This is a genomic window from Streptomyces sp. NBC_01549, from assembly GCF_026339955.1.
Taxonomy (GTDB): Bacteria; Actinomycetota; Actinomycetes; order Streptomycetales; family Streptomycetaceae; genus Streptomyces.
This window is the reverse complement of sequence record NZ_JAPEPW010000001.1, coordinates 4,025,001-4,255,686: the sequence shown is the minus strand read 5'-3', so window position 1 is coordinate 4,255,686 and position 230,686 is coordinate 4,025,001. Positions and strand designations below refer to the sequence as shown.

The 230,686-nt window shown below is 69.9% G+C and carries 179 protein-coding genes, 3 tRNA genes, 2 rRNA genes, 1 other RNA gene and 14 pseudogenes (2 of these 199 only partly in view); 77 read left to right on the top strand and 122 right to left on the bottom strand.

The window, feature by feature from the left end; genetic code table 11:
• From OG819_RS18995 to OG819_RS18980, 4 genes are all read right to left on the bottom strand, one after another.
• Window positions 1-218, bottom strand: partial view of a lytic polysaccharide monooxygenase gene (locus OG819_RS18995; RefSeq protein ID WP_266624935.1) — the 5' end (the start) only. It extends 421 nt beyond the left edge of the window; only the first 218 of its 639 coding nucleotides appear in the window; its start codon is at window positions 216-218; the stop codon falls past the left edge of the window.
• 77 nt (window positions 219-295) lie between these two features.
• The gene (locus tag OG819_RS18990; RefSeq protein ID WP_266650514.1) at window positions 296-472 is read right to left on the bottom strand and encodes a hypothetical protein; all 177 of its coding nucleotides are present in this window, start codon (window positions 470-472) and stop codon (window positions 296-298) included.
• Complete coding sequence (locus tag OG819_RS18985; RefSeq protein WP_266650512.1) at window positions 469-1,629, bottom strand: SPFH domain-containing protein; 1,161 nt, start codon at window positions 1,627-1,629, stop codon at window positions 469-471. Before OG819_RS18985 ends, OG819_RS18990 begins: the two co-directional genes overlap by 4 nt.
• Before the next feature lie 81 nt (window positions 1,630-1,710).
• On the bottom strand, window positions 1,711-2,799 hold the full coding sequence (locus OG819_RS18980) for a peptidoglycan-binding protein (RefSeq protein ID WP_266650510.1): 1,089 nt from the start codon (window positions 2,797-2,799) through the stop codon (window positions 1,711-1,713).
• A 206-nt stretch (window positions 2,800-3,005) separates the two neighbouring features.
• Here OG819_RS18980 and OG819_RS18975 point away from each other — a divergent pair.
• The 3 genes from OG819_RS18975 (at window position 3,006) to OG819_RS18965 (ending at window position 7,509) form a co-directional block, all read left to right on the top strand.
• Window positions 3,006-3,079, top strand: a tRNA-Lys gene (locus OG819_RS18975).
• Window positions 3,080-3,586: 507 nt separating this feature from the next.
• Complete coding sequence (locus OG819_RS18970; protein WP_266624938.1) at window positions 3,587-5,575, top strand: glycosyltransferase family 2 protein; 1,989 nt, start codon at window positions 3,587-3,589, stop codon at window positions 5,573-5,575.
• A complete protein-coding gene (locus OG819_RS18965) occupies window positions 5,572-7,509 on the top strand; it encodes a kelch motif-containing protein (RefSeq protein ID WP_266650508.1) in 1,938 nt (645 codons plus the stop codon). Before OG819_RS18970 ends, OG819_RS18965 begins: the two co-directional genes overlap by 4 nt.
• A gap of 120 nt (window positions 7,510-7,629) precedes the next feature.
• Here the strand turns inward: OG819_RS18965 and OG819_RS18960 are convergent, their stop codons facing one another.
• The 3 genes from OG819_RS18960 to OG819_RS18950 form a co-directional block, all read right to left on the bottom strand.
• Window positions 7,630-8,646: a glycoside hydrolase family 6 protein gene (locus OG819_RS18960; protein ID WP_266624940.1), complete on the bottom strand. Its 1,017-nt coding sequence runs from the start codon at window positions 8,644-8,646 to the stop codon at window positions 7,630-7,632.
• 339 nt (window positions 8,647-8,985) lie between these two features.
• Window positions 8,986-9,663 carry a class F sortase gene (locus tag OG819_RS18955; protein WP_266624941.1) on the bottom strand — a complete coding sequence of 226 codons (678 nt, stop codon included), beginning with the start codon at window positions 9,661-9,663 and terminating at the stop codon, window positions 8,986-8,988.
• A 1-nt stretch (window position 9,664) separates the two neighbouring features.
• Window positions 9,665-10,243 (bottom strand): hypothetical protein, encoded by a 579-nt coding sequence (locus OG819_RS18950; RefSeq protein ID WP_266624942.1) that lies wholly within the window; start codon window positions 10,241-10,243, stop codon window positions 9,665-9,667.
• Between the two features lie 320 nt (window positions 10,244-10,563).
• Between OG819_RS18950 and OG819_RS18945 the strand changes: the two genes are divergently transcribed.
• On the top strand, window positions 10,564-11,343 hold the full coding sequence (locus tag OG819_RS18945; protein WP_266624943.1) for an HAD-IIA family hydrolase: 780 nt from the start codon (window positions 10,564-10,566) through the stop codon (window positions 11,341-11,343).
• A gap of 53 nt (window positions 11,344-11,396) precedes the next feature.
• Here the strand turns inward: OG819_RS18945 and OG819_RS58600 are convergent, their stop codons facing one another.
• Both OG819_RS58600 and OG819_RS18935 read right to left on the bottom strand, forming a co-directional pair.
• Window positions 11,397-12,434, bottom strand: coding sequence for a hypothetical protein (locus OG819_RS58600; RefSeq protein WP_323138134.1), 1,038 nt, complete (start codon window positions 12,432-12,434; stop codon window positions 11,397-11,399).
• 205 nt (window positions 12,435-12,639) lie between these two features.
• Complete coding sequence (locus OG819_RS18935) at window positions 12,640-13,800, bottom strand: ROK family transcriptional regulator (protein ID WP_266650506.1); 1,161 nt, start codon at window positions 13,798-13,800, stop codon at window positions 12,640-12,642.
• Window positions 13,801-13,848: 48 nt separating this feature from the next.
• Here OG819_RS18935 and OG819_RS18930 point away from each other — a divergent pair, with 48 nt between their 5' ends.
• Both OG819_RS18930 and OG819_RS18925 read left to right on the top strand, forming a co-directional pair.
• Entirely contained in the window at window positions 13,849-14,928 is a 1,080-nt protein-coding gene (locus OG819_RS18930; protein ID WP_266650504.1) for a Gfo/Idh/MocA family oxidoreductase, read from the top strand.
• Window positions 14,925-15,413, top strand: coding sequence for a heme-degrading domain-containing protein (locus OG819_RS18925; RefSeq protein WP_266413678.1), 489 nt, complete (start codon window positions 14,925-14,927; stop codon window positions 15,411-15,413). The genes OG819_RS18930 and OG819_RS18925 overlap by 4 nt, the downstream gene beginning before the upstream one ends.
• 181 nt (window positions 15,414-15,594) lie before the next feature.
• On the opposite strand, the gene OG819_RS18920 is transcribed toward OG819_RS18925, so the two are convergent.
• The 4 genes from OG819_RS18920 to OG819_RS18905 all read right to left on the bottom strand — a co-directional run bounded on the left by OG819_RS18920 (window position 15,595) and on the right by OG819_RS18905 (window position 18,400).
• Window positions 15,595-16,452 carry a fumarylacetoacetate hydrolase family protein gene (locus OG819_RS18920; RefSeq protein ID WP_266650502.1) on the bottom strand — a complete coding sequence of 286 codons (858 nt, stop codon included), beginning with the start codon at window positions 16,450-16,452 and terminating at the stop codon, window positions 15,595-15,597.
• Between the two features lie 139 nt (window positions 16,453-16,591).
• Window positions 16,592-17,299 carry a membrane protein insertase YidC gene (locus OG819_RS18915; RefSeq protein ID WP_266650500.1) on the bottom strand — a complete coding sequence of 236 codons (708 nt, stop codon included), beginning with the start codon at window positions 17,297-17,299 and terminating at the stop codon, window positions 16,592-16,594.
• A 184-nt stretch (window positions 17,300-17,483) separates the two neighbouring features.
• Window positions 17,484-17,819, bottom strand: coding sequence for a DUF6412 domain-containing protein (locus tag OG819_RS18910; protein ID WP_266650498.1), 336 nt, complete (start codon window positions 17,817-17,819; stop codon window positions 17,484-17,486).
• Window positions 17,820-17,872: 53 nt separating this feature from the next.
• Window positions 17,873-18,400 (bottom strand): helix-turn-helix domain-containing protein, encoded by a 528-nt coding sequence (locus OG819_RS18905; protein ID WP_266650496.1) that lies wholly within the window; start codon window positions 18,398-18,400, stop codon window positions 17,873-17,875.
• A gap of 212 nt (window positions 18,401-18,612) precedes the next feature.
• Here OG819_RS18905 and OG819_RS18900 point away from each other — a divergent pair, with 212 nt between their 5' ends.
• On the top strand, window positions 18,613-20,019 hold the full coding sequence (locus tag OG819_RS18900; protein WP_266650494.1) for an MFS transporter: 1,407 nt from the start codon (window positions 18,613-18,615) through the stop codon (window positions 20,017-20,019).
• A 12-nt stretch (window positions 20,020-20,031) separates the two neighbouring features.
• Here OG819_RS18900 and OG819_RS18895 read toward each other — a convergent pair whose 3' ends face one another.
• On the bottom strand, window positions 20,032-20,841 hold the full coding sequence (locus OG819_RS18895) for a class E sortase (RefSeq protein WP_266650492.1): 810 nt from the start codon (window positions 20,839-20,841) through the stop codon (window positions 20,032-20,034).
• Window positions 20,842-21,093: 252 nt separating this feature from the next.
• On the opposite strand from OG819_RS18895, the gene OG819_RS18890 reads away from it, so the two are divergent.
• Window positions 21,094-22,113 carry an SEC-C domain-containing protein gene (locus OG819_RS18890; protein ID WP_266650490.1) on the top strand — a complete coding sequence of 340 codons (1,020 nt, stop codon included), beginning with the start codon at window positions 21,094-21,096 and terminating at the stop codon, window positions 22,111-22,113.
• 179 nt (window positions 22,114-22,292) lie between these two features.
• Here the strand turns inward: OG819_RS18890 and OG819_RS18885 are convergent, their stop codons facing one another.
• Together OG819_RS18885 and OG819_RS18880 are read right to left on the bottom strand one after the other, a co-directional pair.
• The gene (locus OG819_RS18885; RefSeq protein WP_266650488.1) at window positions 22,293-25,259 is read right to left on the bottom strand and encodes a Z1 domain-containing protein; all 2,967 of its coding nucleotides are present in this window, start codon (window positions 25,257-25,259) and stop codon (window positions 22,293-22,295) included.
• 13 nt (window positions 25,260-25,272) lie between these two features.
• Complete coding sequence (locus OG819_RS18880; protein WP_266650486.1) at window positions 25,273-26,808, bottom strand: ATP-binding protein; 1,536 nt, start codon at window positions 26,806-26,808, stop codon at window positions 25,273-25,275.
• 249 nt (window positions 26,809-27,057) lie between these two features.
• Between OG819_RS18880 and OG819_RS18875 the strand changes: the two are divergent.
• A pseudogene (locus tag OG819_RS18875) lies at window positions 27,058-27,447 on the top strand (DUF3427 domain-containing protein); the annotation flags it as partial.
• A 162-nt stretch (window positions 27,448-27,609) separates the two neighbouring features.
• Here OG819_RS18875 and OG819_RS18870 read toward each other — a convergent pair.
• Entirely contained in the window at window positions 27,610-29,070 is a 1,461-nt protein-coding gene (locus OG819_RS18870; protein ID WP_266648810.1) for an IS1380 family transposase, read from the bottom strand.
• 118 nt (window positions 29,071-29,188) lie between these two features.
• On the opposite strand from OG819_RS18870, the pseudogene OG819_RS18865 reads away from it, so the two are divergent.
• Window positions 29,189-31,963, top strand: a pseudogene (locus tag OG819_RS18865) (DUF3427 domain-containing protein); the annotation flags it as partial.
• Between the two features lie 3 nt (window positions 31,964-31,966).
• Here OG819_RS18865 and OG819_RS18860 read toward each other — a convergent pair.
• Window positions 31,967-32,629: an ATP-binding protein gene (locus tag OG819_RS18860; protein ID WP_266650484.1), complete on the bottom strand. Its 663-nt coding sequence runs from the start codon at window positions 32,627-32,629 to the stop codon at window positions 31,967-31,969.
• A 213-nt stretch (window positions 32,630-32,842) separates the two neighbouring features.
• Between OG819_RS18860 and OG819_RS18855 the strand changes: the two genes are divergently transcribed.
• From OG819_RS18855 to OG819_RS18840, 4 genes and pseudogenes are all read left to right on the top strand, one after another.
• Window positions 32,843-33,688: a helix-turn-helix transcriptional regulator gene (locus OG819_RS18855; protein WP_266650482.1), complete on the top strand. Its 846-nt coding sequence runs from the start codon at window positions 32,843-32,845 to the stop codon at window positions 33,686-33,688.
• On the top strand, window positions 33,688-33,888 hold the full coding sequence (locus OG819_RS18850) for a DUF397 domain-containing protein (protein ID WP_266650480.1): 201 nt from the start codon (window positions 33,688-33,690) through the stop codon (window positions 33,886-33,888). The genes OG819_RS18855 and OG819_RS18850 overlap by 1 nt, the downstream gene beginning before the upstream one ends.
• A 621-nt stretch (window positions 33,889-34,509) precedes the next feature.
• On the top strand, window positions 34,510-38,619 hold the full coding sequence (locus OG819_RS18845; RefSeq protein ID WP_266650478.1) for a discoidin domain-containing protein: 4,110 nt from the start codon (window positions 34,510-34,512) through the stop codon (window positions 38,617-38,619).
• Between the two features lie 76 nt (window positions 38,620-38,695).
• Window positions 38,696-38,899, top strand: a pseudogene (locus OG819_RS18840) (hypothetical protein); the annotation flags it as partial.
• 192 nt (window positions 38,900-39,091) lie between these two features.
• On the opposite strand, the gene OG819_RS18835 reads toward OG819_RS18840, so the two are convergent.
• Together OG819_RS18835 and OG819_RS18830 are read right to left on the bottom strand one after the other, a co-directional pair.
• Window positions 39,092-39,223, bottom strand: coding sequence for a hypothetical protein (locus tag OG819_RS18835; protein WP_266650476.1), 132 nt, complete (start codon window positions 39,221-39,223; stop codon window positions 39,092-39,094).
• A gap of 67 nt (window positions 39,224-39,290) precedes the next feature.
• Window positions 39,291-40,547, bottom strand: coding sequence for an MFS transporter (locus OG819_RS18830; RefSeq protein WP_266650474.1), 1,257 nt, complete (start codon window positions 40,545-40,547; stop codon window positions 39,291-39,293).
• A gap of 129 nt (window positions 40,548-40,676) precedes the next feature.
• Between OG819_RS18830 and OG819_RS18825 the strand changes: the two genes are divergently transcribed.
• On the top strand, window positions 40,677-41,561 hold the full coding sequence (locus OG819_RS18825; protein ID WP_266652735.1) for a winged helix-turn-helix transcriptional regulator: 885 nt from the start codon (window positions 40,677-40,679) through the stop codon (window positions 41,559-41,561).
• Window positions 41,562-41,820: 259 nt separating this feature from the next.
• Here OG819_RS18825 and OG819_RS18820 read toward each other — a convergent pair whose 3' ends face one another.
• From OG819_RS18820 to OG819_RS18805, 4 genes are read right to left on the bottom strand one after another with little or no spacing between them, the layout of a single operon-like run.
• Entirely contained in the window at window positions 41,821-42,318 is a 498-nt protein-coding gene (locus OG819_RS18820; RefSeq protein ID WP_266650473.1) for a hypothetical protein, read from the bottom strand.
• A gap of 1 nt (window position 42,319) precedes the next feature.
• On the bottom strand, window positions 42,320-44,497 hold the full coding sequence (locus tag OG819_RS18815; RefSeq protein ID WP_266650471.1) for an integrase: 2,178 nt from the start codon (window positions 44,495-44,497) through the stop codon (window positions 42,320-42,322).
• Window positions 44,494-46,221, bottom strand: coding sequence for a hypothetical protein (locus tag OG819_RS18810; protein ID WP_266650469.1), 1,728 nt, complete (start codon window positions 46,219-46,221; stop codon window positions 44,494-44,496). The genes OG819_RS18815 and OG819_RS18810 overlap by 4 nt, the downstream gene beginning before the upstream one ends.
• Entirely contained in the window at window positions 46,221-47,675 is a 1,455-nt protein-coding gene (locus OG819_RS18805) for a site-specific integrase (RefSeq protein WP_266650467.1), read from the bottom strand. The genes OG819_RS18810 and OG819_RS18805 overlap by 1 nt, the downstream gene beginning before the upstream one ends.
• A 95-nt stretch (window positions 47,676-47,770) precedes the next feature.
• On the opposite strand from OG819_RS18805, the gene OG819_RS18800 reads away from it, so the two are divergent.
• Window positions 47,771-47,908, top strand: coding sequence for a hypothetical protein (locus tag OG819_RS18800; protein WP_266652952.1), 138 nt, complete (start codon window positions 47,771-47,773; stop codon window positions 47,906-47,908).
• A gap of 38 nt (window positions 47,909-47,946) precedes the next feature.
• On the opposite strand, the gene OG819_RS18795 is transcribed toward OG819_RS18800, so the two are convergent.
• On the bottom strand, window positions 47,947-48,960 hold the full coding sequence (locus OG819_RS18795) for a helix-turn-helix domain-containing protein (protein WP_266650465.1): 1,014 nt from the start codon (window positions 48,958-48,960) through the stop codon (window positions 47,947-47,949).
• 186 nt (window positions 48,961-49,146) lie between these two features.
• Between OG819_RS18795 and OG819_RS18790 the strand changes: the two genes are divergently transcribed.
• On the top strand, window positions 49,147-49,635 hold the full coding sequence (locus OG819_RS18790; protein WP_266650463.1) for a DUF2269 family protein: 489 nt from the start codon (window positions 49,147-49,149) through the stop codon (window positions 49,633-49,635).
• A 59-nt stretch (window positions 49,636-49,694) separates the two neighbouring features.
• Here the strand turns inward: OG819_RS18790 and OG819_RS18785 are convergent, their stop codons facing one another.
• From OG819_RS18785 to OG819_RS18775, 3 genes are all read right to left on the bottom strand, one after another.
• Window positions 49,695-50,207: a hypothetical protein gene (locus OG819_RS18785; RefSeq protein WP_266650461.1), complete on the bottom strand. Its 513-nt coding sequence runs from the start codon at window positions 50,205-50,207 to the stop codon at window positions 49,695-49,697.
• A gap of 90 nt (window positions 50,208-50,297) precedes the next feature.
• Entirely contained in the window at window positions 50,298-51,794 is a 1,497-nt protein-coding gene (locus tag OG819_RS18780) for an MFS transporter (RefSeq protein ID WP_266650459.1), read from the bottom strand.
• Window positions 51,795-51,888: 94 nt separating this feature from the next.
• A complete protein-coding gene (locus OG819_RS18775; protein WP_266650457.1) occupies window positions 51,889-53,256 on the bottom strand; it encodes a DUF445 domain-containing protein in 1,368 nt (455 codons plus the stop codon).
• Window positions 53,257-53,516: 260 nt separating this feature from the next.
• Between OG819_RS18775 and OG819_RS18770 the strand changes: the two genes are divergently transcribed.
• The gene (locus tag OG819_RS18770; protein ID WP_266650455.1) at window positions 53,517-54,851 is read left to right on the top strand and encodes an SGNH/GDSL hydrolase family protein; all 1,335 of its coding nucleotides are present in this window, start codon (window positions 53,517-53,519) and stop codon (window positions 54,849-54,851) included.
• A 235-nt stretch (window positions 54,852-55,086) separates the two neighbouring features.
• On the opposite strand, the gene OG819_RS18765 is transcribed toward OG819_RS18770, so the two are convergent.
• The 4 genes from OG819_RS18765 to OG819_RS18750 form a co-directional block, all read right to left on the bottom strand.
• Window positions 55,087-55,992 carry a DUF1707 domain-containing protein gene (locus tag OG819_RS18765; protein WP_266650453.1) on the bottom strand — a complete coding sequence of 302 codons (906 nt, stop codon included), beginning with the start codon at window positions 55,990-55,992 and terminating at the stop codon, window positions 55,087-55,089.
• 10 nt (window positions 55,993-56,002) lie between these two features.
• On the bottom strand, window positions 56,003-57,004 hold the full coding sequence (locus OG819_RS18760) for an ATP-binding cassette domain-containing protein (protein WP_266650451.1): 1,002 nt from the start codon (window positions 57,002-57,004) through the stop codon (window positions 56,003-56,005).
• Window positions 57,005-57,010: 6 nt separating this feature from the next.
• Window positions 57,011-57,859, bottom strand: coding sequence for an ABC transporter permease (locus tag OG819_RS18755; RefSeq protein ID WP_266652733.1), 849 nt, complete (start codon window positions 57,857-57,859; stop codon window positions 57,011-57,013).
• Window positions 57,860-57,956: 97 nt separating this feature from the next.
• Window positions 57,957-58,757, bottom strand: a complete 801-nt coding sequence (locus tag OG819_RS18750) for an ABC-2 family transporter protein (protein WP_266650449.1) — start codon at window positions 58,755-58,757, stop codon at window positions 57,957-57,959.
• 210 nt (window positions 58,758-58,967) lie between these two features.
• On the opposite strand from OG819_RS18750, the gene OG819_RS18745 reads away from it, so the two are divergent.
• Window positions 58,968-61,457, top strand: coding sequence for a transglycosylase domain-containing protein (locus OG819_RS18745; protein WP_266650448.1), 2,490 nt, complete (start codon window positions 58,968-58,970; stop codon window positions 61,455-61,457).
• Between the two features lie 67 nt (window positions 61,458-61,524).
• Here the strand turns inward: OG819_RS18745 and bcp are convergent, their stop codons facing one another.
• Entirely contained in the window at window positions 61,525-61,992 is a 468-nt protein-coding gene (gene bcp / locus OG819_RS18740; RefSeq protein ID WP_266413643.1) for a thioredoxin-dependent thiol peroxidase, read from the bottom strand.
• Between the two features lie 145 nt (window positions 61,993-62,137).
• On the opposite strand from bcp, the gene OG819_RS18735 reads away from it, so the two are divergent.
• The 3 genes and pseudogenes from OG819_RS18735 (at window position 62,138) to OG819_RS18725 (ending at window position 63,459) form a co-directional block, all read left to right on the top strand.
• Window positions 62,138-62,476 (top strand): DUF3618 domain-containing protein, encoded by a 339-nt coding sequence (locus OG819_RS18735; protein WP_266650447.1) that lies wholly within the window; start codon window positions 62,138-62,140, stop codon window positions 62,474-62,476.
• Between the two features lie 98 nt (window positions 62,477-62,574).
• Window positions 62,575-62,931 carry a co-chaperone GroES gene (locus OG819_RS18730; protein WP_266624985.1) on the top strand — a complete coding sequence of 119 codons (357 nt, stop codon included), beginning with the start codon at window positions 62,575-62,577 and terminating at the stop codon, window positions 62,929-62,931.
• Window positions 62,932-63,106: 175 nt separating this feature from the next.
• A pseudogene (locus OG819_RS18725) lies at window positions 63,107-63,459 on the top strand (multidrug efflux SMR transporter).
• A 33-nt stretch (window positions 63,460-63,492) separates the two neighbouring features.
• Here the strand turns inward: OG819_RS18725 and OG819_RS18720 are convergent.
• On the bottom strand, window positions 63,493-63,978 hold the full coding sequence (locus OG819_RS18720) for a GNAT family N-acetyltransferase (protein ID WP_266650445.1): 486 nt from the start codon (window positions 63,976-63,978) through the stop codon (window positions 63,493-63,495).
• Window positions 63,979-64,187: 209 nt separating this feature from the next.
• Here OG819_RS18720 and OG819_RS18715 point away from each other — a divergent pair, with 209 nt between their 5' ends.
• Entirely contained in the window at window positions 64,188-65,216 is a 1,029-nt protein-coding gene (locus OG819_RS18715; RefSeq protein WP_266650444.1) for an HNH endonuclease signature motif containing protein, read from the top strand.
• A gap of 54 nt (window positions 65,217-65,270) precedes the next feature.
• Window positions 65,271-65,355 (top strand) — tRNA-Leu (locus OG819_RS18710).
• Window positions 65,356-65,410: 55 nt separating this feature from the next.
• On the opposite strand, the gene rdgB is transcribed toward OG819_RS18710, so the two are convergent.
• The 4 genes from rdgB to OG819_RS18690 all read right to left on the bottom strand — a co-directional run bounded on the left by rdgB (window position 65,411) and on the right by OG819_RS18690 (window position 67,663).
• Window positions 65,411-66,013, bottom strand: coding sequence for an RdgB/HAM1 family non-canonical purine NTP pyrophosphatase (gene rdgB, locus OG819_RS18705; protein ID WP_266650442.1), 603 nt, complete (start codon window positions 66,011-66,013; stop codon window positions 65,411-65,413).
• 34 nt (window positions 66,014-66,047) lie between these two features.
• Window positions 66,048-66,440: a hypothetical protein gene (locus OG819_RS18700; protein ID WP_266624990.1), complete on the bottom strand. Its 393-nt coding sequence runs from the start codon at window positions 66,438-66,440 to the stop codon at window positions 66,048-66,050.
• A 124-nt stretch (window positions 66,441-66,564) separates the two neighbouring features.
• Window positions 66,565-67,299: a ribonuclease PH gene (gene rph / locus OG819_RS18695; RefSeq protein ID WP_266624991.1), complete on the bottom strand. Its 735-nt coding sequence runs from the start codon at window positions 67,297-67,299 to the stop codon at window positions 66,565-66,567.
• Window positions 67,300-67,429: 130 nt separating this feature from the next.
• Window positions 67,430-67,663, bottom strand: a complete 234-nt coding sequence (locus tag OG819_RS18690; protein WP_030569190.1) for a glucose PTS transporter subunit EIIB — start codon at window positions 67,661-67,663, stop codon at window positions 67,430-67,432.
• A 174-nt stretch (window positions 67,664-67,837) separates the two neighbouring features.
• Between OG819_RS18690 and OG819_RS18685 the strand changes: the two genes are divergently transcribed.
• Together OG819_RS18685 and OG819_RS18680 are read left to right on the top strand one after the other, a co-directional pair.
• Entirely contained in the window at window positions 67,838-69,127 is a 1,290-nt protein-coding gene (locus OG819_RS18685) for a PTS transporter subunit EIIC (protein WP_266624992.1), read from the top strand.
• A 221-nt stretch (window positions 69,128-69,348) separates the two neighbouring features.
• Entirely contained in the window at window positions 69,349-70,614 is a 1,266-nt protein-coding gene (locus tag OG819_RS18680) for a PTS transporter subunit EIIC (RefSeq protein ID WP_266413632.1), read from the top strand.
• A gap of 81 nt (window positions 70,615-70,695) precedes the next feature.
• On the opposite strand, the gene OG819_RS18675 is transcribed toward OG819_RS18680, so the two are convergent.
• A complete protein-coding gene (locus tag OG819_RS18675; protein ID WP_266650439.1) occupies window positions 70,696-71,448 on the bottom strand; it encodes an MBL fold metallo-hydrolase in 753 nt (250 codons plus the stop codon).
• 260 nt (window positions 71,449-71,708) lie between these two features.
• Here OG819_RS18675 and OG819_RS18670 point away from each other — a divergent pair, with 260 nt between their 5' ends.
• On the top strand, window positions 71,709-72,164 hold the full coding sequence (locus OG819_RS18670; protein ID WP_266624994.1) for a type II toxin-antitoxin system PemK/MazF family toxin: 456 nt from the start codon (window positions 71,709-71,711) through the stop codon (window positions 72,162-72,164).
• Window positions 72,165-72,429: 265 nt separating this feature from the next.
• Here OG819_RS18670 and OG819_RS18665 read toward each other — a convergent pair whose 3' ends face one another.
• From OG819_RS18665 to clpS, 7 genes are all read right to left on the bottom strand, one after another.
• A complete protein-coding gene (locus tag OG819_RS18665) occupies window positions 72,430-73,380 on the bottom strand; it encodes a cysteine synthase (protein ID WP_266650437.1) in 951 nt (316 codons plus the stop codon).
• A gap of 17 nt (window positions 73,381-73,397) precedes the next feature.
• Complete coding sequence (locus OG819_RS18660; RefSeq protein WP_054229696.1) at window positions 73,398-73,676, bottom strand: MoaD/ThiS family protein; 279 nt, start codon at window positions 73,674-73,676, stop codon at window positions 73,398-73,400.
• Window positions 73,677-73,800: 124 nt separating this feature from the next.
• On the bottom strand, window positions 73,801-73,902 hold the full coding sequence (locus tag OG819_RS58595; RefSeq protein WP_312638615.1) for a putative leader peptide: 102 nt from the start codon (window positions 73,900-73,902) through the stop codon (window positions 73,801-73,803).
• 101 nt (window positions 73,903-74,003) lie between these two features.
• Complete coding sequence (locus OG819_RS18655; RefSeq protein ID WP_266582689.1) at window positions 74,004-74,426, bottom strand: M67 family metallopeptidase; 423 nt, start codon at window positions 74,424-74,426, stop codon at window positions 74,004-74,006.
• A gap of 99 nt (window positions 74,427-74,525) precedes the next feature.
• Window positions 74,526-75,986, bottom strand: coding sequence for an amino acid permease (locus tag OG819_RS18650; protein ID WP_266650435.1), 1,461 nt, complete (start codon window positions 75,984-75,986; stop codon window positions 74,526-74,528).
• A gap of 334 nt (window positions 75,987-76,320) precedes the next feature.
• Window positions 76,321-76,926, bottom strand: coding sequence for a DUF2017 domain-containing protein (locus OG819_RS18645; protein ID WP_266413619.1), 606 nt, complete (start codon window positions 76,924-76,926; stop codon window positions 76,321-76,323).
• A gap of 68 nt (window positions 76,927-76,994) precedes the next feature.
• On the bottom strand, window positions 76,995-77,312 hold the full coding sequence (gene clpS / locus OG819_RS18640) for an ATP-dependent Clp protease adapter ClpS (protein WP_054229692.1): 318 nt from the start codon (window positions 77,310-77,312) through the stop codon (window positions 76,995-76,997).
• A gap of 129 nt (window positions 77,313-77,441) precedes the next feature.
• On the opposite strand from clpS, the gene OG819_RS18635 reads away from it, so the two are divergent.
• Window positions 77,442-78,770, top strand: coding sequence for a nicotinate phosphoribosyltransferase (locus OG819_RS18635; protein WP_266624998.1), 1,329 nt, complete (start codon window positions 77,442-77,444; stop codon window positions 78,768-78,770).
• 273 nt (window positions 78,771-79,043) lie between these two features.
• Window positions 79,044-79,628, top strand: a complete 585-nt coding sequence (locus OG819_RS18630; RefSeq protein WP_266413616.1) for an isochorismatase family protein — start codon at window positions 79,044-79,046, stop codon at window positions 79,626-79,628.
• 40 nt (window positions 79,629-79,668) lie between these two features.
• On the opposite strand, the gene OG819_RS18625 is transcribed toward OG819_RS18630, so the two are convergent.
• Both OG819_RS18625 and OG819_RS18620 read right to left on the bottom strand, forming a co-directional pair.
• On the bottom strand, window positions 79,669-80,010 hold the full coding sequence (locus tag OG819_RS18625) for a hypothetical protein (protein ID WP_266413615.1): 342 nt from the start codon (window positions 80,008-80,010) through the stop codon (window positions 79,669-79,671).
• Window positions 80,011-80,131: 121 nt separating this feature from the next.
• Window positions 80,132-82,512 (bottom strand): annotated as a pseudogene (locus tag OG819_RS18620) (immune inhibitor A domain-containing protein).
• Between the two features lie 476 nt (window positions 82,513-82,988).
• On the opposite strand from OG819_RS18620, the gene OG819_RS18615 reads away from it, so the two are divergent.
• A complete protein-coding gene (locus tag OG819_RS18615; RefSeq protein WP_266650433.1) occupies window positions 82,989-83,315 on the top strand; it encodes a hypothetical protein in 327 nt (108 codons plus the stop codon).
• 135 nt (window positions 83,316-83,450) lie between these two features.
• Here OG819_RS18615 and OG819_RS18610 read toward each other — a convergent pair whose 3' ends face one another.
• The gene (locus OG819_RS18610; RefSeq protein WP_266625000.1) at window positions 83,451-84,128 is read right to left on the bottom strand and encodes an RDD family protein; all 678 of its coding nucleotides are present in this window, start codon (window positions 84,126-84,128) and stop codon (window positions 83,451-83,453) included.
• Between the two features lie 126 nt (window positions 84,129-84,254).
• Complete coding sequence (locus OG819_RS18605; protein ID WP_266650431.1) at window positions 84,255-85,856, bottom strand: RDD family protein; 1,602 nt, start codon at window positions 85,854-85,856, stop codon at window positions 84,255-84,257.
• A 254-nt stretch (window positions 85,857-86,110) separates the two neighbouring features.
• Between OG819_RS18605 and OG819_RS18600 the strand changes: the two genes are divergently transcribed.
• Window positions 86,111-86,584, top strand: a complete 474-nt coding sequence (locus tag OG819_RS18600; RefSeq protein ID WP_266625002.1) for an SsgA family sporulation/cell division regulator — start codon at window positions 86,111-86,113, stop codon at window positions 86,582-86,584.
• Window positions 86,585-86,643: 59 nt separating this feature from the next.
• Here the strand turns inward: OG819_RS18600 and OG819_RS18595 are convergent, their stop codons facing one another.
• On the bottom strand, window positions 86,644-88,050 hold the full coding sequence (locus OG819_RS18595) for an FAD-linked oxidase C-terminal domain-containing protein (protein ID WP_266652731.1): 1,407 nt from the start codon (window positions 88,048-88,050) through the stop codon (window positions 86,644-86,646).
• Between the two features lie 91 nt (window positions 88,051-88,141).
• Here OG819_RS18595 and OG819_RS18590 point away from each other — a divergent pair, with 91 nt between their 5' ends.
• On the top strand, window positions 88,142-89,791 hold the full coding sequence (locus OG819_RS18590) for a tetratricopeptide repeat protein (RefSeq protein WP_266650429.1): 1,650 nt from the start codon (window positions 88,142-88,144) through the stop codon (window positions 89,789-89,791).
• Window positions 89,792-89,804: 13 nt separating this feature from the next.
• On the opposite strand, the gene hppD is transcribed toward OG819_RS18590, so the two are convergent.
• The gene (gene hppD / locus OG819_RS18585) at window positions 89,805-90,950 is read right to left on the bottom strand and encodes a 4-hydroxyphenylpyruvate dioxygenase (protein ID WP_266650428.1); all 1,146 of its coding nucleotides are present in this window, start codon (window positions 90,948-90,950) and stop codon (window positions 89,805-89,807) included.
• Window positions 90,951-91,073: 123 nt separating this feature from the next.
• Between hppD and OG819_RS18580 the strand changes: the two genes are divergently transcribed.
• The 3 genes from OG819_RS18580 (at window position 91,074) to OG819_RS18570 (ending at window position 92,463) form a co-directional block, all read left to right on the top strand.
• Entirely contained in the window at window positions 91,074-91,544 is a 471-nt protein-coding gene (locus tag OG819_RS18580; RefSeq protein ID WP_266582699.1) for an Lrp/AsnC family transcriptional regulator, read from the top strand.
• Between the two features lie 131 nt (window positions 91,545-91,675).
• The gene (locus OG819_RS18575) at window positions 91,676-92,278 is read left to right on the top strand and encodes a helix-turn-helix domain-containing protein (RefSeq protein ID WP_266650427.1); all 603 of its coding nucleotides are present in this window, start codon (window positions 91,676-91,678) and stop codon (window positions 92,276-92,278) included.
• Window positions 92,275-92,463 carry a hypothetical protein gene (locus tag OG819_RS18570; RefSeq protein ID WP_266650425.1) on the top strand — a complete coding sequence of 63 codons (189 nt, stop codon included), beginning with the start codon at window positions 92,275-92,277 and terminating at the stop codon, window positions 92,461-92,463. Before OG819_RS18575 ends, OG819_RS18570 begins: the two co-directional genes overlap by 4 nt.
• Here OG819_RS18570 and OG819_RS18565 read toward each other — a convergent pair.
• On the bottom strand, window positions 92,460-93,248 hold the full coding sequence (locus OG819_RS18565; RefSeq protein WP_266650423.1) for a S16 family serine protease: 789 nt from the start codon (window positions 93,246-93,248) through the stop codon (window positions 92,460-92,462). The two genes, OG819_RS18570 and OG819_RS18565, sit on opposite strands and share 4 nt — an antisense overlap.
• A gap of 15 nt (window positions 93,249-93,263) precedes the next feature.
• Window positions 93,264-93,491 (bottom strand): annotated as a pseudogene (locus tag OG819_RS18560) (o-succinylbenzoate synthase); the annotation flags it as partial.
• Window positions 93,492-93,510: 19 nt separating this feature from the next.
• On the opposite strand from OG819_RS18560, the gene OG819_RS18555 reads away from it, so the two are divergent.
• Window positions 93,511-93,672 (top strand): helix-turn-helix domain-containing protein, encoded by a 162-nt coding sequence (locus OG819_RS18555; RefSeq protein ID WP_266625009.1) that lies wholly within the window; start codon window positions 93,511-93,513, stop codon window positions 93,670-93,672.
• 21 nt (window positions 93,673-93,693) lie between these two features.
• Here OG819_RS18555 and OG819_RS18550 read toward each other — a convergent pair whose 3' ends face one another.
• On the bottom strand, window positions 93,694-94,197 hold the full coding sequence (locus OG819_RS18550) for a MarR family transcriptional regulator (RefSeq protein WP_266650421.1): 504 nt from the start codon (window positions 94,195-94,197) through the stop codon (window positions 93,694-93,696).
• Window positions 94,198-94,254: 57 nt separating this feature from the next.
• On the opposite strand from OG819_RS18550, the gene OG819_RS18545 reads away from it, so the two are divergent.
• From OG819_RS18545 to OG819_RS18535, 3 genes and pseudogenes are all read left to right on the top strand, one after another.
• Window positions 94,255-94,881 (top strand): alpha/beta fold hydrolase, encoded by a 627-nt coding sequence (locus OG819_RS18545; protein ID WP_266650419.1) that lies wholly within the window; start codon window positions 94,255-94,257, stop codon window positions 94,879-94,881.
• Window positions 94,882-94,910: 29 nt separating this feature from the next.
• Window positions 94,911-95,372, top strand: a pseudogene (locus OG819_RS18540) (helix-turn-helix domain-containing protein); the annotation flags it as partial.
• Window positions 95,372-96,013 (top strand): annotated as a pseudogene (locus tag OG819_RS18535) (serine hydrolase); the annotation flags it as partial. The pseudogenes OG819_RS18540 and OG819_RS18535, both read left to right, overlap by 1 nt.
• A 21-nt stretch (window positions 96,014-96,034) precedes the next feature.
• Here OG819_RS18535 and OG819_RS18530 read toward each other — a convergent pair.
• A complete protein-coding gene (locus OG819_RS18530; RefSeq protein WP_266650417.1) occupies window positions 96,035-96,418 on the bottom strand; it encodes a VOC family protein in 384 nt (127 codons plus the stop codon).
• 253 nt (window positions 96,419-96,671) lie between these two features.
• Window positions 96,672-97,715, bottom strand: coding sequence for an NAD(P)-dependent alcohol dehydrogenase (locus OG819_RS18525; protein ID WP_266650415.1), 1,044 nt, complete (start codon window positions 97,713-97,715; stop codon window positions 96,672-96,674).
• Window positions 97,716-97,886: 171 nt separating this feature from the next.
• Between OG819_RS18525 and OG819_RS18520 the strand changes: the two are divergent.
• A pseudogene (locus OG819_RS18520) lies at window positions 97,887-98,105 on the top strand (helix-turn-helix domain-containing protein); the annotation flags it as partial.
• A gap of 153 nt (window positions 98,106-98,258) precedes the next feature.
• Here OG819_RS18520 and OG819_RS18515 read toward each other — a convergent pair.
• Complete coding sequence (locus OG819_RS18515) at window positions 98,259-101,573, bottom strand: S8 family serine peptidase (protein ID WP_266650413.1); 3,315 nt, start codon at window positions 101,571-101,573, stop codon at window positions 98,259-98,261.
• Window positions 101,574-101,817: 244 nt separating this feature from the next.
• On the opposite strand from OG819_RS18515, the gene OG819_RS18510 reads away from it, so the two are divergent.
• Window positions 101,818-102,099, top strand: coding sequence for an alpha/beta fold hydrolase (locus tag OG819_RS18510; RefSeq protein WP_266650411.1), 282 nt, complete (start codon window positions 101,818-101,820; stop codon window positions 102,097-102,099).
• Here OG819_RS18510 and OG819_RS18505 read toward each other — a convergent pair.
• Window positions 102,080-102,298, bottom strand: coding sequence for a hypothetical protein (locus OG819_RS18505; protein WP_266650409.1), 219 nt, complete (start codon window positions 102,296-102,298; stop codon window positions 102,080-102,082). The genes OG819_RS18510 and OG819_RS18505 overlap by 20 nt on opposite strands.
• Window positions 102,299-102,342: 44 nt before the next feature.
• Between OG819_RS18505 and OG819_RS18500 the strand changes: the two genes are divergently transcribed.
• On the top strand, window positions 102,343-102,495 hold the full coding sequence (locus OG819_RS18500) for a hypothetical protein (RefSeq protein ID WP_266650407.1): 153 nt from the start codon (window positions 102,343-102,345) through the stop codon (window positions 102,493-102,495).
• A gap of 72 nt (window positions 102,496-102,567) precedes the next feature.
• Here the strand turns inward: OG819_RS18500 and OG819_RS18495 are convergent, their stop codons facing one another.
• The 3 genes from OG819_RS18495 to OG819_RS18485 form a co-directional block, all read right to left on the bottom strand.
• Window positions 102,568-103,212, bottom strand: a complete 645-nt coding sequence (locus OG819_RS18495; RefSeq protein ID WP_266625013.1) for an IclR family transcriptional regulator — start codon at window positions 103,210-103,212, stop codon at window positions 102,568-102,570.
• Window positions 103,213-103,668: 456 nt separating this feature from the next.
• A complete protein-coding gene (locus OG819_RS18490) occupies window positions 103,669-105,468 on the bottom strand; it encodes a DEAD/DEAH box helicase (RefSeq protein WP_266625014.1) in 1,800 nt (599 codons plus the stop codon).
• Between the two features lie 316 nt (window positions 105,469-105,784).
• Window positions 105,785-107,221: an MFS transporter gene (locus OG819_RS18485; RefSeq protein WP_266650405.1), complete on the bottom strand. Its 1,437-nt coding sequence runs from the start codon at window positions 107,219-107,221 to the stop codon at window positions 105,785-105,787.
• 218 nt (window positions 107,222-107,439) lie between these two features.
• Here OG819_RS18485 and OG819_RS18480 point away from each other — a divergent pair.
• The 3 genes and pseudogenes from OG819_RS18480 to OG819_RS18470 all read left to right on the top strand — a co-directional run.
• A tRNA-Cys gene (locus OG819_RS18480) sits at window positions 107,440-107,511 on the top strand.
• 159 nt (window positions 107,512-107,670) lie between these two features.
• Complete coding sequence (locus OG819_RS18475) at window positions 107,671-108,192, top strand: hypothetical protein (RefSeq protein WP_266650403.1); 522 nt, start codon at window positions 107,671-107,673, stop codon at window positions 108,190-108,192.
• 200 nt (window positions 108,193-108,392) lie between these two features.
• Window positions 108,393-109,454 (top strand): annotated as a pseudogene (locus OG819_RS18470) (IS701 family transposase); the annotation flags it as partial.
• A gap of 222 nt (window positions 109,455-109,676) precedes the next feature.
• Here the strand turns inward: OG819_RS18470 and OG819_RS18465 are convergent.
• The 12 genes from OG819_RS18465 to OG819_RS18410 all read right to left on the bottom strand — a co-directional run bounded on the left by OG819_RS18465 (window position 109,677) and on the right by OG819_RS18410 (window position 123,562).
• Window positions 109,677-110,873 carry an SUKH-4 family immunity protein gene (locus tag OG819_RS18465; protein WP_266650401.1) on the bottom strand — a complete coding sequence of 399 codons (1,197 nt, stop codon included), beginning with the start codon at window positions 110,871-110,873 and terminating at the stop codon, window positions 109,677-109,679.
• Window positions 110,874-111,069: 196 nt separating this feature from the next.
• Window positions 111,070-111,213 (bottom strand): hypothetical protein, encoded by a 144-nt coding sequence (locus OG819_RS18460; RefSeq protein ID WP_266582713.1) that lies wholly within the window; start codon window positions 111,211-111,213, stop codon window positions 111,070-111,072.
• Window positions 111,210-113,516: a molybdopterin cofactor-binding domain-containing protein gene (locus OG819_RS18455; RefSeq protein ID WP_266650399.1), complete on the bottom strand. Its 2,307-nt coding sequence runs from the start codon at window positions 113,514-113,516 to the stop codon at window positions 111,210-111,212. Before OG819_RS18455 ends, OG819_RS18460 begins: the two co-directional genes overlap by 4 nt.
• A complete protein-coding gene (locus tag OG819_RS18450; RefSeq protein WP_266650397.1) occupies window positions 113,513-115,141 on the bottom strand; it encodes a 2Fe-2S iron-sulfur cluster-binding protein in 1,629 nt (542 codons plus the stop codon). Before OG819_RS18450 ends, OG819_RS18455 begins: the two co-directional genes overlap by 4 nt.
• The gene (locus OG819_RS18445) at window positions 115,138-116,031 is read right to left on the bottom strand and encodes a xanthine dehydrogenase family protein subunit M (RefSeq protein WP_266582716.1); all 894 of its coding nucleotides are present in this window, start codon (window positions 116,029-116,031) and stop codon (window positions 115,138-115,140) included. The genes OG819_RS18450 and OG819_RS18445 overlap by 4 nt, the downstream gene beginning before the upstream one ends.
• 280 nt (window positions 116,032-116,311) lie before the next feature.
• The gene (locus OG819_RS18440) at window positions 116,312-117,973 is read right to left on the bottom strand and encodes a beta-N-acetylhexosaminidase (RefSeq protein ID WP_266650395.1); all 1,662 of its coding nucleotides are present in this window, start codon (window positions 117,971-117,973) and stop codon (window positions 116,312-116,314) included.
• A 1-nt stretch (window position 117,974) separates the two neighbouring features.
• Window positions 117,975-118,829: a carbohydrate ABC transporter permease gene (locus OG819_RS18435; RefSeq protein ID WP_266582718.1), complete on the bottom strand. Its 855-nt coding sequence runs from the start codon at window positions 118,827-118,829 to the stop codon at window positions 117,975-117,977.
• Window positions 118,826-119,722: a carbohydrate ABC transporter permease gene (locus OG819_RS18430; RefSeq protein ID WP_266652729.1), complete on the bottom strand. Its 897-nt coding sequence runs from the start codon at window positions 119,720-119,722 to the stop codon at window positions 118,826-118,828. The genes OG819_RS18435 and OG819_RS18430 overlap by 4 nt, the downstream gene beginning before the upstream one ends.
• A 52-nt stretch (window positions 119,723-119,774) precedes the next feature.
• Complete coding sequence (locus OG819_RS18425) at window positions 119,775-121,094, bottom strand: extracellular solute-binding protein (protein WP_266650393.1); 1,320 nt, start codon at window positions 121,092-121,094, stop codon at window positions 119,775-119,777.
• A gap of 251 nt (window positions 121,095-121,345) precedes the next feature.
• Complete coding sequence (locus OG819_RS18420) at window positions 121,346-121,642, bottom strand: DUF3039 domain-containing protein (RefSeq protein ID WP_075029065.1); 297 nt, start codon at window positions 121,640-121,642, stop codon at window positions 121,346-121,348.
• A gap of 29 nt (window positions 121,643-121,671) precedes the next feature.
• A complete protein-coding gene (locus OG819_RS18415; RefSeq protein WP_266650391.1) occupies window positions 121,672-122,913 on the bottom strand; it encodes a transposase in 1,242 nt (413 codons plus the stop codon).
• Window positions 122,914-122,986: 73 nt separating this feature from the next.
• Window positions 122,987-123,562: a YqgE/AlgH family protein gene (locus tag OG819_RS18410; RefSeq protein ID WP_266413560.1), complete on the bottom strand. Its 576-nt coding sequence runs from the start codon at window positions 123,560-123,562 to the stop codon at window positions 122,987-122,989.
• Between the two features lie 280 nt (window positions 123,563-123,842).
• Here OG819_RS18410 and murA point away from each other — a divergent pair, with 280 nt between their 5' ends.
• A complete protein-coding gene (gene murA / locus OG819_RS18405) occupies window positions 123,843-125,189 on the top strand; it encodes a UDP-N-acetylglucosamine 1-carboxyvinyltransferase (RefSeq protein ID WP_266413558.1) in 1,347 nt (448 codons plus the stop codon).
• A gap of 200 nt (window positions 125,190-125,389) precedes the next feature.
• Here the strand turns inward: murA and OG819_RS18400 are convergent, their stop codons facing one another.
• From OG819_RS18400 to OG819_RS18375, 6 genes are all read right to left on the bottom strand, one after another.
• On the bottom strand, window positions 125,390-125,671 hold the full coding sequence (locus OG819_RS18400) for an HU family DNA-binding protein (RefSeq protein ID WP_007382399.1): 282 nt from the start codon (window positions 125,669-125,671) through the stop codon (window positions 125,390-125,392).
• A gap of 520 nt (window positions 125,672-126,191) precedes the next feature.
• Window positions 126,192-127,622, bottom strand: coding sequence for an NAD-dependent malic enzyme (locus OG819_RS18395; protein ID WP_266582720.1), 1,431 nt, complete (start codon window positions 127,620-127,622; stop codon window positions 126,192-126,194).
• A 414-nt stretch (window positions 127,623-128,036) separates the two neighbouring features.
• The gene (locus OG819_RS18390; protein ID WP_266650388.1) at window positions 128,037-130,463 is read right to left on the bottom strand and encodes a UvrD-helicase domain-containing protein; all 2,427 of its coding nucleotides are present in this window, start codon (window positions 130,461-130,463) and stop codon (window positions 128,037-128,039) included.
• A gap of 83 nt (window positions 130,464-130,546) precedes the next feature.
• Window positions 130,547-131,335 carry an anti-sigma factor gene (locus OG819_RS18385; RefSeq protein WP_266413551.1) on the bottom strand — a complete coding sequence of 263 codons (789 nt, stop codon included), beginning with the start codon at window positions 131,333-131,335 and terminating at the stop codon, window positions 130,547-130,549.
• A gap of 38 nt (window positions 131,336-131,373) precedes the next feature.
• Window positions 131,374-131,910 carry a sigma-70 family RNA polymerase sigma factor gene (locus OG819_RS18380; RefSeq protein ID WP_266652727.1) on the bottom strand — a complete coding sequence of 179 codons (537 nt, stop codon included), beginning with the start codon at window positions 131,908-131,910 and terminating at the stop codon, window positions 131,374-131,376.
• 284 nt (window positions 131,911-132,194) lie between these two features.
• Complete coding sequence (locus OG819_RS18375) at window positions 132,195-132,782, bottom strand: CGNR zinc finger domain-containing protein (RefSeq protein WP_266650386.1); 588 nt, start codon at window positions 132,780-132,782, stop codon at window positions 132,195-132,197.
• Window positions 132,783-132,959: 177 nt separating this feature from the next.
• Here OG819_RS18375 and OG819_RS18370 point away from each other — a divergent pair, with 177 nt between their 5' ends.
• Window positions 132,960-133,514: an anthrone oxygenase family protein gene (locus OG819_RS18370; RefSeq protein ID WP_266650384.1), complete on the top strand. Its 555-nt coding sequence runs from the start codon at window positions 132,960-132,962 to the stop codon at window positions 133,512-133,514.
• On the opposite strand, the gene OG819_RS18365 is transcribed toward OG819_RS18370, so the two are convergent.
• The 6 genes and pseudogenes from OG819_RS18365 to OG819_RS18340 all read right to left on the bottom strand — a co-directional run bounded on the left by OG819_RS18365 (window position 133,463) and on the right by OG819_RS18340 (window position 139,965).
• Entirely contained in the window at window positions 133,463-134,623 is a 1,161-nt protein-coding gene (locus OG819_RS18365; protein ID WP_266650382.1) for a uroporphyrinogen-III synthase, read from the bottom strand. The genes OG819_RS18370 and OG819_RS18365 overlap by 52 nt on opposite strands.
• 101 nt (window positions 134,624-134,724) lie before the next feature.
• Window positions 134,725-136,104 carry a nitrate/nitrite transporter gene (locus OG819_RS18360; protein ID WP_266650380.1) on the bottom strand — a complete coding sequence of 460 codons (1,380 nt, stop codon included), beginning with the start codon at window positions 136,102-136,104 and terminating at the stop codon, window positions 134,725-134,727.
• A gap of 167 nt (window positions 136,105-136,271) precedes the next feature.
• Window positions 136,272-136,562: pseudogene (locus OG819_RS18355) on the bottom strand (acyltransferase); the annotation flags it as partial.
• Window positions 136,562-136,834 (bottom strand): annotated as a pseudogene (locus OG819_RS18350) (bi-functional transferase/deacetylase); the annotation flags it as partial. The pseudogenes OG819_RS18350 and OG819_RS18355, both read right to left, overlap by 1 nt.
• Window positions 136,834-138,399 (bottom strand): hypothetical protein, encoded by a 1,566-nt coding sequence (locus OG819_RS18345; RefSeq protein ID WP_266650378.1) that lies wholly within the window; start codon window positions 138,397-138,399, stop codon window positions 136,834-136,836. The gene OG819_RS18345 and the pseudogene OG819_RS18350, both read right to left, overlap by 1 nt.
• Window positions 138,400-138,960: 561 nt before the next feature.
• A complete protein-coding gene (locus tag OG819_RS18340) occupies window positions 138,961-139,965 on the bottom strand; it encodes a LysR family transcriptional regulator (protein ID WP_266582728.1) in 1,005 nt (334 codons plus the stop codon).
• A gap of 83 nt (window positions 139,966-140,048) precedes the next feature.
• On the opposite strand from OG819_RS18340, the gene OG819_RS18335 reads away from it, so the two are divergent.
• From OG819_RS18335 to OG819_RS18325, 3 genes and pseudogenes are all read left to right on the top strand, one after another.
• Entirely contained in the window at window positions 140,049-141,389 is a 1,341-nt protein-coding gene (locus OG819_RS18335) for an MFS transporter (RefSeq protein WP_266650375.1), read from the top strand.
• Window positions 141,385-142,209, top strand: a pseudogene (locus OG819_RS18330) (carbohydrate ABC transporter permease); the annotation flags it as partial. The gene OG819_RS18335 and the pseudogene OG819_RS18330, both read left to right, overlap by 5 nt.
• Window positions 142,205-142,957, top strand: a pseudogene (locus OG819_RS18325) (LacI family DNA-binding transcriptional regulator); the annotation flags it as partial. The pseudogenes OG819_RS18330 and OG819_RS18325, both read left to right, overlap by 5 nt.
• A 31-nt stretch (window positions 142,958-142,988) precedes the next feature.
• On the opposite strand, the gene OG819_RS18320 reads toward OG819_RS18325, so the two are convergent.
• From OG819_RS18320 to ftsE, 10 genes are all read right to left on the bottom strand, one after another.
• Window positions 142,989-144,371: a hypothetical protein gene (locus OG819_RS18320; protein ID WP_266650373.1), complete on the bottom strand. Its 1,383-nt coding sequence runs from the start codon at window positions 144,369-144,371 to the stop codon at window positions 142,989-142,991.
• A gap of 75 nt (window positions 144,372-144,446) precedes the next feature.
• Complete coding sequence (locus OG819_RS18315; RefSeq protein ID WP_266650371.1) at window positions 144,447-145,190, bottom strand: hypothetical protein; 744 nt, start codon at window positions 145,188-145,190, stop codon at window positions 144,447-144,449.
• Window positions 145,191-145,224: 34 nt separating this feature from the next.
• Window positions 145,225-145,674: a hypothetical protein gene (locus OG819_RS18310; protein WP_266625035.1), complete on the bottom strand. Its 450-nt coding sequence runs from the start codon at window positions 145,672-145,674 to the stop codon at window positions 145,225-145,227.
• 6 nt (window positions 145,675-145,680) lie between these two features.
• A complete protein-coding gene (locus OG819_RS18305) occupies window positions 145,681-146,961 on the bottom strand; it encodes a hypothetical protein (RefSeq protein WP_266650369.1) in 1,281 nt (426 codons plus the stop codon).
• A 58-nt stretch (window positions 146,962-147,019) separates the two neighbouring features.
• Window positions 147,020-151,915, bottom strand: a complete 4,896-nt coding sequence (locus OG819_RS18300) for a ricin-type beta-trefoil lectin domain protein (RefSeq protein ID WP_266650367.1) — start codon at window positions 151,913-151,915, stop codon at window positions 147,020-147,022.
• Between the two features lie 659 nt (window positions 151,916-152,574).
• Window positions 152,575-152,963, bottom strand: a transfer-messenger RNA (tmRNA) gene (gene ssrA, locus OG819_RS18295).
• Between the two features lie 123 nt (window positions 152,964-153,086).
• Entirely contained in the window at window positions 153,087-153,629 is a 543-nt protein-coding gene (gene smpB / locus OG819_RS18290; RefSeq protein ID WP_266582738.1) for an SsrA-binding protein SmpB, read from the bottom strand.
• A gap of 84 nt (window positions 153,630-153,713) precedes the next feature.
• The gene (locus OG819_RS18285) at window positions 153,714-154,880 is read right to left on the bottom strand and encodes a S41 family peptidase (RefSeq protein ID WP_266582739.1); all 1,167 of its coding nucleotides are present in this window, start codon (window positions 154,878-154,880) and stop codon (window positions 153,714-153,716) included.
• A gap of 67 nt (window positions 154,881-154,947) precedes the next feature.
• On the bottom strand, window positions 154,948-155,865 hold the full coding sequence (gene ftsX, locus OG819_RS18280; protein ID WP_266625039.1) for a permease-like cell division protein FtsX: 918 nt from the start codon (window positions 155,863-155,865) through the stop codon (window positions 154,948-154,950).
• Window positions 155,866-155,896: 31 nt separating this feature from the next.
• Window positions 155,897-156,586 (bottom strand): cell division ATP-binding protein FtsE, encoded by a 690-nt coding sequence (ftsE, locus tag OG819_RS18275; protein WP_067379910.1) that lies wholly within the window; start codon window positions 156,584-156,586, stop codon window positions 155,897-155,899.
• A gap of 400 nt (window positions 156,587-156,986) precedes the next feature.
• On the opposite strand from ftsE, the gene OG819_RS18270 reads away from it, so the two are divergent.
• Window positions 156,987-157,178 carry a hypothetical protein gene (locus OG819_RS18270; RefSeq protein WP_266413524.1) on the top strand — a complete coding sequence of 64 codons (192 nt, stop codon included), beginning with the start codon at window positions 156,987-156,989 and terminating at the stop codon, window positions 157,176-157,178.
• Between the two features lie 196 nt (window positions 157,179-157,374).
• Here the strand turns inward: OG819_RS18270 and OG819_RS18265 are convergent, their stop codons facing one another.
• From OG819_RS18265 to OG819_RS18250, 4 genes are all read right to left on the bottom strand, one after another.
• Entirely contained in the window at window positions 157,375-158,001 is a 627-nt protein-coding gene (locus OG819_RS18265; protein ID WP_266650364.1) for a hypothetical protein, read from the bottom strand.
• A gap of 313 nt (window positions 158,002-158,314) precedes the next feature.
• On the bottom strand, window positions 158,315-159,421 hold the full coding sequence (prfB, locus tag OG819_RS18260; protein WP_054229629.1) for a peptide chain release factor 2: 1,107 nt from the start codon (window positions 159,419-159,421) through the stop codon (window positions 158,315-158,317).
• 274 nt (window positions 159,422-159,695) lie between these two features.
• Entirely contained in the window at window positions 159,696-160,940 is a 1,245-nt protein-coding gene (locus tag OG819_RS18255) for a serine/threonine-protein kinase (RefSeq protein ID WP_266625041.1), read from the bottom strand.
• Between the two features lie 135 nt (window positions 160,941-161,075).
• Complete coding sequence (locus OG819_RS18250; RefSeq protein WP_266650362.1) at window positions 161,076-162,866, bottom strand: serine/threonine-protein kinase; 1,791 nt, start codon at window positions 162,864-162,866, stop codon at window positions 161,076-161,078.
• Between the two features lie 478 nt (window positions 162,867-163,344).
• On the opposite strand from OG819_RS18250, the gene OG819_RS18245 reads away from it, so the two are divergent.
• The 10 genes from OG819_RS18245 to OG819_RS18200 all read left to right on the top strand — a co-directional run bounded on the left by OG819_RS18245 (window position 163,345) and on the right by OG819_RS18200 (window position 181,611).
• The gene (locus OG819_RS18245; protein ID WP_266650360.1) at window positions 163,345-166,752 is read left to right on the top strand and encodes an FHA domain-containing protein; all 3,408 of its coding nucleotides are present in this window, start codon (window positions 163,345-163,347) and stop codon (window positions 166,750-166,752) included.
• A 49-nt stretch (window positions 166,753-166,801) separates the two neighbouring features.
• Complete coding sequence (locus OG819_RS18240) at window positions 166,802-167,623, top strand: 2-phosphosulfolactate phosphatase (protein WP_266625044.1); 822 nt, start codon at window positions 166,802-166,804, stop codon at window positions 167,621-167,623.
• Between the two features lie 238 nt (window positions 167,624-167,861).
• Window positions 167,862-169,298, top strand: a complete 1,437-nt coding sequence (locus OG819_RS18235; RefSeq protein WP_266650358.1) for an ABC transporter substrate-binding protein — start codon at window positions 167,862-167,864, stop codon at window positions 169,296-169,298.
• Between the two features lie 7 nt (window positions 169,299-169,305).
• On the top strand, window positions 169,306-170,646 hold the full coding sequence (locus OG819_RS18230; protein WP_266650356.1) for a carbohydrate ABC transporter permease: 1,341 nt from the start codon (window positions 169,306-169,308) through the stop codon (window positions 170,644-170,646).
• On the top strand, window positions 170,643-171,551 hold the full coding sequence (locus OG819_RS18225) for a carbohydrate ABC transporter permease (RefSeq protein ID WP_266582746.1): 909 nt from the start codon (window positions 170,643-170,645) through the stop codon (window positions 171,549-171,551). The genes OG819_RS18230 and OG819_RS18225 overlap by 4 nt, the downstream gene beginning before the upstream one ends.
• A gap of 151 nt (window positions 171,552-171,702) precedes the next feature.
• Complete coding sequence (locus tag OG819_RS18220) at window positions 171,703-173,982, top strand: bifunctional glycosyltransferase family 2 protein/CDP-glycerol:glycerophosphate glycerophosphotransferase (RefSeq protein ID WP_266650350.1); 2,280 nt, start codon at window positions 171,703-171,705, stop codon at window positions 173,980-173,982.
• A gap of 179 nt (window positions 173,983-174,161) precedes the next feature.
• On the top strand, window positions 174,162-176,399 hold the full coding sequence (locus OG819_RS18215) for a bifunctional glycosyltransferase family 2 protein/CDP-glycerol:glycerophosphate glycerophosphotransferase (protein WP_266650347.1): 2,238 nt from the start codon (window positions 174,162-174,164) through the stop codon (window positions 176,397-176,399).
• A gap of 1 nt (window position 176,400) precedes the next feature.
• A complete protein-coding gene (locus OG819_RS18210; protein WP_266650345.1) occupies window positions 176,401-178,611 on the top strand; it encodes a bifunctional glycosyltransferase/CDP-glycerol:glycerophosphate glycerophosphotransferase in 2,211 nt (736 codons plus the stop codon).
• Between the two features lie 8 nt (window positions 178,612-178,619).
• Window positions 178,620-179,954, top strand: a complete 1,335-nt coding sequence (locus OG819_RS18205) for a hypothetical protein (protein ID WP_266650343.1) — start codon at window positions 178,620-178,622, stop codon at window positions 179,952-179,954.
• Between the two features lie 46 nt (window positions 179,955-180,000).
• Window positions 180,001-181,611, top strand: a complete 1,611-nt coding sequence (locus OG819_RS18200) for a hypothetical protein (RefSeq protein ID WP_266650341.1) — start codon at window positions 180,001-180,003, stop codon at window positions 181,609-181,611.
• A 134-nt stretch (window positions 181,612-181,745) separates the two neighbouring features.
• Here the strand turns inward: OG819_RS18200 and OG819_RS18195 are convergent, their stop codons facing one another.
• On the bottom strand, window positions 181,746-182,159 hold the full coding sequence (locus OG819_RS18195) for an organic hydroperoxide resistance protein (RefSeq protein WP_266413497.1): 414 nt from the start codon (window positions 182,157-182,159) through the stop codon (window positions 181,746-181,748).
• Between the two features lie 122 nt (window positions 182,160-182,281).
• Here OG819_RS18195 and OG819_RS18190 point away from each other — a divergent pair, with 122 nt between their 5' ends.
• Entirely contained in the window at window positions 182,282-182,812 is a 531-nt protein-coding gene (locus tag OG819_RS18190) for a MarR family transcriptional regulator (RefSeq protein ID WP_266650339.1), read from the top strand.
• Here OG819_RS18190 and OG819_RS18185 read toward each other — a convergent pair.
• A complete protein-coding gene (locus OG819_RS18185) occupies window positions 182,809-184,353 on the bottom strand; it encodes a glycosyltransferase family 39 protein (protein WP_266650337.1) in 1,545 nt (514 codons plus the stop codon). The genes OG819_RS18190 and OG819_RS18185 overlap by 4 nt on opposite strands.
• 109 nt (window positions 184,354-184,462) lie before the next feature.
• Between OG819_RS18185 and OG819_RS18180 the strand changes: the two genes are divergently transcribed.
• From OG819_RS18180 to galE, 3 genes are all read left to right on the top strand, one after another.
• On the top strand, window positions 184,463-185,743 hold the full coding sequence (locus tag OG819_RS18180) for a glycosyltransferase family 87 protein (RefSeq protein ID WP_323138136.1): 1,281 nt from the start codon (window positions 184,463-184,465) through the stop codon (window positions 185,741-185,743).
• Window positions 185,744-185,798: 55 nt separating this feature from the next.
• Window positions 185,799-187,394 carry a glycosyltransferase family 2 protein gene (locus OG819_RS18175; protein WP_266650335.1) on the top strand — a complete coding sequence of 532 codons (1,596 nt, stop codon included), beginning with the start codon at window positions 185,799-185,801 and terminating at the stop codon, window positions 187,392-187,394.
• A 142-nt stretch (window positions 187,395-187,536) separates the two neighbouring features.
• On the top strand, window positions 187,537-188,517 hold the full coding sequence (galE, locus tag OG819_RS18170; RefSeq protein WP_266650334.1) for a UDP-glucose 4-epimerase GalE: 981 nt from the start codon (window positions 187,537-187,539) through the stop codon (window positions 188,515-188,517).
• Window positions 188,518-188,582: 65 nt separating this feature from the next.
• On the opposite strand, the gene OG819_RS18165 is transcribed toward galE, so the two are convergent.
• Complete coding sequence (locus OG819_RS18165) at window positions 188,583-189,542, bottom strand: oxidoreductase (protein ID WP_266650332.1); 960 nt, start codon at window positions 189,540-189,542, stop codon at window positions 188,583-188,585.
• A 117-nt stretch (window positions 189,543-189,659) separates the two neighbouring features.
• On the opposite strand from OG819_RS18165, the gene OG819_RS18160 reads away from it, so the two are divergent.
• The gene (locus OG819_RS18160) at window positions 189,660-190,274 is read left to right on the top strand and encodes a TetR/AcrR family transcriptional regulator (protein WP_266625056.1); all 615 of its coding nucleotides are present in this window, start codon (window positions 189,660-189,662) and stop codon (window positions 190,272-190,274) included.
• Between the two features lie 57 nt (window positions 190,275-190,331).
• Here OG819_RS18160 and OG819_RS18155 read toward each other — a convergent pair whose 3' ends face one another.
• The 3 genes from OG819_RS18155 to OG819_RS18145 form a co-directional block, all read right to left on the bottom strand.
• The gene (locus OG819_RS18155; RefSeq protein WP_266413482.1) at window positions 190,332-190,979 is read right to left on the bottom strand and encodes a response regulator transcription factor; all 648 of its coding nucleotides are present in this window, start codon (window positions 190,977-190,979) and stop codon (window positions 190,332-190,334) included.
• A 25-nt stretch (window positions 190,980-191,004) separates the two neighbouring features.
• The gene (locus OG819_RS18150) at window positions 191,005-192,198 is read right to left on the bottom strand and encodes a histidine kinase (RefSeq protein ID WP_266650330.1); all 1,194 of its coding nucleotides are present in this window, start codon (window positions 192,196-192,198) and stop codon (window positions 191,005-191,007) included.
• Window positions 192,199-192,394: 196 nt separating this feature from the next.
• On the bottom strand, window positions 192,395-193,051 hold the full coding sequence (locus OG819_RS18145) for a TetR/AcrR family transcriptional regulator (protein WP_266625058.1): 657 nt from the start codon (window positions 193,049-193,051) through the stop codon (window positions 192,395-192,397).
• A gap of 170 nt (window positions 193,052-193,221) precedes the next feature.
• Here OG819_RS18145 and OG819_RS18140 point away from each other — a divergent pair, with 170 nt between their 5' ends.
• Both OG819_RS18140 and OG819_RS18135 read left to right on the top strand, forming a co-directional pair.
• A complete protein-coding gene (locus tag OG819_RS18140) occupies window positions 193,222-194,133 on the top strand; it encodes an ABC transporter permease (RefSeq protein WP_266413476.1) in 912 nt (303 codons plus the stop codon).
• 1 nt (window position 194,134) lies between these two features.
• Window positions 194,135-194,959 (top strand): ABC transporter ATP-binding protein, encoded by an 825-nt coding sequence (locus tag OG819_RS18135; RefSeq protein ID WP_266634369.1) that lies wholly within the window; start codon window positions 194,135-194,137, stop codon window positions 194,957-194,959.
• 131 nt (window positions 194,960-195,090) lie between these two features.
• On the opposite strand, the gene OG819_RS18130 is transcribed toward OG819_RS18135, so the two are convergent.
• The 4 genes from OG819_RS18130 to OG819_RS18115 form a co-directional block, all read right to left on the bottom strand.
• Window positions 195,091-196,242 carry a glycosyltransferase gene (locus OG819_RS18130; RefSeq protein WP_266650328.1) on the bottom strand — a complete coding sequence of 384 codons (1,152 nt, stop codon included), beginning with the start codon at window positions 196,240-196,242 and terminating at the stop codon, window positions 195,091-195,093.
• The gene (locus tag OG819_RS18125) at window positions 196,239-199,148 is read right to left on the bottom strand and encodes a bifunctional glycosyltransferase family 2 protein/CDP-glycerol:glycerophosphate glycerophosphotransferase (RefSeq protein ID WP_266625060.1); all 2,910 of its coding nucleotides are present in this window, start codon (window positions 199,146-199,148) and stop codon (window positions 196,239-196,241) included. Before OG819_RS18125 ends, OG819_RS18130 begins: the two co-directional genes overlap by 4 nt.
• A gap of 105 nt (window positions 199,149-199,253) precedes the next feature.
• A complete protein-coding gene (locus OG819_RS18120; RefSeq protein WP_266650326.1) occupies window positions 199,254-199,760 on the bottom strand; it encodes a GtrA family protein in 507 nt (168 codons plus the stop codon).
• Between the two features lie 218 nt (window positions 199,761-199,978).
• Complete coding sequence (locus OG819_RS18115) at window positions 199,979-204,919, bottom strand: NAD-glutamate dehydrogenase (RefSeq protein WP_266650324.1); 4,941 nt, start codon at window positions 204,917-204,919, stop codon at window positions 199,979-199,981.
• Window positions 204,920-205,603: 684 nt separating this feature from the next.
• On the opposite strand from OG819_RS18115, the gene OG819_RS18110 reads away from it, so the two are divergent.
• Window positions 205,604-206,170, top strand: a complete 567-nt coding sequence (locus OG819_RS18110) for a DJ-1/PfpI family protein (RefSeq protein ID WP_266413469.1) — start codon at window positions 205,604-205,606, stop codon at window positions 206,168-206,170.
• A gap of 201 nt (window positions 206,171-206,371) precedes the next feature.
• Here the strand turns inward: OG819_RS18110 and OG819_RS18105 are convergent, their stop codons facing one another.
• Together OG819_RS18105 and OG819_RS18100 are read right to left on the bottom strand one after the other, a co-directional pair.
• Entirely contained in the window at window positions 206,372-207,040 is a 669-nt protein-coding gene (locus tag OG819_RS18105) for an HAD family hydrolase (RefSeq protein WP_266625064.1), read from the bottom strand.
• A gap of 45 nt (window positions 207,041-207,085) precedes the next feature.
• Window positions 207,086-207,601, bottom strand: a complete 516-nt coding sequence (locus OG819_RS18100; RefSeq protein WP_266650322.1) for a hypothetical protein — start codon at window positions 207,599-207,601, stop codon at window positions 207,086-207,088.
• 370 nt (window positions 207,602-207,971) lie between these two features.
• Between OG819_RS18100 and OG819_RS18095 the strand changes: the two genes are divergently transcribed.
• On the top strand, window positions 207,972-208,550 hold the full coding sequence (locus OG819_RS18095) for an Rv3235 family protein (RefSeq protein WP_266625066.1): 579 nt from the start codon (window positions 207,972-207,974) through the stop codon (window positions 208,548-208,550).
• Window positions 208,551-208,735: 185 nt separating this feature from the next.
• On the opposite strand, the gene secA is transcribed toward OG819_RS18095, so the two are convergent.
• Window positions 208,736-211,552, bottom strand: coding sequence for a preprotein translocase subunit SecA (secA, locus tag OG819_RS18090; RefSeq protein WP_266625068.1), 2,817 nt, complete (start codon window positions 211,550-211,552; stop codon window positions 208,736-208,738).
• 244 nt (window positions 211,553-211,796) lie between these two features.
• Between secA and OG819_RS18085 the strand changes: the two genes are divergently transcribed.
• Window positions 211,797-212,378: a GNAT family N-acetyltransferase gene (locus OG819_RS18085; RefSeq protein WP_266413462.1), complete on the top strand. Its 582-nt coding sequence runs from the start codon at window positions 211,797-211,799 to the stop codon at window positions 212,376-212,378.
• Between the two features lie 253 nt (window positions 212,379-212,631).
• Window positions 212,632-213,807, top strand: a complete 1,176-nt coding sequence (locus tag OG819_RS18080; protein WP_266625070.1) for a winged helix-turn-helix domain-containing protein — start codon at window positions 212,632-212,634, stop codon at window positions 213,805-213,807.
• Window positions 213,808-213,841: 34 nt separating this feature from the next.
• Here OG819_RS18080 and OG819_RS18075 read toward each other — a convergent pair whose 3' ends face one another.
• From OG819_RS18075 to mtnA, 7 genes are all read right to left on the bottom strand, one after another.
• Window positions 213,842-214,588 (bottom strand): response regulator transcription factor, encoded by a 747-nt coding sequence (locus OG819_RS18075; RefSeq protein WP_266625072.1) that lies wholly within the window; start codon window positions 214,586-214,588, stop codon window positions 213,842-213,844.
• Window positions 214,589-214,794: 206 nt separating this feature from the next.
• Window positions 214,795-215,520 carry a ribosome-associated translation inhibitor RaiA gene (gene raiA, locus OG819_RS18070; protein ID WP_266413443.1) on the bottom strand — a complete coding sequence of 242 codons (726 nt, stop codon included), beginning with the start codon at window positions 215,518-215,520 and terminating at the stop codon, window positions 214,795-214,797.
• Window positions 215,521-215,800: 280 nt separating this feature from the next.
• A complete protein-coding gene (locus tag OG819_RS18065; RefSeq protein ID WP_266650320.1) occupies window positions 215,801-216,769 on the bottom strand; it encodes a ComF family protein in 969 nt (322 codons plus the stop codon).
• 166 nt (window positions 216,770-216,935) lie between these two features.
• Entirely contained in the window at window positions 216,936-218,771 is a 1,836-nt protein-coding gene (locus tag OG819_RS18060; protein ID WP_266650318.1) for an LpqB family beta-propeller domain-containing protein, read from the bottom strand.
• Window positions 218,761-220,869 (bottom strand): MtrAB system histidine kinase MtrB, encoded by a 2,109-nt coding sequence (mtrB, locus tag OG819_RS18055; protein WP_266625078.1) that lies wholly within the window; start codon window positions 220,867-220,869, stop codon window positions 218,761-218,763. The genes OG819_RS18060 and mtrB overlap by 11 nt, the downstream gene beginning before the upstream one ends.
• 1 nt (window position 220,870) lies before the next feature.
• A complete protein-coding gene (mtrA, locus tag OG819_RS18050) occupies window positions 220,871-221,560 on the bottom strand; it encodes a two-component system response regulator MtrA (RefSeq protein WP_187284748.1) in 690 nt (229 codons plus the stop codon).
• A gap of 8 nt (window positions 221,561-221,568) precedes the next feature.
• Entirely contained in the window at window positions 221,569-222,714 is a 1,146-nt protein-coding gene (gene mtnA / locus OG819_RS18045; protein ID WP_266625080.1) for an S-methyl-5-thioribose-1-phosphate isomerase, read from the bottom strand.
• Window positions 222,715-222,854: 140 nt separating this feature from the next.
• On the opposite strand from mtnA, the gene OG819_RS18040 reads away from it, so the two are divergent.
• From OG819_RS18040 to OG819_RS18020, 5 genes are read left to right on the top strand one after another with little or no spacing between them, the layout of a single operon-like run.
• Window positions 222,855-224,213: a hypothetical protein gene (locus OG819_RS18040; RefSeq protein ID WP_266625081.1), complete on the top strand. Its 1,359-nt coding sequence runs from the start codon at window positions 222,855-222,857 to the stop codon at window positions 224,211-224,213.
• A 4-nt stretch (window positions 224,214-224,217) separates the two neighbouring features.
• Window positions 224,218-224,964, top strand: coding sequence for a DUF4129 domain-containing protein (locus OG819_RS18035; protein ID WP_266625082.1), 747 nt, complete (start codon window positions 224,218-224,220; stop codon window positions 224,962-224,964).
• Window positions 224,961-226,151 (top strand): DUF4350 domain-containing protein, encoded by a 1,191-nt coding sequence (locus OG819_RS18030; RefSeq protein WP_266625083.1) that lies wholly within the window; start codon window positions 224,961-224,963, stop codon window positions 226,149-226,151. Before OG819_RS18035 ends, OG819_RS18030 begins: the two co-directional genes overlap by 4 nt.
• A complete protein-coding gene (locus tag OG819_RS18025) occupies window positions 226,151-227,140 on the top strand; it encodes a MoxR family ATPase (protein WP_266421684.1) in 990 nt (329 codons plus the stop codon). Before OG819_RS18030 ends, OG819_RS18025 begins: the two co-directional genes overlap by 1 nt.
• Window positions 227,140-228,450 (top strand): DUF58 domain-containing protein, encoded by a 1,311-nt coding sequence (locus tag OG819_RS18020; RefSeq protein ID WP_266650316.1) that lies wholly within the window; start codon window positions 227,140-227,142, stop codon window positions 228,448-228,450. Before OG819_RS18025 ends, OG819_RS18020 begins: the two co-directional genes overlap by 1 nt.
• Before the next feature lie 109 nt (window positions 228,451-228,559).
• Here OG819_RS18020 and rrf read toward each other — a convergent pair.
• Both rrf and OG819_RS18010 read right to left on the bottom strand, forming a co-directional pair.
• Window positions 228,560-228,676, bottom strand: a 5S ribosomal RNA gene (rrf, locus tag OG819_RS18015).
• A 92-nt stretch (window positions 228,677-228,768) separates the two neighbouring features.
• Window positions 228,769-230,686, bottom strand: a 23S ribosomal RNA gene (locus OG819_RS18010); it runs 1,205 nt beyond the window's last position.

Sequence of the window (230,686 nt, the reverse complement as noted above, 5' to 3'; positions counted from 1 at the left end):
TCGACACTCTGGGGCTCCCACTGGATGTCGCCGCAGTTGGCGACGCTGCCCCCGTTGGCGGCACACAACTTCTGCCGGCTGAGGGGCTGGTCGGTGTAGCCGTGGGCGTCGGCTCCGCCGGTGGAGAGCACGAACGTGCCCGCCGTGGCGAGGCCCACGACAGCGGCGTACAGCTTGGCTTTCCTGGTCGCGTGGATGTCGGGCGTCCGTATGCGCATGCTGCCGCTCCTAGAGGACGTGGGGGAGGTTCTCGTGAGCCGTGCGCGTGATTTTCAGGTCTAGACCAAGTCCCAGATTATTGCCGCGACTTGAACATGTCCAGACCAATCACCAAGCTGTCCGTCCCCGTCACGGCCCCGCTGTCCGTCCCCGTCACGGCCCCGCTGTCCGTCCCCGTCACGGCCCCGCTGCCCTTCCCCGTCACGGCCCCGCTGCCCGTCCCCGTCACCGCCCCGCTGTCGATCCCTGTCACGGCGAGGCCTCCCTGTGCCCCGTGTAGAACGCCACCGTCAGGTCCTTCACCAGTGCCTTGCGCTCGTAGTCGTCGAGTTCGACCAGTCCGCGCATGGTCAGCCGGGCCACCGTGTCCTCGACGGAGTCGACGACGGAGGTGAGCACGGTGTCGCGGTGCTGGGCGTCCAGCGTCGCGATCCGGCGGCGCTGCATCACGGCCGCGACCTCGGGGGCGTACTCGATCCGGGTCGGCTGCGCCGAGAACACCTCCAGGCCGACCGGCGCGGTGTCCGCGGCGATCATCCCGGTGAGCACCTCCCCGACGGCGTCCGTGTTGCGCAGGGTCGCCACGTCCTTGATGACGGCGGGCGGCGCCTCGGCCGGCAACTGCGAGAGCATCCGCGACATCGCCGCCTCCACACACTCGCGCAGATACGTCTCGTGGTCCTCGACGCCGAGTGTGGCCCGCGCGGTGTCCTTGACCCGCCACACCACGAGCACCACCACCCGCAGCGCGACCCCGTTCGCGTCGACCACCGACATCGGCTCACTGCGCCAGTGCCGCAGCCGTACGTCGACCCGGCGCCGCAGCACCATCGGGTTGATCCACAACAACCCGGTGCGCCGGACCGTGCCCCGGTAGCGGCCGAAGAGGCCCAGCACCCAGGCACGCCCGGTCCGGCCGCGGGTGAGCCCGCCGAACCCGAACAGCCCGAGCGCGCCGGCCCCGGCGTACGCGGCCCACTGCGCGGGGCCGAGCCCGCTGCCCGCGTGCCAGGGCAGCCCGATCGCCCTCCCCGCGGCGTGCGGCAGCACACCCGACCACCAGGAGGCGAGTACACATCCGGCCACCCCGCAGGCCCCGGCCAGCACACCCGCCACTCCGGGCAGCACCGGTGCCGGGCGCTCCACCAGTTCGGGGTCGACCTCCGGCACCGGGCGCGGGGTCCGGCCCAGCGCGGGGCGCCGGATCCGGGGCTGTTCGCCCGTGCCGCGCCGCCGCCCCACGACGGCGGGCGCGAGCGGCACGGACACCGGCTCGGCGTCGTCCCGGAAGAGCAGATGGACGGGGATCTCGGTGGTCGCCTCGTTGTGGATGAGCCGGGCGGGCCGGGAGGTACCGCCGCCCTCCGGCGTCCCTCCGGACTCCGGGGTGGGTGAAGTCGTCGTACTCATAGCTGCCTCCATGCCTCCGCGCGTGGAAGGGTGATCCCGGCCGGGTGACCAGCCCTGGTGCGAGCCCTGTCACCGGCCCGGTCACGAGAAGAGCCGGCGCCAGGTCTCCGGCCCCGGATAGCCGTCCGCCGCGCCGCCGCGCCAGCCCTGCGCCCGCTGGAACGCCTCGACGCCCCGCCGGTCCGCCTCACCCCAGCGCGGGCCCGGACCCGACGTGTAGTACTTGCCGAACCCCTTCTTCACGAGTTGCTCCCCGAGCCGGGTGACGGACTCGTTGTCGGCACCCGGCCGGAACAGCCCGCGCCCCGGATAACCGGGCACGGACGCCACGGACGGGGCCGAGGAACCCTTCGTTCCCGCCCCTCCCACCGCCAGGATGTCCCTGCCCTTCTTGCCCACCGGGTAGGACCAGGCCTGCGGCCCCGCCGGCCCGCTCGTCGCCTCGGCCAGTCCCTTGTAGCGGTAGGGCACATAGCGTGGGGAGTTGCTCCAGTAGGCGTACGGGGTGGACTGACCGCGGGTGTGCGGGCGGATCTGTTCATAGGCGAGGTAATAGGTGTGGGTGTAGTCCGACCAGCCGCCGAAAAGGACGACGTGCGAGCCGTTCTCGGGATCCGCCGGATTATGGAAGAGAAGCATGTCGCCGGGCTGCAACTGGTCGCGTGAAATGCGTACGCCGAACGTGTCGAGACTGCCCGTCCACTCGTTTCCCGGCAGGCTCCAGGCCATCGAGACAAAGCCCGAACAGTCCTGTCGGTATCCATCCGACCAGTACTCGGACATGCTGTACGGCACCTGCGAGGCGACCCACTTCTTGGCCCGGTTGATGATCGCCGCCCGGGTGGTCGCGGGGGCCTCGCCCCCGGCCCCCGGCTTCGCCGGACCCGCCGGGCCGTGCAGCGGGGCCTTGACGCCCTGCGGGGAGTCGGACTCGTCACCCCTCGGGTCGCCCGGCCGGACGGGTCCGTGCGCGACGGCCACGGCCGGCGTCGACTGACTCCCGGCGATGACCGTGCCCGCCGCCGCGGCCAGCAGCAGCGCGCCCCGCGCCGCCGGATGGCCCACGGGCCCGGGCAGTGCGGAAGGTGGAATGACGCGCCGCCAGTGCGCGCATCCGGGGCAATCACAGTCGCTCGCGGGATCGAATTCCTCGAATACCGGAGCCTCCATGAGATTCCCCTCACACCGCAGGTCCATATCTCCGCACTTCTGCACACGCGCCAGTTTCGCAACTGTCGTCTCTTGTCGCATGTTGACGGTCCGAATGATGTACAAGGACCACTTCCGGCCGATCCGGGACCACTCACCACCCACCTCACGACACCTCCGCGGTCCGGAGCACCCTCCCCGGTCGGGTAGAGTTCTCGGGTCAGCAGGCGCCGCTAGCTCAGTTGGTTAGAGCAGCTGACTCTTAATCAGCGGGTCCGGGGTTCGAGTCCCTGGCGGCGCACCGACACCGAAGGGCTCCTCACCAACGTGAGGGGCCCTTCGGCGTGCGGGTGGGGTGGCGGGCGGGGCAGGCGCGACGGGGCGAGCCCCTAACGGGTGCAACAGACACAAAGAGCCGCATACAGGCAGGGCATATGCGCCCGGCTTATGGGACAGCGACCCCATCCTCGTACACGCGTCCCAATTAGCGCGTATGACCGGTTAACACCGCGTTTCGCATCTTGCGATCATGATGGACGCCGTAGAACCCTGGGCTTCAAGGGACTGTCGATACCTGACAGTTGGGGGTATGGCCGGTTGCGTCCATGGGGGGTTGGGGGCCCCGTTCATGAACCGATGCCGAGGGGGGCATCATGCAACCGGAAGGTCGCATTTCTATGTCTTCGCCATATGAAGGACGTGGTGATGCCGATCTGCCAGCATGCGTCCGTGACGGTCGAGGGGGACACGAACGGGCGACAAGAACCGACGAACACGCACCTGAACGTGCGTGCGGGGGGAATGACTCATGACGTCGACGCCGACGGGCGCCCGGCAGAACTTCGACCCGTCTGAGACGACCCAGCTCCGGATGCCATCGCACCGGACCGGCAGCAACTTCCGCAGGATCAAGAAGACCCTGCCGAGATACGACTACGAGCACTACAGCCGGCTCGCGGGTCCCCTCACACAGCCCGATCCGAACAAGCCGTACAAGGTGCAGTACCGCTCCCTGCTGTCCCAGGAGCCGCACCGCGTACGAGCCGCCCTGATGCTGGGCGCCGCGCCGCTGCTGTCGCTGATCCTGCTGGGCTGGCTGCTCCAGCCGGAGCACTGGACGGAACGCGACTACCCCGCCTACGACTTCCTGCCGGTGCTCGACATCGTGATGCTGGTCTCGATCGGTCTGATCGAGTTCTTCCGCTGCATGAACGTGCTGTCGAACGCGCACGCCACCCTGGTCGCCCGCGACCCCATCCCGGTGGTCCCGGAGACCGGCACCAGAGTCGCCTTCCTCACCTCCTTCGTGCCCGGCAAGGAACCCCTCGCCATGGTCACCAAGACCCTGGAGGCGGCCGTCAAGCTGCGCCACCGGGGTCTTCTGCACGTCTGGCTGCTCGACGAGGGTGACGACCCGGAGGTGAAGGAGGTCTGCGAGCGCCTGGGCGTGCACCACTTCTCCCGCAAGGGCGTCGCGAAGTGGAACCAGGCCAAGGGCCCGCACCGCGCCAAGACCAAGCACGGCAACTACAACGCCTGGCTGGAGGCCCACGGCGGCGAGTACGACTTCTTCGCCTCCGTCGACACCGACCACGTACCGCTGCCCAACTACCTGGAGCGGATGCTCGGCTTCTTCCGCGACCCGGACGTCGGCTTCGTCATCGGGCCGCAGGTCTACGGCAACTACGACAACCCCATCACCAAGGCCGCCGAGTCCCAGCAGTTCCTCTTCCACGCGCTGATCCAGCGGGCCGGCAACCGCTACGGCGCGCCGATGTTCGTGGGCACCTCCAACGCCGTACGCATCAAGGCGCTCCAGCAGATCGGCGGCCTGTACGACTCGATCACCGAGGACATGGCGACCGGCTTCGAGATGCACCGCGCGAAGAACCCGGCGACGGGCAAGAAGTGGCGCTCGGTCTACACCCCCGACGTCCTCGCGGTCGGCGAGGGCCCGAACGCCTGGACGGACTTCTTCACCCAGCAGCTGCGCTGGTCACGGGGTACGTACGAGACGATCCTCAAGCAGTACTGGAAGGGCTTCTTCTCGCTGCCGCCGAGCAAGCTCTTCAACTACACCATGATGATCATCTTCTACCCGATGTCCGCCCTGAACTGGATCCTCGCGGCCCTCAGCTGCGCGCTCTTCCTGGGCCTGGGCGCATCCGGTGTGAACATCGACCCGACGGTCTGGCTGATGCTGTACGGCAACGCCTCCGCGCTGCAGATCGGCCTGTACGTGTGGAACCGCCGGCACAACGTCTCCCCGCACGAGCCCGAGGGCTCCGGCGGCGTGGCGGGCATGATCATGTCGGCGCTCTCCGCGCCGATCTACGCCCGCTCGCTGATGGACACGGTGCTGCGCCGCAAGAGCAAGTTCGTGGTGACCCCCAAGGGTGACTCGGCCAGCCCCGACACGCTGTTCGGGACCTTCCGGATCCACCTGTTCTTCATTCTGGTCTTCGCCGGCTCGATCGTCGCCGGACTCCTGCTCGGGCACTCCCACCCCGCGATGATCACCTGGGCCTCCTTCGCCCTGCTGATCACCGCCTCGCCGATCCTCGCCTGGCAGTGGGCCCTGCGCCAGGCGAAGAAGAAGCCGTCGGTGCCGCCCGCCTCGCCCGAGGAGGCGGTGCCGCTGCCCGCCCAGGCATCGGCGCCCCAGCAGGAGCAGCACGCGCCGCATGCCCCGCACGCCCCGCAGCACAAGCCCAGCTGGGCCGCGGCACAGGGCGGCGGCAGCGGCAAAGGCCCTGACCAGACCATGCAGATTTCCCTTGGGGGACGTAAGAAATGAAAGACGGTGCCCGTCGCCGCCGTGCTCGTCGCCTTGCGATAGGCGGAGCGGTGGTGCTCGCGCTGGCCGGAATGAACGGGCCGTGGGTGTACCGCTTCAGCACGGAGAAATATCACGAGTACACCATCAACAAGCCCGAGTACAAGGCCGAGAACGGGCACTGGGACATCATCCAGTTCCCCGAGGAGTACAGACAGAACACCATCCACGCGGCCCTGCTGCACACCGGCAAGATCCTGCTGATCGCGGGCTCGGGCAACAACCAGGACAACTTCGACGCGAAGAAGTTCGACACGCGGATCTGGGACCCGGTCAAGGGCACCATCAAGAAGATCCCGACGCCGGCCGACCTGTTCTGCACGGGCCACACCCAGCTCGCCAACGGCAATCTGCTGATCGCGGGCGGCACCAAGCGGTACGAGACGCTGAAGGGTGACGTCACCAAGGCCGGCGGCCTGATGGTCGTCCACAACGAGAACCCGGACAAGCCGATCACGCTGCCCGCGGGCACCAAGTTCACCGGCAAGGAGAACGGCAAGACGTTCGTCTCCAAGGACCCGGTGCTCGTCCCGCGCGCGAAGAAGGTCTTCGACAAGGCGACCGGCAAGTTCCTGCGCAACGACCCGGGCCTCGGCCGTATCTACGTCGAGGCCCAGAAGAGCGGCCAGAAGTACGAGACGGGCACCCAGGACAACTATCGCGTCCAAGGTCTGACCGGCACCGACGCCCGCAACACCTACGGCATCGCGCAGAAGCTCGCCCTGGACAAGAAGGACTTCCAGGGCATCCGGGACGCGTACGAGTTCGATCCGGTCGCCGAGAAGTACATCAAGGTCGACCCGATGAACGAGGCCCGCTGGTACCCGACGCTCACCACCATGAGCGACGGCAAGATCCTCAGCCTCTCCGGTCTGGACGAGATCGGCCAGCTGGTCCCGGGCAAGAACGAGGTGTTCGACCCGAAGACCAAGAAGTGGACGTACACCAAGGGCATCCGCCAGTTCCCGACCTACCCGGCGATCTCCCTGATGCAGAACGGCGAGATGTTCTACTCGGGCTCGAACGCGGGCTACGGACCGGACAACGTGGGCCGCGACCCCGGTATCTGGGACGTGGCCGGCAACAAGTTCACCAAACTGCCGGGCCTGAGCGATCCCAACATGATGGAGACGTCCGGCACGGTGCTGCTGCCGCCCGCGCAGGACGAGAAGTACATGGTGATCGGCGGCGGCGGGGTCGGCGAGTCCAAGCTGTCCAGCAAGAAGACCCGGCTCATCGACCTCAAGGACAAGAACCCGAGGTTCGTGGACGGGCCCGAGCTGGAGAAGGGCACCCGCTATCCGCAGTCCTCGATCCTGCCCGACGACACCGTCCTCGTCTCCGGCGGCTCCGAGGACTACCGGGGGCGCAGCGACTCCGACATCCTCCAGGCGCGCATCTACAACCCCAGGTCGAACACCCTCGACCGGGTCGCCGATCCGCTGGTGGGCCGCAACTACCACTCGGGCTCGATCCTGCTGCCCGACGGCCGGGTGATGTTCTTCGGCTCCAACTCGCTCTACGCGGACAAGGCCAACACCAAACCGGCCACGTTCGAGCAGCGCATCGAGATCTACACACCGCCGTACCTCTACCGGGACTCGCGACCCGAGCTCTCCGGCGGCCCGAAGACGATCGCGCGCGGCGGATCGGCGACGTTCACCTCGCGGCACGCGGCGGCCATCAAGACGGCCCGGTTGATACGGCCGAGCGCGTCCACGCACGTCACCGACGTCGACCAGCGTTCCATCGCGCTGGACTTCAAGAAGACGAAGAACGGGGTCACGGTGACCGTGCCGAAGAACCGGAATCTCGTGGAATCCGGTTGGTACATGCTGTTCGTGACGGACGACCAGGGGACGCCGAGCAAGGCGCAGTGGGTCAAGGTGTCGTAGCGCTCCGCTGGGTTGGGCTGGTTTTGGCTGCGGGTGAGTGGGGGCTGAGCGGGCCCACGCGGCGGAGCCGCATGATGTCAGTTCCCCGCGCCCCTGAAGAAGGGGCGCGGGGAACTGGCGTTAGTTGGATGCCTTGGCCAGCTTCAGCGCGTACTCCGCCCACCACTCGCCCGCCTGCGGCCCCCCCTTGCACTCCCCGTCCGACTCACCCGGCCGCTTGACCCACAGGTACGCGTCGACGAGCGGATCGGCGGTCTTGGTCGTCGGGGGCTCGCCCAGCGCGCGCCCCGGCGGATTGCACCAGTTCTCGTCCGCCTCGCCGGCCGTGTAGGGGCCGTTTCCGTTGCGGCTGGTGTCGATGACGAAGTGCTTGCCGCCGACCTTCGCGGACAGCTGCTTGCCGTACTCGATGGAGTCCTTGGTCGAGTAGAAGTTGGAGACGTTGACGGAGAAGCCGTCGGCCTGGTCGATGCCGGCCTGCTTCAGCGGCTGGAAGATCTCGTCGGGGTGGCCCCAGCCCGCGTTGCCCGCGTCCAGGTACACCTTCGTGTTCCTCAGGGACTTGAGCTTGGTGACCGCGGTCTTGAGGAGGAAGTACCGCTCCTCCTGGAACTGCTCCGGCGTGCACTGGTTGACCAGGTGCAGGATCGCGTCCGGCTCCAGGATCACGGTGGCGGGCCGGTCCCCGATGCCACGGGCGACCCCGTCGATCCAGGCCTTGTAGGCGTCGCCGTCCGCCGCGCCGCCCTGCGAGAACTGGCCGCAGTCGCGGTGCGGGATGTCGTAGAGGACGAGGATGGCGGCCCGGTCGGCCCGCTGCGCCGCCTCGGTGAAGCCGCGCGCTTCTTGCTCCGGATTCTCCGGCCCGATCCACTCGCCGGTCGGCTGTTCGGCTATCTTGCGGATCTGCTCGGCGTCGTCCTTCTTGCCCGCCTTGACGTACGCGGCGACCTGCTCGGCCGCGTTGCCCGCCGGGTTGACCCAGAACGGGTCGGAGTTCTTGGGCTGTTGTGTGACCTTGGAACCGGAACCGTCGCCCTTGTCGCCGCCGCCCCCGGAGGAACACCCCGCGAGCAGCAACAACGCCCCCACCACCGCAACGGACGTCCGTGCCCCGGCCCCCTTACTGCCGTACATGCAACTCCCCCTCGGGTGCACTGTCCTTGGGGTCAATCGTGACATAGGTGTCGCCTCGCCCACGAGATCGCCCAACCCTTTTCGGTGAGCTGTTACAGCCCCGTGGACGGGCTGCCCGGTGGGCGGGCCGGGCCTACGTGATCCCCCCTAGGCCAGAACGCTCATACGTTCTAGAGTTGCCTCAAACGGACCCAGAACCTCCCGCGCCGACCGCCGGGTTACTCCCGCAGCCCGTGCGAGCGCGGTCGAGGACCAGCCCGGTCGGCGACTTCGGGGGAGCGGGTCGCCGACCGGGCCAGGTGAAACGGATGACAGGGGCACCGGTCGCGGGTCGCCCGGTCATCGGCCGCGGCCCGTGAGGTACGCCGACACGATCACGTTCGCGGTGTAGGTGCGGCTCACCCGGTCGAAGGTGCCGCCGCACGTGACGAGCCGCAGCTCGGCCCGCCCCGACTCCCGTGGCCCGTAGGCCTGTCGGGCGTCGAAGTGGTCGCGCGGGAAGACCTGTACGTCGTCCACGGTGAACTCGGCGACCGTCCCGTCGTCGCGGACCACCCGGACCGTCTGCCCCGGCCGTACCGTGCTGAGCTTGTAGAAGACCGCCGGCCGCGTCTCGGTGTCGACGTGCCCCACGAACAGCGCGGCCCCGGCTGCCCCCGGCCGGACTCCGGCGGCGTACCAACCGACCACGCCCGGCTGGTCGAAGGGCGGCGGATCGATCGCCCCCTGCCCGTCGAGCCCACGGCCCACGACCGGCGCCTGCACCCCCATCGACGGAATGTCGATGCGCTGCGGCGCGGCGTTCGCCAGCGGCTTCAGCGCGGGGGGCAGCCGTACCTCCGGCGGTCGTCCGACCGCCGCGATGTCCCCCGTCGTCGGGGCCGCTATCCCCAGCCGTACGTCGGTCAGCTCACGGCCCCACAGCCACAGCCCGAGTAGCAGCACCGCCCAGGCGACACCGGTCAGCAGCCGTCCGGCGCCGGAGGAACACCCGTGTTCGGGCATGTCGTCGTACATGTCAGTCGCGGGTGTCCTGGCCCCGGCGCGCGCTGCGGACCGCGACCGCCACCGCGGCGGCGCTCGCCAGGATGAGGCCGATCACCGCGTGCTTGGTGCCGGGGCTCGACGCACGAGGGTCCACGGAGGCGAAGTGCGCGGTGCCGCCGCCGCCCGCGTGCACGGGGGCCACGGGCGAAGCCAGGCCGGTCGGGACGGCGAGGGCGGACCTCAGGGCGGTCGGCCCGCCCGGCGCGGCGACGGTGACCGTGCCGGTCACCCGGTCCTGCCGGCCGTCACAGCTGACCTTGACCTCGTAGGCACCGGCCGTGGCCGACGAGCGGACGCGGGTGTCGCCGACGAGCACCCCGCCCTGGCCGGTGAGCCGCGCGTCCGCGACGAACGCCGTCGAGACCGCGGTGCCGGTCGTGCCCGTACAGCCCAGCGCCCGCAGCTGGATGTCGCTGCCGGGGGCCGGGGACACGGGGGAGACGGAGACGCCGCCGTCGGCCGCGTACGCGGTGGGAGTGAACGCCGCCGCGAGAACAGCACCGGCGCAGAGAGTGAGTCGCGTACAGAGAGCGAGTCGACATGAACCCATCGTGAACCTCCAGATATCTGGAGACTCCCCCCGCGGACCCCGGGACGCATCCTCAGATGCCCCCCACTGCTCCATACGGGTCTCAAATGGTTTGGCTCGAAGCCGTAGTAGTCAGTCCCGCCGGGAAGGGCGGCTCACAGCGAGGGGCATCCCGACCCGAACGGATCGAGATCGCGCGGAGGTACTGACGTCGATCCTCCGGAGGCGAGTCCCGTCATCGCAGCGCTGCGGTAAAGTCCCTGGTCAAGGCCAGCGACCTTCGGCCGGATGAATGAATACCATGGCCACTCCACAGGCCAACAGGGCAGGAGTCCGCACCCATGACAGAGCGCAAGCCCATCGAATCATGGCTCACCGACATGGACGGCGTGCTCATGCACGAGGGGGTTCCGGTGCCCGGGGCCGACGCCTTCATCAAGAAGCTGCGTGAGTCCGGCAAGCCCTTCCTCGTACTCACCAACAACTCGATCTACACGGCGCGCGACCTGCATGCCCGGCTGAACCGCATCGGCCTCGACGTGCCGGTGCAGAACATCTGGACCTCCGCTCTGGCGACCGCCAAGTTCCTGGACACCCAGCACCCCGGCGGCACCGCGTACGTCATCGGAGAGGCCGGACTGACGACCGCGCTGCACGACGCCGGCTATGTGCTGACCGATTCGGACCCGGATTTCGTGATCTTGGGTGAAACCCGGACCTATTCATTCGAGGCGCTGACGAAGGCGATCCGGCTCATCAACGACGGCGCCCGGTTCATCGCCACCAACCCGGACAACACGGGACCCTCTCCCGAGGGTGCCCTGCCCGCAACCGGTTCTGTCGCCGCACTGATCACCAAGGCGTCCGGCAAGGAGCCGTACTTCGTGGGCAAGCCGAACCCGCTCATGATGCGCACCGGACTGAACGTCATCGGAGCGCACTCCGAGACCTCCGCCATGATCGGTGACCGCATGGACACAGATGTGCTGGCGGGCCTGGAGGCCGGGATGGAGACGTTCCTCGTCCTCACCGGGCTCACGGGCAAGGGCGACATCGACCGCTACCCGTACCGCCCGACCAAGGTCGTGGACTCCATCGCGGATCTCGTCGACCTTGTTTGATCGTGTGATCGTCACGCACCACTGGCCCGGGTTCGCCGCCCGGGCCTCTGGTCTCAGCGGCGCCTGAACCACGCCCAGCGGGACACCGCGAGCAGGGCGGCTCCCGCCGCGAACAGCGCGACGCCCGTCCCCACGCCGAGCCCACGGCGGGCACCCTCCCCCGTCCTGGCCAACTCGTCCGCGGCCGAGGACCCTTCCCGTTCCTTTCCCCCTTTCCTTCCCACCGCGTCACCGTCACCGCCGTCACCGCCGTCGGTACCGCCGCCGGCGCCGTCGCCGCCCTCACCGTCGTCGCCGGTACTCGTCCCGGTGCTGGTCCCGGTGCCGGTGCCGCTGGGGTCGGGAGCCGCGCCGGTACCGCCGTCGCCTCCGCCGCCTCCGTCGACCTCTCCGTCGCCGTCGCCGACACCACCGCTGCCCCCGCCGTCCCCGGTACCCCCGGTGTCCCCGGTCCCCCCAGTGCCCCCGGCCTCCACAACATCCCCGTCGCTCGTCTTGCTCTCGTTGTCGATCCGGAAGCGGTACTCGTTCGACTCCCCCACCCAGTCCCCGTCGTTGTTGTGGCGCTGCACCACGGCCGCGTTGGCGACGACGTCGTTCGGCACGGCCGCGTCGGAGGTCACGGAGAGCCTGACCTTCACGGTGAGCGTCCGGCCGGGACCGACCGTGAACCCCGGGAACCCGTCGTCGAACGCCCCGACGTTCTCGTCCTGGTCGCTCTTCTCGAACGTGACGGGATGCGTGCGCTCCCCCTCGTAGAACTCCAGCCGCGCCTGCTCCGGCCGCAGCACCCGCTTGCTGTCCACGAGTACGACGATCGGGTGGATGTTGCCGCAGGAGTGCGCGGTGGTGTTGGTCAGGTCGATGTACCAGGTCCGGAAGTCGCCGCCGACGTCGTAGCCGTCCGGCCCGCCGTGGATCCGGGTCTTGATGGGGAAGGCCCGTGTGTCCGGCGCGGCACAGGTGGGGCGCGGGCTCTCGGTGGGGCCGAAGGGGGTGAGCGCGTGGGCGGCGGGCGGCGGCGCGAGCGCGAGACCCAGGGCGGGGGCAACGGCGGTCAGGACGAAGGGGCTGGTCTTGCGCAGTCGCATGAGGGGCCTTTGCCGATCAAGGGCGGCGGGAGGGGGGCGGGAGCGTCGGGCGGTGAGGGCGACGGCGTACAGGGCAACGGCCCCGTGACCGTCCCACGCCGGCCGGCCCCCACCGCCCCGCCACGCCCGCGATACACCCCGCCCGGCCCCGGAAGTCCCCCCGAACAGCCGAGCCGCTCAGCCCTCCCCGCGCCCGAACAGCCGCTCAGCCCTCCCCGCGCCCGAACAACGGCGCCAGCAGCAACTGCGCCGCGCCCTCCGCGACCCCGCGTGCCCCACCGGGCGCCACCCGCACCGGAACCGCCCCGTCGTCCACACCCTCCAGCCGGGCCCGTTCCTCGAGAACGGCACCGACACCTCGTACGAACGCCTCCTGATGCGCGGCGACGGTACGCCCGCCGAGCAGCACCAGGTCGATGTCCAGCAGCCCCACCAGATTCGCGGCGCCCACCCCGAGCACCCGCGCCGCCTCACCCACGGCACCACGGTCCACCGCGGCGAGGCACAACGCCTCGACGCAGCCACGGTTGCCACAGCCGCACGGCGGCCCGTCCAGCTGAATGACCTGATGCCCGAACTCCCCCGCCCCGGTACGCGCCCCCCGGTGCACGCCCCCACCGATCACGAGCCCCGCCCCGAGCCCCGTACCCAGATGCAGATACGCGAAGGATTCGAGGGGACCGAAGGGCCCATCCCCCGTCGTCCCGATGCCACTGCCACTACCACTGCCACTCCCCACCACCGCGATCCCCAACGCGGCCGCGTTCGTGTCCTTGTCCACCACCACGGGTACGCCGAGCCGCCCCGCCAGCGCGTCCCGCAGCGGGAACCCGTCCCACTCGGGAAACCCGGTGACCCGATGCAGCACACCCCGGACATGATCGAGCGGCCCGGGCAGGGCGACGCCCACGCCCAGCACGGACACCCCCGCCCCCGTGAGCAGCGCCTCGACCTCCCTCGCCGCCGACTCGACGACCGCCTCCGCCCCGGCCCCCAGATCGAGCGGAACCCGCCGCTCGGCGACCACCGCGCCGGTGAGGTCGCAGAGCACGACCGTCACCTCGTCGCGGTCGAGGTGGAGCCCGACCGCGTGCCCGGCCTCGGGTACGAGCCGCAGCACGGTCCTCGGCTTGCCACCGGTCGACGCGCGGCGCCCCGCCTCCGCCGCCAGTCCGTCCGCCCGCAGCCGCGCGGTGATCTTACTGACGGCCTGCGGGGTCAGCCCGGTGCGCTCGGCGAGTTCGAGCCGGCTGATACCGCCCTCCCCGGCCGTGCGCAGCAGATCGAGCACGAGCGCCGCGTTGTGACTGCGCAGGGCGAGCAGGTTCACTCCCGACTCGGTGTTGGTCCTGTTCACGTACGCCATTGTCCCCCGCGCTTGCACTTTGGCAACAGCGTTGCGAAAGTGGATGTCATGACTGGTACTCCTCCCCTCCGTGTGGCCCTCATCGGCTACGGCCTCGCCGGCTCCGTCTTCCACGCCCCGCTGATCGCCACGACCGAGGGCCTGGCCCTGGACACGATCGTCACCTCGAACCCGGAGCGGCAGGAGCAGGCCCGCGCCGAGTTCGGCGACGGGGTCAGGTTCGCCGCCACGCCCGAAGAGCTCTGGGCGCGCGCCGACGAGCTGGACCTGATCGTCATCGCCTCCCCGAACAAGACCCACGTCCCGCTCGCCACCGCCGCCCTCAAGGCGGGCCTGCCGGTCGTCGTCGACAAGCCCCTCGCCGGTACGGCGGCGGAGGCCCGTGAGCTCGCGGCGCTGGCGGACGAGCGCGGCCTGCTCCTCTCCGTCTTCCAGAACCGCCGCTGGGACAACGACTTCCTGACCCTGCGCAAGCTGCTCTCCGAGGGCGAGCTGGGCGACGTATGGCGCTTCGAGTCCCGTTTCGAGCGGTGGCGCCCGCAGCCCAAGGGCGGCTGGCGCGAGTCCGGCGACCCGGTAGAGATCGGAGGTCTCCTCTACGACCTAGGCAGCCACGTCGTCGACCAGGCCCTCGTTCTCTTCGGCCCCGCCGCCTCGGTGTACGCCGAGGCGGACATCCGCCGCCCCGGCGCGCAGACCGACGACGACACCTTCATCGCGATCACGCACACGAACGGGGTCCGGTCCCACCTCTACGTCTCCGCGACGACCGCCCAACTCGGCCCGCGCTTCCGCGTCCTGGGCTCGCAGGCGGGTTACGTGAAGCACGGCCTCGACCCGCAGGAGGCGGACCTGCGCGAGGGCAGGCGTCCCGGCGCGAGCACCGAGTGGGGCGTGGAGCCCGAGTCCCTGTGGGGCCGCGTCGGCTCCGGAGAGTCCCCGCTCACCGGCGGCGGCCGTCCCGAGCCCACCCTGCCGGGCGCGTACCCCGCGTACTACGAGGCCATCGCCGCCGCCCTCCGCGACAGCGCCCCGAACCCGGTCACCGCGCAGGAGGCCGCGGCCGCCCTCGACGTCCTGGAGGCGGCCCGCCGCTCCGCCACCGAGGGCACGGCGGTGTCCCTGTGAGCACCGAGAACGCCGCGCGGCCGCTCGCGGAACAGATCACGGAACTGGAGTCCCAGGAGCGACAGCTGGTCCTCCCCCACTTCACGTACGACGACGCCTGGACGCTCGGCACCCTGCTGGTGGACATGGCCCGCGAGGCCGCCGCCCCGGTCGCCATCGACATCCGCCGCGGCGGCCAGCAGCTCTTCCACGCCGCCCTGCCCGGTTCGACCCCGGACAACGACGCCTGGATCGACCGCAAGCGCCGCGTCGTCGAGCGCTACGGCTGCTCCTCGCTCCTCGTCGGCACCCGCTTCCGCGCCAAGGGCACCACCTTCGAGGACTCCTCCCGCCTCGACCCCGACACCTACGCGGCCCACGGCGGCGCGTTCCCCCTCGCGGTCGAGGGCGCGGGCGTCATCGGCACGGTGGTGGTCTCGGGCCTGCCCCAACTGGACGACCACGCCATGGTCGTCAAGGCGCTCCACCAGTTCCTGGGACGGTAAGTCCCACACCCGCGCCCCTGATTCTTTTCAGGGGCGCGGGGAACTGCGCATTCCTTCAGGGGCGCGGGGAACTGCGCATTCTTTTAGGGGCGCGAGGAACTGCGCGACCGGCCACAACAAACCGGCACCCGACAAAGCACCCCAAACACACCCGCACTCCCAGCCAAACCCAACGGAGTGCCTACGCGGGTTTGAACTCTTGCCGCTGCCTGCCCAACCCCCCGATCTCCAACTCCACCACATCCCCGGCCCGCAGATACGGCTTCGGCTCCGGCTGCCCCAAGGCAACCCCCGCCGGCGTCCCCGTATTGATGACGTCCCCCGGGTAGAGCGTCATGAACTGACTGACGTACCGCACCACTTCCGCCACCGAGAAGATCTGCTCGGCCGTGCTCCCGTCCTGCTTCAGCTCACCGTTCACCCACAACTTCAGCGACAGGTCCTGCGGGTCGGGAACCTCGTCCGCCGTCACCAGCCACGGCCCCAGCGGATTGAACGTCTCGCAGTTCTTCCCCTTGTCCCAGGTCCCCCCGCGCTCGATCTGGAACTCCCGCTCGGAGACGTCATGCGCCACCGCGTACCCGGCGACATGAGCGAGCGCCTCCTCGTGCGACTCCAGGTAGCGGGCGGTACGTCCGATGACGACCGCGAGTTCGACCTCCCAGTCGGTCTTGACCGACCCGCGCGGCACGAGCACGGTGTCGTGCGGCCCGACCACCGTGTCCGCCGCCTTGAAGAAGATCACCGGCTCGGCGGGCGGCTCGGCGCCGGTCTCGCGAGCATGGTCGTGGTAGTTGAGCCCAATGCAGACGATCTTGCCGATCCGGGCGAGCGGTGGCCCGACGCGCAGCCCGTCCGCGTCCAGCACGGGCAGCTCCCCCGCCTCGGCGGCCGCACGGACCCGGCCGAGCGCCGCGTCGTCGGCGAGCAGCGTCCCGTCGATGTCCGGCACGACACCCGACAGATCCCGAAGAGCTCCTTCGGCGTCGAGCAGCGCGGGCCGCTCCGATCCCGCCGTACCGACTCGCAATAGCTTCATGATCACAATCTCCCTCGATCGCGGGCAGCCGCCGATGGGTGCAGCCATCGGAGGACTGGTCGATCCTCCAAGCTGCACGTCCAGTCCGCAATACCCCGTTCACGGACTGGACCGCCACCTCACCTTCACGGATACACCCTCAGGGAAACAGGACCGCTCGCTCCACGGCGCTCCAGGCCGTACTGGTCACCACGTACAGCGCGGCGGCCAGCGGCACCACCGCCACGGTGATCAGCGTGAAGAAGGAAAGGAACGGCACGAACGCACTCACCGCACCGAGGCCGGGCACCTCCGTCCCTCCGGCGGCCGGTACCGAGACGGCCATCGACCGCTTCGTGCGGCGGTAGTTGAAGGTGGCGACCGCGGCGACGACCGCGAACAGGCCGAGGTAGACGAGCCCGGCGGCACCGAACACCCCACCGCCCCCGAGCGCGTCCGCCCACCGGTCACCGAGCGGCGCGGCGAACAACTGGTGGCTCAGCAAGGCGTTGGTGTCGCCGCCGACGGTGGAGCTGGAGAACAGGTGATAGAGAAGGAAGAAGGCCGGCAGCTGAAGCAGCCCGGGCAAAATCCCGGACAGCGGCGAGACCTTCTCCTTCTCGTGCAGTTCCAGCACCGCCTTCCGCAGCCTCTCAGGATCCCTCCGGTGCTTCTTGCGCAGCTCGGCGATCCGCGGCTGCAACGCGGCACGCGCCCGCTGTCCACGCGCCGCCACCCGGGACAGGGGATGCACGAGCAGTCGTACGAGCGCCGTGAACAGGACGATCGCGGCGGCGGCCGCAGCGGTGTGGAACAGCGGTTCGAGCAGATCGGCGAGCCGCTCGACCAGCCCGGCGAAAGCGGACATGGGTAGGGACATGGACTCGGACGCGGACATGGATGTGGACATGGATGTGGACATGGGTGAGCCCTCCGGGGTCTCGTCGTGCCGGAAGTGAGAAGTGACGCGTCGGCATGACGACCCGCGCGGGGTACGCGAACAGGGGTGGGCAGACAGGGGTGGTACGACTGGCGAGTTCCTGTCGGGATCCCTACGCGGCGGCCGTCAGGAGGGCCCGCCCGGGCGCTCGGGGACGTGGACGCCCCGAGGCGTCGGGATCACGTTGCGGCAGGAACGCCGTACGGTGCTCACGGTCGCGGATCGTCGTACGAACCCGCGTACGCGGGACGGCGGACGCGCGACGCGAGCCGATGAGGGCGCAGACGCCGAGCGCGGCGCCGGCCGCGGCGGTCGCGGTGAACGCGACGGCGACGGCCGCCGGAAGGCTGCCGGCGTCGAGCACGGCGACTTCCAGGAGCAGTGCGAGCAGCACGAGCAGAAGGGCGACAGGGCGCGGATTCCGCGCGTTCGCCGAGCTCCGGACCACGGACCGCCCCTCCCCTCGCCCTCTCGTACGCGGGCTCACGTCCCCCGTACCCGCTATGCCTGACCGATGTCGATCGGCTCCAGCAGCCGCCTCGGCCTGAGCAGCACGCGACTGACCGGATCCGCCGGGTCCGGATCGAGTCCGGGTCCCGGCACCATTTCGACGTCCGGAACGGGTACGACGGTTCCACACACGGCACATTCGCCGTACGAGCCGAGCTCCGTACCGCAGGTCGCGTGCCGGAAGTAGCGCAGCCGTACCTCGCCGAACCGCTCGCGGCCCCACCGCCCGAGCGAGAGCAGCGTCGGCCACAGGGCGATGCCGCGGTCGGTGAGGACGTACTCGTCGCGCGGCGGCGACTCCTGGTAACGGCGCTTCTCGAGGACGCCCTCGGCGGTGAGCGTCTGGAGGCGGGCCGCGAGGACGGCGCGCGGGATGCCGAGGTGGCCGAGGAAGTCGTTGTAGCGCCGTACGCCGTAGAGCGCGTCGCGCACGACGAGGAGCGTCCACCGCTCGCCGACGATCTCGAGCGCGCTGGCGATCGAGCACTCCTGCGTCGCGTAGTCCTTGCCGAGAGCCATGACCCCACTGTAGCCACTTTTCGACATGTAGGTTCAGTGAACGAACCTAAGGTGCTACGGTCGACGCGCGCAGAAGGTTCATTGATTGAACCCACTTGATCGGACCTACATCTCAGCTCTACCTCCCAAGCTCCAACTCTCCACCGCTCCACTCCTCTACCTCTCCACTTCTCTACCTCCACCGATCCGCTCCGGAGCCCGAAGGGCAGACCATGTCCCAGCTCGACCACGCCACCACCGCGAAGGCGTCCTCGGCACCCCACGGCACACCCCTCGAGACACCCCCGCGGGCGACCGCCACCCTCGCCGTCACCAGCGCCGCCACCGCCGTGGCCCTGATGACGTACACCGCGCCGATGGTCACGCTCCCCGACACCGCCGCCGCCCTGCACACCCCCGTCTCCGCCCAGGCCTGGCTGCTCAACGGCACCCCGCTCGGCCTCGCCGCGCTGCTCCTGGTCGCGGGCAGCCTCGCCGACGACTACGGCCGCCGCCGGATCTTCCTCTCCGGCACCATCGCCCTCGGCATCACCACCGCGCTCGGCGCACTCGCGACCTCCACCTGGCTGTTCACGCTGGCCCGGGTAGCGCAGGGCGCGGCGAGCGCCGCGATCCTCGCCAGCAGCCTGGGCCTGCTCGTCCACGCCTTCCCGACCGCCCGCGGCAGGCTGCACGCGACCGGCGTGTGGGGCGCGTTCGTCAGCGGCGGCATAGCCCTGGGCCCCGTACTCGCCGGCGGGATCGCCCAGACACTGGACTGGCGGATCGCCTACGCCGTCCTGGGCGCCGCCGCACTCCTGGTCGCCCTGCTGGGCACCCGGGCCCTCACCGAGTCCCGGGCCTCCCGGGGCGGCCGCCCCGATCTGGCCGGCGCCTTCACCTTCGGCCTGGCGCTGGTCGCCCTGGTGGCCGCGCTCACCCTGGGCCGGGACGGCTGGCTACGCCCGTCGGTGGGCCTCCTGCTGGCGGCGTTCGTCGTGCTGACGACGGCGTTCGTGTTCGTCGAGCACCGAACCCGTACCCCCATGATCGACCTCTCCCTGCTCCGCCACCGCGGCTTCCTCGCCTCCTCCGCGAGCGGTCTGTTCACCGGCCTCGCGGTAATCAGCCTGTTCAGCTTCCTGCCCGCGCTGCTCCAGCGGACCCTGGGCCTGTCCGCGCTGGACACGGCGTGGCTGTTCCTGCTCTGGTCCGGGCTGTCCTTCGCGGTCGCCCTGCAGGCGCGGCGCCTCGCGGGCCGGGTCTCCCCGCGCCACCAACTCGCCCTCGGTTTCGCGCTGCACGCGGTCGGCGTCCTGACGATGCTCGGCGCGCTCGACGCCGGTTCATGGACCCGCCTGCTGCCCGGCTTCCTCATCTCCGGCGTAGGCAGCGGGCTCCTCAACGCCGCGCTGCCGCTGGTCGCGGTCGAGTCCGTCCCCGCGACGCGCGCCGCGATGGGCTCGGGCGCGCAGCAGACGTTCCGCTACATCGGTTCGTGCGCCGGCGTGGCCCTGACCATCGCGATCGTCACCTCCACGGGCGGGCTCGCACACGGCGCGGACATCGCGATCGCGGTCTCGGCGGGGCTGGCGCTGGTGGCGGGAGCGATCGTGCTGGCCCTTCGGGACCGGGGCTGACGTTTTCCGTGGTCAACGGGGGCGCATGGAGGTCAATGTGCCCCACACCACGAGCCGATACCGTGAGGTGTACTCGGGCGTGCAGGTGGTGAGGGTGATGTAGTACCCCGGCGCGCTGTACCCGTAGGCGGGCCGAACGGTACTGCGCGGCACCTCCCGAATGACCCCTCCATCACTCGCGGACGTCTGCGGAAGCGTCTTGTCGACGACGTATACGTAGCGCCCGGCCGCGGTCTCGACGTCGATCTCGTCCCCCCGCCGCAGCCGGTTGATGTACCGGAACGGCTCCCCATGGGTGTTCCGATGTCCCGCGAGCGCGAAGTTCCCGGCCTGTCCGGCCTGTTGGGTGTGTGGGTAGTGCCCGACGTACCCCTTGTTGAGGACATCCTGCTTGCTGACACCCTCCGCGACGGGCACACGGAGACCGAGCCGGGGAATGGAGAGAACGGCGTACGCCTGCGACGACCGCGGCACCCCTTGATCCCGCCCACTCCCACCGGAACCGCCAGAACCGCCGGAACCGCCGCCGGAAGACGCCCCACCGCCCCCCGCGACCCCCGAGCCACTCCCCTCGCTCCCCGACCCCGACACGTCGGCAGCCCCCGCACCCGCCTCCCCCGCACCGCCCTTCCCGCTGCTCCCCCACTCCCTCTCCAGCGCCTGAACCTTCCTCTCGGCGCCCTCCCGGGCCTGCCGATTGGTCCACCAGAGCTGATGCACGACGAGCAGCAGGAGAACCACGCCAACGGTGACGAGAACCTCACCCCCGCCCCACACCATCCGCCGGTACGCGGCCCGCCGCCGTCGAGTGCGGTGGTCCATGACGCCGCGTCGCACGATGCCGGGAGCCCGCATACCGATGCCTCGCCTCCTCGACGTCTCGCCGCCTTGACGCCTATCCGCCTTGGCACCTAGCCGCCTTGACCGGGCCCGCAAGATAAGGGTTGCGCCCCGAACTCACCAGCCCCATGACCGCCCGATCCCTTCTTCCGCACTCAAGGGCGACGAAGAGATCCCGCCCTCTGGCCTGCAGGTATCTCTCCCTCGTACGACAACGGCAGTACGGTGTCCCCCATGCGCCCCGACACGTCTGCCGAGCACGTCGACCACAACGCCGAAGCAGCGCGCCTGGAGCGGACCGCTGGCCTCTACCCCGAGGACGCCGAACACCTGCTCGTGCAGGCCGCGGCCCACCTCGAACTGGCCGGCGACCGCCCCGGAGCCACCGCGCTCTACGACCGCCTGCTGGCGTCCTCGACGCCCCTGGAACACCCCCACCTGGTCCGCGCCCTCAAGGCGTCGAACCTGTGGGAGTACGGCCACGAGGCCGAGGCCCGGGCGATCATCGACGGCATCCGCGCCGCGTCCCCCCGCGACCCGGCCCCCTGGGTGATCGTGGCCGAGGCACTGGAGTCCCACGACGAACTGGAAGCGGCGCAGGAGACGTTCACCGCGGCCGCCCAGCTCCTCCTGTCGGACACGTCGGAGCCCCCGTACGCCACCTACCCCCTCCTCTTCGGCCGCCACCGCGTCCGCCGCATGCTCGGCGAGGCCCACGACAACTGGGACACCCTCGCCGACACCCTCCACTCGTCCTCGGTCTCCCTGGACGAACTCCACGACCCGAAGCGCGTCTGGTCCCTGGGCTCGGACAACCCCGCCGAACTCCAGGCGGAGATCTCCCGCCTGAGGGCGGAGCTGGGCACGTTCAGGGAGGCGCTGTCCCGCCCGTTCCCGGTGGCGATCCTCCACTGGCCGACGACCGAACTGACCGAACTCCTCACCGCGTACCCGTCCCTGTCCGCCGACTACCCGTCCCACGAGGAACACCTCGCGACGATAGAGGCATCGCTACGGGAACTGGCCGCTTCCGGCACCCCGAACCTCGGCATCGTCACGGGCACGGTCCCGTCCTACGAGGCCTTCGCCGCCTCGGAGGCGTCCTCCCCGTCGGACGCGACCCTGCTGCCGCAGTACGCGACGACTCTGGCGGCACGGGGGCTGGCGGTGGCGTGGCCGCCGCAGCGGGGGGTTGAGTGCTGGTGTGGGGCGGGGCGGGGTTATGGGGAGTGTCACGGAACCACTGACAAGTAACGAAACGTCCCGTCGTTGTCAGGGCTACTCCTGCCCTGACAACGACACCACCCGGATCAGGCTGCCCTGAGCTACACCGACCTGCTACGACAGGCCGGAGGCGGCAGCCTTTCACCCCCGCTCGAATCACAGCGCCTCATGGCGCAAACCTGATTCATGACACTCCCAGCCCCACAAGTTCAGCCGCGTGTGTCAACGATGGGGGAGTCGGACCGGCTCTTGTCGATGGCGCTGAAACTAATCGGGGGCCGTCCAGCCGCTGCGGTGGAGGCGGGTGCCACCAGGGAGAAGACCATGGCGACCTTCCCCGGGTCCACCTCTCCGTTCCGCACGACAGTCGAAGGATCATCCTCGATGACTGGGTAGAGGAGTATCGCGCCGCGTCGGTCTCGGGAGAACCGTTCCGTCACAGGGTCCGAAGTCGGTGGTGTGGCGCGGGCTATGCGTCGGGCCGTTGCGCGGTGCTTGCGGTCGCTGATGTAGCCGAAGATCTGGACACGACGGCGCTCGCGCTTCGAGAGAGCCAGAGGAACTGATCCGCGCACACTCGCTGATACGCCGCGGCCGGTCGCGTAGTGGGGGGTGATCAATAGCCAGTCGTCGATCAGGTGCGAGCTCTTGGCGATCTCGCGGAGGAAACGCAGGTGAGGGAGGAAGGGGGCGGCGTTCCACCAGCGGAGTTTCTCCAGCACCCCCATGAGCTCAGCATGAGAGACCGATGCTGTGAGTGCGGTGAGGTGGTAGTCCTTACCGTAGGCCTCGTCGTGGGTGGTGAAGGTATCAGGGGTCGTTGAGAGGCGCTCGAGAAGAGGAAGCCACTGTTCGGTGTTGTGGGCCAGGTCAACATGACTGAGCGGGTGGGCAGTCGGCTCGATGATCTGCCCCGGACCGGCTATCTCTTCGACCTGGGCGTTATACATCTTCGTGCGACTGCTGGGCTTGAGCCAGGGCAGGTGCTGGGACACCAGCGGAGGGATCTCTCGGGGAGTGACCAGCGGCTTGCCATCGACGAGTTCGGCGTACTGGGCGAGCTGATCGCGGAAGGTTTCCTCGTCGAGGCAGATGGCCTCGAATGCCTCGTAGAGGTCGACCGTGGACATGCTTGCCTTGGTGAGTTTCTCCGCGCGGCTGATGTAGAGGCGGACCAGGTCCTGGTAGCCGGGGCGGAAGCCGAACCAGCGCCCCATTTGCATGAGGGTGTCGGCCTGCTGGGTCGTGCGGCGGTAATAGGTGACCGTCAGGCCTTCGACGGTGAAGCCGCGGGAGAGTTTGGTGCCGCCGACGAGGATCTTCCAGACGTGGGGCTGGCGGTCGAAGTCGAGGTCGAGCTGGTCGAAATACTTGTCGCTGTCACCGTTCACGATGACGACCGGATTGCCCCCCTTGCGGATACGGCTGCAGGCCTGGCTAATGTACGGGCGGAGTTCGTCGTACGAGGCGGGAGCCGGTAGGTCGGCGGCGCGGGCCTGGGAGACCGGGCGGATGTCGCGCCGGAAGAGGTCGGCTAGGCGGTCGTGGCCGGTGGAGTTGGTGACGTAGCCGGCCTGGTGCCACATGGTGTTGAGGCGCAAGGCGAGTTCGGCGTGGTCGTCTTTGCGGACCGACTCGTGGACCAGCATGGTGTGGTGCCGGTATGGGCCGTCACCGACGCCGCGGGCCGCGCGGTAGAGCTTCATCGCGCCGGTGAGGACGAAGCTGTCCATGGCCTCTTGCATGGACTTGTCGTCGATCTCATCCGGGGAGTAGATGCCGCGGACGTGGGACTTGGCGCGAGAGTTGGCGTACGTACGCTCGTCGTACGGGATGAGGGAGTCCAGGTCGTGGAAGTCCTGGACGCCCATGTAGCCCTCGGGGCGGGGGAGCGAGATCAGGAAATCCCTGGGGAAGATGTCTTCGCTGTCGCTCGGGTCGATGAAGACATTCGCGAATGGGGTCGCGGTGTAGCCGACGTACTGGGAGCGCGGGAGCAACGTCAGCAGCTGGGCGATGCGAGAGTTGATCGCGGTGCGCTTGGGACGGTCTGATTCCCACTTCTTCGGGTCGGTGGTGTTGACGGACGCCTGGTCGGACTCGTCGTCGATGATCAGGGCAGGGAGTTCGCCGAGCAGGCCCTGAATCTGCTTGAGGTCCTTAATGAGTTTGTCGAGGACTGACTTATTCTTCTTGACGACCATAACGCGGGCGTCCGCGTGGTGGAGATTGCGCGGGTCGTACAGCGGGAGGCCGCGCTCGCGCTTCTCGAACTCGATGCCGCGGATGCCCTGGAGGAGGCTCTGGTAGTCCCGGTCGCGGGTGGTGAGGCGCTCGATATCGAAGGCGCTCAGGGCGGAGGGGCGTCCGCCGTGGGAGACAAACTGCGGCCACTCCTCGTCGTCACCGATGTAGTCGATGCCGACCAGCGAGTCGAGGTCCTCGGGGTCGGCACCGCGCAAGATGTTCTCCTGGCCGATCAGCTCCATGTCGAGGCGGCGCTGGGTCTGCTTGCGCAGGAGGTTCAAGGTGCCGCCGAGAATGATGACCAGGCGGTAGCCGGAGTCGATGGCCTTGGCGGTGACACCGGTGAAGTTCGCGGTCTTGCCAGACTGGACGTAGCCGACGACCAGGCCGCGTGCCTGGCGGCGGGAAACTTGCTCGGGGTCGGTGAGGCGCTCGACGACCGCGCGGCTGGCTTCGTCGAGGCCGGCGATCGCCCCGCTGCTCCAGCCCTTGGCGCGCAGTCGCTTCTCGTACGCGGGCCAGTAGAAGGCCCGCGCTTCGGCGCGTTCCCTGGTGTACCAGGGGGTGAACTCCGCGGTGATGGTGGTGTGGCCGGGCTTCTTGGAGACCACGACGGCGTTAGTCAGGGCCTTGCGTACGCCGTTTTCGAAGCCGAGGTGGCCGTATATCTCCGCGCGGCGTTCGTCGGTTCGGGGAGGTGCGGTGGCCCAGGCGGCCCGCTCTTCGAAGTCCCAGGAGGTGAGCTTGCGCTCCCACAGGACGGTCAGGGCATCCGACTCATCCGTCAGGCGCTGGCTGAAGGTGTCGTCCGCGAGGTCAGCGCAGGGAAAGTCCTCCGCCTCGGTCTCTGCCCGCTTCGCGAAGGGTTTGGGACCGCGGGTCATTCCGCCGAGGACAGCGGTGTGGATTTCCAGCAGTGCGTCGGTCACAGGATGCTGTCCTTCAGTGGGTGAAGCGTTCGCGCTGGGCGCTTACGGCAGCGAGCAGGATGGCGTTCCAGTAGTCGATCTGGTCGCTGCGCTTCTTCTCCCAGCGGGTGAAGCCGAACAGCTCCTCCAGCATGAGATAGAGCAGGGTCTTGGCGACCGGGGCGTCATTGGAGCCGCCGCGCTGGCCCATGTTGAAGGTGTCGCGGTGGCTCTTGTTGAGCTGGATGACACGCTTCTCACGGTCGAGGTCGAAGAAGCGGTCTTCCGGGAGTACGACCCAGGCGATGGCGATCGGGTCCTCGCCGGGCTTCTCCGGCAGTTCTTCCTGGATGACACGCTTGACCTTCGGGGAGAGGCCCTTGCCGGGCGGGATGACCGCCTTGCGCTTGACCTCGGCGCGGGAGGATCCCTCGCGGTATACGGCCTCTGCGTTTTCGAGATACGTACGGAAGGTACGGCCATGAACGTCCACGGCCTTCTCAACGCCTCTCGCAAAGGCCTGAGTTGCGTTGATCCCCTCCTTCTTCACGGTGAGGCTGAAGACTTGATTGGGGTGAGAGGGGAGATCAACTGCGATACGGGCGAGATTGAGATGCCCCTCGGCCGCGCCCCGCTGGCCGTTCCAGCCGCCGGCCTGGACCAGGCGGTCATTGCGGTAGAAGTAGAAGCCCTGACGCTCGGCGAGCGGGCCGATGAGCTTGTACTCGGCGCGCGGCGACTTGGGGGGCCAGATATGGGCGGTCAACTCCATATCGCCGACGCCCTCAACTGGTGCGGTGAAGGTACAGGGATAGCCCGCCTTGCCCGGAACCTTGTAATTGAATGGGTCGAGCGGCTCGACCTCGATGCTATCGAGCAGTTCACGGGTGTGTACGTTCTCCACAGCGATATCGATCCGCACATCCCCGCGGTCCAGGAAGCGGTGCAGGTAGAGGCCGAGGTGCGTTTCCAGCTTCTGGATTGCCTCGGAGAGGAAGCGGTCGGTCTGGCTGACCTCCACGGTCTCGAAGGTCCTGACCCGGTCCCAGCGCACGACTGTGCCCTGCCATTCGATGATCCCGTCGTAGCGGTCGAGGAGGGTCTGGGCGTAGTCCGGGGTGACGGTGTCACAGCGGTAGCCGTCCGCGAGGGAGGTGGAGGTCAGCTGGCGTCCGGCGGCGCGGCTGGTCTTGGTCCTACTGACGACGGTGAGGGCATCGGCGTGCGAGAGCGACGCAGCTTTGAGGCCGGTTCCGTACATGCCGAGGGCGTGGCTGCCGTACTCGCGGCGACGGCCGACGGTCATGGCGGCGTCGAGGCCCGGGTCGTTCATGCCCCGGCCGTTATCGACGATGAGCAGGCTGAGTAGCCGGTCATCGTCGCGGAGGAAGTGCACGACGACTTGACCGGCGCCCGCATCAAGGGAGTTGTCAATGAGGTCAGCGACGGCGACCTCGAAGCCATACCCCTGGTTCCGGAGAGCTTCGGCGTAACCGGAGTCAGGCGGGAGCCGCTTGCTTCCGCTGGTGGGGACGTCGTACTGCCAGTCGGCACCCGGCTCATAAGGCATGAATCTCACATGGATTATCAGGGCCGCGCGGGGCTGGGCGGACCATGTGAGCCCAGGAGGTGGCCAGGAGGGTAGAGATAAGTATGACGGTACTTCAACGCACCTGGCCTGGGTAGATGGTCCTGAACAGTGGGGCATAGTTCCCTAATCTCTGCTGGCGGGGCTCAGAGGGGATCGGCCTCTCTGCACCCGCTGTCAGCAGCCTCTGTTACACATGACACAGCTGTCTGAGCGATCAAGGGAGCCAGCGTGTCCGAGCCGACGGATCTGTCACAACCTGTCGCAGGCTTGTACGAGCAGCTCATCACGCTGCGCTTTGAGCAGCAGCTCAGGGAGCTTGATGGCCAAGGCTGGCGCCCGATCAGCGACGCTGTAGGTGCCGAATCCGTTCCTCACGTGCTGGCACGCCATGTCGCAGGGACGGTGAAGCGCGTACTGCAAGGCTTGCCGACCGAGGAGCGGGTGTACGCCGCAAACCACATCCTTGAGTCCATCAGCACCCTCGACGGAGCACGGGAGTGGGTGGATCTCGTGGCCACAGGCCCTCGCCAACTTCTCGCGCTGACAAGACAAGAGGCGCCCGGCGTCTTCGCTGTCCGTCCAGCCACCCCGCTGTCCGATACGGCTCTGATCACCAACCTCGATTCTTCCGAGGGCTGGCGGCGGCAGTGTGAGCGGCTGACTGCCTGATATGTCCCGTGCCGTGTCGGGACTGGCCGTCGCGTGACGCTGCGGGGCGTCGGGTTCCACGGGCCCGAGGGTGGTGCGGTCCTCTCGTTGTTGTCGGGTGGTGGCCGGCCGTCAGGTGAGGGCCGGAAGCTGGTGAGCGCGCTGCCAGGCGGTGGCGAACGCTGCCCCCCAGGGCCAGGTGCGGTCGAGGTGCAGGGTGCGCCGGCGGGCGTGGGAGGTGAGCCGGGCGGGCAGGTGGTACAGCTTCCTGCGGATCGTCTCCGGTTCGGCGGCGGCGAGTGCGGGCTCGTCGTGCAGGAGGAGGAGCCGGGTCCAGGCGTCGAGGTCGGCGGCGAGCGTGGCGGCCAGCACCCAGGCCATGTTGAGCTGCCAGGACTTCGAGGGCAGCAGCCCGAGGCCGACCCGCTTGATCGCTTTGACACGGTCCTCGACCTCGGCGTGATCACGGTAGAGGGCGTCGACGAACCACACCTGCCCGGAGCCCGGGGCCCCGGAGAGCCCTTGGCGGGCGGGGATGTTCGTGGCGACGATCTGGTAGCGCCAGCCGGTGCGCTTCTCGAACGCGGTCAGCTTCTTCGTATCCCGCCGCGAGGGCTTGACCCGGCGCACGATCAGCCGCATCCCGGCCGGCCAGCCGGTCAGGTCACGGACCCCGGTCAGCTCGGCGACCTGGTAGGACACCCATTCCCCATCGGGTCCCTTGATCTCGTGGAGTTGGCCGTCCTGCCGCAGTGCGGCCGTCCACACGTTCTCGGGCAGCAGCGCGATGGCCCGCTCGTCCGTGGCGTTGATGGCCCAGCCGGTCACCCAGCGCACCCGGCGCCGGCTGGTGGTCAGACTCTGGAGATGGTCCAGGACCTCGTGGCTGAAGGCCGCGCCGTCGATCCGCACCAGCAGCTTCGACCACAGCGGGAGCGGGAGCTGCCGAAACGCCGAGGCCAGGACGCTCTTGTGGTCGGCGACATCGTTCGGTGGCGCGTTGCCGGGCCGCAGCAGCATGGCGACGCACTCACGGGTGTTGGCCACCCACGCCCCCAGCGGCATGTGACCGAAGGTCCCCTTGAAGGTGCCCGCCGCGCCTTCCTTGCGGCTGGTGCAGGTCACGATGGTCGCATCCAGGTCCAGGACGTACCAGCCGGTCAGCTCCCGGCCGCACACCGAGATCCAGGGGAAACCGCCGGGCCGCAGGGCGAGCAGCGTCCACACCACGCGGCGTATCGCGGCACGGGCGCGTTCCACCCTGGCCGCGACCGGGGCGTCGATCGCGGCCAGGGCGCGGCGCAGGGTGCTGTCCGAAACCGGGCGCGGGAACACCGCACGCCAGTGGTACTGGAGTTGCTCGGCCTCCAGGACGTTCGTCGCGCCGAGCACGATCGCACAGGCCAGCTGGACCAGCGCCATGCCCCGGTCCCGCCAGCCCGGCCCGGTGCCCTTCGGCAACGCCGCACTCAGCGCGGCGGCCAGGCCGACGCGGTCGGCGACCTTCCGCAGCAGCACCACGCCCGCGTGGCCGATCAGGTTCTTGCCGTCGGCCCGCACGGCAAGCCGGTGATCCCATTCGGTAACCTGCACCTGTTGGGTGCCTCTTCTCCGCGACGTTCTTGATCTCAGCAGTCAGATCATCGCAGGTGGGAGGCACCCTTCTTCTGCCGGGACGTCAGATCACTTTCATAGCTGAATACATGAGGCCAACTCCCCGGACGATCCAAGCCTCGGCTTTGAGCTTCGTGCAGAGCTCGCCACAGCCGACCGCGTGGACTTGCTCTGCGCCTTCGTTAAATGGCACGGGCTACGCATCATCGAGCAGTCACTCAGAGCGGCTCACGAACGAAGCGTTCCCATACGTGTCATCACGACGACCTACATCGGGGCGACCGAGCGACGAGCGCTGGACAGACTTGTGAGGGAGTTCAACGCCGAAGTCAAGGTCAACTACGAAACGCGGACAACACGTCTCCACGCCAAGGCATGGCTCTTCCGCCGCAACAGTGGATACGACACTGCCTATGTCGGTAGCTCCAACCTCTCCAAGGCCGCATTGCTCGACGGCTTGGAGTGGAACGTCCGGCTGTCGTCCATCGCCACGCCTGACGTACTGCGGAAATTCGATGCGACCTTCGACGCCTACTGGAACGACCCGTCATTCGAGACGTACGACCCCGACGCTGACGGCACCAGACTCCAGGAGGCGTTGGCCATTGCGGGCGGAACATCATCCATCGCAGCCGCGGACCGCAGGATCACTCTGTCCGGCCTGGAGGTACGCCCATACCCGCACCAGCGCGACATGTTGGAGCGGCTGGACGTGGAGCGAGAGGTACACGACCGGCATCGGAATCTCCTAGTTGCCGCGACAGGGACCGGCAAGACGGTAATGGCGGCGCTCGACTACAAGAACCTATGCAAGAAATACGGCCGGGATCTGCGCCTGCTGTTCGTCGCGCACCGCAAGGAAATCTTGCAACAGTCGATGCGGACTTACCAAGACGTCTTGGTGGACGCGAACTTTGGCGAGCCACTCCACAGTGGGGAGATCCCGGAGCGCTGGACCCACGTCTTTGCCAGCGTTCAGTCGCTTAACGCTAGGGCACTGGATCAGCTCGACGCCGGCCACTTCGACGTGATCGTACTCGATGAATTCCACCACGGCACATCACCGACGTACCGAAAGATTGTTGATCACTTCCGGCCGATGGAGCTACTGGGTCTGACCGCGACGCCCGAGCGCATGGACGGTAGGAACATCCAGGACGAGTTCTTCGGCGGGCGCATTGCTGCCGAGATGCGCCTGTGGGAGGCCCTGGAGAACGAGCTCCTCAGCCCTTTCCACTACTTCGGAATCAGCGACAACACCGACTTGAGGGCGGTGGAGTGGAAGCGCGGCGCCTACGACGACGCCGCCCTGAGCAACGTCCTGACCGGCAATGACGCACGGGCACGACTCATCGTGAAGGCTGTAGAGGAGAAGCTCGTCGAGCCTGGCGCCATGCGAGCGCTGGGCTTCTGCGTCTCGGTCGCGCATGCCCACTTCATGGCCGAGTACTTCCGCTCCGCAGGCCTGAACGCCCTAGCGCTCTCCGGCGAGACTCCGGCCGAACAACGTAGGCAAGCCCTCGCTGACCTCAAGTCCGGCGCCCTGCAAGTGATCTTCTCCGTGGACCTCTTCAATGAGGGACTCGACATCCCCGACGTAGACACCCTGCTCCTCTTGCGCCCTACCTCCAGCGCAACCCTGTTCCTCCAACAACTCGGCCGAGGTCTTCGCCGGAGCGAGAACAAAGCGGTGCTCACAGTGCTCGACTTCATCGGACAGCACCGCAAAGAGTTCCGCTTCGAGAACCAGTTCCGGGCCCTGACGAACCTCACCCGCAAGCGGCTCCTGGACAACATCGAGCATGACTTCCCGCAACTCCCCTCCGGTTGCCAGATCATCCTTGAGGAGAAGGCCAAAAAGGCCGTCATCGACAACATCAAGGATCAGATCGGCGTCAACGTCACCGCCCTAGCCCGAGAAGTCGCGGCCTACGCTGAGCCTCGGCTGAGCACCTATCTCTATGAGAGCGGCCGCGAACTGAAGGAGCTGTACCGCGGCAATGGCAACTCCTGGACGGGACTGCTCCGGCGTGCCGGACTCCTCAAGGGCGAGCCTCCAGAGGGCGAATCAACTCTACTCAAGCGCGTTCCTGCCTTCCTCCACGTTGGCGACCCACTGCGCGTCGATGCGTACACCCGCATGTTGGAGGATGACGCCCCTTCGTACGGCGAACTCGACGAGCGGGGACAGGCCTACGCTCGGATGCTCTTCTTCCAGCTCTGGCCTCTCGGAGGCGTCACCCGCAAGGGATTCAAGGATTACGACACTGGCTTCGCAGCACTCCGAGACCAGCACGCCGTACGCAGCGAGCTTCGCCAAGTGCTTGAGTACAACCTCGCCCATACCGAGCACGTCCCGATCCCACTCCTAGGCATCGGCGGCCAAACTGGTCTCCCGTTGACTATCCACGCCTCCTACAGCAGAGAGGAGATCCTTCCCGCACTCGGCCAGTCCTACATCGGCGGCTTCATGCCGGGCGATTTCCGCGAGGGCGTGAAGTGGTGTGAGTCCGCGAAGACCGATGCCCTGATGATCACTCTGGACAAGGACGACAAGGACTTCTCTCCCCAGACCCGTTACCACGACTACGCGCTGAGCGAGACCCTCTTCCACTGGGAGTCCCAGAACCAGACCTCGGCCACATCCGCCACGGGCCTGCGCTACCAACACCACAAAGCCGAAGGCAGCCACGTCCTACTGTTCGTCCGCCGCTACAAGAGCACCGACATCGGCGGAGCCCAACCGTGGATGCTGCTTGGCCCGGCTGAGTACGTCGAGCACAAGGGGAGCAAGCCGATGGCGATTGCGTGGAAGTTGGCGCACGACATCCCGGCGGACGTGTGGACGTACTCCGCCATTGCCGCTGGTTGATCCTCACTCCTCACCTCCTCTCTGCTCCGCCTCCGACTCGAAGCGCATCTGGGCTCGATCGAGGGCTTCATCGGCATCAAGGCCATGCACGCGAAGCCAGTGGAGGAGGTCGGCGATGACGTCAATCGCCGCCTCCTGCGCTACGGCCACGCTCAGCGGGCTTGGAACCTGAGGGCCAGGTGTCTTCGCTGCGCCGTAGAAGCCGAGCATCGATCCTGTTCTTGCCACACGAGCACCCCCGCTGTGGCCATTGGGCGAGGTCAGTCCGGTGGACAGCTCGCACCAGGTGACCTTTCGGTCGGGGTGGAGTTGGATACCCCAGCGGTCGGCAATGGCATCGACGAGAGCCATGCCCCGCCCACCTTCGGAGTCGGCTCCCGCCTGGATGAGGGTTGGCAGGGCACGGGTGTCAGGGTCCTGAACCTCGATGCGCAAGTAGGTGCCGTTCATGGAGACGGCGAGCGTGGTCGGGGTGCCGGCGCCCACGTGCGTGATGACATTGGAAACCAGCTCGGTGACACACAGTTGGGCTGCCTCAGCAATCTCGTGCAAGCCCCAGAGTCCAAGGTGAAGCCGCATGACGCGACGCAGACCCGACACCTCCCTCGGTTCCGCTACGAACGGGATGTCCCACGGCTTCCTCGACACACAGCCCGCGCAGTCCATGTCTCAAGTCCTTTCCTTGCACGATGGATTGCGCTCTGCAATCGCCATCACACTGAGAGTTGCATTGGAACTCTCAAAATGGAACTCTCATCTTGTGATTGAGGAGAGCGACTGGGAGCACGGCCACGCTTCGCGCGCCCCGGCGCACGCTGTCTTGCTGTCACGCTTGAGCAGGCAGCACGATCTGGGAGATCAACACGAAAGGTGTGGGATATGACAGTTGGGCCCACCACTCGCAGACGCCAACTTGGCGCCGATCTGCGCCGTCTCCGTGAACACAAGGGCTTGACCCTGGAAGAGGCGGGCGCACTCGTAGGCATCTCAAAGGCGACGCTCAGCCGCTATGAGACCAAGGAAGGATCAGTCAAGTGGCCTGCTGTCGACGCACTGTGCCGTGAGTACGGCACGTCCGACGAAGAACGCCTCGCACTCGTCGAACTCGCGAAGGGCGCCAAGATCCAAGGCTGGTGGAGGTCACTCGCCGATCCCATCCCCGAGTCCATGAATCTCATGCTCACGCTTGAAGACGAGGTGGTGCGTGAAGACCACTACGCCTGCATGTACATCCCTGGCCTCCTCCAAAGCCGCGCCTACGCCGAGGCCGTACACCGCGCCTCGGAGATGCAGTGTTCAGAGAGGGAGGTGCAGCACATGGTCGACATCCGCATGAAGCGACAAGAACTCCTTCAGCGTGATGAACCGCCGCACATCTGGTGCGTGATCGACGAGGCGGCGCTTCGACGCAGTGTCGGCGGGCGCAAGGTCATGAACGAACAACTTCAACATCTTCTGGCCATGTCGGAACTGCCCCACGTCACTGCGCAAGTACTCCCCTTTTCAACAGGAGCTCACGCGGCGGCAGTTGGTAGCTTCGTCGTCTTGCGCGGCCCCTCTCCCGAGTTGGACGTGGTGTACGTAGACATCCTCGGCGGCGGGCTCTTCATGGAGAAGCCACAGGAACTGGGGCGCTATAGGTTGGCGTTCGATTACCTCAGCGCTCAGGCACTCGATCTCGAATCCTCCGCAGCGCTCGTCCATCGCATAAGCAAGGAGTCCTGATGCCCGGATCGCTGGCGCCCTACTGGTTCAAGTCGTCCTACAGCGGCGGTAGCGGCACCGAATGCGTCGAGTGCGCGTACACGAACGAGCTCACCCTCATCCGCGACTCCAAGGACCGAACCGGACCGATAGTCACCGTCCGAACCCAGGCTTGGCAGCTCTTCATACGCCACCTAAGCCAACAAGTTCAGGGCGCCTAACGATTGGCAGCTTTGGGCCACCGCTGCGCGGCTGCGACTAGCTCCCCCAGCACCCTCGAAGGCCCGAATCTGCCAATCACGGAAGGTTCGCGGATTTCTTCAGGAAGGCGGACGTTACTGCGTGCAGTTGGTTCGGCTGATCCAAGTGGAGGTCGTGGGACGTGTCCGGGATGACGGTCGGCTGCGAGTCCGGGCAATAGGTCGGCATGTCGAGGGCCTCGCAACCGGACAAGAAGTCCCACGCTCGCTGACGCACTGCACTCCCGTACCGTCTATCTCGACGCCCTGCTCCTCGGCGCCCTCCAGACAGAGTGGTCGACCGTTCTGGTTCGCAAGTTCGCTGGTTCGGCTGTCGGCCTCGCCTTGTGGCGGCACGCCGGACATTCCACGACCTGCCGCACGCCCCCCTCTTCATGACTCCCCCACCCCTGGGGCGACTTGCCGCTCGGCGGCCGTGATCGCGGCGGAGTGACGGTGATCGTGCCCGAGGTCTTGACAGGAGCTTGTGCGCGTCACAATCTTTGGCAACGTTGTCATATCCCTTGACAACGTTGTCACGCCACGGCTCCGGCGCCACCGCGTGTTCGTCGGCCGCGCTGTTTTCTGATGGGACTCACGTTCATGGCAGGTCAGTCACATGCGCCGCGGGATCCTTCCGGTCCTTCCCGGCGGTCGGTGGTCACTACGGGTTCGACTCTTCTCGCCGGGTTTGGTCTGAACGCTCTGTTTCCGGCGACGAGCGTGGCCGCCGGGGGCGGCGACACGCTCACCGCGGCGGCAGCGCCGTCCGGTGAACTCGCCGCCTACCGGCCCGTCGAGGTCTCCTCGACGGACTACGCGGCGACTCCGGGCGAGTTCGTGGTCGACCGTCTCGCGTCGCCCGGGGTCCGGGGAAGCGGATGGCGTGCGGTGGCGGGGGACGCCCCGCAGTGGATCTCGGTCGATCTGCAGGCCGTCTGCCGGGTCTCGCGGGTTCGGCTCACCTTTGAGGCCGACGCGAGCGATCCGGTTTTCACGCCTCCGGCCACCGGTAACCCGGCCCAGGGCACCACCGGCAAGGAGATCCTGTCCAGTTACGCGCTCGCCTTCGTCGTCGAGACGTCCAGGGACGGTGCCGCTTGGACGAGCGTGTATCGCACGACCGCCGGTACGGGCGGGGTGGTGGACATTCCGCTGACCCCGTCCGTGACGGCACGGTGGGTGCGGATGACGGCTCAGCGGCGGTCCAGTCCCAATCCGCTCGGCCTGAACGGGTTCGAGGTGTACGGCACGGTCGGCGGGCGGCGTCCCGCGGTCACCGGCTGGACCGACTGGGGAACCCACCACGGTGAGGCTCCGCGGCTGGCCGTCGCGGCGGACGGCACGGTGCCGCTGGAGTCGGGCTGGCGGCTGACCCTGGACGACTGGGCCGAGGGCGATGGCCCCGACCTGTCGAAGCCGACCGTGGACACCAGTGGCTGGCTGCCCGCCACCGTGCCCGGCACGGTCCTCGCCTCGCTCGTCGACCAGGGAAAGCTTCCGGACCCGGTCGCCGGCCTGAACAATCTGCACATCCCTGAGGCGCTCTCCCGCCATTCCTGGTGGTACAAGCGTGACTTCGACCTGCCGCCTGGTCTGCGCACCGGTCCTGGCCGCAGGGTCTGGCTGGAGTTCGACGGCATCAACCATCAGGCCGACATCTGGCTCAACGGCCACCAAGTGGGAGGGCTCACCTACCCGTTCGCCCGCTCGGCCCACGACGTGACCGAGTTGCTCGCCGGGAAGGGCGAGGAGGGCAAGAACGCGCTGGCTGTGAAGATCACGCCGATGCCCGTCCCCGGCAGCCCGGGGGACAAGGGTCCCGCCGGGGAGTCCTGGGTGGACGCGGGCGCGGGGCAGATGAACCTCAACTCACCCACGTATCTGGCCGCTTCGGGGTGGGACTGGATGCCCGCCGTGCGGGACCGGGTCTCGGGGATCTGGAACCATGTCCGGCTGAGGTCCACGGGGCCCGTGGTCATCGGGGACCCCCGGGTGGACACCGTCCTGCCGGACCTGCCCGACGCCTCCGTCGCCGAGCTGACCATCACCGTCCCGGTCCGTAACGCCGATGCGGTCGAGCACACCACGACCGTCTCCGCGTCCTTCGGCGACGTACGTGTCTCCAAGGCCGTCACCGTCCCGGCCGGCCGGAGCATCGACGTCTCCTTCGCCCCGGACGCCTTCAGCCGGCTGCGGCTGCGCAACCCCGCACTGTGGTGGCCCAACGGGCTCGGCAGCCCCGACCTTCACGACCTCACCCTGACCGCCTCGGCCGACGGGACGGAGAGCGACCGGCGCACCACCCGCTTCGGTATCCGCCAGTTCGGCTACGAGCACGACGTGCCGCTGCCCTTCACGTCGTCCGGCGACGCCTGCACCCAGTCGCTGGAGGTCGGAAGGCAGCAGGCCCGGTATGTGCGGGTCAAGTGCCTGACCAGGGCCACGGACTGGGGCAACTCCCTGTGGACCCTGTCCGTGAAGGACAGCGCCAGGCCGGGCACCGACCTCGCCCTGCACGCGAGCGCCACCTCCTCCACGACGGACGGCGACGACCACGGCCCCGGCAACGCCACCGACGGTGACCCCGGCACCCGCTGGTCCTCGGCCTACCAGGACGATCAGTGGATCCGCGTGGACCTGGGGTCCCAGCAGTCCTTCGACGGCGTCGACCTCGTGTGGGAGCAGGCCTACGCCCGGACGTACGTGGTCCAGGTGTCCACGGACGACTCGACCTGGACGGACGTGAAGTCCGTGGACAACACGGCCGTACCGCTGCCGTTCAACACCGACCGGGCGAGCCTGCGGGTCGAGGACTTCACTGCCCGCACCGCCCGCTTCGTGCGGATCAACTGTGGTATTCGTCAGACCAGTTGGGGTAACTCCCTGTGGTCCCTTTCCGTGATCGACAGTTCGCGTCCGGGCACCGACCTGGCACTGCACAAGCCGGCCACGGCCTCCACGGAGGAGTCCGACCATCCGGCGGCGGCAGCCACCGACGGCAGCCCCGACAGCCGGTGGTCGTCGCAGTACGAGGACCACCAGTGGATCCAGGTCGACCTCGGCTCCGCGCAGAGTTTCGACCGGGTGGCCATCCTGTGGGAGCAGGCCTATCCGAAGAGCTACGTCATCCAGGTGTCGTCCGACGGTGACACCTGGACGGACGTGAAGTCCGTGGACAACACCCCGGAGCCGCTGAAGATCAGCGTGAACGGCGTACGGGTGCTGGCCCGGGGCGGCAACTGGGACTGGGACGAACTGCTGCGGCGGATGCCGGCCGAGCGGATGGACGCGGCGGTGCGCATGCACCGCGACATGAACTTCACGATGATCCGCAACTGGGTCGGCAGCATCAACCGCGAGGAGTTCTACGCCAGTTGCGACGAGCACGGCATCCTGGTGTGGAACGACTTCCCCAATGCCTGGGCCATGGACCCGCCGGACCATGACGCGTTCAACGCGATCGCGCGCGACACCGTACTGCGCTACCGCATCCATCCCAGCGTGGTGGTGTGGTGCGGCGCCAACGAGGGCGACCCGCCGGCCGCCATCGACAAGGGCATGCGCGACGCCGTGGAGCAGCAGGCCCCCGGCATCCTCTACCAGAACAACTCCGCCGGAGGCATCATCACCGGCGGCGGCCCCTACAACTGGGTGGAGCCCGAGAAGTACTACGACCCGTCGACCTACGGCAGCAAGAGCTTCGGATTCCACACCGAGATCGGCATGCCGGTCGTCTCCACCGCCGAGAGCATGCGCAACCTGGTGGGCGACGAGAAGGAGTGGCCGATAGGCGGAGCGTGGTATTACCACGACTGGAGTGAACACGGAAACCAGGCCCCGCAGCAGTATCGGGCGGCGATCGAAGCGCGTCTGGGCACCGCGACGGGCCTCGACGACTTCGCCCGCAAGGCGCAGTTCGTCAACTACGAGAACGCGCGCAGCATGTTCGAAGCGTGGAACGCCCACCTGTGGGACGACGCCAGCGGCCTCATGCTGTGGATGTCCCACCCCGCCTGGCACAGCACCGTCTGGCAGACCTACGACTACGACTTCGACGTCAACGGCACCTACTACGGTGCCCGCACCGCCTGCGAGCCCCTGCACGTCCAGGCCGACCCGCTGAAATGGCAGCTCCTCGTGGTGAACCACACGCGCCGCGCGGTCGAGGGCGCGACCGTCACCGCCCGGATCCACGACCTCACCGGTCGCCAGATCGGCGGGACCAGGAAGGCCGTGGTCGATGTCGCGTCGGCCGCCACCACCCGCACCTTCGCCGTGGACTGGACCGATGACCTGCCCGATCTGCACCTGCTGCGCCTGACCCTCGAGGACCACGCGGGTCGTACGCTCTCGGGCAACACCTACTGGCGCCATCGGACCCCGGCCGCGATGAAGGCGCTCAACGACCTCCCGCGGGTCGGGCTCTCGGCCTCGATCACCCGCGTGTCGCGCTCCGGTACCCGCCATGAGCTGACCGCCGTCGTCAAGAACCGTGGGGCGGCCCTCGCCCCGATGGTCCGGATGTCACTGCTGGACGATCACAGCGGTGACCGCGTCCTGCCGACGCTGTACAGCGACAACTACCTCTGGCTGCTGCCCGGCGAGTCGCGGACGGTCACCCTGTCCTGGCCGGCTCACGCGCTGCCGTCGAACCGTCCGGCGCTCAGCGTGTCCGCCTACAACGCACCCCGCACGGTCGCCCGCGGGTAGGGCGGCCGTCGAGCCCCCGTTCGTGCGCGTTAGCCTCGGTTTGTTCGACAGACGCAGGCAGGAGCGGGAGGCAGCAATGGCGAAGGTACCGGCCGCGGCGGTGGCCGCGGGTGGGCTCATCGGCGGGTACGGCGTGGCCCGGTGGACCAGGAAGCGGCAGCTCGGTGGGGTTGTGCTGGCTACCGTCGGGGTCACGGCGGCGCAGCAGTGGCGGCGGCAGGCGGGCGGGAAGGCCGCCGGGGCGCTGACCGTCGAAGTCGCTGCAAACGCTGTGTCCCACGCAGGTCGTGTCGCTTTACACGGAGGCTGAGCCTCGGCGTTGTGTCGCGTTACGACGAGCCATCGTGTTCCTTTTCTGACTTCCCGCTGTGACGGAGATCACGGGCTATGGTCTGCCGGGATCTGACTATACGTGGGGCGCGCTGCCACCGAGGACGGCTTGGGTGTAGCTCTTCTTCGGGGACTGTGATGGTCAAGCCGCGAGGGTGTATCCGTCCCGGTCAGGGCTTTCATGGACGCGGTAGTGCCCTGCCCTGGCCTCCTTCTCCCCGTCGGCCTCGTCGCCGTCCGCGTCCGGTTCCAGGCTCGTCTCGGCGAGGTTCAATGGCCCCTTTGTGTTGCGGTGGCGGCGCTGGGAGGGGCGGGCTCCCTCCCAGCCTGGGGCGTCTGTGTCAGGCGAAGTCCCGGCGGCGGCCCGCCGGGACCGCGAGCAGGTACAGCGGCGGCAGGAGCGCGGCCGTGCACACCGTCCACAGGGCCGCATGCGTCCCCGCGTACGTGGCGAGCAGGCCGGCGGTGAGGGCGCCGAGCGGCTGGGCGCCCCAGGAGACGAAGCGGACGGTGGCCATGACACGGGAGAGGAGCTCAGGCGGGGACTCGGTCTGGCGGTGGGTGCGGGTGGTGATCGACCCGATGACGACGCCGAAGGCGAAGCCGGCGTTGCCCAGGGCGAACCAGTAGGCGTCGGCTGCGGACGTGGTCAGCGGGGCCAGCAGGGCGGCAGCGCCGCCGGCCAGCGCGGTCCCAACGAGCCCCCGGGCGGTGCCGAACCGCCGAGTCAGGCGGACCGCCACGGCGGATCCGGCGAGCGCGCCAATTCCGTCCATGGCGAGCACCAGGCCGAGTTGTACGGGCGTCAGTCCGGCCTCACGGACCAGGTAGAGGGGTGTGAGGGCGACCAGGGCGGCGCAGACGAAGTTGGTGGCGGTGGCCCAGAGCATGCAGGGCAGCATCACTGGGTGCCGCGTCACGTACGTCCAGCCCTCGCGGATCAGCCGGAGGGCGCCGTCGCCGGTGCGGGCGGCGGGACGGCGCTCGGGGAGGGTACGCAGCAGCACGGCGGAGAGCAGGTAGCTGGCCGCGTCCACGAGGAGCGCGCCGACCGGGCCCGCGGCGTGCACGAGGAGGCCGCCCCCGGAGGGCCCTCCGGTCTCGGTGACGGCGTGCGTGCCGGACATCAGGCTGTTGCGGGCGGCGAGCTGCCGGTCCGGGACGATGGCGGGCAGAAAGGTCGAGTTGCCGATGTCGAAGAGTACGGTCGCGGCGCCGGTGACCAAAGCGGCGAGCAACAGATGCGGGTAGCTGAGCCGGTCAAGCCACCAGGCGAGCGGGAGGGATCCGACGGCGATGAACCGTACGAGATCGAGGGTGACCTGGAGGCGGCGGAGCGGGACGCGCTGGGCGATCACTCCGGCCGGGAGGCTGAGCAGCAGCCAGGAGATCTGTCCGGCGGCGGCGAGCAGGGCGGCCTGAAGCGCGGTGGCGTCGAGGACCGTGAGGGCGACCAGGGGTAAAGCGAGGGCGGTGACGGCGGTGCCCGCGTTGCTGACGGTGGCGGCGGCCCAGTAGCGCCAGAAGACGGCCGGAGGCGAGGTCGCGTGGTGGGTGCTGCGGCGATCGTGCTCCGGGACCGTCGGTGTCTCGCTCATGCGGCGCCCACCCTCCAGTGAGTCTCTTACGGGAACTTACTTGGTGTGAGTGAGTTCCTATACGGAACTGACCGCATGACGCAAGATGGTTCCGAAGACTGGACGCTGCATCCGGAAGGCAAGGGACCCATGGTCAGGTCGGTGCCCGAGCGGGACGCCGCCTGTGCGATCGCGCAGGCGGCGGCGGTGATCGGCGACTGGTGGAGCCTGCTCCTGGTGCGGGAGACCGCACGCGGGCACCACCGGTTCGACGCGCTTCAGGAGGAGTTGGGGATCTCCCGGAAGGTGCTGACCGAGCGCCTTGCGCACCTGGTGGAGGCGGAGGTCCTGGAGAAGGTTCCGTATCAGAACGGCCCGGTGCGGTACGAGTACCGGCTGACGGAGAGCGGGCGGGGGCTGCTGCCCGTGCTGCTCTCGATGCAGGACTGGGCGGACCGCTGGCTGCTCGGCGACGGCTCGCTGAGCGGCACGGCCGACGAGGAGAGTGCCGAGGCGCGGCGGGTGGCGGGCCTGGTGGGCGAGTGGCTGCCGCGCCTCGAACTGCCGGGGCACCGGGACGGTGAGCCGCTGGACCCGGTGACCGAGGCTGCGGCCACCGTCCTGTTCTGCTACCCGGCGACCGGTCGCCCGGGCCCGCTGCCGGACGGCTGGGCCGACATCCCGGGTGCCATCGGCTGCACGCTGGAAAACCGGCTGTTCCGGGACGCGTACGACGACTTCCGCGCGGCGGGCGCCGAGGTGCGCGGCGTGAGTACTCAACGCCCGGACGAGCAGCGGGTGTTCGCAGTCGAGGAGGGCATCCCCTTCACCCTGCTCTCAGACGTCGACCTGCGCCTCGCCGCCGCTCTGCGGCTACCAGTGTTCCGCGCCGGGCAGGCACTGCGGCTGAAGCGGGCGGTGCTGGTGGTGGACCGCGAACGCGTGGTGCGCCAGGCGCGCTTCCCGGTGACGGACATCCCGGGGGCCGTGCGCGAGGCGCTTGCGGTGGTACGGCGGGTGGCGGCGGGGAGCTGAAGGGCGCGGGCGCGGCGACGGCCGCCCCGGGCATGCCCGCCGAGTCCGTCACGGCGACAGCCACTCCCACCCGCCAGCCGCCCCCCGGAGTTGTTCCGTACCCGACGGAGCCTGCCGTGCACCCTGATCCCCGCAGTCCCTGCAATGGAGCCACACCCAAGTCGAATGGCATGACCTGATCATGATTGATCAGGTCTGCCACCGGGACCGGGAGCGTCTTGCCTCAATCGGCTACGTGGACACCCGGGCCCAGATTGCCTCAGCTGCACGACCCGTACGGGGCCGTGCTGCTGGCGGGGGCGGGGAGGCTGCGGACGTTGCCGCCGACGGCGAGCTGTTTGCGCAGGCGCTCGATCTCGTCATGCTGGGCGGCCAGCCGGGAGATCGCCAGGGCCTGGAACTCGGTCAGTTCCTCGATCTTCGCGTCACGTTTGGTGAGCCTCTCTTTCAGCTCGGCGTTGTGGGTCTTGAGGCGTTCGATCTGCGCGACGCGGGGGTCGACGATCTCTCCGGCGTCCTGGAGCTGCTTCAATCGCCGCTCGAACTCCTCGGCCAGGTGCTGGTAGGCGCCGGGCCTGGGGGTGCCGTCGCGGTTCTTCTTGGGATAGAAGCCGGTGCGGGTGACCCCGGCCAGCGCGGCGAGGGTCTTGAGGTCGGCCTTGCCGCCGGGCGGGAGATTCCCGCTCAGGATCTGTTCCATGGCGGCCCGGATCGCGGCCTCGTTGCGGGCCTTGTCGTCCTCGGTGAGCCGGGCCATCTCAGTCCTCTCCAACGCGTGCCGCCGGAGCGGCGGCATCGATCTCGGCGACGACCCGCTGAGCGCGGTCGCGTTCGGGGATGAGCCGCATCTTCTCGCCCTTGGCGACGCGAGGGCTCTCCACGAAGGTCTCGATCGTGGCGATCTGGCCCAGCCAGACGGACCGGTGGCGGCGATGGTGGGTGGCCTGCGGACAGCGGGCCGAGTCGCACATCCCCACCAGGGGCCGCTTGGCGCCCGGGGTGCCGGCCAGCCGAAGGCACAGAGCCTTGGACGGATCGCGGAACCAGCAGAAGTTCGCCGGGCCGACGTGCAGCGTCTTCGCCTGCTTGCGCAGCAGACTCTCCAGGTGCCGGTCGTCCTGGAGGACCTTCGGGTCAGTGCGGGCCGCGTCCTTGAGCTCGGCGTCCACGTGCCTGAACGCGTCGATCAGGCCCCTCGCACCCGGTCCGGCAGGCATAATGCCTGCCTGGACTTCCCGGAATGCCTCGACCGTCAGCCGCACGTGATGGGCCTCCTCGGCCTGCCGCATCTCGGAGTGGAACAGCCGCTGGGACCCGCCGGGGCGGGCGGCATAGCCTTCCGTTGTGGCCACAGAGATGTGTTTAAGCCCAACCTTCGCCGCCAGCAGGCCGCCCGGCCGTTCGGCGATCGACAGGGCCAGCGTGCGGCGCAGCATCCGGGCGTTGGACGGCCCGTTGGGGATCTTCGGAAGCCCCCAGTGTTCTTGGTAGCCCGTCCGCTCCAGCCAGTTGCGGAGATTTGTCACCCGGTCGGTGAGGCCGATGGAGCCGAACAGTGCTTCCCCCTTCGGCCGGCTGGTCAACCGCTCGGCGAGGGCGACGGCACGGTCGACCTGCTCGATGACTACCCATTCGTCCGGCACCCCGCCGAACTTCTGGTTCTTGATCAGCCGTCCCGCCAGTCGGAACCGTCTGCCGCCGCCCGGGGTGGCCGCCGAGTGGCGGCAGCCCGTCTCGATCTCCAGCAACTCGCTGGTCCGCATGCCACTGAGCGCGCACGTCAGCACCAGGCAGGCCGTGACCACGTAGTCCGTCAGGATCCGGATGTCGTCCACGGCCACTGGGCCGGTCCACGGGACCAGTGCGCCATCGTCGAGCCGCGCGACCGGGGCCGCCTGCCGTGCCCACGGTTCCTGGAATCCCATCTCGCCCGCTACCTCTTCCAGCAACGGCGTGACGGCGTGGTAGGCGGCATCGCTGAAGCGGTGGGCGCCGATCTTATGGGCCAGTGAGCTCCAGGACAGCTCGCTGAGCGGGCCGTCGCCGCAGCGGAGGGCACGTCGGACCGCCTGATTCTGGGCGATGGCTGGCAGCGGCTCACCGCTGGCTCTCATCTCCTCGATGACCTGCCGTAGTTCGGGGAGACGGTCCAGGGTGAGGTTGGGCAGTGTCTGTGCGACCGCGGTATCGGCCCGTACCTCATCGAGCAGGTCCGCGAGGTGGGGACCGATCACGTCGACCAGGTAGATACAGGTGGCCAGCAGCGGCTGGAGCAGGGAGTCGGGAACCGGATGAGTGCGGTTCCCTTCGTCGGACAGCCGGCCGACGACCTGTGCGGACGTCATGCCCTCCCACGGCGCGAACCGGGCGGCGTATCGGTCGGTGGACAGCAACTCGCCGTACAGAGCGAGAAGTTGCATGACCCGGACGATCTCATGCGTCGTCTTCGGCTCCAGCCGACGTCGCGGCTTGCCGGGGACGGGAACGCTCCAGGAGCGCTCTTCCAGGTAGTACTCGCACATCTCCTGGGGGACGTCCTCCAGGCGGGTCACTCCTTGCCTGGTCAGCCAGTTGAACCACTCGGTTAGCCGCTGCAGGAACCGGAAGCAGGTCCGCGGGCTGCGGACCGACCGGATCGCGAGCGCGCACTGAAGTACCGACTCGTGCTGCGGGGCGAGCAACGCCAGCAGCACCTCCTTGGCCACCACCCGCCACGACGGGTTGATGATCTCGGCGAAGTCCCAGATGTGTTCGTGGTCGCTCATCATTCGATGGGCGTCCAGCAGGCCCGAGAGCACCCACCGGTCGTACTCGAACAGCGGCCGTTCTGCCCCCGGGGCCAGTCTGAGCCCGGCTACGTCACAGACGTCGGCCCCGGCGAAGACCGAGACGGTCCGCAGGGGGTACGGGTAGGCGGGGGCGGGACGGTGCATCATGCGGTGGCCTCCTCGGGGCGGAGCGGAAGATCGGTGTCGTCGTCGGCGACTTCGAGTTCGCCCTTGGCCTTCGCCTCGTCGGAGAGCTTGGGCAGGATCTGGTGGGTCAGGCGGTCGGAGTACGGGCCGAAGGTCCGGATGAACTGCTCGGTCGGCATCTGCCGGAACTGCCGGGCGAAGAAGGCCTTGAGCCGCAGCAGATTCCCGGCGTGACGCGGCAGGAACACCGCCAGCGGACACAGCAGGCACACCCAGGGCCTCGCTGGACACGGCTGCCCGGCGGGACCATGGACGCCGGCCAGCTGGTCGGCACAGGCCGCAGTGAACACGTCCCTCTTACCGCCGACCAGCTCGGCGATGGCCGCCGTATCCAGTCCGAGCCGCCCTACTTCGTCGGGGAAGCCCTCGGCGAACTCGGCGGCGGCCTCGCTCGTCAGGACGACCGGCGGCAGTGCCTTGCGCAGGATGTCGCCCTGCCCGTCCTCGATGATCGACTCCACCGCGTCCAGCTGGGCCGGGGTGGTCGGGGTGACGTAGTGGTCGCCCTCCGTGCGAGGGGTGTGATTCGGGTCGATGGTGGCCCGGCCCGTCCACCCGCGTCTGGCCAGACGTTCCTCATAGGTCGCGCGGATCCGGCCGCGGTGGACCCCGAACCTCTGCCCCGCATCGTCCAGCAGATCCAGCCGCCGCAGCACGCGGCGCTGGGCCTCGCCACTGGTCGGCGGCCCGACCACCCGCTCCGCGACCTCGGGGGCACTCGAAATCCACAGCGCGTCCCGGAACCTGTCCGGCGCGAACTGCCGCAGCACCGCGGAGTACTCCAGCCACCGCTCCAGGAGGCGCACGGCCTGTTTCGGGATGTTCGCACTCTCCCGCGACGTACGGCCCTTGAAGTAGCTCAGCAGGATTGTCGCGTCACCGGCCCAGTCCACGTCCTCCAGGCCCAGGTCGTTGATGCCATCCGGCACGATCCCGGAGTAGATCCCGAACAGCAGCGCGTAGGAGATCTGGACCGTCCGGGTCGGGAACAGGTCCTCGCGGACCTGACGTACCACTCGATACGCGCCGTCCCCCGGTCCCCACGACTCTATGCCCAGATAGGTGAGGTAGCCGTTCTCGTAGGACAACGGGCCATCCCGCAGCATCAGCCAGGCGACGTCCTCTTCGCGACTGAGCCCACTCGTTTTGGGATCGGTGCCCGTCTTCGCCAGTGCCAGGATCCGCTTGTGACGCTTCCAGCTGTCATCGACGACGCCACGGAAGGTCGCCTCCAGCCGCTCCCACTCGCTGTCGGTGTAGGCCTGATTGGGCCGGTAGCGGGGCCTGGCCTGCACCTGCCCGCCCTCCAGGTAGGCGCGAACCTCCGGACGCAGACCGCCCGTTACCGCGTCGTACCCCTTCAACAGCCTGCGGGTGTCGCGCTCCCGGCCGTGCGAGCTGGCCATCCAGTACCGCATCAGCACGGCGCGAGTCAGTTCGGAGGCCGGCCCGGTGAACCCCGCCTCGCTCAGCTTCTTCACCATCTGTCGCACGGCCACTGCGTAGGTGGACGCGGTTCGCTTCGCCTTGATCTCGCCGTGCGGATGGGCATTCGCAGCCAGTCCCTGAGCGAGATCTTCCGCGAGCTGCTGGTTGGGCAGCCCCGCCAACCGGGCGGTCCACTCGCTGCCGTCGGCGAGGAAGAAACGCACGGCCAGCGGCTCGTGCATGACAGTCGCGGGCATCAGTCGTCATCCTCATCGTCGAACTCGGCTGCCACTTCGGCGGCAGCGGCCAGATCGGCGCCGACCGCCGTGTCCTTGTAGGCGTCGCGGAAGATCCGGGTGACGTCCAGTCGAGCGATGTAAAGCTCCGTGGAGGTGACACTCCAGTGACCCAGCAGGTCCCGCAGGATCAGCATCGGCTCGTGTTTCAGCAGGTAGAGGGCCATCGCGGCGTCGTCACCAGTCTCGGTCACCAGCGCGGCGGCGCGCTGGTAGTAGCCCGTCATCAGCCCTTCAAGGGTGTGCATGGCCATGGAATGCCGCAGCCGGTGCGGAGCCACCGTCGGGAACCGCGGCTCGTACCGCTCGCGGATACGCGCCGAGGTCCGACGGAACACCGTCGCCCAGTCCACGAACGGTTCACCTGTGGACTGCAGCGCCACCAGCGGCGACTGGCCCTCCGGCGTCACCAGCCGCAACCGCTCGGCCGGCCGCAGCTTCTTCCATGACCTGCGTACCCCGTTGAAGTGGGCGCCTTCCCAGTCGGGTTCCTCCACGAGCAGCGGCGGGCCCAGCTTCGACGGCGGCCGCCATTTGAAGCCCTCCGCCGACGCTGCCCGGTCCAACTCGATGTACTGGTGCATCGCGGCCAGCCGCTCGTAGTGGACCCACGTCGTACGGTCCTTCTCGCCCTTCGTGATCGCCCGCGCGAGCGGAAACAGGACCGGCAGCGTCGTCGGGCGCGGCGGCAGCGGCGGCACCTCGTAGATCGTCAGGTGCGTGAACTCCTTGCTCCGAAGGCCGCTGGAGAGCACCAGCCCGGCCACCGACGAGTTCCGGGCTCCCTCCCGAACCCTCCGGTAGCGGGTATCCGGTTCACCGTCAGGCCCCAGCCCCTCCAGGGCGTACACGAACAGATCGGCGAAGTCCCGCTCCAGATGCTTGATCGTCGTGTGTGGCCGCGGTGTGCGCAGCTTGGCGAGATTGCGTTCCACCTCGACCAGGACACCGTGGGCCATCCGCTTGCCTATCCGGTAGGTGAACGGCACCGCCGTGGTCAGCCCCTCGTCCTGAGCCCACCGGTAGAAATGCGACAGCATCCCCATGTGCAGGTTCCACGTGGTGTGGTCCCACCGGTTCTCCAGCTCGCCGGCCAGCCGGTACTGGGCGTACATGCTCAACGCCGCCCGGAGAACCTCTCGTTCATCAAACAGGTGGACACCGCAGCCCTTGAGGTACTTCATCCACTCGCACAGACAGCCGGCGTTGTTCTCCCAAGTTCGCACGGACGGAGCTCCGTTGAGCGGCATCTCGCGCAGCCACCGGTTCACGTGCACCGTGGGCCGCGGAGAGCCAGGCCCATCCTCGAAGAGCAGGTCGTCGTCGATCAGGACCGGCATCTGGTCCCGTATGAGAGGGCGGCGAGTCAAGTCCCAGGACTCCCACCCCGTTGCAGAGAAGCTGATCCACCTCATGTGTCGGAGCCTAGATATCCGACACAACTAACTGCAACACACTTCCAATTTCGCCTCTACGTCGATCCTTCAGAAAGGGACACACTCGTTAAGCAGTGACTTCCGTCGCGTACGTCGCCGCCTTCGCCGGGTCCCACCCGCTGGCCAAGAAGGTGGGGGCCTGGCCCTCCGTGTTCGGTGTCGCCGGGGCCGTGGCCCTCGCCTCGTGGGCCGTGGCCGACCGGCGGTCCTGAGCAAGCACAGAGCCCCTCGGCGTCCGAGGGCCTGAGGCCTACGAGGCCGCGGCGGCGGACATGGACTCCGGGAGTGGGACCGGGCCCGGGACCGGAGTTGGTTCCGTGCTCTGGAACGCGCGGCGGTACGCGTACGGGCTCGTCCCCACCACCCGCTTGAACCGCTCCCGGAACGCCGTCGGTGAGCCGAACCCCGCCTGGGCCGCGATGCGTTCGACCGGGTACGCGGTCGTCTCCAGCAAGTACTGGGCGCGGCGGACACGGGCGCGGTGCAGCCACTGGAGCGGTGTGGTGCCGGTCTGTTCGCGGAAGCGGCGGTTGAGCGTACGGGTGCTCATGCCGGCGTGGGCGGCGATGTCCTCCAGGGTCAGCTCGCGGTCCGCGTTCTCCTCCAGCCAGCCGAGGAGGGGCTCCATCGTGGTGCCCGCCGGTACCGGGGGCTGGTCGTGGATGATGAACTGGGCCTGGCCGCCCTCCCGTTCGAGGGGCATGACCGACATCCGGGCCGCGTGCGCGGCGACCGCCGAACCGTGGTCGTTGCGGATCATGTGCAGGCACATGTCGAGGGCCGCGGCCGCGCCCGCCGAGGTGAGGAACTGGCCGTTGTCGACGTAGAGGACGTTCGGGTCGACGGTCACGGCGGGGTACCTGGCCGCCAGGTCCGCGGCCGCGACCCAGTGGGTGGTGGCGCGCAGTCCGTCCAGCAGGCCGGTGGCGGCGAAGAGGAAGGCGCCGACGCAGATCGAGGCGATCCGGGTGCCGTTCGCGGCCGCCGCGCGCAGTGCCTCCTTCACGCCGGGCGGGAGCGGGGCGGTCGGGTCGGCGACGCCGGGCAGGATGATCGTGTCGGCCTCGGCGAGCGCCTCCAGGCCGTAGGGGGCGCGGATCGTGAACGGGCCCGCGCTCACCTCCTCGTCCGCCGTGGGCGAGCAGACCCGGATCCGGTAGGGCTCTCGGCCGTCCGGCAGCCGGGCCCGGCCGAAGGTGTCGATCGGGGCGGAGAGGTCGAACGGGATGACCTGGTCGAGCGCCAGTACGGTCACGGTGTGCATGACCAAAGCGTAGGCATACGACGGATTGCAGCCAAGGGGGGTCTGTGGCTGTATGGCCTCGTACGGCCGTGCCCGGCTCCGCGGAATCGCGGCGTCGCAGCCCTGGTGAGTATCGTGGCGAGAATCCGTTGGGTCGTGGCAGAAGTGCCGCTTCCGTGTGATCGCGCGCGCCCCTAGCGTCGGCCCGTGAACAAGTTCCTCCTCGCCGTGCACGTCCTCGCCGCGATCGTCGCCGTCGGGCCCGTCACCGTCGCCGCCAGCATGTTCCCGCCCAGTGTGCGCAAGGCGCTCGCCGAGCCCGGGGACGCCCAGGTCCTCTCCACCGTCCGGGTGCTGCACGGCATCTGCCGTGTGTACGCGACAGTCGGCGTCGCCGTGCCCGTGTTCGGGTTCGCCACGGCCAAGAACATGGGCGTGCTCGGCGACACCTGGCTGATCGTCTCGATCGCGCTGACGACCCTGGCCGCCGTCGTCCTCGCCGCGCTGGTCCTGCCCCGGCAGACCGCGCTCATGGAAGGCATAGGAAACATAGGAACCATAGGAAACAGCGGTGCGGGCGAGGCGGCTCGTCGGGCCACCGGCCGGCTCGCCATGTCCACCGGGCTCTTCAACCTCCTGTGGGCCACCGTCACGGTCCTGATGATCGTCCGACCGGGGTCCACCACGGGTGCTTAGCCCTGGGATCCGGCTTCTGCGGGGACAGGCGTACGTCTACGGCCCGTAAACCGTCACTTCTACGGCCCGTAAACCGTCACTTCCGCGGCCCGTGAGTCCCAGCAGTCCCCGGTGTCCCAGAAGTCCCCCACGTCCGAGGACTTCGCCCAGTCCGCCGCCCGGTACCGCCTCGCCACCGCCGTCGCGATCAGTACCCCCGCCGCGACCACCAGGGTGAAGAACGCCCAGGTGAGCGGCCAGACCGTCGCGTCCGGGGGCTCCGGGTGGGAGTGGAAGGACAGGTACATCAGTGCGGCCGGCGGTCCCGCCACCAGTAGCAGGGGCCAGGCCAGCGCGTCCCGGCGGCCGAGGTAGGCGGCCAGGAGCAGCAGGGCCACGCCGAGGAGGACGACGCCGAGGACGGTCACCGAGGTCGTCTCGGTGACCGACCCCTTCGTCCCGGGGCGGTTGCGCAGATCCCAGGGGAGGCAGAGGAGGTACGCCGCGCCGGAGAGGGCGGCGCCGAGCACGCGCGTCAGCCAGCGTTCCGGCCAGGGGCGCGTTCGCAGAGGGCCTAACAGCTTCTCGATCATGCGTACGAGGGTTCCCGTCCGGGCGGCGGGCCGACAGAGTACTCGTACTCAGGTTCCCGTACTCACGTTCCCGCACTCATCCTCCCGTGCTCAGGCGGAGTCGGCGGGTGCCACCGCCGACAGCGGGGTCGCGATGTCCTCCAGCGAGCGCCGTTCGGCCTTCACCGCCAGGAACGCGGCGACCAGGCCGGCCGCGCACATCAGGCCCGCGCCGATCTGGAAGGCCAGCACGGTGTTGCCGACCACGCCGGACTGGGTGAGGTCCGCGAAGAGCAGCGGTCCGCTGATACCGCCGGCCGCCGTGCCGATGGCGTAGAAGAAGGCGATGGCCATCGCGCGGGTCTCCATCGGGAAGATCTCGGAGACGGTGAGGTAGGCGCTCGACGCGCCCGCCGAGGCGAAGAAGAGGGCCACGCACCAGCAGGCCGTCAGGGTCACCGCGCTCAGCGAGCCCCGGCCGAAGAGCCAGGCCGTGCCGAACAGCAGCAGCCCGGAGAGCAGGTACGTCGACGAGATCATCGGGCGGCGGCCCACCGTGTCGAAGAACTTGCCGAGCAGCAGCGGGCCGAGGAAGTTGCCGAACGCGATCACGGCGAAGTAGTAGCCGGTGGCGCCCGTCGGGACGTCGTAGAACTTCGTCAGGATCGCGCCGAAGCCGAAGGTGATCGCGTTGTAGAGGAACGCCTGGCCGATGAAGAGGGAGAGGCCGAGCGCGGCGCGCTTGCGGTAGGTCCCGAGGACCGTGCGGGCGATGGCGCGGAAGCCGATGCTCTTGCGCTGGCGGATGGTGATCTCCCCGGCGGGGGGCGGCAGTTCGCGGCCGCCGAGCTCCGCGCGGACCCGTTCCTCCACCGAGGCCACCACCCGTTCGGCCTCCTCCTGCCGGCCGTGGATCAGCAGCCACCGTGGGCTCTCCGGGACACTGCGGCGTACGAGGAGGATGACCAGACCGAGGACCACACCAAGGGCGAAGGTCAGCCGCCAGCCGATGTTCGCCGGGAAGAGGGCGGTGTCCAGCGCGACGATCGACAGCAGGGAGCCGCCGATCGCGCCCAGCCAGAAGCTGCCGTTGATGATCAGGTCGACCCGGCCGCGGTAGTAGGAGGGGATCAGCTCGTCGATCGCGGAGTTGATGGCCGCGTACTCGCCGCCAATGCCGAAGCCCGTGAGGAAGCGGAAGGTGAAGAACCACCAGGGCTCGAAGGAGACGGCGGTCAGGGCCGTGGCCCCGAGGTAGACCGCCAGGGTGACCATGAACAGTTTCCTGCGGCCGAAGCGGTCGGTGAGGCGGCCGAAGAACAGCGCCCCGACGCACGCGCCGGCCACGTAGATGGCGGCCGCGGTGCCGGTGACCTGCGCGGAGGTGATCGGCAGGCCGCTGCCGGGCTCGGAGAGGCGTCCGGCGATGTTGCCGACGATCGTGACTTCCAGTCCGTCGAGGATCCACACCGTGCCGAGGCCGATCACCACGGTCCGGTGCCAGCGCGACCACGGGAGGCGGTCGAGACGGGCGGGCACGGCGGTGGTGACCCGGCCCCCGGCTTGGCCCCGGCCTTCCCCCCGACCCTTTTCCTCAACGGTGGACATGGGGCTCCCTCCTGGTCGGGCGACACCTGCCCGGGTTCCCTCCGGAGCTCGGCCTACGCCCGCCCGAGTGCGGCCACGCCCTCCCGAGAGGGATCTACGCCCCCACGATCCGCGACACCGTATAGATCAGCAACCCGGCCAACGAACCCACCACCGTGCCGTTGATCCGGATGAACTGCAGGTCACGGCCGATGTGGGCCTCGATCTTCCTGGTCGTGTGCTCGGCGTCCCAGCCGGCCACGGTGTCAGTGATGAGGGAGGTGATCTCCGTCTGGTAAGTCGTCACGACGTACACCGCCGCGCCCTCGACCCACCCGTCGACCTTCGCCTGGAGCTTGGCATCGGTGGCCATGCGGGCGCCCAGCGAGAGCAGCGAGGCCCGCACGCGCAGCCGCAGCTCACTGCGCTCGTCCTCGGCGGCGGACACGATCATGGACCGTACGGCCGTCCAGGCGGAGGCGATCAGGTCCTGGACCTCACCGCGGCCGAGCACCTCACCCTTCAGGCGCTCCACGCGCGCGCGGGTGTCGGTGTCGGACTGGAGGTCGGAGGCGAAGTCGGTGAGGAACCGGTCGAGGGCGCCGCGGGCCGGATGGGAGGGGGCGTCGCGCATCTCGGTGACGAAGCGCAGCAGCTCCTTGTAGACCCGCTCGCCGACCTTCTTGTCGACGAAGCGCGGGGTCCAGCCGGGCGCGCCGCCCTGGATCGCGTCCATGACCTGCTCGTCGTGGAACACCAGCCAGTCATGGGCGCGGACGCAGATCAGGTCCACGAACCGCTTGTGGCCGCCGTCCGCGACGATCTTCTCCAGCATCTTCCCTATGCCGGGCGCGATCTCCTGGGCGTCGGCGCGGCGGGTGATCGCCTCCCCGACCACCGCCTGCACGTCGGAGTCGCGCAGCACGGTCAGGGCACCTCTGAGCGCGGCGGCGAGCTCGGCGGTCACCCGGTCGGCGTGCTCCGGCTCGGTGAGCCAGGCACCGAGGCGGCTGCCGATGCCCACGGCGCGCAGACGCTGTCGTACGACGTCGGAGGAGAGGAAGTTCTCGCCCACGAACTCGCCGAGCGAGACGCCCAGCTGGTCCTTCTTGGTGGGGATGATCGCGGTGTGCGGGATGGGCAGGCCGAGCGGGTGACGGAAGAGGGCCGTGACCGCGAACCAGTCGGCGAGCGCGCCGACCATACCGGCCTCGGCGGCCGCCGCGACGTAACCGGCCCAGACGCCCGCGCCCTCGTGGGACGCCCATTTCGCGAGGACGTAGACGAGGGCGACGAAGAGCAGCAGGCCGGTGGCCGTCAGTTTCATCTGGCGGACGCCGCGGCGCTTCTCCTCGTCGGCGGGGCTGAACGAGGTCATCGCGCGGTTCGGCGGGCCGGGGGCGGTCGTCGTGCGGTTGCCGGGGGCGCCGGGCAGGGCGTGCCGCCCTTCGGCGCCCGCGTCTTCCGGTTCTGTTCGTTCCATTCACTCCACCCGTTCGCCGAGCCGTCCGAGGGCTCCGTACACATTGTCCCTTCCTGACCGACTCCCGGAACGGAACAGGAGTTCCCTGCGTCTGTTCGGGCGGGGGGAACTCAGGGGAATCCTGGGGCCGTCTCCGGGACATCTCAGGGTCGTTCGAGGCCACGGTAGGGGCCCGTCGATTTCCTCCCCACCCCGTACCGCATCATGTGATCATCACATCGGAGCCTCGGGCTCCCCTCGCCCGAGGAGACACGCACCGCATGACCAAGCGTCATGGTTATGCCCTGCTGGCCGCCGTCATCGCCATGATCGTGGCCACGTCCGGAGCCATATACGTGGGTGTCGCCGCCGACCACGGCACGGGCGGCACCCGCAACGCCACCGCCGACAACCGCGCCCCGCGCGACTCGGCCGCCCCCGCCTCCGCGGGCACCTGGGTCGGCACCTGGTCGGCCTCCCCCGCCGCGGCCGAGCCCGGCACCGAGACGAACGGCATGGCGGGCCGCTCCGTGCGCAACATCGTGCACACGGACGTCGGCGGCACCGAGGCCCGCATCACCCTGTCCAACCTCTACGGGCAGCAGCCGCTGAACATCACGCACGCCTCGATCGCCGTCGCCGCGGCCGAGAACGACGCGGCGGCGGTGGCCGACACCATGCGCCGCCTCACCTTCTCCGGCAGCACCACCGTGATCGTCCCGCCCGGGCAGCAGATCATGAGCGACGCCGTGCGCGTCCGCGTCCCGCGCGACTCCGACGTCCTCGTGACCACGTACTCCCCGACCCCGTCCGGCCCGGTCACCTACCACCCGCACGCACGGCAGATCTCCTACGCCGCCCAGGGCGACCGCACCGAGGACGTGACCGCCACCGCGTACACCGAGCAGACCCCGCACTGGCGCTACCTCACCGCGCTCGACGTACTGAGCGACGAATCCGTCGGCACCGTCGTCGCCCTGGGCGACTCGATCACCGACGGCATCACCTCCACGGAGGGCGCCAACCACCGCTGGACGGACATCCTCGCCGACCGGCTGCGCACCGCGGCCGGCTCCGGAGACGTACCTCGCTACAGCGTCGTCAACCAGGGCATCAGCGGCAACCAGGTCCTGGCCGAAGGGCTCGGCCGGCCCGCAGACAACCCGAGCGGGCTGAACCGTCTCGAGCGCGACGTGCTCGACCGTACGAACGTCAAGGCCGTCGTCATCGACCTCGGCGTCAACGACATCCTGCGGGGCCAGGGCCAGGCCGATCCGGTGGCCGTCACCGACGGACTGCGGGAGATGGTGCGGCGGGCGCACGCGCGCGGCCTGCGGGTCGTCGGGGCCACGCTGATGCCCTTCGGCGGGCACCGCGGGTACTCACGCACGCGTGACGCCGTGCGCCGGGCCGTCAACGCGGAGATCCGGGCGGGGAAGGTGTACGACGCCGTCGTCGACTTCGACGAGGCGTTGCGGGATCCCTACGATCCGCGGCGACTGCGGGCCGACTACGACTCCGGGGACCATCTGCACCCCAGTGACAAGGGGTACGAGCGGATGGCGGAGGTGTTCGAGCTCGAGGATCTGAAGGGGGCGACACCTGCGGAGCTGTGAACCGGGCGCTCCACTCAGCCGGAAACTAGGGCGTGTTTCGAAAGTAGCGTCGTCCGCCCGAAGGGCGGGGTCCGCGGCGTCTGGTGCTGGGGGCACCTCCCACGCCTTTGAGGCAGTGGGGGAGCATCGCAAGGCGGAGGGTCGTCCGCGTACTGGGCGTACGCGGACGATCCCGACAACGCGGCGAGGCGCCGTGCCAGGCGCCGCGGACCAGACGGGACTTTCGAAACACGCCCTAGTAGCCGCCGTGCCTCCGCCGATGCCGCTCCTCCCGGCGCTCCCGGTGCCGTTCCCTGCGCTCCTCCTGGCGCTCCCTGCGTTCCTCGTGGCGTTCGCGGATGAGGTCCTGGGCATCGTCGAGAGCGTCGAACATGTCACCGAGGCCGTCCCGCCGGGAACCCTCCAGTTCCTTGCGGGCGCTCTTGCGCTCCAGCTTCTCCTGGCGGCGCTCCTCCTTCAGGCGCAGCCGCTCGGCACGGGTCAGCTTGCGCTCCACGCCGACGCCGCCCCAGAAGGCGAAGCCCGTGATGATCACGCGCGGGGCGCCCGGGTCCCCGGACCGGCCCTCCTCGCGGTGGTCGAAGCCGCCCATGATGCCGATCCCGCGGACGACGACCTCGACGCCGGGCGGCACGATGACGTTCATGCCGCCCATGACGGCGACACAGTTGATGACGACCTCACGGTCCGCGAAGTTCGCCTCGCGCAGGTCGATCTCGCCACCGCCCATGAAGGCGAAGGAGTTGAAGCGCCCCGGCACCGTCCAGCGGCCCTTGCGCTCGAAGCCCGACAGGATCGCCACGCCCCACGAGGACGAACCCTCGCCACCGACGATCCGCCCTGCCCAACTCCCGCTCTCCTCAGGCTGCTTGACCATGGAGACCGGAGCCGCGGCGTGCGCGCCCGGCAGATCACGGGTGAGCGGCGCCAACTCCCTGTACGTCCGCGCCTTGAACGCCGCTTCCAGCCGCTCCTCGAACTCCTCCATGTCGAGGCGGCCCTCCGCGAGGGCGTCCCGCAGCTGTTCGGCGACCCGTTCACGATCGGCGTCGGAGGCCCGGAGCTCCAAGCCCGGGGTTCCGGGGTCCGGCGGCGTCGGTCGCTGGTCGTCGCTTCCCCTGGAAGGCACATCCTCGGTCATGGGACTCACCCTACGAGAGAGCCTTCTCCGCGTACATGCGGCTGATGACCGCCTCGATGTCCGGCTCCCGCACCGAGAGGTCCACCAGGGGAAACTCGGCCGCGATCCGCGCCACCAGCTCGGCCGCCGACGCCGACGCGGGAAAGGCGAGCCACTGCCGGGGCCCCTCCACCTTCACCACCCGCGCCGAGTCCACCTCGATCGGCGGGAGTTCCCGCTCCAGATCGACCACGAGGGTCCGCTCGCTCTCCCCCACCTCGTGCAGCCCGGTCAGCGGACCGTCGTACATCAGCCGTCCGTGGTCGATGACCATCACCCGCCGGCACAACTGCTCGATGTCGGTGAGGTCGTGCGTGGTCAGCAGCACCGTCGCACCGCGCTCGGCGTTCAGGTCCCGCAGGAAGGAACGGACCTTGGCCTTGCTGATCACATCGAGGCCGATGGTGGGTTCGTCCAGGTAGAGGACCTCGGGGTCGTGCAGCAGCGCCGCCGCGATGTCGCCGCGCATCCGCTGGCCCAGCGAGAGCTGGCGCACCGGGACGTCCAACAGGGCTTCCAAGTCCAGGAGTTCGACGCAGCGGTCGAGGTTCTCGCGGTAACGGGCGTCCGGGATCCGGTACATGCGGCGCATCAGCCGGTAGGAGTCGATCAGCGGCAGGTCCCACCACAGGGTCGTACGCTGCCCGAAGACGACCCCGATGCGCTGCGCGAGCCGGGTCCGCTCGCGGGACGGGTCGATGCCCGCCACCCGCAGCCGGCCGGCGCTCGGGGTGAGGATGCCGGTGAGCATCTTGATGGTCGTCGACTTGCCCGCGCCGTTCGGGCCGATGTAGCCGACCATCTCACCGCGTGCCACGGTGAAGGAGAGGGAGTCCACGGCCCGTACCTGGCGCCGTTCGCTGCGCAGGAAGCCGGTCTTCTTGCGGACGTCGAAGACCTTCTCGACGCCCTCGAGTTCGATGAAATCGCCCACCGGATCCCTGACCGGGTCCGTCATCAGGCCTGTTTCCATGTCGGTTCAACTCCCCGTGCTGCGATAGGAACGAAGTCCCGCCCGCCACGCGACCCCCGCCAGCGCGCAGCAGCCCGCCGCGACCAGGGGCGGGGTGAAGGCGACCCAGGTCGGCAGGTCGAGCGGATAGGGCCGGCCCAGCACGTACAGCCCGGGCAGCCAGTTCACGAAAGCCAGCGGGAGCACGTAGGTGACCCCACGCACCAAGTCCTTGGCGAAGACGGTCGGCGGGTACTGCAGGAGCGTGGTGCCGCCGTACGTGAAGGAGTTCTGCACCTCGGAGGCGTCCTGCGCGACGAACTGGAAGGCCCCGCCCGCCACGAACACGGCCGCGAAGACGGCGGCGCCGCACAGCAGCATCAGCGGGACCATGAGCAGTCTGAGCGGCGTCCAGTCGATGTCGAGTACGACCATCGCGTACACGAGGACCAGCAGCCCCTGGGTGACCCGGCCGAGGCGGCGCAGCGCGAAGCGGTCGGCCGCGACCTGGGCGAGAACCGGGACGGGGCGTACGAGGAGCGTGTCGAGGGTGCCGTCGCGCACCCGGCGCCCGAGCCGGTCCATCGAGCCGACCGCCAGGTCCGTGATCCCGAAGGAGGTGGCCGAGATGCCGTACAGAAAGGCGACCTCGGGCAGGCTGTAGCCGCCGAGCCGGTCGACCCGCGAGAACATCAGCAGCACCGCGACGAAGTCGAGGGCGGTCGCCGCGAAGTTCCCGAAGGTGGTCATCACGAAGGAGGCGCGGTAGGCCATCGTGGAGCGGATCCACATCGCGGCGATCATCCGATAGGCGCGGACACCGTCGCGCACGCGGGCATACGTGCCCTGCCGCGCACCCAGCGTCCCCGAGCCCAGCGTCCCCGAGCCCGGCCCCCCCGAACCCTGGACCGGCCGCTCATCCACCGAGCCCACCGATCCGTCCACCGGACCGCCGGTCCCCCCGTCCACCGAGTCAGCCACCCTGCACCACCACCCTCCGTGTCGCCACCGACTGGATCAGCCGGCCCAGGGCCAGCAGCCCGAGAGCCCAGGACGCCTGGAAGACATACGTGCCGAGGGGATCCGCGGTGCCGAGAAGGACGTCCGCGGGGCCCTGGACCAGGGACGACCAGGGCAGAGCGCGTACGACCTCGCCCAGCGCGCCCGGGAAGACGTTCAGCGGCAGCAGCATCCCCGAGCAGAAGACACCCGCGATCATGGACATCTGCGCCGCACCCGCCCCGTCGAGCAACCAGAACGCGGACAGCGCCACCAGGTAGCGGATCGAGAAGCTCACGACTATCCCGAGCGCGACCGCGACCAGGAACGCGATCCAGGTCAGCGGGTCGGCGGGGAGCGCGAGCTCGAAGCAGAGCGCGCCGAACGCCAGGGGCACCACTCCGCGCCCCAGCAGATGGAACATGGCCCGCCCCGCGTCCTGGGACAACCACCACAACTGGAGGTCGACAGGACGGTACAGATCGATCGCGATGTCACCCGTACGGATGCGCTCGATCAGTTCGTCCTCGAAGCCGCCGCCCATGGTGGCCATCGCCATGAGCAGCGCCTGGGAGAGCCACACATAGGTGAGCGCCTGAGCCTGGTCATAGCCGCCGAGGTGCGGTTTCTCGTCCCACAGCGCCATGAAGATGTACGCCAGGATCAGCCCGAACACGGTGTTGGTGAACACCCCTGCCGCCGTCGCCGTCCGATAAGTGGCGTAGCGCCGGAACCCGCCCACTGCGACGGCCGTGTACAACCGCCCTGTCCCCACGAGGAAGTCCTCCTTGCGCCTGAAGGGCCGTTGTGGCCGAAGCGCAGGAGCCTAGCCTCCGCCCGGCTTCGCCTGCCAGGCATTTTCAGGCGCGACACGTGCCGGGATCGGGGAACGGAACGCTTGGTACGACAGTCTTCAACAGGGGGCGCACCAGGCGTATGAGGGCGTACGGCAACGTACGATGCGAAACAGGAGTCCGGCGAACAGATGAGTGACAAGCCGCAGCCGCAGCAGAGCAGCCAGGGCTGGGCCCCCAGGGAACCGGAACGGGTGCTTCACGCGGCACCGGGCGAGCCGGGCAGGGACGGCACACCGGGCGAGCCGGGTGGGACGGACGCACCGGGGAACCCGGGCAAGCCGGGGAAGAAGCCCAGGCGCAAGCGGACCGGCTGGGGGCGGCTCATCCCGACCTGGCGGACGGTGCTCGGCACGATCCTCGGCGCGATACTGCTCGTGATCGGCCTGTTCGCACTCGGCTACTACCTGGTCAAGATCCCGCCCGCGAACGCCGCCGCGACCAAGCAGAGCAACGTCTACCTGTACGCCGACGGCAGCCAGCTCGCCCGCGACGGCGAGGTCAACCGCGAGAACGTGGCACTCGCGGAGATCTCCAAGGCCGCCCAGCACGCGGCGCTCGCCGCCGAGGACCGCGACTTCTACACCGAGTCCGCCGTCGACCCGAAGGCGATGATCCGCGCCGGCTGGAACACCGCCACCGGCAAGGGCAAGCAGTCCGGCTCGACCATCACCCAGCAGTACGTGAAGAACTACTACCTGGGCCAGGAGCAGACCGCCACACGGAAGGTGAAGGAGTTCTTCATCTCCATCAAGCTCGACCGCCAGAAGAGCAAGGACGACATCCTCGAGGGCTACCTCAACACCAGCTACTTCGGCCGCAACGCGTACGGCATCCAGGCCGCCGCCCAGGCGTACTACGGCGTCGACGCCAAGAAACTGACGGTCGGCCAGGGCGCCTACCTCGCGGCGCTCCTGAACGCGCCGAGCGAGTACGACGTGGTCGCGCACCCCGAGAACAAGTCCGCGGCCCTCGCCCGCTGGAACTACGTCCTCGACGGCATGGTCAAGAAGAAGTGGCTGGCCCAGGCGGACCGGGCCAAGGTCACGTTCCCGCAGCCCAGGCAGGAAGTGGTCGCGGCCGCCATGTCAGGCCAGCGCGGCTACCTGGTGCAGGCGGTCAAGGACTACCTCGTCTCCAACAAGATCATCGACGAGGACACCCTCACCACCGGCGGCTACCGCGTCACCACCACCCTGCAGAAGTCCAGGCAGAACGCCTTCGTCAAGGCCGTCAACGACCAGGTGATGTCGAAGCTCGACAAGAAGAACCGCAAGGTCGACCGGTACGTCCGCGCCGGCGGCGTCTCCATCGACCCGGCCACCGGCGAGGTCGTCGCGATGTACGGCGGCATCGACTACACCAAGCAGTACGTCAACAACGCGACGCGCCGTGACTACCAGGTCGGCTCCACCTTCAAGCCGCTCGTGTTCACCTCGGCCGTGGAGAACGGCTCGCAGACACAGGACGGCCGCACGATCACCCCGAACACCGTCTACGACGGCACCGACAAGCGCCCCGTGCAGGGCTGGAACGGCGGCTCGTACGCGCCCGAGAACGAGGACAACGTCTCGTACGGGCCCATCACGGTACGCACCGCCACCGACAAGTCCGTCAACGCCGTGTACGCGCAGATGGCCGTGGACGTCGGCCCCGGCAAGGTCAAGCAGACGGCCGTCGCCCTCGGCATCCCCTCCACCACCCCCGACCTGACCGCCACCCCCTCCATCGCGCTCGGCCCGTCCACGGCCAGCGTCCTCGACATGGCGGAGGCGTACGCGACACTCGCGGGCCACGGCAGGCACGGCACGTACACCCTCGTCGAGAAGGTCACCAAGGACGGCATGCCGGCCGTGAGCCTGCCCAAGCAGGACACCGAGCGGGCGGTGAGCCGGGAGGCCGCCGACACCACCACGTCCGTCCTGCGGAGCGTCGTCGAGGGCGGCACCGGCACGGCCGCACTGGCCGCCGGCCGGCCCGCCGCGGGCAAGACCGGCACCGCGGAGGAGGACCAGGCGGCCTGGTTCGCGGGCTACACCCCCGACCTCGCCACCGTCGTCTCCGTGATGGGCCAGGACCCCGACACCGGCACCCACGAGTCCCTCTACGGCGCCCTCGGCCAGCCCCGCGTCAACGGCGGCGGCTACCCGGCACAGATCTGGGCGCAGTACACGAAGGCCGCGCTCAAGGGCAGCAGCCCGAAGGACTTCGACCTCCAGCTCCAGCCCGGCGCGCAGGAGCAGCAGCTCCCGAGCACCGGCCCCACCGACCAGCCCCCCGGCACCGGCGACGAGGACGACGGGGGCCAGACCACCGGCGGAACGGCCACCCAGAGCCCGCCCCCGGACGATACGCAGGGCCAGACCCAGGGCCAGACGGACGGCCAGACCCAGGGCCAGACGCAAGGTCAGACCCAAGGGCAGACGCAGGGCCAGACCGGCGGCGGCACCACCACCGGCGGCGGCACGACCGACGGGACGACCACCGGCGGCACCACGGACGCCGGCACCACCACCGGCGGCGACACCGCGGCCCCGTCGGGCGGGACCACGGACGGCGGCACGGCGGGGACGACCGCGGGAGGGGGACCACTGGGCGCACTGACGTCACGAAAACTGTGACCCGCGCCCGGCCGGACGAACGGCGGTTCCTGGATCCGCGGGTCCAGGAACCGCGGGTCCAGGAACCTCAGATCCCCAGATCCTTGATGATCTTCGCCACGTGGCCGGTCGCCTTCACGTTGTACAGCGCCCGCTCGACCTTGCCCTCCTCGTCCACGATCACCGTGGAGCGGATGACACCGACGTACGTCTTGCCGTAGTTCATCTTCTCGCCGTAGGCGCCGTACGCCTGCAGGACCGTCTTGTCGGGGTCGCCGACCAGCGTGACCTTCAGCGACTCCTTCTCACGGAACTTGGCGAGCTTCTCGGGCTTGTCCGGGGAGACCCCGATGACGTCGTACCCGGCACCGGCCAGCACATCGAGGTTGTCCGTGAAGTCACAGGCCTGCTTGGTGCAGCCGGGGGTCAGGGCGGCCGGGTAGAAGTAGACGATGACCTTGCGGCCCTTGTGGTCGGCGAGGGAGACCTCGTTGCCGTCGGCGTCGGGCAGGGTGAAGGCGGGGGCGGTGTCGCCGGGCTGGAGTCGCTCGCTCATCGGAACCTCACGTGGCCGGGGTGAATGCTTACGGAACTACGGGAACGAGCGTAATGGGGGTGCCGAGGGGTGGGCGGCGGCCCGAGCTGACAGACTGTCGAAGGCACAGAGGCAAAGATCGGAACACGACCACGGAGGCAGCGCGGTGTCGGATACGTCGAGAACGTCGGATACCAGGACTCCGGCGCAGATCGAGGCGGACATCAAGCGCCGCCGCGAAACTCTCGCCGAGACGCTCGACGAGATCGGCGTACGGGTCCACCCGAAGACGATCGTCGGCGACGCCAAGGCCAAGGTCGCCTCCCACATCGACCGCACCCTCGGCCGCGCCTACGTCGGCGTCAACCGGGTCGTCGGCGATGTGAAGGGGCAGTTCGTCACCGAGGACGGCGCGCCGCGCCTGGAGCGCATCGTGCCCATCGCGCTCGTCGCGGCCGCAGGCGTGGGCTTGCTCGTCGTGGGCTCACGGCGCCGCAAGCGCTGACCCCGTCCGGCCCGACTCGACGCGACCCGACTCGACGCGACCCGGCCCGGCTCCACCCGGCTGCGTACGGACGGCTCAAAGGCAGGTAGGTTCTGGACGTGAGCGCCAATCGGGACAAGCAGACCCCCCACCACGACAAGTTGCCCATCCGGATGCTGCACGACCGCGTGCTGGTCCGGCAGGACGCCGCCGAGGGCGAGCGGCGTTCCGGCGGCGGCATCCTGATCCCCGCGACGGCGGCCGTCGGCCGACGCCTCGCCTGGGCCGAGGTCATCGCGGTCGGACAGAACGTACGGACGGTGGAACCGGGCGACCGTGTCCTCTACGACCCCGAGGACCGGGCCGAGGTCGAGGTGCGGGGGATCCCGTACGTGCTGATGCGCGAGCGCGATCTGCACGCCGTGGCGGCGGACCGCTTCGAGGGCTCCGAGGACTCGACCGGCCTGTATTTGTAGGCCGTAGCCCGCACGACGGGGCTGGTGACCATGGTCACCAGCCCCTTTTTCCTGCGTTTTGCTACCGTGGAAGGCGTTGAAAGGACCCCGACGAGACGCGCCGTACCGGGCGGGGAGCGAAGAAGCTCCCAGGCAAAGACGACGCACCCCTGTTGATCACTCACGGAGGTGCCCCATGGCCTGGATCCTGCTGCTCGTCGCCGGCCTGCTCGAAGTCGGCTGGTCGATCGGCATGCTGTGCTCATCTGGGGGAAACCCCCCAGACCCCCGTACACCGACGGCTTCACGCGCCTGGTCCCGAGCGTCCTGACCTGCGCGGGCATCGCGGCGAGCATGATCCTTCTCTCCTACGCCGCCAAGTCCCTCCCCATCGGCACCGCCTACGGCGTCTGGGTCGGCATCGGCGCGGCCGGCGCGGCGCTACTCGGCATGCTCGTCCTCGGCGAACCGGCGACCGCCGCCCGCATCTTCTTCGTCTGCCTGCTCCTGGTGGCGGTGGTGGGCCTGAAGGTGACATCGGGGCACTGAGACACCCACTCCCGCCGCGTCAGACCCGCCGCGTCAGAACGAGATCCACACATCGGGAGCCAGGTCCGGTCGCCCCGGTACCGGCCTGCGCTCCTCCGCCCAGGCGTCGCCCGCGATATCGGCGGCGACACGGCGCCAGAAGCGCACGGCGCCCGGGTTGTCGTCCTGGAAGGCGACCTCCCACGGCCCCGGATGCCGGGCGACGACCTCACGGACCGTCCGCAGCCCGATCCCCGTCCGACGCGCCCCGCGCACCACGAAGAAGCTGCCGAGCACGCGGATCGGACCGTCCAGCCCCCGCACGAAGACGAACCCGACAGGGTGTTCCCCCCTGGTCACCAGATACGGCACCCGGTCACCGTCCGCGAACGCCGCCTCCAGCCGCTCACTGCGGAACGAGCCGTCCGGATGGGGCAACACGCCCCGGAACTCGGACAGATCGTGCTGGAACAGCGCCCAGAGACGGTCGAGCACGGGGCGGTCGGCGTCATCGGCGAGGCGCACGGTCGTGTCGGACATGGTCCCCCTCCAAAGATTTCTGATCCCGGGCATGAAAAAAGCCTCCCGGGCGGACGTCGTGTCCGATTCCGAAAGGCGTGACTACTGATCAGCACAGTACCAAAAGCCGGACGTGACCATCCGATAAACGGTTCGTTACTCCGTACGAGGACACGAACGTGCAGTCGAGACAGGTGGGGTACATGAGCGTGCGGAGTACAGCGGAACCGATGGCGACCAACCCCGGCCACGCCGTGCCAGAACCAGACCCGTATTGCAGGGAACGACTCGCGCCGGTCATCGCCGAGGCGCGCAACTGGACCGATCTCATGCGACGGCTCGGTCTCAGGACGAGTGGAGGCCAACGTCGTGTACTCCAGGAGAAAGTAGCGAGTCACGGGCTCGACGCGAGCCACTTCGTCAAGCACAGCCCATGGCGCAAGTACCCGGATGTCGCCATCGCCGAAGCTGCCGCCTCATCGTCCTCGCTGCGCGAAGTGGCCCTGAAACTGGGCGCCACCCCGGCCACGGGAACGCTCTCCCACATCCGACGCCGCATCAGCGCGGCGGGCATCGACATCAGCCACTTCCCGGGCATGGATCGGCCCGAGTTGGACCTGCCCTTCACCTCGGAGGAACTACGGACAGCCGCAGCCGCAGCCGCGAGCGTGCGTGGCGTGGCCCGCGCGCTGGGCGTTCCGGACGACAGCCGCTCGCGCGCAACGCTGAGCCGCATGCTGGCAATCCAGCGCATCGATATCGGGCACTTCTCCTACCGGCGTGCGCCGATTCCCGAGGACAGGTTGCGCTGTCTCGTGCGCAGCTCCACCAGCTATGCCGACGTCATGCGCGGTCTCGGTATGGACGTCAACGACACCAATCACCGGCGCGTCCGGCGCGCCGCCTCCCGCCTCGATCTCGACACCAGCCACTTCAAGCGCCGGGCCTGGGGGCGGCCGGAGCGCCCAGCACTCTCATCAACCGCGCACCGGGTGCTGGTCGTCCTGCCGGACCAAGCCGGACGGACCAACAGGGCCCAGCTCCACCGCGCCATGACCGAGATTGGGGTGCCATATACCTGTACGGGGTGCGGCAACGCCGGTGAGTGGCTAGGCCGCCCGATCACCTTGCAGATCGACCATGTCAATGGGGACTGGCGGGACAACCGCAGGGAGAATCTGCGATACCTGTGCCCCAACTGTCATGCACTGACGGAGACGTGGTGCCGACAGAAGGGGAGGGCGCCTCTCGCCGGGTGACCTGTTCTCCCCGTAGACTGAACGCCGCCGGTCGAGCGTGATGACCGTTTTTGAGCGGCCGTGATGGAATTTGGCAGTCATGCTGGGTTTAGGTCCCAGTGGGTTCACACCCGTGTGGGTTCGAGTCCCACCGGCCGCACTGCCGAGGAGCCGTGGGCCCGGTCCGCCAAGGACGGGTCCACGGCTCTTTTGCGTCAGCCCAACAACTCCCGAACCGCCGGCACCAGTCCCCGGAACGCCTTCCCCCGGTGGCTGATCGCGTTCTTCTCCTCGGGGGAGAGCTCCGCGCACGTCCGCTTCTCCCCCTCCGGCTGGAGGATCGGGTCGTAGCCGAAGCCGTTCGTGCCGGTCGGGGTGTGGCGCAACGTGCCCCTCAGCCGGCCCTCGACGACCCGCGCCGTGCCGTCCGGCAGGGCGAGCGCCGCCGCGCAGGCGAAGTGGGCGCCCCGGTGGAGTTCGTCGATGTCGGAGAGCTGGGCGAGGAGGAGGTCCAGGTTCGCGCGGTCGTCGCCGTGCCGTCCCGCCCAGCGGGCGGAGAAGATTCCGGGGGCGCCGTTCAGGACGTCCACGCAGAGGCCGGAGTCGTCGGCGACGGCGGGCAGGCCGGTGGCCTGGGCCAGGGCGTGGGCCTTGAGGAGGGCGTTCTCGGCGAAGGTGACGCCGGTTTCCTTGACGTCGGGGATGTCCGGGTAGGCGTCCGCGCCGACGAGGTCGTGGGTGAGACCTGCGTCGGCGAGGATCGCCTTCAGTTCGGTGATCTTTCCGGCGTTGCGGGTGGCGAGGATCAGGCGGGTCATGGGGACCAGTATCCAAGGGCCGGAGAGTTGCTCGTTACGGCGTGCACACCTTGGTCAGTTCGCCGGCCGCGTCCGTGACCGGACTGACGTCGGGGGTGTTGTCGCCGTTCTTGATGGCCGTGCGGACGTTGCCGACGGCCTTGTTGAGGTCGTCGACCGCCTTGTTGACGTCGGCGTTGTCCGTCTTGTCGCCGATCTTGTCGAGGTTCTTCTCTATCGCGTTGAGGGACTCGTCGGTCTGCGTCGGGTCGTTCGCCGCGTTCTCCACGGCCTGCTGGAGATCGGTGACGCTGTCGGCGATGGAGTCGGCGGTCTGGACGCAGTCCAGGGCCTTGTTGACGGCGTCGCAGCCGACGGCCGCCGGTAGGGCGACGAGTACGGCGGCGACGGCGAATGCGGCTGTGCGGCGTCGGTGGCGCGCGGCCATGGAATGGTCCCTCCCCGTGGACAAAACATGTGGTCGACCCCGTGGCGCGGTCGGCTCGGCCCGTGCGGGGGCCGACGGGGCGCACGGCTGGACCGTACGCCCGTACCCCTAAGAACGCTAAGAGTTATTCCGCGGTTGCCTCGAGGGCCGTCCGTTGGATCGTCGCGAGTTCGTCGCAGCCTGCGAGGGCGAGGTCGAGCAGGGCGTTGAGCTCCTTGCGGTCGAAGGGCTCGGCCTCCGCGGTGCCCTGGACCTCGACGAAGCGGCCGTCGCCGGTGCAGACGACGTTCATGTCGGTGTCGGCCTTCACGTCCTCCTCGTAGCAGAGGTCCAGGAGGGGGACTCCGCCGACGATGCCGACCGAGACGGCGGAGACCGTGCCGGTCAGGGGCTTGCGGCCGGGCTTGACCAGTTTCTTGGCCTGTGCCCAGGTGATCGCGTCGGCGAGGGCCACGTACGCGCCGGTGATGGCCGCCGTACGTGTGCCACCGTCGGCCTGGAGGACGTCGCAGTCGAGGACGATGGTGTTCTCGCCGAGCGCCTTGTAGTCGATGACGGCGCGCAGGGAGCGGCCGATGAGGCGTGAGATCTCGTGCGTACGGCCGCCGATCTTGCCGCGGACCGACTCGCGGTCTCCGCGGGTGTTCGTGGCGCGGGGGAGCATGGAGTACTCGGCGGTGACCCAGCCCTCTCCGCTGCCCTTGCGCCAGCGCGGGACGCCTTCGGTGACGGAGGCGGTGCAGAACACCTTGGTGTCGCCGAAGGAGACGAGGACGGAGCCCTCGGCGTGCTTGCTCCAGCCGCGCTGGATGGTGATGGGGCGCAGTTGTTCGGGGGTGCGGCCGTCGATTCGAGACATGGCGATGAGCCTAGCCGTATACGGCTGAGTGGCCGCCTCCGGTTGCGGAAGCGGCCACTCAGGGGTGAGGTGCGGGGCTCATGGGTGGCCCTTTGTCTCACCTGGGTTCACATCATGTCTTCGATGCGGTTCACATCATGTCTTCGATGTCCGCGGCGATGGGGTCGGCGTCGGTACCGATGACGACCTGGATGGCGGTGCCCATCTTGACGACGCCGTGGGCGCCTGCGGCTTTCAGGGCGGCCTCGTCGACCTTGCTCGGGTCCACGACCTCGGTGCGCAGGCGGGTGATGCAGCCTTCGACCTCTTCGATGTTGTCGATGCCGCCGAGCCCGGCGACGATCTTCTCAGCCTTCGTGGCCATGTCCTACTCCCTGATCAGAACCGCTTTGTCGCAGTAACCCACAGTTGGCCCATCTTTGCGAGCGGCCTTGTCGTGTGTGCCGAATGATGGCGTTCACGACAGTGCGACCGTTCGTCGACTGGTCTACACCAGTGGGCGGCGCGTAGCCAACCCGGCCCCGCCCAAAGGACGCCCATGAGTGCCGACAGCGCCCCTGCGCCCGCACGGGCCCGCTGGAACAAGCTGTTCCAGGGGCTTCAGAAGATGGGCCGCAGCCTCCAGTTGCCGATCGCCGTGCTGCCGGCCGCGGGCCTCCTGATCGGGCTCGGCCAGCCTGGCGTGTTCGGCGCCGAGGGGCTCGGCTGGGACAACGTCTCCAAGGTCATGAGGGGTGCGGGCGGCGCGCTGCTCGACGGGTCGCTCGGGCTGCCGTTGTTGTTCTGCGTGGGCGTGGCCATCGGTATGGCGAAGAAGGCGGACGGGTCGACGGCGCTCGCGGCGGTCGCCGGTTTCCTCGTCTACTACAACGTGCTGCGCCAGTTCCCGGTGAGCTGCGCGGGCGGGGCGAAGGTGCTCACGAACATCGGCTGTCAGGCGGCCGACTCTTCGGTGGCGCCGTTCACGTACCAGAATCCGGGGGTGTTCGGCGGCATCGTCATGGGGCTGATGACCGCGTACTTCTGGCAGCGTTACCACCGCACCAGGCTGGTCGACTGGCTCGGCTTCTTCAACGGGCGGCGGCTGGTGCCGATCATCATGGCGTTCGTGGCCGTCGCCTTCGCGGCGTTGTGTCTGTGGATCTGGCCGCCGGTGGGGCGGGGTCTTGAGCACTTCGGCGACTGGCTGGTGGGGCTGGGTTACTGGGGTGCCGGTGTCTTCGGGGTGGCCAACCGGGCGCTGCTGGTGATCGGGTTGCACCAGTTTCTGAACGTGCCCGTCTGGTTTCAGTTCGGCAGCTACACCACGCCGGACGGGACGGTCGTGCACGGCGACATCAACATGTTCCTGGCGGGCGATCCGAACGCCGGGCAGTTCACGTCCGGGTTCTTCCCCATCATGATGTTCGCGCTGCCGGCGGCGGCCCTGGCCATCACGCACTGTGCCCGGCCCGAGCGTCGCAAGGAGATCGGCGGGTTGATGCTGTCGGTCGCGTTGACCTCGTTCGTCACGGGCATCACGGAGCCGCTCGAGTATTCGTTCTTGTTCGTCGCGCCGGTGCTGTACGCGATCCACGCGCTGCTGACGGGGGTGTCGATGGCGGTGACGTGGGGGTTGGGCGTGCACGACGGCTTCACCTTCTCCGCGGGGCTCATCGACTACGTCATCAACTGGCATCTGGCGACCAGGCCGTGGGCGATCGTGCCGATCGGGTTGTGCTTCGCGGTCGTGTACTACGTGATCTTCCGGTTCGCGATCACGAAGTTCGACCTGAGGACTCCGGGGCGGGAGTCGGAGGAGGAGCACGAGGACACGACCAAGGCGTAGGCGGTTCGTTCGTAATCCGCGGGCCGGTGGGGGCTGGTCGCGCGGCTTCGGCGTGTCCGGAACCGGTTCGTCCCTTTATGACCCGGGCCACAAAATTCGCGGGTTCCTTATCTCACCTTCACCGTGCTACAACAGGTCTACACCACTGAGTGGTGTAGACCACGCCGTCCCCACCCACCTTCCTTGTCCCCTGGGCGGCGCCTTGCCCACTGGAGGAAGTTGTGACCACGGCCAGCGCCGCTCCCGCGGCCGACAAGAAGAAGGGCTCCGGCGCGATGGCTGTCCTGCAGCGCATCGGCCGCAGCCTGATGCTGCCGGTCGCCGTACTGCCCGCCGCCGCGCTCCTCGTGCGTCTCGGCAACACGGACATGCTGGGACGCCCGTCCTTCCCCACGTTCTTCACCAAGATCGCCGGCTTTATGACGGCCGGTGGCAACGCCATTCTGGACAATATGGCACTGCTGTTCGCGGTGGGCATCGCGATCGGCTTCGCGAAGAAGTCGGACGGCTCCACGGCACTCGCCGCGGTGGTCGGCTACCTGGTCTTCAAGAACGTGCTGGCCACGTTCACCGACAAGAACCTGCCGAAGGTGGCCACGGCCGTCGACGGCAAGGTGGTCATGGTGAACGCCCCCGTGGACGCCAAGGTCCTGGGCGGTGTGGTGATGGGCATAGTCGTCGCCCTGCTGTACCAGAGGTTCTACCGGACCAAGCTGCCCGACTGGGCGGGCTTCTTCGGCGGCCGCCGGCTCGTCCCGATCCTGTCCGCCTTCGCGGGTCTGCTGATCGGCATCGTCTTCGGCTACATCTGGCCGGTCCTCGGCACGGGTCTGCACAACTTCGGTGAGAAGCTGGTCGGTTCGGGTGCCGTCGGCGCCGGTATCTTCGGTGTCGCCAACCGCGCGCTGATCCCGATCGGCATGCACCACCTGCTGAACTCCTACCCGTGGTTCCAGGCGGGCGACTACCACGGCAAGAGCGGTGACATCGCGCGCTTCCTGGCCGGCGACCCGACCGCGGGCCAGTTCATGACCGGCTTCTTCCCGATCATGATGTTCGGCCTCCCGGCCGCGTGCCTGGCGATCGTGCACTGCGCCCGGCCCGAGCGCCGCAAGGTCGTCGGCGGCATGATGCTCTCGATCGCGCTGACCTCGTTCGTGACGGGTGTGACCGAGCCGATCGAGTTCACGTTCATGTTCATCGCGCCGGTCCTGTACGCCATCCACGCGGTCCTCACCGGTGTCTCGCTGGCGCTGACCTGGGCGCTCGGCATGAAGGACGGCTTCGGCTTCTCGGCGGGCGCGGTCGACTTCGGTCTGAACCTCGGTATCGCGACCAATCCGTGGGGCCTGGTCCTGGTGGGTCTGTGCTTCGCGGTGGTCTACTACGCGGTCTTCCGCTTCGCGATCATCAAGTGGAACCTCCCCACGCCGGGCCGCGAGTCCGACGAGGAGCTGGCGGAGCTGCTGAAGGCGGAGGCCAAGTAGCCCCCGCACACGACCGAAGGCCCCCGGAGAATCCTCCGGGGGCCCTCACGGGTGGGGACGGCTCCGACGCCGCGGCGGCTTCTAGATTTCGTACGTCACCCGGGGCCTCGCCAGATCCACGGGGCCCGAGTACACCGCGCGGGCGTCGGCCAGGTTGATCCGGGGGTCCGTCCACGGCGGGATGTGGGTGAGCAGCAGACGCCGGGCGCCGGCGCGGTTGGCGCTCTCACCCGCCTGGCGGCCGTTGAGGTGCAGGTCGGGGATGTTCTCCTTGCCGTGCGTGAACGCGGCCTCGCAGAGGAACAGGTCGGTGTCCCGGGCGAGTTCGTCCAGCGCGTCGGTGACGCCGGTGTCCCCGGAGTACGTCAGCGACTTCCCCCCGTGTTCGACACGGATGGCGTACGCCTCCACGGGGTGGCGCACCCGCTCCGTGTGCACGGTGAACGGGCCGATCTCGAACGAGCTCGGTTTGACCGTGTGGAAGTCGAAGACCTCGCTCATCGAGGAGGCGGTGGGAGTGTCCGCGTACGCGGTGGTCAGACGCTGCTCCGTGCCCTCGGGTCCGTAGACGGGCAGCGGGTCGCAGCGGCCGCCGTCGTGGCGGTAGTAGCGCGCGACGAAGTACGCGCACATGTCGATGCAGTGGTCGGCGTGCAGATGGCTGAGGAAGATCGCGTCGAGGTCGTAAAGACCGCAGTGGCGCTGCAGCTCGCCAAGGGCACCATTGCCCATGTCGAGAAGCAACCGGAAGCCGTCGGCCTCTACGAGGTAGCTCGAGCAGGCCGATTCCGCGGACGGGAACGACCCCGAGCAGCCGACGACGGTGAGCTTCATAAGAGCTGGAACCTCCGCGCTGGCAGGAAGTGCAGAGAGTAGATGCGGGGTGCAGATACTCGGATGCAGATACGGGAACGGGGGTCGTGCGGTCCGTCGAGCGTAAGGCGCAAAAGGGCGGGTCGCTCCTCCACCAGGGGCCGTTGTGGGCGAACTCACCTGTGCTGTCACCGGTTCGGATGGATGGTCGACCGGAGGTCGGGTGCGTGGGTTGCGCGGGCGGGGAGCGGGGCGGGGTGCGCGCCGGTACCTTCTTTGGTATGGACACGTCCTGGTGGCTCGCGTTGGCGGCCGTGGTGCTGCTCGCGCTGGTCGCGACGCTGGTGGACGGCTGGGGGCGCCGTGGGCACCGAGCGGACCGGCCCGCCGGCCGGACTCGGCCGCCCGGGCGGCCGTCGGCCGGGGGGCGGCCGCGGCCCGCCGAGATCTGGTGGGCGAAGGTTCCGTACGAGGACGGGCCCGGGGAGAAGGACCGGCCGTGTCTGGTGCTGGCCGTGCGGGGTGAGCGGGTGACCGTCGCGAAGATCACGAGCAAGTACCACGACGAGCGGGCCGGGGTGATTCCGCTGCCGCCCGGTGCCGTGGGTGACACCCATGGGCGGGCGAGCTTCCTGGAGACGGACGAGTTGCGCGAGGTGCCCCTGTGGGAGTTCCGGCGGCGGGTGGGGGTCGTGGATCCGGTGCTCTGGGACCAGGTCCGCTACTTGGCCGGCTGAGGCCGTCTCTCGCCCCCGCCGCCCCTACCCGTCCCGTCCTCAACCTGGGGGCTCCGCCCCCAGCCCCCCGATCGGCCTGAACGGCCTCGTCCTCAAACGCCGGACAGGCTGAAGATGCGCGAGGCGCCCCTGAAGGGGCGCGGGGAACTGCGCGACCAGCCCCCACCCACCCGCAGCCGCAAGACCGCCCCACGGGGCCTGGGGCGGAGCCCCGGGGATGGGACGGGTAGGGGGCGAGGAACTCCGGGCCCCCGCCCCGTGCGGCCTACGCCCAGAGCTGGCCCTGGAGGGTTTCGATGGCTTCCTCTGTTGTCGCGGCGGTGTAGACGCCCGTCGAGAGGTACTTCCAGCCGCCGTCGGCCACGACGAAGACGATGTCGGCGGACTCCCCCGCGGCAAGCGCCTTCTTGCCGACGCCGATCGCGGCATGCAGCGCGGCCCCGGTGGAGACACCCGCGAAGATGCCCTCCTGCTGGAGGAGCTCACGGGTGCGGGTGACCGCGTCGGCGGAGCCGACCGAGAAGCGGGTGGTGAGGACCGACGCGTCGTACAGCTCGGGGACGAACCCCTCGTCGAGGTTGCGCAGGCCGTACACGAGGTCGTCGTAGCGTGGCTCCGCGGCGACGATCTTCACGTCCGGCTTGTTCTCCCGGAGGTAGCGGCCGACGCCCATGAGGGTGCCGGTCGTGCCGAGTCCCGCGACGAAGTGCGTGATGGAGGGGAGGTCCGCCAGGATCTCCGGGCCCGTCGTCGCGTAGTGGGCGCCCGCGTTGTCGGGGTTCCCGTACTGGTAGAGCATGACCCAGTCGGGGTGCTCGGCCGCCAGTTCCTTCGCGACGCGCACGGCGGTGTTGGAACCGCCGGCCGCGGGGCTGGAGATGATCTCCGCGCCCCACATGGCCAGCAGGTCCCGCCGCTCCTGAGAGGTGTTCTCCGGCATCACGCACACCATGCGGTAGCCCTTGAGCTTCGCCGCCATGGCCAGCGAGATGCCGGTGTTCCCGCTCGTCGGCTCCAGGATCGTGCAGCCCGGGGTCAACCGGCCGTCCTTCTCCGCCTGTTCGACCATGTGGAGGGCCGGGCGGTCCTTGACCGAACCCGTCGGATTGCGGTCCTCCAGTTTCGCCCAGATCCGGACGTCGGCGGACGGCGACAGGCGTGGCAGGCGCACCAGAGGGGTGTTGCCCACCGCGGCGAGCGGGGAGTCGTAGCGCATCAGCGATCAGCGGCCGATCAGACCATGCCACCGGCGACGGCCGGCAGGATCGTCACGTTGTCGCCGTCGGTGAGCTTGGTGTTGATGCCGTCGAGGAAGCGGACGTCCTCGTCGTTCAGGTACACGTTGACGAAGCGGCGCAGCTGGCCGTCGTCGACGATCCGGGCCTGGATGCCCGCGTGCCGGGTCTCGAGGTCGGCGAAGAGCTCGGCGAGGGTCGCGCCGCCGCCCTCGACGGCCTTCTCGCCGCCGGTGTAGGTGCGGAGGATGGTGGGGATGCGGACCTCGATGGCCATGGTTGCGGGCTCCTGTCGGAAGGAAAAGTCAGGTCGGTGGGCGCGCGGCAGCGCGGGAGTAGCGGGGCGGGACGCCGGTCGTGGTCCCGCGGAGCCGTGGCTCACGGCCGTACGGCGGCAGGGTTCAGCGCGTACAGATGGCGCTCTGCAGCCTGCACAGGTCGACGTGCAGCCGCGCCACGAGCAGCATGCCCGGCGTCTTGTCGCTCACGTCCTGGGAAACCATGGGCTCATCGTATCGATTCCCGGTCCGGGTCCCGGAGTGTGATCTCAGATGGTGGATGAATTCTGCCCAAAGTCCGGGATCGTGGCGGCGTCGGGGCGGCGTCAGTACGCGTCGACGACCTTGACCTCCTCCTCCGTCACCTCTCCCTCCAGGATCCGGTAGGAGCGGAACTGGAACGGACCCGCGTCGTCCGCGTCCGCCGTCGAGACGAGGACGTAGTGCGCGCCCGGCTCGTTGGCGTAGGAGATGTCGGTGCGGGAGGGGTACGCCTCGGTCGCCGTGTGGGAGTGGTAGATGATCACCGGCTCCTCGTCGCGGTCGTCCATCTCGCGGTACAGCTTCAGCAGGTCGCCGGAGTCGAATTCGTAGAACGTGGGCGAGCGGGCGGCGTTGAGCATCGGGATGAAGCGCTCGGGACGGCCCGAGCCCACCGGGCCCGCGACGACGCCGCACGCCTCGTCGGGGTGGTCCTGGCGCGCGTGCGCGACGATCTGGTCGACGAGGGCCTGGGTGATGGTCAGCATGTCGGTCAGGATAAGCAGAAGGGCCGCCCTGTACCGAGGCGTGGTACGGGGCGGCCCACATGCTGAACCGGGAAGGTCGGCCGTGCCGAACCGGGAAGATCAGCCGACCTTCTCGAACGCCGGTTCGCGGCGCTCGGCGACCTGGGGGTTGCGTGCCTTGAGCACCCACCAGCCGATGGCCAGGGCCGCGGCCCAGCCGGCCATCACGTAGAGGCAGACGCGGGAGTCGGCGTCGTAGGCGATGAGGCCCGTGACGAAGAGCAGGAAGACGACCGCGATCCAGCTGCACTTCGCTCCGCCCGGGGCCGGGAAGGAGGAGGCGGGCAGGCGTCCGGCGTCGACCGCGCGGCGGTAGAGGATGTGGCTGATCAGGATCATCAGCCAGGTCCAGATGCCGGCGGCGGTGGCCACGGAGGTGACGTAGCCGAAGGCCTTCTCCGGGACGATGTAGTTCAGGATCACGCCGATGCCCATGAAGAGCATGGAGACGGTGATGCCGATCGCCGGGGTCTTGGTCGAGGAGAGCCTGCTGAAGACCTTGGGGGCCTCGCCGTTGTCCGCCAGGGTGCGCAGCATGCGGCCCGTGGAGTACATGCCGGAGTTGCAGGAGGACAGGGCGGCGGTCAGGACCACGAAGTTGACGATGCCGGCGCCGGCCGGGATGCCGATCTTCGCGAAGGCCTCGACGAAGGGGCTGACGCCCGGGGCGAACTCCGTCCACTTCACGACGCAGAGGATGACCGTGAGCGCGCCGACGTAGAAGAGGGCGATGCGCCAGGGGAGGGTGTTGATCGCCTTGGGGAGGGTCTTCTCCGGGTTCTCGGACTCGCCCGCCGTGACGCCGACGAGCTCGACGGCGAGGTAGGCGAACATGACGCCCTGGAGGGTCATCAGGGACGAGCCGATGCCCTTGGGGAAGAAGCCGTCGAACTGCCACAGGTTGGCGACGGAGGCCGTGTCACCGGCCGAGCTGAAGCCGAAGGTCAGGACGCCGAGGCCGATCACGATCATGCCGATCAGGGCGGTGACCTTGACCATCGAGAACCAGAACTCGATCTCTCCGAAGAGCTTCACCGAGATCAGGTTCGCCACGAAGAGGACGATCAGGAAGACCAGTGCCGTCACCCATTGGGGGATGGACGGGAACCAGTAGTGGACGTAGATCGCGGCGGCGGTGAGTTCCGCCATGCCGGTGACCACCCACATCAGCCAGTACGTCCAGCCGGTGAAGTAGCCGAAGAACGGGCCGAGGAACTCGCGGGAGTACTCCGCGAAGGAGCCCGAGACCGGGCGGTACAGGAGCAGCTCGCCGAGCGCCCGCATGATGAAGAAGATGATCACGCCGGCGAGGGCGTACATGAAGATGAGGCTGGGCCCCGCCTTGGCGATGTTCGCCCCGGCGCCCAGGAACAGGCCGACGCCGATCGCGCCGCCGATCGCGATCATCTGGACCTGACGACTGCCGAGCCCGCGCTCGTACCCCTCTTCGGGGGCGTCGCCGCTCACGGCCTCACTGCCGGCACGGGGCTCGTCTGTCTTGCCGACCTGCGACGAGGTCATGTGTGGTGCGCCTTTCTCCATGCCGATCCGAGCCAGTCCCTCGGCTTCGGATCGGGTTCCGATCCCCCCGGATGTGATGGAGCTTGCTGCCTGGCCGACGGTCGCCGGCTCGGTGGCGCACCCGACCGGACATGGGTGGTGTCCTGTCGGGCGGTCGTGAAGATTTATCACGGCCGCAACATGGGGAGCCTTCGGGCGATGTAAGGCACACCACAGGAAGAAGCGGACAAAAAGCACTCAAGGGTGGATAGCAGGCCACGACGGTGACGGGATCGTTATCCGGATCTGAGCGTCCTCTGAGCGAACACCGATTGAACCCTGAACCAACCCCTGGTCAGGGCATCAGCGTCTCGACGAGCGTCTCCTGGAGACCGCCCAGCCACAGGTACGCCATCACCATCGGTTTGCGCGGGTCCTCGTCCGGGAGGCGGTAGAGGAGGTCGGTGTCCTCCTCCTCGACGACGTCGAGCCGGGCGCCGATCGCCAGGCGCAGGTCGTTGAGGGCGCGCAGCCACTGCTCGGACTCCCCGGGGGAGAGCTTGAGGACCGCTCCCCCGTCGCCCGCCATGGTGAGGGCGTCCAGCGAGCGGATCACCGCGAGGGCGTTCTCGCGCTTGCCCGCCCGCAGGTCGTTCTCGGTGAAGCGGCGGAACTCGGCGGAGTGGGCGCGCTGCTCCTCGGCCTCCTCGGGCGAGCCGGCCTCGACGTCGGGGCCGCTGTAGGCGTCCGGGAAGAGGCGCCGCAGCACGGGGTCGGAGGGCGGCTCGCTGGGGCCCTCCGCGAACAGTTCGGCGAGCGGGTCGTCGGGGGCGTTCTCCGCGGGGCCGGGCCCGATGAGCTCCAGGAGCTGTACGGCGAGGGAGCGGATGATGGAGATCTCGACCTCGTCGAGCGCGACGGCCGCGCCGCCGCCGGGGAGCGGTTCGAAGTGTCCTGGCATGGAGTGAGTTCGCTACTTCCGGTCCTGCTCGCGGTTTACAGGGAGGGCTCGGGATGCTTCCGGTCCTGCTACTTCCGGTCCTGCTGAAGGGTGGCCCACAGACCGTAGCCGTGCATGGCCTGTACGTCGCGTTCCATCTCCTCGCGCGTGCCGCTGGAGACGACCGCCCGGCCCTTGTGATGGACGTCGAGCATGAGCTTGGTGGCCTTGTCCTTCGTGTAGCCGAAGTACGTCTGGAAGACATACGTCACATAGCTCATGAGGTTGACCGGGTCGTTGTGCACGATGGTGACCCAGGGGACGTCGGGCTCGGGTACGGCGAAGACCTCCTCCGCCGACTCGGTCTTTTCGATCTCTAGGGGTGCGGGAGCGGTCACACGGCCCATGCTGCCACCAGAGAGGGGGGCCCGCACAAATGGACCCCCGGAATGCCGCGGGAATGCAACCGGAATACATCGACATACATCGACCCCATAAATCGTCAGAGTGACGAGATGGGGGTACCATCCAGGCTTATGAACACAGCCGACCTTGGGCTGCCGGTGGACGTTCCCTCGACGGCGCTCTTCACCGACCAGTACGAGCTGACGATGTTGCAGGCCGCACTGGCCGCGGGGACCGCCGAGCGGCGCTCGGTCTTCGAGGTCTTCACGCGGCGGCTGCCGGAGGGGCGGCGCTACGGCGTCGTGGCGGGCACCGGGCGGGTCCTCGACGCCGTCGAGAACTTCCGCTTCGACGCCGACGTCCTGGGCTTCCTGCGCGAGAACGCCATCGTGGACGAGCCGACCCTGCAATGGCTCGCCTCGTACCGCTTCCGCGGGGACATCTGGGGCTATCCCGAGGGCGAGGTGTACTTCCCTGGCTCGCCGATCCTGCGGGTCGAGGGGTCCTTCGCGGAGTGCGTGCTCCTGGAGACGGTGATCCTCTCCATCCTCAACCACGACTCGGCGATCGCCGCCGCCGCCTCCCGGATGGCCTCCGCCGCCGGGGGCCGGCCGCTGATCGAGATGGGCGCCCGGCGGACGCACGAGCTGGCCGCGGTGGCGGCGGCACGGGCCGCGTACGTCGGAGGCTTCACGACCACCTCCGACCTGGCCTCCGGATTCCGCTACGGCATCCCGACCGTCGGCACCTCCGCACACGCCTTCACCCTGCTCCACGACCGCGAGCGGGACGCCTTCCAGGCCCAGGTGAACTCGCTGGGCCGCGGAACGACGCTGCTCGTGGACACGTACGACGTCGCGGAGGCGGTACGGATGGCGGTCGACATCGCCGGGCCGGAACTCGGGGCCGTACGGATCGACTCCGGGGACCTGCTGCTGGTCGCGCACCGGGTACGGCAGCAGCTGGACGAGCTGGGCGCGACCGACACGCGGATCATCGTGACCTCGGACCTGGACGAGTACGCGATCGCCTCGCTGGCCGCGGCGCCCGTGGACGCGTACGGAGTCGGCACGCAGCTGGTGACGGGTTCCGGCCATCCCACCTGTTCGATGGTCTACAAGCTGGTCGCCCGCGCCGAGTCGGCGGACCCGAAGCTTCCGCTGGAGCCCGTGGCCAAGAGGTCCACCGGCGGCAAGACCTCCATCGGCGGGCGCAAGTGGGCCGCGCGCCGGCTCGACGAGCGGGGGGTCGCCGAGGCCGAGGTGATCGGCACCGGGGCGGTCCCCGCGGAGCTGGCCGACCGACAGCTGCTGGTGGAGCTCGTCAAGGGCGGGCAGGTCCTCTCCCGCGAGCCCCTCGACGTCGTACGCGACCGGCACGCGGCCGTGCTGGCCGGCCTGCCGCTGTCGGCGACGCAGCTCTCCCGTGGGGAACCGGTCATTCCGACGGAATACGTCTGACACGGCCCCGGTGGTGTGCGCGGGGTGCGCCGGAGCGCGCGCGGGCGGCGCTCCGGCCGGCTCCGGCCACGCTTGGGCGAAGCACGAATGAACGGGCGGTCAGCGGGAATGCAACGGCAACACGCAACACCACATCTCCGCCGCAGCAGGCCGTAACCGAAAGCCCCTTCCCGTGCCGCGCGTGAAGTCTCTAGGCTCGGCCCCACAGGCCGGTCCCGCGCTCCCAGCCACATCCACCGACCCCATAGTCGAAACAGTCGAAGGACACCGACCATGCGCCGCGCCTTGATCGTCGTAGACGTGCAGAACGACTTCTGCGAGGGGGGCAGCCTCGCGGTGGCCGGAGGTGCCGATGTGGCCGCCGCCATCACGGAGCTGATCGGGCAGGCGCCCGCCGGTTACCGGCATGTCGTCGCCACCCGTGACCTCCACATCGCTCCCGGTGGCCACTTCGCCGACAACCCCGACTTCGTCCACTCCTGGCCCGCGCACTGCGTGGCCGGCACGGAGGGGGTCGGGTTCCACCCCAACTTCGCCCCGGTGGTCGCCTCCGGCGCGATAGACGCCGTCTTCGACAAGGGCGCGTACGCGGCGGCGTACAGCGGCTTCGAAGGCGCCGACGAGAACGGGGTCTCGCTGGGTGACTGGCTGCGTGCCCGCGAGATCGACGAGGTGGACGTGGTCGGCATCGCCACCGACCACTGCGTGCGCGCGACCGCCCTGGACTCCGTCCGAAACGGCTTCCGCACCCAGGTCCTGCTGGACCTCACGGCCGGAGTGTCCGAGGAGACCACGGACCGGGCGCTGGAGGAGCTGCGGGCGGCCGGGGTGGAGCTCACGGGCAAGCCCGTGGTCTGACCCGCGGTCCAACCCGTGGCCCAAAAGGCGGCACAGGGCCCTACGCCGGTGCCGCCGGGCGTCTCAGGAGGGATCTGAACGGGCGCCACAGTTCCTGGGCGAGGTCGGAGCCCTGGACACCGTTGTCAGGGGTGGTGCGCCATATGAGGCCGTCGGGGTGGTGCAGGACGGCGGTGATCTCGTCGGGGGTGGGCGGGGCCGCGTTCCCTCGGAGGTACACCGCGCGCAGGCCCAGGTTGCGAAGGCGCGTCAGTGCCCGGGCGCGGTTCTGGGCCAGGACCAGGAAACGCACCTGCCCAGGGCCCGAGCCCGCCGGTCTCGGCAGGTTCAGCGCCACCACCACGCTGCCGTTCGGCAGCTTGCAGAAACCTCCTGCGGCCATGCAGTCACACCCCCGCGCGCACCGGTGTCAATAAGAAATCCACAGGACGCACCTAAACACGATCGGCGGCAACCCGCCAGGGGGTTGCCGCCGATACGCTTCTGACCTGCGAAAATGCCGCTTACTTCACCGCACGGCCCACTTCGAGCGAGATCGTCGAGCCGTCGCGGGCCTCCTTGACGATCTTGATCTTGGTGTTGGTGTCAGTGATCTGGACACCCGCGGTCGGGGCCGTCGTGTCGTAGTAGGTGCTGGTGTGGTCGTTGAAGACCGGCACCCCCGGCTTCGACGGGATCTTCGTCGCCACGTCCGCGTTGTGCAGCGTCAGACCGTCCGTGCGGTACAGGCTGAACGGCGAGTCGTACGACTCTGGATCCGGCTGCGCATCACCGTTCCGTCGGACCACTTCAGCGCGGTGGAGTGCGAGTCGACCGGCAGGATCAGCCCGGAGCCCGCGTGCGCGCTGACGTTGTTGTCCTTCTGCGAGGTGTCCCACTTCCAGATCAACAGGCCGTTCTGGTACGGGTAGTGCTCCACCCAGGACGGACGCGTCGTCGAGAAGCCGAAGTTGTACGGACCGGTCTTGAGGGTCTTGTCGTACGAGACGTACTGACGGTTCTCCGCGATGTAGTACTGCGGGTAGTCGTCGGTGAAGGACGCGCCGACCCGGGAGAACCCGGCGGCGGTCCACGCGGCGTCCGCGGTCTCGGCGTTGTCCGAGAAGAGCGCCGAACCGTCCGCGGTCACGGTGATCTCGTCGGCCGCGAAGCCCTTCAGCGCCACGCCGCCGTCGCTCTGGTAGCGGAACCGCACGTCGATCTTCTGGCCCGCGTAGGCGTCGAGCGGGAACGACAGCTTCTTGTACGCGTCCACCGTGCCGGTCAGCGCGGGCTTGCCGCTGCCGTCGCGCGGGATCGGCTGCCCGTCCACCGTGCCGTCGATCGCGGTCCAGTTGGCGCCGCCGTCGGTCGAGACCTCGGTGTACAGGTAGTCGTAGTCGGCCTCGATGTCGTACCAGCCGTCGAGCGTGAGGGCCGCCGACGACTTGCCGGTGAGGTCGACGGAACGGGCCAGCGTGTTCTTGAGGTCGTTGCCGCTGCCGCTCCACCACTGGGTCGAGCCCTGTGCCGGGGCGACGATCTCGGTGGTGACCGCCTTGTCGGGCAGCGAGACCACCAGGGCCTGCTTGTTCTTGGTGTTGTACTCGGCGACACCCAGCTTGTGCTTCGACTTCGTCGCGGCCTTGGCCGTGTCGTAGTTCAGCCAGCCGAGCTGCAGCTTGTCCCAGGAGTTCATGTCACCGGGCAGGTCGCCGATGGCGTTCTTGCCGGTGCCGAGCCAGGAACCGGAGGACATCAGGGTCCAGAAGCCCGTGGAGTTCTCGGCCGAGTTGGTGGTGTCGTACTCGTCCGGCAGACCGAGGTCGTGGCCGTACTCGTGCGCGTAGACGCCGAGTCCGCCGTTCTCCGGCTGGATGGTGTAGTCGCCGACCCAGATGCCGGTGTCGCCGATCGCGGCGCCGCCCAGCTTGTTGCCGGCCGGACCCGTGGCGCCCGCGTCGGTGCCGAACGCGTACCAGCGGTGCGCCCAGATCGCGTCCTCGCCCTGCGCGCCGCCGCCCGCGGACTCGTCCTCACCGGCGTGCACGATCTGGAAGTGGTCGATGTAGCCGTCGGGCTCGTTGAAGTTGCCGTCGCCGTCGTAGTCGTAGCGGTCCCACTGGTCGTACTTGGCCAGGTCCGCCTTGATGTCCGCGTCGGACTTGCCGGCCGCCTTCTGGTCGGCGACCCAGGCGGTGACACCGTCCTGGACCGCGTACCAGGCGCCGGTGGACGCCTTGTTGGAGCCGTAACGGGCCTCGTTGTAGGGGACCTTGACCCAGTCGCTGACCTCGCCGTCGACCGAGTAGCGGCCCGAGGACTGCTTCTCGTAGTACTTCTTCAGCGACTCGGTGTTCTTGCCGGTGCCGAAGTAGAGGTCCTGGAAGTGCGCCTGGTTGTAGTCCGCCTGCCAGGCCGTGCTGTTGTCCTGGGCGCGGTCGGGCGCGGCTATCTGGTTGTGCAGCGGGCCCACGGTGCCGCCGTAACGGCTGTCGACCTGGTCGCCGAACTCGACCAGGATGGTGAAGATCTTGTCGGTCTTCTCACGGCCGAGCTCGACGTACTTGTTCTTGCCCTTGAGCTTGACGACCTGTGAACCGTTCCGGTCCTGGACCTTCGCGTCCCCGGATATGACCTGGTTCAGGGCCTCTTCGCGCTGTGCTTCCTGGGTCTTGCTGAGCGGGCCGTCGAGGTCGTGTTCGGCCTCCTTGCCGGCCGGCTGGGGCTCGTGGCGGTTCGCGCTCGCCGAAGCCGCCGCCGATGCGGCGTCATCTGCCTGCGCCACGGCGAACGTCGAGAACGTGGCGGTAGCCGCCGCGAGGGCAACGCCCACCGCGGCTGCTCTGAACGTCCATGGCCTGCTGGTAACTTGAAGTCCTCCCCCGCGTCCGTTCGCGCGGATGGGGGGATCCCGGGGGTCATGGAGGTCCGCGCGCGTATACGCGTGTCAAGTGACGACATTTGACCGGAGTTACCAAAGAAAAGACAGATCTTGACTTGAACCTGACAACTGCACTATGCGGAGGTGCAGTTCGGTATCCGAACCGCGGCCGGACCCCTCAACGGGCGCGTCGCTCCGTCCACTTGGTGGACGCGATGACTCCGTGCGCCCCCCGTGCTCCGGCACCGTGGGTAAGGTCACGCTTACCGGACGTTCCACTCGGGCATGCAGGCGAATAGAGTCGATTGGCGGAACGTGGGAATGTCAACGGATCGGCAAGGAGACACCGTTGTCGTCCCACGATTCGCAGCCCCATCCGGATACGCGGCCCCACTCCCGTTGTCGATCACTCCGGTCGCCATCCGGTCCCGTTGTTGTCCGCATCCTCCCCCATCGCGAGAGGCACGGGGGGAGTACCCCCACCCCGAGGAATCGCCATGCCTCGTCCGACCGCCGCACAGCTCGCCTACGGTTCCTGCACCGTGATCTTCTCGACCCTCGCCATGCTGCTGCTGTCTCAGACGAGTTCGGGCCTGGGGATCGCGGTGATCACCCTCTCGGCACTCGCTCTCGGACTGCTCGTCGCCGTAACGGTTCCGCTGCCGAAGCGCGTGCGTTCCGGCTCCGTGGCCGCCGTACCGGCTCCCGCACCGGCTCCCGTTCCGGAGCGGGTGCCCGCACAGCGCGAGACCGCGTCCGTCGCCGCGTCCGTGTCCGTGTCGTCGGCGTCCGTCTCCGCCGTACGCGAACCGGCGGGCCCGTGATTCCACGAACCCGCCGCTGTCCCGATCAGCCGTCTCCGCGTGGAGTGCGGCTGATCGCGTACGTCGGCCCGTTCAGCCCGTTCAGCCCGTTCAGCCCGTTCAGCCCGTTCAGCCCGTTCAGCCCGTTCAGCTCGTTCAGCCCGTGCTGACCACCACTGTCTTGGCCGCCTTGTCGTGCAGGCCCTGCTTGTAGGGCTTGTCGAAGAAGCTCCAACCGCCCGCGATCGCGGTCCAGATGCACGCGCAGCAGAACGCGAACGGGATCCACAGCACCAGCGAGCGGACCAGCGTGGTCTGCACGGAGGGCGTGGAGCCGTCGTCGAGGTTGGCCACCCGCAGTTTGAACAGCTTCTTGCCGAGCGTCTGCCCCGACCTGCTGATCATGATGGTGTCGTAGCCGACGTAGAGCACCGCGGCGATCACGGCCTGCCCGAAACCCCTGCTGTACTCCATCTTGTCCGCGTTCAGCGTGTACTCGTCGACCCCGAACGCCAAGGTCAGCAGCCACACCACGATACCCACCAGGATCATGTCGATGATCCTCGCCACCGTGCGTTTGCCGCTGTCGGCGAGCGGCGGCATGCCGGCCAGCGGGTCACCCCCGTAGGGGCCGCCGGGGCCGTACGGGTCCCCGCCGCCGTGCGGAGGCGGCTGGTTGCCATACGGGGAGTCGTACGGGGAGCCCTGGGGCGGTGTCGACGACGGTGGGGTGTCGTACGGGGAGCCGCCGCCCTCGGCGGGCGGGGGCTGCTTCTTGAACGGATCCTCGTCCGGTGGCTGACCCGAACCCGGGGGCGGCGGTTCGCTGCTCATGGCCCGAGTCGACCGCGAACCCCGCCGCCGCGCATCCGGCGAGCGGCCGTCCGGGGGACCGGGCTCCCGGCGGCCGCGCCACCGTCCGGAGGGTCAGGCCCTACGGCCCGGACGGCGTACGGGCGGCTACGCGGCCACGAAGGTGTGGGCCGCCTTGTCGTGCCAGCACTGGCGCCAGGGCTTGTCGAACACGCACCACAGGACGCCGATGACGCCGATGACGAGGACGCCGGGGACGGCGTAGACGAGCCAGCGGCGCAGGGCCCGCCCGAAGGTCGGGGGTTCGTGGCCCTCGATGTCCCGGACCTCGATCCCGCACACCTTCTTGCCGAGCGTGCGGCCCCACTTGGCGGTGGGCAGCGCGTCGTAGAGGACGCCGAAGAGGAGCAGGACGGCCAGGACGATCCCGAGGTAGCCCGTGGTCGTGCCGTCGAGCAGCCACACGGTGACGGTCTGGCCGGACCGCTTGGCCGCGTCGACCTTCTCGTTGATGTGGTCGATCGCCTTGGTGCCCAGCGGTACGGCGGGCACGGCGGTGACGGTCGCCAGGACCGCGGTGTCCACGATCCGGGCCAGCAGCCGCCTGCCGAGGCTCGCCGGGCGCGCCGCGGACTGTCTGCGGGCGGCGGCCTGGAACACGTCGTCCACCGGCGGCTTCCACGGCGTGACGGGCTGTCCGTCGGCGCCCGGGTCACCCGCGAGCCGGTGCACCTGCTGGGCCCAGGACGGCTGTCCTCCACCGGGGCCGCTGGTGAGGGGCGTGGCGACGGGGCCGGTGGACTGCTGCGGGACGGAAGGGGTGGCGGGGGCGGAGGGGGTGGAGGGTGCGGGGGTGGGCGGCTGCTGCGCGGCGGGCTGGGCCGAGTTGCCCGCCGCCTCGGCCGCGGCCTGGGCGGCCTGCCCGGCGCCGAAGCCGCCCCCGGCCCCCGCCGAGCCCCTCGCCGCGGGGGTGTCCGCCCCCGGTGCGCCGTCGGCCGGAGCCGTGCCCCCGGGCTGCGCCCCGCGCTGCGGCCCCGTGCGCGGGGCGGACGGACGGAAGGTCATGGCGCCCTCGGAAGGGGCGGGGTGTGCGGCGCCGTCGGGGTGACCGGTGCCGGCGAACTGCGCGCCGCCCGCCGGAGCCGCGGCCCCGGACGCGCCCTCGGCGCCGGTGGACGGCGCCGCTCCCGCCGGGCGGCGGAACACCACGTGGCCGCCGGAGGCGGGGGGTTGCGCGGTGTCGCCCCGGTCAGCGGGCGGGATCGTCGCGGTGCCGTCGGCGCGGGCCGACTCGCCGTCCGGCTGGACGACCGCGTCACCCGGTTCGGCCGCGCGCGGCAGCCGCGGGTCGGCCGTCGGGGGCGCGCCCCAGGACACCCGGCGGTCCTGCTCACCGCCGAAGCCGGACTGCTGGGAGCGGTCGGCGCCCCACGCGGCCGCGGCCTCGGGCCGGCTGCCGTGCTGTGCCTCGGCCGGGTTCACCCGGCGCGGCTCGGCGGCGGGTCGCGGGTCCTCGTCGAAGAAGTGTGGGCCGGTCTCCTCGGCGGGAGCGGCCGCGGGCGCGGGAACGGAGGCCGTCGGCCGGGGGCCTGGCGGCGTGAGCGGTGCGCCGTCGGAGGGCGCGGGACGGCTCGTACCTGGTACCCAGGAGGCACCGTTCCAGTACCGGACATATCCAGGAATGGAAGGGTCCGGGTAATACCCTTCACGGGGCCGGTCGTCACCGGGGGCCGGGGTTGGGGCGCTCATGTCCGTCGTCCCGTATCTGCTCGGGGGTTTTTGAGGCTCCACATCTATCAGACGGGCGCACCTGTCAGCGGCGCTCCCGCCGTACCCACCTCTTTCGGGCAAGGTTCCGCCACAAGCGGTCGCCGCGCGGAACACGGCCTCGGAACGCCCGCCAAAAAGCTTCTTCGAACCCGCGTAATGGTTCCGTGTGATCGCGCTCTCCACTCGTACGGGCCCGCCTCGAGGGCCCCGTACCCGAAAGGAAGCGCATCGACATGCACATCGTGGTGGAACGCGAACTCGAGATCGACCTCGTCCTGTCGCCCGAACTCAGCATTCCCGTACCGGCCCGGCTCAACTACCGCTCCGACGACCCGTACGCCGTCCACATCACCTTCCACATCGGCTCCGACCATCCCGTCGGCTGGACCTTCGCCCGCGAACTGCTCGTCGAGGGGGTGTTCCGGCCGTGCGGACACGGCGACGTACGGGTGTGGCCGACGAAGGTCGCGGGCCGCAGCGTCGTTCTGATGGCGCTCAGCTCCCCGGACGGGGACGCCCTCCTGCTGGCGCCCGCCGCGCAGGTGTCCTCCTGGCTGGAGCGCACCCTGCGGGCGGTCCCGCCGGGTACCGAGGCCGAGGAGCTCGGCCTCGACGACGGCCTCGCCGAGCTGCTCTCCCCGACCCCGGCCGACGACCTGTGGCTGCGCGACCCGTGGCCGTCGGACGAGTCGAAGGACGGCGAGTGAACCCGTTCGCGCCCTTCCTTCCGATACCGGCGTTCCCTGGAACACCGTTACCGGCGTCCCTAGAACACCTTGCCCGGGTTCAGGATGCCCAGTGGATCGAAGGCGGCCTTGATGCCGCGTTGCATCTCGACGCCCACCGGTCCGAGCTCGCGGGCCAGCCACTCCTTCTTCAGGACTCCGACGCCGTGTTCGCCGGTGATGGTGCCGCCGAGTTCCAGGCCGAGCGCCATGATCTCGTCGAAGGACTCACGGGCGCGCCGGGACTCGTCGGGGTCGGTGGCGTCGAAGCAGACGGTGGGGTGGGTGTTGCCGTCGCCCGCGTGCGCGCAGACACCGATGGTCAGGGAGTACTTCTCGGCGACCCGTTCGATGCCTTCGAGCATGTCGCCGAGCCGGGAGCGCGGCACGCACACGTCGTCGATCATCGTCGTGCCCTTGACCGCTTCGAGCGCGGTGAGCGACAACCGCCGCGCCTGGAGGAGGAGTTCGGACTCCGCCGCGTCCTCAGCGGGGACCACCTCCGTCGCGCCCGCGGCCTCGCAGAGCGCGCCGACGGCGGTGAGGTCGGCGGCCGGGTCGTGGGTGTCGAAGGCGGCGAGGAGGAGCGCCTCGGTGCTCTCCGGGAGGCCCATGTGGGCCAGGTCGTTGACGGCCTTGACCGTCGTACGGTCCATGAGTTCGAGGAGGGAGGGGACGTGCCCGCCCTCCATGATCCGGACCACGGCGTCGCAGGCGGCCCGCGCCGATCCGAACTCCGCCGCCAGCACCAACTGCTGGGGCGGCTGCGGCCTGAGCGCCAGGATCGCCCGGACGACGATGCCGAGCGATCCCTCGGATCCGACGAAGAGGCGGGTGAGGTCGTACCCGGCGACCCCCTTCGCCGTACGGCGGCCGGTGGACATGAGCCGCCCGTCTGCCAGTACCACGTCCAGGCCGAGGACGTACTCGGCCGTCACCCCGTACTTCACACAGCACAGGCCGCCGGAGGCGGTGCCGATGTTCCCGCCGATCGTGCACATTTTCCAGCTGGAGGGGTCCGGCGGGTAGTACAGGCCGTGTTCGCCCACGGCGCGGGAGAGGGTGGCGTTGATGACGCCGGGTTCCACGACGGCGATCCGGTCGACCGGGTTGATCTCGAGGATGCGGTCCATCTTCACCAACGACAGCACGATGCAGCCGTCGGAGGCGTTGGCTGCGCCGGACAGACCGGTGCGGGCGCCCTGCGGGACGACCGGGACCCGCAGCTCGGTCGCGATCCGCATGACGTGCTGGACCTGTTCGACGGTACGGGGCAGGACGACGACGGCGGGGGTGCCCGCCTCGCAGAAGCTCGCCATGTCGTTCGCGTACGAGGCCGTGACGTCCGGGTCGAGGAGAACGGCCTCGGCGGGCAGGCCGCTCAGCAGGCGGTCCACGAGGTTGCCGGTGACTTCGTCGCGCGGGGCTTCGATACGGCTCATGATCACAGCGTCGCACTCGGGGCCATCGGTGTGAACCCCATCCACGCGGGGCTCGAGTGCCGGGGTGTGGTCTTCGTATTGACGCACAGTGAGCGGCATGGAGATCGAAGAGCGACAGCCGGTGCTCACGGGGCTCACGCCCCAGGGGCCCTCCAAGCGGCGTCACTCCGTCGCCAAGCACATGCTGATCGGCCTGGTCGCGGGGGCCGTCGTCCTCGGCGGGGTGCTGGTGCTGCTGCCCTCCGAGCGGCGGACCACGGCGGCGCCGTCGCCGGGTCCGGTGGCGCGGGCGGTGACGGCGGTGGGGGCCGGCGTGCCCGCCGCGCTGCCCGATCTGGCGGCGCTCATCGGCGACCACGAGGCCCATCTGCGCGCCCATCCGCGTGACGAGCGGTCGTGGGCGGTGCTCGGCGCGGCGTACGTGGAGCAGGGCCGGCGGACGGCCACGCCCGCGTACTTCCCGAAGGCCGAGCAGGCGCTGCGCACGTCGCTGCAGACGAACCCGAAGGGCAACCCGACGGCGCTGGAGGGACTGGCCGCGCTCGCCAACGCCCGCAGCGACTTCAAGACCGGGCGGAAGTGGGCCGAGGAGGCACTGAAGCAGGCGCCGAAGCGCTGGACGGCGTATCCGCTGCTGATCGACTCCTGCACCGGCCTCGGTGACTACAAGGCGAGCCGCGCCGCGCTGGAGAAGCTCCAGGGGCTGCACCACGGGCCGCCGGTGCTGGCCGAGGCCGCCCAGGTGTACTGGGACCGCGGCTGGCGGGAGGACGCGATGGCCTCCCTCGCGGACGCCGCGGCGGGCGCCACCGCTCCGGCCGAGCGGGCGACCTGGCTCGCGCAGTCGGGCCGGCTCGCCTGGGAACGCGGGGACCGCGAGGAGTCGCTGCGCTACTACGAGGCCGCGCTGAGCAACGACCCCGACCAGCGCGGCGCGCTCGCCGGACAGGGGCGTGCGCTGGCGGCGCTCGGGCGCAGCGCGGAGGCGCTGCGCGCGTACCAGACGGCGTTCGCCCAGGAGCCCGATCCGCGGTACGCGCTGGAGCTGGGCGAGTTGTACGAGACGCTGGGGGTGCGCGACGCGGCGCAGACGCAGTACGCGCTGCTGCGGGAGCGGGTGCGCACCGACGCCTCGGCCGGTGTCGACGACGAGCTGGTCCTCGGGCTGTTCGAGGCGGACCACGGCGATCCCGAGGAGGCGGTGCGCCGGCTGCGCGAGGAGTGGAAACGCCAGCCCGGTATCGCCGTCGCGGACGCGCTGGGGTGGGCGCTGCACCGGTCCGAGGAGGACGAGGAGGCTCTGAAGTTCGCGACGAAGGCGACGGACAAGACGGCGGGCGGCGGCGTCCGCAGCGCGCTGTACGTCTACCACCGGGGCGAGATCGAACGCGAGCTGGGTCTGCCCGGCCCGGCGCGCCGCCACATCGCGGAGTCCCTCCAGATCAACCCGTACTTCTCCCCCGCCCTCGCGCCCCAGGCCCGGCAAGCCCTGGCCGCTCTCGGCGAGCCTGCCCCGGAGCCGCTGCCCGAGCCGAAGGACACCGCCCCGGCGGAGCCCGAGGGTGCGCAAGGGCCGCCGGGCGCCCCCGCGCGTCCGGCGAACCCCGCGGCCTCGCGGCCGCCACGTCGTCCCACGGCACAGGCACCGGCACCGGCACCGCACCCGACAACGACACCGCCACCCCCACCGCCACCGCCACCACCCGCGCCACCGCCACTGGCACCGCGCCGCCCGACGTCGCGCTGACCGCGGATGAGTTCTACAGGTTGCCGCGCTTGTCCTGCTCCCGCTCGATCGCCTCGAAGAGGGCCTTGAAGTTGCCCTTGCCGAAGCCCATCGAGCCGTGCCGTTCGATGATCTCGAAGAAGACGGTCGGCCGGTCCTGGACCGGCTTGGTGAAGATCTGGAGCAGATAGCCGTCCTCGTCGCGGTCGGCGAGGATCTTGAGCTCGCGCAGGGTGTCGACGGGGACCCGGGTGTCGCCGACCCACTCGCCGAGGGTGTCGTAGTACGAGTCGGGCGTGTCCAGGAACTGGACCCCGGCCGCGCGCATGGTGCGTACGGTCTGCACGATGTCGTTGGTGTTCAGCGCGATGTGCTGGACGCCCGCGCCGCCGTAGAACTCCAGGTACTCGTCGATCTGGGACTTCTTCTTGGCGATGGCGGGCTCGTTGATCGGGAACTTGACCTTGAGCGTGCCGTCGGCGACGACCTTCGACATCAGCGCGCTGTACTCGGTCGCGATGTCGTCGCCCACGAACTCCTTCATGTTCGTGAAGCCCATGACCTTGTTGTAGAAGCCGACCCATTCGTTCATGCGGCCGAGTTCGACGTTGCCGACGCAGTGGTCGATGGCCTGGAAGGTGCGGTGGGCGGGCGGTTCGACCATCGGGGCGGCGGCGGTGTAGCCGGGGAGGTACGGGCCGTCGTAGCCGGTGCGTTCGACGAGCGTGTGCCGGGTCTCGCCGTACGTGGCGATCGCGGCGAGGACGACCGTGCCGTGCTCGTCCTTGAGCTCGTAGGGCTCGGCGAGCGGGCGGGCGCCGTGCTCGACGGCGTACGCGAACGCGGCGCGCGCGTCCGGGACCTCGATGGCGAGGTCGACGACACCGTCACCGTGCGTGGCCACGTGCTCGGTCAGGAAGTGGCCCCAGGTCGTGGCGGGCTTGATGACGGAGGTGAAGACGAAGCGTGCCGAGCCGTTCTCGAGGACGTACGAGGCCGTCTCGCGGCTGCCGTTCTCCGGTCCGGAGTAGGCGACCAGCCGCATGCCGAAGGCCGTGGAGTAGTAGTGCGCGGCCTGCTTGGCGTTGCCGACGGCGAAGACGACCGCGTCCATTCCCTTGACCGGGAAGGGGTCTGCCTGCCGGGCGGTGTCGGGAGTGAGGTCTGTGGTCTGCGTCATGGCCGCAGACTCCCCCCGTTCCACAAGGTGCGCAATAGTTCACGATCAGGCTGGACAATGTGCTCAGTAAACCGCACGCTTCGGCGGGCGTTCTGTACATGATGACCACCCGGGGAGGGCGGCATGGCAATCGATCACCTGGACGGCCGGCTCATCGTGCTGCTGGCCGAGGAGCCGCGTATCGGCGTGCTGGAGATGTCCCGGCGGCTCGGGGTCGCGCGCGGCACCGTGCAGGCCCGGCTCGACCGCCTTCAATCGAATGGAGTCATCCGGGGATTCGGTCCGCAGGTGGATCCGGCCGCGCTCGGCTACCCCGTCACGGCCTTCGCGACCCTGCAGATCCGGCAGGGACAAGGCCCCGACGTACGGGCGCACTTGACGACCGTCCCCGAGGTGCTGGAGCTGCACACGACCACCGGCAGCGGCGACATGCTGTGCCGGCTGGTGGCCCGCTCGAACGCCGATCTCCAACGTGTGATCGACCGGGTCGTCGGTTTTGATGGCATCGTCCGGGCCTCCACGGCGATCGTCATGGAGAACCCCGTTCCGCTGCGGATCATCCCGCTGGTGAAGCAGGCGGCGACCGAGCACTGACCGAGGACCGGGATGTGGCGTGAATGGACGCTCTCCGGTTCGCGAAGGGGGGCTGAGCGCCCACACCTTCCAAAGGGGTGGCTGCAAAGAAACCCTTGCAACCACTCCTTTGCAACGCTACCTTTGCATGCATGGAAGAGCCTCGGGATCCACGGGTCCGCAATCTCGACGCCCGCTCACTGCGCGGGCTCGCACACCCCTTGCGCATGCAGCTCCTGGACGCTCTGCGCTTCGGTGGTCCGGCCACCGCGTCACAGCTCGCCGAGAAGCTGGGTGAGTCGAGCGGTGCCACCAGCTACCACCTGCGGCAGCTGGCCGCACACGGCTTCGTCGAGGACGCCCCCGAGCGGGGCAAGGGACGGGAGCGGTGGTGGAAGGCGGTCCACCGGGGCCTGAGTTTCGACGACTCTCTACTCACGGACACCGACCCGGTCGTGCGCGGGGCCGCCGACATGTACCTCCACGAGGTCGCGACCACGCAGACCCGGGACCTGTCGACCTGGATGGGCAACCGGACCCAGTGGCCGGAAGAATGGTCCGGGGTCTGGGACATGAGCAGCGAGACGCTACGGCTGACACCCGAACTCACCCGCGAACTCATCCAGAAGATGCACGCGCTCGTCGACAGCTACCGCGACCTGCCCGCCACCGAGGATGCCGCCGAGGCCGCACAGGTCCGCATCCACACCCACGCCTTCCCCGTCACGCAGGACCGAACGGAGACGCACCAATGACGCACGCCGAAACCCACCTCGCCCTGCACCATGCCCGCGCCGCCGAGCTCCGGGCCCAGGCCGAAGCCCACCGCCTGGCCACCTCCGCCCGCCGCCCCGGCGAACTGCGGACGCGCCTCGGCTGGACCCTCGTAGAGGTCGGCCTGCGCCTCGCCGCCGCACCCCGCGTCGCCGTCGCGCACTAACAGCTGGGGACCGAGCCCTTCCCCTTCTCCAGGGAGACCAGCGACTCGACCGCGCCCTTGAGCGTGGTCACCGGAACCAGTCGCAGCCCCTTGGGCAGTTCCGACTTGGCGTCCGAGCACTCCGCCTTCGGGACCAGGAAGACCGTCGCGCCGTCGCGCCGGGCGGCCTGCGTCTTCAGGCCGACCCCGCCGACCGCGCCGACCTTCCCGTCGGCGTCGATCGTCCCCGTACCCGCGACGGTGCGACCGCCCGTGAGGTCGCCGCCGCGGCCGTCGCCGTCCAGCTTGTCGATGATCCCGAGCGTGAAGAGCAGTCCGGCGCTGGGTCCGCCGACGTCGGCCAGCTTGAGCGTGACCTTCACGTCGTTCTTCTCGTGCAGATAGGACAGGGCCGCCTCGGTGGCCGCGTCCTGGGACTGCTTCATCTGGTCGGCGTTGTGCTGCTCGATCTCCTTGACGGAGTTCCCGCTCGGGTAGACCGAGTCGCGCGGCATCACGGCCCGGTCCGTGCGGAACCAGCCGTCGATCACGTCACCGAGGCTGACGCTCGCGTCCGGCCCGGTCGCCTCGATCGTCGTCATCCGCAGCTGCCCGCTCGTCGTGCGGGTGGGCGCTCCGCTGATGGTGATCACCGGGTCGCCCTTGTTCTCGCCGAGGACGTTCGCCGTCATGCCGGGCTGCGCCACGGAGAACGGCAGCGGCGCGAACGCCGCCGTGGCGAGCAGGGCCACGCCGGGAACGGCGCAGACGGCGATGGCCTGGAGGCGTGTGAGGCGAGAGAGCACGGGATCAATCTAACGTCACCGCTCGGCGCGGCCTCCGTACAGGTCCCGCCGGGCGGTGGTGAAGCGGCGCAGCGCCTCCGGCAGCGGCTCGGTCCCGATGCCCGGGGTGCGCGGCACCGGCAGATGGCCGTCGTCGAGGACGAAGGGCTCGGTGATGTCCTCTGTGAAGTAGCGGCTGGAGGCGGAGGTGTCGCCGGGGAGGGCGAAGCCCAGCAGGGCCGCGAGGGCCACCCTCGTCGCCTGGCTGGACGGGGGCTGCGACATGACGGACGCGGCGCGGCTGCTCGCCGTCCACGCCAACACCTGCCGCTACCGGCTGCGGCAGGCCCAGCAGCAGCTCGGCATCGACCTCGACGATCCCGACGAACGGCTGTTGCTGTGGCTGCAGTTGAGGACGCTGGGCGGGCTCGGCACCCGTCGCTGAGCCGCCCTTCGGGCCCGGCCGTCAGTTGACGTCCACGTCCTCGAAGACCTCCAGCATGCGCGTCAGCACCCGTACACACGTCTGCACGTCCGCGTCGGTCAGGTCGCCGCCCACCCGCTTCAGCAGCGCGCTCTCGCGGGTGATCACCGCGTCGATGGCCGAACGGCCGTCGTCGGTCAGCCGGATCAGCGAGGACCGCTGGTGCGCGGGGTTGGCGATGGCCTCGACCAGCCCGTGGGCCGCCGCCTCGTTGACCATCCGCTGCACGAACTGACGGCTGAGCGCCTGCGCGCGCCCCATCTGGGGAACTGTCAGGGGCCCTTGCGCGCGCAGGAGGTCCAGTACGGCGCGCACGCCGATGGACAGGCCTTCGATCGGCTCGTTGAGCTCCACCTTGCGGCTCACGCGCCGGTACAGGGGCCCCAGCACGGCGAACACCTCGTAGAGGCGGGGGGCGAGGTCGTCGGGCGAGAGGGGTTCGTTCTCGTCGCGCTCGGCGTGGTCGGGCTTGCTGTCGTCGGTCACAGAGACAGGATGACACCTTGGTTGCCAAGTCGGCCCCAACATGACACCTTAGTTGTCATGACTGATGCCTCTCAGGTGTTCATGTTCGAGTCCGCCGACGGCCCGCTCGCCTACCGCGAGGTCGGCACGGGCCCCCCGCTGGTGCTGCTGCACGGCGGCTTCACCGACCACCGCATGTGGGACGACCTGGTGCCGCTCCTCGCGGTCGGCCATCGGGTGATCGCGCCCGACGCCCGCGGCCACGGCCGGTCCGCCAACGCGACGAAGCCCTTCCGCCCCACCGACGACCTCGCCGCCCTCCTGCGCCACCTCGACACGGGCCCCGCGGCCCTCGTCGGAATGTCGATGGGCGGGGCCACCGCGGTCGACACCGCGCTGGAGCACCCGGACCTCGTCCGCGCGCTCGTCGTGAGCGGCGCCGGGATCACCGACCCCGAGGACACCGACTCCTGGACCCTGGACATCAAGAACCGCTGGGGCGGCGCCCTGGCCGCCGGCGACATCGACGGCTGGGTCGACGTCTTCGCCTCGGCCGTGGCCGGCCCGTATCGCACGCTCGACGAGGTCGACCCGGAGGTCGTACGGCGGGTGCGGGAAATGGGGCTCTCCTGTCGCTTCCGTGGGTCGCTGACCTGGGCGTATGTGCAGAACACGCCGTATCCGGAGTACGTTTCGACTACTTAAGGACCGAAACGAACAGTGTGGGATACGGCGTGCAAGATAAGAGGATATGGGTCCGGCTGTTCGGTGTCGAAAAGACAGTGATCGAGCAGGTCGAGGCCGAGGAGAGCGAGGCCGGTGACGACGACGGCGTGCTGGTGATCGTGGCCCACGCCCGGCCTGCGAAGGGCCGCCGGCAGCGATGCGGGGTTTGCGAGCGGCGGTGCGCGAAGTACGACAACGGTGAGGGCCGGCGGCGCTGGCGGGCGCTTGACCTGGGCGTCGTCCGGGCTTTCATCGAGGCCGACGCGCCGCGGGTGTCCTGCCCCGAGCACGGGGTGACCGTGGCGGCGGTGCCCTGGGCCCGGCACGGAGCCGGGCACACCTACGCCTTCGACACGCAGGTCGCCTGGCTGGCCACCTGCTGCTCGAAGACGGCCGTCACCCAGCTGATGCGGATCGGATGGCGCACGGTCGGCGCCGTGGTCGCCCGGGTCTGGGCGGATGCCGAGGCTCCCTGACCCAGGGGTTCCTGGTCGGTGAGGTGGTGCGCCGGATCACCGGGCGGAGCGTGGGCGAGTTCTTCGCGGCCGAGGTGGCCGGGCCGCTGGGCGCGGACTTCCACATCGGGCTGGGTGCCGAGGACGACCCGAGGGTGGCGCTCACCGTGCCGCCGCCGGGCCGGGACGAGGACTACGCGGCCGGGGCCGGGCACAGCGACGCGACCCACGCCGGTGTCGCCGTCCTGCGCGTCCGGGACGGCAACTCCCTCGCGTGGCGGCGCGCCCAGATCCCCGCCGCCAGCGGGTTCGGCAACGCCCGTTCGGTCGCCCTCGTGCAGTCCCTGCTCGCCTGCGGCGGGACGGTCGGCGGGGCGCGGGTGCTGTCGCCGCAGGGGTGCGCTCGGGCCCGGGAGGTGCAGTTCGACGGTGTCGACCGGATCCTCGGCATGCCCTCCCGGTACGGCCTGGGCTACGGGCTGTTCGGCAGCTCCCTCGGCTGGGGCGGCTGGGGCGGCGCGCTGGTCTGGGTCGACCCGGACGAGCGGATGGCGATCGCCTACGTGACGAACCAGATGCGTGAGCCGGCGTCCGACAACCGCGCGGTCGAGCTGGTGATGGCCGCGCAGGAGAGGATCAAGGGCCTGCGGGGGTGACGGGGTGCCCGGGGCGCCGGGTCAGCCGCCGCTGCCGTAGGGGCGGGTGAGGATCTCCAGGATGTGGCCGTTGGGGTCGTCGAAGTAGGTGCCGCGGCCGCCGTCGTTGGTGTTGATCTCGCCGGGCCTGCTGTGGTGCGGGTCGGCCCAGTAGTCCAGGCCCGCGTTCCGCACGCGGCCGAAGATCTCGTCGAAGTCGTCCTCGGAGACCAGGAAGGCGTACTGCTGCGGCGGGATCTCCCCGGCGCTCTCCATGTAGTCGAGGGTCACGCCGTTGGGCAGTGCGACCGGGACGAACGGGCCGTACTCCGGGCTGACGCGGAGACCGAGGATGTCGGCCAGGAACCTCGCCGACGCGCGGCTGTCGCGCGCGGCCACGATGGTGTGGTTCAGGTTCACGGTCATCGTGGGACCTCCCCCTCTCCAACGTACTCCCGGCACCGGCTGAGGTGGGCGTTGCCTCAGCGGGCGGTCGGGGGCCCGCACTCCGCGGCTGCCGCCGGTGTGCCCGGCGCTTAAGGGCGGGCCGATGCCGGCGGCCTGGTGGCCTGGTGGCCGGCACCCCGCTACCTCCGCTGGAGGTACCGGGGTGCGCACACCTCCCTGGTCGGCGGCCCCTGTCCGCTCCGGCTCCTCGGCCAAAGGCGGCGGCGGTGACTCAGATGGTCGCCGTGTCGATCACGAAGCGGTAGCGGACGTCGCTGTTGACGACCCGCTCGTACGCCTCGTTGATCTGGTTCGCGTCGATCAGTTCGATCTCGGCGCCCAGCCGGTGCTCGGCGCAGAAGTCCAGCATCTCCTGGGTCTCCTGGATGCCGCCGATGCTGGAGCTGGTCAGGACACGGCGGTTGCCGAAGACGGAGGAGAGCAGGACCGGGGTCGGCTCCTCCGGGATGCCGACGTTCACCATCACGCCGTCGGTGCGCAGCAGCGACAGGTACGCGTCGAAGTCGAGCGGCGCCGACACCGTGTTCAGGATGACGTCGAACGTGCCCTCGAGGTCCTCGAAGGTCTTCGGGTCGCTGGTCGCCCGGTAGTCGGTGGCGCCCAGCTTCAGGCCGTCGTCCTTCTTGCGCAGCGACTGGGACAGGACGGTGACCTCCGCGCCGAGAGCGGCGGCGATCTTGACGCCCATGTGCCCGAGACCGCCGAGCCCCACCACGGCGACCTTCTTGCCGGGACCGGCGTTCCAGTGCTTCAGCGGCGAGTAGGTGGTGATGCCGGCGCACAGCAGCGGGGCGGCGACGTCGAGGGAGAGGCCGTCCGGGATGCGGACGACGTAGTTCTCGTCGACGACGACCTTCCGCGAGTAGCCGCCGAAGGTCGGCTGCCCGTCCTTGCCGACGCCGTTGTACGTCCAGGTCGGGCCGCCGCCGGTGCAGTACTGCTGGAGACCGGCCTCGCAGTTGTCGCACTCGCGGCAGGAGTCGACCATGCAGCCGACGCCCACGCGGTCCCCCACCGCGTACCGGGTGACACCCGTGCCGACCTCGGAGACGACGCCCGCGATCTCGTGACCGGGCACCATCGGGAAGATCGCCGTACCCCAGCCCTCGCGGGCCTGGTGGATGTCGGAGTGACAGATACCGGCGAACTCGATGTCGATGAGGACGTCGGATTCACCGACCGCGCGCCGCTCGATCGTGGTCCGCTCCAGCGGAGCCTTCGCGGCGGGCGCGGCGTAAGCAGCAACAGTGGTCATGAGGGGGGTTCTCCTAGCGGTGGTGTCGTACCCGGCCGTCTTCTTCCCCGGGCACGCGTTCAGACTCCTCCACGCTACGTCCGCCACCCAGCCCCCGCTTCTGCGTACGTCCGCCGTGCCTACCACCGGCGGGGTCAGGTTCGCGTGCGTACGACCGTGAATACTGGACGTATGGAAGAGCAGTCCCCCACCTCCCCCGCCTCCGCGCCGCTGGACCGGCGTGCCGAGCTCAGCGAGTTCCTGCGCACCCGGCGGGCCCGGCTGCTCCCCGGCGACGTCGGGCTGCCGGACTTCGGGCGGCACCGCAGGGTGCCGGGGCTGCGCCGGGAGGAGCTGGCGCAGCTGGCCGGGGTGTCGGTGGCGTACTACACGCGCCTGGAGCCGGGCTCCGCGTCGGCTCAGGCGCTGCGGCTGCTGGCCAGCTGGGGCACGGACGCGACCCGCGTCGCCACGCCCTGAGCCGGCCCCGGGGTGCGCGAACGGCCCGCCGGAAGCAATGCTTCCGGCGGGCCGTTCTCCGTGCGGGTGTTCAGCGGTCGCGGCTCACTTGGCGTAGTACGCGTTGTAGACCGAGATCGTGGACTTGTTGCCCTTCGTGTCGGCGATCTTGGCGTGGAACGAGATCGCCTTGCCCTTCGCCGGGTTCTTGACGGTGATCCTGCCGTGGCTGACCGTCAGCTTCTTCCAGGTCTTGCCGTAGTCGTACGACACGTAGACCGAGAGGGACTTCAGGTTGCGGCCGGCGGCCGCGCCCTCGACGGTGACCGGGAAGGTGACCTTCTCGCCCGCCGCGACGCGGCTGTCCAGACCGGTATGGGCGCCGAAGCGGACGGTGGAGGCCGGGAGCCGGGCCGACGGGCCGGCGGCCGACTTCTTCGAGTGGAAGGTCCAGCTCGCGTCGATCCGGGTGGAGGCGGCGGCGACCTTGACCGAGCGGACGACCGAGGTGGTCAGCCGGTACTCGGCGTCGGCGGACGGCACGGTGAAGGCGCCGTCGCCGGACAGCGGGTCCTGGTTGGAGGCCACCTTGGTGCCGTTGCGGTACAGGGTGGTGTTCGCCGACAGGAACTCGGAGGACCCGACGTGCTTGGCGCTGTCCGCGAACAGCGGAGCGATGCCGAAGATCTGGTTTCCGTCGCGGTACAGACCGAACCCGTCGGTCAGACTCGGACCGAAGACCGCCCTGTTGAAGGTGTTCTGATAGCTCTTGCCGGCCTTGTACTGCTGCGGGACGCTCGTGTAGAAGGCGTCGGCGATCGGCAGGCCCTGGGTGTCATGGCCGCTGAACTGGGTGAATTCGAAGGCCCACAGGGCGCCGTCGACGGTGGAAACATGGACGGTACGGGTGCTGGGCAGCTTCTGCTCTTTGTCACCGTCCAGCCACACGCCGTCGCCGATGGTGCCCTGCAGGCTGACCGAGCCGGTCTTGCCGGAGGCGGCGGCGCCGAGGCTGTTCTTGACCGTGGCGAACTCGCCGGCCTTGAAGTGCCGGACCTTGTCGCCCTGGATCTTCTTGACCTGGGCGCTGGTGGCGACGTCGTACTCCTCGTGGTCGCCCTTGGTGAACCGGCCGCTCCAGGTCTGGGTCAGACCGCCGGTCACCTCACCGCCCAGCGGGGCCATCCGGATATTGTCGAAGGTGTCCGAACCGACCCCGAACCCGATGCCCGCCGGCTCGTACACGTAGTCGATCGACGCGGAGCTCGGCTTCGCCCCGGCGTCCGGCACGGTGATGTCGGCCGCCTTGGTGGTGCGCGCGTCGAGGGTGACCGTGAGGTCCTTGGTGACGCTCAGCTTGGGCTGGAGCAGCCAGTCGAGACCGCCGTCGAAGGTGGTGGCGTCCTTCGCGATCCAGGCGTCGAGCAGGTACGTGCCCGCCGGCACCCGGATCGTGGCGGTCCCGGAGTCGGACTCCGGCGCGGCATAGAGATGATGGTCGCCGAGGCCCGAGTAGCCCACCAGGACGGTGTTGTAGACACCGGTCGGTCTGCCGTCGCGCCCGATGTGCTTGACGGTGAGGCTGTACGACTGCACCTCACGCTGTACCGCGGCCGCGGTACGGACGCTCTGGCCGTCGCCGGTCGCCGTGACGTACGCCGAGTAGGCGCCGTCGAGGGTGCCGCCCAGCTTGGTGTCGGCGGTGACGTCGACGGCGGCCGTGCCGCCCGCGGGGACGGTCACCTCGGTCGCGCCCAGCGTGAAGAAGCCGGCCGGTGCCGCCGCGCCCTTGGGGTCGGTGCCGCTCACCGAGAGGCTGAGGGTGACGTCCTTGGTGCCGAGGTTGCGGTAGGTCAGCCGCTTGGTGACCGGGGTGTCGTCGGTGTGCGGCCACTGCTGCACACCGAAGTTCACCGACACCGGGTCGGCGACCACGGTCTGCTCGATGGCCTTGTCGACGGCGATACGGCCCGAACCCTGCTCGAACGGCGTGTACTTGCCGCCCTTGGCGGAGCCGGTCAGCGCGGCCTTCAGCTGCTGGTAGCCCCAGTCGGGGTGCTCCTGCTTCAGGATCGCGGCGGCGCCGGCGACATGCGGGGTCGCCATCGACGTACCCGACATGGTCAGGTAGCCGGGCGGGTTCTCGCCGACCTCCTGGTCGATGACGCTGCCCTTGGCCGCGGCCGCGGTGATACCGACGCCGGGCGCGGTGACGTCCGGCTTGATGGTGCCCTCGACGCTGGGGCCGGTGGAGGAGAAGTCGGCGAGCTTTTCGTTGCCGTCGACCGCGCCGACGGTGAGCGCGGCGTCCGCGCTGCCCGGCGAACCGATGCGCTGGGCGCCCTCGTTGCCCGCGGCGATCGCGAACAGGATGCCCTTCTCCTTGGAGAGCTTGTTGACCTCGGCTTCGAGCGGGTCGATCTCCGGGGTGTCGTTGCCGCCCAGGCTGAGGTTGACGACGTCGGCGCCCTGGGCCGCGGCCCACTCCATGCCGGCCAGGATGCCGGAGTCGTCGCCGGAGCCGGTGTCGTCCAGGACCTTGCCGTTGAGGATCTTCGCGCCGGGCGCGACGCCGGTGTACTTGCCGTGCGACTTGGCGCCGGTGCCCGCCGCGATGGACGCGACGTGCGTGCCGTGGCCGAAGTGGTCCGAGGCGTCGGCGGCGGTGGTGAAGTTCCTGGACTCGATCACCTGGTCCTTGAGGTCCGGGTGGGTCGCGTCCACCCCGGTGTCCAGAACGGCGATCTTGACGCCCTTGCCGTTGTAGCCGGCCGCCCACGCCTTGGGGGCGCCGATCTGCGGCACGGACTTGTCGAGGCTGGCCTTGCGGACGCCGTCGAGCCAGACGTGGGCGATGCCGGAGGCGGCCCTGTCCCCGTTGGTGACCGCGTCCCACAGTTCCGGCGTGTCCTTGACCGGGGTCTGCACGGCGTCGACGTTGAGCGTCCTGAGGGTGTGCCGCAGGGTGCCGGCGTCACGGACCTCGGCCCTGACGGTGCCGGCGGCGCCCCGGTAACCGACGATGACCTTCAGGCCGCCTCGCTGCGCCTTGCGGGTCGCGGCCTTGTCCAGTTCGGTGACGTCGAAGAGCCGCCGGTCCAGCGTGCCGGAGGCGACCAGCCGGAGGGCGTCACCGGGGACGACGAGGGTGTGCCCGCCGGCCTTGCGGATCTGGAAGGGTATGTGGTCGCGTCCCGCGGCCCTCTCCAGGCCGACGACCCGACCCTTGGCGTCAAGGGCGATCCGGTCACCGGTGATCAGGGTGACGTGGTGCCTGCCGGCGACCGAGGCCGCCACGGCGGCGGCCGGGGCGCGGCCTTCCGGCTTCGCCGACGCCGGGCTGGTCATGCCCGCGGCGAGGGCGACGGCCGCTGCCGTGGCCACCGTGGCCGCGGCAGCCCTTTTCACTTGTCTGCGCAAGACTCTCCCTTGAAACGGTGTCCCAGGCGAATTCCTGTTCACCCGGCCGAGAGAAGTCTCGTACGCATGTACGTCACCCCCGGAACGCCGAGTATGCCAGGGGGTGATCAGCGGGCTCAATAGATGAGAGCCCGGTAAGAGAAAGATCGGGGAAGTGTTACCCGCCAGCGCGGACCCCGTTACACACCTACCAGGCCGTCAGACCACATAACCCCGACCCACGGATCCGACAGGAGAGCCGGAAATGGCGCGGGGGACCATTTCCAAGCACACGCCCGACGAACCCGACCACTCCGTCCCGGTGACCGGCGTCCCGGCGCGCGCCAAGACCATCGCGGTCCCCGTCCTGGCCATCAACGGCGCCCTGGACGCGGCCGATCTGATCGCGATGGCCGACCGCCTCGTCGACGCCGTCGCCGACGGCCGCACGACCACCGTCGAGGGCGCCGCCCACTACGCCAACATGGAAGAGCCGTACGTCTTCACCAAGTTCCTGATGGAGTGGCTCAGCCGCCTCCCCGCGTGAGCCACTCCGTCAACCGCTCCTCGCACGCCCGCAGCTGTCCGACGGGGACGTACTTCCCCGCCGTGTGCGCGAGGACCGGATCGCCGGGGCCGTAGTTGAGGGCGGGCGTGCCGAGGGCGACGCAACGGGAGTTGATAATGATCACGCACTCGTCGGGCACGACGTTGCCCGCGGCCCCGGCGCAGTGTGCGGCGTTCACACCCCGCCAGGCGCGCGGTGTGCGCCCGCTCGCCGCGGACCGTGATGTCGGTCATCAGCACGCCCTGGCAGCACGCCTCGACCCCGGCCGCGGACGGCTCCACGAGGATCGCGAGGTCGGCCTTCAGCAACTCCGGCCGTACGACGGCGATCTGGCCGAGCCCGTTGCGGTCGCCCTCGACCTCCTCGCGCTCGTAGAAGACGTACGTGACGTCGCGGGTGGGCGTGGGGAGCGTCGCCGCCAGCCGGAGCACGACAGAGCGCGGAGCCTCAGCGCAGCGCGTCCGCGACCTCTCGCGCCGCGTCCACGACCCGCGGCCCCACCCGTTCCGGCACGGAGTCCGCGAGCATGACGACACCGACGCTGCCCTCGACCCCCGTCACCCCTATCAGGGGAGCGGCGGCTCCACTCGCGCCCGCCTCCAACTCGCCATGCGTGAGCGTGTACCCGGGGGCGTCCGTCGGCGCGTGCTGCCGGGCGGCGAGGATCGCGCGGCCCGCGGCGCCCCGGTCCAGCGGATGCCGGAAACCGGCGCGGTAGGCGACGTGGTAGTCCGTCCACGTCGGCTCCACGACGGCGACGGCAAGGGCCTCGGCCCCGTCGACGAGCGTGAGATGGGCCGTGGCCCCTATGTCCTCGGCCAGCGCGCGCAGCGCCGGCAACGCGGCCTCCCGTACCAGCGGATGCACCTGGCGCCCCAGCCGCAGCACCCCGAGGCCGACCCGGGCGCGGCCGCCCAGATCCCGGCGTACGAGCGCGTGCTGCTCCAGCGTGGCGAGCAAGCGGTACACAACGGTCCGGTTGACGCCCAGTTTGTTCGAGAGCTCGGTGACGGTCAGCCCGTGGTCCGTGTCGGCGAGCAGCTTGAGGACACGCAGTCCCCGGTCGAGCGTCTGAGAGGTCTCCGCGGTCACGACGCCCACTCCTTAGTGGTGAGGTCGGCGGCCCCCTCACGGCGGTTGCGTCTCCGAGTCCCGTCGGCGACGCGCTTCAGAGGCCGCCGTCGGCTGACGACCCGGGCTCTTCCCGGGCGGAGTCGCTACACGGCTGCGCTCCGCGGCGGCGCTGCCACGGGGCGTGTGCGTAGCGGGACAGTAGCGAGCAGGTTCGCTCAGCGGAAGTCTCCGTCCAGAATCCGGTCACGTCCTGGCACGAACTCCTCCCCTTTGCAGAGCCTTTGTCCTTGTACGTACAGCACCCACCACGCGGCGCGCACGCCCCCCACACACGGCGCACACGCCCCTGAAAGGGGCGCGGGCCGCTGACATCATGCGGCTCCGCCGCGTGGGCGCGACCAGCCACGGCGGATCCGCAGAAAACGCACAAACAGTGCCCCACGAACCATGACCGCCCAGGCACAGCGCCCAGCGTCACCGCATACGGGTGGCCCACTCCTGCACCTTGGCGATCCGCTGCCGCAGTTGACCCGCCGTCGCCTCCGCGCTCGGCGGCCCGCCGCACACACGGCGCAGTTCGGTGTGGATCACGCCGTGCGGCTTGCCGCTCTGGTGGACGTACGCGCCGACCATGGTGTTGAGCTGCTTCCGCAGCTCCAGCATCTCCTTGTGCGAGACCACGGGCCGCCGCTCGGCGGGCAGTTCGAGAAGGTCGGCCTCGTCGTCGGGCTTCTTGCGGCTGTGCGCGATCTGCCGCGCCTGCCGCTTCTGCAGCAGCAACTGCACCTGGTCGGGCTCGAGCAGCCCCGGAATCCCGAGGTAGTCCTGCTCCTCCGCGCTGCCCGGGTGGGCCTGCATCCCGAACTCGGCACCGTCGTACAGCACTCGGTCGAAGACGGCCTCGGACTCCAGCGCCTCGAAGGAGAACTGCTCCTGCTCCCCGGTGTCCTCGTCCTGCTCCCGGTTCGCCTCGTCCATCTCCTGCTCGGACTCGGCGTAGGGGTCCTCCTCGCCCTCCTTCTTGGGCTTGTCGAGGACGTGGTCGCGCTCGACCTCCATCTCGTTGGCGAAGCCGAGGAGGTCGGGAACGGTCGGCAGGAAGACGGAGGCGGTCTCGCCGCGCCGCCGGGACCGTACGAAACGACCGACGGCCTGCGCGAAGAACAGGGGCGTGGAGATGGTGGTGGCATACACGCCGACCGCGAGCCGCGGCACGTCGACGCCCTCGGACACCATGCGGACGGCGACCATCCACCGGTCCTCGCTGTGGCTGAACTCGTCGATCCTGTTGGACGCGCCTGTGTCGTCGGACAGGACCAGGGTCGCCTTCGTGCCGGTGATCTCACGGATGAGCTTGGCGTACGCGCGGGCCGAGTCCTGATCGGAGGCGATGACGAGCGCACCCGCGTCCGGGATGCCCTTCCTGACCTCGGTCAGCCGCTGGTCGGCGGCGCGCAGCACGCTGGGCATCCACTCACCGCGCGGGTCGAGCGCGGTGCGCCAGGCCTGCGAGACGGCGTCCTTGGTCATCGGCTCGCCGAGGCGGGCCGCGATCTCGTCCCCCGCCTTCGTACGCCACCGCATGTTGCCGCTGTAGGAGAGGAAGATGACGGGCCGCACGACCCCGTCCCCCAGAGCGGACCCGTACCCGTACGTGTAATCGGCGGAGGAGCGCCGAATCCCGTCATTCCCTTCCTCGTACGTCACGAAGGGAATGGGATTGGTGTCGGACCGGAAGGGCGTACCGGTGAGCGCGAGCCGTCGAGTGGCGGGCTCGAACGCTTCGAGGCACGCCTCGCCCCAGGACTTCGAGTCACCGGCGTGGTGGATCTCGTCCAGGATGACGAGGGTCTTGCGCTGCTCGACGCGGTTGCGGTGGAGCATGGGCCGCACACCCACACCCGCGTACGTCACGGCGACGCCCTGGTACTCCTTGCTGAGCGGCCCCGCGCTGTACTCGGGATCCAGCTTGATCCCTATCCGCGCGGCGGCCTCCGCCCACTGCTTCTTCAGGTGCTCGGTCGGCGCGACCACGGTCACCTGCTGCACGACGTGGTGGTGCAGCAGCCAGGACGCGAGCGTCAGCGCGAACGTCGTCTTGCCGGCGCCGGGCGTGGCGACGGCCAGGAAGTCGCGTGGCTGCTCCTGGATGTACTTCTCCAGCGCCCCCTGCTGCCAGGCACGCAGCTTGCTGGCGGTACCCCAGGGGGCGCGGCCGGGGAAGGCGGGTGAGAGGTGGTGCGAGGTGGATGCGCTGGCGGCGGTGGTAGTCACGGTCTCCGTGGGGTGGTTGAGCGGCTCGGCTACGTATGACAACCGGGCCACCCTACCGGCGCCGCGGATGTGTCAACGCGCGCACGACGCCGGGTCACCCGTGGATGGGACTGAGGTCACAGAGCCCGCAACCGGTCGGCGATCACCCCGATGCCGCTCTCCTCACCGGACGCCACGGCGATGACCAGGTCGTACGCCCTGTCCTGGTCGCAGCGGGCGAGGTCGACGCCGTTCACGGCGAGGAAGGTGGCGGCGGTCGGCCAGGCGGTCCGCTTGTTCCCGTCGACGAGCTGGTGAGCACCGCTCTCTTTTCAGATCACCGCTCTCGCAATCGGGTCGTCACCCAGGCCCCCACCAGCGCCACCCCGGCCATCGGCAGGAACACGGCGGCGAACGCGGCGGGGTGGGAAGCGCCGGCCGTCGAGGTGGCCGTCTCCGCGACCTTGCCGCCGCCCAGCGCCGCGAACGCCGCGCCGCCCGCCGCGAGCAGCACGATGTCGGAGAGGCCGTCGGAGATCTGCAGCGCGGCGGAGTTGGCGCCGACTTCCTCCGGCGCCGAGAAGCGCAGCAGCAGCACGCTCGTGGAGGCGATCACCAGCCCCATCCCGAAGCAGCCGAACCCCCAGGCGACGGCGACTGTCCACACGGGCACGGCGGGGATCAGCACGCTGGGCACGGAGACGATGGCCGCCGCGAGCAGCACCATTCCGAGGAACGTCAGCCGGTCCCGGTACGGCTCCATCCGGGGCCGCGCCTGCACATACGATCCCAGCGCCCAGGTTCCGCCGGCCGCCGCGAGGGAGAACCCGGCGAGCGTCGGCGACAGCCCGCGCTGGGTGACCAGCATGAGGGGCACGAAGGACTCGGTGGCGATGAAGGCACCCGCCGCGATCCCGCGCAGCAGCACCACGGAGGGCAGCCCGCGCGCCGCCCGGTAGGTGCCGCGCGGCAGCAGCCCGAGGACGGCCGGGACGAGCAGCGCGGCGCCCGCGAGGCCGGGGACGAGCGAGAACAGGTCCAGGTCCTGGGCGGCGTACTGGAGGAGCCCCGCGCCGAGGGAGATCCCGAGTGCCGAACCCAGGCGGCGCCGGTCGAAGGGCACGCGTCCGTCGGCCCCCGTTTCCGCTGCCCGCCCGGCCGTCAGCCGTCGTATCCGCGGCAGCGCGAGCGCCAGCGGCAACACGACCAGCACCGGTATCCCGGTGAACACCCAGCGCCAGCCCAGGTGCTCGGTGACCGTGCCCGCGATCAACGGGCCGACCACGGACGGAATCACCCAGCTCGCCGCGAACGCCGCCATGATCGCCGGGCGCAGCCGCTCCGGGTAGGCCCACACCACGACGACGTACAACGCCACGACGACCAGCCCGCCACCGAGCCCCTGCACCGCCCGCCCGAGGAGGAACAGCCACATGGTCCCGGCCGTCCCGGACAGCACCAGTCCCGCCGCGAAGGCCGTGATGCCCGTGGTCAGCGGCGCCAGGGGCCCGTCGCGGTCCGCCCACTGTCCGGCGAACACCATCCCGAACAGGCTCGTCGTGAAATACGCCGAGAACGCGAACGCGTACAACGACACCCCGTCGAGCTCCCGCGCCGCGACGGGCATCGCCGTCCCGACGGCCGTCGCCTCGAAGGCGATCAGCAGCTCCACGAACACGATCCCGACGCTGAGCGCCCGGTAGGGACGGCTCAGCACACCCCCCTCGCCCTCGGGCGGGGCGGTCGCGACGTCACGTGCTTCCAGCGCTGTCATGGCCGCCAGCGTAAGGGCCACGACCGGCAGTGACTCCTGTCCGAAGACCGTGATCGCCTGGGCCTTTGGTCGTACGCCCCGGTCTCGAGAACCGGCGTTCATGAACGACATATGGCAGTCCCGTTGCAGCACCCCCGCACCCCTTGAGCCCGCCCCGGGCCCCGCCTACGGTCGACCCATCAGGTTCGGAACGAGTGAGCCGTGCCGCACCTGAGAACGGCCGTGTGCCCGAGTGGCTCAGGGGCTCGCCTGCAAAGCGAGTTACGCGGGTTCAATTCCCGCCACGGCCTCAAGTGCCTTGACCAGGCAAACCAATAGGGCGGCACCCTCGTAGGGTGCCGCCCTTTCGGTCGTCCGTCTCAGTTCCCGTGTGACGGACTGGTGCACGTGAGGTGTACGGTCCCGATGCTGCGCCGCGATGAGCGGCGCCCGGCCTGTCTAGGGGGATCGTGAGTCAGCAGCCCGTTCCGGCGCCGAAGAAGCCGCTGAGCAGGGGAAAGAAGATCGCTGTCGCTATCGGGGTGCTGATCGCAGCTCCGCCGTTGATCGCAGGCATGGTCTCCGGAGTCAAGGATGCCGCCACACACGACGCCTCGGCAGCAGCCACGACGCCTGGAGCGAGCCACAGCAGTCCGGCAGCAAAGCCGTCGGCGAAGACGAAGCCGGCCCTGGCCACGCACGCGTCGACGCCTGGGCCGGCGCAGAAGCTGGCCGACCTCGATGGGATCGGTCGGCCCGCCGGCGTGTACCAGCAGGTTCTCGACGCATTGGCGCCACGCTGCACGGAGGACCACCCGCACCTGGCGGCCATGGTCAACTCTACGCTGGAAGACCTGAAGAAGAACGGTGTCGCCGACGAGGACGAGTTCAGCGTCCTGCAGCACCTGGAGCAGTCGGTGCCCGCCGGGAAGCCGCGGGTCAACTGCGCGTCGGTGGCGGCGGCTTACGCCACCTTGCGTGAAAAGAACTAGGGCAACCGGATCCCATCGTGGTCACGGCAGCAGGGCGGCACCCTGGATGGGTGCCGCCCTGCTGTTCGTCCTTTTCAGTTCTCACTTCCGTCGGCTAGTACTGCAACCGCATCTGCCGTGACAGGTGCTGGGTTGGCTCGTTGTTCCGACTGTGCGATGAATCGTTGACGGTTGAGCAGGTCGAGTCGTGGTCCGAGGGGATAGCCGGGTTCCATGCCCGGTTCGCCCACCGTTTCGGCAGGTCGGAGCCCCGCGAGCGGGCGTCGGACTACCTGAACGGGTTGCTCGCGCCGCTTGAGAAGAAGAACGGGTGGACGCTGTCGGAGCAGGTCGGGCAGTTGCGCCCCGACGGCGTCCAGCGCCTGCTCAACCACTCCGACTGGGACGAGAACGCGGTCCGCGACGATGTCCGGGACTTCGTCGTGGAGACCATCGGCGCCAAGGACGCGGTGCTGATCGGCGACGACACCGGCTTCCTGAAGAAGGGCACCAAGTCCGCCGGCGTCCAGCGGCAGTACACCGGCACAGCCGGCCGCACGGAGAACAGCCAGATCGGAACATTCCTGGCCTACGCCTCCGCCAGGGGGCGGGCGTTGATCGACCGCGAGCTCTACATCCCCGTCTCCTGGACGGATGACCGTGACCGCTGCCGCGCGGCCGGGATCGACGACGAGGTCCCCTTCGCGACCAAGAACGAGCACTTCAAGTGGATGCTGCAACGCGCCATCGACGCGGGTGTCCCGTTCGCGTGGGTCACCGCTGACGAGGCATACGGGCAGGTCAAGCACCTGCGAGTGTGGCTGGAGGAACGTCGGGTCGCGCACGTGCTGGCTACGAAGGTCAACGACACTGTGATCACCACGCACGGGGCGGACACGCGGGTGGACCAGTTGGTCGCCGCGCTGCCCCGCCAGCGGTGGAAACGAATCTCCGGCGGGGCCGGCGCGCACGGTGAGCGGATCTACGACTGGGCGCGTGTCGCGATCCGCCCGTCCTGGGAAAACGGCTTCGGGCACTGGGTGCTGGCCCGACGCAGCGTCAGCGACCCGAGCGAGATCGCCTACTACGTCTGCTACGGCCCGGTCGCCTCCCGACTGAAAGACCTGGTCAAAGTAGCTGCCGCGAGGTGGGCGGTCGAGGAGTGCTTCCAGACCGCGAAGGGAGAGTGCGGTCTGGACCACTACCAGGTGCGGCTCTACCGGGCCTGGTACCGCCACATCACCCTGGCCATGGCCGCCCTTGCCTACCTGACCGCCGTCCGCGCCGCAGAAGCCACAAAGGGGCACTCTCGACGACGAGCAAGACCTCATACCCCTCAGCGTCCCGGAGATCCGCCGGTTGATGGGCCACGTCGTCGTCACGCGCCACTGTCACAGCAACGAGCACCATCTGCACTGGTCACGCTTCCGACGACGCAGCCAAGCCCGAGCCCGCCGCTCCCACTATAAACGCCGAGGCCACATTCTCCAGATGCGGTTGCAGTACTAGCCGTGGAGAGTGCCGCCCGCCTCGTCCTCGAACGCCTCCGGCCAGTAGCGCCAGCCGTCGTCGCCCTCCAGCGTGGGGGTGGGGTCGCAGGCGACGGGGTCGACCGTGGCGAGGGTCTGGGCCATGGTGGCGGCCAGTTGGCCGTAGGAGTCGGTGAGGGCGTGGGTCGCGTCGAGGGTCTTCTCGCGGTGGAGCAGCCAGAGGGTGAAGGCGAGGGTGGAGATGTCGGCGTTGAGGGGGCGCAGGGTGATGTCCGGCTCGCTCCAGGCGAGGACCGCGCCCGTGGCGCCGTCCACCACGAGGCTGGTGTCCTCGATGAGGTAGCCGAGGCGTATCAGGCGGTCGGCCGTCGGGGGGAGTTCGTCGGCGGAGAAGTCGTCGGGGCGCTGGTCCGCGTAGTAGTCGGCGAGGCCCGGCAGGGGCACTTCCGTGTCCAGCTGGAAGAGGAGGCCGTCCTCGGGCAGGCCCGTCTCGCGCAGGAAGCGGCGGGTCGGCTCGTGCACGAGCGCGGGCGGGAAGTCGACGTCCTCGAAGCGCATGATCGCGCCCGCGCCGAACTCCTCGTCCAGCAGTCGCTTGGGCAGGTCGAGGACGAGGCCCTCGCCGGGGCCCGCGATCCGGGCGAGGGGGCGGATCAGGGCGGCCATCCGCCAGTACGGCGCCACCTCGCCGCCCGCGCCCGCCTCGCCGCGCGCCCCCGCCTCGAAGACCGCGGCGAGCGACTCGGAGGCCTCGGTGACCGCCTTCGGGCCGAACCGGCCCTCGTAGGAGGCGAACCGCCCACGGGACGCCGTCAGTTCCTCCGTCGCCGCCGAGAAGCGCACCAGGGCTTCCAGGGAGGGGGCCAGGGGCGCGAGGTCCATCAGAGCGGGGTCGGAGAAGAAGTACGTCGTGGCGATCTCCCCCGTCGCCCCGTCCAGGACGATCGACTCCAGGTCCCGGTCGAAGGTCCGCAGGGCTCCCACGACCAGCTGGTCCTGGAGCTCCGCGGCGAGTCTGTCGGCGTCACCGGCCAGGTCGGCGACCCGGCGCAGCCCGTGCTCCCGCAGGGCGTCGAAGTCCAGCAGCGTGCCGTCGGCCGGCAGCCCGGGCTCCGTCAGCCACTGCCTTGTGCCCGTGTGTGTGATGTACGGATCCAGCTCGTCCTCGGTCAGCGTGATCGCGCCGACGACATCGGTGTCAGTCGTACTCATGGCTCCCCCGCGCATGTGAACGCATATGTGCTTCCCGCGAGGAACTCACCGCCGCCCAGCGGCAGTTCCCCACTGACCGAGAACCATACGCCGCCCCACTGACAACGCCGGAAACCCCCAGGCACACAGGGCGTACGGCCCGGAAACGCGCGGATTCAAGCCATCGGAGGCCGCCCTGCCGCGGCCCGCGTCCGCCTCAGGTGAAGTACACGCCGCCCAGGACGACCACCACGGCCGCCACGACGAACAGCAGTACCCACAGCGCCAGCTTCCCGACGCTCGGTGGGGGCTCGTAGCGGGGCTGCTCGGGGTCGTGGGTCGTCGGCTCGGGGGTACTCATGACGTGGTCACCACTGCGGCTTGCGGACGGATCGGGAGGCGGTTGACGGGGCGCCCCGTCGCCGCCCGCACAGCGGACGCGACGGCGGCCGGGGACGTCACGACCGGCACCGCGCTGGCCGCCTTCGCGCCGAAGGGGGCGACGACGTCGCGCTCCTCGACGAGCTTGACGATGCGGATGTCCGGGGCGTCCAGGGAGGTCGGGAGGGCGTAGCCGGTGAGGTCGGGGTGGCGGACCAGGCCGCGGGCGGTGCGGAGGTTCTCCGTGAGCGCGGCACCGACGCCCTGCGTGACGCCCGCCTCGATACGGGCCGTGAGCTGGGCGGGGTTGAGGATCCGGCCGACGTCCTGGGCGAGCGCCAGCTCGACCACCCGTACCGAACCCAGTTCGATGTCCACGTCCACCACCGCGCGGATCGCGCAGAAGGCGAGGCCCACGAAGGCGTCGCCCTGGCCCGCCTCGTCCAGCGGCTCGGTCGGGTGCGGGCGGCACTGCGCGGTGGCCCACAGCTCCTTGCCGTCCATCGCCTCGGTGACGGTGGTCGAGAGCACGCCGTCGTACGAGGTGATCTTGCCGTCGGTGATCTGGAGGAGCTCCGTGGACATGCCGAACTTGTGCGCCAGCGGCTGCAGGAGCTGCGTACGGACCATCTTCGCGGCGCGTTCGACCGCTCCGCCCGACACCCAGGTGTGGCGGCCCCGGCAGCTGGGGCCCGCGGGCGGCTGGTCGGTGTCGACCGGCGCCACGTGCACCTCGTCGATGCCGAGGGTCTCCTGGACGATCTGGCGGGCCAGGGTGGTGAAGCCCTGGCCGGTCTCGACGGCCGCGCACAGCACCGTGGCGACACCGTCGTGGACCTTCACCGTGGCGGTGGAGACCTCGTCCGCGCCCTCGGCGCCGAGCATGTGGACCATGCCGAGGCCGTAGCCGACCCCGCGGCGTACGGCGCCGGGTTCCCCCGCGCCCTCGGGGCCGCCCGGGAGCAGCCACTCGTCCTCGGGGGTGTCCTTGGGCAGCGCGGGCAGGGGGTAGTCGCGTACGGCCTGGAGCAGTTCGGCGACCGGAGCCGGGCAGGTGACCGTCTGGCCGGTCGGAAGCACGTCCCCGGTGGCCATCGCGTTCTGCAGACGCAGTTCGGCGGGGTCGAGGGCGAGCTTCTTGGCCAGCTTGTCCATCTGCGCCTCGTAGGCGGCGCAGACCTGCATGGCGCCCTCGCCGCGCACGTGGCCGGAGGGCGGGTTGTTGGTGCGCACGGCCCAGCCCTCGATGAAGGCGTTCGGGACGACGTAGGGGCCGCAGGCGAAGGAGACGGCGGCGGCCAGCGACTCGGCGGACGTGTCGGCGTAGGCGCCGGCGTCGAGCAGGATCTGCGCCTCGACCTTCACCAACCTGCCCTCGGTGTCGGCGTGGTGGCGGTAGCGCAGCAGGGTGGGGTGCCGGTGGGCGTGGCCGAGGAAGGACTCCTCGCGGGTCGCGGTGAGCTTCACCGGGCAGCCGGTCTGGAGGGCCAGCAGGCCGAGCGGGAGCTGGAAGCCCTGGTCCTCGCGGTCGGCGGTGGCGCCGGGCACTCCGGTGACGACGACCTTCACCCGCTCGGGCTCCAGGCCGTAGCAGGCGGCGGCGGTGTCGCGGTCGGTGTGCGGGTCGGTGGAGGCGATGTAGAGCTCGACGCCGCCGTCCGGACGGGGCACGGCGAGACCGGCCTCGGCGCCGATCGGGGCCGGGTCCTGGCGGCCGATGCGGTACAGGCCCTCGACGACGACCTCGCCGACCGCGTCCGGGTCGCCGTGGCGCAGCGGGATGTGCCGGATCAGGTTGCCGTCGGGGTGCAGGGGATCGGCCTCGAAGGCCTGCTCCGGGTCGGTCACCGGGTCGAGCAGTTCGTACTCGACGATGACGGCCGCCGCGGCCATCCGCGCGGTGTCCGGGTGGTCGGCGGCGACGGCCGCGATGGGCTCACCGTGGTGGCGTACGACCTCGGAGGCGAACACCGGGCGGTCCGCACGGCCGCGGCCGTGCAGGGGCGTGCCGGGCACGTCCTCGTGGGTGATGACCGCCTTTACGCCGGGCATCTCGCGCGCGTGGCTGGTGTCGATGGACACGATGCGCGCGTGCGGGTGCGGTGAACGCAGCACGGCCGCCCACAGCAGCCCCTCGGCCCACAGGTCGGCCGCGTACGGGAAGGTGCCCTCGGTCTTGGCGCGGGCCTCCGCGGCGGGCAGCGACACGCCGAGCCCGTGCGGCAGCGGCTCGGGGCCGGTCTCGGGTGCCGCGGCAGTCGCGGTCACGGTCTCGTTGCTCACGCCTGGCCTCCGTCCTGTCCGTACGGCTGCTCATACGGCGCCTGGGAGTCGTACGGGGAAGGGTCCTCGAACGCCGAGGGGTTGACGCCGCCCGCGCCGGGCCCCGCCTGGTGCGGGATGCGCGGCTCGTCCGCGTCCGGCGCGGCCTCGGCGGCGGCCGCGCTGTGCGCCTCGCGTTCGGCGACGACCTCGCGTACGGCGTCCAGGACCCCCCGGTAGCCGGAGCAGCGGCACAGGTTGCCGCACAGCGCCTGGCGGGTCTCCAGTTCGGTGGGGGCGGGGTTGCCCTCGAGGAGGTCGTGCACGGTCATGGCCATGCCCGGGACGCAGAAACCGCACTGGACCGCGCCGCACTTGGCGAGGGCGCGCTGCACGTCCGAGGGCTGTCCGTCGGCGGCGAGGCCTTCGACCGTACGCACTTCACTGCTCGCGGCGGTGACGGCGGGCACCAGGCAGGACGCCACGAGCCGCCCGTCCACCTGCACGTTGCAGGCTCCGCACTCACCCTGCGAGCAGCCGTCCTTGGCGCCCGCGAGGCCGAGGCGCTCGCGCAGGACGTAGAGCAGCGACTCGCCGATCCAGGCGTCGGTCACGGGGCGGTCGGCGCCGTTGACGCGCAGGACGTAGGAGGCCAGGGGGTGTTCGTCGTGCGAGGGCGGGGGCAGGGTGTCCGGGTCGCTCGCGTCCGCCGCGGGGGCGGTGGACCCGGGGGCGTCCGGCACCGGAGTCCCGGGGTGCTCCGCGGGGTGCTCCGAAGCGTCGTCCGAGGCCGCTGCCGAGGCAGTTGGCGTGGCCGGGTCGGAGTCCGGTTCGACTCCGTCCGGGGTCCCGTGCACCTCGGCCGTCGCGGGCGTGGGCCCGGCGAGCGGCTCAGGAGCCTCGTGAGCGGCCTGAGGGGCCGCCTGCGCGGCCTCGGCGGGCGATTCCGCATGCGTGTGCCGCGCGGGCTCCGCGAGGCCCTCAGGGGCCCCCGGGGCCTCGGGGGTCGCCGCTCGCGGTGGGGCCGACCACGGCTCGCCGATGGTCTCCGTGGTCGCCCAGGGCGCGGCCGCGCCGCCCGGGAGCGTGGCGGGCGGCGTGCCGCCCCACTGCTCGACGAGGGCCGATGTGGTGAACTCGCCCGATTCGTCCGGAAGGTCACCTCCGGCGACCGGAATCGACCACTGTCCGGTGACGTCGTGTCCGGGCGCGTCGGCCGGGTGGTGCCCGGAGGACGCACCCTCGCGGGCGGCGTCCCCGAAGTCCCACTGGCCGGTGGCGCCGGGGTGGTACGAGAACCCGTCGTGCGCCGCCTGCTGATGCCCGGCGTCCTGACGCCCGGTCTCGTGGCGTACGGCCTCCTGGTGCGCGGCGTTGGGATCCGGCCACTGGACCGCCTCGGCCGGCATGCCCCACCCGCCCGCCGCCCCGGGGTCGGCCGCCGGGGGCGCCGTGGTGATCCGGGGGGGCACATAGCCGTGGCCGGGCGCCGCGAGGGGCGTCTCGCGTTCCGCCAAAAGGGCGTCGATTCCGCCCTCGGGGAGCTTGACGAAGGCGGTGGCGCCGTCGTCGTAGTCCCCCTGCGGAAGCGGATCCCACCTGCCGCTGGTGCGCGGAGTGCCCTCTCCGTGCTGGTCGTCGGTCACGACAGTGCCCTCCCCAGTGCTCGTCGGGCCAGCGCGGCGACGGTGCGCCGCAGGTGCAGTACGGCGGGCGGAAGCTGTTGTACGGACCCGTCCTCGGCCGGCACGGGATCGGGGATGCAGGCCGCGGCGACGTACTCCCCGAAGGCGTTGAGCGCCTCCGGCACGATGGCCCGGTTGTTGTCCCAGTCGATCAGCTGGGCGACCCACGCCTCCGCGTCCAGGGGCCGCAGCGCCATCGGCGCTATGGCGCCGACCGCGCACCGCACGCCGCGCCGCGCCGGGTCCAGGACGAGCGCCACGGACGCGATGGCGCGCCCGGGTCCGGTGCGTCCGGTCGCCTTCAGGAAGACCTGGGGCGCGTGCAGCAGCGGCACGCGCACGTAGCCGATGAGTTCGCCGCCGCGGAGCATCTCCATGCCCGCGAGCAGGTGCGACACCGGGATCTCACGGCGGGCCCCGCCCGGGCCCGCGATGATCAACGTGGCCTCCAGGGCGGCCAGCACGGGCAACGCGTCCCCCGTGGGGGCCGCCGAGGCGATGTTGCCGCCCAGGGTGCCCGCGTTGCGGATCTGCGGCGGTCCCGCGGCGCGCGCGGCGGCGGCGAGCGCCGGGATGAGGGCCGCGAAGTCGGGGCGTCCCATACGGGCGTGGGTGAGGCCGGCGCCGAGCAGCGCGTGGCCGTCCTGGTACTGCCAGCCGCGGATCTCGCTGATCCGGCCGAGGCCGACGAGCGCGGCGGGCCGCAGTTGTCCGGAGTTGACGGCGGCCATGAGGTCGGTGCCGCCGGCCACGGGGACGGCGGCGGGCATGGCGGCCAGTGCCGCCACTGCCTCGTCCAGCGAGGCGGGCAGCGTCACGGCCTGCGCCGCCTGCGGTGCGTGCGTGGTCAAACCGGCTGCCCCTTCCCGCTGCCCCACCTGGTCCCACCTGTGTTGCGCGTACGGTACGTGCTGACAGGGCGGACGTGGCAACTCTGGCACATCTTCCCCGGCCCTCGACGCGGGGGTCCGCTAGGAGGCATTCGCCCCCTCACCAGGGAGATGGCCCGTTTTCCTACGGCATCGCCGGACAGTACGAATTGCCACTCTTCGGTGGCCCTTGGGGGCCTTTTGCCTTGTGGGGCCACCGCGTCGGGACGAGCGGGCCGGGACACGCCGGTAGGGGGTCACCTCACACGTTTGGGGGCGCCCCCTCGATCGGACGTCCGAGCACACCCGGTCGCCGCTGCCACGGCAGGGGGCCCTCGGGCGGGCGGTAGGCGACTCCCAGGGCGTCAAGTCGCCCGTAGTGGGCGGCCATCCGCCGTTCGAAGTCGGCGAAGTCCCGCTCGGCGGGGGCGGGCAGGGCGCTCCAGGCGACCTCGGCGAAGGCCGCGAGCCTGGGGAAGGTCTGGTAGTCCACGCGTGCGGGGTCCTCCATCACCTCGGTCCACACGTTCGCCTGAGTACCCAGTACACGCCGCGCCTCCGCTTCGGTGAGCTCCGACGGAACGGGTTCGAAGCGGTAGACGTCCTCCAGTGTGCGGACATATCCGATCGGCACCGGCTCGTCCGGGCCCGCGGCCTGACGGTGGTCCAAGTACACCTGCTGCTCGGGGCACATGACGACGTCGTGGCCGGCGCGGGCGGCCGTGATGCCGCCCTGGTAGCCGCGCCACGAGGACACCGCCGCCCCGGGCGCCAACCCGCCCTCCAGGATCTCGTCCCAGCCGATCAGCCGACGCCCGTGCGCGGAGAGCCAGTTGTCGAAGTGCCGGACGAACCAGGACTGCAACTCGTCCTCGTCCGCGAGGCCCAGTTCCCTGATGCGCGTCTGCGCGGTCGGCGACCGCTTCCACTGGTCCTTGGCGCACTCGTCGCCGCCGATGTGCACAAAACCCGAGAACCGCGTGAACGGGCCCGCCTCCGCCGGGAAGAGCTCCAGAACTTCCTCGAACACCCCCTCGTAGAAGCGCAGGGTGTTGTCAGTGGGGGCAAGTACGTTTTTGGAGATGCCCCAGGTGTCCCAGACGGTCAGGGAGGTCGTGTCGATGACGTCGGTGTTGCCCAGTTCCGGATACGCCGCGATGGCGGCCTGCGAGTGCCCCGGGATGTCAATCTCCGGGACGACACTGATATGCCGCTCGGCCGCGTACGCGACGATCTCGCGGATGTCGTCCTGCGTGTAGAAGCCCCCGTGCGGCTTCTCGTCCCACAGGGGCGAGGCGCGATGGCCGAATTTCGAGCGCGCCCGCCAGGATCCGACCTCCGTCAGCTTCGGGTACCGCTTGATCTGAACACGCCAGCCTTGGTCGTCGGTGAGGTGGAAGTGGAAGACGTTGAGTTTGTGGGCGGCCATGAGGTCGAGGTGACGCAGGACGCCGTCCTTGGGCATGAAGTGCCGCGAGACGTCGAGCATGAGGCCGCGCCAGGGAAATCGGGGAGCGTCCTCGATGATCTGATGCGGGATTCCGTAGGTCGTCCCCGGCCGGACGGGGGCGCGACGGAAGGCATCGGGGCCAAGGAGCTGACGCAGCGTCTGCGCGCCCCAGAACACCCCGGCCGCACTGCCGCCCCGGATCTCGACACCCCGGTCGACGACAGCGCTGAGTTTGTACGCCTCCGGCTCCAGGGTGTCGTCCAGGAGCAGCCGTACGGCGTTGCGGGCGTCCTGCGGCCCTGGTGGCAGCGGCAGGCCGAGCGCGGCGCCGAGCGCGGCGCGCAGCCAGCGCTCCGTGGCGCCGGTGCCGGGCGCGGCCCACAGGGTGGTGTCCGCATCGAGTTCGACATCGAGCTCGACCCCGCCGCGCATGGGTCCCTCGACGGCGCGGGGCGCCGGAATCACATCGTTCACGTCAGTCCTTCACCGCTCCGCCGAGGCCGGAGACCAGGCGTCGCTGTACGAGTACGAAAAAGACGAGCACCGGAATCGTCATCACTGTGGACGCCGCCATCACACCGCCCCAGTCCGGCTCGTCGGGCTTGTAGAACACGAGGAGGGCCATCGGCAAGGTGGACTGCGAGGTGTCGCTGATGATGAAGGACTTGGCGAACAGGAAGTCGTTCCAGGCCGAGATGAAGGAAAAGACGCTCGTGGCCACCAAACCGGGGAAGACGAGGGGGAAAAGGATCTGCCAGAGGAATCGCGTACGGCTCGCCCCGTCGATGTACGCGGCCTCCTCCAGCGCCTCGGGAACCGCCTTCACAAAACCCCTCAGCATCCAGATCGCGAACGGCAGCGAGAAGGCGATGTGCGGCAGGATCAGCGAGCCCAGCGTGTTCAGCTGACCGAAGTCGCGCATCAGGAAGAAGAGGGGGATCGTCAGCGCCTCGACGGGCACCATCTGCGCGACCAGGAACATGATCAACAGGGTGGTCCGGAATCGGAAGCGGAATCGGGTGACCGCCGTCGCCGCGAGAAACGCGATCAGCGCCGAGACGACGACCACGGACCCCGCCACCACGAGGCTGTTGACGAAGTAACGGCCGAATTCCTGCTGCCCGAAGACGCGCCGGAAGGAATCCAGGGAGGGCGAAAGCGTCCACGGCCGGGGCTCGGTGGACTCGATCTCTCCGGCCGGCTTGAAGGCGCCGAGCACCATCCAGTAGAGGGGGAAGGCGACGACCGCCGCGATCAGCAGCGCGGTCGCCTCGGCGGCGAGCCGCCAGGGGCGCCGGGGACGCCGTACGAAGCCGGGTATCAGGCTCACAGTTCCTCCCCCTGTCCGCGCAGCAGGCGCAGATAGACCAGAGTGACCGCCAGCAGGATCACCAGCATCACCACGCCGATCGCCGAGCCGAGGCCGTACTGCGAGGAGGCGAACGCCTTCTGGTAGGCGTACACGTTCAGCACGAGGTTCTGGCCGGCGATACCGCCGCCGTTGGTCATCACGTAGATCTGCGTGAAGACCTTGAAGTCCCAGATGACCGACTGGATGGTGACGACCACCAGGATCGGCCGCAGCAGCGGTGCGAGCACCGAGCGCCAGATCCGCCACTGCGAGGCGCCGTCCAGGGCGGCCGCCTCCAGCACCTCAGCGGGTACGGCGCGGATCCCGGCATAGACCGTCACCATGACGAACGGGAAGGAGCACCAGACCACTTCGAGCAGGACGAGCGCGAAGGCGCTGTAGCGCCCGTACGTCCAGGAGTGGTCGCCGATTCCGAGGACCCGGTTGACGGGCCCGAAGTCGGGGTCGAACAGAAACAGCCAGACCGTGGACCCGGTGACGGCCGGGGTCGCCCACGCGCCGAGCGCGGCCAGCATCAGCGCGAGCCTCGGCAGGGCCCGTACGCGGGTGAGGAGCACGGCGAGGGCGCAGCCGACGGCCAGGGTGGAGAGCACACACGCCGCCGCGAACACCAGCGTGGCGATCAGGACCTGCCAGAACTGGTCGTCGGCGAAGAGGGTGGTGTAGTTGCCGAGCCCTTCGAAGGAGGTCGGTTCGCCGCCGCTGACCTGTGCCTGGGTGTACTTCAGGAGCGAGATCAGGCCGAGTTGGTAGATGGGGTAGACGAGCAGGGCGCCGAGGACGACGAGGGCGGGGGCGAGGTAGAGCCAGGGGGTCCAGCGGGCGCGCCGGCGGCCGGGGACGCCGGCCACGGTCTTCGGGACCGTGACCGGTTCGGCGACGGCCTCTTGCGTGGTCACCCGTTCACCCCACGGAGCCGAACGCGTCGTTCATCTTCTTCGCCGCGTCCTTCGAGGCCGCCGCCACGTCCTTCTTGCCGCTGATGACCTCCTGGAACATCGTCGGCAGGACGAGCGAGGCGTCGATCTGCGACCAGGCGGGCGAGGCGGGCACGAACTTGGCGCCCGAGGCGAGGGTCTTCACGAAGGGCGCGACGAACGGCTGCTTCTTCGCGACCTCGTCCCGCACGTCGGTGTACGTCGGCAGGAACCCCATGGCGTCGAAGAGCTCGCTCTGGGTCTTCTTGCTCGCCAGCCGCTCCATCAGGTCGACGGCGAGGGTGCGGTGCGAGGTGCTCTTCAGAACGCCGATGTTGTTGCCGCCCGCGAACGCCGGGGCCACCGAACCGGGCTTCACACCGGGCAACGGCACGACCGCGTACTTGCCCTTGATCTTCCCGGCCTCGATCGCGGCGTGGCTGAAGTCGCCGCCGATGGCCATGCCCGCCTTGCCGGAGGCGAACGCGGTGACGGTGTCGTTGCCGGTCATGCCCGCGCACTTGGCGGCGGGACAGTTGTCGGAGCCGAACAGCGAGGTGTAGGCCTTGATGCCCTGCTGGGCGGCCGCGCTGTCGATGGTCGCGGCGTAGGAGCCGCCCTTGCCCTGGGCGATCTCGCCGCCTTGGGACCAGATGAACGGCATCGCGCCGTACGTGTAGGCGCCGCCGACCACGAGCCCGTAGAGGTCGGGATCGGCGGCGCGGATCTTCTTCGCGGTGGAGATCAACTCGGCCTGGGTCTTGGGGACTTCGAGGCCGAGGTCCTTGAGGATGTCGGTGCGGTAGTAAAGGGCGCGGACGCCGACGAAGAACGGGGCGCCGTAGATCTTGCCGTCCACCGTCACGGACTGCTTGGCGGTCGGGTCGGTGTCCTTGGCCTCGCTCCAGTCCGCGAACTCCTGGGTGACGTCGGCGAGTCCGCCGTCCTTGACGTAGCCGGCGGTGTCCGTGTTGCCGTACTCGATGACGTCAGGGGCGCTCTTCGGGTCGTTGAAGGCGGCCTTCATGCGCTGGGCGCGGGTCTCCACGGGGATGTACTCGATGGTGACCTTGGTGTCCTTGTGGGCCTTCTTGAAGGTGCTGACGGCCGCGTCGACGACCTTTTCCTTCGGCCCGTTGGTGACCTCCTGGAAGAGCCAGACCCGCAGCGTGCCGGTCTTCTCGTCCTTTCCGGAGGAGGAGTTGTCGGAGGCCTGGGGGGCACAGGCGGTGGCGACGACAAGGGCGGCGAGGGCGACGGCCGTTCGCGCGGGGAGCCTCACGGGCAGCTTCGCAGAGAGCTTCATCGAGCATCCTCCGATGGGGGACGTTGCAACATATGCAATGGCGGTTTCGCTCTGCACAACACACCGGAGGCTAAGGACTACATGAACATGTCCACAAGAGGTCTCAACCACTCTGTGACCACGGGGCGCACCATGTGCAACGGCACCCGACGCAAAGACCGCAAAGACCGCCGGCGCACACGACACAAAGGCCCTCGGGGCGCACCGAAACGCGCCCCGAGGGCCTTGTGATCGTCAGGCCGTCGGCCCTGTTACTTGTCCTGGCCGCCCTTGCCCTTGTCGCCGCCGGCGCCCATGGACTCGTAGATCTCCTTGCACATGGGACACACGGGGTACTTCTTCGGGTCGCGGCCCGGGACCCACACCTTGCCGCAGAGGGCCACGACGGGCGTGCCGTCGAGGGCGCTCGCCATGATCTTGTCCTTCTGGACATAGTGGGCGAAGCGCTCGTGGTCCCCGTCGCCGTGCGACACCTGAGGCGTCGGCTCTACGAGGGTCCCCGTCCCAGTGCCTCGCTGCGGCTGGGTCTCAGGCTCAAGAGTGCTCATGAGAGCCAAGGGTAATCAACTGCCGGGAACTATGGTTCCTCGGCTTGCACAACGAGCGCGCCACTGGCTGTGACACCTCGTTTGCGTCCAGCCCCACGCTGTCGCTGTCTGGGTGGGGCTGGGGCCGTCGACGGGGCCCCGCGTCGCCACAACTCCGTGCCTCTGGCCTGGATGTTGCGGGCGCCGTTCCGGTCTGCGTGATCAACGAATCCGCAGCTCCGGCACGCGAACCAGGCCTGCGAGGCCCGGTTCGCCTTGTCCACGTGCCCACACTCGGCGCAGGTGCGTGAGGTGTACGCCGGATCGACGTAGACCACCGGAACCCCCGCCTTGCGGGCCTTGTACGCGATAAAGGCTCCGAGCTGGGCAAACGCCCAGGAGGAGTGGGTGGCTCTTTGAGGCTTGCGAAGCCGTACCCGCTCGCGGATGCCCGTGAGATCTTCCAGGGCAATTCCGCGACCGGTGCGTTCCGCCTCCGCCACCAACCGTTTCGCGATCTTGTGATTGACGTCCTTCGCCCGCCGGGCCTCCTTGCGTCGCCGCTTCTTCAGGCGGCGTTTGGCGGACGGAGTGTTCTTCTTCTGAAGCTTCCTCCGCAGGTCGCGGTCACGAACCCGGGCCCGATTCAGCTCGCGCCCTGCCATGATCTCGCCGTCACTCGTCGTGGCGATGTTCACGATCCCCAGATCGACGCCGAGGAAGTCCACCGGCTCGGTCTTCAACGCCGCCTCTGGGACTTCGCATGTGGCGATCAGGAACCACATACCGTCACGGCACAGCAGGTCCGACTCCCCCTGCCGGTACAACGCCAGGCGGGCCAACTGCTCCGGGTCAGCGGTGAAGGCCAGGTTCTTCACCCGACCCTCCACGGTCCAGATCGAGACCGTGCGTTCCCGGATCTGCCAGGAGAGCATGCGGTCGTCGTAGGGCTGGGCACCCTCGGAGCGGAAGACGACCGGTTTCTCCGTGACCCTCCGGTAGCGCTTCGAGCCAGGGCCGCCGTAGTTACCAGCCTTCAGATTGGACCGAAGCGTCGTGTACGCATCGCAGGTCTTCTTGATCACATGCTGGGCGGCCTGCGCGCCGAGCCCCCATCGGAACTTCACCGCGTCATAGGTGAGCTTTCGCAGAGCGAAGTTCTTCTTCACATCCCGTTCGAAAGCGATCCGGCTGACCCAAGTAGCCGCCTCGTTGCAGGCGTGCAGGGTTGCCTCAAGTGCCGAAGCCTGAGTAGGCATCGGCAGCAGCTTGACCTGCACCACCAACTTCACCCGCGTGACGCTATCCGGTCGTTCGCTGCACCTGCATTCGAACACGGCAAACCCGCCCTGCCGGTCAGGGACATCAGTTGAGCGAAGGGTCGTCCGGATACGTCGCCACCATCGCGAGTTCGTTGCGCTGGCGGCGCAGGACCTCGCGCCAGAGCCGTTCCGGGGACGGGGAGGAGACGTCTCCCGGCTCGGATTCCACCACGTACCAGGCGCCCTCGGTCAGTTCGTCCTCCAGTTGACCGGGGCCCCAGCCGGCGTACCCGGCGAAGATTCTCAGGGAGCCGAGGGCCGAGGCGAGGAGTTCCGGTGGGGCCTCCAGGTCGACGAGGCCGATCGCGCCGTGCACCCGCCGCCAGCCGAGGGGTGCGCGCTCCCCGGAGGCGACGCCGCCCGGGATCACCGCGACGCCCAGCGCCGAGTCCAGCGACACCGGGCCGCCCTGGAAAACCACACCGGGCTCCCCGGCCAGGTCCGCCCAGGCCTCCAGGATGTCGCCAACGTCGACCGGGGTCGGCCGGTTGAGGACGACACCGAGCGAGCCCTCCTCGTCGTGGTCGAGGAGCAGCACCACCGCGCGGTCGAAGTTCGGGTCCGCCAGGGCGGGCGTGGCCACGAGCAGCCGCCCTGTGAGCGAGGACACCTCGGTCATGCCAGACATGATCCCGCATCTTCCCCGCGTAGGGGGACCCAATACCCGTACCCGAGTGAATGCAGCTCAGGGCGCAGAGGAGCGCCCCCCGCGCACACCGTTGTCGGTGACCCCGTGTGCCCGATTCAAAACGGTTCGTGTTGTGTCCAACCTATGACCTTGCTGGGCGGTCCTTGGGCTTACTTAAGGGGGGTAGGCGGCGATTACCCTTGCTCTTCGGCTCCCGCCCAACCGGCCTGCCGACGCATACTCCTGCCCAACTCATCGGAACGCGAGATACATGACCGTCAACGGCTCTGACGATGTACTGCTTGTCCACGGCGGAACCCCGCTCGAGGGCGAGATCCGTGTCCGCGGTGCGAAGAACCTCGTACCGAAGGCCATGGTCGCCGCCCTGCTGGGCAGCGCTCCGAGCCGACTGCGCAATGTCCCCGACATTCGTGACGTGCGCGTCGTGCGCGGGCTGCTGCAACTGCACGGCGTGACGGTCCGGCCGGGCGAGGAGCCGGGCGAGCTGATCCTCGACCCGTCGCACGTGGAGAGCGCGAACGTCGCCGACATCGATGCCCACGCGGGCTCGTCGCGCATCCCGATCCTCTTCTGCGGCCCGCTGCTGCACCGTCTGGGGCACGCGTTCATCCCCGGTCTCGGCGGCTGTGACATCGGCGGCCGGCCGATCGACTTCCACTTCGAGGTGCTGCGGCAGTTCGGCGCGAAGATCGAGAAGCGGGAGGACGGCCAGTACCTGGAGGCCCCGCAGCGGCTGCGCGGCACGAAGATCCAGCTGCCGTACCCGTCCGTCGGCGCGACCGAGCAGGTGCTGCTGACGGCGGTGCTCGCGGAGGGCGTCACCGAGCTGGCCAACGCGGCCGTGGAGCCCGAGATCGAGGACCTCATCTGCGTGCTGCAGAAGATGGGCGCGATCATCGCCATGGACACCGACCGGACGATCCGCATCACCGGTGTGGACTCGCTCGGCGGCTACACCCACGCGGCTCTCCCGGACCGCCTGGAGGCCGCCTCCTGGGCTTCGGCGGCGCTGGCGACCGAGGGCAACATCTACGTGCGTGGTGCCCAGCAGCGCTCGATGATGACGTTCCTGAACACCTACCGCAAGGTGGGCGGCGCGTTCGAGATCGACGACGAGGGCATCCGCTTCTGGCACCCGGGCTCGCAGCTCAAGTCCATCGCCCTGGAGACGGACGTCCACCCCGGTTTCCAGACCGACTGGCAGCAGCCGCTGGTGGTCGCCCTGACGCAGGCCACGGGCCTGTCGATCATCCACGAGACGGTGTACGAGTCCCGCCTCGGCTTCACCTCCGCGCTGAACCAGATGGGCGCGCACATCCAGCTCTACCGCGAGTGCCTCGGCGGCTCGGTCTGCCGCTTCGGCCAGCGCAACTTCCTGCACTCGGCCGTCGTTTCGGGCCCGACCAAGCTCCAGGGCGCCGACCTGGTCATCCCCGACCTCCGCGGCGGCTTCTCGTACCTGATCGCGGCCCTCGCGGCCCAGGGCACCTCCCGCGTCCACGGCATCGACCTGATCAACCGCGGCTACGAGAACTTCATGGAGAAGCTGGTGGAGCTGGGCGCGAAGGTCGAGCTGCCGGGCAAGGCGCTCGGCTGACCTCAGCCTCTCCCCTCCGGCCCGGGCAAGGCGCTCGGATAGCTCGGAGAGCGTGGCTGTCTGTCGTCCGGACAGCCACGCTGTCGCGCGCGCGACAGTTCCAGTCGTACGTACGACGATGGGGCGGCCCCCCGGTCCAGGGGGCCGCCCCATTGGCGTTACTGCGGGTCGTGCGCCGTCCCGTGGCACACGAGCGCGGCTTACTTGCCCTTGGCCGCTTCCTTGAGCTTGCTGCCCGCGGAGACCTTCACGCTGTAGCCGGCGGGGATCTGGATCGGGTCGCCGGTCTGCGGGTTGCGCGCGGTGCGAGCGGCACGGTGGGTGCGCTCGAAGGTCAGGAAGCCGGGGATGGTGACCTTCTCGTCGCCCTTGGCGACGATCTCGCCGACGGTCTCGGCGAACGCGGCCAGAACGGCGTCGGCGTCCTTGCGGGTCACCTCGGCGCGGTCGGCCAGCGCGGCCACCAGCTCACTGCGGTTCATTTTGTTACTCCCGTGTTCTTCTTGCCGTTGAGGCGTGCCACGCGGCGGAGCCGCATGTTGGATGCGGCGAAGCCGATGCTGCCAGGGCCCTCGGTCGGTCCCCGGACCCGGGTCCGTAGCCAGACCCTCGCGCCCGAAGACGCATCCTGCCCCCACCTGCGGCGGGAAAGCCAATCCGGCACCCCTGGGAGTCACACGAACACCCTTGGGAGTCACACGAAAAGCGCCACTGCCTCAGTGTGGTGACGCTCCGTCCGCTCCCGGCAGCGGACCGCAGGGCCTGGGAGGCCCGAGCCTGGCCGCCACCCTAGAGGGCGGCCAGGGACGCCGCATCTCGCGACGCGCCGACGCGCGGTCGTCGTGGCGATCGTCACAGCAAGTCACACCGCTGGAACCACCGACCACGATCATCCCGCGCAGGTCTCCCGGCCCGTCCGGCGTTCGAGGACGAGGCCGTCCGGGCCGAGGCGGGGGTGCGGGGGCGGCGGCCCCCGGTGCCGCCCGCACCGGCCCGGGGTGCCTACTCGGCCGACACCGACGCCGACGCCCCCGCGGCCTTCGCCGCGGAGCGCACCGCTCCGGCGACCGCGCCCGCGACCTTGTCGTTGAAGACGCTGGGGATGATGTAGTTCGGGTTGAGCTCGTCCTCGGTCACCACGTCCGCGAGGGCGGCCGCGGCGGCCAGCATCATCTCGGTGTTGACCGTGCGGGACTGGGCGTCCAGGAGGCCGCGGAAGACGCCCGGGAACACCAGCACGTTGTTGATCTGGTTGGGGAAGTCGGAGCGGCCGGTCGCGACAACTGCCGCGGTCTGACGGGCGATTGCCGGGTCGACCTCGGGGTCGGGGTTCGCGAGCGCGAACACGATGGCACCGTCGGCCATGGCGGCCACGTCGTCACCGTCGAGCACGTTCGGGGCGGAGACACCGATGAACACGTCGGCGCCGCGCACGGCCTCCTTCAACGTGCCCGTGAGGCCCTCGAGGTTGGTGTTGTCGGCGATCCAGCGCAGTGGCGAATCGGGGGCGGCGTCGACGAGGTCCGCGCGGTCCGCGTGCACGACGCCCTGGATGTCGGCGACGACGGCGTTCTTGACGCCCGCGGCGATCAGCAGCTTGAGGATGGCGGTACCGGCCGCGCCCGCGCCGGACATGACGACACGAATGTCACCGATGTCCTTGCCCGCCACGCGCAGGGCGTTGGTGAGGGCGGCGAGGACGACGATCGCGGTGCCGTGCTGGTCGTCGTGGAAGACGGGGATGTCGAGGGCCTCGCGCAGCCGGGCCTCGATCTCGAAGCAGCGCGGCGCGGAGATGTCCTCGAGGTTGATGCCCGCGAAGCCGGGGGCGATGGCCTTGACGATCTCGACGATCGCGTCGGTGTCCTGGGTGTCCAGGCAGATCGGCCAGGCGTCGATGCCGGCGAAGCGCTTGAAGAGGGCCGCCTTGCCCTCCATGACCGGGAGGGCGGCCATCGGGCCGATGTTCCCGAGGCCCAGCACGGCGGAGCCGTCCGTCACGACCGCAACCGAGTTGCGCTTGATGGTGAGGCGACGAGCGTCCTCGGGGTTCTCCGCGATCGCCATGCACACGCGGGCCACACCCGGGGTGTAGATCATGGAGAGGTCGTCACGGTTGCGGATCGGGTGCTTCGACTGCATCTCGATCTTGCCACCGAGGTGCATGAGGAACGTACGGTCGGAGACCTTGCCCAGCGTGACGCCCTCGATGCCGCGCAGCTGCTGGACGATCTCGTCGGCGTGGGCCGTCGAGCTCGCCGCGATGGTGACGTCGATGCGGAGCTTCTCGTGGCCTGAGGCGGTCACGTCGAGGCCGGTCACCGAGCCTCCGTGGGACTCTACGGCCGTGGTGATCTGGGAGACCGCGGTTCCGCTCGCGGGCACCTCCAGCCGGACCGTAATCGAGTAGGAGACGCTGGGCGCCGTTGCCATGGCCGACTTCCTCTGCTTTCACCGGGTACTGCTGTGTCGCGGGTACGCCGTCCGATCGTCGCACCTACCCCTCGGTACGTGGTAGCCGCCCCGGATTGCGAACGTTTTGTTCGCAGCTGGGGCCCGCGATTTCGGAAGAACGCTTCCACGGTACGAGAGCGCGCGGCCTTATGAGAAACGGTCGGCCGCCGAAAGCCGGACAACGTAAGAGGCTCACATCACCAGGTGACGTGAGCCTCTTCTCGTTAATGACACCGACCCGCCATGCTCGCCTCGCGGCAAGTGGTCGCTCGTAGCGACGAAGGTTGGGCCCGGGGGCTTGGATCGGGCCGGTGTCACATCCAAGGTAACAAAGGATCCCCGTAAGGCAATTCCCACCCCGAGAGTTCATTCGGGGCGTCGGCCCCGGGAGTGTCAGTCCCGGAGCAGATCCGGCACCCCGTTCGCGTCGGGTTCGTCGCGGTCGCCGGAGACGATCGTCAGCTGCTGCGTGGCCCGGGTGAGGGCGACGTACAGCACCCGCAGACCCGCGGGCGACTCGTCGGCGATCTCCGCCGGAGAGACGACCACCGTCGCGTCGTACTCCAGCCCCTTCGCCTCCAGGCTCCCGAGCGCCACCACCCGCTCGCCGAGCCCGGCGAGCCAGCGGGCGGCCTCCTCGCGCCGGTTCATGGCCACCACGACGCCCACCGTGCCGTCCACGCGGTCCAGCAGACGCGCGGCCTCGGCACGCACCGTCTGCGCGAGCGAGTCCCGTACGACGGCGCCCGCGTTGTTCGTCGCCACGAAACGCGGCTCGACCCCGGTGGACCGTACGGCTGACGGCGACTGGGAGCCAGGCATGGCGAGGGCGAGGACCTTGGCGGCCAGTTCGGCGATCTCGGCGGGGTTGCGGTAGTTGACGGTGAGGGTGAAGCGGCGCCTGGGACGGGTCCCCAGGGCCTCGTCACGGGCCTCGGCGGCCTCGTCGGGGTCCGACCACGAGGACTGCGCCGGATCGCCGACGACGGTCCAGGTGGCATGCCGGCCACGTCTGCCCACCATCCGCCACTGCATGGGCGTGAGGTCCTGCGCCTCGTCGACGATGACGTGCGCGTACTCCACGCGCTCCTGCGCCAGCCGCTCGGCCCGCTCGCGCTGCGTCTCCTCGCGTACGGGCATGAGCTCCTCGAGACCGGTGAGCTGGTCCAGCGGGTCCAGCTCACGGCGCTTGCGGGGCCGGGCGGGCATCCCAAGGATCGCCTGGAGCTCGTCCAGCATCGCCACGTCGTGGACGGACAGCCCGTCCCGCTTGAGCGAGCGCGCGACCCGTCGCACCTCGCCGGGGTTGAGGATCCGCCGCGCCCAGCGGCCCAGGCGCCGCTCGTCGGCCATGGCGGCGAGGACGCCCCGCGGGGTCAGCTCCGGCCACCACGCGTTCAGGAAGTCGATGAAGCTGTCCTCGGAGGCGACGTCCTCGTCGAAGGACGACCGCAGCTCGGCGGCCAGCTCCGGGTCCGTGTGCCGCGTACCGGCCCCGGACTTCGCCCACAGCGCGTCCAGCAGCAGCTTGCGGGCGCGCGGGCGCAGCAGGTTCACCGGCGCGGTCCCACTCAGCGCGTTGTGCTTGATGCGGTCGAGCTCGGCGGCCTCCAGCTCCAGCCGCCGCCCGAAGGCGACGACACGCAGGCGCGTGGGGGTGCCGGAGGGGGCCGGGGCGGCCTCCTCGCCGAAGGCGAGCTGCTCCGACCGGTCCCCGTCGGCGGTGGACCGGCCCGGGCTGGTGCCGGGCGTCTCCAGCGCGCCCCTGGCGGCCTTCCGCAGCACCTTGAGCATCCGGTAGGAGCCCTTGGCGCGGGCGACGGCCGGGGAGTCGTACAGGGTCGCCTCCGCGCCGTCGACGAGGGAGCCGATGGCGCGGATGGCGACCTGGCCCTCCTCGCCGAGGGAGGGCAGCACGCCCTCCGTGTAGGCGACCAGGAGCGGGGTCGGGGAGACGATCAGGATGCCGCCCGCGTACCGGCGGCGGTCCTGGTACAGGAGGTAGGCCGCCCGGTGCAGGGCCACGGCCGTCTTGCCGGTGCCGGGGCCGCCCTCCACGTACGTCACCGACGCCGCGGGGGCGCGGATCACGAGGTCCTGTTCGGCCTGGATGGACGCGACGATGTCCCGCATGGTGTGGCTGCGGGCCTGGCCGAGCGCGGCCATCAGGGCGCCGTCGCCGATCACGGGGAGTTCTTGGCCGTCGAGGGTGGCCTTGAGCTCGGGGCGCATCAGGTCGTCCTCGACGCCGAGGACCTTGCGGCCCTTGGAGCGGATGACCCGGCGGCGTACGACCCGTCCCGGGTCGACCGGCGTCGAGCGGTAGAACGGGGCCGCGGCGGGCGCCCGCCAGTCGATGACCAGCGGCGCGTACTCCGCGTCCAGCACCCCGATGCGGCCGATGTGGAGCGTCTCGGCGATGGAGGCGTACTGGCCGGTCTCGTCCGCCCGTACGACACCCTCGGCCGGTTCGACGGCCGTGTAGGCGCCGTCCGGGCCCTTCTTGCCGTCCTTCCCGAGGAGCAGGTCGATCCGGCCGAAGAGGAAGTCCTCGAACTCGTTGTTCAGGCGGTTCAGATGAACCCCCGCGCGGAACACCTGGGCGTCGCGCTCCGCGAGCGCCCCCGGTGTACCGACCTGGCCGCGCTGGGCGGCGTCGTTCATCAGGAACTCCGCCTCGTGGATCTTCTCCTCGAGGCGCCGGTACACCCGGTCCAGATGTTGCTGCTCGACGCTGATCTCACGATCCCGTACGGAATCGTCCTGTGCGGAATCGTGGATCTGGTCGAGCGCGGTTTCCTGCTGAGCCTGAGCGGCCACCGGGCCCCCTTCTGACGTGCTGGGCAGCCGTCAACCGTACGCGAAGGGGGCCCCGTGAGGCTACGTGCGCGCCCTGAGTTCGCTCACACGTTCACCTCGACGAGCCGCTTCCCGTCGAAGGTCATGACCTCGAAGTGGTCGATCTGGTTCGGGGTGAAGGCCGCGCCGCCGTGGACGTAGAGGGGGTTCTTCGCCTGTTCCGTCTTGGCGTCGGCGATGCCGTAGCCCCAGTTCGGGACCGCCCAGGAGGTCACCGTCTCGCGCTCACCGTTCTTGCCGACCGCGATCAGCGAGCACTTCAGCGGGCCCTTGACGTTCTTGAGCTGGAGGACGGCGTGGGTGCCCCAGTCCTTCTTCTCGATCGCGACGACGGCGTTGACCTTGGTGCTCGGGTCCGTGGCCGACTTCTTGTCCGTCATGACGTCGAAGGCGGCCTTGGCCGGGCTGGTGGCCATCGCCGAGTCGGGCGACGCGGTGGTGGTGGTGCCGCCGCCGCTGACGGCCATCACCGTCAGCGGACCGCCGATGATCAGCGCGGCCGCGGCCGCCACGAGGTACAGGCCGCGTCGGCGCTTGACCGCGCGCCGCTCCGACACCTCGTCGACCAGCCGTTCCGCGAGCTGTGGGCTCGGGCGCGCGGCCAGCGACTCACCGATGGCCGGGGTGCCCTGCGAGGCGGGCAGATCCGCGAGCGCGGCGAGCATCGGTTCCATCCCGGCGAGCTCGTCGAGCTGCTGGCCGCACCACTCGCAGGTGGCGAGGTGGGCCTCGAAGGCTGTCGCTTCGGCGTCGTCGAGGATACCGAGGGCGTAGGCGCCGACGGTTTCGTGGATGTTGTCACCGGGATTCTGTTGTCCCCGTGGTCCTTGCATGGCTCCTGGACCGCCTGTTCCGTAACCCCCGTATGCGTTCATGCCGTCACCCCCCGCTCCTCCAGCGCCAGCTTCATCGACCGCAGGGCGTAGAACACCCGGGAGCGCACGGTGCCGCTGGGTATGCCGAGTGTCTCGGCAGCCTCATTGACCGTACGCCCTTTGAAGTACGTTTCGACCAGGACTTCCCTGTGAGCAGGGGTCAGGTCGTCCAGCGCGTCCGACAGTGTCATCAGCCACAACGCCTTGTCGATCTCGTCCTCCGCGGGAATGACCTCCAGCGGTGACGGGTCCACCTCCTGCGGCCGGGCCTGCCGGCTGCGGTGGCCGTCGATGACGATGCGCCGGGCGACCGTCACCAGCCAGGGTCGTACCGAACCGGTCGCCCGATTGAGCTGACCGGCGTTCTTCCAGGCACGGATGAGTGTTTCCTGCACAACGTCCTCGGCACGCTGCCGATCCCCCGCGACCAGCCGCAGCACGTACGCGAGTAACGGACCCGCGTGTTCCCGGTACAGCGCACGCATCAGCTCCTCGTCGGGTTCGCTAGACGAAGCCGACGCAGACGGATTCATGCGATGTCGGGCCCTTGACCTTCGTTCATCAGCCACGGCGGAATCCTTGCGCACGCCTACCTCCGGTGTCCGGGGGATCCCCCAGTCGGTCGCTCATCCCGGAGTACGCATCTGGGCGTGCGCATGTTCAAAGAGATAGGACATATTTCTTGGAAGAGTTGTGAAGGAAGTTTGTTGATCACTGGAAGCGATCGAAAGATCACGTAGAGATGAAGTGAAGGTTCCGGATCGAGCCGCCGGGATCGCGACACTGTGACGCGTTTCACACACGGTTCGCGCATGATTCACGCCCGGGCGAGGGCCGCCCGGCGCCGGTGCCGGGCCACCCGCTCCCGGTTTCCGCATACCTCGCTGGAGCACCACCGCCGGCGCCGCCCCCGGGAGGTGTCGAGGTAGACGATCGGACAACTGTCCCCCTCGCACTGTCTGAGGCTCGCCCGTGCCAGCGGGTCGGTGAGCAGTTCGAGGGCGTCGCGGGCGATGACGGCGAGCAGCCCGGGGCAGCCGGGCGGGGTGTGCAGCCGACGCCGCAGCGAGCCGTCGTCCGCGCGTACGGCCCAGGGGGCGGGCGGAGCGGCGAGCGCGATGGCGTTGACGCGGGCGAGCGCGGCGTCCGCGGGCCGCGCGCCCAGCTCACCGCGGACCAACTGGGCGACATGGCCGCGAAGTTCGCGAAAGCCCACGAGCCAGGAGATGTCGGCCGCCGCGAGCGGAGTGCCCGCGGGGACCAGTCCGGAGCGGATGATCCAGGTGCGCAGCCGGTCCAGCGAGTCGAGCCGTTCCTCGGGGTGGGTGGTCGCCAGGAGGTCCAGGCAGATCCGCCCGGAGTCGAATCGCAGCTCGTACGAGGCCGTGGCCATGCCCGATGCCATGCGCCTGTCACCGCCTTGGGGTTACCGCCGTGAGGGTCGGTAGGGGTCGTACCCCCTACAGTGCATGGCTGCACGCGTGACCGGAAGACCTGTGCCCGTCGGGGAGTGGACGTCCGCTTATGGGGCCGCGCGCCTCGGCCATGTCCGTCGCCGGACCACGCCGGTTGACTCGACGGGATGACAGAGAACAGCACGGGGCGGCGTACCACCGCCGGAGGTGTCCTGGGTGCGGCCACGGTCGCGATGGGCCTGATCGCCGGGGTCTTCTACATTTTCGCCTGCGCCGTCATGCCGTCACTGGCCCGCAGTGACGACCGCGTCTTCATCGAGGTCATGCAGAACGTCAACGACGTGATCCAGAACCCGGTGTTCTTCCTGAGCTTCATGGGCGCGCTGGTCCTCACGGCGGTCTCCGCCTGGCAGTCGCGCAAGTCCCCCCACCGGTGGTGGGTGTTCGCCGCCCTCGCCGCGTACGCGCTGGCCTTGCTGTTCACGGTCGCCGTGAACATCCCGCTCAACAACCGCCTGGCGGACGCCGGGAACCCCGCGACGATCGCCGACCCGGCCGCCGTACGCCAGAGGTTCGAGGACACCTGGGTCGCCTGGAACGTCGTACGGGCCCTGCTGTCGACGCTCGCGCTGGCCTGCCTCGCCCGCGCCCTGCTCCTGTACCGACGGCCTTATACGTCGGCGTACTTGGAGTCGGCCGCCGGGTCGAGCGCGAGCCGGTAGCCGCGCTTGACGACGGTCTGGATGAGCTTGGGCGCGCCAAGTGCCGTACGCAGCCGGGCCATGGCCGTCTCGACGGCGTGCTCGTCCCGCCCGGCACCCGGCAGCGCCCGCAGCAGCTCGGCGCGGGCCACCACCCAGCCGGGGCGGCGGGACAGGGCCCGCAGCAGCGACATCCCGGCCGGCGGTACCGGCCGCAGCGCCCCGTCGACCATCACGGCGTGGCCGCGGATCTCGACCCGGTGGCCGGCGACGGGCAACGTGCGGGCCCGGCCGGGGAGTTCCTGGCAGAGCAGCTGGACGAGGGGGCCGAGCCGGAAGCGTTCGGGCTGGACGGTGTCGACGCCGTGCGCCTGCAAAGGGAGCGCGGTGACGGGGCCGACGCAGGCGGGCAGGACGTCGTGGTGGAGGGCGGCGAGGAGTTCGGACAGCAGGCCGCGGTCCTCGGCCCTGGACAGCAGGGAGGCGGCGGCGGGCGCGCTGGTGAAGGTGAGCGCGTCCAGGCCGCGGGTGACGGTGGCGTCGAGGAGCCGGTCGACGGGCCCGATGTCCTCCGGCGGCATCCACCGGTAGACGGGGACTCCCACGACCTCGGCTCCGGCGGCCCGCAGCGACTCCACGAACCCGGGCAGCGGCTCGCCGTGCAGTTGTACGGCGATACGGCGGCCCTCGACACCCTCCTCCAGGAGCCGGTCCAGCACCTCGGCCATGGACTCGGAGGTGGGCGACCACTCCTCGGTCAGCCCCTGGGCGCGAATGGCGCCCTTGACCTTGGGTCCGCGCGCGAGCAGTTCGACTCCGCGCAGCCGCCCGAGCAGGGTCTCGCCGAGCCCCCACCCGTCGGCGGCCTCGATCCAGCCGCGGAAGCCGATCGCGGTGGTGGCCACCACGATGTCCGGCGCCTGGTCGATGAGGTCCTTGGTGGCGGCGAGCAGTTCGCTGTCGTCGGCGAGCGGCACGATGCGCAGGGCGGGCGCGTGCTGGACGGCGGCGCCGCGCCGCTGGAGCAGTGCTCCGAGTTCGTCGGCCCGACGCGCGGCCGTCACGCCCACGGTGAACCCCGCGAGGGGGCCGCAGCCCTGCCCGGCCGGTCGCTGCTGTTCGTCGTCCATGGCTCTCGTCTCGCGCTGGGGGTCTACGTACGGTCACCGCCGACCGAGCCTGTCAACGCCACGTGACAGGCTCGGTTCCCCTTGATGTCGCCCGTGTTACGTCAGACCTCGACGTAGCTGAGCTGCGGCTTCGCCTCTGCGGCCGCGGTCGTCCGGGGCTGCGTGGCGGGACTGCGAAGGTATACGGCCCAGGTCACCAGGAAGCACACCGCGTAGAAGGCGAGGAAGGCCACGAAGGCGCCGGTGCCGGAGCCGTAGGACAGGAAGGACTGCCGGAAGGCGAGGTTGATGCCGACGCCGCCGAGCGCGCCCACCGCGCCGATGAGGCCCATGGAGGCGCCGGACAGCCGCCGTCCGTAGGAGGCCGCCTCCTCCCCTTCGAGGCCCTTGGCGACGGCCTTGGCCTGGAAGATGCCGGGGATCATCTTGTACGTCGAGCCGTTGCCGAGGCCGGTGAGCACGAACAGCGCGATGAACGCGATCGTGAACAGGGGCAGCGACTTCTGGGTGGAGGCGACGACGATGACACCGGTCGCGCCGGCCATGGCGACGAAGTTCCACAGCGTGATGCGGGCCCCGCCGTAGCGGTCGGCCAGCCAGCCGCCCACGGGCCGGATCAGCGAGCCGAGCAGCGGGCCGATGAAGGTGACGTACGCCGCCTGCAGCGGAGTACGCCCGAACTGGTTCTGCAGCACCTGCCCGAAGGCGAAGCTGTAGCCGATGAACGACCCGAAGGTGCCGACGTAGAGGAAGGACATGATCCAGGTGTGGGCGTCCTTCGCCGCGTCCTTGGCGGCGCCGGTGTCGTTCTTCACGGACGCGATGTTGTCCATGTAGACGGCGGCGAGCACGGCGGCGACGATGATCAGCGGAATGTAGATCCCCAGCAGGACCCTCGGTCCCCCGCTCGCGCCGATGATCGCGAGCGCCACGAGCTGGATGACGGGCACGCCGATGTTTCCGCCGCCGGCGTTGAGGCCGAGCGCCCAGCCCTTCTTCCGCAACGGGAAGAAGGCGTTGATGTTGGTCATGCTCGAGGCGAAGTTGCCGCCGCCGATGCCGGCGAGCAGCCCGACCAGCAGGAAGGTGTTGAACGAGGTTCCCGGCTTCATCACCGCGAACGCGGCGACGCTCGGGACGAGCAGCAGGCTCGCCGAGACGATGGTCCAGTTCCGGCCGCCGAAGATCGCCACCGCGAAGGTGTACGGCACCCGCACCACGGCCCCGACCAGCGTCACCATCGAGGTGAGCATGAACTTGTCGGCCGGGGTGAGCCCGTACTCGGGGCCCATGAAGAGCACCATCACCGACCACATGGTCCAGATCGAGAACCCGATGTGCTCGGAGAGCACGGAGAAGAGCAGATTCCGCCGGGCGACCTTCTCACCCGTCTCTTTCCAGAAGGTCTCGTCCTCCGGATCCCACTCCTGGATCCAGCGGCCTCCCCTGCTCGGTGCGGGGGCTGTACTAGGGGCTGTCATGACGCCTCCACGGTTCTCCGGTGCGGTGCCCAGGTGTCGTACAACGACTGACTGAGTCCCGAAGGTAGGGAGGGCGCGTTTCGAGGCTGTGGCTGTGAGTGACCGGAAAGGAACGTTGCTCTCACGGGAGCGCGGGGGCGACGGTGAGGACTGCGGGTTCCCCGCGGCTAGACCCGGTGGCTGCCCCGCGAGGCGCCCCTCTTCGCTTTCGTCTCCGCTCCGTTGGGCCACAGCCTCGGGCTGCGCTTGGCGGCGATGTCCTCGATCCAGCCGAAGGCCACGATCGTCAGGCCGATCAGCGGCCACACCAGGAGGAACGTCCACAGCGTGTACGTCGAGTCCAGCGCCGTCACCGCCCCGTCGCTCTGCATGAAGGGGAGGTTGTAGGCCTGGTCGATGATCGGGACCGCGGCCATGATCAGCATGTTGTGCCAGAGGTAGATCGTGACGGCACGGTTCTCAGGCTGTTCGTGCGGCCGCCGCGGGTGTCGATGACCGGGCCGCCGTCGAGGATCTTCTCCGGCACCTTGTCGGTGGCGGCCTCGGGCTGGATGCGGTGGTCGGCGAGGATCTCGCTGTGCACATAGCCGCGCAGCATCAGCATCGCCAGCATGGCGACGAGGAGCAGCGAGGGCAGCAGATAGCGCATGGGCAGCCGTCGGCGCCGGACATCGGGTGCCGGACGCCGCGCACGGGGAGCGGGCCCGTGCGCGTTGGTGCGGGATGCCATCAGAGGATGTTCTCCAGGTTCTGCGGAGTCGCCGGGCTCTTCGGGTTCTCCGGGGACGAGGAGTCGGTGATGCCGGTCTCGGACGCGACGGGGCCCGGTTCCACGGGGCTGTCGGCGACCGTGCCGGTGCCGCCGGCGCCGACCGTGCTCTCCGCGGGGCTCGGCGAGGCCGCGCCGTCCTCCGAGGGGCTGGGGTCGGGCGAGGCGGACACCGGGGGAGACGGCGGGGTGACGGGGTCCTTGGTGGTGCTGGTGCTCGGTTTCGGCTTGGTGGTGACGGACGTCGAGGGCTTCGGGTCCGCGGACGTGCCCGGGTCGGTGGCGCTCGCGGAGGCGCCCGGTGCCGGGCTGACGCCCGGTGCCGGGGCCGTACCGTCGCTCACCGAGGCGCTCGCGCCGGGCGCGGCGCTGCTCGAGCCGGACGGTGACACCGAGTCGGTGGGCAGCGGTGAGGTCTCGACCTTCCCGGCCGGCGTGTCGTCCTGCTGGCCGGGCACGGGCAGCCAGGGCGCGTTGGAGTTGCCGGACAGGAGCGTGGCGACGATGACGACGGCGTACACGGCGCAGGCGACGCCGACGAGGACGCCGAGCCGACGGAACCTGCGGCTGCGGCGGCCGGACTCGTCGACGAACACCGGGCCGTCCGAGCCGTCCTGGACCCCCGGGGCGTCCTTGGCCTGCCGGACCAGCCAGTCCTCCGTCTTCCGCCGTCCGACTCCGTCGAGCTGAACCGTCACCTCGTGCGGATCGTGGGTGTGTCCCGGTTCACCGGACCGCTCCCGGGGCGGGGCCGCCGGGCCGCCGGGCGTGTCGGCCCCGCGGCCCGCGGTCGACCGGCCGTCCGCCTCGAACCGGCCGAGCGTGTCCGCCCTGCGGTCCGCGACCGGCCAGCCTCCCCTCTCGGGTCGGCCAGGCGTATCGGAACGGCCGAGGGGCTCTGGGCGGCCCAGGGTCTCTGGGCGGCCCAGGGCGTCCGGGCGGCCCAGGGCGTCCGGGCGGCCCAGGATGTCGGGGCGCCTGCGCGCGTCCGGCCAGCCGCTCGTGGCCGGCCGCTCGTCCTTGCCGACGCGGCCATCGGCTCCGGCGCGGTCGCGCGGTCCGGCGGGCTGTTCAGGTACTCCGGGGAGGTGATCCGGCGCGGTGCGTTCACGCCGCGCGGCGGGCTGGTCGGGCACCCCGGCACTGGAGTCGGGTGCAGCGGGCTGATCGGACAACCCGGTGCCGTCCTCGCGTCCGGTGGGCCGGCCGGGCACCCCGGCAAGGCCGTCCGGTCCGGCCGCCCGGTCGACGACCCCGGCACGACGGTCCGCCTCGGCACGGCCGACCGCGCCGGCCCAGTCGGCCAGCCTGGTGCGGGCGACCGCCCCGGCCCGCAGGTCAGCCTGTTCTCCGCGATCCGCTCCCGCAGGGCCACGCGGCCCGGCGGGCCGGTCGGCCGCCCCGGCACCGTCGGTCGACCCGGCCCGCGGGCCGGTCTCTTCCCCATGGTTCGCCTCGTCGTGACGCTCGGCGTCAGAACGGTCGGCGTCAGGACGGTCGGCGCCCGCGTCGTCGTCCGCGCTCACCGGACGGTCCACACCGAACCGTCGTTCAACGCCCGGCCGGCGCCCGGCACCGGACGAACGGTCCGCACCCGGCGACCGGTCCGCGCCGAAGGCGTCCGCCGTAGCCGATCCACGTTCCGCCCCAGTTCTCGCATCGGCGCCCGAGCGGCCTTCCGCGCCAGCTCCAGACTCTCTTTCGACACCGCGTTCGACATCGGTGTCGGATTCCGCTTCCGCGGCGAGCCGCACGGCGGCGCCACTTCCGATCTGAGGCCACGTCGACGTCGCGCGGGCGGCCTCGGGCCACACCACGGACTCTCCGGACCCCGTCGGCGCGGCCGGCTCTCCGGCTCCACGCCCGTCCGGCCGAGCGACATCTCGGTGATCAGGTTGGGCGTCTTTTCGCCACTTCTCCACGTGCACGCACATCCCCCCAGGGACAGGTTTCGGGTGCGCGCACGACTCCGGGCATTACGTACATGTCGTCCGGAACGAGCCCCCACTCGTCCCGAGCGCCCCCCTTTACCACACTGCACCCGGACCATGAATGTAGCGCATGGGGAAGACCCGTGTGCTTATGTGTCAATCCTGCCCCGCCATCACCAGCTCGTCGCTGGCCGGAATCCAACCGTCCGCAGGGCGCGTCAGCCACCCCTCCTCGGCAGCCAGCTCTCCGGCGGCGCGTCGAAGGGCATCGATCCCGGGGTGCACCAGCCCCTTTCGCCACACCAGTGACACGGGTGACAACGGAACTGGTCCAACAAGGGGTTTCCGCACGGTTTCAGACATGGCCGGAAAATCCACCACAGCGAGGACAGGATTCCGCTTCTTGGCCATGACCCGCCGGAACTCATCGGCCCCGAGGGCCACCGGCGCGGGCGGCGCCAGCGCGATACCGCGTCCCTCGAAAAGGTGAAGCGCGAGGTCGGTCCACTCCCGCGTCCGCGGATTCCCCGCCCCGGCGTACACGGTCTCGCCGGCGAGCGCGTCGAGCGGCACCACGTCCAGGGCGGCGAGACGGTGATCCTCGGGCAGCACGACGGCCATCGGCTCGTACCGTACGGGCTGCTGTTCGAGCCGGGCCCTGACCGCCGGATCGAGGCCCGCGAACCGTCCGAACGACGCGTCCAGGCGCCCCGCGAGGATCTCCCCCGCCGCGCCGGTGAGCCCGCTCTCGAAGCGGGCCATCAGCTCGCAGTCGGGCGCGAGCGCACGGGCCCGGTCCAGGACGCGGCCGGAGACGAGGCCCGGGGAGTTGACGTCGACGAGCAGCGGCCGCTCAGGGCCGTCCCCCGCGAACGCGGACAGCAGCGCGTCCTGCGCCTCCAGCACACGCCGCGCGTACGGCAGCAGCCGCTCACCGTCGGCGGTCGGCGTCACCTGCCGGGTCGTCCGCACGAACAGCTCCGCCCCGAGTTCACGCTCCAGTCGCCGGATGTCACGGCTGAGGGCCTGTTGGGCGACGTACAGGCGGGCGGCGGCCCGCGTGAAGTGCAGTTCCTCGGCGACGACGAGGAATCCGCGCAGGAGTCGGGGGTCGAGATGACGGTGCGGGAGGCCGAGAGAGCGGTCGGCAGGGGCGGGCATCACGCGAACCTACAACGCAGGTGCGTCAATCACCACGGAATAGGTGTTGGACCGTCCGCCCCGCCCCCGGCGACGGTTGAGCCATGCCGCAACAGCCCTCCGGACAACCGCCCGTACAGCTCCTCACTGTCACCGGCGACACCGCGATCGCCGTCGACTTCCGCCCTCGCCGCGAGGTCTCGCGGCGCTCCCCGTACCACCGTCTCTTCACCATCCCCGGCGCCCGCGCCTTCACCGTCGGAAACCTGCTCGCCCGGCTCCCCATGGGCATGTTCAGCGTCAGCGCGGTGATCATGATCGCGGGCTCGCGCGGCTCGTACGCGCTCGCCGGCGCCGTGACGGCGACCGGCCTCGCGGCGACCGCGCTGGTCGCCCCCTGGACCGCACGGCTCGTCGACCGCCACGGCCAGGCCCGCATCGCGGTGCCCGCCACGGCCTTCGCCCTGCTGGGAAGCATCGCGCTGCCGCTGTGCGTGCGCTTCGGGGCGCCGGACTGGACCCTGTTCGCCGCGTACGCCGCCACCGCCACCACACCCAACACCGGCGGCATGTCACGCGCCCGCTGGGCCCACCTCCTGCGGGACGACCCGGCCGCCACGCACACCGCGAACTCCTTCGAACAGGCCGCGGACGAGCTGTGTTTCATGCTGGGCCCGGTCTGCGCGTCCTTCCTGTGCGGGACGTTCTTCCCGGAGGCGGGCACCCTGGTGGCCGGCGTCCTGATGATGACCGGCGTGCTGATCTTCGCCGCCCAGCGTTCGACGGAGCCGCCGCCCCAGCCCCGTACCCCCTCCAAGTCGCCCCTCCTGGCCCCCGGAATGCCGCCCCTGCTTCTCTGTTTCCTCGCCACCGGTGCCGTGTTCGGTTCGATGGAGGTCGTCACGATCGCCTTCGCGGACGCGCAGGGGCACCGCTCGGCGGCGGGCGTGGTGCTCGCCCTCCAGGCGGCCGGGTCGTGCGTGGCGGGGCTGCTGTACGGGGCACGGAAGCCGACCGGTCCGGCCGAGCGGCGCCATCCGCTGTGCCTCGCCGCCATGACGGCCCTCTTGACCCTCCCCCTGCTCGCGGCCGCCCTGACCGGCTCGCTCCCAGCCCTGGCGGGCGCGCTGCTGCTCGCCGGAGCCGCGACCGCCCCGACCATGGTCACCGGCATGGCCCTCGTCCAGCGGCGCACTCCCGAGGGCCGGTTGAACGAGGGTATGACCCTCGCGGTGACCGGCCTGCTCGGCGGGATCGCCTGCGGCTCGGCGACCGGCGGCTGGGTGGTCGAACACATCTCGGCGACGGCGGGCTACGGCGTACCGGTCGCGGCGGCGGGTAGCGCGCTCGCGATCTCCCTCTCGATCTCCCTCGCGATCCCACCGGCGTCCGACCCGTCGAACCGGCGCCCATCCCTCGGCCCCAATTCCGACGCACCCCATTGACGCGCCCGGGACCCCCACATACCTTCCCCCGTCGAAGCGCTTCGACGTCACGCATCGAAACGATTCGACGAACGCTGCGCGCCCGCGCCGCCCCGACTCCTCCTACGCCCGCTTCCTCCTCCCCGGCGTCCTCGCCTTCCTCGCGGTGATCGTCGTCCCGTTCCTGATGAACACCGGCGTGAGCTTCACCGACTGGCAGGGTGTCGGCTCCCCGGAGTGGTCGGGGCTCGCCAACTACCGCGAGTTGATGGACGACTCCGAGTTCTGGGCGTCCTTCCGGCACAGCCTGTTCATGGTCGTCGCCATGGCGGCCGTACCCACGGTCCTCGGGCTCGTGCTGGCCGCCGCCCTCTTCGACTTCGTCGGCAAGCACTTCGGCAGCAGGATCGCCGCCGCCCTGCGTGCCTGCTTCTATCTCCCCCAGGTCCTGCCCATCGCCGTCGCCGGCATCGTCTGGAGCTGGATCCTCGCCCCCGACAACGGCTCCCTGAACGCACTCCTGAAGGCGGTGGGCCTCGGCTCGCTCCAGCGGGACTGGCTCGGCGACCCCGACTTCGCCCTCTACAGCGTCATGGGCGTGATGGTGTGGGTGCAGATCGACTTCCCGCTGGTCGTCTTCATGGCGGGTCTGCAACGCGTCGACCCGCAGCTGTACGAGGCGGCGGAGCTGGACGGCGCGGGCTGGTGGCGCCGCTTCTGGCACATCACGCTGCCGCAGATCCGCCCAGAGATCCACGTCGTCCTCCTCTGGTGCACGATCGCCGCGCTCAAGGTGTTCGGGGCGGTGTACGTCCTCACGAAGGGCGGCCCCGGCGGCGCGGCAGCACGATCACGACGTCCTGCTGCTGACGCAGGAGGAGGGCGAGGAGGGGCTGCGGCGGGTCGCGGACACCGCGCTGGTGGACGCGCTGATCGTGATGGACGTCCAGCTCCACGACCCCAGACTGCCGCTGCTGCGCGCCCTCGACCGCCCCTCGGTCCTCATCGGGTTCCCCGCCCGGCCCGCCGGGCTGACCTGCATCGACCTGGACTTCAAGGCGGCGGGCGAGCTATGCGTCGAGCGGCTGGCGGGGCTCGGGCACCGGGTCGTGGCGCTGGTCGGGTCGCCGCCCGAGGTGTACATACGGGGGACGGCGTTCGCCCAGCGCGTGGTGGAGGGCTTCACCGCCGCCGCCGACCGGGGCGGGCTGGCGTCCTCCGTCCACCCCTGCGAGGCCTCACCCGCCGCCGCCCGCCGGGTCGCCGAGCAACTCCTGCGCGAACAGCCGGCGCTCACCGGCGTCGTCGTGCACGACGAGCCGATCCTGGAACCGCTGATCGACGCCTTCGAGCAGCTCGGTCTGCGCGTCCCCGTCGACCTCTCCGTCACCGCGATCTGCCCGGACGAGCTCGCCGAGAACGTCCGCGTCCCCGTCACCTCCGTCGCCATCCCGTCCACCGAGGTGGGCGCGCGGGCGGTGGAGCTGCTGATGAGAAAGCTGGGCGGCACCGACGTACCCGAGGCCACGCTCCTCGCACCCCGGCTGACGGAACGCGCGAGTACCGCACCGCGCACGCTGACCCCTTGAGGAGCCGTGACTCACCCCGCGCTGAGCCGGGTCAGCCGGACTCGATCAGGTAGTCCACAGAGGAGACGTGATACTCGCCGTACCCGAACCGCTCGCCGATCGCCTCGTACCGGTCGTACTGCTCCTGCGTGAGTCGCACGGACAGCGCGCTCAGGACGCGGAGGAACAACCGGAACCCGAGATCGGGATCGATCCGGGTGACCACGTGTTCCAGCGCGTCCATGACGTCCGCGGCGGGAACAGGATGCCAGTGGGGGCTGACGGCCTTGTCCACCACCACGGGCGCTGTCTCCCGGACTTCCCGCAGCACCGTGTCGGCGAGTTCGGTGCGGGCGGGCGCCACAACGGGTGTGTACGCGGGAGCGGCCTCCCCGAGCCGCTCCCGGCACACGTCCGCGATCAGCCGAAGCCAGTCCCGGCCGTCGGTACTTCCTGGCCTGTCCGAGGCGCCGGCCCACAGGGCGGTGACCGCGGCGTCGGGCAGTGCGGACCGCAGCAGACGGAGCGTGTCCTCCAGGAGGACGGCCGCCGCGGAGCCCGGGGTCTGCCCGATGTCGTCGCCCTCGGCTGCCCTCCGGATATCCTCCCGGCTTCCGTACCAGTCCTGGTGTGCCTGCCCGGCGAGGTGGGAGAGCCCGAAGTCCCAGGTGGCATCGCGGCGGGCGGTGTCGATGGGCGGCCACGCGATGTCGAGACCGGAGTCGACCAGCGCGGAGTGGTGGCCGAACCTGTCGGCGAGCGCCTGGAACCGGTCGTACCACTCCTTGTCGATCCGTACGGAGTAGGCCTTCAAGGCCCGTAGGAAGAGCCGGAAGCCAAGTTCGGGATGGACAACGGCCACCTCTTCGAGGGCCGCCAGGGTGTCGGGGGAAGGGAGGGGACCGGCCGATCGCTCGCGGCAGAACCGTATCTCCGCGACGACGTCGTCACGCACCTCGTCGGCCGCCGGCGGTCGGGCATACCACAGCGGGGAAGGTGCCGGGCGCCGCCCGGGGACTTTCCGGGGCGGGCGGGCGGCGCAGGTCTCGTCGATGCGCCGCAGCCAGTCACGGGCGCTCATGCCGTGCGCCGCGGGATCCCACACGCCCCCGGCGGCCGCTCGCCACACGGCCCGGATCGCCTCGTCCGTCAGCGGCGACTCGACGAGCCCGCGCACGTCCTCGCGCAGATCGTCGGCGTACCCCCACTCGTCGTGGCTGGTGTCATAGCCGAGGATGCTCCGCTCATCCGCGCCGAGATGGTCGACGCTGCCCACGGGACACTCACGGTCATACGCGTCGAGCTTCGCCGTGACGAGCCCCAGCGCCGCGCCGGTGTTCCGCGGAGCGGGTGAGAAGGCGAACGCCTCGGTCAGCCCACTGAGCCCGAAGTCCGTGTCGTAGTCCACGTAGTACGGCTCTTGCCGTCCTGTCACAGTCGTTCCCTCCACGCTTTCAGGCCTCTCACGGCATACACGAGCCGCACTTCACCGGTCGCGTTCAGCGGACTTTCACACCTCCCGGTCCCCCTGCCAGGTGACCGACATCATGGCGGCCAGGCCACCGTTCGCCAGGCCTTTGTAGGTCACCTTCCGGGCAGGGCCGAGCTCGTGCGCGACGCGTCTCGCCAGTTCCCTCCCCTCGCGGAACCGGCGCTGCCACTCGTCGTCGTACTTGCCCTCCTCCCGGTCCCGCAGGTCCAGGTTCACCGTGGTGTCGATGCTCTTCGCCCACGCGTACAGATCGGCGACGAGCTGCTCGGACAGATGAAGACTGCCGACGGGACCGTCCGGCGCGAAGTCTCCGAACCCGTCCGCGCGGAGCGGATACCACTTGAACTCGCCTTCGACCACGATGTGGAGCGGGTGCGGGGGCTCGCCGTGCTCGTCAAGCGCCCAGTCCAGGCGTCCACATCCCCCGCACACGAACTTCGCCCTGGCCTGCCTCTCGTCCCAGTACCGCACCACCCACGCGGGCCCCAGCCGCCTCGTCACGGCCTGGGCGATCTCCAGGCCCCGTTCGACGTACCTCCGCATGTGTCGGCGGGACGGGAAACCGTCCGATGGACGGGACAACGACCAGGAACGCAGCGCATCCGCCAAGTCCGCCGGGAGGACCAGCCCGTCATCGTCCAGCGGGGTGTTACGGGTGAAGGCGCCGAGGTCCTCGTAGTCCTTGGGATCCGCCGGCTCGTACAACGGAGACCGCTCGCCCCGGGCGCAGACGAGCAGATGCCGGGGTTCGTTGCGGATCACGATGGACGGCCAACCGTGCGGTGAAAGAAATCCATCATCCCTTCCCTTCCGGTATGGCTCCGGAAGCTTCGCGCAGGGCGATGCTTCTACTCGCCATCCGCGCGAGCGACTTGGCACGCGCGACGAAGATCTCCGTGTCGTCCATCCTGGAGGTCACCTCCGGTGGATAGATCACGGAATCCACATGGTCGGGGAATTCGTCACGCAGCGCGGTCAGAACGTTGGTCTGATCGGGTTCGGGAAGGTCGCCGATGAACACGTAACCCGATACGGCGCCCGCGGCAACATCACGCTTTGCGTGCTCGTCCGTCACATGCCGGAGAATGAAGGCGGCCGCATCGCCGAAGAGGGCGGCGGTGGCGAACCAGTCGAGGTCCTCTCCTGCCCCTCCGGAGGGGCAGGACACGAGTTTTGTCATCGCTTCCTTGCCTTTGCAGCGAGCGATGGGCGGCCTTGAGAGGGCCGACCACCGCAGGGTGAACAAATTGCTCTATCGGGTGATGCGGCACTCCAGCTCTCGGCGTACATAGTCCTCGCCGCAGCCCAGCCGATCGGCGAGCCGCTCGAAGCGGGTGTACCGGGCCTCGGTGATCGGAGCCTCGTAGGCGTCGAGAAGCCGCAGCAGGAGACGGAAGCCGAGGTCGGGATCGGCTCCCGTCACCACCTCGCCGATCAGGGCGGCGCCGGTCGCGCCCAGGGCTGGGGCGGCCGCCTGGACCTCGGTGAGAACGGCGTCCGCGAGATCGGTGCGCGGGGGACGCGGCCCGGGTGTGTACGCGGGGTCGACCTCGTTCAGCCGCTCCCGGCACACCTCGGCGATCTGGCGCAGCCAGGTCCGTCCGTCGGCGTCGAAGTCCTCGCTTGTGTACCGTCGACGGGAGGCTGTCCTCCACACTGCGGTGATCTGCTCGTCCGTGAGCGGGGAGTCCAGGAGGCAGGTGACGTCCTCCAGCAGGACGGCCGCCTGCACCCCGGGCACGAGACCGGCGTCGGCGTGCACGAACCGGACGACGTGCTCGCGCGGCGTCCCCGTGCCCTCGTACCGCCACGCGTCCCACTCCCCGTCGAACTGCCGGGAGAGTTCCGGCAGTCCGAACCCGAACTCGAAGTCCCGCCGGACGGCGCCGAGGGGCGGCCAGCACACGCTCAGATCCTCGAAGACAGCGGTCTGGGGGTAGTCCAGCCGGTCGCCGAGGTGCAGGAAGCGGTGGTACTGGTCGTCCGGTACCCGCACGGAGTACGCCTTCAGGGCGCGCAGCAGCAGACGCAGGCCCAGGTCCGCGTCGGCCTCCCGGACCACCCGTTCCAGCCCCGGCACGAGATCCGGCACCGGGACCGCAGTCGTCAGGGCGGGCGCGAGCAACCGGAGTTCCGCCGACACGGCGTCGCGCAGTTCCTCCTCGGTCACCGTCGGACCGCCCTCGGAGCCGACCGGCGGGCGCGGCGGGCACATCTCGGAGACACGGTGCAGCCACGCCCGGGGGGCCAGGCCGTGCTCGGCCGGGTCGAAGCCGCGCCTGGTGGCAGCCAGCCATACAGCGCGCAGCGTCTCGTCGGGCAGCGGCGACTCCAGCAACAGCCGTACATCCCTGCCGAGTTGGTCGTCCTCGTCGAGGAACGCCCGTGCGGCGAGGGCCGACATCGTCGGCTCGTCGATACGGAACCTCGTTCGGTGGCACACCGTCCCGGCCAGACCACTGAGGCCGAAGTCCGCCGAGTAGTCCACGTAGTACACCTCGCGGTGCGCCATCACAGAACCTTTCACGGTCACGGGCCCCTCCTGGTGTGAAGGGACCCGTGTCCTTGCTCGTACTTCCTGATCCTGGCCGCTACTCCGGGAGCGGGAAGGACGTGTAGACGACGAAGTTGGTCGGCTTGTGCGGCTGCGCGTCCTTCTTCTTCACATACCTCAGCACGATCCGTACCTTCTTGCCGGAGGCCTCACCGGTCCGGGGGCCGCCCTCCTTGAACACCGTTCCGAGAGGGTTCGGCTCGTTCCTGAGTTCCCACTCGAAGGTGAGGCAGTCCTTCTCGCAGACGAAGCGGTAGCCGGTCTTCCCCTGCTTGCGGGCCTCCCTCTCCTTCCAGTCCCCCAGGCGCTTGGCGTTGTCACCGTGCATCTCCCACTGCCGCATCGCCTCGTCGACGGCGCGCGCGGCCGTGGCCTGGTCCCGCCACTTCCCGACGAGGCCCACCTCCTGCGCCCTGTCCCAGGCCTGTGCGTCACTGACGTTGACGTGCTTGTCGATCGTGTGCGCCCCGTGGATGTCCTCGTCGGCCACGATGTTCGTACAGTTGTGGACCAGGACGTCCGTGGCCCGGCCGCCCTGCGGGCGCACGAAGAACGTGTGCAGTGAGTCGACGGTCAGGTCGTACACCTCGCGAGGCGCGAGGCCCTCCCGGTCCAGCAGCGCGGTCACCGTACGGACGGTCCCGTCCGAGGTGCGCAGCGCGTCACCGGTGCGCAGGTCGGAGACCGTGACCCAGCCGCGCCCGGTGACGTACACCCGGTGCCCGGCCGTACTGGTCAGCACGCCGCCGCCGGCCACGGTGACATCGATCAGGTGAGCGGTGTCGTGCCGGAAGGTGTCGGTGACCGGCTGGGGGATCAGACCGCCGGTGTCCGGGTCGCCGGCCAGGACCAGATCGCCGACCCGCACGTCCCGGATCGGCCTGCGCGTCCCGTCGGCCATCAGTACCCGGGTCCCGCCCGGGAAACTGTTGCGGGCGCAGGCCGTGACGATCTCGTCGTAGGTGTGGACGCCGTCCTCGATCCGGGCCAGCGTCGCCGGGTCCACGTCCAGGGTCTTCAAGGCCTTGAACGCGTCCGCGACCCCGATCCCGGTCTTCATGGCGGCGTCGAGGGCGCGGAGCAGCTCGGCGGCCTTCTCGTAGACCTTGCCCGGGATGAAGTTGGACGCGAACCAGGCACAGCCGGCCGCGTCGCCGTGGTAGCAGCGGACGGCGTCGCCCAGCACGATCTCGTACAGGACCGCACCGACCGTGTCGCCGAAGAGGGCCTGCCAGCCGATCCGGGTGATGTCACCGGCACTGAAGTGGTGGGTCCACTCCTGCTTCTGGTTCCGGAGGATCTCCGTCTTGAGAAAGACCGTGTTCAGCTTCGGACAGCCGGACGCGGTGGCGGGGACGTTCGGGTTGTCGCAGTAGTAGTAGCTGACCGTGACGTCGACGTGCAGTTCGTACGTGACCGTGCAGCCCTGCAGCGTGTAGTCGCACGGGGTGAGCTGCTTGCCCGGTGCCGCCTCGGTCATCTTGTCGATGATGTAGAAGACACCACCGATGCCGGTTCCGGCGCCGGTCTGGACCTGCTTGTTGGCGTCGTTCCGCTCGGCCTCGTCGGCCGCCTGCTGTGCCGAGTCCGCGTACTTCTGGGCGTCCTTCGCCGCGTCCTCGGCCGCGGTGGCCTCGGCGTCGGCGCGGTCGGCCGCCGCGCGGGCGTCCTTCGCCGCCTGTTCGGCCTCGGAGGCCGCCGCGCGGGCGGCGGAGGCGTCCAGGGCCGCCTGGTCCGCGGAGTCGCGGGCGTCCTTCGCGTAGCCCTCCGCGCGTCCGGCCGCCTTGTCGGCGGCATCGGCGTCGGTGGTGGCCTGCTGGTCGTACTCGATGGTGCGGGCCAGTGACTTCTGCGCGTCCGCCGCGGCCTGCGCGGCCTCGGCGGCGTAACCGAGCGCCTCCTTCGACGACTTGCGGGCGTCCGCGGCGTGTCCGGCGGCCTCGGCGGCCAGCGTGTACGCCGCCTTCGCGTCACCGGTCGCCGCGTCGGCGAGGCTCTGCGCCTGCTCGGCGTTCTTCTGCGCGTTGGCCGCGTGCGCCTCGGCGACGGCCCGCTGCTGTTCGGCGAGCGTCTTCGACGACTGGCCCGTCAGGACGACCAGACCCGCGGCGGAGTCGGTGGTGACGTACGGGGAGCCGAGCTGGATGGCGTCGTTGGCGGGCAAAGCGACCTGCTCGGCCGACGTCCCGGCGTCCTCCGCCGCCTGCGCGGTCGTATAGGCGTGACCGGCCGCGTCGGCCGCACCCGCGACCGCCTTGATGGCCTCGGCCTTGGCCGCGTCGGCCTGCGTCTTCGCGGTGGCCGCGTCCTTCTCGGCGTCGTCGGCGAGCTTGACCGCGGTGCGTGCGGCCGCCGCGGAGGCCTGGGAGGCCTTGATGGCATCCGCGGCCGCGCTGGTCGCCGTCTTCACCGCGGCGTCCGCCTTCAGCTTGGCGGCCTGCGCGTCATCGGCGTCGGAGCGGGCCCGCTTGGCCGCGGCCTCGGCGCGGGTGGCCGCCGCGTCGGCGTCGGCCGCGGCCTTGGTCGCCGCGTCCGCCTCGGAGCGGGCCGAACCCGCGGCTGTCTCGGCGTCCGTGGCGGCCTGGTCCGCGTCGTCCGCCGCCGCCCGTGACTCCTTGGCGTCGTCGGCGGAGTCGTGGGCGTCCGCGTAGGCGTCCTTGGCGTCGGCCTTCGCGCGGGCGGCGTTCGCCTTGTTCTCGGCGTCCCAGGCGTCGTCCCGCTTGCCCTTCGCCTTGTCCCGTGCGGCTTCCGCGTCCTTGCGCTTGTCCCTGGCCGTGGACTCGGACGCTTCCGCCCTGCCCTGGGCGTCCTTGGCCGTGGTCGCGTAGCCCTCGGCGTTCTTCTTGTGCTCCGCGGCTTCGGCCTGCTTCTGTGCGGCGGTCGCCTTCTCCGCCTTCGCCGTCGCTTCTTCCGCCTCGGCGTCGAGCCGCTTGGCGTGTGCGGTCGCGGCGGCCGCCTTCGCGTCGGCCTCCGCCTTCTGCGTCTCGGCGAGCTTGGTCCTGGCGGTGTCGCGGGCGTCCTTCGCGTTCTTCGCCTGTACGGCGGCGGCGTCGGCGGCGGCCTTCGCCTGCGCGTTGGCCTCCTGCGCGGCGGCCGTGCGGAACGCGGCCTTCGAGGCGGCGGCCTGGGTCACCGCGCGGGCGGCGATGGTCGCGCTGTCCCCGGCGGAGGCGCGGGTGGCGGCGTACGCGGTGTCGCCGGCCTTGGCCAGCGCGTCGAGCGCGGCTGCCGACGCCTTCGTGACCTGTGCCTTCTGCTGTCCGATCAGCAGACCACGCCCCCTGGGGGCGCCCGCCTTGTCGGCGACCGCGTAGGCGGCCTGGGTGGCGGTGTCCGTGTCGGTGGCGGCCTTCTTCGCGGAGGTGGCCTGGGCCTTCAGCAGGTCGAGCTGCTTCTTCGCCTCGGTCTGGGCGTCGGTGACGCCCTTCTTCGCCTTGTCGAACTGGGCCTTGGTCGGGTAGCTCAGATCGTCGGTGCCGTTGTGACCGGACGGGGTGACGTCGAACTTCTGCGGGTCGGTGCCCTTGCAGTCCCACATCCGGGCGTCACGGCCGTTGTCGTAGGTCGCGAGGTCGAGGCAGTTGCCGGTGCCCGTGTTGTACATCCGCGTGGTCGCGTGGGTGTTGTACTCCCACTTCTGGGCGGCGCTGTTGTTGCAGGTCCAGATCTGCACCGCCGTGCCGTTCGCCGTGCCGGAGCTCTTCACGTCCAGGCACTTGCCGGAGTTGACGTTGACGAACGCGTTGCCGCTGATCGTCCACTTCTGGCCCGCGGTGCCGTTGCAGGTGTAGATCTGCACCGGCGTGCCGTTGTCCTTCTTGCCTCCCCCGGCCTCAAGGCACTTGTCGGCGGCGCCGTGCGCGTGCACGACCATCGGACTGTCGCCGATCCAGCCGGGACCACCCGCCGACCAGTAGTCCTGCCAGCGGGCCAGATGGTCGGCGATCCACGACTGGCCGAGCATTTCGCCCAGCTCCTTGGAGCCGGCCGCCAGGGCCTTGGTCGCGTCGCGGTTGGCGTTGAGGATCTGGTTGCGCTGGGTGGCCTGGGAGCCGATCTCCTGCTGCCACTCGGCGGAGGCGGTGGCGACCTCCTTGCCGAGGACCTTGTTCGGGTCGACCGGGGTGCGCCAGGCGCAGGCCGCGAACCGGGTCTTCAGGTCCTCGACCGCGATGCGGTACTCGACGCTGCCCGGCTCGGGCGCGGTGCGCGGGAAGCCACCGGTGGACAGGAACAGGCGCGCGTCGTCCGAGGCGGTCGGCTCCGAACTCCGGTTCACCAGGCCGTCCCAGGCCTGATGTTCGGCGTACGCCTGCTGCCACTGCGGAGTGGGGAGCGAGGGGTCGGCGTCCTTGCCGTAGAGCGGGGTACCAAGATCCTTGAGGGCCTTGACCGTGGCGTCGTCGGCCTTCGGGGTCGGATCCTTGTAGAAGTCGCCCTCGCTCTTCCAGAACTGGTTCCAGATCCACTTGGAGATACCGGTCTGCGCGAAGAAGTTCTCGCCCTGCCCGCTGGTCCCCGGAGGCCAGTGGAACCCGGTTTCAGTGAAGTCGGCGGGCGTGGGCAGACCGGAGAGCGGCTGCTGCCAGTCGCTCACGTGGTCGGAGAGCGCCGTCCCTTCCTTGCCCGCGGCGTCTTGGTCCGCCTTGAACGCCGTCGACAGCGCAGTGGTGTTCCAGTACTCCCGGTCGGCCGTGGTGTGCAGCTTGTCCGGGGTCTGGTTGAGCCCGTTCTGGGCGGTGGTGTACATGCCCGGGCCGCCGAGGCGCAGCGCGTCGGCCAGCAGGCACTGGTCCTGGCGGAGCTGTTCGGCCGCCTTGGCGTCGAAGCCGTCGTAGCTGTCCCCGCTGTTCGCCACGGGGCGGGCGTCACCCGCGTTCCGCTCGAGCAGGCCGGGCTGGACGGCCAGGCCGCTCAGTACGGCCACGGCCACCGCGGAGGTGATGACGGGGGTGAGGAATCGGGATGTACGGGATCCGGGTATGAGGCGTGATCCGGATCCGGGTGTGCGGAACCCTGGTCTTGGGCGCAAGGAAGCATTCCTTCATCGCGGTGGAGGGCAGGCGGGGGCGCCCGTCCGGAGGGGCGGAGGAGATGCGTGAAGCTCAGCTCGCCGCCTCGGCACGGAGGCCCCGGCGGCAGACACAGGCACGGCGGTATCGCGGCATGACGGTCTTTCCCTCCCCGTGGCGACGGTGTTCCCCCGGTCGCCCATTGACTCGCGCGTCGGCCGAGGGGTCAGACTCGGCCAGGCGCGGCGATCACCATAGGCAGGGATGACCGGGACAGGACAAGGGATATTTCGAAGCCGGAACGGCGTGGCGCGATAGCGCCCATGGCGGTCCACGGCCCCCGACGCGAGCAAGTCCCGTGCACAAACAGGGGATTACCTGTGCGCCTCCCGTGAAGACGGAGGCCGGCGGGGTGGGCCCGGCAGGCCATCCCGCGCCAGAGTTGGCCGAAAACCACCCTCCGGTCGACCACCCGGCAGGATCGGCGCCGTCGGTCACCGGGCATGGCAAAGGCCCCGCCGCTCGAAAGCGACGGGGCCTTTGCCCACATGGGATGTGGAGGTCCGGGAGGACCTCCTGATCGTGGAGATGGCGGGAATCGAACCCGCGTCCACCGGTGCAGAATCAGGGCTTCTCCGTGTGCAGTTCGCTGCGATTTTCTCGGCCCCGGCGATCACGCGAACAAGTCGCCGACGGGCCCAGCCACTGTTTGATTTCCCATCGAACCCCGTGACCGGGCTCGATGGTTTAGTTCCCTAGATTATGCCAGGGTCCGGGTCGGGAACACCCCCGGGCTGACACCCATTAAGGGTCCTTCACTCACTGCTTATTAGGCAGCGAGGGCGAAGGACTGGGAATCGCTCTTGGAATTGGCGATTATTGGTTGCGACATATGGTTAACGAGATCATTGTCGCTTCCTCGACACGCTTCCCCTGCTTCGACATCCGCTGTCGAAACCGATCATCCCCATGTTGTTTTTTCAAGCCCCTCCGAGGAGGGTTGCGCACCCGCTGTGAGGTGCAGATCCCATCGTACGTGACCAACGCACGACGGTGCCACCATATTCCCGTGGCCACGCGCCATACCCGTGGCTACGCGCCCCGCTGCTTCCGCTTCGCCGCCGCGATCGCGCGGTCCGACTCCCGGCGGTCCTGCTTCTCGCGCAGGGTCTGCCGCTTGTCGTACTCCTTCTTACCGCGGGCGAGCGCGATCTCGGCCTTCGCGCGACCGTCCTTGAAGTACAGGGCGAGGGGCACGATCGTGTGACCCGTCTCCTGGGACTTCGACTCCAGCTTGTCGATCTCCTCGCGGTGCAGGAGCAGCTTGCGCTTGCGGCGCACCGTGTGGTTGGTCCAGGTGCCCTGGCTGTACTCGGGGATGTGGGCGTTGTGCAGCCACGCCTCGTTCCCGTCGATCTGGACGAAGCCGTCGGTCAGCGAGGCGCGTCCCTGGCGCAGCGACTTGACCTCGGTGCCGGTGAGCACGAGCCCGGCCTCGTAGGTGTCGATGATCGCGTAGTCGTGGCGTGCCTTCTTGTTCTGCGCGACGATCTTGCGCTTGCCGTCCTTGGCCTTCGCGGCCCCTCCGCCCTGCTTGGGCTGGGACTCCTTCGGTACGTACATTCCCTTACTCATAGTGCTGACCATTTTCGCACTACAGGGGGGTCCGGGGGAAAGCCGATTACAGCAGCGCCGATTACGGCAGCACCGCGCTGGTGACTACGAAGGGTCGCCGAGGCCGCTGAGTACGGTCTCCGCCCGCTCCAGGGCCTCCGCGTCCACCTCCAGGTCGGGGGTGATGCCCCGCCCGTCGACGGTGTGCCCGGCGGGGGTGCGGTAGTGGCCGACGGTCAGCTCGGCGACGGAGCCGTCGGGCAGCCGGCTCGGCATCTGGATCGAGCCCTTGCCGAAGGTCCTGGAGCCCACGACGACCGCACGGCCGCGGTCCTGGAGGGCCCCGGTGAGCAGCTCGGCCGCGCTCATCGTGCCGCCGTCGACGAGCGCGACCAGGGGTCTGGTGGTTTCGCCCCCGGGATCGGCGTGCAGGGAGCGCTGCGCGCCGTTGACGTCGTAGGTGGCGACGAGGCCGCCGTCGAGGAAGGCGGAGGCGGCGGTGACGGCCTCGGTGACCAGTCCGCCGGAGTTGCCCCGCAGGTCGAGGACGATCCCGGCGTGCTTGGGGGTCTGCTCGACGGCGGTCCGTACGGCGTCGCCGACGCCCTTGGTGAAGGCGGCGACCTTGATCACGGTGACGCCGCCGGGGAGCTTGTGGACGGTCACGGAGTCCGTGGACAGCCTCGCCCGGCGCAGCGTCTCGCTCCACGCGCGTGTGCCGCGCTCGAGGCCGAGGGAGACCTTCGTACCGGCGGCGGCGTCGTCCGCGTCCCCGCGCAGTAAGGAGACGACCTCGGTGACCGGCCGGCCGTCCACCTTCTCGCCGTCGACGCTGCGCAGCCGGTCGCCCTTGCGGATCCCCGCGGCTGCCGCGGGCGAGCCGCTCTGCACCCGGGTCACCTCGATCCGGCCGTCACGCTCGCGCCGGGCCCACAGCCCCACGCCCGTGTACTGGCCGTCGAGGGCCTCCTCGAACTCCTCGTACTCGCCCTGGGAGTAGACGGCGCCCCAGCGGTCTCCGCTGCGGCTGACGGCCCGCTCGGCGGCCTCCATCGGGGACTTGCCGTCGGCCATCGCCTCGGCGGCCGCGTCGGTGACCGTCTCGCGGTGGGCCGCCGGGGTCGTACGCGCCGAAGGGGGCGGGGTTCTCCGGTCGGGGTCACCGAACGACCCGGTCGCGGCCCCCGCGACGAGAACGCTCGCGAAAAGCAATGTCAGGGCGGCCCCGCGGCCTGCGCGGCGGGGCTGACAGAACAGGTCTCGGCCTGACATGGCGGTGAGTCTAGGACAACGCAAAGGGCCGTACCGCCGGTTGGCAGTACGGCCCCCTTGGCATGCGTCACACCTTCAGGTACTTGCGCAACGCGAAGAACGCGGCAAGCGCGGGCATCAGCAGACTCGTCGCGAGGATGAGCGGCAGCTTGGTGAGCACGGCGTCCCAGCCGATGAAGTTGATCAGATTCAGCTTCTGGGACAGCGCGAGGCCGTGATCGATGATGAAGTACCGCGCGACCAACAGGAATCCGCAGGCGACGCCTCCGCCGATCAGTCCGGCGACCGCGGCCTCCATGATGAACGGCGCCTGGATGTAGAACCCGGAGGCGCCCACGAGCCGCATGATGCCGGTTTCCCTGCGTCGACTGAACGCCGAGACACGCACCGTGTTGACGATCAGCATCAGGGCGACCACGAGCATCATCGCCATCACCGCGCGCGCGGCCCAGTTCATGCCGTTGAGAAGCCCGAAGAGGTTGTCCAGGATGCCCTTCTGGTCCTGCACGGACTGCACGCCGTCACGGCCGTCGAAGGCGGTCGCGATGACCTGGTACTTCTGCGGGTCCTTCAGCTTGATGCGGTACGACTCCTGCATCTGGTCCGGCGTGAGGGAGCTGGCCAGCGGGGAGTCGCCGAACTGCTCCTTGTAGTGCTTGTACGCCTGGTCCGACGACTCGTACGAGACCTTCTCGACGACGGACATCTTGCCCAAGTCACTCTTGATCTGGGTCTTCTGCTCGGCGGTCACGGCCCCCTTGGCGCAGTTGGGGTCGGACTCCGCGTCACTCTTGTTGCAGAGGAAGATCGAAACGTTGACCTTGTCGTACCAGTAGCCCTTCATGGTGCTCACCTGGTCGCTCATCAGCAGCGAACCGCCGAACAGAGCGAGGGAGAGGGCGACCGAGACGACGACCGCGAAGGTCATCGTCAGATTGCGACGGAGACCGACACCGATCTCCGACAGAACGAACTGGGCGCGCATGGCGTCTGCTAAGCCTTTCCGTGGACCGTCGTCAGTGCTGGTAGCCGTAGACGCCGCGCGCCTGGTCGCGGACGAGGCGGCCCTGCTCCAGCTCGATGACGCGCTTGCGCATCTGGTCCACGATGTTCTGGTCGTGCGTCGCCATCAGCACGGTGGTGCCCGTCCGGTTGATGCGGTCGAGCAGCTTCATGATGCCGACGGAGGTCTGGGGGTCGAGGTTGCCGGTCGGCTCGTCCGCGATGAGGAGCTTGGGCCGGTTCACGAAGGCTCTCGCGATGGCCACGCGCTGCTGCTCACCACCGGACAGCTCGCCGGGCATCCGGTCCTCCTTGCCGCCGAGCCCGACGAGGTCGAGCACCTGGGGCACGGACTTGCGGATCTCGCCACGGGACTTGCCGATGACCTCCTGCGCGAAGGCGACGTTCTCGGAGACCGTCTTGTTCGGCAGCAGGCGGAAGTCCTGGAAGACGGTTCCCAGCTGGCGGCGCATCTGCGGCACCTTCCAGTTGGAGAGGCGCGCGAGGTCCTTGCCCAGGACGTGCACCTGGCCTTGGCTGGTCCGCTCCTCGCGGAGGATCAGCCGCAGGAAGGTGGACTTTCCGGAGCCGGAGGACCCCACGAGGAACACGAACTCACCACGCTCGACCTCCAGGGTGACATCCCTGAGAGCGGGGCGGGTCTGCTTGGGGTAGACCTTGGAGACACTGTCGAATCGGATCACGGATGCACCACGGGTCGCCGGGGGTAGGTGAGCGTGACCATACGCGAACCGGGTGCACGAGCGCAGTCGCCGGTCAGGGTTGCGCGGGGGTTGTGCGGGGCTTGTGCGTTTTTGTGCAGGTCTTTTGCGGGGCCCTTTTGTACGGGCCTTTGTACGGGCGCCCCCGTAGGGGCACGGTGAACCGCGCGCCCTGCCTCCACCGGTCTCCACCGGTGTGCAACCGCGGACCCGACCCCGCCCGCCCCTCCGGAAGCGCCCGTTTCCCCGCCTAACCCGCGGAGCGCAGGGCAGGATAAGGCGAGCCGCGCCGATTTCCGCGGAACCTGGCACAGTGGAGGGGGAACGCTTGCGTTCCCCGCAGCGTTATGTAAGCGGTGAACGGCGCAAGGAGGGCAAGCGCATGACGTACGACCGATTGGTGTGCGCGAACTGCGCGGCGCCCGTCAGCGAGGGCCGCTGCGCGGTCTGCCGTGCGAACCGGGAGCGGCTGCAGCAGGAGAGCCCCTTCGCGGGACTGAACCCGATGGCGCTGATCGCGCTGCTCGCCGTACTGATCGCGGCGGTGGCACTGCTGGCGCACCAGACGGCATGAGTCTCGCGAGAGCGGCGGTGTGACCACTGTCACCATCCGAGGTGGTCACCATCTGAATCCGAGGCGGTCACCATCCGAGGCGATCCCTCTTTGAACCACCCCTGATGCGCCTGACGATGTGCGTGATGGCGCACCTGACACGAGAGGGGCCCGGAGCAAGCCGCTCCGGGCCCCTCTCGTGCTGTGTTCAGCTGCGTCAGGCAGCGGCGCCGCGGCCGTTCGCGAGGCGCGGCAGCAGACGGAAGCCGATACCGCCCGCGATCATCGTGGCGGCGCCGACCAGCAGGAACGCGGTCTCGCCGGCACCCGTCTCGGCCAGCTGCCCCTTCTTGCCCTGGGCGGAGGTGTCGGACGAGGTGTTCGCGCCGGTGTCGGTCAGGACGGAGGAACCCTTGCCCTGCTCGACGGGCTTGGAGCCACCGTCGGGGTTGCTGTCATTGCCACCGGTACCGGTGCCGGTGCCGGAACCGTCCGTCGGGTTGTCCGTCGGGTCGGTGGGCTCGGTGGGGTTCTCGGTGGGGTCGGTGGGGTCGTCCGTCGGCGGCGTGGTGGGCGTGGCCGGGTCCGTGGGCGTACCCGGGTCCGTCGTCGGGTCGGTCGGCGTGCCCGGGTCAGTGGGCGTACCCGGGTCCGTCGTCGGGTCGGTCGGGAGGGTGGTGGGAATGCCCGTCTCGGTCGGGGTGGGGCTCGGGTCTCCGTCGATCGTGACACCGACATTGATGTCGAGAGCCGAGGCGGCACCCGCGGCAGTCAGCGAAGCACCGGCGGCGATCACCACACCGGCTGCTATGCGTGCCACGCGGATCCGCGTCTTCTTGGTCATATGTTTGCTACCCCCAGTAGCTGATCGTCAATGGAGCAGCGCCCGGGGCCACGGCGTCACAGGTGGCTCTCTCAGCCCCCCGGTTCACATGCGCCCCAGAGTTACGCATGCCACGCGCCACCATTCCCAGTTTTCACAGCAACGTCAAGGTCGTTGCGTACGCGATGTCCGGATCAATGACATTTGCCTGCCGTGCGGACATGTGACTGTGACGTAAAACCCAGAAATCCCCCACACAAAAGGCAACTGCCGCCCGATGGGCGGCAGTTGCCTTGTCGACAAAGCAGCATCAAGATGATGTTGAAGCCTCGAACTACTTCTCCTGCTGCTTGCGCCAGCGAATTCCGGCCTCGATGAATCCGTCGATCTCGCCGCCGAAAACGGCCTCGGGGTTACCGACTTCGAACTCGGTCCGCAGATCCTTGACCATCTGGTACGGGTGCAGGACGTACGAACGCATCTGGTTTCCCCAGGAGTTGCCGCCGTCGCCCTTGAGGGCGTTCATCTTGGCCTGCTCCTCCTGGCGGCGCCGCTCGAGCAGCTTGGCCTGGAGCACGTTCATCGCGCTCGCCTTGTTCTGGATCTGCGACCGCTCGTTCTGACAGGAGACGACGATGCCGGTGGGGAGGTGGGTGAGGCGCACCGCGGAGTCGGTGGTGTTGACGCCCTGACCGCCCGGGCCGGACGACCGGTACACGTCGACGCGCAGTTCGGACTCGTCGATCTCGATGTGATCGGTCTGCTCGACGACGGGCAGGATCTCGACACCCGCGAAGGACGTCTGGCGGCGCCCCTGGTTGTCGAACGGCGAGATCCGCACGAGTCGATGGGTGCCCTGCTCCACGGACAGCGTTCCGTACGCGTACGGGACGTGGACGGCGAAGGTGGTGGACTTGATGCCCGCCTCTTCCGCGTACGAGGTCTCGTAGAGCTCAGTCTTGTACCCGTGACGCTCGGCCCAGCGCAGGTACATGCGCTGGAGCTTCTCGGCGAAGTCGGAGGCGTCGACGCCGCCTGCCTCGGCACGGATGGTGACGACGGCCTCACGGGAGTCGTACTCCCCGGAGAGCAGCGTCCGGACTTCCATCTCGTCCAGCGCCTTCTTGACGGCGACGAGCTCGGACTCGGCCTCGGCACGGGTGTCCGGGTCGTCCTCCTCCTCGGCCATCTCGAAGAGCACGCTCAGATCGTCGATACGCCCGCGCAGCGCCTCGGCCTTCCTGACCTCCGCCTGGAGGTGGCTCAGCTTGCTGGTGATCTTCTGCGCCTCGTCCGGGTCGTCCCACAGGGACGGCGCGGCCGCCTGCTCCTCGAGCACGGCGACATCTGCCCTCAGCTTGTCGAGGTCCAGGACGGCCTCGATCGACTCCATGGTCGAGGAGAGGGACTTGAGCTCTTCGGATACATCGACGACTGCCACGCCTCCAGCGTAACGGCTGCCGCAAGCGAGGCTCGCCCCTCGTCCGACGGGGGCAGCGCAAGGCCTCCCCGGGGGCTCGGGCGCAGCCCGGCCCCCAGGGCCGCGGGGAACTGCGCGACCAGCCCCCACCCGCCCGCGGGCGAAAACCGAACACCCAGGGCTCGGGCGCAGCCCGGCCCCCAGGGGCGCGGGGAACTGCGCGACCAGCCCCCACCCGCCCGCGGGCGAAGAACACACCCGGGGGCTGGGGCGGAGCCCCAGGTCGGGATGGGGGCTAGGGGGACGCCGGGGCCGAGTTCTTCGTGCCGTGCGGAGTCGCCCCCGCATCGTCACCCGACGTAGCCAGCCACGTACCGACCCCCACCGCGGCGGCGAGAACGACCCCCGCCACCCCCAGAGTGATCCGGCGGCGTCGCGCCGACGCCCGGTGCCGAGCCGACCCCGGCCGAGGCGCCCCCGCCGCCCGCGGCGCCCGGGCCGTCCCCCGCGCGCCACCCGCCAGCTCGTCCGGCCCCGGCACCCTCATCGACGTGTGCGTGTCCCGATTGGAGTCCGGCGCGGCCCCCGGCACCAACGGCACCGCCCCCCTCCGCACCCGCGACGCCGGCGCCGTCGGCTCCGCCGGCGCCTCGCCGCCCTCGGGGGCGTCCTCCGCCGACTCCCCGTCCGGTTCGTCGACGTCCAGCGGCGGCATCCCGGCCAGCAGGGGCAGCTGCTCCCGCAGCCGCGCCCCCAGCTCGGACGCCCGCAGCCGCGACGCCGGCGCCTTGGCCAGGCACTGCACGAGCAGCTGCCACAGCTCCTCGGGGATACCGGGGAGAGGTACGACGGTCTCCGTCACGTGCCGCCGCAGTACCGCACCGGGATGCCCGCCCCCGAAGGGCGTGAACCCGGCGAGAAGCTCGTACAGGACGGTCGCCAAGGCATAGATGTCGACGGCGGCCCGCGGCGGCAGCCCCTCGATGATCTCGGGCGCGAGATAGTCCGGCGTGCCGATGATCTTCGTGGCCCGGGTCCGTCGCGGTGAGTCGATGAGTTTGGCCACACCGAAGTCCGTGAGCAGCGCGGGGTGCGAGCCCCCCGGGCCCAGCGGGCCCTGCATGTCGAGCAGCACGTTCTCCGGCTTCACGTCCCGGTGCACGACCCCGGCCCCGTGCGCCGCCGCCAGCCCGTCGGCGACGTCGGCCACGATCGCGACAGCGGCCTCGGGCGCCAGCCGCCGTTCCCGGTCGAGCCGGGTGCGCAGATCCGTACCCCGTACGAGATCCATGACGAGCGCGAGGTCATTGCCGTCGACGACGAGGTCCCGTACCGCCACGACATGCGGGTGATCGAGCCCGAGCAGGGCCGTGCGCTCCTGTACGAAGCGGCCCACGAGCTCCTGGTCGGACGCGAGGTCCTCGCGCAGCAGCTTGATGGCGACGGGCCCCTCAGGTCCCTCACCGAGCCACACCGTGCCGGCACTGCCCCGCCCCAGAATCTGATGGGCGGTGTACCGGCTCCCGATCTTGCGTGCCAAGACTGCTCCTACTGACGCGTGTTGTCGCTAAAAGTACGCGTCCGAAGAGCCAACCTTCACTCCGGAGACGGAAATCACCCGTCAGATGTCGACAAGTCCCCAGAGTCGCATGGGAGCTAACAGGAACTAAGGGAACTAGTTGGTGGAAGAGTCGCCGGAAGAGCCTCCGCCGAGATCCCCGATCCAGTTCGTCACGGACGTGAACCCGTCGTGCAGCTCACCCCAGAAGCTCTTGGTGGTCCCGATCCAGCCCTGCAGGGGACTGAACTCCCAGACCAGCCACGCCGCGACGAACAGGATGACGATCGTGAACAGGCAGCCCTTGAGGCAGCCGAGTCCCGGGATCTTCATCGGGTTGGCGCTGCGCTGCCGCGGCTCGCGCGACTGCCGGGGCGCCGGCGCCTCGGGCTGCTGCGGCGGGGGCGCGTACCGCTGAGGCTGCGGCTGCTGGGGCGCGGGTGCGTACCCCTGCGGCTGCTGCTGTCGCTGGCGGCGCTGCTGGCGCTGCTGCTGCTGTTGCTGCTGTTGCTGGGGCGCGTACTGCTGGGGCTGCTGCTGCGCGTACTGCTGCGGCTGTTGCTGCTGATACCCGTATCCGGGCGGCGGCTGCTGTCCCTGCGGCGGGCGCTGCTGTTGCTGGGGCCGCGCGACCTGTCGCTGGGGACGGCGGCGCAGCGGGTCCTGGTCGGGGTCGAGGTACTGGACCTGGGTCTGTTCGTTGCGGTCGCGGGCCGCCCGCAGCTGGCTCTGCCAGGGGTGCGGGTCCTCGCCCTGCCCCGGCTGCCCGGGCTGTCCCGACTGTCCGCCCGGCTGGTGCTGGGGCACCGGCGGCATGACGGCGGTCGGGTCGGCCGCGCCGCGGTGCGGCAGTACGGCGGTGGGGTCGGCGGCACCAGGGGCGCCGGTGTGCGGCAGGACGCTGGTCGCGCCGTTCGGGTCGTACGCCCCCGGGGCGTTGTGCGGCAGCACCTGCGTGGGGTCGGCCGCACCGGGCACGCCCGGCACCGCGGCCGGCGTCGGGTCGGGGGCGAGCAGTGCGCCCACGCCCTCCGCGGCGGCGATCTGCGCGGAGGTGGCGTGCACACCGATGCCCTGGGCGACGGTGCGCAGTCCACGGGCGAGGTTCTCGGCGCTGGGCCGCTCGTCCGGGTTCTTGCGCAGGCACCGCTCTATGACGGTCCACAGGGGGTCCGGGACGGTGGAGGGGCGGCGCGGCTCGGCGCTCAGGTGCTGGTGCAGCACTTCGAGCGCCGAGTCCCCGGCGAACGGGGGACGCCCGGTGACCAGCTCGTAGAGCAGGATGCCCGCGCCGTAGATGTCGACGGCGGACGTCTGCGGGCGCCCCTCCGCGGACTCGGGCGCGACATAGGCGGGTGTGCCGACGAACTCGTGGGTCCGGGTGAGGCCCGGGGAGTCGGCGAGCCGGGCGATGCCGAAGTCGGTGAGCATCGGGTGCATCTGGCCGCCGTCCTGCTTGAGCAGGACGTTCGCGGGCTTCAGGTCGCGGTGTACGACGCCGTCGGCATGGCTGGCGGCGAGCGCGTCGGCGACCTGGGCGGTGAGGAGGGCGGCGGCGACCGGGGAGAACGGGCCGTTCTCACGGAGGTAGCGGTGCAGGTCGGGGCCGTCGACCAGGTCCATGACCAGCGCGAGCAGGTCACCCTCGACGACGAGGTCGCGTACCCGCACGATGTTCGGGTGGGTCAGGCGCAGCAGAACGGAGCGCTCGCGCAGGAACCGCATCACGATGTCCGGGTCGTTGGCGAGCTCCTCTTTCAGGACCTTGATCGCCACGGTCTCACCGGGCTGGCCCGCGACGGCCGCCTCCGCGCCCGCGGTTTCCCGCTGGCGGGCTCGCCAGACAGTGCCTGTGGCGCCGCGCCCCAACGGCTCCTCAAGGAGGTACTTGCTCCCTACCGGCCGCACGTCATGCGCTCCCTGTTGCTTGCTTGCCTGGTCCGTCCGCCGTTGTCAGCGTGCCGCGGCGGTTTCCGCCCCACTGTAGTGCCGAGGTACATGACACTGGGCTGTCGTCCGCGTGTGCTTCCCACTACTTCCCACATAGCGCTTGTGCTTCGCATAAGCGCTTACGTACGCGTCCCCGCACATGTTCGATGGAAAGACGCTCGCATTCGGCGGTTGGTTGCCGGACAGCGCCCGCGGGGGCGACGTGACCGATCTCAAGCGGGCACCGGTCGGGCACTGGTCAGGCACTTTTACGGGCAGAGCCGACCAATCAAGATCACTTGCCGGTGGGCGGCGGGCGTGTTGTCAGTGACAGGTGCGAGGATGCCTTCAGTACTGGCCGACGTGCCCGTGTGCGGTGGGGGATTCTGCGGTGGGGGACCGCGGCGCAGCCTCGCCCTCCTCGCGGGCGCCTGCGCGGAAGGGACCGCTGGCGGCGATGCAGATCCGGCTGACCGTCGTAGACCCGCTGGGCTCGCCCTCGGAGCCGCGGGGGCGAGCCGCGGCCTGCGATGTGCTGGTCACCGCTCCCGCCGGGACGGCGTTGGCCGCGGTGGCGGCGGGTCTGGCCTCGGCGGTCGGCGGCGAGGGCGCGGGCCAGCACGACCGGGGCCGAGAGCTCGGCGGAGGTCCCGTCGTGCTGTACGCGGGCGCGGAGCGCCTCGACGGCCAGCGCTGCACGCTGGGCGAGCCGCCACTGACCGACGGCGCCGTGCTGTCCCTGGGCTGTCCCGCCGAACCCGGTCCGGACGTGGACGGGGTCGCGGCCCAGCTCCATGTCGTCGCGGGCCCCGACGCGGGCGGCGTCCACCTGCTGCACGGCGGCCGGATCGACATCGGCCGCTCCGCCGACGCGGACGTCCCGCTGGACGACCCCGACGTCTCCCGCCTGCACTGCGCTGTCACGGTCACCCCCGAGGGCCGCGTCTCGGTCACCGACCTGGGCTCCACGAACGGCACGACGCTGGACGGCACCCACGTCGGCACCCGCCCGGTCCGCTTCGGGCAGGGCGCGCTCCTGCGCGTCGGCGAGTCCGCCCTGCGACTGGCTCCGCCCGACGGCACGGACCCGCTGGGCACGACGCCCGACGGGGAGGGCCACGTCCGGGTGACCACGGCCACCGGTACAGCCACCCGCCCGAAGCCGCCCGCCGACCCCGGACCCTCGTCGTCCTCCGCTGCTCCTGCCGCCTCCGCCGCCCCTTCCGCCCCTGTCGTGCCCCACACGCGCGTAGGGGGCGCCTCCGGTGCCGGAGCGCTGCCCGTCCCGCCCGCCGGCGACACACATCACGGCTTCGGAGCGGCGGAGTGGGGAGCCGCGGACGGCGTCCCCGAAGCGCAGGAGCACGGCCCTGCCGTGCCCGGGCAGGGCCGGGCGCCCCGCATCGAGAACAGGCCCGCGCGGCCGTCCGGCCCCAACGCGTCGGCAGGCGGCGCCACCGCCCACGCCTCGGCCCGCCCCGAGCCGGGCACCCGCAAAGGCACCCCCACGCGGGGCACCGACATATCGCCGGAAGTGCGCAGGCGAGGCGGAATCGGCGCGTGGGCGCGTCGGCTGACCGGCGGCAGGGGCGAGCTGCCGGGCGCCGGACCGGGGGATCCGTACGACACGGACGGGGACGACGGGGCGGCGGAGTTCCTGGCGGCCTCGCTACCCACGCAGGCTCCGGAGAGCTGGCCCGATCCCGCGACGCTGCTGCTCACCGCGCTGGGCCCGGGACCGCGGCTGTGGGAGCGCGGCCCGGGCCACCCGGAGACGCTGACGGTCCGGCTGGGCACGGCCGACCGGGCGGCGCCCGACGGTTCGGGCCTGGTGCCCGCCGTGCCGGTGACCGCGGGCCTGCGGGAGGTCGGCTCGCTGGGCCTGGCGGGGCCGCGGACCCGGCTGGCCGGGCTGGCCCGCTCGGTGGTCGCCCAGCTCGCCGCGCTGCACTCCCCCGACGCCCTCGACATCGTTCTGATCAGCGCGGACCGCTCACGCACGGTGGAGGAGCGCACCACCGAGTGGTCCTGGCTCGGCTGGCTCCCGCATCTGCGCCCCACCCACGGCCAGGACTGCCGCCTCCTCCTCGCCTACGACCGTGAACAGGCGACGGCCCGCACGGACGAGCTCCTGCGCCGCGTGGAGGACCGCCTGCCGGAAACGGGCGGCACCCGGGGCACGTACGACAAGGCCGATCGCGCCCCCGTGGACGCGCGGGGCGGCGCGCGGCGCCCGTCCTGGGCCCGCGACGAGGGTCCGACGGGCGCGGACCGGGACTTCGAGGGGCCCTTCACCGTGCTCGTCGTGGACGGGGATCCCGGAGGCGCCGATGTGCGGGAGGCCGTGCTGCGGCTGACGCACGAGGGCCCACGGGCCGGGATCCACGTGGTGTGTCTGGCCGAGACCGCGTCGGCGTCGCCCTCGTCCCCGGTGACGGAGACGTACGAGGCGGCCTGCGCGGCGTCACCGGCGTTCCGGGAGTGCGGGGCGGTCGCACTGCTCAGCGGGGACGTGGCGACGGCGCTGCGCCTGATGCGGGTGGGATCCGGCGGGCCCGCGGGACACGGCACGGTCGCCGCGGTGGACGCGGTGTCACCGGCCTGGGCGGAGCGTTTCGCGCGCGCCCTCGCCCCCCTTCGCACGGACGGCACACACGCCGACCGCCACGCGCGTGTGTCCGCGCCGCTCCCTCAAGCGGCCCGTCTGCTGGACGAGTTGGGACTGGCCCGGGCCACCCCGGCGTCGCTCATGGCCCGTTGGGCGGACGCGGCGGACGACACGGAGGCGCTCGGCGGCCGCGGCCGGGCCGTCCTCGGCGCCGGCCCGCGCGGCCCGGTCGCCGTGGACCTCCCCGCCGAGGGCCCGCACCTGCTGATCGAGGGCCCGCCCGGCAGCGGTCGTACGGAGCTGCTCCGCGCGATCGCCGCGTCTCTGGCCGCCGCGGAGCGCCCCGACCGGCTCGGGATCGTGTTGATGGACGGGCGGGACAGCACCGGGGGTCACGGCACCGTCCAAGGGGCCGAGGGGCTGCGGGTGTGTACGGACCTGCCCCACGTCACCACCCACCTCACCGCCAACGACCCCGTACGGATGCGGGAGTTCGCCCAGTCCCTCAGCGCCGAGCTGAAGCGGCGGGCCGAGCTCCTGGGCCGGCTCGGGTTCGCGGAGTGGCACACGCGCGGCGAGGTGTCGGGCCGGATGGTGGCCCAGCGCACACCCAAACCCGCCCCGGGAGCCAAGCCCGGCTCCACCTCCCCCTCCTCCTCCGGTGCCGCGGACCTCGACACGCCCCCCAGTTCGACCCTGCGGCTACGCCCGGCGGCTGCCCGCGAACGCACGGATCCGGGCCCCCCGTTGGCCCGTCTCGTCGTCATCATCGACGACCTGGACGCGCTGCTCTCCCCCGCGCTGGGATCTCCGGGACGGCCTGCGGCCGGTTCGGTCGTACGGGCTCTGGAGGCCGTCGCCCGCGAGGGCGACCGCCTCGGCGTGCACCTTGTGGCCGCCGCCGCGGACGACGGCCGCACGGCGAGCACCGAACTGGGCCGTGCCGCCTCCCTGCGCATCGCCCTCGACCCGGTGTCCCCCGGTGCGGACGAACCCGCCCCCGGCCGTGGCCGCCTGTCCACCCCGGACGGCCGCCTCACGCCCTTCCAGGCCGGCCGGGTCACGGGCCGTATCCCGCGCACGGCCACCCTCCGCCCCACGGTCGTCCCCCTCGAATGGCACCGCATGGGCGACCCCCCGGCCCGCCGCCCCGTCCGCGAACTCGGCAACGGACCCACGGACCTGGCCCTGCTGGCCAGCGCGCTGGAGCGGGCGGCGAGGTCGGTGGCCGCGGTGGAGGTGCCGTCGTTGCTGTAGGACGTGGCGTGCGCGCACTTCGAACGAGCGTGCGCGAGACTCCGCCCTCATGAGCGACTGGTATCTGCAGCGGGAGTACGGAGTCCGGTTCGAATGGGGGGCCGCCGGGGCGGAGCGGCTCGCGGCCGGTGTCGCGTGTCTCGTCGTGGTGGACGTGCTGTCGTTCACCACCTCGGTGAGCGTCGCCGTCGAGGCGGGGACCCGGGTCCACCCCTATGCCTGGCGGGACGAGTCGGCGTCCGCCTTCGCCCGGAGCAACGCCGCGGAACTGGCGGTCGGACGGCGGGCGGTGACCCCGGACTCTCCCTGGTCGCTGTCCCCCGCCGCGCTCCGGCGGGCCCCGTTCACCCCCCGGCTCGTACTGCCTTCGCCCAACGGGTCCGCCATCGCCGCGGCGGCGGGCGGATCGGCGGTGGTCGCGGGCTGTCTGCGCAACGCGTCGGCCGTCGGCCGGTGGCTGGCCCTCCATGGTTATGGAACACCGCAACGGCCACTCGCCGTGATCGCCTCGGGCGAGCGCTGGCCGGACGGCAGTCTGCGGCCCGGGCTGGAGGACTTGCTGGGGGCCGGAGCGGTCATCGCCGCGCTCCAGACGACGGGCGCTGCCGGACCGCTGTCGCCCGAGGCCGCCGCCGTACGGGCCGCCTTCACCGCGACCCCTGACGCGGCCGGCGCCGTGGCCGCCTGTTCCTCCGCCCTGGAACTGGCCCGAAGCGGCTTCGCCGACGACGTGGCGATCGCGGTCGAGGTGGACGCGAGTACGACCGTGCCCGTCCTCACCGACGGCGCCTTCACCGACGCCGCCGTCACCGAGGGCACCCGCACCGACGGCCCCCTCGACGGCACGGTCCACTCCACCCAGCCCGGCTGACCGGCCATCACCCGGCGTTCGTATCTTCCATTTCTCCCAGTCCCACCGACCGCCGTCTCCTCACCCCACCGGCCCCCGCACAGAGTTCGCACCGCGTTGCACTGCCGCCCACGTCACGACCCAGTCACGATCACCCACTTGACAGCGCACGCGCTCTTGCCGCCCTCGATGCCCCGGCGTAGACCAGAGCGCACGGGACAGCGCCGGACGTTCGACGAGGAACGAGAACGGGGCAGTGATGGACAGAGCTCTTCGTACGCACAGGTCGCCCAATCACTCGACGCACAGGTCACCCAGAGCCGCACAGAACCGCAGGTCACCCAGGGCCGCACAGGCCGCCGCAGCCGTCTTCGTCGTCGGCGCCCTCGCCCTCACCGCGTGTGGCGGCGGCGGCAAGGACAAGAAAGACAACGGCGGTACGAGCAGTCCCAGTGGCAGCGGCGACACCGTGACTCTCCCCAAGCTCGACGGCGCGAGCCTCGAAGTCGCCGCCGTGTGGACCGGCGACGAGCAAAAGAACTTCAAGAAGGTCCTCGCGGAGTTCGAGAAGCGCACCGGCGCGAAGGTGACCTTCGTGGCGGCCCAGGACCCGATCATCAACTTCCTCGGTTCGAAGATCGCGGGCGGCCAGCCGCCGGACGTCGCGCTGCTCCCGCAGCCCGGCGCCATCAAACAGGCCGTCGACAAGAAGTGGGCCAAGCCCCTGGGCCCCGAGGCCCTGGCCGAGCTCGCCAAGAACTACTCGCAGGGCTGGCAGGACATCGGCAAGGTGGGCGGCAAGCAGTACGGCGTGTATTACAAGGCCGCCAACAAGTCGCTGATCTGGTACAACGCCAAGGTCTTCGAGAACGCGGGCGCGAAGGAGCCCGGGACCTGGCAGGACCTGCTGACCACCGCGCAGACGGTCTACGATTCCGGTGTCACCCCGTTCTCCGTCGGCGGCGCCGACGGGTGGACGCTCACCGACTGGTTCGAGAACGTGTATCTCTCCCAGGCGGGCCCGGAGAAGTACGACGAGCTGAGCCAGCACAAGATCAAGTGGACGGATCCGTCCGTCAAGCAGGCCCTCACCACCCTCGCCGGGATCTGGGGCAAGAAGAACTACATCGCGGGCGGCGCGAAGGGCGCCCTGCAGACGGAGTTCCCGGGCTCCGTGACCCAGACCTTCACCGGCGGCGACCAGCCCAAGGCGGGCATGGTCTTCGAGGGCGACTTCGCACAGGTCAACATCGGTGAGACCAAGGCCCAGGTGGGCACGGACGCGAAGGTGTTCCCGTTCCCGGCCGTGGGCGGCACGGCACCCGTGGTGTCCGGCGGCGACGCGGCCGTCATCCTCAAGGACTCCAAGGCGGCGCAGGCGCTGGCCACCTTCCTGGCCTCCCCGGACGCGGCGACGATCCAGGCGAAGCTGGGCGGCTACCTCTCCCCCAACAAGAACGTGCCGAACTCGGCGTACCCGAACCCGGTGCAGCAGAAGATCGCCAAGTCCCTGATCGCGTCGGGCGACGACTTCCGCTTCGACATGTCCGACCAGGCCCCGCAGGCCTTCGGCGGCACGCCCGGCAAGGGTGAGTGGAAGGACCTCCAGGACTTCCTGAAGAACCCGACCGACGTCGCGGGCACCCAGGCGACGCTGGAGAAGGACGCGGCGGCGGCGTACGGCAGCGGAAGCTGATCCGGCGATGACGTCGGCAACGGCCGGAGGAACCGCACCGGTTCCTCCGGCCCGTACACGCAAGAGCGTGACCGGCACCCGCAGGACCGCGGCGGTACTGTTCCTGCTGCCCTGCCTCGTGCTGCTCGGTGCGCTCGTGGTCTACCCGATCGGGTACTCGCTGATCCGCAGCTTCCTCAACCAGTCCGGCGACGGTTTCGCCGGAGTCGACAACTACAAGGCCCTGTTCACCGACGACGGCATCCGCACCGCCCTCAAGAACAACGTCATCTGGGTCGTGTTCGCGCCCACCGTCGCGACCGCGCTCGGTCTCGTCTTCGCGGTCCTGACCGAACGGGTCCGCTGGGGCACGGCGTTCAAGCTGGTCGTCTTCATGCCGATGGCGATCTCGATGCTCGCGGCGGGGATCATCTTCCGGCTGGTGTACGACCAGGACCCGGACAAGGGGGTCGCGAACGCGGTCTGGGTGGGCGTGCACGACACCTTCGCCGAGTCGTCCGCGTTCCCGAAGGCCCATCCGGGACGGCAGTCGCCGCTCCAGCCGGAGAAGGGCGGGTTCATCACCCGACAGGCCGTGCACGCCGGGCAGTCCGTCACCCTTCCCCTCGTCGGGGTCGCCCCCGACAAGATGCCGAGCGGTGCGAAGAAGGCCGCGCAGGCCCCGTCCGAACCCGGCAAGGTCACCGGCACCGCCTGGCAGGACTTCACCCGGGGCAAGGGCGTCGGCAGGCTCGGCCAGGTCGACCCGGGCGAACTCGGCTATGTGGGGATGAGGATCGAGGCGGTGAAGGGCGGTAAGGTCGTCGATTCGGCGAAGGTGCGGGGCGACGGCACCTTCACGCTCTCCCAGAAGGCGGACGGGGCTCAACTGCGGCTTCCGGCAGGCAACTTCCGTGAGCCGTACAACGGCGTCGACTGGCTCGGCCCGTCGCTCGTCACCCCGGCCGTGATCGGCGCGTACGTCTGGATGTGGGCCGGCTTCGCCATGGTGCTCATCGCGGCGGGGCTCGCGGGTGTGCCGCGTGAACTCCTCGAAGCGGCACGGGTGGACGGCGCGAACGAGTGGCAGGTGTTCCGGAGGGTCACCGTGCCGCTGCTCGCGCCCGTCCTCGCCGTCGTCCTCGTCACGCTGATGATCAATGTGCTGAAGGTCTTCGACCTGGTCTTCATCATCCCGCCGGGCTCGTCCCAGGACGACGCGAACGTGCTGGCCCTGGAGCTGTACCGGAAGGGCTTCTCCGAGGACCAGCCGGGCATCGCGAGCGCGATCGCCGTGTTCCTGCTGCTGCTCGTGATCCCGGTGGTGTGGTTCAACGTGCGTCGTCTGCGGCGGGAGGTACGGCGATGACCACTCACGTCGACGGTCTCACGAAGACCGCGCCCGTCACCGCCGTCAAGGCCAGGCAGTCGCTCGGCTCCCGGCTCGCGAGCGGTGTCAGCGGCGGGATCGTCCGGGTCTTCCTCCTGCTTGTCGGCCTGTTCTGGCTGGTGCCGACGATCGGACTGCTGCTGTCCTCGCTGCGCACCCCGGAGGACATGAGCGCGTCCGGCTGGTGGAAGGTCTTCAGCGAGCCGTCCCAGCTCACCGTGGACAGTTACCAGAAGCTCCTGGAGAACGGCGACATCACCAGCTCGCTGGGGAACACGGTGCTGATCACCGTCCCGGCGACCGTCCTCGTCGTCGTCATCGGCGCGCTCGCGGGCTATGCCTTCGCCTGGATGGAGTTCCCGGGCCGCGACTGGTGGTTCCTGGCGGTGGTCGGTCTGCTGGTCGTGCCCGTGCAGGTGGCGCTGATCCCGATCGCCGAACTCTTCGGCAAGATCGGCATCTTCGGCACGATCTTCGGGGTGATCCTCTTCCACGTGGGCTTCGGCCTGCCCTTCGCGGTGTTCCTGCTGCGGAACTTCTTCGCGGAGATCCCCCGGGAGCTGCTGGAGGCGGCCCGGCTGGACGGCGCGGGTGAACTGCGCCTGTTCCTGCGGGTCGTGATGCCGCTCGGCGGTCCCGCGATCGCCTCGCTCGGCATCTTCCAGTTCCTGTGGGTGTGGAACGACATGCTGGTCGCGCTGGTGTTCTCCGACGCGGGCAGCCAGCCGATCACGGTCGCGCTCCAGACCCAGGTGCGCCAGTTCGGCAACAACATCGACGTGCTGGCGCCCGGCGCCTTCATCTCGATGGTCATCCCGCTGGCCGTGTTCTTCGCGTTCCAACGGCAGTTCGTGTCCGGGGTGATGGCGGGCGCGGTGAAGTAGCCGGACGGACAACCACATCAGGGGCGGGCCGGATGCCGGTTCGCCCCTCGGCGTTCACCCGAGGTTTCCCCCGTATGCCACATCTGGCGTAACCAAGTCACCCCTTCGGCCGTTGCCGGGCAGTATGCCCGAGCCGACCCATGGATGTCCGTTGCCCAGGTTCAGTGTCATCGTCCCCGCGTACAAGGTTCAGGCGTACCTCCACGAATGCCTCGAATCCGTCCTGGGGCAATCCTTTCCGGACCTCGAACTGATCGCCGTCGACGACTGCTCGCCCGACGGCTGCGGCGCGATCGTCGACGAGTTCGCCGCCCGCGACTCCCGGGTCCGCCCCGTCCACCTGCCTCGGAACGTGGGCCTCGGCCGCGCCCGCAACGCCGGGCTCGACCACGCGACCGGCGACTACCTGGTCTTCCTGGACGGCGACGACACCCTCACCCCGGACGCCCTGCGCGCGATCGCCGACCGGCTGAAGGACACCGCCGAACCGGACGTCCTGGTCTACGACTACGCGCGCACGTACTGGAACGGGGACATCGTCCGCAACCGCTTCGCGGATCAGCTCAGCGAGCGAGGGCCCGCGCCCTTCCGGCTCGACGACCGGCCGGGGCTGCTCAGGGTGCTGATGGTGGTGTGGAACAAGGCGTACCGAAGGGAGTTCGTCGAGCGCGAGGGCCTCGCCTTCCCACCCGGCTACTACGAGGACACCCCCTGGACCTACCCGGCGCTGATCTCCGCCCGGACGATCGCGACCCTCGACCGGGTCTGTGTGCACTACCGCCAGCGCCGCCGCGGCAACATCCTCGGCACCAGCAGCCGCAGTCACTTCGACATCTTCGAGCAGTACGACCGGGTCTTCGCGCATCTCGACGCGCACCCGGAGCTGGCGCGCTGGCGCCCGGTCCTGTTCCGCCGCATGGTCGACCACCTCTCGACGGTGTTCTCCAAGCGGGGCCGGCTGCCGCGCGGCACCCGCGCCGAGTTCCTGCGCAAGGCCCGCACCCACTACCGCCGTTACCGCACGCCGGGCGCCCCCGTCCGCCCCCGCACCCGCCTCCGGCACGCCCTGGTCCGGCTCGGCAACCACCGCACGTACCGTCTGCTGGCCCTGGCCACGAGCGCCCACAAGAAGGCCCTGCGCCGCGTCAAGGGACTGCTGCGCAAGGTCCGCGGCGGCGCCCTCCAGTTCCACTACCGGGTCCAGCTCCGGCTGCCGCTGCGCGCCGACCGTGCCGTCTTCTCCAGCTACTGGGGGCGCGGCCACGGCTGCAACCCGGGCGCCCTGGAGTCCGCGTTCCGCGCTCTCGCCCCGCACATCCGTACGGCGTGGATCGCGCACCCCGAGCACCACCACACGATCCCGGCCTCGACGCGCCGCCTGCGGCCCGGTACGACCGCGTACTGGACGGCGCTCGCCCGCTCCAAGTACCTCGTCAACAACGTCAACTTCGACCGCCGGCTGGTCAAGCGCCCCGGCCAGATCATGATCCAGACCCAGCACGGCACCCCGCTCAAGTACATGGGTCTCGACCTCCAGGACCGCCCGGCGGCCGCCCGCGACACCGACTTCGCCGAGCTGCTGCGCAGTGCCGACAAGTGGGACTACTGCCTGTCCGGCAACCGCCACTCCACCCTGGTCTGGGAGCGCGTCTTCCCCGCCTCGTACACGACGCTGGAGTACGGCCTCCCCCGCAACGACGTGTTCCAGCGGGCGACCTCGACGGACGTCACCCGGCTGCGCCAGTCCCTCGGCATCCCCGAGGGCACGGTCGCCCTCCTGTACGCGCCGACCTACCGCGACTACCGCCGCACCCAGCGCCTGGCCCTCGACCTGGAGCGCGTCCTGCGCCGGCTCGGCCCCCGGTTCGTCGTGCTGGCCCGCGCCCACCACTCGTACGCGGCAGCGCTGAGCGCACACTCCGGAGCCCGGCTCATCGACGTCTCCGACCACCCGAGCATCGAGAACCTCTGCCTGGCCTCGGACGCGCTGGTCACCGACTACTCGTCCCTGATGTTCGACTACGCGGTCCTGGACCGGCCGATCGTGATCCACGCGGACGACTGGGAGGCGTACCAGGCGTCCCGGGGAACCTACTTCGACTTGCGCGCCTTCCCGCCGGGCGCGGTCGCGCGCAGCGAGGACGAGCTGATCGACATCTTCGCGACCGGCCACTGGCGCGGCTCCCGTTCGACCCAGCTGCGGACCGCGTTCCGCGAGCGGTTCTGCCCGAACGAGGACGGGCGCGCCGCCGAGCGTGTCGTACGCCATGTCGTGCTGGGCGAGAGCGGCGGGCTGCCGCGGGTGCTGCCGCCCACGCAGCGCCACCCGGTCCCGTCGGCCGCCGCGGCGCGCCCGGTGACGCCCCTGGCCACCGTGCCCGCGCCCGCCGCCGCGCCCGCCACCGGCGTCCCTGTCGCCGAGACCCTCTGAACCGGAGCAGGCATGCCCTCCAGCCCCTCCCGGCCCACGCCGACTAGGCCCGCCACCTGGCGCCCTGCCGGGCGGCCCGGGCGCTGACACCCACCGGCGCCCGGCGAAGCCACCCCGCGCCGACACCCGAGAAACAACCAGAGAAGTATGCCCAGAGAAGTAAGCAGAGAAAGAGCAGAATGCCCCGCTTCAGCATCATCGTCCCCACCCATGGAGTCGCCGGGCGACTGGCCCTCGCACTGGACTCGGTCCTCGACCAGTCCTTCGGCGACTTCGAGCTGATCCCGGTCTGCGACGGGCCGGACTCCCCGGCGAGCGAGGTAGCCACCGGGTACGCCGCGCGGGACTCCCGGGTCGCCCCGGTCCACTCGCCGCCCACGGACGGATTGAGCGGGGCACGCAACACCGGGATCGGGGCGGCGAGCGGCACGTACCTGCTCTTCCTCGACGGCGACGACGTCCTGATGCCGGGCGCGCTGGCCGCCCTGGACCACAGACTCCAGGAGGAGTCCGAGGAGGCGGACGTCCTCTACTTCGGGCACGAACGCGTCCACTGGTGGGACGTCGGGACCAGCACACCGCCACTCCCGAGGACTCCGGAGGGGGTCTTCACCCCGGACCGGGCGCCGCAGCTGACCGGGGCGGGCCTTCCGGCGTGGAGCGCGGCCTACCGCCGGGCGTTCCTGCGTGAGCGGCGCCTGACCTTCCCCCAGGGACATTTCACGGATCTCGGCTGGGGCGGCCTGGTGACGGTCGCCGCCGAGCGGGTCGCGGTGCTGCGCCAGACCGTCGTACGGCATCGGCTGCGCCGGCAGGGCAGCCGCTTGAACACGCCGGGCGAGCACCAGTTCCAACTCCTCGACCAGGTCGACCTGGTGCTGGCCCGGGCGGCCGAGCGGAGGCTGTCCGTGGAGCGGTCACGGGCGCTGTTCGGTGACCTCTTCACGGTGGTACTGAAGTCGGCGGCCCATCCGAAGCGGCTTCCGCCGCACCGGCGCCGGGCCTTCTTCCGGCGCGCGGGCCGGCTCTACCGGCGCCACCGGCCCGCCGGGTTCCGGCCGCCGCCGGGCCGGATCGGGGTGCAGTACCGGCTCCTGGCGGCCGGGGCGTACAGCGCGTTCCGCGCGCTGCGCTGCGTCAGCCGGCGGATGACGAGGGCGGGGACGGGGGTCTCCCCCGGCCGGGCGAGGTCGAGCGCTTGGGGGAAGCTGCCGCTCTCCCGCCTGCTGAGCGCCCGTGCGCTGTACGCCGCGCGGCTGCGCCTTCCCCTCGACGAGAACCTCGCCGTGTACTGCGCGTACTGGGGCCGTGGCTACGCCTGCAGCCCGGCCGCGATCCACGCCAAGGCCCTCGAACTCGCCCCGCATCTGCGCTCGGTGTTCCTGGTCGAGGCCGACGCGGTGGACCAGGTCCCGGACGGTGTCGACCACGCGGTGATCGGCAGCCCGCGCGCCTGGGAGGTGCTGGCCCGTGCCAAGTACCTGATCAACAACGCCAATTTCGCGGACGGTGTCGTCAAGCGGCCCGGCAGCGTGCACCTCCAGACCCAGCACGGCACACCGCTGAAGACGATGGGCGTCGACCAGTCGACGTATTCGATCGTGGCCGCCGCGACCGGCAGCTTCGCCAAGCTGCTGGCCCGGGTGGACCGCTGGGACTACAACCTCTCCTCCAACCGGCACTCCACCCAGATCTGGGAGCGGGCCTTCCCGGGCACGTACGAGGCCCTGGAGTACGGCTATCCGCGCAACGACGTCTACTACACGGCGACCGCCGACGACGTGGCCCGCGTCCGCGCCCGGCTGGGCGTCCCCGAGGGCAGGACCGCCCTCCTCTACGCGCCCACCCACCGCGACTACAGCACCGGCTTCGAGTCCCGGCTCGACCTGGAGGCCTTCTGCGAGGAGATCGGCGACGAGTTCGTCGTGCTCCTGCGCGCCCACTACTTCTACGACGAGGGCAGGGGCAGAAGCAGCGGCCGGATCATCGACGTGACCCGGCACCGGTCCTCGGAGGACGTCTGTCTGGCCGCCGACGCGCTGATCACCGACTACTCGTCGATCATGTTCGACTACGCCAACCTCGACCGCCCGATCGTCGTGTACGCGGACGACTGGGAGGTCTACCGGGAGACGCGGGGCGTCTACTTCGACCTGATGGAGGCGCCGCCGGGCCCGGTGGTGCGCACCCCAAAGGAGCTCGCGGGGGCCTTTCGCGACCGCACCTACGCGGACGACTCCTCGCGGGCCCTGCGGGCCGCGTTCCGTGAGCGCTTCTGCCAGTTCGACGACGGGCAGGCCGCCGAACGGGTGGTCCGCAGAGTGCTGCTGGGCCAGCCGCCCGAGGCGATCCCCGCGGTGATCCCCCTCCTCGAACGCCTTCCGGCCCCGGCCGCGTCCACCCTTGTGAGGAGCTGACGTGCCCCGCTTCAGCGTCATCGTCCCCGTCTTCAAGGTGCAGGGCTTTCTGCGCGAGTGTCTCGACTCGGTCCTGGGGCAGTCGTACACCGACATCGAGGTGATCGCGGTCGACGACTGCTCGCCGGACGGCTGCGGCGCGATCCTCGACGAGTACGCGGCCCGCGATCCGCGCCTGCGGGTGCTGCACCTGCCGCAGAACGTGGGCCTCGGCCGGGCCCGCAACGCCGGCATGCCGTACGCGACGGGGGACTTCCTCCTCTTCCTCGACAGCGACGACACCCTCACGCCGGGCGCCCTGCGTGCCATGGCCGACCGCCTCGAGGAGACCGCCGACCCCGATGTGCTGGTCTTCGACTACGCGCGCACCTACTGGTGGGGCGGAACACGCCGCAACGTCCTCGCGCAGGTGCTGGCCGAGGGCGGCGACGGCTGCTTCACTGCCGCCGAACACCCGGAGATCCTCGACCTGTTGATGGTCGTGTGGAACAAGGTCTACCGCCGTGCGTTCGTCGGGCGGGAGGGCTTCACCTTCCCGCCCGGCTACTACGAGGACACCCCCTGGACCTTCCCGGTCATGCTGAGCGCGGAGCGGATCGCCACCCTGGACCGGATCTGTCTGAACTACCGGCAGCGCCGCCAGGGCAACATCCTGTCCACCACCAGCCGCAAGCACTTCGACATCCACGACCAGTACGAGCGGGTCTTCGCCTTCGTCGACTCCCGCCCGTGGCTGTCGAGCTGGCGCCCGTATCTGCACCGCAAGATGGGCGAGCACTGTCTCGACATCCTCGCCAAGCCGGACCGGCTGCCCGCGTCCGACAAGGACGAGTTCTTCCGGCGTACGGCCGCGCTCTTCCGCAAGCACCAGGGCGGCGGCCCGGTGCCGCGTGAACTGCGCGTGCTGCAGGGCGGTTACGTGGCCTACCTCGCCCGGCGGCAGTCCGGCCGTCTCGGCGCGGAGCTCGGGCGGCGCCGGCTGCAGGTGCGCAAGGCGGCGGCGACCAGGGTCAAGAGCGGCTGGTCCGCGGTGCACGAACGCCGGCCGCTGGACCCGGACCTCGCGGTGTACTCGGCGTTCTCGCACCGCGGTGTGCTCGGCGACCCGGGCGCGATCTACCACGCGGCGCGTGAACTCGCCCCGCACATCAGGGGGGTGTGGGTGGTGCGCGGGGACCAGGTGCCGCTGCTGCCGCCCGGCGTCGAGTACGTCCTGCCGGACTCGCTCGGCCACCGCCGGGTCACCGCCCGCGCCACCTACCTGATCAACAACGTCAACTGGCCCGGCACCCAGGTCAAGCGCGAGGGCAGCGTCCATGTGCACACCCACCAGGGCACCCCGTTGAAGTACATGGGAGCCGACCTGCTCGACAAGCCCGGCGCCCGGCACGGCTTCGACGTGCCGCAGATGCTGCGCCGCGCCGACCGCTGGGACTACAGCCTGGTCGCCAACCGCCACTCCGAACTGGTCTGGGACCGCGCCTACCCCTGCCACTTCACCTCGCTGCGCACCGGCAGCCCCCGCAACGACGTCCTCGTAAGGGCGCTCCCCGAGCACGGTGCGGCGGTCCGCGCCCGCCTCGGCATCCCGGCCGACCACCGAGTGGTGCTGTACGCGCCGACACGCCGCGACTACGTCCGCGGCGGGCTCGTCGACCGCATCGACCTGGCCCGGTTCGCCGACGACCTCGGCGAGGGCCACACCCTCCTCGTACGGCTGCACCCCTCTCTCACGGACGGCCCCTCCCGCGGGATGGGCCTGTCGGAGCTGCACCGGCGAGGTGTCGTCCTCGACGCGACCGACGAGCCGCACGTCGAGGACCTGATGCTCGCCTCCGACGTGCTGGTCACGGACTACTCCGCCCTGATGTTCGACTACGCCAACCTGGACCGGCCGATCGTGATCCACGCGGACGACTGGGGCGCCTACGCCGCGAGCCGGGGCGCGTACTTCGACATCACGGCCGACGCGCCGGGCCATGTGGCGGGCTCCTACCGGGAGCTCGCGCGGCTGTTCGCGTCCGGGTCCTGGCGCGACCAGGAGTCGGCACGGCTGCGGGCCGGGTTCCGGGCGCGGTTCTGCGCGTTCGACGACGGGCGGGCCGCCGAGCGGGTGGTACGGACGCTGATGCTCGGCGAGCGCTTCGAGGGCCCGGTGCCGGTGGCGGTGGTGCCCGCGCAGGCGGGACACGACGCTCTCACGTCGTCGTGAGGGCCCTCATGACCGTCGTCGGCCTGTTCACGAAGCCGCGTCCGCCCCGGTTCTGGGTTCTCGCCCTGGCCGCTGTCTTCGCCCTGCTCCAGCTCGCGAACGTCACCGGCCGGGACACCCCCGACACCAAGAACTACCTCTCGTACGCGCTCAGCCTGCGCGGCGCGAGCAAGCACGAGGCGGCCGCGGCCACGATCGACTACGCCTGCGCCGGCCGGGCGTCCATCGCGCGCCGCGACCAGAGCGTCAACGTCGTCCACTTCCGTGAGCCGAGCCCCGCCCGGCAGGTCGTCGAGGAGTGCCGGCGCCACCAGTGGGGGTGGGTGTCGAGGCGGCTGAGCGCCGGGCAGACGACGGGCCACACCGTGCCGTTCATACCGCCGCGCTTCATGCGGATCTTCGAGGCGCGGCCCGGATATCCGGCGTTCCTGGTCCCCTTCATCACCGTTCTCGGCGTGAAGTGGGGCGTGTGGACGTCGAGTGTCCTCATCACGGTCGCCGGGGGCGTACTCGCCTTCCTGGTGCTGCGCACCCTGCGCGCCCCCACCGTCGCGACCCTGACCGGACAGGTCCTCTTCTACGTCCTGCCGTGCGGCACGACCGCCATGCGGCCCATGACCGAGGGTCTGTTGCTGGCGCTGACACTGGCCGCGCTGTGGGGCTGCGCACTCGCCCTTCAGGGCCGGACGCGGGCCGCGACCGCGCTGGTCGGCGGGTCCCTGGCCGCGCTCTTCGCAGTCAAGCACTCGCAGGCGCTGTTCCTCGGGCTGTGTCTGGCGGGCGCCTGCGCGGTGCTGGGCGTCCGGCGCGGCGGGCTACGGCAACCGCTGCGCAGGCTCGCACGGCCGTTGCGGGAGGTGGGGGTGGTGGCGGCCTGCGGGGTCGCCGTCACCCTGCTCGCGGCGAAGGTGCTGGGCTACCCGTCCGAGTCGGAGTCCCTCCAGGACCTGCTCACGGCCCACTTCTCCCGGCCCGACCGCACCCGTCCGTGGCCGGAGTTCCTGAACCTGGAGGTCAACTTCTGGGTGGAGTGGCTGCGCCGCGAGCTCTGGGAGCCGTTCTTCCTGACGGCCCTGCTGGCCAGCGCCTGGGGCGCGCTGCGGCGGCGTCCGGACTTCGGGGTGTTCCTGGTCGCGGGCGCGCTCACCGGCGTCCTCAACCAGGCCGGACACCCCGACATCGACATCTACGGCGACCGGCTGATCGTACTGGCGTGGGTGCTGCCGGTGGTGGGGCTCCCGCTGTTGCTGGAACAGGTCGTACGGCCGCGGGTACGGGGGCTGGACACGGTGCCGGGGCCCCTTCGGACGGACGCGGAGCTGGACGCCGGAGTCGCTCGATGAGGTGAACGTCGGCAAAGCCGCCGACCACAGTGGGCATATACGACAAATGCTCCGAACAGCTCAGGCCGGCGTCGGCCTCCTCGTCCGACGGACCGCCCCCGGCGCGACCGCACTGCGTGGCGGCACCCCCAGGCGACCCACGCCCTACCAAGTCTTCGGCGGTCTGTTCTGGATGGTGATGTGCCTCGCCTCCTGGCGGGTGCCGATGTGCTGCGACTTCGGTCAGCACGCCGCGGTCGTCGAGCGCCTCAAGGCGAACCTCCTCCATCCGGCCCATCCGGTGGCGGACCTGCCGGGCGAGGGCAGCCCGTACTACTCGCCGTACACCGTGGCGCAGGGCGCCTTCGCCCGGCTGACGGGCCTCGCGGGCTGGGAGGTGGTCCGCCTCTCGACCCCGCTGAACCTGCTGGTGCTGCTGACGGGGATCGGCCGCTTCGTCCGCGTCCTGGCGCCCCGCCGTCCCTGGGCACCCGTGGGCGCGCTGCTCGCGATGGCGCTGCTGTGGGGTACCGAGCGGGCCTGGTCGAGCGGCTACCTCGGGCTGATGTCGATGGCGGGGAACCTCGGCTATCCGTCGACGTTCGCCATCGGACTCACCTTCTGGGCCTGGGCGCTCACGGCCACGTTCGCGGGAGGGCTCGGCGGCCCGGTCCGGTACGTCGGCCCGAGCGGGCTGCGGGGCCTGTCCGGGTACAAGGGGCTCGGCGTCCTCTACGGTCTGATCCTGCTCGTCCATCCGATCACCGCGTTCGCGGCGGCGCTCGGAGCGGTGGCGTTCGTGGCCGGATGGCAGCGGGGATGGCGGGCGGGCGTGGCGGCCCGTTGGGCGCTCACGGGGGCGGCGGCGCTGATGATCGCCCACCTCTGGCCGTACTTCGACGTCTTCACCCTGCCCGGGGATCACAGCATGGACGCGCTGTACCGGCGGCTGTACGAGGGGGTGCCCGGGCACTACTGGCTGGCGCTGATCGGGGTACCGGCGCTGTGGCTGCGGGCGCGGCGCTCCTGGCGGGACCCGCTGGTGCTGATGTTCGCGCTGGACTGTCTGGCGGTGGCGTACGGCTGGGTCAGCGGGCACTACACGTACGGCAGGATCCTGGGACTCGCGCTCGTGGCACCGCAGTTCGCGCTCGCGGTGGAACTGGCGGCGGCGCGGCCGTGGCCGGTGTGGCGGCGGGCCCTGGGGGCGGTGGCGGCCGTCGGCGCCTGCGTCGGTTTCCTCACGGTGCAGGCCGGTGCCGTCGTACCGCGTTCACTCGATCCGGTGAGTTTCGACCAGCCGCCGCGCTGGCCGACGTACGACTGGGCCGCACGGCACATCAAGCCCGGCGAGGTGGTGATCGCCGACGGGTACTACGCCGCCCATCTGATCGCGGGATACGGCCCGAACCTCGCCGCGCCCACGCGGCCGGACGCGGCGTTGGACGAGCGGGAGCGGGCACGGCGGCTCGCGGCCGTCCGGGGCTATCTCGACCCCGCGTCGACCCGCACCGAGCGTGCCGCCGTGGTGCGCCGCTATCACGTGCGGTGGCTGCTGCTCACTCGGGAGCGTCGGGTGCCGGAGGAGGCGACGGTGGTGGACTGGAGCCGGAGCACGGGTGAGGTGCTCGCGCGGGTCGCTCCGCGGGGTGGGCAGGAAGCCGCGGGTGATTCGTAGGGCGCGGGGTCGGCTGTGACTGGTCGCGCCCACGCGGCGGAGCCACACATGCCACAGCCCCGCGCCCCTGACGGGGCGCGGGTGCCGGGCGGCGTCACGAACTCCGGACCAACTCCGGACCGCTCGCTCCCGAACTACTCGACGACGAGCTCGACCGGGATGTTGCCGCGGGTCGCGTTGGAGTAGGGGCAGACCTGGTGGGCCTGCTCGACCAGCTTGCGGCCGGTGGCCTCGTCCACGGAGTCGGGAAGCTCGATGCGGAGCGTGACGGCGAGGCCGAAGCCCTCGCCCTGCTTGCCGATGCCGACCTCGCCGGTCACCGCGGCCTCGCTGACGTCGACCTTCGCAGCGCGGCCGACGAGGCCGAGGGCGCTGGCGAAACAGGCGGCGTAGCCGGCCGCGAACAGCTGCTCGGGGTTGGTGCCCTGGCCATTGCCGCCCATCTCCACCGGGAGGGCCAGCTGGAGGTCGAGCTTGCCGTCGGAGCTGACGGCGCGACCCTCGCGGCCGTGGGTGGCGGTGGCGACAGCGGTGTAGAGCGTGTCCATGGAGACCGTCCCTCTCAAGTCAAGGTCTTGCCGGGGCGGCCGGTCCGACCGCCTCACGGCCTCAATTAGAGCACGCAATTCAATTGTGCACAACTTAATGGCGGTCGAGCTATATTGGAGTCATGACCGCCATGCCGACGCCGAGCCCCCAGGCCCCGTCCGACGGGGACTACCTCCGTCTCGACCAGCAGATCTGCTTCTCCCTGAACGCCGCCTCGCGCGCCTTCGGGAGCGTCTACCGAGTGATCCTCAAGGACCTCGGGCTCACCTACCCCCAGTACCTGGTGATGCTGGTGCTGTGGGAGCACGGCGAGCTGCCCGTCAAGAAGGTCGGCGAGCATCTGCGGCTCGACTCAGGGACACTGTCTCCGCTGCTCAAGCGGCTGGAGACGGCCGGGCTGGTGCGACGGGAGCGCAGTGCGCTGGACGAACGCTCCGTACACGTCCACCTCACGGACGAGGGCACGGCCATGCGCGAGCGCGCGTTGCGGGTGCCGCGCCGGATCGCCGCGGCGACGGGCGCGGATCTGGAGGAGATCCGGGAGTTGCAGGCACGGCTGGATCGGCTGACGGCGGCGCTGGACGCGGCGGCGCTCGACCCCTCGGTCCTCGACTCGGCGGTCCTCGACTCGGCCGGAGCGGACGCCTTCTAGCGGTGGCGTGCGGACAGGTTCTGGCGGTGGCGTACGTACAGGCGAAGGGTGACGCCCCTGCGGACGATCCGCTCGCGCAGGGTGAAATCCTCGGCGAGTACGGCGCGTTTGGTTTCCTCGGTCGCGACCGAGGTGTCCGGATGCCAGTTCCGCCGGAACACGAACGGTTCGCAGATCAGCCACACCCGGTCGAGCCGGTCGAGCCGGCTGCGCAGTTCACGCGGGCCCACTTCCGTCCCGTACAGCGTCCCGGACGCTATGGCGGACGTCTTCAGCGCGACGTCCCGCACCGCGCGGAAGCCCGCCGGATAGGCCACCGCCGAACGGCGTGCCAGCGACGGCATGTACAACACCGCGTCGCCGGGCCGTAGTTCACGACCGGCTGCGGCGGAGACGGCGGCGAGGTTGTCGGGGCGGCGGTCGGGGTCCCGGTCCTCGCGGAGCAGGGGGAACTGGACGGTGAGGGCCAGGGAGACGGCGAGGACGCCGGCGAGGGTGACGAGGCGGGGAGCCGCTGCGCCCGGCAGCCGCGACACCCGCCGGGTCAGCCGGTCCGCCCCCGCCGCCGCCAGTAATGGCGCCCCCGCCAGCGCGTACAGCACATACCGCTCGTCGTACAGCGGCCGGAAGCGGGAGACCGCGATCAGGACCGTCGGCGGAACCAGCAGCAGCGGCACGGCGACCGCCGCGAGGGTCACCTCACCGCGTCGCGCGAACGGGCGCCACAGGGCGAGTGCGATCAGGAACAGGTAGGGCACGAACACCAGTTGGGCCTGCCCGAGGAACGCGTGCGCCAGGTCGTCCACGCTCTCGCGGTTCGGCACCGCCAGCCACGCCACCTGCGCCGACTGCCGCCGCGAGACGAGCGCGAGCGGCGCCAGGACGAGGACCGCGGCCCCCGCCGCGACGCCCCATCGCCACCACACCCGCCATGGCATCCGCGTCAGCGCCAGGGTCGCGCCGTGCGCGAGCAGGAGGAGTACGGCGAACTCGTGCAGCAGGCAGGTGACGGCGACGGTCACGCCGTACACCCACCAGCCCCTGCCCCCGCGCAGGGCCCTCACCAGGAGCAGCGTCGCCGCCGTCGCCCCAGCCTCGACGAGGGCGTACGAGCGACCCTCCTGCGCGAAGTGCCCGGCCAGGGGGGTGACCGCGTACAGCAGGCCCGCCCAGAGGCCGACGCGAGGGTTGCCCAGGCGGATCCCGAGGGCGGCGACGAGCCCCGTGGTCGCGGTGGCACCGACGACCGAGGGCAGACGGAGGGCGACCTCGCCGGGGGCGGGGAAGAGGACGAGATGCATGAACAGGTAGTACAGGCCGTGCACCGCGTCGACGTGGTGCAACAGATGCCAGATCTGCGGGACCGAGCGCCGCGCGACCTGGTAAGTGGCCGCCTCGTCGCGCCACATGCCCCCGCGGCCGAGCCTCCAGAGCCCGAGCGCGAGCATGACGACCATGGGCAGGACCACCGCGACGACCCGCGTCACGGGCTCGGCCGAGACCGCCGCGACCTCTTGACGGCCGGCGTCGGACCGTTTCATCAACACCCTTACCCCCACGTCCGATTTCTTACTATTAACTGACCTTCGTTGGCACTTGATGAGGTATCAGGTCTTGTGAGGCATCCGAGAGGCTTACGATCCGGCCTTGATGAGCGCTTACCTGAACCCCCGAGGCCGATCCCGCCACATCCCCCTCGCCGCTGCCTGGGTGGCGACCCGCGCCCTGATGCTGTGGCTGCTCGCCCACGACGACCTCCGCGTGCTGGGCAGCGGCGGGGTCTCCCGCGAGGTGAGTCACCTGTACTTCCGCTGGTACGGGACCCTGTCGCACGGCGCCTGTCCGACGGGTGACCGGCTGTGGCAGTACCCGCCGGGCGCGGGCCCCGTGCTCCTGGCGCCCGGGCTGCTGCCGGGCCTGACGTACCTGCACGCCTTCGTGGCCCTGACGCTCCTCGCCGACGCCGTGATCGCGCTGGCCCTGGCGCGCGTGGGCAGCAGACCCGGCCGCAGTCCGCGCGGCGCGGCACTGTGGACGCTGGGCCTGCCGTTGCTGCTGCACATTCCGCTCGCCCGCTACGACGTACAGGTCACGGCGTTCGCCGTCGTCTCCCTGCTCGCGCTGAAGCGCTCCCCGCGCGTGGGCGGCGCGTTCGCCGCACTCGGCGCCCTGGTGAAGGTCTGGCCCGCGCTCGCCCTCATCGGCACACCCCGGGGCCGTACGACCCGGGAGGCCTGGACGTCGGCGGTGCTCACCGCGGTCACCCTGCTCGCCGTCCTGGCCACGGCCTTCAGCAGCCCCTTCGACTTCCTGCGCCAGCAGGGCGGCCGGGGCGTGCAGATCGAGTCGCTCGGCGGCACGGTGCTCGGCTTCGCGCGCCGCGCGGGCTGGCCGGGCAGCGTGCGCTACCAGTACGGCGCGATGGAGTTCGTGGGCCCCCACGTCCAGACCGTCGCGACCCTCTCGCTCGCCCTGACGGCTGTCTCCTTCGCGCTCCTGCTGCTGTGGCGGGTGCGCGCGCGGCACTGGACGCCGGCGACCCCGTACGACGCCGCGCTCACCGCCGTGCTGATGTTCACGGTGACGAGCCGGGTGATCAGCCCCCAGTACATGGTGTGGCTGCTCGGTCTGGCCGCCGTGTGCCTGACCTCGCGGCACACCACGCAGCGCCCGGTGGCGGCGCTCGTCGTCGCGGCGACCGCGGTCAGCTCCTTCGCCTACCCTGCCCTGTACGGCGAGGTCGTCGACAGCACCTGGACGGGCTGTTTGCTCATGCTCGTCCGCAACGGTCTGCTGACGTCCGCGGCAGTCCTGTCCTTCACCCGGCTTTGGCATTCCGGTCTTCCCGTGCTCGTCGCGGATCAGCCGAAAAACGACGTCCCGAAGCGGAACCCGCACCCGATTCCTGTCGTCTTCCGGACCAGACACTAAGTACCTCTTAACGGAAAATTACTGTCAAGCCCTACGATTTCGTCCCGTGGATCCCATGAAACCTCATCACTCGCAGGTCTCTGTCGTCGTCATCGGTTACAACGACGCCGACCACGTGACGGACGCGGTGCGTTCGGCACTCGCTCAAGGCCCGGCCGTCCGGGAGGTGCTCGCCGTCGACGACCGCTCGACCGACGGCAGCGCTGACCTCCTCGACCGCCTCGCCGCCGACGAGCCGCGCGTGAAGGTCATACGCCGCGCGGAGAACAGCGGCGGCTGCGGCAGCCCCCGCAACGACGGGATCGACGCGGCGACCGCCCCGTACGTGATGTTCCTGGACAGCGACGACGTGCTGCCGCCGGGCGCCGTGGACGCGCTGCTCGAGGCCGCCCGGGTACAGCGCACGGAGGTCGCGGCGGGTCTGTGCGTACGCCGCGAACTGCCCTCGGGCCGGGAGGTCCCCTGGGAGCGCGACCTGTACGCGGAGCCCGCGCTGATCCCCCACCCGTCCCAGCGGCCCCGTCTGGTCCACGACACGCTGTGCGTCAACAAGCTGTACCGAACCGACTTCCTTCGTGAACACGCGATCCGCTTCCCCGAGGGCCGTCACCCGTACGAGGACTTCGTTTTCACCGCGCGCATGCTGGCCGCCGGGCCGCGCGTCGCGCTGATCCCCGACACGGTGTACGTGTGGCATGTGCGGCGCGGCGCCGAGCAGTTGTCGATCTCGCTGGACCGCGCGGACATCGCGAACTGGCGCTCCCGCACCGAGGCGCACCACACGGCCTACGAGATCCTGCTCGGCGCCGGTGAGAAACGGCTCGCCCGGGCCACCAACGCCAAGTTCCTCGACCACGAACTGCGCATGTACGCACGCGAGCTGGAGCTGCGCGACGCCGACTACCGGCGCGCCTGGTGGGAGCTCACGCGCACCTACCTGTCGACGTTCGACGCGAGCGACTTCACCGTCAACCCGACCGCCCCCGGCCGGCTGATCGCCCGTGTCGTGCTCGCCTCCGAAGAGCCCCGCGATCTGCCCCGCCTGAAGGAACTCGCCGCCCGCCCGGCCCGGTTGCTCCCGCCGTACGCCCGCGCCGCCGACGGCACGCCCGTCTGGTCGGACGACCTCCCCCAGGTCACCCTGGACCACTACCTGCAACGCCCCGCGCACGTGCTGCCCGCCGCGGTCGACGCGCAACTACGTCCCCGCGCCCGTACGGCACAGCTGCGGCTGCGCCTGCACGACCTGTACGGACGGCTCGCCGAGGCCGGACCGGCCTCGGCCGACGTGGAGTTCGTGCACCGGGACGAGGGGCGGATCGGGCTGAGCCGGCCGGTCGAGCTGACGCAGGACGCGGATCCGGCCACCTGGTCGGGCGAACTGCCGGTGGACCTGTCGGCGCTCGGCTGGGGCACCTGGGACCTGCGACTGCGGGTTCACTACCGTGACGGCTCGAGCCGGGACGTCACCGCGCACGCGGTCGGCGGCGCGGGCCTGCTGCGCCGTCGCGCGGTCCCGGACCTGCGGCACGGCGTCCTGCTGGTGCAGCCGTACCGCACCCACGCGGGGGCGCTGGCGCTGCGCCTGGCGCCCGGCTGGCGAGGACTGACCGACGTGGTACGCCGTCGGCTCAAGCGCCTGCTTCACTGATACGCGAGCGAGGCGACGCCGGTATCACCGTCGGCTCACCGACCTCACCGGCATCACCGACCTCACTGGCCGCGGTGTCCTCGGTGATCTCACCGAGGACACCGAGCTCACGCCGATCTCACTCACGAGGGGACGACCGTTCATGACCTGGCTGATCACCGGCGGCGCCGGCTACATCGGGGCGCACGTCGTGCGCGCGATGCGGGACGCGGGCGAGCAGGCCGTGGTCTACGACGACCTGTCCACGGGCATCGCCGAGCGGGTCCCCTCCGACGTACCGCTGGTGGTCGGCTCGACCCTGGACGCCGAGCTGCTGGCCCGCACGATCGAGGAGCACGCGATCACCGGCGTGGTCCACCTCGCGGCGAAGAAGCAGGTCGGTGAGTCCGTCGACCTCCCACTGCACTACTACCGCGAGAACGTCGAGGGCCTGCGGGTCCTCCTGGAGGTCGTGACGGCGGCGTCCGTCGGCTCCTTCGTGTTCTCGTCCTCCGCCGCGATCTACGGCATGCCCGACGTCAACCTGGTGACGGAGGAGACCCCGTGCGCGCCGATGAGCCCGTACGGCGAGACGAAGCTGGCCGGCGAGTGGCTGGTCCGCGCGACGGGCCGCGCCACGGGCCTGTCCACGGCGTCGCTGCGCTACTTCAACGTGGCGGGGGCGGCGACCCCCGAACTCGCCGACGTCGGTGTCTTCAACCTCGTCCCCATGGTCTTCGAGAAGCTCACGGAGGACGCGCCGCCGCGCATCTTCGGTGACGACTACCCGACGCCCGACGGAACGTGTGTACGGGACTACATCCACGTGGTGGACCTGGCGGAGGCCCACGTGGCCGCGGCCCGCGCCCTCGAGGCCTCGCCCGGACGGGACCTGACCCTCAACATCGGCCGCGGGGAGGGCGTTTCGGTCCGCGAGATGATCGACCGGATCAACGCAATCACCGGCTACGACCGTCCCCCGGTGACCACACCGCGCCGCCCCGGCGACCCGGCACGCGTCGTCGCCTCGGCCGACCGCATCGCGGTGGAACTGGGCTGGAAGGCGAAGTACGACGTCCAGGACATGATCACGTCGGCGTGGGCCGGGTGGGTGCGACTGCACCCCGGCGCGGCGCGCTCGTAGGGCTTGCCGGCCCTGGGCCTTGCCGGCCCGGGCCCCTGTCGACCTGGCGCTTGTCCCGCGGACACCTAGACGGAGACGGCCTGCGGGGTCCAGCTCTGGTTCCGCTCGGACTCCAGTCGGGGAAAGGTGACGCCGGTCAGTTCCTCGGAGGCCGCCCACAGGCGGACCGCGGACACCGGGTCGCTGGCCGCGGCCGAGCGCCCGACCAGGGTCGGTGCGCCGCGCATCTCGCCGAGCCCGTCGGGTCCGACGTAGCTGGCGCCGGGCAGGTCCTGTGTCGCGGCGTACAGCGTCGGCAGGGCGCCGGCCCTGTTGTCCTGGGCGACGAACCGGTTGCCCGCCGCCATCAGCGTGCGCCGCAGCACGCTGGCGTCCCGGCTCTGGAGATTGGTGGCGGCCCAGCCGGGGTGCGCGGCGAGGGCCCGTACGGACGAACCCGCGGCGGCCAGCCGGCTCTGGAGCTCCAGGGTGAACAGCAGATTGGCGAGCTTGGACTGGCTGTAGGCGGCCATGGGCGAGTACTCGCCCGCCAGGTTCAGGTTCTCAAAGTGGATGCGATTGCCGCGGGGCATCTTGTGCGCCCCCAAGGACACGGTGACCACCCGGTCGGTGATGTGCGGCAGCAGCAGGTTCGTCAGGGCGAAGTGCCCCAGGTGGTTGGTCCCGAACTGCATCTCGAAGCCGTCCTTCGTGCTGGCCTCGGGGATGTTCATGACACCCGCGTTGTTGATCAGCAGATCGAGTTCGCCCCGCCAGGACGCGGCGAACTCGCGCACCGACGCGAGGTCCGCGAGGTCCAGTCGGCGCACCTCGACACTTCCGTTGACGGTGAGGGCGGCGGCCTCGCCGCGCTTCGGGTCGCGTACGGCGAGGACGACATGGGCGCCGGCCCGGGCGAGGGCGTCGACGGTGGCGATGCCGAGCCCGCTGTTGGCGCCGGTGACCACGGCGGTACGGCCGCGCTGGTCACCGATGTCGCCCGCGTTCCACTTGCTGTTCTGGTCAGCCGAGTGCTTGGTAGCCATACATTGAATGTAGGCGTCGCCAACAATGATGTCAATGACAACAATGGTGACGACGACAACAAAGATGACAGTGCCAACAATGTAGTCGCCGGTTACATACCGGATAGACTGTCGGGCATGCAGACCCGCCCCCGCCGCTACCACCACGGAGACCTGCGCGCCGCACTGTTGACCCGCGCCGAGGAGACTCTCAAGGAGAAGGGACCCGGCGCGCTGTCCCTGCGCGAACTGGCCCGCGACCTGGGCGTCAGTCACGCGGCCCCGAGCCGTCACTTCAAGGACAAGCAGGCCCTGCTGGACGCGCTGGCCCTGGCCGGCTTCGAACGGCTCCTGGCCACCCTGACCGCGTCGCAGAAGACCGCGGGCGAGCCCTTCGCCGACCGGCTCGGTGCCCTGGCCCGCACCTACGTGGGCTTCGCCACCGCCAACGCGGAACTCCTCGACCTCATGTTCGCCGTCAAGCACGACCCGGAGGCGTCCGAGGCCCTGGTCAAGGCCGCCCAGAGCATGGGGGGCCTGGCCTCGGAACTCATCACGCAGGCCCAGCGCCGGGGCGAGGTCCGCGAAGGCCCCCTGGAAACCATCGCGATCCCGATCTTCAGCACCCTCAACGGCTTCGCGCGGCTCGCCGTCAGCGTCACCCTGCCCGGCGAAACCCTGGACAGGGACCTGGAGCACGTCATCGCCCACACCCTCCGCGGCTGCGCCCCGGACGCCCCCGCACCGCGCTGACCCCACGCCCAGCCCCAGGAAGTCGAGGACCCCGGGCGGTCGAGGACCCGGTGCGGTCTACGAATCCCTGTTGAGGTACGCCAGTACCGCGAGCACCCTGCGGTGGCCGCTGTCGCTCGGCGGCAGGCCCAGCTTCAGGAACACGTTGCCGATGTGCTTGCTGACGGCGCGTTCCGTGACGACCAGCGTCTCGGCGATGGTCGTGTTGCCGCGGCCTTCCGCCATCAGCTTCAGGACCTCGCGCTCGCGGGGCGTGAGCGTGTCGAGCGGGTCGTCGCGACGGCGGGTGAGGAGCTCGGTGACGACCTCGGGGTCGAGAGCCGTACCGCCCGTCGCGACCCGGTCGAGGGCGTCGAGGAACTCGTCGACCCGGCCCACCCGGTCCTTGAGCAGATAGCCGACCCCGCTCGCACCACCACCGAGCAACTCGGCGGCGTACGACTCCTCGACGTACTGGGAGAGCACGAGCACCGGCAGGCCGGGGATCTCCTTGCGTGCCTCCAAAGCCGCGCGCAGGCCCTCGTCGCGGAAGCCCGGGGGCATCCGGACGTCGAGCACGGCGATGTCCGGCCGGTGCTCGAGGAGGGCGGGCAGCACCTCCGGGCCGCTGCCCGCGACGGCCACGACCTCGTGTCCGGCGGAGGTCAGCAGCAGCACCATCCCCTCCCGCAGAAGGGCGTTGTCCTCGGCGATCACCACACGCACGGCGGCCTCGTCTCCCCTGTCCCGGTCACCACACGCACGGCAGCTCCACCTCGATCACGGTCGGCCCCCCGACGGGGCTGGTCATCAACAGGGTCCCGTCGAGCGCGGCCACGCGTCGCCGCATACCCGGCAGCCCCGAGCCACCCCCCGCTCCCCCGGAGCCGAAAGCCTGGGAGGTGTCCCCGGCGCCACCCCACCCCTCGTCGGCGACCCGGACGCTCAGTCCGCCCCGGTTGCGGACCAGCCGTACCTCGGCGCGCTCGGATCCGCTGTGCTTGGCCGCGTTCGTCAGCGACTCGGCGACCACGAAGTACGCCGCCGCCTCGACCGCCGCCGGGGCCCGGGACCCGCTCCGCGCCCCGTCCTCCAGGCCGTCCACGACCACGGTGACGTCGAGCCCGCTGCTCGCGGCGAGCACCCGTACGGCGCCCGCCAGACCCCGGTCGGTGAGGATCGGCGGATGGATGCCGCGGACGACGTGGCGCAGCTCGGTCAGCGCCTCCTCGGCCTGGCTCTGCGCGTCCTCGAGAAGTCTGAGCGCGGTCTCCGGCTCGCGTTCGTAGGCGCGTTTGGCGATACCGATCCGCATCGACAGGGCGACCAGCCGGGCCTGCGTACCGTCGTGCAGGTCGCGCTCGATACGGCGCAGTTCGGCGCCGTGCGCGGCGATCGCACCGGCCCGGGTCTCGGTCAGCTCCTCGACCCGTACGGCGAGCAGCGCCTCCGGGGAGGGCTTGAGCAGGGCGGTCGACCATGCGGCGTCGAGGTCCGCGAGCCGGCTGATCAGCGGCAGGACGAGCGGGGAACGGCCGAGCAGCCCCTGTCGTACGCCGTCGACGGGCAGGCCCAGCAGCCACAGCGGGGCGGTGAGCAGTCCGAGGAAGCCGTAGACGTAGTGGAAGACCATCCAGCGCAGGTCGCCGAACGTGCCGGGGCCGCGCACCGCCGTGCGCAGCCGCTGCCGCAGCGGGCCCTCGATGGGCCGGTACGCCTCGGGGATCTCGTGCCCCGTCCACGCGGCCACCATGTTCCGTTTGGCCCCGGCGATCCGCCGGATCAGCAGCACCGTCTCCGGCAGCAGCCCGGCGCCGACGACCACGAGCGTCAACGTGGCCGTGATCAGCAGCACGGTGATGAAGATGATCGTGCCGAAGGCCAGCGCGGCGGCCATGACAAGGCCGGCCGTGGCCCGCGCCGCCTGCCGCACCGTCTCCCGCATGGCCACAGGTTAGGCGAACGGCACCCCTCATGGGCGAACAGGTGACCGGGTGAGGCACAAGCCCACTACCTGTTCCTGTTCAACCTCGCCCTGTTCCTGTTCCTGTTCAACCTGTTCCTGTTCAACCTGGTCCTGTTCAACCTGGTCCTGTTCTTGTTCGACCTCGTCGTCACCGCGGCCGCCCCGTCAGGCGCCCTCACAACGCGCGCAGCGCCGCCGCCGTGGCCCGGGCCAGGCTCGCCAGGTACCCCTTCGGCAGCTTGGGCCCGCGGACCACCACCGCCCGCCAGTACAGCGGGCCCGACATGAGATCGAGCGCGAGTTCCTGGTCGATCCCCTCGCGCACCTCGCCCCGCGCGGCCGCGGCCGCGACGATCCCGCTCGCCACTCCCTGCTGGCCTTCCCGCAGCGCCTTCTGCATGGCGTCCGCGATGTCGGGGTTGCGGGCCGCCTCCGCCTGGAGGTCCGGGATGATCTGGCCGGCCACGGGGTGCCGCAGCGCACGGGAGCTGACCTCGTACAGCAGACGCAGGTCGCCCTCCAGGGAGCCCGTGTCGGGGGCGGGCAGTCCCTGGATCGCGACGGCGGAGACCAGGTCGAGCACCAGGTGCAGTTTCGAACGCCATCGCCGGTACACCGCCGTCTTGCCGACGCCCGCGCGGCGCGCGATGCCCTCGATGGACATCCGGGCGTAGCCGACGGCCGCGAGCTCCTCGAAGACGGCGGCCCTGATCGCCTCGGTCACGTCCTCGCGCAGTACGGCCGCCCCCGCCGGAGCCCTGCGACGCGGGGCCTTCCCGGTGGCACTCTCCGCCTCCGCGGCGGCACTCGTGGTGTCGGCGTTGGTCGTCATGTCCTCCAGCATAGGGCGTTACGACGAAACGGTTGCGTTCCGACGTCGAGAAGCTCTAGTCTCGCGTTGCGACGATACGGTCCCGTCCCGACGCAAGAAACTGGCAAAGCCGCAGTAAGAAACGTCAAGGACGGCCCGCGCATCCCACCCCCCGAGCGAAAGCAGCGGATGTGAGCCAGGTCCTCCACACACCGCCGACGTCGGTTGCCCCCACCGACGATCCCGCGGCGCTCGCCGCCCGGTACGGCCTCACCGTCAGCGGCGCCCGCCCGACCCTGCCGGAGTACGTCCGCCAGCTCTGGGCACGGCGTCACTTCATCACCGCCTTCGCCACCGCCAAGCTCACCGCCCAGTACAGCCAGGCGAAGCTCGGCCAGCTCTGGCAGGTGATGAACCCGCTGCTGAACGCGGCGGTCTACTACTTCATCTTCGGTGTGCTGCTCGGCACCAAGCGCGGCGTGCCGGACTTCGTCCCGTTCCTGGTCACCGGCGTCTTCGTCTGGACCTTCACACAGAGCTCGATCATGGCGGGCACCCGGGCGATCTCCGGCAGCCTCGGCCTGGTCCGCGCCCTGCACTTCCCGCGGGCCGCGCTGCCGGTGTCGTACGCCATCCAGCAGCTCCAGCAGCTGCTGTTCTCGATGGCCGCGCTGGTCGTCATCCTGCTCGGCTTCGGCGTTCCCGTGAGCGCGTCGTGGCTGCTCGTCGTGCCCATCCTGGTGCTGCAGTTCGTCTTCAACGCGGGCGTGGCGATGATCATGGCGCGAATGGGCGCCAAGACGCCGGACATCGCACAGCTCATGCCGTTCGTGCTGCGCACCTGGATGTACGTCTCCGGTGTCATGTGGAGCATCGCCTCGACGCTCAAGCACAGCCACATGCCGCACTGGGCGATGGTCGCGCTGGAGAGCAACCCGGCCGCCGTCTACATCGACCTGATGCGCTACGCGCTCATCGACAGCTTCCACGCCCACCAGCTGCCGCACCACGTGTGGGCGCTGGCGACCGGCTGGGCGCTGCTCGCCGGGGTCGGCGGCTTCATCTACTTCTGGAAGGCCGAGGAGACGTACGGACGTGGCTGACATGGCTGACACCCTCACGCAGGACGCCCGGCCCCAGGCCGCGGCCGACGGCGCCGACGCGCTCGTCCCCACCGTCGTCGCCGACCACGTGGACATCGTCTACCGGGTCAACGGCACCGGTGCGGGGCGGGGCAGCGCGACCGCCGCGCTCAACCGCATGCTGCGGCGCAAGCAGACCGAGAAGGCCGCGGGCGTACGCAAGGTGCACGCCGTCAAGGACGTGTCCTTCACCGCCTACCGCGGCGAGGCCATCGGGCTGATCGGCACCAACGGCTCGGGCAAGTCCACCCTGCTCAAGGCGGTCGCCGGCCTCCTTCCCGTGGAGAACGGCAAGATCTACACCGACGGCCAACCCTCGCTGCTCGGCGTCAACGCGGCCCTGATGAGCGACCTCACGGGTGAGCGGAACGTCTACCTCGGCGGGCTCGCCATGGGCATGTCCCGCGAGCAGGTCAAGGAGCGCTACCAGGAGATCGTCGACTTCTCCGGCATCAACGAGAAGGGCGACTTCATCACCCTCCCGATGCGGACGTACTCCTCCGGGATGGCGGCGCGGCTGCGGTTCTCCATCGCGGCCGCCAAGGACCACGACGTGTTGATGATCGACGAGGCCCTGGCCACCGGAGACCGCTCCTTCCAGAAGCGCTCCGAGGAGCGGATCCGGGAGCTGCGCAAGCACGCGGGCACCGTGTTCCTGGTGAGCCACAACAACAAGTCGATCCGGGACACGTGCGACCGGGTGCTGTGGCTGGAGCGGGGGGAGCTTCGCCTGGACGGGCCCACGGAGGACGTGCTCAAGGAGTACGAGAAGTTCACGGGGAAGTAGGGGCGACTCAGGGGGTGCGGGGAACTGTGTGCTGTCGGCCGCGGGTTGTGCACGGCTGAGCGCGCAGTTCCCCGCGCCCCTTCGGGCGCGCCTCGGTGGGCCGGGATCACCCGGCCCACCGAATTCACTTTCTACCTTTCCAAGAAGGTGAACAGGTCTTCCCACCTGCGGACGACCTCGTCCGTCGTGTAGCGCTGGATGTTGACGCGGGCCGCCTCGCCCATGCGGTCGCGCAGGTCCTTGTCGGACATCAGGGTGCCGAGGCGGCGGGCCAGTTCGCCGGTGTTGCCGAGGGCCGCGAGCAGGCCGTCCTCGCCGTCCCGGACGATCTCGTGGACGCCGGGCGCGCAGTCGAAGGCGGCGCACGGCAGGGCGGTCGCCATGGCCTCCATGAGGGCGAGGGGGAAGCCCTCGCCGCGGGAGGACAGGACGAAGACGGAGCCGCCGCGCAGGGCGCCCGGTACGTCGCTGGTGCGACCCATCCACTCGACGGACTCGTCGAGGCCCAGCGCGGTGCACTGCTTCTTGAGGATCTCCTCGTCCTCGCCGGAGCCGAAGATCCGCAACGTCCAGTCGGGATGACGGGGTGCGACCTCGGCCCAGGTGTCGAGGAGCATGTCGATGCCCTTCTGGTCCGAGAGCCGGCCGACGCTGACGACGACGTTCTCGGTGCGCGTCGAGGGCACCTCGGGCATGAAGGGGATCGGGTTCGGCATGAAGGACGCGTTGTCGAGGCCCTGCCGGATCCACAGGTCGGCGTCCTCGCGGGTGAGCGCGAGCATCCGGTCGACGTCCTTGTAGTGCTTCTGCACCCGCCCGAAGCGCGAGGTCGCCTTCGAGTACGCGAAGGACTCGTGGCTCATGCCGATGACGGTCAGGCCGGTGGTGTCGGCAAGCTCCACCCACTCCATCGCCCACACCTGCGTGACGATCACGACGGCGCCGGGCCGCGCGGCCTGGAACAACCGGGTCAGCTTGGCGGCCTGCTCGCGCATCCCGGCGGCGCGTTCGGCGCGCAGCCTGCGCTCGGCCACGTTGAGCCGCCCCTTGATGCCGCGCGCGGAGCCCACGCGCGGCGGGTGGACGTCGTACAACGTCGTGGTGGGGTACGGGACTTCACCGAGCTCCTGGACGACCGCGGGCTCGGTGATGCCGATGACGTGGACGCGGTGGCCGCGCTCGGTGAACAGCCGGGCCATCTGGTGCGACCAGCTGGTCACACCGCCGAGCTCGTCGACGCTGTTGGAGACGAAGAAGACGTCCCGCTCGCTGTACGCGGTCACGCGCGCCTCCACTGGGAGAAGAACTGGTCGACGATGCTCTGCGCGGCGTTGCCCTGGTCGAACTCGCCGAAGTCGGCGACGAACCGCTCGCGCGGGGCCGCGTACTTCACCGTCTGCTCCTCCAGCGAGTCGAGGACCGCGTGCAGCTCGTCCTCGGTGCGGACGACCGGGCCGGGGGCCCGTTCCAGCAGGTCGAAGTAGGTTCCGCGGCCCTCGTGCACGTACTCGTCGTAGTCGTAGGTGAAGAAGAACATCGGGCGGTCGAGGAGGGAGTAGTCGAACATCACGGACGAGTAGTCGGTGATCAGACCGTCCGCGAGCGCCAGCAGCGGGGTCATGTCGTGGTAGCTGGTCACGTCGATGATCCGGCCGCGCACAGAGGGCGGCAGCACGACGTGGTTGAGGTAGTGCGAGCGGACGAGCAGGACATAGCGGTCGCCGAAGGTGTCGGCGAAGCGCTCCACGTCGAAGGGCAGCTCGAACCGGCGCTTGCCGCCACGCTGGCGGAAGGTCGGCGCGTACAGCAGGACCTGCTTGTCCTCCGGGATGCCGAACTCGGCCGCCAGCGCGCCGCGTTCACGGTGCCCGGTGACCTCCTCGCGCTCCTTGGCCTGGACCAGCGCGTCGTTGCGCGGGTAGCCCACCCGCAGCAGCGTCCGCTCCTGGAGCCGGAACGCCCGTGCGAGGGTGCGCACATCGTGCTCGGAGCGGATCAGGAAGCGGTCGAAGCGGTCGAGGGTGCGCTGCTGCTCGGCCTGCTCCGCACGGGACTTGAGCTTCCACTCCGGCTCGTCGAAGCCCATCCGCTTGAGCGCCGAGCCGTGCCAGGTCTGGATGTACGTCGTCTCGGGCCGCTTGGTGACCTTCAGCGGGTAGCTCTGGTTGTCGACCCAGTACTCGGCCTGCGCGAGCGCCTTCAGGTACGGCAGCGACCAGCGGCGTACGAGGGTGGCGTCCTCCGGGAAGCCCTGGGGGCTGTCCGCGTAGGCCCACACGGCCTCGAACTCCAGTCCCTGGCGGCGCATCTCCTCGTAGATGGCCTTGGGGCTGTCGCTGTACTGCCGGCCCAGGTGGCTCTCGAAGACGACCAGGCCCTTCTTGACGGGCAGGCGGCTGAACACGTCGTGGTAGACGCGGAGCTTGGTGTCGCCGGAGGCGAGTTCCTTGCGCAGCGCCTTGGCCTTGCGGTAGCCGGTCTTGGCGAGCCGCCCGGTCGGGCCCTGCACACCGCGCTGGACCAGTTCGTTGGCCTTCTTGTCCGGGACGAGCCGGAAGGAGAGATGGCCACGGGAGGAGACCTCGGGCTCGATGCGGTCGGCGACCAGCCGGGTCAGACGGGGCCGGACGGGCAGGTGCCCCTGGGCCAGCTCGGGCTCGGAGGCCGTGAGCCGGGTCGTGGTGCGGACCGTCCCCGCGCCTTCGCCCTCACCGGCGACGGCGAGGTGGAGGCGTACGTCCCACACCGCGTCCACGATGCCGAGCGGGCGCAGGCCCTTGGCGAGGTTGGCCGAGGCCTCCCAGACGATGGCCTCGCCCTCGTGCCGCACGGTGGCCACGGGGAAGCGGAAGGTCTGGAAGCGCACGCCCGGACGGCGGGCGTAGAACTCCAGCTGCGCGGAGAGCCGGGCGTCGGGCGGGATCACACCGAGCGGGTTGGTGATGCGGCCGGTCAGCCGGACGGTGCCGTCGGTCTCCGCGTATCCGGTCAGCGCGTTGCGCAGGAACATCTTCTCGACCGGCTTGGTGTGGTAACCGAGCTCGGTGACGTCCAGGACGTGCCGGGCGAAGGCGTCGTGCTCGATGTGCTCGGCGCACCAGTACACGCGTCCGTCGTGCTCGACGAGCGGCGAGGAGATCTTGTCGCGGTTGCTGAGCGTGTCCACGGCGGGCAGCAGGTTGTCCCAGTCAGCCTCGTGGAGGAGGTACGCGCAGATGGCGTGAATCGGCTCGATCTCGTCGAAGGCGACGCGGTCGATCGACTCCAGGTAGGCGCGCGCGATCTGCGCGAACTCCTGGCGGTAGGTCTCGTCACGGAAGGGCAGCTCGCGCAGGTGCAGCACCAGGTCGTGCTTGAGCCACTTGACGTCCTTGGCGAACTTCAGCTCCAGCAGGCCGTGGTCGGCCAGGAGCTGGTCGACCCGGCGGTGGATCTCCATGCGGTGCGTGAAGTTGGCGATCTCGTCACGCCGGTTGCTGATGGACTTCGCGGCCGTCTTCTCGACGATCCGCCAGTCATACACCCTGTTCGGGATGAGCGTGATGCGGCGGGCGGCCACGTAGGCCTGCGCGGAGAACAGCAGGTCCTCGTAGTGGATCCCGACCGGGAACTCGAGGCCCTCATCGAGCAGGAACTGCCTGCGGTAGCACTTGTTCGTCGACAGCGTGTCGAAGACCAGCAGGTCGGGCAGCTCGGAGATGGACTCCAGGGTGCGGGTGCGGTCGTACAGCCAGGGGTACCACTTGACCTCCTTGCCGGTGCGCGAGTCGACGTGCACCCGCACGCACAGGCCGGAGACGAGGTCGGCGCCGGTGGACTCGGCGGCCTCCAGCATGTTGCGGCAGGCGTTGCGCTCCAGGACGTCGTCACTGTCGAGGAAGAGGACGTAGTCGCCGCGGGCCTGCTGGATGCCGTGGTTGCGGGGGGCGCCGCAGCCGCCGCTGTTCTCGGGCAGCCTGAAGGCCCGGACGCGGTCCGGGTGCGCGGCGGCCAGCCTCTGTGCCACGTCGTACGAGCCGTCCGTGCTGCGGTCGTCGACGATGACGACCTCGACACCACGCAGGGTCTGGTCGAGAACGGAGCGCACGGCCGTCGTCAGCCGGGACGCGTCGTTGTAGACGATCACGACCACGGACACGGCGGGCACGGCTGCTGTTTCTGCTGGCGGGCGGGGGTGATCCACACTCATCCTATTAATGCTAGACATTCCTGACGGTTCAACCTAGGCGATCTAGTCCATTTGCGTACCGCTTAGGTAGATGCGGATCGCCCGCAAAGGGTTGCGAGCGGCTGTCTAGCGACTGTGTTTCACCTGTTCGAACACCCATGTGCGGTACACCAGGAACCGGAAGGCCGAGGCCAGTACGATCGACAGCGCCTTGGCCAGGTTGGAGCCGAGCGGGCTGGTCATGCCCAGGCCGTGGTAGCCGACATAGAAGAGCGCGCTCTCCATGACGACGCCGATGCCGCTGAAGGCGAAGAACAGGGCGATCTGACGTCGGGTGCGCGAGGCCCGGTCGCGGTAGGCGAAGAAGCGGAAGCCGAGGTAGTTGCTGCCCATGGCGACGCAGCTGGCGATGACCGTGGCGACCATCGGGGGCCACTTCAGGCCGTGCAGGAGGAGGTTGAAGACCAGGAAGTTGACCGCGATGCCGCTGCCGCCGACGGCCGAGAACTTCACCACTTCGAGGGCGATCCGCCGGGCCCTTCCGATCACCCCGGCAGGAGCGGCGGCTGGTGCGGGCTGGGCCGGTGCGGGGGCCTGTCGGCCTACACGGGCCCGCCCCTCGGAGAGGTTCACAGTCACAATTGTCCCTTTTATCAGCAATAGGTAAATTCTGGTTGCGTTTTCCCCGAGAGATCTGCAAGAGCGAGGCAAGAGGGCGACCAAGACGCTTGCCCCCACCTGCGCAAACAGGGGCAGCCCCGGCCATTCCGGCCGGGGCTGCCCCATCGACGTACATCCGATCGAGTGAAACAGGTGCACTCAGGAGTGACTCGAGCGCACCCAGAGGTGACCTACGAGTGCGTCCGCAGCAGCGTCCGCATCGTGCGCATCGCCACCGACAGGTTCGCCAGATCGAAGGAGTCCGAAGTCTGGATCTCCTCCAGGGTAGTGCGGGCACGGCCCAGGATCGCGGCGTTCTTCTCCTCCCAGGCCTTGAAGCGCTGCTCCGGGGTCGAGGTGTCGTTGCCTACGGCGAGCACGTCCGCGGTGAGCGCCGCGTGGGCCGCGTACAGGTCCTCGCGGATCGAGGCGCGGGCCATGGACTGCCAGCGGTCTGCACGCGGGAGCTCGATGATGCGGTCCATGAGCTGGGTGATGCTCAGGCGGTCGGCGAGGTCGTAGTAGACCTCGGCGACGGCCATCGGGTTCTTGTCCATGCGGTCGGCCACCGCGACGATGTCCAGCGTCGGGAAGGCCGACGAGAAGCCTGCCACGCTCGTGGCGAGCTCCTCGGGCACACCGGCGCCCGTCAGCTCCTCGAAGATCTGCTGGTACCACTCCAGGTCCGCGCCGCGCAGCAGCTTGGGCAGCTCGCCCCAGACCTGCGCGACCCCGTCGTGGAAGAAGGAGATGTTCTCGGCGAGCTGGAGCGGCTGCGGCCGGTTGTTGAGCAGCCAGCGCGTGCCGCGCTCGACGAGCCGGCGCGCATGCAGGCGGATCCGCGTCTGGACGCCCGCGTCGACGACATTGTCGAGCCCCTCCACCGCGTCCCACGTCTCGCTCGCCCCGAAGATCGCGCGGGCCGCGGTCTGCGCCCGGACGATCTCCTCCAGCGACGCGCCCGTCTCCTCACGGAGGCGGTGCAGGAAGCTCGTACCACCCGTGTTGACCGTGTCGTTGACCAGAACGGTCGTCACGATCTCACGGCGCAGCGCGTGCCCCTCCATCTGCTCACGGAACTTCTTGCGCAGCGCGGTGGGGAAGTACGCGAACAGCAGGCTCTGCAGGTACGGGTCGTCGGGCAGCGAGGTGGAGAGCAGCTCGTCGGCGACGGTGATCTTCGTGTACGCGAGGAGCACGGCCGTCTCCGGACCGGTCAGACCCTGCCCGGAGTTGAGCCGCTCACGGATCTGCCGCTCGTTGGGCAGGAACTCCAGCGCCCGGTCGAGGTGGCCCTCCCTGACCAGGAAGCGCATGAAGCGCTGCTGGGCGTGGAGCATGCTCGGGGACTGGGCCAGCGCGTTGGCGATCGCCACGTTCTGCGCGTAGTTGTTGCGCAGGACCAGGGCGCCGACCTCGTCGGTCATCTCGGCGAGCAGCTTGTTGCGCTGCTTGACGGTCAGATCGCCGTTGGCCACCACCGCGTTGAGCAGGATCTTGATGTTCACCTCGTGGTCGGAGGTGTCCACGCCCGCGCTGTTGTCGATGGCGTCGGTGTTGATCTTGCCGCCGTGCTGTGCGAACTCGATGCGGCCCAGCTGGGTCAAACCGAGGTTGCCGCCCTCGCCGACGACCTTGACGCGCAGGTCGGCGCCGTCGACGCGGATCGCGTCGTTGGCCTTGTCGCCGACGTCCGCGTGCGACTCGGTGGACGCCTTGACGTACGTACCGATGCCGCCGTTCCACAGCAGGTCGACCGGCGCCTGCAGGATCGCCTTCATCAGGTCGGCCGGGGTCATCTTGGTGACACCGCGCTCGATGCCGAGGGCCTCGCGGATGTGCGCGTTGACCGGGATCGCCTTGGCGGTCCGCGGGAAGACACCGCCGCCGGCCGAGATCAGCTCGGTGTCGTAGTCGGCCCAGGACGAGCGCGGCAGCTCGAAGAGACGGCGGCGCTCGGCGTACGAGGTCTCCGCGTCCGGGGTCGGGTCGAGGAAGATGTGCCGGTGGTCGAAGGCGGCGACCACACGGATGTGCTCGGAGAGCAGCATGCCGTTGCCGAACACGTCACCGGACATGTCACCGACGCCGACGACGGTGAAGTCCTCGGTCTGGGTGTCGACGCCCAGCTCCCGGAAGTGCCGCTTCACGGACTCCCAGGCACCGCGCGCGGTGATGCCCATCTTCTTGTGGTCGTAACCGGCCGAGCCGCCGGAGGCGAAGGCGTCCCCGAGCCAGAAGTTGTAGCTCTCGGCGACCTCGTTGGCGATGTCGGAGAAGGTCGCGGTGCCCTTGTCGGCGGCGACGACCAGATAGGTGTCCTCCCCGTCGTGCCGGACCACGTCCACCGGGGGCACGACCGCACCGGCGACCAGGTTGTCGGTGATGTCGAGCAGCGCCGAGATGAAGGTCCGGTAGCTGCGGATGCCCTCCGCGAGCCAGGCGTCGCGGTCCACGGACGGGTCGGGCAGCTGCTTGGCGACGAAGCCGCCCTTGGCGCCGACGGGCACGATGACAGTGTTCTTCACCATCTGCGCCTTGACCAGGCCCAGGATCTCCGTACGGAAGTCCTCCCGCCGGTCGGACCAGCGCAGACCACCACGCGCGACCTTGCCGAAGCGCAGGTGCACGCCCTCCACCTTCGGCGAGTACACCCAGATCTCGTACGCCGGCCGCGGCGCCGGCAGGTCCGGGATGGCCTGCGGGTCGAACTTCATGGAGACGTACTCGTGCGGCTTGCCGCCCAGCGCCTCCTGGAAGAAGTTGGTGCGCAGGGTCGCCTTGATGAGGGTGAGGAAGGAACGCAGGATGCGGTCCTCGTCCAGGCTGGCCACCTGGTCGAGAGCGGCGTCCAGCTCCTCCCTCAGGGCGTCGGTCAGCTCGACACCGGCGTGCTGGCGCTCCGGCGACATCCGCGCCTCGAAGAGGGAGATCAGCAGCCGGGTGGTGTGGACGTTGTTGCGGAGGGTGTTCTCCATGTAGTCCTGGCTGAAGGTGGAGCCGGCCTGGCGCAGGTACTTGGCGTACGCGCGCAGCACCATCGCCTGCCGCCAGGTCAGCCCGGCGCTCAGCACCAGGGCGTTGAAGCCGTCGATCTCGGCCTCGCCGGTCCAGGTGGCGGCGAAGGCCTCCTGGAAACGCTCGCGGCCGTCGTCGCCGAGGTAGTCGCCGTTGCCGTTCAGGGACTTGGGCAGACGCAGCCCGAAGTCGTAGATCCAGGCCGTCGTACGGTCCGAGCAGCGCAGCTCGTACGGGCGCTCGTCGGTGACCTCGACGCCCATCCGGTTGAGGGCCGGCAGGACCGCGGAGAGGGAGACCTGCTCGCCGGTGCGGTAGATCTTGAAGCGGCGCTCGCCGGGACCGGCACCGACCGGCTCGTACAGGCTGAGCGCGAAGTCCTTGCTCCGGTCCTGGGTGAGCTTCTCCAGGTGGACCAGGTCGGCGACCGCCGCGCGCGGGGTGTGGTCGGCCTTGTAGCCCTCGGGGAAGGCGCTGCCGTAGCGGCGCAGCAGCTCGGCCGCGCGCTCCTCGCCGCACTCGGCGTTCAGCGCCTCGGCGAAACCGTCGGCCCAGGAGCGGGCGGCCTCGACCAGGCGCGCCTCGATCCGGTCCTTGTCCGCGTCGCTGAGCTGCGGCAGCTCGGTGCCCTGCGGGACCCGGACCACGAAGTGCAGCCGGGAGAGGATCGACTCGGTGTTCCAGGCGGTGAAGTCGACGCTGGTGCCGTTCAGCTCCTCCTTCAGGATGTCGATGATCCTGAGGCGCACCCCGGTGGTGTAGCGGTCGCGCGGGAGGTAGACAAGGGCCGAGTAGTAGCGGCCGTACTCGTCCTGGCGCAGGTAGAGGCGCAGCCGGCGCCGCTCCTGGAGGTAGAGGACGCTGGTGACGATGGAGCGCAGCTCGTCGGGGGGCGTCTGGAAGAGCTCGTCGCGGGGGTAGGTCTCCAGGATCTGGAGCAGGTCACGGCCGTCGTGGCTGTTGGGCGAGAAGCCCGCGCCCTTGAGGACCTCCTCGACCTTGCGGCGGACCACGGGGACGCGGCGCACGGACTCGGTGTACGCGGCCGAGGAGAACAGGCCCAGGAAGCGCCGCTCACCGATGACGTTGCCCTCGGCGTCGAACTTCTTCACACCGATGTAGTCGAGGTACGACGGTCGGTGCACGGTGGCGCGGCTGTTGGCCTTGGTGAGGACGAGCAGCTTGTGCTCACGGGCCTTGGCGCGGGCGTCGGCGGGCAGCCGCTCGAAGGACGGGCTGACCGGGTGGCTGTCCTCACCGCCGTGCTGCGGGTCGGAGCGCAGGATGCCGAGTCCGGTGCCGGGGACGGCGGCCAGCGAGTCGTCGTCGCGCAGCTCGTACTCGCGGAACCCCAGGAAGGTGAAGTGGTCGTCCGAGAGCCAGCGCAGCAGCTCACGGGCCTCCTCGACCTCCTGGTCGCGCAGGTCGTCGGCGGTCGGCTCGGTGGGCAGTTCCTCGGCGATGCGCAGCGCGGCGTCGCGCATCTTCTCCCAGTCCTCGACGGCCTCGCGGGCGTCGGACAGGACGCGCAGCAGATCGGCGGTGATCTGCTTCAGGTCGGCACGGTCGGTCTCACGGTCCATCTCGACGTGGATCCAGGACTCGACGTGCGCGTCGTGCGGCAGTTCCTCGAGGGTGGGCCGGCCGGGCAGCACCTCGATGAGCTCGCCGGTCAGATCGCGCCGTACGACGAACTGCGGGTGGATGACGACGTGGATGCCACGGCTCTGCCGGGACAGCTCGTTGGTGACCGAGTCGACGAGGAAGGGCATGTCGTCGGTCACGACCTCGACGACGGAGTGGCTGCAGGTCCAGCCGTTCTCCTCGACGGTGGGCGTGTGCACTCGGACGTTGGCCGTGCCCTGGGGGCGATTCTCGGCCAGCCGGTAGTGCGAGAAGGCGGCTCCGAAGACGTCGACCGGGTCGCGGTCGGTCAGGTCCTCCGGGGCGGTGTGCAGGTAGTAGCGCTGGAGGAACGCGAGCACGGTGTCCTTGTCCGGAGTGCCCTCGCTCGTCGTCCCAGTCGGTAGGTGCCCCCCGACCGGGCTGTTCTCAGCTACCCGGGCAGCCCTCTCGAGCAGCTCGGCCTTGGCTTCGTCCAGCTTGGTCTGCATTGTCCTCTGGCTCCTGTCGCGCGCCGTTGCGTGACGTAGAAAGAAGTACGGTCTCTTCTCCGACGTAGCGCCGCGACGCGGGGTGTCCGGTCTGGTCCGACGCTATGCCGCATGGAGAGATGAGCGGGGGGATATCGGCCATTCTCGGGGCCCGTGGCGACTGTGACGCTGCTCTCCGCGGCGTCCGTCCCCGGGGTGTCCGCGGCCTACGGAGCACGCTCGCGATCCCGCCGGCGCCTGCGATTCCGCTTGCGCCCGCGTCACCGCCCGCGCTTGCGCTTTTGCTTGCGGCCGCGTTTCCGCTGGTGCTTGCCGCGGTCGCCGCTCCGTCCCGCCCATGAAGATCAGCGACCGCCGCCCGGTCACGGATGTCGTCCGTGCGCTCCGGGCGCGAGGCAGGGGCAACTCGGCCCCCGCGAGATATCGCGCTGATCACGCCACCAGGCTATCGCTCCCTACCCCGGGCCCGTCATGAGCCGTATGTGTACAAAACCGGGGGTGGAACTTTGACAATATGCACAGGGACGAAAGGGGCGGGAACGTGCAGTCCTCCGGCAACCCCCTCCCGCGGCATCACGTTGACGAGGACGGCGGGGTGGAGGCGGAATAGAGCTGTATCCCCTCCGCGTCCCGCTGGGACCGGCCGGGCCCCGCTGAAGCTCCACCGAAGGGAGCGGCACCGACATGACACCGAAGATCCTGATGGTCACCGGCGACGCGGCAGAATCACTGGAGGTCCTGTATCCCTACCAGCGCCTGCTCGAAGAGGGCTACGAGGTCCATATCGCGGCCCCCACCCGCAAGAAGCTCCGCTTCGTGGTCCACGACTTCGAACCCGGCTTCGACACGTACACGGAGAAGCCCGGCTACACCTGGCCCGCCGACCTCGCGTTCTCGGAGGTCGATCCCGGCCAGTACGCCGCCGTGGTGATCCCGGGCGGCCGCGCGCCCGAGTACCTCCGCAACGACCCCGAACTCCGCAAGATCCTCAAGTCCTTCTTCGACGCGGACAAGCCCGTGGCCCAGATCTGCCACGGCCCCCTCCTCACGGCCGCCGCCGACGCCCTGCGCGGCCGCCGCGTCACCGCGTACCCGGCACTGGAACTGGACATGCAGGCGGCCGGCGCGACCTTCCAGGACGCGGAGGCGGTGGTCGACGGCACCCTCGTCTCGGCCCGCGCCTGGCCGGACCACCCGGCCTGGATGCGCGAGTTCCTCACGGTGCTCAGGGCGAAGGCACCGGCGGGCTGAACGAGTCCCGGTGGGCCGGGAGTCCCGGTGGGCCGGGAGTCCCGGTGGGCCGGGAGGACGCTGCGGGGAGTGCACCGGCGGGCTGAGGGAGTGCCGGCGCGCTTGAGAGGGCGCTGCTGGGCCGGGGGCCGGCCGAAAGGGGCCCGCCCCACCCCGCGGTAGGCGCCCTCCTCAACCCGCGGCTCCCGCGCACGCTCACGCTCACGCCGCCAGTCGCTCGGCCTCCTCGACCGCCTCCTCCAGGCTGTCCACCACGGGCACGCCGACCCCTTCGAGGCTGGCGCGGCTGTGCGAACCGCCGGTGTAGAGCACGGCCCGCGCCCCCACGTGCAGGGCGGCGACCGCGTCGTCGGCGGCGTCCCCGATCACCACCGTGCGCTCCGGGTCCACGCCCGCGAGCGAACCTATGTGCCGCACCATGTGCTCGGCCTTGCTGCCGCCGGACGGCCCGACCCGCCCCTCCACCCGCACGAAGTGCGGCTCGATCCCGAACCCCCTGACCAGCGGCACCAGTTCCTCATGCACATACATGCTCAGCAGTGACTGGCTGCGCCCCGCCGACCGCCAGTCCGCGAGCAGCGCCGCCGCCCCCTCTGTGAGCTCGCACGTTGTGCGGTGCTCCGCGTAGTACCGATGGAAGGTGTCGTCCATGACCTCCCACTCGGCGCTGGTCGGCAGCCGCCCCAGCAGCCGCTCGTAGAACTTCGGCACCGGCACGCAGTACAACTCCCGGTACCGCTTCAGCGTGAGCGGCTCCAACCCCAACTCGGCGAACGCCGCGTTCGTCGCCCCGATGATCGCGGCGTTGTCGTGGAACAGCGTCCCGTTCCAGTCCCACACGATGTGCGCTGCTGCGCCCTGCTTGCCCATACCAAGAAACTACCCGCCCGCACTGACAACGCCCCTGGCGAAGGCTCAGTCCAGCAGCCCCACCAGGTTGGGGATCTCCTGCGTCGCGAACCACAGCAACTCGTGGTCCTCGGCCCCGTCCACGGTGAACTGCGCGTCGTCGTCCCCGTGATCGGCCGCCCCGAGCGCGTCCACAGCGGCCGAGACATCGCTCTCGGCGTCACCGGCGTCGACGTGCACCGCGGCCGCCTTGGACAGGGCCACCGGCCCCGGCACCCGCACCTCACCGAGCGCCGCCGGATCGAGCCCCCGGTCGGGATCGGCCACCGCGGCCCGGTCGGGAACGTCGACCGCGACGACCACCCGCCGCCGTACGACCCCAGGCTCCCCCGCGAGCAGCCGCAGCGAGGCCAGCGCGGCCCGGTTCAGCGCCGCGTACTCGAGTTCCTCGATGTCGTCGGAGAGGTACCACTCGCGCAACGCGGGCGTGACGGCGTACGCGACGACCGGTCCCGCCGCCAGCTCCCCCGTCTTGTACGCCTCGGCGAGACCGGAGAGGGTCAGGGGGACGTAGACGCGCATGGCTGGCCGCTTTCGTAGTCGGGTGGGTTCCCGGGTCGGGGGGCTCCTGGAAGGGCGGTCCCGCGCCTCCCGGGAAGGCCTTCAGGATACGTGGGGGCGTCCCCTTTCGGGTCCCGGTCCCTCCTCCGTACGACGTCCACCCCCGGCCCGCGATTCACCCGGTACGCCCCTTCCCCGCCTGGCCTCCCACCGCTCCCGCTCACTCTGATAGGTGAACCTTCCGGCCGCCGCGGCGCGCGCCGAGCGTCCTTGCGGGGGCCCGCTCCCGCCTCGTAGAAGATCCCCAACGCGAAGTTACCGCCCGGTATCGACCGGGCGCGGCGAGCGGGCCGACGCGTGAACCGGGACGACTCATGAACGGGGACGACTCATGAACAAGGTGATGACCAGGACGAAGCGCCGCCCGGGCACCCGCCCGCCCGGCCGCCACGACACCCGCCGCCCCGGCACCACACCGCCACGCGCCCCGGGCGCGGGCGCACCCCGCCCGGCCCCGGGAGACACCCCACCGCCGACTCCCCCGGCCGAAGCCGCGTCCCGCACCCTTCTCCTGCCCTCACCGGGCGACCACGCACGGCCCTCGCCGCCTCCGTCCTCACCGCCGCCGCAGCCCCGCCCCACCGACCTCTTCGCCGACCGCCTCCTCGCCGTGCTCAGCGGTCAGCGCCCCGTCCACTGCATGCTGCGCCACACCGCGGGCCGGGCCTACGACGAGCTGGCCTGGCTCGCCGAACGCGGCCCGCTGCGCACCCACGGCACCCGTCCGGTCGTCCGGGACATCGGCTACTACGTGCCACGGCCCGGCGCGATCGAGGCCTTCGCCCGTATCGGCGCGGGCGACCGGCTCCGCGCGATGGCCTTCCGCCTGGAACGGGGCCCCGACCTCCGCTGGCGCTGCACGGCGGTGGAACTGGGCGGCCCCCGCATGCCCCGCCGGGACGACGACTGAGCAACTCCTCGGGCCCATGAACAGCCCTCCGAGCTACTCCTGCGGGCCCTGAACAGCCCGCTGAGCCACTCCTGAGGGCCCTTGCACCCCTCACCAACCAACATTGAAGGGCCGGACACCCACAGGTGCCCGGCCCTTCACCACTGCTCAGCTCTCACTCTCATCAGCTCTCACGAGCCGATGAGTCACTTCTTGCGGCGCCGCCCGTTGCTCTTCTGCTGCTTGCGGCGCTCCGCGCGCGTGAGGCCGTCCGCCTCGGAGCGCACGGGCTCGTCATCATCGTTGGCGAAGTCGCCCTCGACGATGCCACCCTCGCCGTCCACGGTCGGCGCGGAGAAGTGCAGCCGGTCGGGACGCTGCGGGGCGTCGAGCCCCTTGGCGCGGATCTCGGGACGCGCACCCACGGGTACGACGTCCTCCTTCTTCTCCAGCGAGGGCGCGGCGTCCTCGACCGGGACCTCCTCGACCTGCTGCTCAACCTGGACCTCCAGGTTGAACAGATAGCCGACGGACTCCTCCTTGATGCCGTCCATCATGGCGGAGAACATGTCGAAGCCCTCGCGCTGGTACTCGACCAGCGGGTCCTTCTGCGCCATGGCGCGCAGGCCGATGCCCTCCTGGAGGTAGTCCATCTCGTAGAGGTGCTCGCGCCACTTGCGGTCGAGGACCGACAGGACGACCCGCCGCTCCAGCTCCCGCATGATCTCGGAGCCGAGCTGCTCCTCACGGGCCGCGTACTGCTCGTGGATGTCGTCCTGGATGGACTCGGAGATGAACTCGGCGGTCAGCCCGGCACGGTCGCCGGTCGCCTCCTCCAGCTCGTCGACGGTGACCTTCACCGGGTAGAGCTGCTTGAAGGCGCCCCACAGCCGGTCCAGGTCCCACTCCTCGGCGAAGCCCTCGGCTGTCTCGGCCGCGATGTACGCGTCGATCGTGTCGCCCATGAAGTGCTGGATCTGCTCCTGCAGGTCCTCGCCCTCCAGGACGCGGCGACGCTCGCCGTAGATGACCTCACGCTGCCGGTTGAGCACCTCGTCGTACTTCAGGACGTTCTTACGCGTTTCGAAGTTCTGCTGCTCGACCTGCGACTGCGCGGAGGCGATCGCGCGCGTGACCATCTTGTTCTCGATCGGCACGTCGTCCGGCACATTGGCCATCGACATCACGCGCTCGACCATCTGGGCCTTGAACAGGCGCATCAGGTCGTCACCGAGCGACAGGTAGAAGCGGGACTCGCCCGGGTCGCCCTGACGGCCGGAGCGGCCACGCAGCTGGTTGTCGATACGACGCGACTCGTGGCGCTCGGTGCCCAGCACGTAGAGCCCGCCGAGCTCCTTGACCTCGTCGTTCTCCGCCTTGACGGCCTGCTCGGCCTTCTCCAGGGCGGCGGGCAGCGCGGCGGCCCACTCCTCGATGTGCTCCTCGGGGTCGAGTCCGCGCTGCCGCAGCTCGGCCTCGGCGAGGTCCTCGGGGTTACCGCCGAGCTTGATGTCCGTACCACGACCGGCCATGTTCGTCGCGACGGTCACGGCGCCCCTGCGGCCGGCCTGGGCGACGATCGTCGCCTCACGGTCATGCTGCTTGGCGTTCAGCACCTCGTGCTGGATACCCCGCTTCGAGAGCTGCTGCGAAAGGTACTCGGACTTCTCGACCGACGTCGTACCGACGAGGATCGGCTGGCCCTTCTCGTGCTTCTCGGCGATGTCGTCGACCACCGCGTCGAACTTGGCGACCTCGGTGCGGTAGATCAGGTCCGACTGGTCCTTGCGGACCATCGGCTTGTTGGTCGGGATCGGGACGACGCCGAGCTTGTAGATCTGGTGGAACTCGGCGGCCTCGGTCATCGCCGTACCGGTCATGCCGGAGAGCTTGCCGTAGAGGCGGAAGAAGTTCTGCAGGGTGATCGTGGCGAGCGTCTGGTTCTCGTCCTTGATGTCCACCCCTTCCTTCGCCTCGATCGCCTGGTGCATGCCCTCGTTGTAGCGGCGGCCGGCGAGGATACGGCCGGTGTGCTCGTCGACGATCATGACTTCGCCGTCGATGACGACGTAGTCCTTGTCCTTCTTGAAGAGCTCCTTGGCCTTGATGGCGTTGTTCAGGTAGCCCACCAGCGGCGTGTTCACCGACTCGTACAGGTTGTCGATGCCCAGCCAGTCCTCGACCTTGGAGACACCGGGCTCGTGGATGGCGACGGTGCGCTTCTTCTCGTCGACCTCGTAGTCCCCGGTCTCCTCAATGCCCTTGAGGGGGTTGCCGGCCTCGCCCTTCTTCAGCCGGGTGACCAGCTTGGCGAAGTCGCCGTACCACTTGGTGGCCTGGTCCGCCGGGCCGGAGATGATCAGCGGCGTACGGGCCTCGTCGACGAGGATGGAGTCGACCTCGTCGACGATCGCGAAGTTGTGGCCCCGCTGGACGAGTTCGTCCTGCGACCAGGCCATGTTGTCACGGAGGTAGTCGAAGCCGAACTCGTTGTTCGTGCCGTACGTGATGTCGCACGCGTACTGCTCACGGCGCTGGGCCGGCGTCATGTTGGCGAGGATGCAGCCGACGGTCAGACCCAGGAACTTGTGGACGCGACCCATCATCTCGGAGTCGCGCTCGGCCAGATAGTCGTTGACCGTGATCAGGTGAACGCCGTCTCCGGAGAGAGCGTTCAGATACGCGGGCAGCGTGCCGACCAGGGTCTTGCCCTCACCGGTCTTCATCTCCGCGACATAGCCGAGGTGGAGCGCGGCGCCACCCATCATCTGCACGTCGTAGTGACGCTGGCCGAGGACACGCTTGGCGGCCTCGCGCACGGTGGCGAAGGCCTCGGGGAGCAGGTCGTCCAGGCTCTCCCCATCCGCATACCGCTGCTTGTACTCATCAGTGAGGGCGCGCAGCTCGGCGTCGGAGAGGTCGACGAAGTCCTCTTCGATGGAGTTGACCTGGTCCGCGATGCGGTGCAGCTTGCGCAGGATCTTGCCTTCGCCTGCACGCATGATCTTCGAGAGGACGGACACGGGGGTTTGTCTCCTTGCCGGTCGGGCCTGGGACGGTCGGGTTCAATGTCAGATTCAAATCACAGCTTGAGCAACGGCTATCGTAAGCGAGGACCCCACCGCGCCGGGAGGTCTGCCGGTGACAGCCACTAGGACAACGGACAGGCGTTGCAGAAGGTGCCGCGTCCACGCTGCGAAAAGTAACCGAACCGTCACTCATCGCAAAGGAATGGCGCCCTTCCGGTAGCCCGAGCAGAATCGGCCGATGGACCCCGTCACACTGACCACCGCCCGGCTGCTCCTGCGCGCCGTGGACTCGCGCGACACCGACGCGGTGTACGAAGCCGTCCAGGACCCCGACATCCAGCGCTGGACCACGATCCCCTCGCCCTATCTGCGCGAGCACGCGACGGGCTTCACGGACCAGATGGTGCCGGACGGCTGGGCGGACGGCTCCATGTTCGCCTTCGGTGCGTTCCTCCTGTCGGGGGACTTGGCGGGCATGCTCTCCATCAGCATGCGTTCTCTGGGGGTCGGCGAGGTCGGCTTCTGGGCGGCCAAGGAGCACCGCGGCAACGGATACATCACCGAAGCCACCCTCACCGCCGCCCACTGGGCGTTCACGAGCCTCGCCGTCGACCGCCTGGAATGGCGCGCCGAGGTCGGCAACAAGGGGTCCCGCGCGGTCGCCGAACGCGCCGGCTTCACCCTGGAGGGCACCCTCCGCTCCGCCCTCAACAACAAGGGCGTACGCCGAGACTGCTGGATCGGCTCCCTGCTCCCCTCGGACCTGGGCCTGGCATCAACGGCCCCGTACCTCCCCGCACCACCCCCCTCCACCCCATAGAAACAAGCCCCACGCCAATCCGAGGCACCAGCCCGGCAGCCCCACGGGGCCCGAGGGCACAGCCCCCGGCACAGGGGCGACAGCCCCACGGGGTCCGAGGGCACAGCCCCCTGGCGGGGTGCAGGGGCGGCAGCCCCGCGGGGGTGCGGGGGCGTAGCCCCCTGGCGGGGGCTGGGGCGGAGCCCCAGGGATGGGACGGGTAGGGGCGGCGGGGGCGAGTCCACTGTCAGTGGCACCGCCTACGGTGTGGAACATGACGAGCCTCCCGCGTCCCACCACCGACCTCTCCGCCGAAGAAGCCCGCCGCATCGCCCTACGGGCCCAGGGCTTCCTGGGCACCCCCGACCGCAGGGCCGGCGTCCGCGGAATCCTGCGACACCTCGGCGCGGTCCAGCTCGACACGATCTCCGTCCTGGCCCGCTCCCACGAACTCATCCCGTACGCCCGCCTGGGCGCGGTCGGCCGCAAAACCGTCGACCAGGCCTACTGGACCGACACGCACGCCTTCGAGTACTGGTCCCACGCCGCCTGCATCCTCCCCGTAGAGGAATGGCCCCACTTCGCCTTCCGCCGCCGCGCCTACCGGTCCCGCCCGCACTGGAACCACGACCTGCCGGACGGCACCTACGACCAGGTCATCAAGCAGCTCCGTACCGAGGGCCCCCTCACGGCCACGGAGTTGGGCGGCGCGAAGAAGACCAGCGAGTGGTGGGACTGGTCGGGCACGAAGGTGGCCGTCGAGCGCGCGCTGATGTACGGCGAGGTGGTGTGCACGGAGCGCCGCGGCTGGAAGCGGGTGTACGACCTCGCCGAGCGCGCCGTCCCCGAGACCCTGCTCCATGACGAGCTGGACGACACGGAGTGCCTGCGCCGCCTGGTCGGCCTGGCCGGCAAGTCCCTGGGCGTCGGTACGCGCGCGGACATCGCCGACTATCACCGTCTCAAGGGCGAGCAGGTCGACGCGGTGATCGCGGACTCGGGGCTGGTCCCGGTGACGGTGGAGGGCTGGGGCAAGCCCGCGTGGGCGGACCCGGCGGCCCTGGAGACACCGCCGCGCGGCCGCCACCGTACGACGCTGCTGTCCCCGTTCGACTCGCTCATCTGGGAGCGGGCCCGCACGGAGCGGATCTTCGGCTTCACCCACCGTCTGGAGGCGTACACGCCCAAGCCGAAGCGGGTGTACGGCTACTTCGCGATGCCGGTCCTCGCCGGCGGCCGGCTCGTCGGCCGTGTGGACCCCGCCCGGGAGGGCCGCACCCTGGTCGCCAAGCAGGTCACGCTGGACGGCCCCAAGGCGGTCCCCGCCGTGGCCCAGGCCCTGCTGGAGGCAGCGAGCTGGGTGGACTGCACGAACGTACGGATGGAGCGGGTGGACGCCCCGGAGCTCCGCGAGCCCCTCGCGAAGGAACTCGCCCGCGCACTGGACTGACCGGCCCGGCCGGACCGACCAGCCTCACGCTCACTCACCGGATCTCGAGGATCTTCTCCCGCATCGCGTAGACCACCGCCTCCATCCTGGAGTGCAGTTGCAGCTTCTCCAGGATGTTGCGCACATGGTTTTTCACGGTGTTCTCGGAGATGAACAACTCCTTGGCGATATCCCGGTTGTTCATCCCGGTCGCGACGAGCTTGAGAACCTCCAGCTCGCGATCCGTGAGCCGCGGAGCGGGCACGAGTCGGCGCTCGTCCGTCCGCTGAATCATCGACTTGAACTCGGTGAGAAGTTTCGACGCCATCGACGGGCTGATCTGCGACTGCCCGTCCGCCACCGCGCGAATGGCCGTGGCCACCTCGTCCGTGGAGATCTCCTTGAGGAGATAACCGGTCGCGCCCGCCTTGATCGCGTCGTAGAGATCGGCTTCCTCGTCGCTGATCGTCAGCATGATGATCTTCGCGCTCGGAGCCACCTCCTTGATGGAGGTGCACGCCTCGATGCCACCCCGCTTCGGCATGCGTACGTCCATCAGCACGATGTCCGGTAGCAGGTCAGCCGCCTTGTCGACCGCCTCCGCCCCGTCACCCGCCTCGCCGACGACCTGGATGTCCTCCTCGGCCGCGAGCACGATCTCCAGACCGCGGCGGAAGAGGGCATGGTCGTCCACGACGAGGACCCGAATAGGCTCCTTGCGTGAAGAGCCCGTGTCCGGGCCCATGCCGACGACGCCGCCGTCGGCATCCCCGTCACGCATCGGTCCGAAGCTGTCCGCCATCGTTCCTCCCCCTGAAGGCCGTGGCCTGTGTTCCTGTGCCATCGCCAATCCGAGGCAACGGCCCACCGGTTGGGGCCGGTTCGGCCATGATTCCATGCCGGGACGACAGTGCGGTGACAGAGCGGGCCGCGAAGTGGTCGCACACCGGTGCCCCTGGGGGCGCACGCGCGCTCCAGGGGCACCGGCTCAGCCGTCATCGGGGCGGGTCAGCCGCCGAGCGCACCGCCCGGCGCGTCCGATCCGGCCTGGGCGACCATGGGGTCCGTGCTGAGGTGGATGACGCCGTAGTCGTACGCGTGCCGCCGGTAGACGACACTGGGTTCCTTCGTTTCGGAGTCGACGAAGAGATAGAAGTCGTGCCCGACCAGCTCCATCTCGTAGAGCGCCTGGTCGAGCGTCATCGGGGCGGCCACGTGGGTCTTCTCGCGAACGATGAGGGGGCCTTCGCCCATGACCTCGAGGGAGCCGATCTTCTTCGTCGGCACGCTGTCCGTGTCGTCCTCGTGGACGACGGCCCCGTTCCCGTTGAGCGTCGCGGCGCCGGGGACGTGGTCGGCGACCTCGGCGGCCGAGATCCGGCCGTTGCCACGGCGGGTGTAGCGCTTGTCGTGCTGCTTGCGCAGGCGGGCTTCGAGTTTGTCCGCCGCCAGGTCGAGTGCCGCGTACGGGTCGTTTGCCGCCGCCTCCGCCCGGATCACCGGACCGCGGGAGTGGAGCGTGATCTCCACTCGGTCGCAACGGTCGGCCTGCCGGGGGTTGGGCTCCTTGGACACCTCCACGTCGAGGCTGATCACCTTGCCATCGAGCTTCTGGATCTTCTCCAGCTTCAGCTTCTCGGCCACGTGCTTGCGGAACCGCTCGGGCACCTCGGTCTTGCGGCCCTTGACGACGATGTCCACGCAGAACTCCGTTCCCGGATTGCTCCGCTGCACTGGCGGAGCGTCTCCCTTTTGCACCAGGCCCCGGTGAGTGCCGGAACCTCGGACTTGGTGACTTTCACCTCCTCCTCCCCCATGGGCAAGATCTACACCCCACCGCTACGGGTGATTCAGAAACCCGCAGCACGGCATTCGGATGGTCGAGGTACGGCCTGCGCCATTGCCTCACAACCGAACATATCTCGCCCGGACGGATGTCGTCACCCTCTACTGCGGCGTACCTCCGTTCAGGTGAATTGACCTGGTCATTACCTGCAACGATGGAAGTTCTCGGTCAGTTCCGGTTTATTTCGAAAGAGTCTGGCGACGCCGCGACCACGGCCGCGCGGATCATGTCGCCGACTCCGCTCACACCCGCCATTCCCCGGGCTGCTTGTGCCCGGTCCGTACCCGCTGTCGTTGCCTCGCTCATCCGTTCCCCCGTTGCTTCCCCCGCTTCCGCGACGCATGCATCGGTGTCCGGGCATGCATCAGTGTCCGGGCTTGGATCGACGCCCGCCACCGCCGCCCGTACGGCACGGGCCGCCTCCGCCATCGAGGCGCCCGTCGTCATCAGGTCGTCCACGAGTACGACCCGAGCGCCGACCGCCAGCAGCCGGGCACCTCCGGCGGCCACCTCCAGGGCACCCGCGAGATTGTCCAGTCGCTGCCGGGAGTTGAGTCCCGCCTGGTCGGCCACGGCACGCCGCTGCCGCAGCACGGCCAGCACCCGGGCCGGCATCCCCGTACGCCGCAGCTCCCCCGCCGCCGCGAGCGCGATCCGCCGCAGCGGGTCATGGCCCCGCGCCCGCACCGCCCACCGCGAGGACGGCAGGGGAACAAGCAGCACAGGCCCTGGGCCGGAAGGCAGCGCGGACCCGTGACCACCGCCGGGCCACCGTTGCCCGCTCCCGCCCCTCAGGCTCCCGTCCGAGGCCGTGGGCAGCCTCTCCGGGACGGAGAGGCACATGTGCCCCAGCCCTGCCCGCACAGCCCCCGCCAGGGCCGTCCCCAAGGGAGTCGCAAGTGTCATTGCCCCCCGTTCCTTGTGAGCGAGGAGCGTCGCGCGCACCTCGTCCTTGTATGGGGCCGCCGCGTGCACCACCGGCAGCCCGGGCGGCTCCGGATCCGGCCGCACCCGGCGCGGTGCGGCCCCACTCAGCGCGGCACGGCACTCCGGGCAGAGCACCGTGCGAGGCCTTCCGCAGCCTCCGCACTCGGCCGGCAGCACCAGATCGGTGAGGTCCTGCCACCACCCCCGCATGTCCACCACTGTGCCAACGCGCGGGCCGACCAGCCACCCCTGTGGACAACCGCCTGTGGACAACTCCACGGCCGTCACACGTCCGGGGGAACCACCGCGTAATGGCGGCCAGGTCCACCCGTACGGCGGCCGGGCCTGCCCGAAAGGGGAGGCCCGGCGAAAATCCCTACCCGGGATAGACCGGTGCCGTGCCGTCCTTGACGATCTTCTGCCACGGCGCCCCGGCCGGCAGCCGCACGATTCCGTCCTCCTCCGAGTGCGCCACCAGCGGCAGCCGTTCGTCCTCGGACGCGGCGACCTCCTTCACCCCCGTGAGCGCGGAGGGCGCGGCGCCCACCGGAGTGGAACCGTCGACCTGGACGTAGCGCATCTGCTGCACTCCACCGGACTCACGCCCGACGACGACGAGCCGGCTGTCCCCGGCCCACGACATGGCGGTGACCTCCTCCAGCTGCGGCGCCACGGAGCGCAGCTCGAGGATCGAGATGAGGGGCCGTCCGCCGGTCTTGGTGTCGCGCTGGATGCGCCCGATCTGCAGCGAGCTCTTGCCGTCCTTCTGCACGATCAGCGCGATCCGCACCCCGTCGGCGGCCACCCGTACCGCCTGGACACGGCCGTCGATGCCCGGCGCGGTGACCTCCAGCGGAGTACCCGCGCCCTTCTCCAGCAGGAGCAGCTGCGGGTTCTTCGGATCGCGGTCGGCCACCCACAGGTCGCCCTGCCCGTCCCAACTGGGCGTCGTCAGCCGGTCGTCCGTCGTCGCCCCCTGGCTGTGCAGTACCGCGTCCCCCAGTGAGGCGCCCGACACCAGCGATCCGACGTACAGCGAACTCCCGTCGGCCGACACACCGGCCGCACTGTCCTCGCTCCGCGACACCGCGGCCGACCGCAGCTTCTTGTCACCCACTCCCAGCGCACCGGGCACCGGCTCGGGCTGCTTGTCCCTGTTGCCGCTGGGCAGCCGTACGAGCCGCTGCTTGCCGTCGATGAAGTACTCGTACTCGGGGTGCTTGGCCGTGCCGTGCGAAGCGATGGTCTGTGCCCGGCTCTCGGTGACCACGCACAACTGCGAACCGTTCGAGCGCTGCAGCTCCACCTCGTCGACGCCCGTGGGCGTCAGATCCTGGAGCGTGAAGAGGAGCTGGGTGGCCATCTTGTCGCACTGGGTCTCTCCGACCCGGTCGGCCTTCTTGTTCAGCGGGACCGTCACCCTGTTGCGGTCGTCGGGCGACAACGACGTGACGCCCTTCTTCAACTCCGTGTCGGAGGGGAAGCTCGACGTCACCACCGGATCCAGCCAGCGCGTGGGCCCCTTCAGGAGGGATCGGACCATCTCCGTCATCGGGTCCACCTTGTCCCGCACATAGACGGGATCGGCGACGGTCCCCAGCAGTCCACCCGAGCCGGAGGGCACGTTCGAGGCGAAGTAGTACTTGTTGACGGACACGTAGTTGCGCTGGAAGTCGGAGTTGCCCATCACCACGCCCTGCGGCAGCGCATCGATACGCCACTGCTTGGTGTCCTTCTGCAGCGTGAGGTGCACCGTCGTCCGGTACGAACCGGCGTCCGGTGCGTACGCGTGCTGTGCGTCCACCGTGGCGACCTTGCTGCCGGAGAGCGTGTACGAGTCGTCGCCCTCCCTGGTGCCCGAGTGCTCCGACTCGGGGTTGGGTCCGTCCGCGAGGACGGTCGTGGAGCGGTACGGATCCCACGCCTTGCGGGCGCTCGCCGTCAGATACTTGCGCGCCGTCTCATACTGCGGGTCGTCACTGGTCAGTGCCTCCAGGAAGCCCTGCAGGATATCCGCCGGCGGGGCGTCCTCGCGCGGCGGCAGGGCGAAGATGCGGACCTGCGAGTCCGGCCTCGGTGTCGACTCGACCCCGCGCAGATCCCCGCTGTCGGGCATCGAGGCACACCCGGTCAGCAGCAATGCGCCGCAGCCGATGTACACCCCCACACGCGCAGGACGCAGACGGCCGCTCCCCTCGCGGTCAGCGCCCACGAAATGCCTCCCCCTGCCCGAGTTCCTCGGGCTCTCCTTGTCCGAGTCGTGCAGGCCCGTCGCCGTCCCGGCCACGCTCCTGCACGGTCCGCTCCCCACCCGCGGCAGGCAGGTCGTCCGGCCGCCGCACGGCCCCGGAGGGCCTCGGCACCACACGCGCGCCGTTGCCCGGCAGCGCCGTCGGATCGGCCGTGGGCGACGCCCCGGCCAGTCGCGGCACCACGGACGCCCGCTGCATGTGGGGTGCCGTCTTCCCGCCCGTGTTCTGCACCGGCACCGTGGCGAGCTTGTCGCCGCCGCCGGAGGGCAGTCCCGCGTCAGTGAGTCCACGATTGCGCCGCGAGTCCATCGGCTCCAGAGGTATCGGGGACCCCCGTAGCGGCTCGTCCGCGGTCCGCGGCAGCGTCAGCCGGAACTGCGAACCGCCACCCGGCTCGCCCCACGCCTGCAGCCAGCCGCCATGCAGCCGGGCGTCCTCCAGGGCGATGGACAGGCCGAGCCCCGTGCCGCCGGTGGTACGCGCGCGCGCCGGGTCGGCACGCCAGAAGCGGCTGAAGACCCGGGTCGCCTCGCCGGGCTTGAGGCCTACGCCGTAGTCGCGCACCGCGATGGCGACCGCCCCGCCCGCCGCGGCGAGCTTGACCACCACTTCCTTGCCGTCGCCGTGCTCCACTGCGTTGACGACGAGGTTGCGCAGCACCCGCTCCACCCGTCGGGCATCCGCCTCGGCGATCACCGGCTGCTGGTCGCCGACCACGCGTATCTGCGAGCCCTTGCGCTCGGCGAGGGGCTCGGCCCCGCTGACGACACGCCGTACGACCTCCCGGAGGTCTATCGCCTCGGCCTCCAGCGCCGCCGCGCCCGCGTCGAACCGGCTGATCTCCAGCAGGTCCGCGAGCAGCGTCTCGAACCGGTCCAGCTGATCGGCGAGCAGCTCGGCCGACCGAGCGGTCACCGGATCGAAGTCCACGCGCGCGTCGTGGATGACGTCGGCCGCCATCCGAACGGTCGTGAGCGGCGTACGCAGCTCGTGCGACACGTCGGACACGAACCGGCGCTGCATCCGCGACAGGTCCTCCAGCTGCTGGATCTTCAGCTGAAGGTTCTGCGCCATCTTGTTGAAGGCCTCACCGAGCCGCGCGATGTCGTCCTCGCCGGTGACCTTCATCCGTTCCTGCAGGCGCCCGGCGGAAAGCCGCTCGGCGATCCCGGCCGCCATCCGTACCGGAGTGACGACCTGGCGCACCACCAGCCAGGCGATGGCTCCCAGGAGCACCACGACGAACAGTCCGGCCGTCGCGAGCGTCCCCTTGACCAAGCTCAGCGACTTCTCCTCCTGCGTCAGCGGGAAGAGGTAGTAGAGCTGGTAGGGCTCTCCGTTGGGGTCGTTGACCTGCTTGCCGATGACCAGCGCCGGCTGCGACTCCTTGTCGTCCTTGTAGACGACGCGGGTGTAGCTCTGGGCCGCCAGCGTGCTGCTGTCGACGCGTGCGCGCAGGGCCACCGGCACGCTGACCGTCGGATCGACATTGCCCGAGGAGCGCGGCCCGAGCCCCGCGCCGCCGTTTCCGGCCACACCGGAGCTGAGCGTCACCACGTCGAAGGCGCCCTGCCCACCACTGGAGAGGGACACCACGAGGTCGCTCATCCAATTAGTGACGTTCCTGGACGGGCGGCCATCAGCACTCGAACCGTCGTCGCCGTTGGCCGTCACGGCCGCGTCCGCCTTCTGCTTGGCCACCGAGAAGCCACCCGTGGCCTGACTCTGCGAGGCCTTGACCTTCGCGTCCAGCAGACCGTTGCGCACCTGCCCGATGACCACGAAGCCGAGCAGCAGCACGACACCCAGCGACATCAGCAGCGTCGTGACGACGATCTTGAGCTGGATGTTGCGCCGCCACAGACGCATCACGGGCAGCAGCGGACGGCGCACCCAGCGCATGAACAACCGAAGGACCGGGCTGCCCTGGACTCCGCCCTGCAGCAGCCCGCCCTCCAAGAAACGTCCCCAACGGGAGCCTGTCACCTTCCGGCCGACAGGCCGCCCCGAACGGACCCCCGGCTCACCGGGCGCCGAAGCGGCACTGTCCCGGGACATGTCAGCTCGGTCCGGCCTTGTAACCGACACCACGAACGGTCACCACGATCTCCGGCCGCTCCGGGTCCTTCTCGACCTTGGAGCGCAGCCGCTGGACATGGACGTTGACCAGACGGGTGTCCGCCGCGTGTCGGTAGCCCCACACCTGTTCGAGGAGCACCTCCCGCGTGAACACCTGCCACGGCTTGCGGGCCAGCGCCACCAGCAGATCGAACTCCAGCGGCGTCAGCGCGATCGACTGCCCGTCCCGCTTCACAGAGTGACCGGCCACATCGATCACAAGATCGCCGATGGCCAGCTGCTCAGGCGCCGGCTCCTCGGAACGGCGCAGCCGCGCCCTGATCCGCGCCACCAGCTCCTTTGGCTTGAACGGCTTCACGATGTAGTCGTCGGCACCCGACTCGAGGCCGACCACGACGTCGACGGTGTCGCTCTTCGCGGTAAGCATCACGATCGGCACCCCGGACTCCGCCCTGATCAGGCGGCACACCTCGATACCGTCCCGGCCGGGAAGCATCAGGTCCAGGAGCACCAGATCGGGCTTGCTCTCACGGAAAGCGGCCAGCGCCTTGTCGCCGTCGGCTACGAAAGACGGCTCAAAACCTTCACCACGCAACACAATGCCGAGCATCTCGGCCAGTGCGGTGTCGTCATCGACGACAAGGACTCGTCCCTTCATAAACGACATCATCCCATTAACTAAATCGTTACCTGGCGTGACCTGTCACACAGCTCAGCGAGTGCCTCAGCCGTCACGGGCGACACAGCGCCCTCTTCGGTCACGATCGCCGTCACCAACTCGGGGGGCGTCACATCGAACGCCGGGTTGTACGCCTGGGTCCCCAGGGGTGCCACCGGTATCCCGCCTCCCGCTTCCACTCCCGCCACAGGCACCTGGGGTGCTGTGACCTCGGTCACTTCATGACCGGGGCGCTGCTCGACCTCGATGGACGCTCCGTCCGGGGTGTCCGGGTCCACCGTCGTCACCGGCGCCACCACGATGAACGGCACATGGTGATACCGGGCCAGCACCGCGAGCGGATAGCTCCCCACCTTGTTCGCCACCGAACCGTCGGCAGCGATCCGATCGGCCCCGATGAGCACCGCGTCCACCTCCCCCGCCGCGAACAGTGATCCCGCCGCGTTGTCCGTGAGCAAGGTGTACGCCATTCCGCTGCGTGCCGCCTCGTAAGCCGTCAGGCGAGCACCTTGCAGCAACGGACGCGTTTCGTCCACCCACAGCCTCCGCAGCTGCCCCGCCCGATGCGCCGCGAGGGCCACCGCGAAGGCCGTACCCTCCCCACCGGACACCAACGCCCCGGTGTTGCAATGGGTCAGAATGCGGTGCCCACCTCCCGGCAGCAGCTCGTCGAGCAGCGCCAACCCGTGCTCGGCCATCCGCGCACTCGCCGCGGCATCCTCCCGGTGCAGCGCCCGCGCCGCTTCGAGCGCCGCCCGGGCAGCCTGCCGCTGATCACCGCCGCCGGACAGCGCGGCACGATACGCCGTCCGCGCCCGGCGCACACCCACAGCGAGGTTCACCGCGGTGGGCCGGGCGCCCGCCAGCGCCTGGGCCGCATCGTCCACGTCGAAACCGCGCACGGCGGCGAGCGCGACCCCGTACGCCCCGGCGATACCCAGCAACGGCGCCCCTCGTACGGCCAGCGTGCGGATCGCCTCCACCAGCGCGGGAGCGTCCGTGCACACCAGCTCAACTTCCTCGGCCGGCAACCGTGTCTGGTCGAGAAGGACCAGCACCGGCCCTTCGGGGGGCTCGTCCCAGCGGATCGCCGGTATCTCCAGTGGCCCGTCGTCCTCGCGGAATTGCGCGTTCTGATCAGCCATCCGCCCAGTCTGCCCCGTAGCAGGCGGACAATTGAAGGTGTCCACCCCATACGGGGGCCGGTCCCATGCCGGGCACACCGTGGCACGATGGCTGCCAACCTGCCGCCGCGACCGCGGACGGGCACCGTGAAGGAGCGACGATGAAAGACACTCCGGGCTGGGCCTCGCCCGGATCTGCCCCCTCCGACGGGCAGGAGCCGGACAACTCCGGCGCCGCCGAGCCCCCGGAGCAGCCCGCGGACCAAGGTGGCACGAACCAGCCGGAGCCGCCCTCGAAGTGGTCCAAGGAGCAGCCCCCGCCCGGCCAGTGGTCCGCTCCCAGCCCACAGGGCCCCGGCCAGGCCCCGCCACCACCACCACCCGGCCCCGGCCCCGGCTGGGGCGGCCAGCGGCCTCCGGGCGCGGGCGGCCAGGCCGGTGGCTACGGCAACTGGGAAGGCCCCGGCCGTGGCTACGGCGGCCCAGGAGGTCCCGGTGGCTGGGGCGGCAACTGGGGCGGCCCGCCGCCCGCCGCCAAACCCGGCGTGATCCCCCTGCGCCCGCTCGGCGTCGGCGAGATCCTCGACGGCGCGGTCTCCACGATGCGGACCTACTGGCGCACCGTCCTGGGCATCTCCCTCACCGTCGCCGTCGTCACCCAGATCGCGGTCATCCTGCTCCAGGGCCTCGTCCTGGACGACAGCGCAAGCACGGACGTCCTCAACGACCCGAGCGCCACCGCCGGCGAGCTCAGCCGCGCCCTGGGCGACACCCTGCTGAGCTCCGGCGTCGTCGTGCTCATCGGCCTGCTCGGCACCATCGTCGCGACGGCCCTGCTCACCTCCGTCACCAGCCGCGCGGTGCTCGGCAAGTCGGTGACCACCGCCGAGGCCTGGCGCGACGCCAAACCCCAGCTGCCCAAGCTGTTCGGCCTCACCTTCCTGCTGCCGCTCATCGCCGTCGCGATCATCACCGTCGGCACTCTTCCCGGCCTGCTCATCGCGATCGCCGGATCGAGCGACGCGGGCACCGCGCTCGCGGTCCTCGGCGGGCTCGGCGCGAGCGTCGTCGCCCTCTGGCTGATGATCCGCTTCTCGCTCGCCTCGCCCGCCCTGATGCTGGAGAAGCAGGGCGTCCTGAAGTCGATGAGCCGCTCCGCGAAACTCGTCCGCGGCTCCTGGTGGCGAGTCTTCGGTATCCAGCTGCTCGCCACGATCATCGCCAACATCGTGGCGTCGATCGTCGTGATCCCCTTCGCCCTCATCGCCTCCGCCCTGAGCGGCGACGGCATCACCGGCTTCCTCAGCAGCGCCGGCAGCGCCGGCTGGACGTTCCTCATCGTCAGCGGAATCGGTTCGGTGATCGGAGCCATGATCACCTTCCCGATCTCCGCGGGCGTCACCGTGCTCCTCTACATCGACCAGCGCATCCGCCGCGAGGCCCTCGACCTCGACCTGGCCCGCGCCGCCGGTGTCCAGGACTACGGCTCCAGTACCCCCGGCACCACGCCGGGGAGTTGATGCGGTGAGTCCGGCGGGGGGAGTTCTCACAGCGGTACTGGCACTGCCGCGCACCGGCGCCACGGCCGTACTCGCGCTGCCGCGCGGCGACGAACCACCGGTGACGATCCCGCGCGACCCCGCACGGGAGGCGGCCAAGCGGGAGCTGTCCAAGCGGATGTACCACGAGAACGACCCCAGCCCGGTGCAACGCGCCCTGAACGCCTTCTGGGACTGGGTCGACAAACTGTTCGGCGCCGCCTCCACCGCGACTCCCGGGGGCGCGCTCGGACTTGTCGTCATCGTGGTGGCGGTGCTGGCTGTCGTGGCCGCCCTCTGGTGGCGCCTCGGCACCCCGCACCGCACCCCCACCTCGTCCGCCGCACTCTTCGACGACCGCCCCCGCAGCGCCGCCGAGCATCGCGCGGCCGCCGAGGCACACGCCGCCCAGGGCCACTGGAACCAAGCCGTCCAGGAACGCATGCGCGCCGTCGTGCGCTCCCTCGAGGAGCGTGCCCTGCTCGACCCACGCCCCGGCCGCACCGCGGACGAGGCCGCCGCCGAAGCCGGCCGCACGCTGCCCTCCCACACGGACCGACTGCGCGCCGCCGCCAGGGACTTCGACGAGGTCACATACGGCGGCCGGGCCGCGGGCTCCGACACATACCAACGCCTCACCGAACTCGACCGCGCCATCGAGCGCACCAAGCCCGTACTCACCAGCAGCGCCCAGAGCACGGACCACAACACCCGCCAGGGGGCCGCCTCATGACCGAGGCCACCCTCACCTCCACCTCCGCCTCGCCCACCGCCCGCCAGCTGTGGACCCGCACCCGAGGCATCGCCCTCGCCGTCGTGATCCTGCTCGCGGCCGCCGTCGCCATCGCCGTGATCCGCTCCGGCGCCCAGCACGGCCGCCTCGACCCGCGCTCCGCCGACCCCTACGGCAGCCGCGCCACCGCCGAACTCCTCGGCGACCGCGGTGTCTCCACACGCGTGGTCACCACCCTGGACGAGGCTCGCGCCGCGGCCGGCGCCGACACCACTCTCCTCGTCGCCGCCCCGGACCTGCTGACCGGCCATCAGCAGTCCAGCCTTCGCGCGGCGACCAAGAACTCCGGCGGCCGTACGATCCTGATCGCCCCGGACTCGCCCTCCCTGGGCACCCTCGCCCCCGGAGTCACCGCCGATCCCGCGATCAGCTTCGACTCGACGCTCTCCCCCCACTGCGACCTGCCCGCCGCCCGCCGCGCGGGCAGCGCCGACACCGGCGGCATCCGCTACAGCACCAGCGCCCGCGGCGCCGATGTCTGCTACCCCAGCGACGGCCTCCCCACCCTGCTGCGCATCCCCGCAGCCACCGGGAACGGCGACACCGTCGTCATCGGAGCCCCAGACATCCTCTACAACAACCGTCTCGACAAGCAGGGCAACGCCTCGCTCGCCCTCCAACTGCTCGGTTCCCGCCCCCACTTGGTCTGGTACCTCCCCTCGCTCTCCGACGCCTCGGCCACCGACGCGGGCAAAAAAACCTTCCTCGACCTGCTCCCCTCAGGCTGGCTCTGGGGCACCCTTCAGCTCTTCATCGCGGCAGCCCTGGCCGCCCTCTGGAGGGCACGCCGACTCGGCCCCCTCGTACCCGAACGCCTCCCCGTCGCGATCCGCGCCTCCGAAACCGTCGAAGGCCGCGCCCGCCTCTACCGCAAAGCCAACGCCCGCGACCGCGCGGCCGCCGCTCTGCGCTCCACCACCCGCACCCGACTCGCCCCCCTCATCGGCGTATCCCCCGCCCAGGCTCACGCGCCCGAAGCACTGCTCCCCGCCCTATCAGCCCGCCTCTCCGGCGACGGACAGGCCCTGCACACCCTCCTCTTCGGCCCGCCGCCCAGCGACGACCCGGCCCTCATCTCCCTCGCCGACCAACTCGACGCCCTCGAAAGAGAGGTACGCCGTTCATGATGGACCCGACCACTGACAATGCCGGGTACGCCGGGGATCCGGGCACCGCCCGCTCCTCTCTGGAAGCCCTGCGCGCCGAGATCGCCAAAGCCGTGGTCGGCCAGGACCCCGCCGTGACCGGCCTCGTCGTCGCCCTCCTCTGCCGCGGACACGTTCTACTAGAAGGAGTCCCTGGAGTCGCCAAAACGTTGCTCGTCCGCGCGCTCGCATCCGCGCTCGAACTCGACACCAAGCGCGTCCAGTTCACTCCCGACCTGATGCCGAGCGACATCACCGGCTCTCTCGTCTACGACGCACGCACCGCCGAGTTCTCGTTCCAGCCCGGCCCGGTCTTCACGAACCTCCTGCTGGCCGACGAGATCAACCGCACCCCGCCCAAGACCCAGTCGTCCCTCCTCGAAGCGATGGAGGAACGTCAAGTCACGGTCGACGGCACCCCCCGCCCGCTCCCGGAGCCCTTCCTGGTCGCCGCGACCCAGAACCCGGTCGAGTACGAGGGAACGTATCCTCTGCCCGAAGCCCAACTGGACCGCTTCCTCCTGAAACTGACGATCCCTCTGCCGTCCCGTCAGGACGAGATCGACGTCCTCACCCGGCACGCCGAGGGCTTCAACCCGCGCGACCTGCGCGCCGCCGGTCTACGCCCCGTGGCGGGCCCGGCCGACCTGGAAGCCGCCCGCGCCGCCGTGGCCAAGACATCGGTCTCCCCCGAAATCACCGGCTACGTCGTCGACATCTGCCGCGCCACCCGCGAATCGCCGTCCCTCACCCTCGGCGTCTCCCCCCGCGGCGCGACCGCCCTCCTCGCCACAGCCCGCGCCTGGGCCTGGCTGACCGGCCGTGACTACGTCATCCCCGACGACGTGAAGGCCCTGGCCCTGCCCACCCTCCGCCACCGCATCCAGCTCCGCCCCGAGGCCGAGATGGAGGGCGTGACCGCCGACTCGGTCATCAACGCGATCCTCGCCCACGTCCCCGTCCCCCGCTGATGGCATTCACCGGACGCGCCGCTCTGCTGGCGGCCCTCGGCACACTCCCCGTCGGCATCTGGGGACCGAGTTGGGCGGGCATCCTCGCCGTGAACGCTCCCCTGGCCCTGGCCTGCGCCTGCGACGCCGCCCTGGCCGCACCCGTACGCCGCCTCGGCCTGGCCCGTTCCGGCGACACCTCCGTACGCCTCGGCGAGACCGCCGATGTCACCCTGACCGTCACCAACCCCTCCGGCCGGCTCCTGCGCGCCCGCCTCCGTGACGCCTGGCCCCCCAGCAGCTGGGAGCCGGGCACAGAGGTGGCGGCCTCCCGTCACCGCCTGGCGGTCCCCGCAGGCGAGCGTCGACGCCTCACCACCCACCTCCGCCCCACCCGCCGCGGTGACCGCCAGGCGGACCGCGTCACCATCCGCTCGTACGGTCCCCTTGGTCTCTTCGCCCGCCAGGGCAGCCACAAGGTCCCCTGGACGGTACGAGTCCTGCCCCCCTTCACCAGCCGCAAGCACCTCCCTTCCAAACTGGCCCGCCTGCGAGAACTCGATGGCCGCACCAGCGTCCTGACCCGCGGCGAGGGCACGGAATTCGACAGCCTGCGCGAGTACGTCCCCGGCGACGACACCCGCTCCATCGACTGGCGTGCCACAGCCCGCCACACCACGGTCGCCGTACGCACCTGGCGTCCCGAACGCGATCGCCACATCCTTCTGGTCCTCGACACAGGCCGAACCTCGGCCGGTCGCGTGGGCGACGTCCCACGCCTCGACGCTTCCATGGACGCGGCACTCCTCCTCGCCGCCCTGGCCTCCCGGGCCGGCGACCGCGTGGACCTCCTCGCGTACGACCGCCGGGTACGCGCCCTGGTTCAGGGCCGCTCAGCCGGCGACGTCCTCCCGTCCTTGGTCAACGCCATGGCGGCCCTGGAGCCGGAGCTCGTCGAAACGGACGCCCGTGGCCTCACCGCCATGGCCCTCCGTACGGCCCCTCGCCGCTCGCTGATCGTGTTGCTGACCAGCCTCGACGCGGCCCCCATCGAAGAGGGCCTGCTCCCCGTACTCTCCGGTCTCACCCATCGCCACACAGTTCTTGTGGCCTCAGTCGCCGACCCGCACATCGCGCGAATGGCGACGTCTCGGGGAAGTGCCGAGGCGGTGTACGAGGCGGCGGCCGCGGCCCAGGCCCAGACGGAACGCCATCGCACGGCCGAGCAGTTGCAGCGCCATGGAGTCACCGTCGTCGACGCGGTTCCGGACGACCTGGCGCCTGCCCTCGCGGATGCGTATCTGGCACTCAAGGCAGCGGGACGACTGTAAACCGGCACAAAAGAAAGGGGCCTCTCGCATCGAGAGGCCCCAAAAAATGACCGTGAACGCAGAGAACCCCCGTACCGATTTCCCGGTACGGGGGTTCTCCCTAAAATTTGTTCGGCGGCGTCCTACTCTCCCACAGGGTCCCCCCTGCAGTACCATCGGCGCTGTGAGGCTTAGCTTCCGGGTTCGGAATGTAACCGGGCGTTTCCCTCACGCTATGACCACCGAAACACTATGAAACTGTAACTACCGCACCATTGCCGTGGCCCGACAACGGGGTTGTTCGTGGTTTCAGAACCAACACAGTGGACGCGAGCAACTGAGGACAAGCCCTCGGCCTATTAGTACCGGTCACCTCCAGCGGTTACCCGCCTTCCAGATCCGGCCTATCAACCCAGTCGTCTACTGGGAGCCTTAACCCCTCAAGGGGGTGGGAGTCCTCATCTCGAAGCAGGCTTCCCGCTTAGATGCTTTCAGCGGTTATCCCTCCCGAACGTAGCCAACCAGCCATGCCCTTGGCAGGACAACTGGCACACCAGAGGTTCGTCCGTCCCGGTCCTCTCGTACTAGGGACAGCCCTTCTCAAGACTCCTACGCGCACAGCGGATAGGGACCGAACTGTCTCACGACGTTCTAAACCCAGCTCGCGTACCGCTTTAATGGGCGAACAGCCCAACCCTTGGGACCGACTCCAGCCCCAGGATGCGACGAGCCGACATCGAGGTGCCAAACCATCCCGTCGATATGGACTCTTGGGGAAGATCAGCCTGTTATCCCCGGGGTACCTTTTATCCGTTGAGCGACGGCGCTTCCACAAGCCACCGCCGGATCACTAGTCCCGACTTTCGTCCCTGCTCGACCCGTCGGTCTCACAGTCAAGCTCCCTTGTGCACTTACACTCAACACCTGATTACCAACCAGGCTGAGGGAACCTTTGGGCGCCTCCGTTACTCTTTAGGAGGCAACCGCCCCAGTTAAACTACCCATCAGACACTGTCCCTGATCCGGATCACGGACCCAGGTTAGACATCCAGCACGACCAGAGTGGTATTTCAACGACGACTCCACACGGGCTGGCGCCCGCACTTCACAGTCTCCCACCTATCCTACACAAGCCGAACCGAACACCAATATCAAACTGTAGTAAAGGTCCCGGGGTCTTTCCGTCCTGCTGCGCGAAACGAGCATCTTTACTCGTAGTGCAATTTCACCGGGCCTATGGTTGAGACAGTCGAGAAGTCGTTACGCCATTCGTGCAGGTCGGAACTTACCCGACAAGGAATTTCGCTACCTTAGGATGGTTATAGTTACCACCGCCGTTTACTGGCGCTTAAGTTCTCAGCTTCGCCACCCCGAAGAGTGACTAACCGGTCCCCTTAACGTTCCAGCACCGGGCAGGCGTCAGTCCGTATACATCGCCTTACGGCTTCGCACGGACCTGTGTTTTTAGTAAACAGTCGCTTCTCGCTGGTCTCTGCGGCCACCCCCAGCTCAGAGTGCAAGACTCATCACCGGTGATGGCCCCCTTCTCCCGAAGTTACGGGGGCATTTTGCCGAGTTCCTTAACCATAGTTCACCCGAACGCCTCGGTATTCTCTACCTGACCACCTGAGTCGGTTTAGGGTACGGGCCGCCATGAAACTCGCTAGAGGCTTTTCTCGACAGCATAGGATCATCCACTTCACCACAATCGGCTCGGCATCAGGTCTCAGACTATGTGCCAGGCGGATTTACCTACCTGACGTCCTACACCCTTACCCCGGGACAACCACCGCCCGGGATGGACTACCTTCCTGCGTCACCCCATCACTCACCTACTACAGGTCTGGTCCGTCGGCTCCACCACTCCCCTTTGCCCGAAGGCTCCGGGGCGGCTTCACGGACTTAGCATCGCCTGGTTCGATGTTTGACGCTTCACAGCGGGTACCGGAATATCAACCGGTTATCCATCGACTACGCCTGTCGGCCTCGCCTTAGGTCCCGACTTACCCTGGGCAGATCAGCTTGACCCAGGAACCCTTAGTCAATCGGCGCACACGTTTCTCACGTGTGTATCGCTACTCATGCCTGCATTCTCACTCGTGAACCGTCCACCACTGCCTTCCGGCGCGGCTTCACCCGGCACACGACGCTCCCCTACCCATCACAGCGGGCGTTGGCCCTCATGCTGCAATGACACGACTTCGGCGGTACGCTTGAGCCCCGCTACATTGTCGGCGCGGAATCACTAGACCAGTGA

What these genes read in the sequence shown, in the direction of transcription:
- OG819_RS18985 (WP_266650512.1), bottom strand. Translation starts at nt 1,629, where the DNA reads ATGAGTACGACGACTTCACCCACCCCGGAGTCCGGAGGGACGCCGGAG.
- OG819_RS18980 (WP_266650510.1), bottom strand. Translation starts at nt 2,799, where the DNA reads ATGGAGGCTCCGGTATTCGAGGAATTCGATCCCGCGAGCGACTGTGAT.
- OG819_RS18970 (WP_266624938.1), top strand. Translation starts at nt 3,587, where the DNA reads ATGACGTCGACGCCGACGGGCGCCCGGCAGAACTTCGACCCGTCTGAG.
- OG819_RS18965 (WP_266650508.1), top strand. Translation starts at nt 5,572, where the DNA reads ATGAAAGACGGTGCCCGTCGCCGCCGTGCTCGTCGCCTTGCGATAGGC.
- OG819_RS18960 (WP_266624940.1), bottom strand. Translation starts at nt 8,646, where the DNA reads ATGTACGGCAGTAAGGGGGCCGGGGCACGGACGTCCGTTGCGGTGGTG.
- OG819_RS18955 (WP_266624941.1), bottom strand. Translation starts at nt 9,663, where the DNA reads ATGTACGACGACATGCCCGAACACGGGTGTTCCTCCGGCGCCGGACGG.
- OG819_RS18950 (WP_266624942.1), bottom strand. Translation starts at nt 10,243, where the DNA reads ATGGGTTCATGTCGACTCGCTCTCTGTACGCGACTCACTCTCTGCGCC.
- OG819_RS18945 (WP_266624943.1), top strand. Translation starts at nt 10,564, where the DNA reads ATGACAGAGCGCAAGCCCATCGAATCATGGCTCACCGACATGGACGGC.
- OG819_RS58600 (WP_323138134.1), bottom strand. Translation starts at nt 12,434, where the DNA reads ATGCGACTGCGCAAGACCAGCCCCTTCGTCCTGACCGCCGTTGCCCCC.
- OG819_RS18935 (WP_266650506.1), bottom strand. Translation starts at nt 13,800, where the DNA reads ATGGCGTACGTGAACAGGACCAACACCGAGTCGGGAGTGAACCTGCTC.
- OG819_RS18930 (WP_266650504.1), top strand. Translation starts at nt 13,849, where the DNA reads ATGACTGGTACTCCTCCCCTCCGTGTGGCCCTCATCGGCTACGGCCTC.
- OG819_RS18920 (WP_266650502.1), bottom strand. Translation starts at nt 16,452, where the DNA reads ATGAAGCTATTGCGAGTCGGTACGGCGGGATCGGAGCGGCCCGCGCTG.
- OG819_RS18915 (WP_266650500.1), bottom strand. Translation starts at nt 17,299, where the DNA reads ATGTCCGCTTTCGCCGGGCTGGTCGAGCGGCTCGCCGATCTGCTCGAA.
- OG819_RS18905 (WP_266650496.1), bottom strand. Translation starts at nt 18,400, where the DNA reads ATGGCTCTCGGCAAGGACTACGCGACGCAGGAGTGCTCGATCGCCAGC.
- OG819_RS18900 (WP_266650494.1), top strand. Translation starts at nt 18,613, where the DNA reads ATGTCCCAGCTCGACCACGCCACCACCGCGAAGGCGTCCTCGGCACCC.
- OG819_RS18895 (WP_266650492.1), bottom strand. Translation starts at nt 20,841, where the DNA reads ATGGACCACCGCACTCGACGGCGGCGGGCCGCGTACCGGCGGATGGTG.
- OG819_RS18890 (WP_266650490.1), top strand. Translation starts at nt 21,094, where the DNA reads ATGCGCCCCGACACGTCTGCCGAGCACGTCGACCACAACGCCGAAGCA.
- OG819_RS18880 (WP_266650486.1), bottom strand. Translation starts at nt 26,808, where the DNA reads ATGCCTTATGAGCCGGGTGCCGACTGGCAGTACGACGTCCCCACCAGC.
- OG819_RS18860 (WP_266650484.1), bottom strand. Translation starts at nt 32,629, where the DNA reads ATGGACTGCGCGGGCTGTGTGTCGAGGAAGCCGTGGGACATCCCGTTC.
- OG819_RS18855 (WP_266650482.1), top strand. Translation starts at nt 32,843, where the DNA reads ATGACAGTTGGGCCCACCACTCGCAGACGCCAACTTGGCGCCGATCTG.
- OG819_RS18850 (WP_266650480.1), top strand. Translation starts at nt 33,688, where the DNA reads ATGCCCGGATCGCTGGCGCCCTACTGGTTCAAGTCGTCCTACAGCGGC.
- OG819_RS18845 (WP_266650478.1), top strand. Translation starts at nt 34,510, where the DNA reads ATGGCAGGTCAGTCACATGCGCCGCGGGATCCTTCCGGTCCTTCCCGG.
- OG819_RS18830 (WP_266650474.1), bottom strand. Translation starts at nt 40,547, where the DNA reads ATGAGCGAGACACCGACGGTCCCGGAGCACGATCGCCGCAGCACCCAC.
- OG819_RS18825 (WP_266652735.1), top strand. Translation starts at nt 40,677, where the DNA reads ATGGTCAGGTCGGTGCCCGAGCGGGACGCCGCCTGTGCGATCGCGCAG.
- OG819_RS18820 (WP_266650473.1), bottom strand. Translation starts at nt 42,318, where the DNA reads ATGGCCCGGCTCACCGAGGACGACAAGGCCCGCAACGAGGCCGCGATC.
- OG819_RS18815 (WP_266650471.1), bottom strand. Translation starts at nt 44,497, where the DNA reads ATGATGCACCGTCCCGCCCCCGCCTACCCGTACCCCCTGCGGACCGTC.
- OG819_RS18810 (WP_266650469.1), bottom strand. Translation starts at nt 46,221, where the DNA reads ATGCCCGCGACTGTCATGCACGAGCCGCTGGCCGTGCGTTTCTTCCTC.
- OG819_RS18805 (WP_266650467.1), bottom strand. Translation starts at nt 47,675, where the DNA reads ATGAGGTGGATCAGCTTCTCTGCAACGGGGTGGGAGTCCTGGGACTTG.
- OG819_RS18795 (WP_266650465.1), bottom strand. Translation starts at nt 48,960, where the DNA reads ATGCACACCGTGACCGTACTGGCGCTCGACCAGGTCATCCCGTTCGAC.
- OG819_RS18785 (WP_266650461.1), bottom strand. Translation starts at nt 50,207, where the DNA reads ATGATCGAGAAGCTGTTAGGCCCTCTGCGAACGCGCCCCTGGCCGGAA.
- OG819_RS18780 (WP_266650459.1), bottom strand. Translation starts at nt 51,794, where the DNA reads ATGTCCACCGTTGAGGAAAAGGGTCGGGGGGAAGGCCGGGGCCAAGCC.
- OG819_RS18775 (WP_266650457.1), bottom strand. Translation starts at nt 53,256, where the DNA reads ATGGAACGAACAGAACCGGAAGACGCGGGCGCCGAAGGGCGGCACGCC.
- OG819_RS18770 (WP_266650455.1), top strand. Translation starts at nt 53,517, where the DNA reads ATGACCAAGCGTCATGGTTATGCCCTGCTGGCCGCCGTCATCGCCATG.
- OG819_RS18765 (WP_266650453.1), bottom strand. Translation starts at nt 55,992, where the DNA reads ATGACCGAGGATGTGCCTTCCAGGGGAAGCGACGACCAGCGACCGACG.
- OG819_RS18760 (WP_266650451.1), bottom strand. Translation starts at nt 57,004, where the DNA reads ATGGAAACAGGCCTGATGACGGACCCGGTCAGGGATCCGGTGGGCGAT.
- OG819_RS18745 (WP_266650448.1), top strand. Translation starts at nt 58,968, where the DNA reads ATGAGTGACAAGCCGCAGCCGCAGCAGAGCAGCCAGGGCTGGGCCCCC.
- bcp (WP_266413643.1), bottom strand. Translation starts at nt 61,992, where the DNA reads ATGAGCGAGCGACTCCAGCCCGGCGACACCGCCCCCGCCTTCACCCTG.
- OG819_RS18720 (WP_266650445.1), bottom strand. Translation starts at nt 63,978, where the DNA reads ATGTCCGACACGACCGTGCGCCTCGCCGATGACGCCGACCGCCCCGTG.
- OG819_RS18715 (WP_266650444.1), top strand. Translation starts at nt 64,188, where the DNA reads ATGGCGACCAACCCCGGCCACGCCGTGCCAGAACCAGACCCGTATTGC.
- rdgB (WP_266650442.1), bottom strand. Translation starts at nt 66,013, where the DNA reads ATGACCCGCCTGATCCTCGCCACCCGCAACGCCGGAAAGATCACCGAA.
- OG819_RS18700 (WP_266624990.1), bottom strand. Translation starts at nt 66,440, where the DNA reads ATGGCCGCGCGCCACCGACGCCGCACAGCCGCATTCGCCGTCGCCGCC.
- rph (WP_266624991.1), bottom strand. Translation starts at nt 67,299, where the DNA reads ATGTCTCGAATCGACGGCCGCACCCCCGAACAACTGCGCCCCATCACC.
- OG819_RS18690 (WP_030569190.1), bottom strand. Translation starts at nt 67,663, where the DNA reads ATGGCCACGAAGGCTGAGAAGATCGTCGCCGGGCTCGGCGGCATCGAC.
- OG819_RS18685 (WP_266624992.1), top strand. Translation starts at nt 67,838, where the DNA reads ATGAGTGCCGACAGCGCCCCTGCGCCCGCACGGGCCCGCTGGAACAAG.
- OG819_RS18675 (WP_266650439.1), bottom strand. Translation starts at nt 71,448, where the DNA reads ATGAAGCTCACCGTCGTCGGCTGCTCGGGGTCGTTCCCGTCCGCGGAA.
- OG819_RS18670 (WP_266624994.1), top strand. Translation starts at nt 71,709, where the DNA reads ATGGACACGTCCTGGTGGCTCGCGTTGGCGGCCGTGGTGCTGCTCGCG.
- OG819_RS18665 (WP_266650437.1), bottom strand. Translation starts at nt 73,380, where the DNA reads ATGCGCTACGACTCCCCGCTCGCCGCGGTGGGCAACACCCCTCTGGTG.
- OG819_RS18660 (WP_054229696.1), bottom strand. Translation starts at nt 73,676, where the DNA reads ATGGCCATCGAGGTCCGCATCCCCACCATCCTCCGCACCTACACCGGC.
- OG819_RS58595 (WP_312638615.1), bottom strand. Translation starts at nt 73,902, where the DNA reads ATGGTTTCCCAGGACGTGAGCGACAAGACGCCGGGCATGCTGCTCGTG.
- OG819_RS18655 (WP_266582689.1), bottom strand. Translation starts at nt 74,426, where the DNA reads ATGCTGACCATCACCCAGGCCCTCGTCGACCAGATCGTCGCGCACGCG.
- OG819_RS18650 (WP_266650435.1), bottom strand. Translation starts at nt 75,986, where the DNA reads ATGACCTCGTCGCAGGTCGGCAAGACAGACGAGCCCCGTGCCGGCAGT.
- OG819_RS18645 (WP_266413619.1), bottom strand. Translation starts at nt 76,926, where the DNA reads ATGCCAGGACACTTCGAACCGCTCCCCGGCGGCGGCGCGGCCGTCGCG.
- clpS (WP_054229692.1), bottom strand. Translation starts at nt 77,312, where the DNA reads ATGGGCCGTGTGACCGCTCCCGCACCCCTAGAGATCGAAAAGACCGAG.
- OG819_RS18635 (WP_266624998.1), top strand. Translation starts at nt 77,442, where the DNA reads ATGAACACAGCCGACCTTGGGCTGCCGGTGGACGTTCCCTCGACGGCG.
- OG819_RS18630 (WP_266413616.1), top strand. Translation starts at nt 79,044, where the DNA reads ATGCGCCGCGCCTTGATCGTCGTAGACGTGCAGAACGACTTCTGCGAG.
- OG819_RS18625 (WP_266413615.1), bottom strand. Translation starts at nt 80,010, where the DNA reads ATGGCCGCAGGAGGTTTCTGCAAGCTGCCGAACGGCAGCGTGGTGGTG.
- OG819_RS18615 (WP_266650433.1), top strand. Translation starts at nt 82,989, where the DNA reads ATGCCTCGTCCGACCGCCGCACAGCTCGCCTACGGTTCCTGCACCGTG.
- OG819_RS18610 (WP_266625000.1), bottom strand. Translation starts at nt 84,128, where the DNA reads ATGAGCAGCGAACCGCCGCCCCCGGGTTCGGGTCAGCCACCGGACGAG.
- OG819_RS18605 (WP_266650431.1), bottom strand. Translation starts at nt 85,856, where the DNA reads ATGAGCGCCCCAACCCCGGCCCCCGGTGACGACCGGCCCCGTGAAGGG.
- OG819_RS18600 (WP_266625002.1), top strand. Translation starts at nt 86,111, where the DNA reads ATGCACATCGTGGTGGAACGCGAACTCGAGATCGACCTCGTCCTGTCG.
- OG819_RS18590 (WP_266650429.1), top strand. Translation starts at nt 88,142, where the DNA reads ATGGAGATCGAAGAGCGACAGCCGGTGCTCACGGGGCTCACGCCCCAG.
- hppD (WP_266650428.1), bottom strand. Translation starts at nt 90,950, where the DNA reads ATGACGCAGACCACAGACCTCACTCCCGACACCGCCCGGCAGGCAGAC.
- OG819_RS18580 (WP_266582699.1), top strand. Translation starts at nt 91,074, where the DNA reads ATGGCAATCGATCACCTGGACGGCCGGCTCATCGTGCTGCTGGCCGAG.
- OG819_RS18575 (WP_266650427.1), top strand. Translation starts at nt 91,676, where the DNA reads ATGGAAGAGCCTCGGGATCCACGGGTCCGCAATCTCGACGCCCGCTCA.
- OG819_RS18570 (WP_266650425.1), top strand. Translation starts at nt 92,275, where the DNA reads ATGACGCACGCCGAAACCCACCTCGCCCTGCACCATGCCCGCGCCGCC.
- OG819_RS18555 (WP_266625009.1), top strand. Translation starts at nt 93,511, where the DNA reads ATGACGGACGCGGCGCGGCTGCTCGCCGTCCACGCCAACACCTGCCGC.
- OG819_RS18545 (WP_266650419.1), top strand. Translation starts at nt 94,255, where the DNA reads ATGACTGATGCCTCTCAGGTGTTCATGTTCGAGTCCGCCGACGGCCCG.
- OG819_RS18530 (WP_266650417.1), bottom strand. Translation starts at nt 96,418, where the DNA reads ATGACCGTGAACCTGAACCACACCATCGTGGCCGCGCGCGACAGCCGC.
- OG819_RS18525 (WP_266650415.1), bottom strand. Translation starts at nt 97,715, where the DNA reads ATGACCACTGTTGCTGCTTACGCCGCGCCCGCCGCGAAGGCTCCGCTG.
- OG819_RS18510 (WP_266650411.1), top strand. Translation starts at nt 101,818, where the DNA reads ATGGCGCGGGGGACCATTTCCAAGCACACGCCCGACGAACCCGACCAC.
- OG819_RS18500 (WP_266650407.1), top strand. Translation starts at nt 102,343, where the DNA reads ATGTCGGTCATCAGCACGCCCTGGCAGCACGCCTCGACCCCGGCCGCG.
- OG819_RS18485 (WP_266650405.1), bottom strand. Translation starts at nt 107,221, where the DNA reads ATGACAGCGCTGGAAGCACGTGACGTCGCGACCGCCCCGCCCGAGGGC.
- OG819_RS18465 (WP_266650401.1), bottom strand. Translation starts at nt 110,873, where the DNA reads ATGAGTACGACTGACACCGATGTCGTCGGCGCGATCACGCTGACCGAG.
- OG819_RS18460 (WP_266582713.1), bottom strand. Translation starts at nt 111,213, where the DNA reads ATGAGTACCCCCGAGCCGACGACCCACGACCCCGAGCAGCCCCGCTAC.
- OG819_RS18425 (WP_266650393.1), bottom strand. Translation starts at nt 121,094, where the DNA reads ATGAAGCTCTCTGCGAAGCTGCCCGTGAGGCTCCCCGCGCGAACGGCC.
- OG819_RS18420 (WP_075029065.1), bottom strand. Translation starts at nt 121,642, where the DNA reads ATGAGCACTCTTGAGCCTGAGACCCAGCCGCAGCGAGGCACTGGGACG.
- OG819_RS18410 (WP_266413560.1), bottom strand. Translation starts at nt 123,562, where the DNA reads ATGACCGAGGTGTCCTCGCTCACAGGGCGGCTGCTCGTGGCCACGCCC.
- murA (WP_266413558.1), top strand. Translation starts at nt 123,843, where the DNA reads ATGACCGTCAACGGCTCTGACGATGTACTGCTTGTCCACGGCGGAACC.
- OG819_RS18400 (WP_007382399.1), bottom strand. Translation starts at nt 125,671, where the DNA reads ATGAACCGCAGTGAGCTGGTGGCCGCGCTGGCCGACCGCGCCGAGGTG.
- OG819_RS18395 (WP_266582720.1), bottom strand. Translation starts at nt 127,622, where the DNA reads ATGGCAACGGCGCCCAGCGTCTCCTACTCGATTACGGTCCGGCTGGAG.
- OG819_RS18385 (WP_266413551.1), bottom strand. Translation starts at nt 131,335, where the DNA reads ATGCAAGGACCACGGGGACAACAGAATCCCGGTGACAACATCCACGAA.
- OG819_RS18380 (WP_266652727.1), bottom strand. Translation starts at nt 131,910, where the DNA reads ATGAATCCGTCTGCGTCGGCTTCGTCTAGCGAACCCGACGAGGAGCTG.
- OG819_RS18375 (WP_266650386.1), bottom strand. Translation starts at nt 132,782, where the DNA reads ATGGCATCGGGCATGGCCACGGCCTCGTACGAGCTGCGATTCGACTCC.
- OG819_RS18370 (WP_266650384.1), top strand. Translation starts at nt 132,960, where the DNA reads ATGACAGAGAACAGCACGGGGCGGCGTACCACCGCCGGAGGTGTCCTG.
- OG819_RS18365 (WP_266650382.1), bottom strand. Translation starts at nt 134,623, where the DNA reads ATGGACGACGAACAGCAGCGACCGGCCGGGCAGGGCTGCGGCCCCCTC.
- OG819_RS18360 (WP_266650380.1), bottom strand. Translation starts at nt 136,104, where the DNA reads ATGACAGCCCCTAGTACAGCCCCCGCACCGAGCAGGGGAGGCCGCTGG.
- OG819_RS18340 (WP_266582728.1), bottom strand. Translation starts at nt 139,965, where the DNA reads ATGCCCGCCCCTGCCGACCGCTCTCTCGGCCTCCCGCACCGTCATCTC.
- OG819_RS18335 (WP_266650375.1), top strand. Translation starts at nt 140,049, where the DNA reads ATGCCGCAACAGCCCTCCGGACAACCGCCCGTACAGCTCCTCACTGTC.
- smpB (WP_266582738.1), bottom strand. Translation starts at nt 153,629, where the DNA reads ATGAGTAAGGGAATGTACGTACCGAAGGAGTCCCAGCCCAAGCAGGGC.
- OG819_RS18285 (WP_266582739.1), bottom strand. Translation starts at nt 154,880, where the DNA reads ATGTCAGGCCGAGACCTGTTCTGTCAGCCCCGCCGCGCAGGCCGCGGG.
- ftsX (WP_266625039.1), bottom strand. Translation starts at nt 155,865, where the DNA reads ATGCGCGCCCAGTTCGTTCTGTCGGAGATCGGTGTCGGTCTCCGTCGC.
- OG819_RS18270 (WP_266413524.1), top strand. Translation starts at nt 156,987, where the DNA reads ATGACGTACGACCGATTGGTGTGCGCGAACTGCGCGGCGCCCGTCAGC.
- OG819_RS18265 (WP_266650364.1), bottom strand. Translation starts at nt 158,001, where the DNA reads ATGACCAAGAAGACGCGGATCCGCGTGGCACGCATAGCAGCCGGTGTG.
- OG819_RS18245 (WP_266650360.1), top strand. Translation starts at nt 163,345, where the DNA reads ATGCAGATCCGGCTGACCGTCGTAGACCCGCTGGGCTCGCCCTCGGAG.
- OG819_RS18240 (WP_266625044.1), top strand. Translation starts at nt 166,802, where the DNA reads ATGAGCGACTGGTATCTGCAGCGGGAGTACGGAGTCCGGTTCGAATGG.
- OG819_RS18235 (WP_266650358.1), top strand. Translation starts at nt 167,862, where the DNA reads ATGGACAGAGCTCTTCGTACGCACAGGTCGCCCAATCACTCGACGCAC.
- OG819_RS18230 (WP_266650356.1), top strand. Translation starts at nt 169,306, where the DNA reads ATGACGTCGGCAACGGCCGGAGGAACCGCACCGGTTCCTCCGGCCCGT.
- OG819_RS18225 (WP_266582746.1), top strand. Translation starts at nt 170,643, where the DNA reads ATGACCACTCACGTCGACGGTCTCACGAAGACCGCGCCCGTCACCGCC.
- OG819_RS18215 (WP_266650347.1), top strand. Translation starts at nt 174,162, where the DNA reads ATGCCCCGCTTCAGCATCATCGTCCCCACCCATGGAGTCGCCGGGCGA.
- OG819_RS18205 (WP_266650343.1), top strand. Translation starts at nt 178,620, where the DNA reads ATGACCGTCGTCGGCCTGTTCACGAAGCCGCGTCCGCCCCGGTTCTGG.
- OG819_RS18200 (WP_266650341.1), top strand. Translation starts at nt 180,001, where the DNA reads ATGCTCCGAACAGCTCAGGCCGGCGTCGGCCTCCTCGTCCGACGGACC.
- OG819_RS18195 (WP_266413497.1), bottom strand. Translation starts at nt 182,159, where the DNA reads ATGGACACGCTCTACACCGCTGTCGCCACCGCCACCCACGGCCGCGAG.
- OG819_RS18190 (WP_266650339.1), top strand. Translation starts at nt 182,282, where the DNA reads ATGACCGCCATGCCGACGCCGAGCCCCCAGGCCCCGTCCGACGGGGAC.
- OG819_RS18185 (WP_266650337.1), bottom strand. Translation starts at nt 184,353, where the DNA reads ATGAAACGGTCCGACGCCGGCCGTCAAGAGGTCGCGGCGGTCTCGGCC.
- OG819_RS18180 (WP_323138136.1), top strand. Translation starts at nt 184,463, where the DNA reads ATGAGCGCTTACCTGAACCCCCGAGGCCGATCCCGCCACATCCCCCTC.
- OG819_RS18175 (WP_266650335.1), top strand. Translation starts at nt 185,799, where the DNA reads ATGAAACCTCATCACTCGCAGGTCTCTGTCGTCGTCATCGGTTACAAC.
- galE (WP_266650334.1), top strand. Translation starts at nt 187,537, where the DNA reads ATGACCTGGCTGATCACCGGCGGCGCCGGCTACATCGGGGCGCACGTC.
- OG819_RS18165 (WP_266650332.1), bottom strand. Translation starts at nt 189,542, where the DNA reads ATGGCTACCAAGCACTCGGCTGACCAGAACAGCAAGTGGAACGCGGGC.
- OG819_RS18160 (WP_266625056.1), top strand. Translation starts at nt 189,660, where the DNA reads ATGCAGACCCGCCCCCGCCGCTACCACCACGGAGACCTGCGCGCCGCA.
- OG819_RS18150 (WP_266650330.1), bottom strand. Translation starts at nt 192,198, where the DNA reads ATGCGGGAGACGGTGCGGCAGGCGGCGCGGGCCACGGCCGGCCTTGTC.
- OG819_RS18145 (WP_266625058.1), bottom strand. Translation starts at nt 193,051, where the DNA reads ATGACGACCAACGCCGACACCACGAGTGCCGCCGCGGAGGCGGAGAGT.
- OG819_RS18135 (WP_266634369.1), top strand. Translation starts at nt 194,135, where the DNA reads ATGGCTGACACCCTCACGCAGGACGCCCGGCCCCAGGCCGCGGCCGAC.
- OG819_RS18125 (WP_266625060.1), bottom strand. Translation starts at nt 199,148, where the DNA reads ATGAGTGTGGATCACCCCCGCCCGCCAGCAGAAACAGCAGCCGTGCCC.
- OG819_RS18115 (WP_266650324.1), bottom strand. Translation starts at nt 204,919, where the DNA reads ATGCAGACCAAGCTGGACGAAGCCAAGGCCGAGCTGCTCGAGAGGGCT.
- OG819_RS18110 (WP_266413469.1), top strand. Translation starts at nt 205,604, where the DNA reads ATGACACCGAAGATCCTGATGGTCACCGGCGACGCGGCAGAATCACTG.
- OG819_RS18105 (WP_266625064.1), bottom strand. Translation starts at nt 207,040, where the DNA reads ATGGGCAAGCAGGGCGCAGCAGCGCACATCGTGTGGGACTGGAACGGG.
- OG819_RS18100 (WP_266650322.1), bottom strand. Translation starts at nt 207,601, where the DNA reads ATGCGCGTCTACGTCCCCCTGACCCTCTCCGGTCTCGCCGAGGCGTAC.
- OG819_RS18095 (WP_266625066.1), top strand. Translation starts at nt 207,972, where the DNA reads ATGAACAAGGTGATGACCAGGACGAAGCGCCGCCCGGGCACCCGCCCG.
- OG819_RS18085 (WP_266413462.1), top strand. Translation starts at nt 211,797, where the DNA reads ATGGACCCCGTCACACTGACCACCGCCCGGCTGCTCCTGCGCGCCGTG.
- OG819_RS18080 (WP_266625070.1), top strand. Translation starts at nt 212,632, where the DNA reads ATGACGAGCCTCCCGCGTCCCACCACCGACCTCTCCGCCGAAGAAGCC.
- OG819_RS18075 (WP_266625072.1), bottom strand. Translation starts at nt 214,588, where the DNA reads ATGGCGGACAGCTTCGGACCGATGCGTGACGGGGATGCCGACGGCGGC.
- OG819_RS18065 (WP_266650320.1), bottom strand. Translation starts at nt 216,769, where the DNA reads ATGCGGGGGTGGTGGCAGGACCTCACCGATCTGGTGCTGCCGGCCGAG.
- mtrB (WP_266625078.1), bottom strand. Translation starts at nt 220,869, where the DNA reads ATGTCCCGGGACAGTGCCGCTTCGGCGCCCGGTGAGCCGGGGGTCCGT.
- mtrA (WP_187284748.1), bottom strand. Translation starts at nt 221,560, where the DNA reads ATGATGTCGTTTATGAAGGGACGAGTCCTTGTCGTCGATGACGACACC.
- mtnA (WP_266625080.1), bottom strand. Translation starts at nt 222,714, where the DNA reads ATGGCTGATCAGAACGCGCAATTCCGCGAGGACGACGGGCCACTGGAG.
- OG819_RS18040 (WP_266625081.1), top strand. Translation starts at nt 222,855, where the DNA reads ATGAAAGACACTCCGGGCTGGGCCTCGCCCGGATCTGCCCCCTCCGAC.
- OG819_RS18030 (WP_266625083.1), top strand. Translation starts at nt 224,961, where the DNA reads ATGACCGAGGCCACCCTCACCTCCACCTCCGCCTCGCCCACCGCCCGC.
- OG819_RS18025 (WP_266421684.1), top strand. Translation starts at nt 226,151, where the DNA reads ATGGACCCGACCACTGACAATGCCGGGTACGCCGGGGATCCGGGCACC.
- OG819_RS18020 (WP_266650316.1), top strand. Translation starts at nt 227,140, where the DNA reads ATGGCATTCACCGGACGCGCCGCTCTGCTGGCGGCCCTCGGCACACTC.